Annotated in this window: 217 protein-coding genes, 2 tRNA genes, 1 other RNA gene, 1 pseudogene and 1 riboswitch; of the genes and pseudogenes, 119 read left to right on the forward strand and 102 right to left on the reverse strand. The window is 64.2% G+C overall.

The genetic code is table 11. The features are described 5' to 3' along the window. A partial coding sequence (locus BG83_RS0100645; protein ID WP_024974901.1) for a hypothetical protein occupies positions 1–582 on the forward strand: 582 nt, incomplete at its 5' end. A gap of 208 nt (positions 583–790) precedes the next feature. On the opposite strand, the gene BG83_RS0100650 is transcribed toward BG83_RS0100645, so the two are convergent. The 3 genes from BG83_RS0100650 to BG83_RS0100660 are packed head-to-tail and all read right to left on the reverse strand — an operon-like array spanning position 791 to position 2,633. Beyond that, on the reverse strand, positions 791–1,255 hold the full coding sequence (locus tag BG83_RS0100650) for a hypothetical protein (RefSeq protein WP_024974902.1): 465 nt from the start codon (positions 1,253–1,255) through the stop codon (positions 791–793). A gap of 45 nt (positions 1,256–1,300) precedes the next feature. Then, the gene (locus BG83_RS0100655; RefSeq protein ID WP_024974903.1) at positions 1,301–2,188 is read right to left on the reverse strand and encodes an ImmA/IrrE family metallo-endopeptidase; all 888 of its coding nucleotides are present in this window, start codon (positions 2,186–2,188) and stop codon (positions 1,301–1,303) included. Continuing rightward, positions 2,181–2,633 carry a helix-turn-helix domain-containing protein gene (locus tag BG83_RS0100660; protein ID WP_419177586.1) on the reverse strand — a complete coding sequence of 151 codons (453 nt, stop codon included), beginning with the start codon at positions 2,631–2,633 and terminating at the stop codon, positions 2,181–2,183. The genes BG83_RS0100655 and BG83_RS0100660 overlap by 8 nt, the downstream gene beginning before the upstream one ends. A 1-nt stretch (position 2,634) precedes the next feature. Here BG83_RS0100660 and BG83_RS0100665 point away from each other — a divergent pair, with 1 nt between their 5' ends. Continuing rightward, entirely contained in the window at positions 2,635–2,940 is a 306-nt protein-coding gene (locus BG83_RS0100665; protein ID WP_024974905.1) for a DUF3892 domain-containing protein, read from the forward strand. 753 nt (positions 2,941–3,693) lie between these two features. On the opposite strand, the gene BG83_RS0100675 is transcribed toward BG83_RS0100665, so the two are convergent. From BG83_RS0100675 to BG83_RS0100685, 3 genes are all read right to left on the reverse strand, one after another. Beyond that, a complete protein-coding gene (locus BG83_RS0100675; protein WP_024974907.1) occupies positions 3,694–4,413 on the reverse strand; it encodes a site-2 protease family protein in 720 nt (239 codons plus the stop codon). A 3-nt stretch (positions 4,414–4,416) separates the two neighbouring features. Next, on the reverse strand, positions 4,417–5,346 hold the full coding sequence (locus BG83_RS0100680) for a DUF2167 domain-containing protein (protein WP_024974908.1): 930 nt from the start codon (positions 5,344–5,346) through the stop codon (positions 4,417–4,419). Between the two features lie 145 nt (positions 5,347–5,491). Beyond that, complete coding sequence (locus BG83_RS0100685) at positions 5,492–6,034, reverse strand: ester cyclase (RefSeq protein WP_024974909.1); 543 nt, start codon at positions 6,032–6,034, stop codon at positions 5,492–5,494. Between BG83_RS0100685 and BG83_RS29205 the strand changes: the two genes are divergently transcribed. From BG83_RS29205 to BG83_RS0100720, 8 genes are all read left to right on the forward strand, one after another. Beyond that, complete coding sequence (locus BG83_RS29205; RefSeq protein WP_152543656.1) at positions 6,033–6,296, forward strand: hypothetical protein; 264 nt, start codon at positions 6,033–6,035, stop codon at positions 6,294–6,296. The genes BG83_RS0100685 and BG83_RS29205 overlap by 2 nt on opposite strands. Continuing rightward, positions 6,287–6,817 carry a hypothetical protein gene (locus tag BG83_RS0100690; RefSeq protein ID WP_024974910.1) on the forward strand — a complete coding sequence of 177 codons (531 nt, stop codon included), beginning with the start codon at positions 6,287–6,289 and terminating at the stop codon, positions 6,815–6,817. The genes BG83_RS29205 and BG83_RS0100690 overlap by 10 nt, the downstream gene beginning before the upstream one ends. Positions 6,818–6,926: 109 nt before the next feature. Next, positions 6,927–7,697: an IclR family transcriptional regulator gene (locus BG83_RS0100695; protein WP_024974911.1), complete on the forward strand. Its 771-nt coding sequence runs from the start codon at positions 6,927–6,929 to the stop codon at positions 7,695–7,697. Positions 7,698–7,756: 59 nt separating this feature from the next. Beyond that, on the forward strand, positions 7,757–8,521 hold the full coding sequence (locus BG83_RS0100700; RefSeq protein WP_024974912.1) for a glutamine ABC transporter substrate-binding protein: 765 nt from the start codon (positions 7,757–7,759) through the stop codon (positions 8,519–8,521). An 18-nt stretch (positions 8,522–8,539) separates the two neighbouring features. Further along, complete coding sequence (locus tag BG83_RS0100705) at positions 8,540–9,208, forward strand: amino acid ABC transporter permease (RefSeq protein WP_024974913.1); 669 nt, start codon at positions 8,540–8,542, stop codon at positions 9,206–9,208. Continuing rightward, positions 9,205–10,008, forward strand: a complete 804-nt coding sequence (locus tag BG83_RS0100710; protein WP_024974914.1) for an amino acid ABC transporter ATP-binding protein — start codon at positions 9,205–9,207, stop codon at positions 10,006–10,008. Before BG83_RS0100705 ends, BG83_RS0100710 begins: the two co-directional genes overlap by 4 nt. Continuing rightward, positions 10,005–10,964 (forward strand): formimidoylglutamase, encoded by a 960-nt coding sequence (gene hutG, locus BG83_RS0100715; protein WP_037031474.1) that lies wholly within the window; start codon positions 10,005–10,007, stop codon positions 10,962–10,964. The genes BG83_RS0100710 and hutG overlap by 4 nt, the downstream gene beginning before the upstream one ends. Next, entirely contained in the window at positions 10,961–11,539 is a 579-nt protein-coding gene (locus BG83_RS0100720; protein WP_024974916.1) for a HutD family protein, read from the forward strand. The genes hutG and BG83_RS0100720 overlap by 4 nt, the downstream gene beginning before the upstream one ends. Positions 11,540–11,637: 98 nt before the next feature. On the opposite strand, the gene BG83_RS0100725 is transcribed toward BG83_RS0100720, so the two are convergent. Then, positions 11,638–11,922, reverse strand: a complete 285-nt coding sequence (locus tag BG83_RS0100725) for an HU family DNA-binding protein (RefSeq protein ID WP_003272088.1) — start codon at positions 11,920–11,922, stop codon at positions 11,638–11,640. Between the two features lie 311 nt (positions 11,923–12,233). Here BG83_RS0100725 and BG83_RS0100730 point away from each other — a divergent pair, with 311 nt between their 5' ends. Beyond that, on the forward strand, positions 12,234–12,986 hold the full coding sequence (locus BG83_RS0100730) for an oxidoreductase (protein WP_024974917.1): 753 nt from the start codon (positions 12,234–12,236) through the stop codon (positions 12,984–12,986). A 49-nt stretch (positions 12,987–13,035) separates the two neighbouring features. Here the strand turns inward: BG83_RS0100730 and BG83_RS0100735 are convergent, their stop codons facing one another. Next, positions 13,036–14,367, reverse strand: a complete 1,332-nt coding sequence (locus BG83_RS0100735) for an MFS transporter (protein WP_024974918.1) — start codon at positions 14,365–14,367, stop codon at positions 13,036–13,038. A gap of 180 nt (positions 14,368–14,547) precedes the next feature. On the opposite strand from BG83_RS0100735, the gene BG83_RS28470 reads away from it, so the two are divergent. Continuing rightward, positions 14,548–14,913, forward strand: coding sequence for a hypothetical protein (locus tag BG83_RS28470; RefSeq protein ID WP_080693636.1), 366 nt, complete (start codon positions 14,548–14,550; stop codon positions 14,911–14,913). A 154-nt stretch (positions 14,914–15,067) separates the two neighbouring features. Beyond that, the gene (locus tag BG83_RS0100745; RefSeq protein ID WP_024974919.1) at positions 15,068–16,468 is read left to right on the forward strand and encodes a GntP family permease; all 1,401 of its coding nucleotides are present in this window, start codon (positions 15,068–15,070) and stop codon (positions 16,466–16,468) included. A 65-nt stretch (positions 16,469–16,533) separates the two neighbouring features. Here BG83_RS0100745 and BG83_RS0100750 read toward each other — a convergent pair whose 3' ends face one another. From BG83_RS0100750 to BG83_RS0100770, 5 genes are all read right to left on the reverse strand, one after another. Then, positions 16,534–16,977, reverse strand: coding sequence for a hypothetical protein (locus BG83_RS0100750; protein WP_024974920.1), 444 nt, complete (start codon positions 16,975–16,977; stop codon positions 16,534–16,536). Between the two features lie 169 nt (positions 16,978–17,146). Beyond that, positions 17,147–17,914 (reverse strand): sulfite exporter TauE/SafE family protein, encoded by a 768-nt coding sequence (locus BG83_RS0100755; RefSeq protein ID WP_024974921.1) that lies wholly within the window; start codon positions 17,912–17,914, stop codon positions 17,147–17,149. Positions 17,915–17,978: 64 nt separating this feature from the next. Beyond that, a complete protein-coding gene (locus tag BG83_RS0100760) occupies positions 17,979–19,535 on the reverse strand; it encodes a glycine betaine ABC transporter substrate-binding protein (protein ID WP_024974922.1) in 1,557 nt (518 codons plus the stop codon). Further along, positions 19,517–20,725, reverse strand: coding sequence for an HD-GYP domain-containing protein (locus tag BG83_RS0100765; protein WP_024974923.1), 1,209 nt, complete (start codon positions 20,723–20,725; stop codon positions 19,517–19,519). The genes BG83_RS0100760 and BG83_RS0100765 overlap by 19 nt, the downstream gene beginning before the upstream one ends. Positions 20,726–20,997: 272 nt before the next feature. Continuing rightward, positions 20,998–21,270 (reverse strand): hypothetical protein, encoded by a 273-nt coding sequence (locus BG83_RS0100770; protein ID WP_024974924.1) that lies wholly within the window; start codon positions 21,268–21,270, stop codon positions 20,998–21,000. Between the two features lie 407 nt (positions 21,271–21,677). Between BG83_RS0100770 and BG83_RS0100775 the strand changes: the two genes are divergently transcribed. After that, entirely contained in the window at positions 21,678–22,484 is an 807-nt protein-coding gene (locus tag BG83_RS0100775) for a hypothetical protein (protein ID WP_024974925.1), read from the forward strand. A gap of 117 nt (positions 22,485–22,601) precedes the next feature. Here BG83_RS0100775 and BG83_RS0100780 read toward each other — a convergent pair whose 3' ends face one another. Together BG83_RS0100780 and BG83_RS0100785 are read right to left on the reverse strand one after the other, a co-directional pair. Next, positions 22,602–23,414 (reverse strand): transporter substrate-binding domain-containing protein, encoded by an 813-nt coding sequence (locus tag BG83_RS0100780; protein WP_024974926.1) that lies wholly within the window; start codon positions 23,412–23,414, stop codon positions 22,602–22,604. Positions 23,415–23,488: 74 nt separating this feature from the next. After that, positions 23,489–24,904, reverse strand: coding sequence for a M20 family metallopeptidase (locus BG83_RS0100785; protein ID WP_024974927.1), 1,416 nt, complete (start codon positions 24,902–24,904; stop codon positions 23,489–23,491). A gap of 225 nt (positions 24,905–25,129) precedes the next feature. On the opposite strand from BG83_RS0100785, the gene BG83_RS0100790 reads away from it, so the two are divergent. Beyond that, positions 25,130–25,405 carry a hypothetical protein gene (locus BG83_RS0100790; RefSeq protein WP_024974928.1) on the forward strand — a complete coding sequence of 92 codons (276 nt, stop codon included), beginning with the start codon at positions 25,130–25,132 and terminating at the stop codon, positions 25,403–25,405. A 33-nt stretch (positions 25,406–25,438) separates the two neighbouring features. Here the strand turns inward: BG83_RS0100790 and BG83_RS0100795 are convergent, their stop codons facing one another. The 4 genes from BG83_RS0100795 to BG83_RS0100810 form a co-directional block, all read right to left on the reverse strand. Next, positions 25,439–26,749 carry a HipA N-terminal domain-containing protein gene (locus tag BG83_RS0100795; RefSeq protein ID WP_024974929.1) on the reverse strand — a complete coding sequence of 437 codons (1,311 nt, stop codon included), beginning with the start codon at positions 26,747–26,749 and terminating at the stop codon, positions 25,439–25,441. Positions 26,750–27,298: 549 nt separating this feature from the next. Next, on the reverse strand, positions 27,299–28,231 hold the full coding sequence (locus tag BG83_RS0100800) for a DMT family transporter (protein ID WP_024974930.1): 933 nt from the start codon (positions 28,229–28,231) through the stop codon (positions 27,299–27,301). A gap of 59 nt (positions 28,232–28,290) precedes the next feature. Beyond that, positions 28,291–28,836: a methylated-DNA--[protein]-cysteine S-methyltransferase gene (locus tag BG83_RS0100805; RefSeq protein WP_024974931.1), complete on the reverse strand. Its 546-nt coding sequence runs from the start codon at positions 28,834–28,836 to the stop codon at positions 28,291–28,293. A 21-nt stretch (positions 28,837–28,857) separates the two neighbouring features. Beyond that, entirely contained in the window at positions 28,858–30,333 is a 1,476-nt protein-coding gene (locus tag BG83_RS0100810; RefSeq protein WP_024974932.1) for a DNA-3-methyladenine glycosylase 2 family protein, read from the reverse strand. 138 nt (positions 30,334–30,471) lie between these two features. On the opposite strand from BG83_RS0100810, the gene BG83_RS0100815 reads away from it, so the two are divergent. Then, positions 30,472–31,218, forward strand: coding sequence for an SDR family oxidoreductase (locus BG83_RS0100815; protein WP_024974933.1), 747 nt, complete (start codon positions 30,472–30,474; stop codon positions 31,216–31,218). Between the two features lie 7 nt (positions 31,219–31,225). On the opposite strand, the gene BG83_RS0100820 is transcribed toward BG83_RS0100815, so the two are convergent. Then, positions 31,226–32,110, reverse strand: a complete 885-nt coding sequence (locus BG83_RS0100820; RefSeq protein WP_024974934.1) for a neutral zinc metallopeptidase — start codon at positions 32,108–32,110, stop codon at positions 31,226–31,228. 318 nt (positions 32,111–32,428) lie between these two features. Between BG83_RS0100820 and BG83_RS0100825 the strand changes: the two genes are divergently transcribed. Beyond that, a complete protein-coding gene (locus BG83_RS0100825; RefSeq protein WP_024974935.1) occupies positions 32,429–33,019 on the forward strand; it encodes a hypothetical protein in 591 nt (196 codons plus the stop codon). Between the two features lie 16 nt (positions 33,020–33,035). On the opposite strand, the gene dapA is transcribed toward BG83_RS0100825, so the two are convergent. The 4 genes from dapA to BG83_RS0100845 all read right to left on the reverse strand — a co-directional run bounded on the left by dapA (position 33,036) and on the right by BG83_RS0100845 (position 37,454). Further along, positions 33,036–33,920, reverse strand: coding sequence for a 4-hydroxy-tetrahydrodipicolinate synthase (gene dapA, locus BG83_RS0100830; RefSeq protein ID WP_024974936.1), 885 nt, complete (start codon positions 33,918–33,920; stop codon positions 33,036–33,038). An 8-nt stretch (positions 33,921–33,928) separates the two neighbouring features. Further along, positions 33,929–34,276, reverse strand: coding sequence for a hypothetical protein (locus BG83_RS0100835; protein WP_024974937.1), 348 nt, complete (start codon positions 34,274–34,276; stop codon positions 33,929–33,931). Positions 34,277–34,403: 127 nt separating this feature from the next. Further along, positions 34,404–35,720, reverse strand: coding sequence for an MFS transporter (locus BG83_RS0100840; protein WP_024974938.1), 1,317 nt, complete (start codon positions 35,718–35,720; stop codon positions 34,404–34,406). A gap of 102 nt (positions 35,721–35,822) precedes the next feature. Then, positions 35,823–37,454 (reverse strand): gamma-glutamyltransferase family protein, encoded by a 1,632-nt coding sequence (locus BG83_RS0100845; RefSeq protein WP_024974939.1) that lies wholly within the window; start codon positions 37,452–37,454, stop codon positions 35,823–35,825. A gap of 114 nt (positions 37,455–37,568) precedes the next feature. Between BG83_RS0100845 and BG83_RS0100850 the strand changes: the two genes are divergently transcribed. Together BG83_RS0100850 and BG83_RS0100855 are read left to right on the forward strand one after the other, a co-directional pair. Then, on the forward strand, positions 37,569–38,453 hold the full coding sequence (locus tag BG83_RS0100850; protein WP_024974940.1) for a LysR family transcriptional regulator: 885 nt from the start codon (positions 37,569–37,571) through the stop codon (positions 38,451–38,453). 34 nt (positions 38,454–38,487) lie between these two features. Next, positions 38,488–38,898, forward strand: coding sequence for a DoxX family protein (locus tag BG83_RS0100855; protein ID WP_024974941.1), 411 nt, complete (start codon positions 38,488–38,490; stop codon positions 38,896–38,898). Between the two features lie 9 nt (positions 38,899–38,907). Here BG83_RS0100855 and BG83_RS0100860 read toward each other — a convergent pair whose 3' ends face one another. Next, entirely contained in the window at positions 38,908–40,464 is a 1,557-nt protein-coding gene (locus BG83_RS0100860) for an MFS transporter (RefSeq protein ID WP_024974942.1), read from the reverse strand. 73 nt (positions 40,465–40,537) lie between these two features. Between BG83_RS0100860 and BG83_RS0100865 the strand changes: the two genes are divergently transcribed. The 3 genes from BG83_RS0100865 to BG83_RS0100875 all read left to right on the forward strand — a co-directional run bounded on the left by BG83_RS0100865 (position 40,538) and on the right by BG83_RS0100875 (position 42,979). After that, positions 40,538–41,446: a LysR family transcriptional regulator gene (locus BG83_RS0100865; RefSeq protein WP_024974943.1), complete on the forward strand. Its 909-nt coding sequence runs from the start codon at positions 40,538–40,540 to the stop codon at positions 41,444–41,446. A 64-nt stretch (positions 41,447–41,510) separates the two neighbouring features. Continuing rightward, complete coding sequence (locus BG83_RS0100870; RefSeq protein ID WP_024974944.1) at positions 41,511–42,476, forward strand: LysR family transcriptional regulator; 966 nt, start codon at positions 41,511–41,513, stop codon at positions 42,474–42,476. A gap of 35 nt (positions 42,477–42,511) precedes the next feature. Then, on the forward strand, positions 42,512–42,979 hold the full coding sequence (locus BG83_RS0100875; RefSeq protein WP_024974945.1) for an MliC family protein: 468 nt from the start codon (positions 42,512–42,514) through the stop codon (positions 42,977–42,979). Here the strand turns inward: BG83_RS0100875 and BG83_RS0100880 are convergent. The 5 genes from BG83_RS0100880 to BG83_RS0100900 all read right to left on the reverse strand — a co-directional run bounded on the left by BG83_RS0100880 (position 42,976) and on the right by BG83_RS0100900 (position 47,773). Beyond that, positions 42,976–43,941: an MBL fold metallo-hydrolase gene (locus tag BG83_RS0100880; RefSeq protein WP_024974946.1), complete on the reverse strand. Its 966-nt coding sequence runs from the start codon at positions 43,939–43,941 to the stop codon at positions 42,976–42,978. The genes BG83_RS0100875 and BG83_RS0100880 overlap by 4 nt on opposite strands. Before the next feature lie 38 nt (positions 43,942–43,979). Beyond that, complete coding sequence (locus BG83_RS0100885; protein ID WP_024974947.1) at positions 43,980–44,432, reverse strand: DUF192 domain-containing protein; 453 nt, start codon at positions 44,430–44,432, stop codon at positions 43,980–43,982. 90 nt (positions 44,433–44,522) lie between these two features. Beyond that, on the reverse strand, positions 44,523–45,863 hold the full coding sequence (locus tag BG83_RS0100890; RefSeq protein ID WP_024974948.1) for a cytochrome-c peroxidase: 1,341 nt from the start codon (positions 45,861–45,863) through the stop codon (positions 44,523–44,525). Beyond that, the gene (locus BG83_RS0100895) at positions 45,860–47,374 is read right to left on the reverse strand and encodes a metallophosphoesterase (protein ID WP_024974949.1); all 1,515 of its coding nucleotides are present in this window, start codon (positions 47,372–47,374) and stop codon (positions 45,860–45,862) included. The genes BG83_RS0100890 and BG83_RS0100895 overlap by 4 nt, the downstream gene beginning before the upstream one ends. A 186-nt stretch (positions 47,375–47,560) precedes the next feature. Beyond that, positions 47,561–47,773: a hypothetical protein gene (locus BG83_RS0100900; protein WP_004631913.1), complete on the reverse strand. Its 213-nt coding sequence runs from the start codon at positions 47,771–47,773 to the stop codon at positions 47,561–47,563. Positions 47,774–48,159: 386 nt separating this feature from the next. Between BG83_RS0100900 and BG83_RS29780 the strand changes: the two genes are divergently transcribed. Both BG83_RS29780 and icd read left to right on the forward strand, forming a co-directional pair. Continuing rightward, the gene (locus tag BG83_RS29780; RefSeq protein ID WP_235193142.1) at positions 48,160–48,480 is read left to right on the forward strand and encodes a hypothetical protein; all 321 of its coding nucleotides are present in this window, start codon (positions 48,160–48,162) and stop codon (positions 48,478–48,480) included. Between the two features lie 262 nt (positions 48,481–48,742). Then, positions 48,743–49,993: an NADP-dependent isocitrate dehydrogenase gene (gene icd / locus BG83_RS0100910; protein WP_024974950.1), complete on the forward strand. Its 1,251-nt coding sequence runs from the start codon at positions 48,743–48,745 to the stop codon at positions 49,991–49,993. Positions 49,994–50,087: 94 nt separating this feature from the next. Here the strand turns inward: icd and BG83_RS0100915 are convergent, their stop codons facing one another. Continuing rightward, positions 50,088–50,495 (reverse strand): hypothetical protein, encoded by a 408-nt coding sequence (locus BG83_RS0100915; RefSeq protein WP_152543657.1) that lies wholly within the window; start codon positions 50,493–50,495, stop codon positions 50,088–50,090. Between the two features lie 66 nt (positions 50,496–50,561). Continuing rightward, on the reverse strand, positions 50,562–51,014 hold the full coding sequence (locus BG83_RS0100920; protein ID WP_024974952.1) for a pyridoxamine 5'-phosphate oxidase family protein: 453 nt from the start codon (positions 51,012–51,014) through the stop codon (positions 50,562–50,564). A gap of 946 nt (positions 51,015–51,960) precedes the next feature. Here BG83_RS0100920 and BG83_RS0100930 point away from each other — a divergent pair. From BG83_RS0100930 to BG83_RS0100950, 6 genes and pseudogenes are all read left to right on the forward strand, one after another. After that, positions 51,961–52,278 (forward strand): hypothetical protein, encoded by a 318-nt coding sequence (locus BG83_RS0100930; RefSeq protein ID WP_024974954.1) that lies wholly within the window; start codon positions 51,961–51,963, stop codon positions 52,276–52,278. Positions 52,279–52,596: 318 nt separating this feature from the next. Then, positions 52,597–52,770: pseudogene (cydP, locus tag BG83_RS30080) on the forward strand (cytochrome oxidase putative small subunit CydP); the annotation flags it as partial. A gap of 34 nt (positions 52,771–52,804) precedes the next feature. Next, the gene (locus tag BG83_RS0100935) at positions 52,805–54,361 is read left to right on the forward strand and encodes a cytochrome ubiquinol oxidase subunit I (RefSeq protein ID WP_024974955.1); all 1,557 of its coding nucleotides are present in this window, start codon (positions 52,805–52,807) and stop codon (positions 54,359–54,361) included. A gap of 10 nt (positions 54,362–54,371) precedes the next feature. Further along, positions 54,372–55,514 (forward strand): cytochrome d ubiquinol oxidase subunit II, encoded by a 1,143-nt coding sequence (cydB, locus tag BG83_RS0100940; protein ID WP_024974956.1) that lies wholly within the window; start codon positions 54,372–54,374, stop codon positions 55,512–55,514. Positions 55,515–55,537: 23 nt separating this feature from the next. After that, a complete protein-coding gene (gene cydX / locus BG83_RS28475) occupies positions 55,538–55,666 on the forward strand; it encodes a cytochrome bd-I oxidase subunit CydX (protein WP_024974957.1) in 129 nt (42 codons plus the stop codon). Next, the gene (locus tag BG83_RS0100950; RefSeq protein ID WP_024974958.1) at positions 55,663–55,950 is read left to right on the forward strand and encodes a cyd operon YbgE family protein; all 288 of its coding nucleotides are present in this window, start codon (positions 55,663–55,665) and stop codon (positions 55,948–55,950) included. The genes cydX and BG83_RS0100950 overlap by 4 nt, the downstream gene beginning before the upstream one ends. A gap of 4 nt (positions 55,951–55,954) precedes the next feature. Here the strand turns inward: BG83_RS0100950 and BG83_RS0100955 are convergent, their stop codons facing one another. The 3 genes from BG83_RS0100955 to BG83_RS0100965 form a co-directional block, all read right to left on the reverse strand. After that, a complete protein-coding gene (locus BG83_RS0100955) occupies positions 55,955–56,575 on the reverse strand; it encodes a DUF4126 domain-containing protein (protein WP_024974959.1) in 621 nt (206 codons plus the stop codon). A gap of 78 nt (positions 56,576–56,653) precedes the next feature. Further along, on the reverse strand, positions 56,654–57,109 hold the full coding sequence (locus tag BG83_RS0100960) for a DUF2501 domain-containing protein (protein WP_024974960.1): 456 nt from the start codon (positions 57,107–57,109) through the stop codon (positions 56,654–56,656). 189 nt (positions 57,110–57,298) lie between these two features. Next, on the reverse strand, positions 57,299–57,502 hold the full coding sequence (locus BG83_RS0100965; RefSeq protein ID WP_004631953.1) for a cold-shock protein: 204 nt from the start codon (positions 57,500–57,502) through the stop codon (positions 57,299–57,301). Positions 57,503–58,077: 575 nt separating this feature from the next. On the opposite strand from BG83_RS0100965, the gene clpS reads away from it, so the two are divergent. Next, the gene (gene clpS / locus BG83_RS0100970; RefSeq protein WP_024974961.1) at positions 58,078–58,404 is read left to right on the forward strand and encodes an ATP-dependent Clp protease adapter ClpS; all 327 of its coding nucleotides are present in this window, start codon (positions 58,078–58,080) and stop codon (positions 58,402–58,404) included. Further along, positions 58,401–60,689, forward strand: a complete 2,289-nt coding sequence (gene clpA / locus BG83_RS0100975; RefSeq protein WP_024974962.1) for an ATP-dependent Clp protease ATP-binding subunit ClpA — start codon at positions 58,401–58,403, stop codon at positions 60,687–60,689. Before clpS ends, clpA begins: the two co-directional genes overlap by 4 nt. Positions 60,690–60,758: 69 nt before the next feature. Here clpA and dut read toward each other — a convergent pair whose 3' ends face one another. The 3 genes from dut to coaBC are packed head-to-tail and all read right to left on the reverse strand — an operon-like array spanning position 60,759 to position 63,450. Continuing rightward, on the reverse strand, positions 60,759–61,205 hold the full coding sequence (dut, locus tag BG83_RS0100980) for a dUTP diphosphatase (RefSeq protein ID WP_024974963.1): 447 nt from the start codon (positions 61,203–61,205) through the stop codon (positions 60,759–60,761). Further along, complete coding sequence (locus BG83_RS0100985) at positions 61,202–62,248, reverse strand: LLM class flavin-dependent oxidoreductase (protein WP_024974964.1); 1,047 nt, start codon at positions 62,246–62,248, stop codon at positions 61,202–61,204. Before BG83_RS0100985 ends, dut begins: the two co-directional genes overlap by 4 nt. After that, positions 62,245–63,450 carry a bifunctional phosphopantothenoylcysteine decarboxylase/phosphopantothenate--cysteine ligase CoaBC gene (gene coaBC / locus BG83_RS0100990; RefSeq protein WP_024974965.1) on the reverse strand — a complete coding sequence of 402 codons (1,206 nt, stop codon included), beginning with the start codon at positions 63,448–63,450 and terminating at the stop codon, positions 62,245–62,247. The genes BG83_RS0100985 and coaBC overlap by 4 nt, the downstream gene beginning before the upstream one ends. A gap of 148 nt (positions 63,451–63,598) precedes the next feature. Here coaBC and BG83_RS0100995 point away from each other — a divergent pair, with 148 nt between their 5' ends. Then, positions 63,599–64,171 carry a YdcF family protein gene (locus BG83_RS0100995; RefSeq protein ID WP_024974966.1) on the forward strand — a complete coding sequence of 191 codons (573 nt, stop codon included), beginning with the start codon at positions 63,599–63,601 and terminating at the stop codon, positions 64,169–64,171. 10 nt (positions 64,172–64,181) lie between these two features. On the opposite strand, the gene BG83_RS0101000 is transcribed toward BG83_RS0100995, so the two are convergent. From BG83_RS0101000 to BG83_RS0101015, 4 genes are all read right to left on the reverse strand, one after another. Beyond that, positions 64,182–64,559, reverse strand: coding sequence for a DUF4180 domain-containing protein (locus BG83_RS0101000; RefSeq protein ID WP_024974967.1), 378 nt, complete (start codon positions 64,557–64,559; stop codon positions 64,182–64,184). 7 nt (positions 64,560–64,566) lie between these two features. Then, entirely contained in the window at positions 64,567–65,103 is a 537-nt protein-coding gene (gene lspA, locus BG83_RS0101005) for a signal peptidase II (protein WP_037031476.1), read from the reverse strand. Further along, positions 65,103–67,982, reverse strand: coding sequence for an isoleucine--tRNA ligase (gene ileS, locus BG83_RS0101010; protein WP_024974969.1), 2,880 nt, complete (start codon positions 67,980–67,982; stop codon positions 65,103–65,105). Before ileS ends, lspA begins: the two co-directional genes overlap by 1 nt. 109 nt (positions 67,983–68,091) lie before the next feature. Continuing rightward, entirely contained in the window at positions 68,092–69,090 is a 999-nt protein-coding gene (locus tag BG83_RS0101015; protein ID WP_024974970.1) for a bifunctional riboflavin kinase/FAD synthetase, read from the reverse strand. Positions 69,091–69,309: 219 nt separating this feature from the next. Between BG83_RS0101015 and BG83_RS0101020 the strand changes: the two genes are divergently transcribed. Next, complete coding sequence (locus BG83_RS0101020; RefSeq protein ID WP_024974971.1) at positions 69,310–71,142, forward strand: hybrid sensor histidine kinase/response regulator; 1,833 nt, start codon at positions 69,310–69,312, stop codon at positions 71,140–71,142. A gap of 60 nt (positions 71,143–71,202) precedes the next feature. Here the strand turns inward: BG83_RS0101020 and BG83_RS0101025 are convergent, their stop codons facing one another. Continuing rightward, positions 71,203–71,868 carry a response regulator transcription factor gene (locus BG83_RS0101025; RefSeq protein WP_024974972.1) on the reverse strand — a complete coding sequence of 222 codons (666 nt, stop codon included), beginning with the start codon at positions 71,866–71,868 and terminating at the stop codon, positions 71,203–71,205. Between the two features lie 402 nt (positions 71,869–72,270). On the opposite strand from BG83_RS0101025, the gene purN reads away from it, so the two are divergent. The 7 genes from purN to nadC all read left to right on the forward strand — a co-directional run bounded on the left by purN (position 72,271) and on the right by nadC (position 80,075). After that, on the forward strand, positions 72,271–72,921 hold the full coding sequence (gene purN, locus BG83_RS0101030) for a phosphoribosylglycinamide formyltransferase (protein ID WP_024974973.1): 651 nt from the start codon (positions 72,271–72,273) through the stop codon (positions 72,919–72,921). Beyond that, on the forward strand, positions 72,918–74,312 hold the full coding sequence (locus BG83_RS0101035; protein ID WP_024974974.1) for an RsmB/NOP family class I SAM-dependent RNA methyltransferase: 1,395 nt from the start codon (positions 72,918–72,920) through the stop codon (positions 74,310–74,312). The genes purN and BG83_RS0101035 overlap by 4 nt, the downstream gene beginning before the upstream one ends. Beyond that, on the forward strand, positions 74,309–74,878 hold the full coding sequence (locus tag BG83_RS0101040) for a phospholipase D family protein (protein WP_024974975.1): 570 nt from the start codon (positions 74,309–74,311) through the stop codon (positions 74,876–74,878). The genes BG83_RS0101035 and BG83_RS0101040 overlap by 4 nt, the downstream gene beginning before the upstream one ends. Positions 74,879–74,903: 25 nt before the next feature. Beyond that, on the forward strand, positions 74,904–76,280 hold the full coding sequence (locus BG83_RS0101045; protein WP_024974976.1) for a mechanosensitive ion channel family protein: 1,377 nt from the start codon (positions 74,904–74,906) through the stop codon (positions 76,278–76,280). A gap of 372 nt (positions 76,281–76,652) precedes the next feature. Continuing rightward, entirely contained in the window at positions 76,653–77,843 is a 1,191-nt protein-coding gene (locus BG83_RS0101055; RefSeq protein ID WP_024974977.1) for an acyl-CoA desaturase, read from the forward strand. Between the two features lie 187 nt (positions 77,844–78,030). Then, positions 78,031–79,179, forward strand: coding sequence for a quinolinate synthase NadA (gene nadA, locus BG83_RS0101060; protein WP_024974978.1), 1,149 nt, complete (start codon positions 78,031–78,033; stop codon positions 79,177–79,179). Continuing rightward, the gene (gene nadC / locus BG83_RS0101065; RefSeq protein ID WP_024974979.1) at positions 79,176–80,075 is read left to right on the forward strand and encodes a carboxylating nicotinate-nucleotide diphosphorylase; all 900 of its coding nucleotides are present in this window, start codon (positions 79,176–79,178) and stop codon (positions 80,073–80,075) included. Before nadA ends, nadC begins: the two co-directional genes overlap by 4 nt. Positions 80,076–80,078: 3 nt before the next feature. Here the strand turns inward: nadC and nadB are convergent, their stop codons facing one another. The 4 genes from nadB to radC form a co-directional block, all read right to left on the reverse strand. Further along, positions 80,079–81,680 (reverse strand): L-aspartate oxidase, encoded by a 1,602-nt coding sequence (gene nadB / locus BG83_RS0101070; RefSeq protein WP_024974980.1) that lies wholly within the window; start codon positions 81,678–81,680, stop codon positions 80,079–80,081. A gap of 178 nt (positions 81,681–81,858) precedes the next feature. Further along, the gene (rpmG, locus tag BG83_RS0101075; protein WP_003262397.1) at positions 81,859–82,029 is read right to left on the reverse strand and encodes a 50S ribosomal protein L33; all 171 of its coding nucleotides are present in this window, start codon (positions 82,027–82,029) and stop codon (positions 81,859–81,861) included. Between the two features lie 13 nt (positions 82,030–82,042). Beyond that, positions 82,043–82,276: a 50S ribosomal protein L28 gene (rpmB, locus tag BG83_RS0101080; RefSeq protein ID WP_004631999.1), complete on the reverse strand. Its 234-nt coding sequence runs from the start codon at positions 82,274–82,276 to the stop codon at positions 82,043–82,045. 179 nt (positions 82,277–82,455) lie between these two features. Next, positions 82,456–83,130: a RadC family protein gene (radC, locus tag BG83_RS0101085; protein ID WP_024974981.1), complete on the reverse strand. Its 675-nt coding sequence runs from the start codon at positions 83,128–83,130 to the stop codon at positions 82,456–82,458. Positions 83,131–83,247: 117 nt separating this feature from the next. Between radC and BG83_RS0101090 the strand changes: the two genes are divergently transcribed. The 7 genes from BG83_RS0101090 (at position 83,248) to BG83_RS0101120 (ending at position 90,193) form a co-directional block, all read left to right on the forward strand. Further along, positions 83,248–83,736 carry an FKBP-type peptidyl-prolyl cis-trans isomerase gene (locus tag BG83_RS0101090; protein WP_024974982.1) on the forward strand — a complete coding sequence of 163 codons (489 nt, stop codon included), beginning with the start codon at positions 83,248–83,250 and terminating at the stop codon, positions 83,734–83,736. Position 83,737: 1 nt separating this feature from the next. Then, on the forward strand, positions 83,738–84,724 hold the full coding sequence (ispH, locus tag BG83_RS0101095; RefSeq protein ID WP_024974983.1) for a 4-hydroxy-3-methylbut-2-enyl diphosphate reductase: 987 nt from the start codon (positions 83,738–83,740) through the stop codon (positions 84,722–84,724). A gap of 453 nt (positions 84,725–85,177) precedes the next feature. Beyond that, the gene (locus tag BG83_RS0101100; protein ID WP_024974984.1) at positions 85,178–86,383 is read left to right on the forward strand and encodes a branched-chain amino acid ABC transporter substrate-binding protein; all 1,206 of its coding nucleotides are present in this window, start codon (positions 85,178–85,180) and stop codon (positions 86,381–86,383) included. 210 nt (positions 86,384–86,593) lie between these two features. Next, positions 86,594–87,529, forward strand: coding sequence for a branched-chain amino acid ABC transporter permease (locus BG83_RS0101105; RefSeq protein WP_024974985.1), 936 nt, complete (start codon positions 86,594–86,596; stop codon positions 87,527–87,529). 13 nt (positions 87,530–87,542) lie between these two features. Continuing rightward, positions 87,543–88,670: an ABC transporter permease subunit gene (locus BG83_RS0101110; RefSeq protein WP_024974986.1), complete on the forward strand. Its 1,128-nt coding sequence runs from the start codon at positions 87,543–87,545 to the stop codon at positions 88,668–88,670. Between the two features lie 13 nt (positions 88,671–88,683). Next, positions 88,684–89,460, forward strand: coding sequence for an ABC transporter ATP-binding protein (locus BG83_RS0101115; RefSeq protein ID WP_024974987.1), 777 nt, complete (start codon positions 88,684–88,686; stop codon positions 89,458–89,460). A 16-nt stretch (positions 89,461–89,476) separates the two neighbouring features. Then, entirely contained in the window at positions 89,477–90,193 is a 717-nt protein-coding gene (locus BG83_RS0101120; RefSeq protein WP_009241298.1) for an ABC transporter ATP-binding protein, read from the forward strand. Between the two features lie 66 nt (positions 90,194–90,259). Here BG83_RS0101120 and BG83_RS0101125 read toward each other — a convergent pair whose 3' ends face one another. The 3 genes from BG83_RS0101125 to BG83_RS0101135 all read right to left on the reverse strand — a co-directional run bounded on the left by BG83_RS0101125 (position 90,260) and on the right by BG83_RS0101135 (position 93,325). Then, the gene (locus tag BG83_RS0101125) at positions 90,260–90,736 is read right to left on the reverse strand and encodes a GNAT family N-acetyltransferase (protein ID WP_024974988.1); all 477 of its coding nucleotides are present in this window, start codon (positions 90,734–90,736) and stop codon (positions 90,260–90,262) included. Positions 90,737–90,816: 80 nt separating this feature from the next. Beyond that, complete coding sequence (locus BG83_RS0101130) at positions 90,817–92,004, reverse strand: acetylornithine transaminase (protein WP_024974989.1); 1,188 nt, start codon at positions 92,002–92,004, stop codon at positions 90,817–90,819. A gap of 271 nt (positions 92,005–92,275) precedes the next feature. Then, positions 92,276–93,325 carry a CDP-6-deoxy-delta-3,4-glucoseen reductase gene (locus BG83_RS0101135; RefSeq protein WP_024974990.1) on the reverse strand — a complete coding sequence of 350 codons (1,050 nt, stop codon included), beginning with the start codon at positions 93,323–93,325 and terminating at the stop codon, positions 92,276–92,278. An 80-nt stretch (positions 93,326–93,405) separates the two neighbouring features. Here BG83_RS0101135 and BG83_RS0101140 point away from each other — a divergent pair, with 80 nt between their 5' ends. Both BG83_RS0101140 and BG83_RS0101145 read left to right on the forward strand, forming a co-directional pair. Then, positions 93,406–94,407 (forward strand): NAD-dependent epimerase/dehydratase family protein, encoded by a 1,002-nt coding sequence (locus BG83_RS0101140; RefSeq protein ID WP_024974991.1) that lies wholly within the window; start codon positions 93,406–93,408, stop codon positions 94,405–94,407. 1 nt (position 94,408) lies between these two features. Further along, positions 94,409–96,076 (forward strand): sensor domain-containing diguanylate cyclase, encoded by a 1,668-nt coding sequence (locus BG83_RS0101145; protein ID WP_024974992.1) that lies wholly within the window; start codon positions 94,409–94,411, stop codon positions 96,074–96,076. A gap of 9 nt (positions 96,077–96,085) precedes the next feature. Here the strand turns inward: BG83_RS0101145 and BG83_RS0101150 are convergent, their stop codons facing one another. Both BG83_RS0101150 and BG83_RS0101155 read right to left on the reverse strand, forming a co-directional pair. Next, positions 96,086–97,903: a chloride channel protein gene (locus tag BG83_RS0101150; protein WP_024974993.1), complete on the reverse strand. Its 1,818-nt coding sequence runs from the start codon at positions 97,901–97,903 to the stop codon at positions 96,086–96,088. Positions 97,904–97,907: 4 nt separating this feature from the next. After that, positions 97,908–98,345 (reverse strand): MarR family winged helix-turn-helix transcriptional regulator, encoded by a 438-nt coding sequence (locus tag BG83_RS0101155; RefSeq protein ID WP_024974994.1) that lies wholly within the window; start codon positions 98,343–98,345, stop codon positions 97,908–97,910. Positions 98,346–98,588: 243 nt separating this feature from the next. Here BG83_RS0101155 and BG83_RS0101160 point away from each other — a divergent pair, with 243 nt between their 5' ends. From BG83_RS0101160 to dkgB, 3 genes are read left to right on the forward strand one after another with little or no spacing between them, the layout of a single operon-like run. Next, complete coding sequence (locus BG83_RS0101160) at positions 98,589–99,533, forward strand: TIGR03571 family LLM class oxidoreductase (RefSeq protein ID WP_024974995.1); 945 nt, start codon at positions 98,589–98,591, stop codon at positions 99,531–99,533. Then, positions 99,530–100,732 carry an MFS transporter gene (locus tag BG83_RS0101165; RefSeq protein WP_024974996.1) on the forward strand — a complete coding sequence of 401 codons (1,203 nt, stop codon included), beginning with the start codon at positions 99,530–99,532 and terminating at the stop codon, positions 100,730–100,732. Before BG83_RS0101160 ends, BG83_RS0101165 begins: the two co-directional genes overlap by 4 nt. A gap of 24 nt (positions 100,733–100,756) precedes the next feature. After that, on the forward strand, positions 100,757–101,563 hold the full coding sequence (gene dkgB / locus BG83_RS0101170) for a 2,5-didehydrogluconate reductase DkgB (RefSeq protein WP_024974997.1): 807 nt from the start codon (positions 100,757–100,759) through the stop codon (positions 101,561–101,563). An 81-nt stretch (positions 101,564–101,644) separates the two neighbouring features. On the opposite strand, the gene ilvD (BG83_RS0101175) is transcribed toward dkgB, so the two are convergent. The 5 genes from ilvD (BG83_RS0101175) to BG83_RS0101195 form a co-directional block, all read right to left on the reverse strand. Beyond that, positions 101,645–103,504, reverse strand: coding sequence for a dihydroxy-acid dehydratase (ilvD, locus tag BG83_RS0101175; protein ID WP_024974998.1), 1,860 nt, complete (start codon positions 103,502–103,504; stop codon positions 101,645–101,647). Between the two features lie 202 nt (positions 103,505–103,706). Further along, positions 103,707–103,791, reverse strand: a tRNA-Leu gene (locus tag BG83_RS0101180). A 65-nt stretch (positions 103,792–103,856) separates the two neighbouring features. After that, on the reverse strand, positions 103,857–104,741 hold the full coding sequence (locus tag BG83_RS0101185) for an NAD(P)-dependent oxidoreductase (protein WP_024974999.1): 885 nt from the start codon (positions 104,739–104,741) through the stop codon (positions 103,857–103,859). A gap of 21 nt (positions 104,742–104,762) precedes the next feature. Continuing rightward, positions 104,763–105,932, reverse strand: a complete 1,170-nt coding sequence (locus tag BG83_RS0101190; protein ID WP_024975000.1) for an ABC transporter substrate-binding protein — start codon at positions 105,930–105,932, stop codon at positions 104,763–104,765. A 40-nt stretch (positions 105,933–105,972) separates the two neighbouring features. Then, on the reverse strand, positions 105,973–106,914 hold the full coding sequence (locus BG83_RS0101195; RefSeq protein ID WP_024975001.1) for a CysB family HTH-type transcriptional regulator: 942 nt from the start codon (positions 106,912–106,914) through the stop codon (positions 105,973–105,975). 155 nt (positions 106,915–107,069) lie between these two features. On the opposite strand from BG83_RS0101195, the gene BG83_RS0101200 reads away from it, so the two are divergent. From BG83_RS0101200 to BG83_RS0101235, 8 genes are all read left to right on the forward strand, one after another. Beyond that, on the forward strand, positions 107,070–107,843 hold the full coding sequence (locus tag BG83_RS0101200) for a sulfite exporter TauE/SafE family protein (protein ID WP_024975002.1): 774 nt from the start codon (positions 107,070–107,072) through the stop codon (positions 107,841–107,843). A 125-nt stretch (positions 107,844–107,968) separates the two neighbouring features. After that, positions 107,969–109,630, forward strand: coding sequence for a nitrite/sulfite reductase (locus BG83_RS0101205; RefSeq protein ID WP_024975003.1), 1,662 nt, complete (start codon positions 107,969–107,971; stop codon positions 109,628–109,630). Between the two features lie 18 nt (positions 109,631–109,648). Next, positions 109,649–110,197, forward strand: coding sequence for a DUF934 domain-containing protein (locus BG83_RS0101210; RefSeq protein WP_024975004.1), 549 nt, complete (start codon positions 109,649–109,651; stop codon positions 110,195–110,197). Further along, a complete protein-coding gene (locus BG83_RS0101215; RefSeq protein ID WP_024975005.1) occupies positions 110,194–111,021 on the forward strand; it encodes a phosphoadenylyl-sulfate reductase in 828 nt (275 codons plus the stop codon). The genes BG83_RS0101210 and BG83_RS0101215 overlap by 4 nt, the downstream gene beginning before the upstream one ends. A gap of 20 nt (positions 111,022–111,041) precedes the next feature. Beyond that, the gene (gene cysD / locus BG83_RS0101220) at positions 111,042–111,992 is read left to right on the forward strand and encodes a sulfate adenylyltransferase subunit CysD (protein WP_024975006.1); all 951 of its coding nucleotides are present in this window, start codon (positions 111,042–111,044) and stop codon (positions 111,990–111,992) included. A gap of 2 nt (positions 111,993–111,994) precedes the next feature. Beyond that, a complete protein-coding gene (locus tag BG83_RS0101225; RefSeq protein WP_024975007.1) occupies positions 111,995–113,326 on the forward strand; it encodes a sulfate adenylyltransferase subunit 1 in 1,332 nt (443 codons plus the stop codon). Between the two features lie 56 nt (positions 113,327–113,382). Next, complete coding sequence (gene cobA, locus BG83_RS0101230; protein WP_024975008.1) at positions 113,383–114,192, forward strand: uroporphyrinogen-III C-methyltransferase; 810 nt, start codon at positions 113,383–113,385, stop codon at positions 114,190–114,192. 128 nt (positions 114,193–114,320) lie between these two features. Next, positions 114,321–114,722: a 5-carboxymethyl-2-hydroxymuconate Delta-isomerase gene (locus tag BG83_RS0101235; protein ID WP_024975009.1), complete on the forward strand. Its 402-nt coding sequence runs from the start codon at positions 114,321–114,323 to the stop codon at positions 114,720–114,722. 13 nt (positions 114,723–114,735) lie between these two features. Here BG83_RS0101235 and BG83_RS0101240 read toward each other — a convergent pair whose 3' ends face one another. Genes BG83_RS0101240 through lptF form a run of 3 tightly spaced genes read right to left on the reverse strand, consistent with a single transcriptional unit; the run spans position 114,736 to position 117,418 of the window. Continuing rightward, positions 114,736–115,107 carry a sirohydrochlorin chelatase gene (locus BG83_RS0101240; protein ID WP_024975010.1) on the reverse strand — a complete coding sequence of 124 codons (372 nt, stop codon included), beginning with the start codon at positions 115,105–115,107 and terminating at the stop codon, positions 114,736–114,738. After that, a complete protein-coding gene (gene lptG, locus BG83_RS0101245) occupies positions 115,107–116,300 on the reverse strand; it encodes an LPS export ABC transporter permease LptG (protein WP_024975011.1) in 1,194 nt (397 codons plus the stop codon). The genes BG83_RS0101240 and lptG overlap by 1 nt, the downstream gene beginning before the upstream one ends. Beyond that, a complete protein-coding gene (gene lptF, locus BG83_RS0101250) occupies positions 116,300–117,418 on the reverse strand; it encodes an LPS export ABC transporter permease LptF (RefSeq protein WP_024975012.1) in 1,119 nt (372 codons plus the stop codon). Before lptF ends, lptG begins: the two co-directional genes overlap by 1 nt. A 114-nt stretch (positions 117,419–117,532) precedes the next feature. Here lptF and BG83_RS0101255 point away from each other — a divergent pair, with 114 nt between their 5' ends. Genes BG83_RS0101255 through BG83_RS0101265 form a run of 3 tightly spaced genes read left to right on the forward strand, consistent with a single transcriptional unit; the run spans position 117,533 to position 119,913 of the window. Then, entirely contained in the window at positions 117,533–119,041 is a 1,509-nt protein-coding gene (locus BG83_RS0101255; RefSeq protein ID WP_024975013.1) for a leucyl aminopeptidase, read from the forward strand. Positions 119,042–119,062: 21 nt separating this feature from the next. Beyond that, entirely contained in the window at positions 119,063–119,491 is a 429-nt protein-coding gene (locus BG83_RS0101260; protein WP_024975014.1) for a DNA polymerase III subunit chi, read from the forward strand. Continuing rightward, the gene (locus BG83_RS0101265; RefSeq protein ID WP_024975015.1) at positions 119,488–119,913 is read left to right on the forward strand and encodes a hypothetical protein; all 426 of its coding nucleotides are present in this window, start codon (positions 119,488–119,490) and stop codon (positions 119,911–119,913) included. Before BG83_RS0101260 ends, BG83_RS0101265 begins: the two co-directional genes overlap by 4 nt. A gap of 54 nt (positions 119,914–119,967) precedes the next feature. Here BG83_RS0101265 and ilvD (BG83_RS0101270) read toward each other — a convergent pair whose 3' ends face one another. Beyond that, positions 119,968–121,641: a dihydroxy-acid dehydratase gene (ilvD, locus tag BG83_RS0101270; protein ID WP_024975016.1), complete on the reverse strand. Its 1,674-nt coding sequence runs from the start codon at positions 121,639–121,641 to the stop codon at positions 119,968–119,970. A gap of 128 nt (positions 121,642–121,769) precedes the next feature. On the opposite strand from ilvD (BG83_RS0101270), the gene BG83_RS0101275 reads away from it, so the two are divergent. Both BG83_RS0101275 and lgt read left to right on the forward strand, forming a co-directional pair. After that, a complete protein-coding gene (locus BG83_RS0101275; RefSeq protein WP_024975017.1) occupies positions 121,770–122,714 on the forward strand; it encodes a LysR substrate-binding domain-containing protein in 945 nt (314 codons plus the stop codon). Positions 122,715–122,728: 14 nt separating this feature from the next. Continuing rightward, a complete protein-coding gene (gene lgt, locus BG83_RS0101280) occupies positions 122,729–123,631 on the forward strand; it encodes a prolipoprotein diacylglyceryl transferase (RefSeq protein ID WP_024975018.1) in 903 nt (300 codons plus the stop codon). A 66-nt stretch (positions 123,632–123,697) separates the two neighbouring features. Here lgt and BG83_RS0101285 read toward each other — a convergent pair whose 3' ends face one another. The 5 genes from BG83_RS0101285 to BG83_RS0101300 all read right to left on the reverse strand — a co-directional run bounded on the left by BG83_RS0101285 (position 123,698) and on the right by BG83_RS0101300 (position 126,195). Further along, positions 123,698–124,399, reverse strand: a complete 702-nt coding sequence (locus BG83_RS0101285) for an SIMPL domain-containing protein (protein WP_024975019.1) — start codon at positions 124,397–124,399, stop codon at positions 123,698–123,700. A 94-nt stretch (positions 124,400–124,493) separates the two neighbouring features. Then, entirely contained in the window at positions 124,494–124,964 is a 471-nt protein-coding gene (locus tag BG83_RS0101290; RefSeq protein WP_024975020.1) for an EVE domain-containing protein, read from the reverse strand. A 155-nt stretch (positions 124,965–125,119) separates the two neighbouring features. Then, a non-coding RNA gene (gene ssrS, locus BG83_RS28480) (6S RNA) lies at positions 125,120–125,339 on the reverse strand. A gap of 215 nt (positions 125,340–125,554) precedes the next feature. Continuing rightward, entirely contained in the window at positions 125,555–125,872 is a 318-nt protein-coding gene (locus tag BG83_RS0101295; protein WP_024975021.1) for a cell division protein ZapA, read from the reverse strand. A gap of 2 nt (positions 125,873–125,874) precedes the next feature. Continuing rightward, positions 125,875–126,195, reverse strand: coding sequence for a hypothetical protein (locus BG83_RS0101300; protein WP_024975022.1), 321 nt, complete (start codon positions 126,193–126,195; stop codon positions 125,875–125,877). Between the two features lie 167 nt (positions 126,196–126,362). Beyond that, a riboswitch (cobalamin riboswitch) is annotated at positions 126,363–126,614 on the forward strand. 124 nt (positions 126,615–126,738) lie between these two features. Between BG83_RS0101300 and BG83_RS0101305 the strand changes: the two genes are divergently transcribed. The 7 genes from BG83_RS0101305 to cobC are packed head-to-tail and all read left to right on the forward strand — an operon-like array spanning position 126,739 to position 133,490. After that, positions 126,739–128,634: a TonB-dependent receptor domain-containing protein gene (locus BG83_RS0101305; RefSeq protein ID WP_037031482.1), complete on the forward strand. Its 1,896-nt coding sequence runs from the start codon at positions 126,739–126,741 to the stop codon at positions 128,632–128,634. Continuing rightward, positions 128,631–129,650, forward strand: coding sequence for a FecCD family ABC transporter permease (locus BG83_RS0101310; RefSeq protein WP_024975024.1), 1,020 nt, complete (start codon positions 128,631–128,633; stop codon positions 129,648–129,650). Before BG83_RS0101305 ends, BG83_RS0101310 begins: the two co-directional genes overlap by 4 nt. Beyond that, entirely contained in the window at positions 129,647–130,486 is an 840-nt protein-coding gene (locus BG83_RS0101315; RefSeq protein WP_024975025.1) for an ABC transporter ATP-binding protein, read from the forward strand. Before BG83_RS0101310 ends, BG83_RS0101315 begins: the two co-directional genes overlap by 4 nt. Beyond that, positions 130,476–131,096, forward strand: coding sequence for a cob(I)yrinic acid a,c-diamide adenosyltransferase (cobO, locus tag BG83_RS0101320; RefSeq protein WP_024975026.1), 621 nt, complete (start codon positions 130,476–130,478; stop codon positions 131,094–131,096). Before BG83_RS0101315 ends, cobO begins: the two co-directional genes overlap by 11 nt. Continuing rightward, on the forward strand, positions 131,096–132,154 hold the full coding sequence (gene cobT / locus BG83_RS27540; RefSeq protein ID WP_037031483.1) for a nicotinate-nucleotide--dimethylbenzimidazole phosphoribosyltransferase: 1,059 nt from the start codon (positions 131,096–131,098) through the stop codon (positions 132,152–132,154). Before cobO ends, cobT begins: the two co-directional genes overlap by 1 nt. Before the next feature lie 2 nt (positions 132,155–132,156). Further along, positions 132,157–132,927 (forward strand): adenosylcobinamide-GDP ribazoletransferase, encoded by a 771-nt coding sequence (locus BG83_RS0101330; protein WP_024975027.1) that lies wholly within the window; start codon positions 132,157–132,159, stop codon positions 132,925–132,927. Continuing rightward, entirely contained in the window at positions 132,912–133,490 is a 579-nt protein-coding gene (gene cobC / locus BG83_RS0101335) for an alpha-ribazole phosphatase (RefSeq protein ID WP_024975028.1), read from the forward strand. Before BG83_RS0101330 ends, cobC begins: the two co-directional genes overlap by 16 nt. Before the next feature lie 13 nt (positions 133,491–133,503). On the opposite strand, the gene BG83_RS0101340 is transcribed toward cobC, so the two are convergent. Genes BG83_RS0101340 through cobU form a run of 4 tightly spaced genes read right to left on the reverse strand, consistent with a single transcriptional unit; the run spans position 133,504 to position 137,028 of the window. After that, the gene (locus BG83_RS0101340) at positions 133,504–134,460 is read right to left on the reverse strand and encodes a cobalamin-binding protein (RefSeq protein WP_024975029.1); all 957 of its coding nucleotides are present in this window, start codon (positions 134,458–134,460) and stop codon (positions 133,504–133,506) included. 11 nt (positions 134,461–134,471) lie between these two features. Beyond that, a complete protein-coding gene (cobD, locus tag BG83_RS0101345; protein ID WP_024975030.1) occupies positions 134,472–135,479 on the reverse strand; it encodes a threonine-phosphate decarboxylase CobD in 1,008 nt (335 codons plus the stop codon). Next, on the reverse strand, positions 135,476–136,456 hold the full coding sequence (gene cbiB, locus BG83_RS0101350; protein ID WP_024975031.1) for an adenosylcobinamide-phosphate synthase CbiB: 981 nt from the start codon (positions 136,454–136,456) through the stop codon (positions 135,476–135,478). Before cbiB ends, cobD begins: the two co-directional genes overlap by 4 nt. Next, the gene (gene cobU, locus BG83_RS0101355; protein ID WP_024975032.1) at positions 136,453–137,028 is read right to left on the reverse strand and encodes a bifunctional adenosylcobinamide kinase/adenosylcobinamide-phosphate guanylyltransferase; all 576 of its coding nucleotides are present in this window, start codon (positions 137,026–137,028) and stop codon (positions 136,453–136,455) included. Before cobU ends, cbiB begins: the two co-directional genes overlap by 4 nt. Positions 137,029–137,089: 61 nt before the next feature. On the opposite strand from cobU, the gene BG83_RS0101360 reads away from it, so the two are divergent. After that, positions 137,090–138,586: a cobyric acid synthase gene (locus tag BG83_RS0101360; protein WP_024975033.1), complete on the forward strand. Its 1,497-nt coding sequence runs from the start codon at positions 137,090–137,092 to the stop codon at positions 138,584–138,586. Between the two features lie 86 nt (positions 138,587–138,672). After that, on the forward strand, positions 138,673–139,338 hold the full coding sequence (locus BG83_RS0101365; protein WP_024975034.1) for a ParA family protein: 666 nt from the start codon (positions 138,673–138,675) through the stop codon (positions 139,336–139,338). 48 nt (positions 139,339–139,386) lie between these two features. Here the strand turns inward: BG83_RS0101365 and panC are convergent, their stop codons facing one another. Genes panC through BG83_RS0101380 form a run of 3 tightly spaced genes read right to left on the reverse strand, consistent with a single transcriptional unit; the run spans position 139,387 to position 141,386 of the window. Then, a complete protein-coding gene (panC, locus tag BG83_RS0101370) occupies positions 139,387–140,238 on the reverse strand; it encodes a pantoate--beta-alanine ligase (protein WP_024975035.1) in 852 nt (283 codons plus the stop codon). 38 nt (positions 140,239–140,276) lie between these two features. Then, positions 140,277–141,158: a segregation and condensation protein A gene (locus BG83_RS0101375; RefSeq protein WP_024975036.1), complete on the reverse strand. Its 882-nt coding sequence runs from the start codon at positions 141,156–141,158 to the stop codon at positions 140,277–140,279. A gap of 39 nt (positions 141,159–141,197) precedes the next feature. Continuing rightward, positions 141,198–141,386, reverse strand: coding sequence for a DUF3460 family protein (locus tag BG83_RS0101380; protein ID WP_024975037.1), 189 nt, complete (start codon positions 141,384–141,386; stop codon positions 141,198–141,200). Between the two features lie 237 nt (positions 141,387–141,623). Between BG83_RS0101380 and BG83_RS0101385 the strand changes: the two genes are divergently transcribed. From BG83_RS0101385 to BG83_RS0101395, 3 genes are all read left to right on the forward strand, one after another. Continuing rightward, positions 141,624–143,411: an autotransporter assembly complex protein TamA gene (locus tag BG83_RS0101385; protein WP_024975038.1), complete on the forward strand. Its 1,788-nt coding sequence runs from the start codon at positions 141,624–141,626 to the stop codon at positions 143,409–143,411. Between the two features lie 2 nt (positions 143,412–143,413). Then, positions 143,414–147,328, forward strand: coding sequence for a translocation/assembly module TamB domain-containing protein (locus tag BG83_RS0101390; protein ID WP_037031484.1), 3,915 nt, complete (start codon positions 143,414–143,416; stop codon positions 147,326–147,328). Between the two features lie 95 nt (positions 147,329–147,423). Then, entirely contained in the window at positions 147,424–147,966 is a 543-nt protein-coding gene (locus BG83_RS0101395; RefSeq protein ID WP_024975040.1) for a hypothetical protein, read from the forward strand. 175 nt (positions 147,967–148,141) lie between these two features. On the opposite strand, the gene metG is transcribed toward BG83_RS0101395, so the two are convergent. Next, on the reverse strand, positions 148,142–150,211 hold the full coding sequence (gene metG / locus BG83_RS0101400; protein ID WP_024975041.1) for a methionine--tRNA ligase: 2,070 nt from the start codon (positions 150,209–150,211) through the stop codon (positions 148,142–148,144). Positions 150,212–150,518: 307 nt separating this feature from the next. Next, on the reverse strand, positions 150,519–151,148 hold the full coding sequence (locus tag BG83_RS0101405) for an OmpA family protein (protein WP_024975042.1): 630 nt from the start codon (positions 151,146–151,148) through the stop codon (positions 150,519–150,521). Positions 151,149–151,354: 206 nt separating this feature from the next. Between BG83_RS0101405 and apbC the strand changes: the two genes are divergently transcribed. The 15 genes from apbC (at position 151,355) to BG83_RS0101480 (ending at position 167,248) form a co-directional block, all read left to right on the forward strand. Beyond that, positions 151,355–152,443 carry an iron-sulfur cluster carrier protein ApbC gene (gene apbC / locus BG83_RS0101410; protein ID WP_024975043.1) on the forward strand — a complete coding sequence of 363 codons (1,089 nt, stop codon included), beginning with the start codon at positions 151,355–151,357 and terminating at the stop codon, positions 152,441–152,443. A gap of 9 nt (positions 152,444–152,452) precedes the next feature. Next, positions 152,453–152,992: a DUF3305 domain-containing protein gene (locus BG83_RS0101415; protein ID WP_024975044.1), complete on the forward strand. Its 540-nt coding sequence runs from the start codon at positions 152,453–152,455 to the stop codon at positions 152,990–152,992. An 11-nt stretch (positions 152,993–153,003) separates the two neighbouring features. After that, the gene (locus tag BG83_RS0101420; protein ID WP_024975045.1) at positions 153,004–153,564 is read left to right on the forward strand and encodes a DUF3306 domain-containing protein; all 561 of its coding nucleotides are present in this window, start codon (positions 153,004–153,006) and stop codon (positions 153,562–153,564) included. A gap of 82 nt (positions 153,565–153,646) precedes the next feature. Continuing rightward, positions 153,647–155,806, forward strand: coding sequence for a 4Fe-4S binding protein (locus tag BG83_RS0101425; RefSeq protein ID WP_024975046.1), 2,160 nt, complete (start codon positions 153,647–153,649; stop codon positions 155,804–155,806). Between the two features lie 31 nt (positions 155,807–155,837). Further along, complete coding sequence (locus BG83_RS0101430; protein ID WP_024975047.1) at positions 155,838–156,509, forward strand: TorD/DmsD family molecular chaperone; 672 nt, start codon at positions 155,838–155,840, stop codon at positions 156,507–156,509. A gap of 234 nt (positions 156,510–156,743) precedes the next feature. Next, positions 156,744–156,995 (forward strand): ubiquinol-cytochrome c reductase iron-sulfur subunit N-terminal domain-containing protein, encoded by a 252-nt coding sequence (locus tag BG83_RS0101435; protein WP_024975048.1) that lies wholly within the window; start codon positions 156,744–156,746, stop codon positions 156,993–156,995. A 67-nt stretch (positions 156,996–157,062) separates the two neighbouring features. Beyond that, positions 157,063–160,068 (forward strand): molybdopterin-dependent oxidoreductase, encoded by a 3,006-nt coding sequence (locus tag BG83_RS0101440; RefSeq protein ID WP_024975049.1) that lies wholly within the window; start codon positions 157,063–157,065, stop codon positions 160,066–160,068. A gap of 16 nt (positions 160,069–160,084) precedes the next feature. After that, on the forward strand, positions 160,085–160,744 hold the full coding sequence (gene fdh3B, locus BG83_RS0101445; protein ID WP_024975050.1) for a formate dehydrogenase FDH3 subunit beta: 660 nt from the start codon (positions 160,085–160,087) through the stop codon (positions 160,742–160,744). Beyond that, on the forward strand, positions 160,741–160,986 hold the full coding sequence (locus BG83_RS0101450) for a hypothetical protein (protein WP_024975051.1): 246 nt from the start codon (positions 160,741–160,743) through the stop codon (positions 160,984–160,986). Before fdh3B ends, BG83_RS0101450 begins: the two co-directional genes overlap by 4 nt. Before the next feature lie 31 nt (positions 160,987–161,017). Beyond that, positions 161,018–162,181: a formate dehydrogenase subunit gamma gene (locus tag BG83_RS0101455; RefSeq protein WP_024975052.1), complete on the forward strand. Its 1,164-nt coding sequence runs from the start codon at positions 161,018–161,020 to the stop codon at positions 162,179–162,181. Between the two features lie 35 nt (positions 162,182–162,216). After that, positions 162,217–162,534, forward strand: a complete 318-nt coding sequence (locus tag BG83_RS0101460) for a hypothetical protein (protein ID WP_024975053.1) — start codon at positions 162,217–162,219, stop codon at positions 162,532–162,534. A gap of 82 nt (positions 162,535–162,616) precedes the next feature. Beyond that, positions 162,617–163,168: a superoxide dismutase family protein gene (locus BG83_RS0101465; protein WP_024975054.1), complete on the forward strand. Its 552-nt coding sequence runs from the start codon at positions 162,617–162,619 to the stop codon at positions 163,166–163,168. Positions 163,169–163,256: 88 nt separating this feature from the next. After that, complete coding sequence (locus BG83_RS0101470) at positions 163,257–164,132, forward strand: formate dehydrogenase accessory sulfurtransferase FdhD (RefSeq protein ID WP_024975055.1); 876 nt, start codon at positions 163,257–163,259, stop codon at positions 164,130–164,132. 196 nt (positions 164,133–164,328) lie between these two features. After that, positions 164,329–164,895 carry a dCTP deaminase gene (gene dcd, locus BG83_RS0101475; RefSeq protein WP_012762552.1) on the forward strand — a complete coding sequence of 189 codons (567 nt, stop codon included), beginning with the start codon at positions 164,329–164,331 and terminating at the stop codon, positions 164,893–164,895. Between the two features lie 73 nt (positions 164,896–164,968). Further along, on the forward strand, positions 164,969–167,248 hold the full coding sequence (locus tag BG83_RS0101480) for an arginine/lysine/ornithine decarboxylase (protein ID WP_024975056.1): 2,280 nt from the start codon (positions 164,969–164,971) through the stop codon (positions 167,246–167,248). Positions 167,249–167,318: 70 nt separating this feature from the next. Here BG83_RS0101480 and argH read toward each other — a convergent pair whose 3' ends face one another. The 3 genes from argH to BG83_RS0101495 all read right to left on the reverse strand — a co-directional run bounded on the left by argH (position 167,319) and on the right by BG83_RS0101495 (position 170,206). Further along, positions 167,319–168,734, reverse strand: a complete 1,416-nt coding sequence (gene argH / locus BG83_RS0101485) for an argininosuccinate lyase (RefSeq protein WP_024975057.1) — start codon at positions 168,732–168,734, stop codon at positions 167,319–167,321. Positions 168,735–168,839: 105 nt separating this feature from the next. Further along, complete coding sequence (locus tag BG83_RS0101490) at positions 168,840–169,559, reverse strand: anti-sigma factor (RefSeq protein WP_024975058.1); 720 nt, start codon at positions 169,557–169,559, stop codon at positions 168,840–168,842. Then, positions 169,559–170,206 carry an RNA polymerase sigma factor gene (locus BG83_RS0101495; protein WP_024975059.1) on the reverse strand — a complete coding sequence of 216 codons (648 nt, stop codon included), beginning with the start codon at positions 170,204–170,206 and terminating at the stop codon, positions 169,559–169,561. The genes BG83_RS0101490 and BG83_RS0101495 overlap by 1 nt, the downstream gene beginning before the upstream one ends. A gap of 204 nt (positions 170,207–170,410) precedes the next feature. On the opposite strand from BG83_RS0101495, the gene BG83_RS0101500 reads away from it, so the two are divergent. Beyond that, the gene (locus BG83_RS0101500) at positions 170,411–171,016 is read left to right on the forward strand and encodes a ferritin-like domain-containing protein (RefSeq protein ID WP_024975060.1); all 606 of its coding nucleotides are present in this window, start codon (positions 170,411–170,413) and stop codon (positions 171,014–171,016) included. Between the two features lie 32 nt (positions 171,017–171,048). Here the strand turns inward: BG83_RS0101500 and BG83_RS0101505 are convergent, their stop codons facing one another. Beyond that, positions 171,049–171,933: a LysR family transcriptional regulator gene (locus BG83_RS0101505; protein WP_024975061.1), complete on the reverse strand. Its 885-nt coding sequence runs from the start codon at positions 171,931–171,933 to the stop codon at positions 171,049–171,051. Between the two features lie 125 nt (positions 171,934–172,058). Between BG83_RS0101505 and BG83_RS0101510 the strand changes: the two genes are divergently transcribed. Next, positions 172,059–173,486: an MFS transporter gene (locus BG83_RS0101510; protein WP_024975062.1), complete on the forward strand. Its 1,428-nt coding sequence runs from the start codon at positions 172,059–172,061 to the stop codon at positions 173,484–173,486. Here BG83_RS0101510 and ppc read toward each other — a convergent pair whose 3' ends face one another. After that, the gene (gene ppc / locus BG83_RS0101515; protein ID WP_024975063.1) at positions 173,487–176,495 is read right to left on the reverse strand and encodes a phosphoenolpyruvate carboxylase; all 3,009 of its coding nucleotides are present in this window, start codon (positions 176,493–176,495) and stop codon (positions 173,487–173,489) included. A 108-nt stretch (positions 176,496–176,603) separates the two neighbouring features. Here ppc and hemC point away from each other — a divergent pair, with 108 nt between their 5' ends. Genes hemC through BG83_RS0101530 form a run of 3 tightly spaced genes read left to right on the forward strand, consistent with a single transcriptional unit; the run spans position 176,604 to position 180,970 of the window. Beyond that, positions 176,604–177,620 (forward strand): hydroxymethylbilane synthase, encoded by a 1,017-nt coding sequence (gene hemC / locus BG83_RS0101520; protein WP_024975064.1) that lies wholly within the window; start codon positions 176,604–176,606, stop codon positions 177,618–177,620. A gap of 15 nt (positions 177,621–177,635) precedes the next feature. Continuing rightward, positions 177,636–179,774, forward strand: coding sequence for a fused uroporphyrinogen-III synthase HemD/membrane protein HemX (gene hemDX, locus BG83_RS0101525; RefSeq protein ID WP_024975065.1), 2,139 nt, complete (start codon positions 177,636–177,638; stop codon positions 179,772–179,774). A gap of 2 nt (positions 179,775–179,776) precedes the next feature. Then, positions 179,777–180,970, forward strand: a complete 1,194-nt coding sequence (locus BG83_RS0101530; protein WP_024975066.1) for a heme biosynthesis protein HemY — start codon at positions 179,777–179,779, stop codon at positions 180,968–180,970. Positions 180,971–181,016: 46 nt separating this feature from the next. Here the strand turns inward: BG83_RS0101530 and BG83_RS0101535 are convergent, their stop codons facing one another. From BG83_RS0101535 to BG83_RS0101545, 3 genes are all read right to left on the reverse strand, one after another. After that, complete coding sequence (locus BG83_RS0101535; protein ID WP_024975067.1) at positions 181,017–182,351, reverse strand: MFS transporter; 1,335 nt, start codon at positions 182,349–182,351, stop codon at positions 181,017–181,019. A 122-nt stretch (positions 182,352–182,473) separates the two neighbouring features. Beyond that, positions 182,474–183,232 (reverse strand): SDR family oxidoreductase, encoded by a 759-nt coding sequence (locus BG83_RS0101540; protein WP_024975068.1) that lies wholly within the window; start codon positions 183,230–183,232, stop codon positions 182,474–182,476. 39 nt (positions 183,233–183,271) lie between these two features. Further along, positions 183,272–184,708 (reverse strand): aldehyde dehydrogenase family protein, encoded by a 1,437-nt coding sequence (locus BG83_RS0101545; protein WP_024975069.1) that lies wholly within the window; start codon positions 184,706–184,708, stop codon positions 183,272–183,274. Positions 184,709–184,877: 169 nt separating this feature from the next. On the opposite strand from BG83_RS0101545, the gene ppa reads away from it, so the two are divergent. Both ppa and BG83_RS0101555 read left to right on the forward strand, forming a co-directional pair. Continuing rightward, complete coding sequence (gene ppa, locus BG83_RS0101550) at positions 184,878–185,405, forward strand: inorganic diphosphatase (protein WP_024975070.1); 528 nt, start codon at positions 184,878–184,880, stop codon at positions 185,403–185,405. Between the two features lie 302 nt (positions 185,406–185,707). Next, a complete protein-coding gene (locus tag BG83_RS0101555; RefSeq protein ID WP_024975071.1) occupies positions 185,708–185,899 on the forward strand; it encodes a hypothetical protein in 192 nt (63 codons plus the stop codon). Positions 185,900–185,964: 65 nt separating this feature from the next. Here the strand turns inward: BG83_RS0101555 and BG83_RS0101560 are convergent, their stop codons facing one another. Further along, on the reverse strand, positions 185,965–187,197 hold the full coding sequence (locus tag BG83_RS0101560; protein WP_024975072.1) for a GNAT family N-acetyltransferase: 1,233 nt from the start codon (positions 187,195–187,197) through the stop codon (positions 185,965–185,967). Positions 187,198–187,252: 55 nt separating this feature from the next. Here BG83_RS0101560 and BG83_RS0101565 point away from each other — a divergent pair, with 55 nt between their 5' ends. Genes BG83_RS0101565 through BG83_RS0101575 form a run of 3 tightly spaced genes read left to right on the forward strand, consistent with a single transcriptional unit; the run spans position 187,253 to position 189,878 of the window. Continuing rightward, entirely contained in the window at positions 187,253–188,890 is a 1,638-nt protein-coding gene (locus BG83_RS0101565; RefSeq protein WP_024975073.1) for an NAD+ synthase, read from the forward strand. Positions 188,891–188,899: 9 nt separating this feature from the next. Next, positions 188,900–189,526: a class I SAM-dependent methyltransferase gene (locus tag BG83_RS0101570; protein ID WP_024975074.1), complete on the forward strand. Its 627-nt coding sequence runs from the start codon at positions 188,900–188,902 to the stop codon at positions 189,524–189,526. Between the two features lie 13 nt (positions 189,527–189,539). Further along, the gene (locus BG83_RS0101575; protein WP_004631293.1) at positions 189,540–189,878 is read left to right on the forward strand and encodes a P-II family nitrogen regulator; all 339 of its coding nucleotides are present in this window, start codon (positions 189,540–189,542) and stop codon (positions 189,876–189,878) included. Positions 189,879–189,911: 33 nt separating this feature from the next. Here the strand turns inward: BG83_RS0101575 and BG83_RS0101580 are convergent, their stop codons facing one another. From BG83_RS0101580 to trxB, 3 genes are all read right to left on the reverse strand, one after another. Next, positions 189,912–190,535, reverse strand: a complete 624-nt coding sequence (locus tag BG83_RS0101580) for a trimeric intracellular cation channel family protein (protein WP_024975075.1) — start codon at positions 190,533–190,535, stop codon at positions 189,912–189,914. Positions 190,536–190,582: 47 nt separating this feature from the next. Next, on the reverse strand, positions 190,583–191,248 hold the full coding sequence (locus BG83_RS0101585) for a Smr/MutS family protein (protein WP_024975076.1): 666 nt from the start codon (positions 191,246–191,248) through the stop codon (positions 190,583–190,585). A 131-nt stretch (positions 191,249–191,379) separates the two neighbouring features. After that, the gene (gene trxB / locus BG83_RS0101590; protein ID WP_024975077.1) at positions 191,380–192,336 is read right to left on the reverse strand and encodes a thioredoxin-disulfide reductase; all 957 of its coding nucleotides are present in this window, start codon (positions 192,334–192,336) and stop codon (positions 191,380–191,382) included. Between the two features lie 223 nt (positions 192,337–192,559). Here trxB and BG83_RS0101595 point away from each other — a divergent pair, with 223 nt between their 5' ends. From BG83_RS0101595 to BG83_RS0101620, 6 genes are all read left to right on the forward strand, one after another. Further along, a complete protein-coding gene (locus tag BG83_RS0101595) occupies positions 192,560–194,905 on the forward strand; it encodes a DNA translocase FtsK (protein WP_024975078.1) in 2,346 nt (781 codons plus the stop codon). 109 nt (positions 194,906–195,014) lie between these two features. Beyond that, positions 195,015–195,662: an outer membrane lipoprotein chaperone LolA gene (lolA, locus tag BG83_RS0101600; RefSeq protein WP_024975079.1), complete on the forward strand. Its 648-nt coding sequence runs from the start codon at positions 195,015–195,017 to the stop codon at positions 195,660–195,662. A 35-nt stretch (positions 195,663–195,697) separates the two neighbouring features. Beyond that, positions 195,698–196,123, forward strand: coding sequence for a hypothetical protein (locus tag BG83_RS0101605; RefSeq protein ID WP_024975080.1), 426 nt, complete (start codon positions 195,698–195,700; stop codon positions 196,121–196,123). Positions 196,124–196,222: 99 nt separating this feature from the next. After that, positions 196,223–197,530: a replication-associated recombination protein A gene (locus BG83_RS0101610; protein ID WP_024975081.1), complete on the forward strand. Its 1,308-nt coding sequence runs from the start codon at positions 196,223–196,225 to the stop codon at positions 197,528–197,530. 79 nt (positions 197,531–197,609) lie between these two features. After that, the gene (gene serS, locus BG83_RS0101615) at positions 197,610–198,926 is read left to right on the forward strand and encodes a serine--tRNA ligase (protein WP_024975082.1); all 1,317 of its coding nucleotides are present in this window, start codon (positions 197,610–197,612) and stop codon (positions 198,924–198,926) included. A gap of 80 nt (positions 198,927–199,006) precedes the next feature. Continuing rightward, positions 199,007–199,096: transfer RNA gene (locus tag BG83_RS0101620), tRNA-Ser, on the forward strand. Positions 199,097–199,187: 91 nt separating this feature from the next. Here the strand turns inward: BG83_RS0101620 and BG83_RS0101625 are convergent. The 5 genes from BG83_RS0101625 to BG83_RS0101645 form a co-directional block, all read right to left on the reverse strand. Then, complete coding sequence (locus tag BG83_RS0101625; protein ID WP_024975083.1) at positions 199,188–200,099, reverse strand: acyltransferase; 912 nt, start codon at positions 200,097–200,099, stop codon at positions 199,188–199,190. Between the two features lie 183 nt (positions 200,100–200,282). Beyond that, a complete protein-coding gene (locus BG83_RS0101630; RefSeq protein WP_024975084.1) occupies positions 200,283–201,413 on the reverse strand; it encodes a porin in 1,131 nt (376 codons plus the stop codon). Positions 201,414–201,675: 262 nt separating this feature from the next. Beyond that, a complete protein-coding gene (locus BG83_RS0101635; RefSeq protein ID WP_024975085.1) occupies positions 201,676–202,605 on the reverse strand; it encodes an MBL fold metallo-hydrolase in 930 nt (309 codons plus the stop codon). Between the two features lie 40 nt (positions 202,606–202,645). Next, on the reverse strand, positions 202,646–203,596 hold the full coding sequence (locus BG83_RS0101640; protein WP_024975086.1) for a quinoprotein relay system zinc metallohydrolase 1: 951 nt from the start codon (positions 203,594–203,596) through the stop codon (positions 202,646–202,648). After that, on the reverse strand, positions 203,593–204,369 hold the full coding sequence (locus BG83_RS0101645) for a quinoprotein dehydrogenase-associated SoxYZ-like carrier (RefSeq protein ID WP_024975087.1): 777 nt from the start codon (positions 204,367–204,369) through the stop codon (positions 203,593–203,595). Before BG83_RS0101645 ends, BG83_RS0101640 begins: the two co-directional genes overlap by 4 nt. A gap of 286 nt (positions 204,370–204,655) precedes the next feature. Between BG83_RS0101645 and BG83_RS0101650 the strand changes: the two genes are divergently transcribed. From BG83_RS0101650 to BG83_RS0101675, 6 genes are all read left to right on the forward strand, one after another. After that, positions 204,656–206,176, forward strand: a complete 1,521-nt coding sequence (locus BG83_RS0101650; protein WP_024975088.1) for an aldehyde dehydrogenase family protein — start codon at positions 204,656–204,658, stop codon at positions 206,174–206,176. 258 nt (positions 206,177–206,434) lie between these two features. Next, the gene (locus BG83_RS0101655; protein ID WP_024975089.1) at positions 206,435–209,056 is read left to right on the forward strand and encodes a TonB-dependent receptor; all 2,622 of its coding nucleotides are present in this window, start codon (positions 206,435–206,437) and stop codon (positions 209,054–209,056) included. Between the two features lie 20 nt (positions 209,057–209,076). Beyond that, entirely contained in the window at positions 209,077–210,150 is a 1,074-nt protein-coding gene (locus BG83_RS0101660) for a beta-propeller fold lactonase family protein (protein WP_024975090.1), read from the forward strand. Then, a complete protein-coding gene (locus BG83_RS0101665) occupies positions 210,137–210,712 on the forward strand; it encodes a cytochrome b (protein ID WP_024975091.1) in 576 nt (191 codons plus the stop codon). The genes BG83_RS0101660 and BG83_RS0101665 overlap by 14 nt, the downstream gene beginning before the upstream one ends. Before the next feature lie 212 nt (positions 210,713–210,924). After that, positions 210,925–212,679 carry a PQQ-dependent methanol/ethanol family dehydrogenase gene (locus tag BG83_RS0101670; protein WP_024975092.1) on the forward strand — a complete coding sequence of 585 codons (1,755 nt, stop codon included), beginning with the start codon at positions 210,925–210,927 and terminating at the stop codon, positions 212,677–212,679. Positions 212,680–212,750: 71 nt separating this feature from the next. After that, complete coding sequence (locus tag BG83_RS0101675) at positions 212,751–213,083, forward strand: c-type cytochrome (protein WP_024975093.1); 333 nt, start codon at positions 212,751–212,753, stop codon at positions 213,081–213,083. 70 nt (positions 213,084–213,153) lie between these two features. On the opposite strand, the gene pqqE is transcribed toward BG83_RS0101675, so the two are convergent. The 5 genes from pqqE to pqqA all read right to left on the reverse strand — a co-directional run bounded on the left by pqqE (position 213,154) and on the right by pqqA (position 216,423). Then, positions 213,154–214,356: a pyrroloquinoline quinone biosynthesis protein PqqE gene (pqqE, locus tag BG83_RS0101680; protein ID WP_024975094.1), complete on the reverse strand. Its 1,203-nt coding sequence runs from the start codon at positions 214,354–214,356 to the stop codon at positions 213,154–213,156. Continuing rightward, the gene (pqqD, locus tag BG83_RS0101685) at positions 214,328–214,600 is read right to left on the reverse strand and encodes a pyrroloquinoline quinone biosynthesis peptide chaperone PqqD (RefSeq protein WP_024975095.1); all 273 of its coding nucleotides are present in this window, start codon (positions 214,598–214,600) and stop codon (positions 214,328–214,330) included. Before pqqD ends, pqqE begins: the two co-directional genes overlap by 29 nt. Then, positions 214,581–215,291: a pyrroloquinoline-quinone synthase PqqC gene (gene pqqC, locus BG83_RS0101690; protein ID WP_024975096.1), complete on the reverse strand. Its 711-nt coding sequence runs from the start codon at positions 215,289–215,291 to the stop codon at positions 214,581–214,583. Before pqqC ends, pqqD begins: the two co-directional genes overlap by 20 nt. Continuing rightward, positions 215,288–216,205: a pyrroloquinoline quinone biosynthesis protein PqqB gene (gene pqqB / locus BG83_RS0101695; protein ID WP_024975097.1), complete on the reverse strand. Its 918-nt coding sequence runs from the start codon at positions 216,203–216,205 to the stop codon at positions 215,288–215,290. The genes pqqC and pqqB overlap by 4 nt, the downstream gene beginning before the upstream one ends. A 143-nt stretch (positions 216,206–216,348) precedes the next feature. After that, positions 216,349–216,423, reverse strand: a complete 75-nt coding sequence (pqqA, locus tag BG83_RS28485) for a pyrroloquinoline quinone precursor peptide PqqA (RefSeq protein ID WP_009277446.1) — start codon at positions 216,421–216,423, stop codon at positions 216,349–216,351. A 104-nt stretch (positions 216,424–216,527) separates the two neighbouring features. Between pqqA and BG83_RS0101700 the strand changes: the two genes are divergently transcribed. Then, positions 216,528–217,472: an alpha/beta fold hydrolase gene (locus BG83_RS0101700; RefSeq protein ID WP_024975098.1), complete on the forward strand. Its 945-nt coding sequence runs from the start codon at positions 216,528–216,530 to the stop codon at positions 217,470–217,472. On the opposite strand, the gene BG83_RS0101705 is transcribed toward BG83_RS0101700, so the two are convergent. Then, positions 217,458–219,479 (reverse strand): sigma-54-dependent Fis family transcriptional regulator, encoded by a 2,022-nt coding sequence (locus tag BG83_RS0101705; protein WP_024975099.1) that lies wholly within the window; start codon positions 219,477–219,479, stop codon positions 217,458–217,460. The genes BG83_RS0101700 and BG83_RS0101705 overlap by 15 nt on opposite strands. 265 nt (positions 219,480–219,744) lie before the next feature. On the opposite strand from BG83_RS0101705, the gene pedF reads away from it, so the two are divergent. Further along, positions 219,745–220,230 carry a cytochrome c-550 PedF gene (pedF, locus tag BG83_RS0101710; protein WP_024975100.1) on the forward strand — a complete coding sequence of 162 codons (486 nt, stop codon included), beginning with the start codon at positions 219,745–219,747 and terminating at the stop codon, positions 220,228–220,230. A 96-nt stretch (positions 220,231–220,326) separates the two neighbouring features. Next, a complete protein-coding gene (locus tag BG83_RS0101715; RefSeq protein ID WP_024975101.1) occupies positions 220,327–221,208 on the forward strand; it encodes a substrate-binding periplasmic protein in 882 nt (293 codons plus the stop codon). A gap of 86 nt (positions 221,209–221,294) precedes the next feature. On the opposite strand, the gene BG83_RS0101720 is transcribed toward BG83_RS0101715, so the two are convergent. The 4 genes from BG83_RS0101720 to BG83_RS0101735 form a co-directional block, all read right to left on the reverse strand. Continuing rightward, positions 221,295–221,762, reverse strand: coding sequence for a hypothetical protein (locus BG83_RS0101720; protein ID WP_024975102.1), 468 nt, complete (start codon positions 221,760–221,762; stop codon positions 221,295–221,297). A 300-nt stretch (positions 221,763–222,062) separates the two neighbouring features. After that, on the reverse strand, positions 222,063–222,890 hold the full coding sequence (locus BG83_RS0101725; RefSeq protein ID WP_024975103.1) for a MipA/OmpV family protein: 828 nt from the start codon (positions 222,888–222,890) through the stop codon (positions 222,063–222,065). Between the two features lie 217 nt (positions 222,891–223,107). Next, complete coding sequence (locus BG83_RS0101730) at positions 223,108–223,563, reverse strand: VirK family protein (RefSeq protein WP_024975104.1); 456 nt, start codon at positions 223,561–223,563, stop codon at positions 223,108–223,110. A 196-nt stretch (positions 223,564–223,759) separates the two neighbouring features. Beyond that, positions 223,760–224,032, reverse strand: coding sequence for a hypothetical protein (locus BG83_RS0101735; protein WP_024975105.1), 273 nt, complete (start codon positions 224,030–224,032; stop codon positions 223,760–223,762). Positions 224,033–224,434: 402 nt separating this feature from the next. On the opposite strand from BG83_RS0101735, the gene BG83_RS0101740 reads away from it, so the two are divergent. Then, positions 224,435–224,659, forward strand: a complete 225-nt coding sequence (locus BG83_RS0101740) for a hypothetical protein (protein WP_024975106.1) — start codon at positions 224,435–224,437, stop codon at positions 224,657–224,659. Positions 224,660–224,792 lie beyond the last annotated feature (133 nt).

Below are 224,792 nucleotides of genomic sequence, written 5' to 3' on the forward strand. Positions count from 1 at the left end.
ACTCAGGTAACTCGCACTTTGGTTTATATCTGGAATGCAGGAAACAGGGATATTCTGGGGAGTGAGGTTTCTGGCAGGGATCCAATACGAGTGCAAGTTGAGGACGGCGCAAAACTACTGGCTGCCAACGTCATACAGACCTCGCAGGATAGTCTTGGAGCACGGACTGACGGCTATACGGAAAGGGAAAGACTCTTCGCATTCGATCGCTTGCCTCCCAAGCAAGGAGCGATTGTTGAGGTCTACCATACGTCGTCCGAGCCCGTACTGAAGGTCATTGGTAGTGTCGACGGTGTTGCAAAGATACGCAACAAGACCTCAAAGGGCGCCTATTTTGATGAGGTGCGGAAGCGGCGCAGCACGCGGCGGTTGGTTGGCGCCGCAGCAATCTCATTCGCTGCATTCGTCGGTGCTGTGATCTTCCTGATCCTATCAGGCCCCACGGTAGATTGGATGTCGTTTCTGCGGATGGCACCAATGGTCCTCACGGAGATAGCGTTCCTAACGCTGCTTCCGGGGGTAGTTGAGCGATTCAAGTTACCTGCCGGTTTGCGTGCACCTGTCGACAGCAAGAAAGAATGACTCTGTGGATATGGTGACAGGCTCCCGAAGCACGAAGAACAGAGGTCCCGGAAGGCCGCAGCGCGGGCAGAGCCAGGTGCAGAAATTCACTCAACGCATCGATGCCAAACACTGCACGCTCAAGACCAACGGCGTCCAGCTTCACGGAAAAGGACAGTTTCACCGTCAGGTTTCCTCGAGGTGACCTTTCCTCTCTCGCTCCCGGTTGTTACCGGGCGGTTCTCCGCTTCACGACCGTGCCATTCAGGATGCGGCGATTGATCTTTTCCTTCCATGCCTTCTGTGCGGAAGAGAGGACTCTTTTTCGGACAGTAGATCGAAGAAACTGAGGTTCTTTGTCGTAAAGGAAACCCTTGGCTTCCGCGTACGCGATGACCGCAAGGTTTGGATTCGCTGCGGGGTTATCCTTGATGCGGCGCAGGCCGTCAAACAGAGTGCCGGTATCAATCCCAATGAAACGATTGACACAGACGTTGCCGACGTAGGTTTGATGCCCGGTCACCGTATTACGGAGATAGCAATGTTCCTTGATGTCCTGGCCGCATGGGCATAGATCAAATTCGTCGCTAACCTCAATCGAGTCAAGCACCCACTCGGAGCGCGCCGCCTCGAAGGTGGATGCCCGGGAAAGGGGGAGGATATGTGCTTTCAGACGCTCGAAGTTGTGAGTCATGAGATCCCGCCCCGGTGGTCGTTTGAGCTCGATAGTGTCGGAAGACTACAATTTCCAGTTCCCTGCCCGCCGCTGCTCTACGAGAGTGGTGTAGGCGTCCGATTCCGGTTCCTCCTCATGATCAACGATTGAGGCTGATGGGAACTGAATCATGAAGATCAGTTGCTCGAACTGGTCGGAAACGATAGCGGATTCAATTGCCTCTTCTGTTGAGTGCCAAACTCCGACAGCAACGCGGCGGGACTTTCGCGCATCTGAAGCCGTGCTTCGGAGTTGATCCAAGGTGCCGGCCGGGAGTATTTCGCCCGGTGCCTTGTAAGCCCCCATGCGCTTCGCAGCCTGACTGGGGTAGGACCAGCGAATGAACTCATCGTGATCGGCAACAACGAGCATCGCTGCTTCAGTGGTGAACTCCAGCCACTTCAACGCCGTAGCTGTCAGAGAGGTCTCATAGCGGTCCGCACAGTGACCAAGCAGTTCAAATGAGAGTTCGTGGCCAGTGACTTGCGCCTCGAAGTCATTTCTTGGCATTAGCAGGTACGACGCAAAAGTATTGGCCTGTGCCTCAATTCGCCGCGATTCGGCACTCCCGTAATCGAGTATCTGCAGTTGGCCGCACTGGAACGTGTCGCGCTGGTTGCGATGCAGAAGATAGTGACCGAGTTCGTGCGCGATCGTGAAGTTGACGCGACCAGGAACCGTGACGCTTTCGTCGTATGAGATGCACCAGTCCTTCTTTTTCTGGCGCTTCGATAGCATGCCGTCGATGCCTTCGACTCCATGAGCAGTCACGACGCCAATCGGCTCGGGGAAACGAACTTTCGTGACCTCTAGCGCGAGATCCTTCACTCGAACAGGGAAGCTCTGACCGCTAGCGATCCAGAGCTTTGCCAGTTGTATTCCCCAACCGACTGGTGTCGTCGGGTCACTCATCGTCGATAGCCTTCAAGAATTTCTCCAGTTGTGCACGCTTCTTTGCATCAAGTTGAGACACACGCCGAAAGAAGACCTCATCAGCGTCGGAGTTCGTTAACTCCTGTTTTTCGTCGTCTAAGAGGAACTCGACGGTGACTCCGAACACTTCCGCAATCCGTGCAATTTTTTCTGCGGATGGCCTGACTACCGGGCGATTCTCCAGCTCCCAGATGTAGCTCTTGCTTGAGCCCGTTTTTTCTGCAAGTTGATCCAGGGTCAACTTCAACAGCTTTCTTTGCGCTCGAATTTTTTCGCCAAGAACGGTTGCCACAATTTTCTCCATGCTTCGGAAGTTCAGGGTAGGCGCATTTTTTTTCCTTGACAAGAGGGTTCTGAGAGCAGACACTGAAAGTGCGCCTACACCGAACTTTCGTCTTGAGGCGCCTTTTTTGAGGACTTGCAAGATGGAAACGACGATTAAGTGCACGGCCCGTCGCATGACGAACGGTGTGAATGGCCACGAGCACATTAGCCACCTGTGGTGGGATCGAATCCAAGCGGGGCGCGTGCTGGAAAGTGGCGTATGCACCCGTGAAGAGATGGTTGCCTACATCGAGGCACACGGTAACGCTGCGGTATGGTGCCCGGACCGCAATCCACATGTGAAGGGAGCATGGGTCCACGTTCAAAATAACGGCCGGATCAAGTATGTGCAGACGGTCGCCGACGGACGTAAGACGGACAACTTGCTGTCCTTGCCACTGAAGTAATCATCCCCTCAAAAGGGGGCTGGAGGAAGGCCGATGCCGTTCAGGCATCGGCGTCTTCGCGTTCTTGCTGAATATCTGTGCGCATCGTTCTCTTGGATACCTGTCACGCAATGGGGCGCTTTCAAACGCCTATAGTTAGCGTCTAACTTGCGATGAGACGCGTCGCAGCACCAGACGACGCACGCTTTGGGCTACGTTAGAGGGTGGAGGTTTTTTGCAACCATCGACGGAAGCTGGAGGGCCAGCCGATGAAAGTGCACGTGACACAGTGGGAAGACAAGCTCCGGGCAACATTCGAAGATGGTCGAGATCTCGTTTGTAGTGACCCTCAGGAGCTGGCGTTGCAGTTGCGGGGGCTTGGCGTTAGCTCAGCCGATGTAACTTTGCCTGACTGGCGAGAGGGAGACATTGCTCCGCACAGCGGTATCAAGATTGCACTGTTCGCAGCCATGAAGGGGCACGAGAGGGCTGGTCATTGACTACCACGTTGGGCATTGGCGCCAATGTTGGGAAAATTCCTTTCACCTCCCTGAGCCTGGAACTGGCCAGCAAATCACAGCCTGCAGTGATGACTGTGATGTGGTAGAAAGAGCACAAGATTTCGTGTGGTGTCCGGCGATTACTGAACTGGAAGAGATTCATTGTTCGCAAAAACGGTTTCCGAACTTTGACGCGCGCTTTCCAGACTTTATTGTCACGAGACACGAATCGCTTCGGCGACCCCAAAAAACCTCCGCTTGTGCGGAGGTTTTTTTATGCGCGCACGCTGCCGAGCATGTCGTGCAACTCGTGGCTCATCATCGCCAGAAAGACGACCAGGCCGATGTAATACACCGTGTAGGTCAGCCGAGATTCGTTCGAGATGCTGTAGTACGCACGGTTTTCCGGCGCATGCGGGTCGTAACGCCAAGCCTTCATCAGCTGCGGCACGGCCAGCACCGCAATCAGGATCAGGATGGGGCTCGGCCGCCAGATGAACAGCGCCACCAGCACCGGCACTCCCAGAAACCAGATGCGCGGCGACAGCACTGCCGTAATGCGTCCGCCGTCAAACGGCGAGAGCGGGATCAGGTTGAACAGATTGAGGAAGCAGCCGGCGTAGGCCAGCGCCAGCAGCAACTGGCTGTCGGTGTAGCGCGCGAGCCCGTAGCAGAGCATCGCGCCCACGGTGCCCGACACGGGGCCTGCGAGGCCGATATGGGCTTCGGTTTCGACATCCATCGGCTGTTCTTTCAGATCGATCCACGCGCCCACGAACGGGATGAAGGTGGGCGCCCCCACCGCCAGCCCGCGTTGGCGGGCCGCCATGAAGTGGCCCATCTCGTGGATGAACAGCAGCACCACGAAGCCCACCGCATAGCGCCACCCGAACACGAAGGCGTACGCGGCCACCGACAGCAGCATCGTGCCACCGGTGGTCAGAAGCTTGCCGAACTTCAGCCCTGAAAACAGCAGGATCAGCAGTTTGGCCACGGCTTACGCGCTCGGCTTGCGCTTGAAGAACTTGGCGATGGCCGCGCCAAAGCCCGCCACCGCCAGGATGGCCACCTTCGCAAACTTGGCCAGGAACGCAGCCATCACCGCAAACAGGCCCAGCTTCTTGGCGGCGATGCCACCCACCAGCGCGGCCAATCCGTACTCGGCCACCTTGTCGGTCTTCGAGTTGAAATCGGTGTACCGCTTGCCATCTTTGAAATCGAGATCGGCGAGCAGCTTTTGCACGGCGGGCTTGTCGGCGTCGACATGGTCGCGGCCGGTGATCAGGTTCAGGCTGATATAGCCGTCGCGGCCGAGTGCGTAGGTGTTGTAGTTGACCGCGCCGGGGTCGTCGGCCGGCTGGCCTTTGGAGCGCGCAGCCATCGACCAGATGAGGCGGTGCGTGGCGGCGTCATAGTGCGGACGCTCGACCCAGCCCTGGATTTCCAGTGCGGGGATGCCGCGCTTCTCGCGCTCTTCGTTGGCGGCAGCGGTGCCTTCCTTGAGCGATTTGTACAGATCGTCGACGTTCCAGTCGCGGGCGTCGTCATCCTTGATGTAGCCCGAGGCTTCGTACTTGGCGACCACCATCCATTCGTCATCGTCACTGGTGGGCATGACCAGACCGAGCATGTCGGGGTTGTTGCTGTTGCCCATGGCGTGCATGAGCTGCCCGGCAGCCGGCTGCGGGATGAACACCTCGTCCTTGCCGATCTTGAGCGTGGCCTGGTCACGCAGTTCGATCGACGTGGGGCCAACCTTCGCAGCGGCCTTGGCGGCGGACCAGGCCTGCTTCATTTCCTGTTGCGGATCGCTGGCCTGTTGCGCGTGGGCTGCCGTAGCGCCCATCGCCCCCATCGCACCCAGCACCGCCGCGCAGGCGAGCGTGCCCGCCCAGACGCGCAACGCGCCCTGAAACCCCTTTCCCATGGACTTCTCCCGAAGATTTTCTTGTGTGTTGATTGGCTCGATTCTTCTGATGCTTTGGCAGCCGCCGAGCGGTCTGCAAGCTGGGCCGAAGCATAGCGGGAGCGGGGAGTTGCGCTGTTAATGGGCGTTAATGAAGCCGTGTGGATTACGGTTGAAGGCCCATCTGCCGCAGCAGCGTCTGGTTGTCTTCGAGGTGCCAGTTTTCGGCGATCTTGCCGTCGGCAATCCGGTACAGGTCGAAAGCCTGGAAGTCGATCGGCTGGTTCTGCCCATGCGTGCGGCCGAACTCTCCGGTGAAGTGTCCGCGAAAGCGCAGGTGAACCGAAACGCGGTCACCGGCGACGACCATGTCTTCGATCTCCACGCGCATGTCGGGCACCGCCGTGCGGAACGCCTTGGATGCATCGAGCGGGCCTTGCGTGCCCTGCACGCGTCCGGCGGGCAATGTGCGGTCGACAAACGCGGGCGACAGGGCTTGCGTGGCATAGCCCGCATCACCGGTATGCCAGAAGGTGGCGTAGCGACGTGCGGCGAGCACGGCGGCTGCGGCCTGCGGCGTATCAGGCGCGGCGACGTGGTCCGCGCGGATGAGATCCGCATCGGACGTTGACGCAATGGCTGCGGGTGCCATTGCGAGGGCGGGCAGCGTCAGCACGGCGGCGGCAAGCAGGGCGGGGCGGATAAGCATGGTGGACTCCGTTGGTGGTGAAGCGCTGCACTGTAGATTTCCAATCACAGACGATAAAGGGCTTGTGAGTCGATCTGGTTTCAATCCAGATTTGATGATCGATCGCCATGCTGGTCGCCCGCACGAACGCAATGCTGCGCACGTGATAGCCGGTATTGCACGCCCGGCGGCGCGCAAATGGTCCGCGCTGCGCCGGGTTTTTCTAGACTGGCCCTTCATCGAACAGACGCATAAAAAACAAGGGAGGGGACGGTGGATCTGAGCTACATCCTGTCGCGCACCGAGCGCGGCTCACAGGAGCTGCAGGCGCGCAGTGGGCACGTCACGCATCGGCAGCGGGCGATCCTGCTGCTGGTCAATGGCGAACGCTGCGCGGCAGAAATCCTGGCGCAGTTGAGCAGCGTCGGCCCAGACATTGACGATCGTGCCGAAGACCTCGCGCGCCTGATTGCCGACGGCTATGTCGCAAGCCGCGCGCCAACCAAGGTGGTGCCCAAGCCCAAGACGTCGCCCCAGCCGGCGCCTGCCACGCCATTTGCGCCGCGCCATGTGCGGCAGGCTTCGATTGCGGACTGGCGCCTGAGCCAAGCGGGCGCGTTCTCGGCCTTGCAGCGTTATCTGGCCGAAGGTCCGGAAGCGCCGATCGACTTTCTGAACGGCTTGGCCGCCCCGCTGTACGCCGCGCTGACGACGTGCCGCAACGAGGCATCGGCCCACGCCGTCGTCGCGTTTCTGGAAGCGCGCCTCGATGAGGAGGCTGGGAATGTGACCGCGGCGTCCTAGGTGTAAATACTGAATTCGCGATCTATTCCCGTTAAGTGGGAATGTCGCGTTGAAGTATTGAGAAAATCGTCGCATTCTCCGTCGCAACATCACTCGACGGAGTTTCGCGATGACCGAGCCGGGCCAGACACCTTCACCAGCACAATCCGCTGCCGCTACCAGCGGCTCGGACCGCGTGCTGATGGTGCTCGCCACCATCGCGCGCCACGGCCGCCCGGTTGCGGCGCGCGAGCTGGTCGAACTGACCGGCCTGCCGCAGAGCACGCTCTACCGTCAGGTCGCGATGCTCAAGCGCTGGGGGTTCGTGCTCGAATCGGCCGGCACTTATGCTCCTGGCCCGATCAGCTTGCAGCTCGCACTGGGTTTCGACCACGCTTCGCACCTCGTGCAGGAAGCGCGCATCGGCATGGCCAAACTCGTGGCCGAGTCGGGCGAATCGGTGGGGCTGGTCGTGGCCGTCAAGGATCAGGCCGTCTGCCTGGAGATGGTCGAGAGCCAGCAGTCGCTGCGCTGCTCATTCGAAAAGGGGCGCGGCGTACCCCTGCTGGCCGGCGCCTCTGCCAAGTCGTTGCTGGCGTTCATGCCGCCTGCTGCGGCGCGCGCCATCCTCGCCGACTTGCTTGCCATCGATGCCGAGAGCCAGGCGCAACTGCAAACCGAACTCGCTGACATTCGCGCCGCGGGCTATGCGCTGTCCGAAGGCGAGGTCGACCCCGGCGTCTGGGGTGTGAGCGTGCCGGTGTTCCGTCTGCCCGGCCACGCGCTCGGCTCCATTACGTTGATGGCGCCAGCAACGCGCGTGCGTGGCAAGGAGCAACGCCTGATCGACATGACCGTTGCAGCGGCTGCATCCATTTCTGCGCGGCTGCAGGACATCTGAATTTTTGATTTTTCCGATTCTTTTTCTCACCCCACATGCATCACACAAGGAGACCACTCATGGGGAATCGTCGTCACTTCATGCATTCGATGCTGGCTTGTGCCGTGGCGTTGTCCGCTGCGGCGTCCTTCGCAACCGCTGCGCACGCTGCCGGCGAGCCACTGCGCGTGGCCACCGACGCCACGTTCGCGCCGATGGAGTTTGTCGAAAACGGCAAGCGCACCGGCTTTGATGTGGACCTGATCGACGCGCTGGCCCGCACCATGGGCCGTCCGGTCGAGTGGACCGATATCGACTTCAAGGGCCTCGTGCCTGGTCTGATCTCGCGCCGCTTCGACGTGGCCATCTCCGGCATCTACATCACGGAAGAGCGCAAGAAGGTGGTGGACTTCACGGTGCCGTACTACCACGGCGGTCTGGTCGCGCTGGTCAAGCAAGGCAACACGGCCATCAAGACGCCGGCTGATCTGAACGGCAAGAAGGTCAGCGTGCAGGTGGGTACCAAGTCGGTCAACTACCTGCGCGAAAACTACCCGAAGGTCGAGCGCGTGGAGGTCGAGAAGAACAACGAGATGTTCAACCTCGTCGAGATCGGCCGGGCCGATGCCGCTGTCACAGGCCGCCCGGCTGCCGCGTACTACGTGAAGGCGCGCCCGGGTCTGCGCCTGGTTGAGCCGGCGCTCACCACCGAGGAATATGGCATCGCCGTGCGTCGTGACCAGCCCGAGCTGACCAAGGCGTTGAACGCCGCGTTGGAGAAGATCAAGGCCGACGGCACGTACGAACAGATCGTCAAGAAGTGGTTTGGCGCCGCCGCCAAGTAACGACAGACGGACACGCTGATGGAACTGGATTTTTCTCCCGTCTGGGCCGGCTGGCACGACATCCTGCGCGGTACGCTCGTCACCGTTGAGGTGACGGCCGCGGCGCTGGTGCTCGGCTGCGTGCTGGGCCTGCTGATCGGCATCGGGCGGTTGAACCCGCGCCGCCGATTCATCTACGGCATCTGCACGGTGTACGTGACGTTCATCCGTGGCACGCCGCTGCTGGTGCAGCTCTTCCTGCTGTTCTTCGGGCTGCCGCAGTTCGACATCCTGCTGCCGGCCTTTGTGTGCGGCGTGCTGGGGTTGGGCGTGTATTCGGGCGCCTATGTGTCGGAAATCGTGCGCGGTGCGATCCAGTCGGTGGATCGCGGGCAGATGGAGGCGGCACGCTCGATCGGCATGTCGTCGGCGCAGTCGATGCGCGCCATCATCCTGCCGCAGGCCGTGGTGCGGATGATTCCGCCGCTGGGCAACGAGTTCATCGCGCTGATCAAGAACTCGGCGCTGGTGTCGCTGCTTACGATCCACGACCTGATGCACGAAGGGCAAAAGATCATCAGCGTGTCGTATCGCTCGCTGGAGGTGTACCTGGCCATTGCGCTGGTGTACCTGGTGCTGACCAGCGCTGCCAGCTATCTGCTGCATCGGCTCGAACGCCACATCCGTGCGGGAGGCATGGTGCAATGAGCATGACAAATGCGGCTCACCCGCAAACTCTCAAATCCGCGCTGGATGTTCCCATGATCCAGATCCGCGGGCTTACCAAATCGTATGGCGATCACACCGTGCTCAAGGACATCGACTTCGAAGTCGATGCGTCGCAGGTGGTGGTCGTCATCGGTCCCAGCGGCTCGGGCAAGAGCACGTTCCTGCGTTGCTGCAATGGGCTGGAGACGGCCGAAGGCGGCACCATCGACATCTGCGGCAAGCGCCTGATCGACAACGGCAAGCTGCTGCCCGATGGCGAGCTGAACCAACTGCGGCAGCAGGTCGGCATGGTGTTCCAGTCGTTCAACCTGTTCCCGCATCTTTCAGTGCTGCACAACGTCACGGTTGGGCCGCGCATGCTGAGTGGCAAGTCGAAGCAGGAGGCGGAAGCCGAAGCGCGCGAGCTGCTGCAGAAAGTAGGGCTGGCACACAAGGCCGACGCGATGCCCGCCAGCCTCTCCGGCGGTCAGAAACAGCGCGTGGCCATTGCGCGTGCACTGGCGATGCGGCCCAAGGTGATGCTGTTCGACGAGCCGACGTCTGCGCTTGACCCGGAACTTGTTGGCGAAGTGCTGCAGGTGATGAAAGTGCTCGCCAAGGAAGGCATGACGATGCTTGTGGTCACGCACGAGATGGGTTTCGCACGTGAAGTGGCCGACGTGGTGGTGGTGATGGACGGCGGCGGCATCGTCGAAGCCGGGCCACCGTCGGTCATCTTTGGCGAGCCCAAGGAAGCGCGCACGCGTTCGTTCCTGCAAGCGGTGCTGACACGCACATGACGATGACCGAAGCTGCAACGTTCGATGCCTCCATCTGGCAGGGGCGTGACGACACAGGCGAACGCGGTGACGTGACGCGCCTGTTCCAGGTCGTGCAGTCCGCCTATGCGACGACGTTGTCCGGCGCGCCTGCGCTGGTCGGGTTTGCGTGCGATGCGGGCGTGGTGCGCAACCACGGCCGCGCCGGTGCTGCACAGGGCCCGCGCGAAATCCGCCGGGCGTTGGCCAACGTGCCCGCGCATGGCCTGTCGGTGCTGGCGGACGCGGGCGATGTAACGTGTGACGACGGCGATCTGGAAGGCGCGCAGGCCGAGCTCGGCGACACCGTGTGCGAACTGCTCGATGCCGGCGCGCGTCCGGTCGTGCTCGGCGGTGGCCACGAGGTTGCGTTCGGTACTTATCAGGGCTTGCGTCAGCATTGGCAGAAACAAGGCTGGCGCGGACGTCTGGCGGTCGTCAATTTCGATGCGCATTTCGACCTGCGCACGAGCCGCCCCGGCAACTCCGGCACGCCGTTCGACCAGATCGCAGAAGACTGCGCCGCTCACGGCATTGACCTGACGTATTGCTGTCTGGGTGTGAGTCGCCTGTCGAACACACCCGCGCTGTTCGACCGCGCCGATGCGCTGCACGCGCACTACGTGGAAGACACTGATGTGCAGGAGCGCCACCTCGATGCGCGCATGACCGATCTCGATGCATGGCTGGCTGATGCCGATCACGTCTACCTGACCATCGACATGGATGTGCTGTCCGCTGCCGTGGCGCCTGGCGTGTCCGCGCCCGCGGCTTACGGCATCACGCTGCCGGTGCTTGAGGCCCTGGTGCAGCGCGTCTGTGCGACGGGCAAGGTGCGCGTGGCGGACATCGCCGAGACCAACCCCGAATACGATCAGGACCGCCGCACCGTGCGCGTAGCGGCGCGTCTGGCGTATCACTTGTTGCGCCGCTCATGAAGCTGATTCCCACAGATGCAATGCGTCGCATGCCGTGGAAAAACGGTGGCGGTGTCACGACCGAAATCGCCATCGCCCCGGCGGGTGCCACGCTGGACAATTTCGACTGGCGAGTGAGCACTGCGCAGGTGGATGCGGCAGGGCCATTCTCGCGCTTTGCCGGCATTGACCGATCGCTGGCGGTGATTGCGGGCGGCCGGCTGACGATGCATCGCGCCGAAGCCGAAGCCGTGATGCTTGCGCCCGGCGAAGCACCCGCGCGCTTTCCTGGCGAAGCGGATGTGCATGCCACGCTCGACGCGCCGCTCTCGGATTTCAATGTGATGACGCGGCGCGACGCGTGGGCACATCATGCCGAGGCGATTGCCCTGGCAGCCGGCGAGCGCCGCTCGCTGCCGCGCTTGCATCGGGGCATGCAATGGCTGGTGTATTGCGTGCACGGCCTGCTGTCGATTGGTGCCGACGATGTACCGCAGGGCGCGGCTGCATGGCTCGATGCAGAGGGCGATCCGGACACGGTTGTCGCGCGTGTCGGTTCGGTCGGTTATCTGGTGGCCTTGTGGCCGGTCGGCTGACGTTGCGCCAGATCAAACGCACCAAAAGAAAAGGGACCCCGTAGGGTCCCTTGCAAGTCTCCCGGCCCGGCATGCATGCCGGGCTCGGCAGAAGACTCTTACTTCTTCTTGTTCACGGCGTCCTTGAAGCCCTTGCCAGCCGTGAACTTCACGGTCTTGGTTGCCGGGATCTTGATGGCTTCGCCGGTGCGCGGGTTGCGGCCCGTGCGTGCTGCACGCTTGCCCGACGAGAACGAACCGAAGCCAACCAGCGTGATGGTGCCGCCCTTGGCGACGGTCTTCTTGATGTTTTCCAGCGCGGAGTTCAGCGCGCGCTCGGCGGCGGCGTTGCTCAGTTCAGCGTCTTTCGCAATGGCGGCTACGAGTTCGGATTTGGTCGTCATGTCAGTTCCCCACTTCAGGTTTGTTGGACAGCGTTGTACTGCGACCCGTTTTATATCACCGTTGCGAAGGGTTGCACATCCCCTAACTGCAAGGGTTTGCGGGCCGTTGCTTGCAGCCGACACTTGCCCCGTCTAGGTTTGCGGGCGGGTATCCGGGAAACACCTGATATCGACAGGGTTTGTTTGCATTTCCGCCAGCGTTCTTCACGCTAGAAACGCACCGAAAGCGCGCAGGCGGCACTGCAGCAAACTGATCCGCCAGACGCCGTACACTGTGTTTCTGGGCCCGTGCAAACTTCATGGAGAACATCATGTCGAGTTCGCAAATGCCTGTCGGACAAGGCTTCGCGGCCGGCGGCGAAGCGCCGGAGCGCCCACGCGGACCGGCCGTTCTGGTGGCCGGCGCCAACGGGCTGGTGGGCCGCGCCGTGGTGCGTCGTCTCGTCGCGCAGCCCAGGGCGGGCGGCGTGACCGCGCTTGTACGGCGGCGCGGGGCCTTGACAGCAGGGCAGGCGACGCCCGGTCGATTGCGTGAATGCGTGGTCGATTTCGAGCGCCTGGATGCGCCGGAAATCCGGTCTGCGTTTGCCGCCGATATCGTCATCTGCGCGCTTGGCACGACGATCCGGCAGGCGGGCTCGCAGGCGGCATTCCGGCGCGTTGATGTCGAGTATCCGGTAGAAGTGGCACGGCGGGCGTTTGCTGCCGGCGCGCATCATTTTCTGCCGGTGAGCGCGTTGGGCGCCGATGCACGATCGGGTGTCTTCTACAACCGCTGCAAGGGCGAAGTGGAGGCGGAAATCCTGTCGATCGGCTTTCCGTCGGTGACGGTGGTACGGCCTTCGCTGCTGCTCGGCACACGCGCAGAATTTCGGCTCGGTGAACGTATTGCGCAAGGCCTGTCGCGCGCAATCGGATGGATGGTGCCCAAGACATGGCGGCCGGTGTCGGCGGAATCGGTGGCGGCGGCGCTCGTCATGGCAGCGCGGGTGGATGCGCCGGGCGTGCGCGTGCTGGAAAACGCAGGGTTGCTGGGCGCAAAAGATGAACGGCCGGTGGGGTGATCCACCGGCCGTTTTTCGCTCGTGTTTCGCGTAGGGTTATTTCAAGCGATTACTTTTCGATGGGCTTGCCTGTGCGGTCGTGCATCAGCGACAGCGCAAACACGCTGATGATCGCCGCTGCCATCACGTAGTACGACGGTGCCAGCTTGCTGCCGGAACTGGCAATCAACCACGTCACGATCAGCGGGGCAAAACCACCAAAGATCGTGACCGCCAGGTTGTACGAAATCGACAGGCCGGTAGAGCGCACCGCCGTCGGAAACTGCTCGGCCAGCACGGCCGGCGCCGGGCCCGTGAACGCCGCCAGCAACACACCCAGGATCACCTGCACCTGCAGCAGCGTTTGCACCGTCGGGTTGACGTTGAGCCAATGGAAGAGCGGATACGCCGCAGCTGCGATGATGAGCGCCACCGTGCCCAGCATGCGCTTGCGCCCGATGCGGTCGGACAGCGTGCCCATCAGCGGGCACAGCACGAAGATGATCGCACCGCAAAGCGCCGTCGACTGGAACGTCGCGCCCAGGGGCAGACCGAGCTGTTGCTTCGCGTACGTCGGCATGTAGAACACCAGCGTGTAGGTGCAGACGGTCCAGAGAATCGTCACGCCCAGACCGCCGAGCACTTCGCGCGGATGATCGCGCAGCACTTGCGACAGCGGCGCCAGACGCGACTCTTTCGCGGCCTTTGCCTTCTGCGCTTCGAACGCGGGCGGCTCGTGCAGGTGTGAGCGGATGTACATGCCGACCGGCCCGATCAGCAGGCCGAACAGGAACGGAATGCGCCAACCCCACGCATCGATCTGCTCGGGCGACAGACCATTCGTGACGATCGCACCCATGGCGGCACCCAGGATGAACGAGATGCCCTGGCTCGCCTGCTGCCAGCTTGCGAAGTAGCCGCGCCTTTCGTCCGGCGAATACTCGATCAGAAACGCCGTTGCGCCACCGACTTCACCGCCGGCCGAGAAGCCCTGGATGAGCCGCGCGATCACGATGAGGATGGGTGCGCCGATACCGATTTGCGAGTACGTCGGTGCGAGGCCGATGAGGGCCGTGCCGATCGCCATCAGCATGATGGTGAGTGTGAGTGCAGCCTTGCGGCCCACGCGGTCGGCGTACACACCGAGTACGACGGCGCCGACCGGGCGCATGAAGAACCCCACGCCAAACGTGGCGACCGTCAGCATGAACGAGGTGAAGTCATTGCCTGTGGGAAAGAACAGCTTGGCGATGATGACGGCGAAGAAGCTGTAGACCGTAAAGTCGAACCATTCGAGGCCGTTGCCGATGGTGGCGGCGATGATGGCCTTGCGTCGGGTGGCCGCAGAGATGGCCGGTGCCGGTGCCCGATCGCCGTGGGTGGGCGCTGCCGTGGCTTGCATGGATGTGTCCTCCAGTGTTTTATGGGCATCGCCTGCCTCGATCTCTCCCCAGCGCGGGCGGCGAAGCGGTCATGGTAAGTGATCCGGCAAGGATTCGCTGCGGCGGTATACGAAGTCCTTGGAATTGAACCAGCCAGACACTGTCGAATGCATATGCACATGCATCCAACGGAGCACATCATGAACCGCACGCCGCAACCTGGAGGTCGTTTAGGCGCCATCCTGCCGGGCGCGGTGGCCGCGTGCGCGGCCATCTTGCTGGGCGGCTGCGTGGTCGCACCGTATTACGACGCCTACGGCAACCCGATCGCGCCCGCAGCCGTGGCGCCTGCGTATCCGTCCTATCCGTACGATCCCTATTACTACTATGGTCCGGCCTATTACCCTGCGCCGGTTTACCCGGCGCCGATCTTTGGCAGCGTGTGGATTGGCGGGGGCGGCTGCTGGGGCTGCCATCACGGTTGGGGTGGCCGGGGATGGGGCGGGCGCGGCTGGGGCCATGGAGGGGGGTGGGGGCACGGAGGAGGCGGGGGGCATCGTCATTGAATCGTCATCGTCGACGTGACGAAGACGCCCATCCCGCGCGGCTGAACGCCAGTTCCGCCGTCAGTTCAATACGCGTGATTGCGTAACGGAATCTGTTGCATCGCGACATACAATCCTTCGCTCTTAAAAAGAAAAGCATGCGAGGAGATTGTCGATGTCCGTCATCATCGTGCTGGCTGCGCTGGCATTTCTGATGTTCGCCGCGTATCGCGGCTACAGCGTCATCCTGTTTGCACCGTTGGCCGCCTTGGGCGCGGTGTTGCTGACTGATCCATCGGCTGTGGCGCCGGTGTTTTCCGGCATCTTCATGGAGAAGATGGTCGGCTTCGTCAAACTGTATTTCCCGGTGTTTTTGCTCGGTGCGGTGTTCGGCAAGGTGATCGAGCTGTCGGGCTTTTCACGCTCGATCGTCGCGTCGGTCATCCGCGTGGTGGGAGCCAAGCGGGCGATGCTTTCGATCGTGCTGGTGTGCGCGCTGCTGACATACGGCGGCGTGTCGCTCTTCGTGGTGGTGTTTGCGGTGTACCCGTTTGCAGCGGAGATGTTCCGCCAGGGCAACATCCCCAAGCGCTTGATCCCGGGCACGATCGCGCTGGGCGCGTTCTCGTTCACGATGGATTCATTGCCGGGCACGCCGCAAATCCAGAACATCATCCCGACCACGTTCTTCCACACCACCTCGTGGGCTGCGCCGTGGCTTGGCACCATTGGCGCGCTGTTCATCATCGTGGTGGGCATGTCGTATCTGGAATGGCGCCGCCGCGCAGCGGTGCGCAATGGCCATGGCTACGACCACGGGCTTACCAAGCTGGTGAACGAGCCCGAGACAGCCGACACCGGCACGCTTGCGCATCCGCTCGTCGCGCTGTCGCCGCTGGTGCTGGTGGGCGTGATGAACCTGCTGTTCACGCGCTGGATTCCGGCGTGGTACGGCAAGATCGTCACGGTTGCGTTGCCGGGCCTGCCCAAGCCGCTGACGGTTGAAGCCGACAAGCTGACCGCGATCTGGGCTGTGGAGGCTGCGCTGTTGATCGGCATCGTCGTGGTGCTCGTGTTTGGCTTCCGCGCCGTGAAGGGCCGCTTTGCCGAAGGCAGCAAGGCAGCGGTGTCGGGTGCGCTGCTGGCCGCGATGAACACCGCTTCGGAATACGGTTTCGGTGGCGTGATTGCAGCGCTGCCGGGTTTCCTGGTGCTGGCCGATGGCCTGCGCGCGATTCCGAATCCGCTCGTCAATGAAGCCGTGACGGTGAGCACGCTTGCGGGCATTACCGGTTCCGCATCGGGCGGCATGAGCATTGCGCTGGCGGCAATGGCCGATCAGTTTGTGCAAGCGGCGCAGGCGACGGGCATTCCGATGGACGTGCTGCACCGCGTGGCGGCAATGGCTTCGGGCGGCATGGACACGCTGCCGCACAATGGCGCCGTCATCACGCTGCTCGCCGTGACGGGCCTCACGCATCGCGAGGCGTATCGCGATGTGTTCTGCGTGACGATCATCAAGACGCTGGCCGTGTTCTTCGTCATTGCGGTGTTCTACGCCACCGGCATCGTCTGACGCAGACATCGCCGCAATGAAAAAGCCGACGCACAAACGTCGGCTTTTTTCATGGGCAGATACGGTTATTGCATGCTGCCGCCAGCTTCCGAGCGGCGTTCGCGGCAGACGCGCTGCGCTTCACCCACCAGTGAATCGCACTGGTTGGCGCGATGTGACCAGAATGCACGGTCCGACGACGATTCCGTCGTCGCCTTGGCCTTGCCATGGCGGTGCGTGACGTGCTTGTCGACCCACTTGTCGGTCTTCATATGCGCACGATGGACTTTCTGTTTGAGCGTGCCGGGCGTGGCTTCGGGTTGCGCGCCGGTGGCGTTGTTGTGATAGCCGGGATTGGCAGCGGCATCGGCGTTGCGCTGAACCTGGGTGCGTGGGCCCTCCATTTGGCTGTCGACGCCCGTCACTGCGCTGTGATCCTTCTGCTGGGCCTGCGCGGGCGCCGCGCCGATCCACGCACAGGCGGCCACGGCGATCGCCGCGGCCAGACTCGACATCTTGCGTGCTTGCATGCTCGTTCTCCTTGTTGTGAAACGGGGCGGACTCCATGACACGCATGCGGCGTGCCATCCTGGCGCGCGTCCCAAACGTCACAATAGGAAAGCGGCAAACCGGCAGACAGTAGACGTTGACTGAACCGTCTGTCGGACAAACGCTGTCAAGCAAGGTCGGATGCCGCTTTCAGGCCCGCATGAACAGCCAGACCGTCAGGATGATGCCGACGATGACGACGAAGCCGCGCAGCACTTTTTCCGGCAACCGGTGCAGTAGCCACGCGCCGGCAAATCCGCCCGCGATGCCGCCGATGCCCAGCGCCACCACGGCTGCCCAGTTGACCTGCGGCGAGAAAGCAAACACCGCCACGGCGGATGCATTCATCGTCATGGCGAGCACGTTCTTGGTCGCGCCCGCCATGCGCACCTGCTGGCCGGCCACAGTCAGCGCCGCGAGCATCAGGAAGCCGATCCCGCCGCCGAAGTAGCCCCCGTAAATGGCAATCGCAAACTGCGCGGTCGCCAGCGCGGTGGTCGAAATGCCGGATGTCGCGTGCAACGGCTTGCGGCGGAAGCTGCCCCACGCAAACACGCTGGTCGCAAACAGCACGAGATACGGCACCAGCTTGGCAAAGAACGACGGCGGCGTCGCCAGCAGCAACAGCGCGCCAAGCACGCCGCCCACCAGACTGATGACGATGAGTTGCTTGAGCGAGAGGTGATGTTCGCCAGCATCGACGCCGCCGGCCAGTTTGCGCCCGGCAATCGATGAGGTGATCTGGCTGGGGAACAGCGCGATCGTCGAAGTCATGTTGGCGCCCAGCGGGTTGAGCCCCGCCAGCAGCAAGGCCGGAAACGTGATGAACGACCCGCCGCCCGCGAGGGCATTCTGGGCGCCGGCATAGACGCCGGCCGCAGCGACGAGCAGGGCGGTGGAAAACGGAAGCGTGGTCATAAGCGGGGTGTGCAAGGCGGCTGGAATGACCGCGATGGTAATGGAACGCCCACGCGCGCGCTCGTCAGTGCAGCGGGGTGTCGCTGCCGTGTCGGCGCAGCCACCATTCGACCACCTCGAACGCCCCCTGCACGAGCAGCGCCAGCACTGCGGCAGGGATGGCGCCCGCGAGCAGCGTTGCACTGTCGTTGAGTGCGAGCCCCGTGGCGATGCGTTCGCCATAGCCGCCGGCACCGATGAACGCCGCGATGGTCGCCGTACCCACGCTGATGACCGCGGCGGTTTTGACGCCGGCCAGGATGACCGGCAGCGCCAGCGGCAGATCCACCACGCGCGTGCGTTGCGACGGTGTGAGCCCCAGCGCCAATGCCGCATCGCGCAAGCCATCGGGCACCTGTTCCAATCCGACAATGGTATTGCGCACGATGGGCAACAGCGCATAGACCGCCAGCGCAATCAGCGCCGGCACCACGCCAATCGATCCGACGATTGGGATGAGCATCGCGAGCAAGGCCAGCGACGGAATCGTCTGCAGCACGCCCACGACGGCAAGGATCGGCTGCTTGATCCGGCGACGCGCGGCCACGAGACCCAGCGGCACGCCGAGCAGCACGGCAATGCCAGTCGAAATACCCACCAGCATCAGATGCCGTTGCGTGAGCCGCCCAAGGCCGTCCGTCAGCCGGGTGAAGAATGCATGAGCCGGGGTAGCGGCTGGCGTGCTGCCATGCCCGGCGAGAAACTGCAGCGCGGCTTGCGAGAACGACTGGCCTTCGAGTTCGACCGCCGCATTCATCGCCACCATATCGTCGCGCTGGATGCGCCCAGCGAGTGCGCTGATGGCCTGCCATTGCGCCGGGTGCCGTTGCGCAACGTCGGCGCGGTAGAGCAGCACGGCGTCGTAGCGCGGGAAGACGTGCGCAGGGTCGTCGAGCACACGCAGATGTTCGCGGCGGATCTTGGCGTCGGTGGAGTAGATGTCGATCACGTCGACCTGGCTGGCGCGCAGCGCGTCGTAGGCGACGCCGTGGTCGAGGCCCGTCGGGTGTTGCGGCAGCTTGTAGTGCTGCGCAATGGCCGGCCAGCCATCGGCGCGGCCGAGAAATTCGTGCGACAGGCCAAGCCGCAGCGCCGGGTGCGTCGCCAGATCGGCTAGCGTGCGGATGTGCTCGCGTTCGGCATCGGCGTTGCGCATGGCAAGCGCGTAGGTGTCTTCAAAGCCGAGTGGCACGCCGGCCGCCAGGCCCATCGGCGCTAGGCCACGGTTCACGTCCGCCAGCAGCGCGGCCTGATCGGGGTTGGCAGCCTGCTCGGCAGGCAAGTGCAGGATTTCAGCGGCGATGGTGCCGAGGTAGTCCGGGTAGACGTCGATGCTTCCGTTCTTGAGCGCGGCAAAGACGATGGCGGTGTTGCCCAGGCCCGGTACGTGTTCGGCGGGGCCGTGCGGGGCTGCGGTCTGCGTGAGGATCTCGCCCAGCACGTACGACTCGGTGAAGCGTTTGGAGCCGATCCGCAGTGGTTGTTCGGCGAAGGCCGATGCGCTGCACGTCAGCCAACCCAGCGCAAGCCATGCCAGCAAGCGCCACAGAAAGGGACTACGGATCAGTCGCCGTGTATCCAAAGTTCGTTGAGGTCGGTCAGGCCCCAGTCGCGGGGTTCTTCTCGCGAGACGATCTGGTCGCCGGTCTGCGCCAGATCGATGAGTTCGGGCGCAATCCGCGTGCCCGACGATATTGAGAAGAATACCTTGACCGTGGGCGTGAGCAGTGCACCCGGCGCATGCTGCATGACCACCGCCAGCCGGCCCGAACGCAGCCGGACCAGCGAGCCTACCGGATAGATGCCCACGCTTTTGACAAACGCGTTGAACACCATCGGGTCGAAATGGTTGCCGCGCCATTCGACCATGCGCTGCACCGCGTAGGCGGCTTCCCACGCTTTCTTGTACGGGCGGTCGGACGTGACCGCGTCGTACACGTCGCAGATGGCGCCCATGCGCGCAAACAGCGAGATGCCTTCGCCAGCCAGCTTGTGCGGATAGCCCGTGCCGTCCATGCGCTCGTGGTGGTGCAGGCAGACGTCGAGCGCGATGTCGCGCATGCTGCTGTCGCCGGCCAGGATGTCGTGTCCTGCCTGCGGGTGGACGATCACGTGGCGGAATTCAGCATCGGTTAGCGCGCCGGGCTTGTTCAACACCTCGGGCGGAATCGCGATCTTGCCGATGTCATGCAGCAGGCCGGCCAGGCCGGCGTCGCGGACTTCGTCATCGGACAGCCCCAACTGGCGGCCCAGCGACACCATCAGCGCGCACACGGCCACGGAATGCAGAAAGGTGTAGCGGTCTTTCGTTTTCAGGCGCACGAGGCTGGTCAGTGCGCTGGGGTGCCGGTCGACCGAGCCGGAAATGGCTTCCACCAACGGCAGTGCGTCGCGCGCTTCGATCGTGCGGCCCATGCGCGCGTCGGCAAACATGGCCTGCACGGCCACCTCGGCCTTGCTGATGAGGCGGGCGGCGCGGCGCATTTCTTCCGCATACGTGATAGGGCGGGGCGCGATGTTGGCGTCGGCCGAGCAGGCGGGCGGTGCCGGGACTTCGGGCGCCGGAGGTGCCGCATTGGCGGCGGCTACGTCGGTGCCGCGCGTGGTGTCGATCCACACCTCACGTACGCCGCTGGCACGCAGCCGCTGCAATTGGGTGGCGTCTTCCACGCGAAAACGGGCCCGCCAGAACGGGTGGTCGAGCCACGAGCCGACAAATTCGTCGAGGTACATGCCCACCCGCAGGTGTTCGATGGCGATGCGCTTGCGCATGTTGATATTCAGAGATCAGTCCGTGGCGAGGCACGTTTTGCGCAACGGGTCCAAGGGAAGGCGGCCCGCCAATGGATGCATTCTCTTTTATCGGACGCGCGCCCGGGGCCTTGAGGGAGGAAAAGTCCGGGCTCGCAAGGTGAACTCTGCGGGTGTAGGCAAAAAAAAAGCGGCCAAACGGCCGCCTCGTTAAGCCGGTGCCGGTGCCTACTGGGGCACCTGGCATCGGGGAGGGAGAGTGATACGGGTGATGCGGACAGCGGATGGACGACTTATTGACCGTCGCTGAACGGGTCAGCCTTGCCGACCAGGGCGCCGTCGGTGTACGGATCGGCCTTGCGCAGCGCGCCATCGGTGTACGGGTCAGCCTTGCGCACAGCGCCGTCGGTGTAGACGTCAGCCTTGCGGGCGCCGTCGGTATACGGATCAGCCTTGGTCACGGCTTGGCCGTTGGTGTACGGGTCTTGGCGTTGCACGCCGGCAGCGAAGGCGGGAACAGCGGCAACAGCGATCAGCGAGGCGAGAATCAGGTTCTTGGTCTTCATGATGGACTCCACTACAGGGGGGTGAGCATTGCCGCAGGGCAGTTTCGCTGCAGTGCGGTAACGCGATGGCATAAGCTTAGTCGTTGCTCGAAGGGTAAAAAAGCAGTTCTATTAAACTCTTTGTTCAAAAAAGAAGAACAATTGTGGACCTTCAAGCACCGCAATCTGCACATAAGTCATTGAATTGACATGCAAATGTGTGATGCGGGATAACCCTTAATGCGAAGGTGTGACGGCTGGCGCGGCAAAAAATTCCTGTCTGGATGCGCCCCGATTGTTGCGGCGCATTACAGACAGGGGGATTTCCCTCCCCCCAGCCCCCCAAGTGGCGGCTAAACATTCGGCGTGGATGGTCGTTGATGCAGGTACGGGCGGCGTTTTCCGCCCCTTGCAGCAGGAAGGTCATCATGTCCATCACCACCGCTTCCATCGCCCGTTTTGAGATTGACGGCGTCGCTTATCAGGCGAGGCTGTTTGCCATGCCGTTCCACGTGCCGGAAAACGGCCGCGTGCGCGCACATGCGATCGGGCGTCCGGACATGCCGTTCAGCGGTGTGCATGTCCTGGCCAACTGGCTGGAAGAGCGCGTGCTGCCCAAAGGCGTGGGCCTTGTGATGGCCGATCGCCTGTTCTCGCATGGCGCGGTAGACCAGTGGTCGGGCGCAGACGGTGCGCGTGCGGCCAAGGTGCTGTCGCAAGTGGCGCTTGGCAGCAAGAGCAGCCACCGCCTGTGGCGCAACACCGTGGCGGGTGGTTTCCGCGATGAGACCGCGTTTTTCCTGGGCGCCGCCTTTGTGCAGACCGACGCCGCCGTCGACGACATCCGCCTGCTGGGCGACCTCATTCCCGCAGCCGAATGGTCCGGCGTGGCCGACGCCGCTTCGACCATGATGGGCCTGCACCTGTATCGCCCTGACGAGCCCGAAACGCTGGTGAACTGCGCGCTGCTGGCGCCGTCCTGGACGGAAACCGCCGTGGAACGCGCCGACGGCTACCGAGCGCTCACGCTGCTGCATTCCTTTACCGAAGACGACGAGGTCATCCACGTCGACATCGAACTGCTGCCGCCGGGCCAGGTGGTGTTGCAGGTGGAGTCCTGCTCGACGCGTTTCTCCGCGCGCTTCGACCCCGCACTTCTGGGCCGCGACATGACCGACGCACTGCTGCGCGACGCGCTGGCCCTGCAACACGGCGATCCGGCCAGCCTCCACTAAGCTTGCCGGCCGCTTTCGCTTGAGCGGCGCACGACGCTGCAAGGCGCGCACTTTCACGGCATCATCTCGGCTTCCTGCAGCTAGGCGCGCCGCGGCGGCCTAGCCCTGCCTAACCGCTTACTTGGCCGGCGCATTCCACGGATACGCCAGCCACGCATCAAAGCGCTTGGCGAACTCACCGCTTTCGGTGGTCTGCCGCAGCCACTGGTCGACGAAGTTCTTGAACACCACGTCGCGCGGCAGCAGGTAAGCCTTCTCGGAGAAATCGAACGGCGCTTCCGGGTGCACGGCGCACAGCTCCGGGTGCAGCTTCTGCTGCAGCTTGGTTTCGACCGCGTCGGTCATCATCAGGTCTGCGCGGCCAGCGACGATCTCGTTGAAGATCGTCACGTTGTCCGGATACACGCGAATCTGCGCCTGCTTCAGATGCTCGCGCGCGAATTTCTCGTTGGTGCCGCCCGGGTTGACCACCGCGCGCACATTCGGCTGGTCGATCTGCGCCAGCGTCTGGTATTTCGCCTGGTTCTCGCAACGCGTGATCGGCGTCTTGCCATCGCGCTGATACGGGATCGAATAGAACGCCTTCTTTTGCCGCTCCAGCGTGACCGACACACCGCTCATGGCGATGTCGTAGCGGTCAGCGGCAAAGTCCTGCATCAGCGTCGACCACGTGGTCGGCACGATTTCCAGCTTCACGCCGAGTGCCTTGGCCAGGCGCTCGCCCATCTCGACGTCCAGGCCGATAAAGTGGCCATCGGCGGGGTTCTTGTAGGTGAAGGGCTTGTAGTCGCCGGTGGTGCCGACGCGCAAGGTGCCACGCGCGATGATCTCGTCGAGACGGTTGGTGGCTTGCGTGGTTTGCGCCAGGGCGGGTGCCGCGGCGCAGGCGCACAGCAGCAGGGCGCCGGCGCGGATGAAACGGTTGAACATGGAATCCCCTCCTGAAAAGTCAAAAGCGCGGCCGTCCAGCCAGCAGGGCCGGCCGCGCCCGCATTAACGCCGGCTTACTGGCCCGACGCCTTGTTCCATTGCAGCGCATTGAGCACCGCCAGCGACATTGCCGTCACACCCGTCTTGATGGACGGTTCCGGCACGGGCGCGAACAGCGGTGAATGATTGGTCGGCAGCGGCTTGGCCCCCGGCTTGAGCGAGGCAAAGAACGTCTGCGGATCATTCACGCCGATGAAGAAGAACATCGACGGGATGCCTGCGTCAACAAACGCCGAGAAATCTTCGCTGGCCGTGATGGGCGGCACGCGCAGTACGCGGTCGTTGCCAAAGGCGGTCTTGAACATCGCCTCGGTGCGAGCGACCACGGTCGGGTCGTTGTTGACCGCCTTGCCGCCCTCGGTGATCTTGATGTCGGCGTCCGGCGCACCCGACATCTCGGTGACGGCCTTGGCCGTGCGGCGGATGCCATCGAGCATCTTCTGGCGCACCGCCGGCTTGTATGAACGGATCGTGCCGCGCAGCAGAACGCTGTCGGGGATGATGTTCTCGGCGCTGCCGCCCTGGATGGCGCCGATGCTCACCACGCCAAATTCCTGCGGATCTTTCTCTCGGCTGATCACGCTTTGCAGATCGACCACGAAGCGCGCCGCCATCATCACCGGGTCGATGGTCTTGTCGGGCGCGGAGCCATGGCCGCCGCGGCCTTTGAACGTAATCTCCAGCCCGTCGGAGTTGGACGTGATCGGACCGCTGTTGAAGACGATCGAACCGTACGGCCCCGGGCCCGTATGCAGCGCAAACGCATAGTCGGGCTTGGGAAAGCGCTTGAAGAAGCCGTCGTCGATCATGCTCTGCGCGCCCGTCACGGTTTCCTCGGCAGGTTGCGCGACGAACACCAGCGTGCCGTGCCAGCGGTCCTTGAGCGACACCAGCGTCTTGGCGGTGCCGACCCACGACGCCATGTGCACGTCGTGCCCGCAGCTATGCGCCACGCCCACGTCTTCGCCGCGCCATTTCGTGTGGACGTGGCTGGCGTAGGGCAGGCCGGTTTTCTCTTCCATCGGCAGCGCGTCGAGTTCGGTGCGCACCAGGATCGTCGGGCCGGCGCCATTGCGATAGACCGCCACCACGCCGGTCTTGCCCACGTGCTCCGTCACGTCAAAGCCGATCTTGCGCATCTGCGCTGCCAGCGTGGCCGCGGTGCGTGTTTCCTGGAACGCCAGTTCCGGATGCGCGTGGATGTCTTTGTAGAGCAGGTCGAGCTGACCGTATTCGGCATTGACCGCCGCGTCCACCGCCGGTTTGATCTGCGCCACGTCGATCCCGCCGGCCGTGGCCGCCGCAGGTTGCGCAGTTGCGGATGGCGCGCCGCCAGGGCTGAACGGAATCTGCGCGAACGTGGGCAGGGCTGCACTGGCCAGCAGCAAAGCGAGCGCAGTACGTTTCAACCGGATGGGGGGCTTGATCATGGATGTCTCCTGTCGTTATGGTGGCGCCGACAAAGTCGTTGCTTCGTCAATCGATTCGATTATGCAACGCGATTCATGGCATGTGCACCCGGGGGCATCCCCAAGTCGATCATTCGCGTTGGGTGGAAACACGCTCAAGGGCAAGCGCCACGCTTGGCACTCGGTAGGCGCTTTCCTAGACTGGGTCAGGTGTGCTGTTCCAGTGAATCGAACATCGAAACGCGGATGAATCCGACGACGTCTTGTCTACAGCTAGCGTTTCGCGATGCCCCGCCCGGGGAGACGGCGATTCGTGCGGCGCTGGAAGCCGCGCAGCGGGTGCTTGAACGCAGTGGTGTGTCGCCGCGCGAGGCGTTCGCGGCCTACCAGGCCTTCGCCAGCGGGGCAGGAAGCCCCGATACGCTCGCACTGACATTTGCCCGCGCCGAGGCTGAGGCCATGGATACGCTGGCCGCGCACGGCTACGCCCGCTATGGCACGGTCAGCCTGGCCGCGCTCTAAGTTTGTTGGCGGCGCCAGCCTCGCGCTTGAGTTTCAGACTTCGGCGGTCTTGCCGCCCAGTCGCCGTGCCGTCTCGGACACATGCCGGTGAATGCGCGCGAGGAAATCGATCTCCGCCGCGCGTGTCGGCGAATGCCCGAGCGCCTGTGACAGATGCGTCGCCACGAATGAGGACTGCGGCGCCAGCATACTGATCAGCCGCAGCAACTCGCGGCGCGCCTGGCTGGCGTCGTAGCCGAGGTGATCGGCCAGGGCGAGCAGCGCGTCCTGGTCGATGGCCTCATAGCGGGCTTGTGCGTCCGGCGACAGTTCATCGGCATTCCATTCGTTGGCGTAAACCGCCGCGCAGAAGAGGTGATCGTGCGCCGCAAGGCGGATGCCGTCCGCACCGATGTGGAAATGCAGTGTGCCGGCCGATGCATTGCGTCCGCCGATCAGCAGGCAGAACACCATCCAGCGGAACAGCGCGGCCGTGGCGGAAGCCTGATCCGCGCACAGGCTCGCGCATTGCGCGACCTGCTCGACAGTGATCGGCAGAAAGCGGTGTTGGGGTGAGAGCCCCAGCAGTTGCACCGCCGAGACGACATAGCGTGCCTGCACCAGCGCCGTATCGTCGCTCTTGCAGCGCAGGGTGCGATCAAGGCGCTGTACCACGGCGGCCGTTTCGGGAAACTGGCGCAGACCGATGAACGGTGTGTCCAGCCCGATGCTGCGGCCCAATAGCGTCGCCCAGCAGTGGTTGATGGTGGCGTACGGCAAGTGCGCGCCTTCGCCCAGATCCAGCCGCACGAAGTGGCTCGACTGCGCGGCATTGGCCGGCGCAGAAAACCGCCCGAGCCACATCGACACCGGCAGGCCATTCGAAGCCAGGAAGGGCAGGCTGATTTCTTCGGACGTCACGGCAGCATCGGTGCCGTAGCGCGCGCGAGGTTCAGCCACGCGCAGTGGCGTGCTGCGGGGCGGGCGTCCGATGGTTTGCTGGAACTGCAGCACGAGATCGCGTTCGGACAGCCCGTCGGCGCGGCCGCTGCATGGCTTGAGGCCGATGGGCACCAGGGCCAGCGGGCCATCCAGATGCGGCGCCGCTTGCGCCAGATGTTCCAGTGCCGCGGCAGCTGCCTTGGGCGTGTTGCGTGCCGGTTCGGGCAGCAGGTATTCAAAGAAGTGGCGCACCGGCTGGGCTTTTGCCGTGTCGGCGATATTGCCGGCGGTGCGCGGCAGGTGGGGGCTCAGATCAAAGCCCTGCGACGAAGTCTGCCAGCGAGAATCGTATTCGAACGCCCAACCGCTGCGGCCGCACGATAGCTGACCGATCAGGTGCTTATTCAGGTAGACGTCCAGCATGCGCGTATCCAACGTATTTGATGGAGCGTGCTTAGTCGGCTGTGCAGCGGATAACCCGCCGGCAATTGGGAATTCGGCTGCTTTGCAGCAAATATGCCATTCCCTTGCACGCCCCTCATCGACCGAGGGCGAGCATAACAAAGAAAATCTGCGCAACGCGTACGGAAATCCGATTTCGATGATGCAAGTTTCTCAAATCGGATTATCGGATTGTTAAGATCGAGTGCGCGTTGGTCGATGTTTCAGGCGTCTACTTCAGTTTTGCAGATTTTTTAAATCTAGCCAGAGAGCCAATGCTGGCGCCATTGAATAAATTTCAGAGGCACCGAGGTGGCAAGGTATTCATTACAAATCGGCGATTTATCGCGACAGTGCCAGCACTTTGCCGCGCTGCACGAATTGGCGGAAAAGTCCTTCGCAATGTGCGGCCGGAGGTGACATAACCGCATTGCTCACGGATTCAAATACGAATTTAAGCGCCGGCTTCAAGCGGGTTTTGATCGATCCGGGCAGTGCCCCGGCCACCCGGGGCACGATCAACGCGGCTACTCAGCGGCCGGAACGCAAAAGCGAATCCTGATCCTTTCCTGCGGCCGCCGCACTTGCAGGAGCCTTTTTCCCTGGTGCGAACACGCCGGTCGACAGCGACGTGCCGAGCAGGATCACCGCGCAGCCGATCACCATGTTGAGCGTCAGCTGCTCGCCCAGGAACAGGATGCCCCACAGCACGCCAAACACCGGAATCAAAAAGGTGACCGACACTGCGCGCGTCGGCCCCACGTGCGCGACAAGGCGGAAGAAGAGGATGTAGGCGACGCCCGTGCATGCGATGCCCAAGGCTATGACATGCAGCCACACGCTGCCGGTGGGCGTGTGCGCGGGCCACAGCCAATAGGCCAGCGGTGCGAGCACGATGGCGGCGGCCAATTGGCTGCCGGTCGCCACGGCCAAGGGCGGCACGCCGGTCAGGAAGCGCTTGGTGTAGCTGCTGGCCACGCCGTACAGCACGGTGGCCGACAGCGCTGCGGCTACCGCCATGCCGCCTTGTTTTGCGTCGATGACAGACGACCCGCCCACCAGCACGATGACGCCGATGAAGCCGATCGCCAATCCAAGCACGCGCAGCGACGACATCCGCTCGCCCAGCCATGTGAACGCGACGATGGCCGCAAACAACGGGGCCGCCGCATTGAGCACCGAGGTGAAGCCCGCCGTGAGGGTGAGTTCGGCATAGGCGAACAGACAGAACGGGATGGCCGAGTTCAGCACGCCCACGGCCAGCAGATGCGGCCAATGCGCGCGCAGCGCCCCCATGCCGCCGCGCAAGGTCAGTATCGGGACGAGGAAGCACGAGGCAATCGCCACGCGCAGCGCAATGAGCGCAACGGGCCCGAAAGGCGGCGCTGCCACGCGCATGAACAGGAAGGAGCCGCCCCATAGGGCAGCCAGCGTGAGAAGTTCAAGCACATCGGAGCGGCGCATGAAGGGGGCTCGTTATCGTTGTGGGGCGGTGTGCGCGCATTGTCCGCGCGATTTGCGTTTTATGCAGGTAGAAGTGCTAGCGTGCCTTGGCGATCGTCGGCCATGGGCAGGCGTTCGCCAACCCGCGCGGGATGACCTTCGAGCCGCAGCAGCGCGGCCTTGCGTGGCAAGCCGCCGGCATAGCCTGTGAGCGCCCCATCCGCGCCGACCACGCGGTGGCACGGGATGGCGATGGATATCGGGTTACGCCCCACGGCGGTGCCCACCGCGCGCGCATGTTCGCGCGTGAGCCCCAGGCGCGCTGTGATCTGGCCGTAGGTGGTACGGCCCCCGAACGCGATGTCGCACAGCAGGCGCCAGACGTCTTGCTGAAACGGTGTGCCCTCGGGGGCCATCGGCAGATCGAAGTCGTGGAGCTTCCCGGCAAAGTAGGCAGTGAACTGCGCCTGTGCCTCGCGGATGACCGGGATGTCCGCGCCCGGCGACATGCGCGCGGCATTCAGCGGAATCGTCTTCTGGCCGGGAAAGAACGCGCCGGTCAGGTGGGTGTCGGTGGCGGTCAACAACAGATCGCCGAGCGGGCAGGCAAAGGTGTGGCGGTACATGGCGGTCGATTCGTCAGTTCGTCAACTCGATACAAGCGGGGTGAGCGCATCCTCGCGGTGCCAGAGATGCATGGCCGCATACGCGCGCCACGGCGCCCACGGTTCGGCGCGCTCGACCATGGCCCGGCGCGTGGGCAGTGCGCCGTCTCCGTTGGCGAGGCGCTTGCGCAGGACGTAATCGCCCAGCGGAAACGCGTTCGGCCAGCCCAGTGCGCGCATGGCGACGTATTGCGCTGTCCATTCGCCGACACCGGGCAGCGCTTGCAAGGCAGCCAGCGTGGGGGCGAGCGGCACCAGCGGTTCGAGCCGCAGGCCCCCACCGTCGATGGCGCGGGCGAGTTCTACGACGGCGGTGGCGCGGCTGGCTTGCAGACCCGTCTGCGCGGCCAACGCTTGCGCATCAATGTTTGCCAGTGCGGCAGCGCTCGGAAACGCCATCGACAACCCTTCGCGCGATTGCGGCAACGGCATGCCATACGTGGCACTCATGCGCCCGAGAATGCGTCGCGCCTGCGCCAGCGAAATGACCTGCCCGGCGATGGCGCGCACGGCAATCTCGAAGCCGTCGACAGCGCCCGGCACGCGCAGGCCAGGCGTTTCCGCAGCAAGCGTGCCGAGGTGCGCGTCCACCAGATCGGGCCGGCAATCGAGGTCGAACAGCCGCCGCGCGCGGGCCAGCACGGGCGGCATGGCATGCAGCAGGCTGGGCGACAGCGTGAGCGCCACCGCGTGGCGTTGCGGCACATTGCGCGCGTGAAGCCAGCCGATGTGCCGCGCGCCAGCGTAGTCGACGGTAATCGTGCGTGCGTAGCTGTCGGCGTCGACCACTTCGACGCCGTCGACCGCTCGTGCCCGCAAGAATTCGAGCAATGCCTGCCACGCAAACGGCGGACGGTAGCCCAGCATGAGCGTGGGGCCGTCTTCGGCGCGCGGTGCCGTCGTGCGCGAGCGCAGGCGCGTGGGCGCAAAGCCGTAGTGCTCGGTAAAGCCGCTGTTCAGCCTGCGCACGCTCCCGAAGCCGGCCGCAAAGGCGACATCGCCGACGGGCATGGCGGTATCGGTCAGCAGCTGTTTGGCAAGCAGCAGGCGCTGCGTTTGCGCGTACTCGATCGGTGAGACGTCGAACTCGGCGCGGAAGATGCGGCGCAAGTGGCGGTCGGTCACGCCCACGGCTGCAGCCAGCGCGGCAAGGTCGTGCTCTTGCAGAAAGCCTTCGTCGATCATGCGGGCGGCGGCGCGCGCGAGGCTCGACGACATCTCGGCCAAGCTGTGCCCCGGCGCCAGTTCCGGCCGGCAGCGCAGGCACGGCCGAAAGCCCGCGCGCTCCGCAGCGGCTGCCGTGGTGAAGAAGCGGCAGTTCTTTTCCAGCGGCGTGCGAACCGCGCAAACGGGGCGGCAATATACGCCGGTGGATGTCACACCGACGAAGAACCAGCCGTCAAAGCGACGGTCGCGCGATTGCACGGCGTGGTAGCAGGCGTTGTGGTCGAGATGCATGGTGGTGATCGGGGAACCTGGCGGCTAGTCTAGCCCTGTCGGGTCGCATGGGTTCGCCGGATTCGGACAAGTCCCTCCATGCCAAAAACTCGGCATCTCGGCACAATTGCGCACACAACAACACATCGGGAGATCGGCATGTCCAAGACCATCGTCATTACCGGCGGGAGCCGGGGTATCGGTCGCGCCACGGCGGTGCTGTGTGCGCAACGCGGCTGGTCTGTCGCGCTGCAATATCGCGGCAACCGGCAGGCAGCGGAAGAGACGGTGGGGCTGATCGAACAGGCCGGCGGCCATGCGCTGGCGGTGCAGGGCGACGTGTCGAGCGATGAAGACGTGATTGCGCTATTCGAGGCAGCGGCGGGGCGCTTTGGCGCGCTGCATGGCGTGGTCAACAACGCCGGTATCGTGGCCGAGGCTCAGGATGTGGCCGACATGACCACGCACCGGCTGCGCACGATGTTCGAGACGAATGTGCTGGGTGCCTTTCTGGTAGCACGCGAGGCGGCGCGGCGGCTGTCGACGTCGCGCGGCGGCGTGGGCGGTTCGGTGGTGAACGTGTCGTCGGCGGCCTCGCGACTGGGGTCACCGCACGAGTATGTCGACTACGCCGCCTCAAAGGGTGCCGTCGACACCATGACGCTGGGGCTGGCGCGTGAACTCGGGCGCGATGGCGTGCGCGTCAATGCCGTGCGCCCCGGCTTGATCGAGACCGATATCCACGCCTCAGGCGGCCAGCCCGATCGCGCGCAGCGCCTGGGCGGCGCCACGCCCGTCGGCCGGCCCGGCACGCCGCAGGAAGTGGCCGAGACCATCGTCTGGCTGCTCTCCGATGCGGCGTCATACGTGACGGGCGCGCTGCTGGATTGCTCGGGTGGGCGCTGATCGGCGATCAGGCATTCGCTCCGGAGCGGAAGGTATCGCACTGGCGAAGGTCGCCGCCATCGAAGCCCTGGCGGAACCAGTGCATGCGCTGCTCTGACGTGCCGTGCGTGAAGGCATCGGGCGTGACGCTGCGGCCCGCGTTGCGCTGCAGCGTGTCGTCGCCGATGGCGTGCGCGGCAGTGAGCGCTTGCTCCAGATCGCCGCGCTCGAGCAGACCGCGTTGCTGCGCAAAGTGGCCCCACACGCCGGCAAGGCAATCGGCCTGCAGCTCCAGCTTGACCGACAGCGCATTCGCCCCAGCCTGCGATTTGCCGGCCTGCGCGCGGCTGACCTTCTCCGACACGCCCAGCAGGTTTTGCACGTGGTGCCCCACCTCGTGCGCGACGACGTACGCGGCGGCAAAGTCGCCCGGGGCGCCAAACTTGCGGCGCAACTCGTCGAAGAAGCCGAGGTCGAGGTAGACCTTGGTGTCGGCCGGGCAATAGAACGGACCGACGGCCGAAGTGGCGTCGCCGCAGCCTGAGCGGATGCCCTGGCGGAACAGCACGAGCTTGGGCGGCTGATACGCACGGCCGGCTTGCTTGAACAGTTGCGTCCAGGTGTCTTCGGTGTCGCCCAACACATGCGAGACCAATTGTTTGCTGCGGTCGTTGTCGGTTTCTCCGGCGGGCCGGGCAGGGCTGTGCGGCGCGGATTGCGTCGGCGCGTTCTGCGACACCTGCATCACCATGCTGAGGATTTCCAGCGGGTTCTTGCCCATCAGCAAGCCCACAACGGCCACGATCGCGATGCCGCCGATGCCCAGCCGCATGCCGCCGCCACCGAAGCCGCCGCCCGAAGACGCGCGCTCATCCTCGACGTTATTGCTTTCGCGCATGTCATCCCAACGCACGGTGTTCTCCTTGATAGGCCTGTAAGGCTAGTAGGGCAGGGTCGGTCCGGGCGTCACACCCGGTAAACTTTGCAAAGTCTACCTGCTGTGCGTATGTACGGGCATGCCGCCGCGCTGCCGAATCGTCTGTGCGAAAAGCCGGGGCCAGGATTGACAAGGCTTGGCGGCAATTTGTGGCACCGCACCATCCCCGGCAGGAAACTTGCTAACCAAGGCTGCTCATCCTCCGTCCGGCTGTCACACAGGTGACATGCGGCGGTTTCCGAATAACGTTCGGCAGAAGACGACGCTGCCGATCCATGATCTCGAGTTCTCACCATGCGCTTGCCTGCTTCGATCACTGCTCAACCGCCAGACGCCACGGAGCCGTCGCATCTGGCTGCCACCCATGTTGACCCGACCGAGGTGTCGGATGTGGAGCAGGCCGCCGCAGAGCGCAAGCCGCGGTGGGAGCGCGTGTCGGGTGCCGTAGTCGGCGGCGCATTCAGCAGCGTTGCAGCCGCGTTGATTGCTGTGACGGGGGCGATTTACGTCGGGATGTACCACGCGCCCTGGGTGAAGAGCCTCGCCAGCCGCACGCCGACGGCCGCGCAGGCCGGCGATGCGATGAGCGTTGCCATGGCCGCCGGGCCTGCCAACGCAGCGACGCCGGCGCCGACCGCCGCATCTGCACCCACGGAAGCGGCTACGCAACCCGCATCGCCCGACCGCGTTGCGGCAGCGCGTGACCGGATGGAGCAACGCGTGTACTCGCAAGTGCCGCCGCCGCGCGCGCGCACGGTCGCCGAACGCGAGACGCTGGAAGACAACGACGCGCCGGCATCCGCCAACGCACGTCGTCATCATCGCGGTACGCGTTACATGCGCCATGGCGCGCCGTTCAACGCGGCCTGGTACAAGGGCGCCTGATCGGCCTTCTCGGTATCTAGGCCAGTCGCAGCGGGCAATCTGCTTCGAAGTTTTCCAATGTGTGCATCGCTGTCATCAGGCGCCGGTGCAGCGATTCTGACACCGGCAGAATCGGCGCGCGCGTATCTGCGCCAATGCTTCCCTGCGCAGACAACAACGCCTTGACCGGCGCCGGGTTTGGCTCCGCAAACAGCAGCGCCGCCAACGGCGCGAGGGCGTCGGCCAACCGCCGGGCTTCGTCGATGCGACCCGCGCGATGGTGCGCAACGAGTGCCACGAATAGCTCAGGCCGCAGATGCGCGCCGGCCAGGATGCCTCCCGTGCCGCCATGTGCCAGGCATTCGAGCAGCGCGCTGTCATCCCCGCTCAGCACATCCAGCGGCCCGCCTTGCAACGCGCCGAAATGCTCGGCCACACATTCCTTGATGGCGACGATGTTGGGCTGCTCTGCCAGCACCAGCGCGGTCTGCGGCGCGATCGAGACGCCCGTGCGCTTGGGCACGTTGTAGAGCACCAGCGGGCGGGTCGTGCTGTCGGCGACTTGTGCGTAATGCCAGCGCAATCCCGCCTGCGACGGGCAGACGTAGTAAGGCGGTGGCACCAGGTAGCCCGCGCTGTTCCAACGCTCGTAGTGTCGGATTTGCGCGCAGACTTCGCCCGTGTCCGCCGCGCCCACGCCTATCAGAAAGGGCGTGCGATCGCCACAAGCGTCGGCGATGGCTTCCAGCACGGTATAGCGCTCGATTTGCGAGAGCAGCGCGGCTTCGCCTGTCGTGCCGAGTGCAACGAAACCCGACACACCGGCGCTTTGGTAATGGCACACCAATCGGCGCAGCGCGGTGGTGTCGACGCGATCGCGATGAAACGGTGTGACCAGCGGAATCCAGATTCCCGAGAACATGGCGCGCCTCAGTGCAGCGACGCGATCGCGCGTTTGTGCGACATGCACAGCGGCGTAATTCTGCCCAGCATGGCACAGGGCAAGCCACGCAGCAGCGCGCCGATTACCGCATCCACATCTGCATGGGCCAGTTCCAAATCAACGGTGATTGCCTTGCGGCGAGCGTCATGCCGGACGATGTACAGCCCAAGCGTGTCGCCGAGCAGCGCGTGCAACTGCCGGCGAATCGCGTGCGGCGCATCGCCGGGCACCGTCACGCGCAGGCACACGTGTCGGCTTGCCGGCATGGCAACCGCGCGAGGCATCGCCGCCGGCGAGGGTGGCAGCAACTGCGGAACCAGCGAAGACAGGAGCATCGATCGCGCCATGATGAGGTGGCGACGGCCTGCGTCGCCATGTCGTTGAACATGACGACACCGTATCGATTCGCTCGTAAAAAGCGTGAAAAAGGGGCGTGACGCCGCGTAAAGAAAGCGTAAATGCTCAGCCAGCGTGCGCTTGCCTGCGACGACGCAGCGCGATCATCGTCAGCGAGATGCCGCTCACCGCAGCCGCGGTCAGCACGTAGTAGCTCGGCGCCAGCGTATCGCCGGTGGTATGGATCAGCCACGTGACGATAAACGGCGCGAACCCGCCGAACAGCGTCACGCCCAGGCTGTAGCCGAGCGACAGGCCGGTCGAGCGCACGCGCGTGGGAAAGATCTCCGACATCAGCGCCGGCATCGGGCCCGAATATGCGGCCTTGAAGATGCCCGACACGGCTTGCAGGGCCAGCAGCGCGCCGATGGTCGGATATACGCGCAACAGCGCAAACATCGGATAGATCAGCAGCATCATCAGCACCGACGTGGTGAGCATGATGCGGATGCGGCCAATGCGATCCGACAGCGCGCCCATCACCGGCGAGAGCAGGAACTGCAGCCCGCCATTGAGCACGACCACCGCGAACGACTGCGCCGCCGGCAGGTGCAACTGCTTGACGGCGTACGTGGGCATGTAGAGCTGCAGCACGTACACCGACACAGTCGATTGCGCCACCACGCCCACCGCAAGCAGCAAGTTGATCCACTGCGCTTTGAAGGAAGCTTGCGGGTCGACCGTCGTCTTCTTCTGCTCGGCAACGAACTCGGGCGTCTCGTCCAGATGGCGGCGGATGTAGAAACCCACTGGGCCGACCAGCAGACCAAAGATGAACGGCAGCCGCCAGCCCCAGCCCTCCAGGTCCGCTTGCGTAAGCGATGCCGTGAGCAGCGCCCCCAGCCCAGCCGCAAGAATGGTGGCAATGCCCTGGCTGGCGAACTGCCAGCTTGCGTAGTACCCGCGCCCGCGCGTGCTGTGCTCCACCATGAAGGCCGTCGCGCTGCCGAATTCCCCACCCACCGCAAAGCCCTGGACCAGACGTGCAAGCAGGATGGTGACGGGCGCCACGATGCCAATCTGCTGGTAGCTCGGCATCACGGCAATCACCAGCGTGCCGACAATCATCAGCAGGATCGACAGCGTGAGTGCCGCCTTGCGCCCCTTCTTGTCGGCATACATGCCGAGCACGATCGCGCCCACCGGCCGCGTGATGAACGACACGCCAAAGCTGCCCACCGCAAACAGCAGCGAGACCCATTCGTCATCGGCCGGAAAGAAGAGCTTGCCGATGATGGACGCGAAGAAGCCGTAGACGAGAAAGTCGTACCACTCCAGCGCATTGCCGATCGACGACGAAATGACGATGCGGCGCGCGTGCGCTGTACTCGTTGGTGCAGGACGAGCGGGTGCAGCAGAGCCTGCCGCAGAAGGGGCGGTCATGATGAGGGTTCCTTTGGTGCCGGCCGGGATCGTTTTTATAGAGACTGCAGCGCGTTGCCCGCCCGGTCCGACAGGTCAGCGCGCTGGTGCGGCGGGCCTTCTTTAGAAGCCCACTGCGTGGCCGTCTCGGCGGCTGTCGCTGGCCGCCACGTAACCGTGGTCGGCGTCGTCCGACAGGCGCCAGATGAACTGGCCGGAGCCGAAATCCATGTACGGATCGGCCACCGATTCAAGCTTGTGCCCGCGCGCTTCCAGCGCAGCGACGGTCTTGGCGTTCATCGTCCCTTCCACGTCCAGCGTGAAATCACGGTTGACCTTCCAGCGCGGTGCATCGCATGCGGCCTGCGGCTGCTGCTTGTAATCGAGCATGCGCACAAGCGTCTGCAGGTGGCCCTGAGGCTGCATGTCGCCGCCCATCACGCCAAAGCTCATCTGCGGCTGGCCATCCTTGGTCAAGAACGCCGGGATGATGGTGTGGAACGGCCGCTTGCCGCCTTCCACCACGTTGGCCGAGCGCGCATCCATCGAGAATCCGAAGCCGCGGTTCTGCAGGCTGATGCCCGTGCCTGGCACCACCACGCCCGAGCCGAAGCCCATGTAGTTGGACTGGATGAACGAGACCATCATGCCGTTCTCATCGGCGGCGGTCAGGTACACCGTGCCGCCGGCGCGCGGCATGCCGAAGGTTGGCATCTGCGCGCGGCCCATGTCGATGAGCTTGGCGCGTGCATCGAGGTACGCGTCGTCGAGCATCTGCTCGGGCGTGACTTCCATCGAGCGCGGATCGGCCACGTATTTGTACAGATCGGCAAACGCCAGCTTCATCGCTTCAATCTGCAGATGCTGCGAATCAGCCGAGTCGACGGGCAGGGCGCCGAGGTCGAAGCGGTCGAGAATGCCCAGCGCGATGAGCGCGGCGATGCCCTGGCCATTCGGCGGAATCTCGTGCAGGTCGTAGCCGCGATAGCGCTTGGTGATGGGCTTGACCCACTCGGGCCGGTAGTCGCGCAGGTCTTGTGCGGTCATGCCGCCGCCGCATTCGCGCGAGTACGCGGCAATACGTTCAGCGAGTTCGCCTTCGTAGAAATCGCGGCCGTTGGTCTGGCCGAGGCGGCGCAGCGTGGCAGCGGCATCAGGCAGCTTGAACTTCTCGCCCACTTCCGGCGCGCGGCCGTGCGGCATGAAGGCCTGCGCGTAGCCCGGCTGGTTGTGCAGCTCGGGAATGGCCGCTGCCCACTTGTGCGCAACGATGGGCGCGATGGTGTGGCCGCGCTCGGCAATCTCGGCGGCAGGTTCCAGCACATCGGCAAACGGCAGCTTGCCGAAGCGCTCGTGCAATGCGGCCCAGGCGGAGACTGCGCCCGGCACGGTTACCGCATCCCAGCCGCGCGTGGGGCGCTTGGGGTTGCCGTTGGCGTCTTCGCCGTACTTGTTGCGGAAGTAGTCGAGGTTCCAGGCTTGCGGCGCGGTGCCGGAGGCGTTCAGGCCGTGCAGCGCCTTGCCGTCCCACAAGATGGCGAATGCATCGCTGCCGAGGCCGCACGAGACGGGCTCGACCACGGTGAGCATGGCCGCCGCTGCGATGGCCGCGTCCACGGCGCTACCGCCCGCGAGCAGCATGCGCAGTCCGGCTTGCGCGGCCAGCGGGTGGGACGTGGAGACAACGTTGCGCGCAAACAGCGGAATGCGAACGGTGGGATACGGGTTTTGCCAATCGAAGCGGTGGGAGGACATGGTGCTCAAGCGGGAATGTTTGACGAATGATTATTTGCGGTGCGCTGGATTTAATAAAGTTAAAATTCATTGGATGCAGCTTAAGAAAAACTTGAGAGTTTGCCGCGCCTTGCTGTGAGTACCGTTCGCTTCCTCCGCACCTTTGTTGCCGTGGCACGCCATGGCTCGTTTGCCGCCGCCGCCGAGCGCGTTGCGCTGACGCAGGCCGCGGTGAGCCTGCAGATGCGTGCGCTCGAAACCGAACTGCGCCGCGATCTGTTCGACCGGTCGGGGCGCACTGTCACGCTGAACGCCCATGGCCGAGCGCTGCTGCCCCAAGCCGAACACCTGCTGGGCCTGTACGACGCCATGCGCATCGGCGACGAACCGCAGACGGAGTTGTCCGGCGCCGTGGCGATTGGCGCGGTGGTCTCGGTGATGGGGTCGCTGGCACATGCGGTGGCGGGGCTCAAGCAGGTGCACAAGGGGCTGGACGTCAAGCTCATCACCGGCAAATCGGGTGAACTGGCGGAGCAGGTGGAAGCCGGCGAGCTGGATGGCGCGCTGGTGGTCGAACATCTGGAGCGCCTGCCTGCCAACCTTGCGTGGCATCCGCTCTATACCGAGCCGCTGGTGGTGGTGGCGGGCCGCCATACGCGCGGCCGCGCAGAGGAAGTCCTGCGCACCCATCCGTTTTTGCGTTTCGACCGCGCGGTGCGCACCGGCGCGCTCATCGACCGCGCCCTGCGCAAGACACACATGGCGGTCAACGAGTTCATCGAGGTCAATTCAATCGAGGCGATTGTCGAGCTGGTGCGTCAGCAGGTGGGGGTCACGCTGGTGCCGCGCCTTCGCCGCGCGAGCTGGGAGAGCGATCCGGCCCTGCGCGTCCTGCCCATGCCGCCGCAGACGCCCGTGCGCACCGTCGGCATGATCGAGCGAAAAGAGCATGTGCGGCACGGTGTGATTCAGGCGGTACTCGATGCGCTCGAAACCACACTTGGCAATTCCAGCGCCTAGACTGGAGCCACCACAACTGGCTCCGGAGGCCGCGATGGACGCATTCATTCAACGCTGGCGCGACGAATTGATCCTGCTCGCCCGCATCCTGATGATGGTGCTGTTCGTGATGTCCGGTTGGGGCAAGCTGACAGGCTTTCAGGGCACCGTCGGCTACATGACGAGCACAGGTGCGCCCATGCCGACGGTCGCTGCTGCGGTTGCCGTCGTCATGGAGTTTGGCGTGGGCATCGCCTTGCTCATCGGCCTGTGGACGCGGCCGCTGGCCATTCTGATGGCGCTATTCGTGCTCGGCACGTCGTTCATCGCCCATTCCTACTGGGATATGCAAGGCGCCATGGAAGCTGCCAACAAGATCCAGTTCTACAAGAACCTGAGCATCATGGGCGGGCTGTTCCTGCTGGCCGCGACAGGGCCGGGGAGATACGCGGTACAGAAGTCGTGATGCGCACGCTCAGCGCAACGACCGCTGCACCAACACCAGCACGGCAAACACGCCGCACGCCACCGCAAACCAGCTGAAGAGCTGCGTACCGGCCAGCAGCGTGGCTTGCCGATCAATCTCGGCGGACAGGCTCGCCAGGCGCTCCGGCGTGAGCGGGTTGGCGGATTGCAGGTCTGCCGTGAAGCGCGTGACATGCGCCACGATCAGCGAGCGCGATTCCGCCTGCTGCGTCTGCAGTGATACCGCGGCCAAGCCCGTACCCACCGCGGTCGCAAACTGGCGCGCGATGTTCTTCATCTGATAGCCGTGCGCGAAGTCTTCGCGGTCGAGATCGAGGTAGGTCATCATCGCGACCTGGATCATCACCGCGCCCGGCGTGATGCCTTCCAGGACCGACACAGGGAAGAACGCATAGTCCGGCGCGCCCGGCATCAGGCTTGTCGCCAGCAGCAGCGCCGCTGCCGCATACACGGCAAACCCGATGGCAATGAAGCGGCGCTTGCGGAAGAAGAATGGCAACCAAATCGTCATGACGACGGCCACCACCGTTGACACTGCCCCGCTGATCATCAGAAACAGCGTGGTTGTGCGGAACGTAAAGCCAAGGCCGCCCTGCGATACCGCCGGAAACAGGTACGACCAGTACCCGCTCATCAGGTAATAGATGCCGTAGAAACCGATGCCCCACAGGTAGCGGCGACCGTTCAGGCGCGAGAGGTCGAGCCACGGGTCGGGGTGCGTGCGCAGGCGGTGGATGGCCAGCAGCAGCGAAGCCGCACCGCCCAGCAACAACAGCGGAATCAAGGGCGAGGCCGTCAGCCGGCTGTAGCGCAGTTCCGACAGGCCCATCAAAACCGACAGCGCGCCGATGGCCATGGCACCCACGCCAACCCAATCCCACTGGCTGTCTTCGGGCGGCGCTTCATCGGGGCGGCGCGCGGCGCGTGTGCGCGGCTGATGGTGCTCAGGCGGCAGGAAGAACACCGCCACCCATGCCACGCCGGCCAGCGCCAGTTCGATCCAGAAGATCACGCGCCATTCGCTGTACTCCAGCACCTCGGCGCAGATCCATGGCGCAAGGGTGGTCAGTCCGAACAGGCCGACGCTGAACATCAGCATCGGAGGAGTGCGCTCGTCGGGCTCGGCCGTGAGCTGCACCAGAATGCGCGACGCCGAAAACAGGCCGCCCGCGCCCAAGCCCTGGATGGTCCGCCCGATGACCAGTTCGCCGATACTGTTGGACTCGGCGCACACCACGCAGCCGATGGCGAACAGCACGATGCCCACCAGCGAATACATCCGGTAGCCCACGTGTGCGGCAATGCGGCCGATGGCAAGGTTGGCGACCACGGCCGCCACGGCATACGCTGTGACGGCGTACAGATACGCCTCGGGGCTCGCATGCACACCGCCCTGGATGTGCTGGCCCGCCACGGCGAACATCTGCGAAGAGACAAAATCGAGGCCTGTGGAGAGGCCCATCGCCAGCCCAAAAGCGTGGACGCGCGCCGAAGAAAAGTGGGGAAACGCCCGCAGAGACGCGGGTTTGAGGATTTGCAGCGACATGTGCCCGAGCATAAACTTGCCCGCCAGCCGGATAAACGGCCAACTCTAGGAACACTGTCCAGTCATGCGAACAATGGAGTGGAACGACTGGGAAACCTTCTGCCGCGTGGTGGAGGCCGGCAGCTTCACCGCCGCCGCCGAGGCGCTGGGCATCCCCAAATCGACGACCAGCGCCGCCGTATCACGGCTGGAAGCCGCGCTGGGCGTGCGCCTCATGACGCGCACCACACGCCAGTTGCGGCTGACCGACGCGGGCTCGCAGTTCTACGACGACATCGCGCCGTTGTTCGAGCGCCTGCGCGAAGTGCACGCCGACACCACCGCAGCCAGCGAAACCGTGGCCGGCACGCTGCGCATCGCCGCGCCGTACGAAGTCGGTGCGCAGCACCTGACTGAACCCGTGTGCCGCACGCTTGAGAAGTATCCGCATCTGCAAATCCAGGTGCACATCTCGTGGGAGCAGCCCGACCTGCTGGCCAGCGGCTACGACATCGTCTTCGTGATGGTCGACCAGATGCTGCCGGATTCGTCGCTTGTGGCGCGCCGCGTGGTGCTGATCCCGCGCGGCCTGTATGCGTCGCCGACCTTGCTGGCGGAACGCCCGCCGCTCAAGACGCCCGTCGACCTTGCCGGCTGGCCGTGCCTGTCCGGTCCCGACGATGCAAGCTGGGCCTTCCGCCCCGTCGGCCAGCCCGCGGTCGAGCCAATCGAAGTTCCGATCCAGCCACGCCTGCAGACCTTGAATGCCGAAATGCGCGCCCGCGCCGCCGTGCGTGGCCTGGGCGTGGCGCGCATGGCCCGCTCCGTGGGCGATACGGAAGTCGCGGCCGGGCGGCTCGTACGCGTGCTGCCCGATTTCGAGCTGACTGCGCTGCGCGTCTACGCGCTGATGCCCGCCCGCAAGCTGGTGCCGCGCAAGGTGCGCGTGTTTCTGGATGCGCTGGAAGCGGAGGGCGTTTCCGCCACACCGGCGCCCGCCTAGCCGAAGACCAGCGCTGGATGTCACAATCGGCGCTTCCCTATTCGGATTGTGAGGACCTGCGGCCATGCGTCTGCGCCAGATTGAAGTCTTCCGCGCCGTGATGCTGGTCGGGACCGTCAGCGAGGCCGCGCGCATGCTGAACGTGTCGCAACCCGTGGTGACGCGCGTGCTTCAGCACACCGAGCTGCAGCTCGGCTTCCGCCTGTTCGACCGCACCAAGGGGCGCCTGCAGCCCACCGCCGAGGCGTTCGAACTGTTCAGCGAAGTCGAGCGGCTGTATCAGGAGGTCGAGCGCGTGCGGCGCGTGTCGGCCAATCTGCGTCACAAGGGTGCGGGGCGCTTGCGAGTGGCCGCGACGCCCAGCCTGGCGCCCAGCATCCTCGCGCCCGCCGTGCGGCGTTTCTCGCAGCGCCATCCCGATACGCTGGTACGCGTGTTCACGCATCACACGGCTGAGATCGTGCAGGGCTTGCTCTCGCAGGACATCGACGTCGGGTTTGCCTTTGCACCGCCCGTGCATCCGGCCATCAGCACCACGCCGGTCGCGCAGGGCCGCATCCTGCTGGCCGCGCCGCGCGCCTGGGTGGGCGGCAAGACCGATGGCCGTGCGCTGCACAAGCTCGTTGCCGAAAAGCCTTTCATCGGACTGGAAGACCAGATCTCGCTCGGCTCGCTGGTCGGGCAGACGCTGGCGCGCGGCGGGCTGGCGCCGCAGTCGACGCTGGAAGTGCAGACGTATTCGTTGGCTCGTTCGCTGGTGGAGGAGTCGCTCGGCGTGACGATGCTCGATCAGTTCACAGCCGCCACCGGCAGCATGGAGCGCATCGCGCTGTTCGCGCTGGAGCCGGCGCAGACATTTGACGTGCGCGCCATGCGTGCCGAGCATCACGCGCCGTCATCGCTGGCCGATGGCCTAGTGCAGTGCTTTGCCGAGGCCGCGCGTGCGCTGTCAGAGGAGCTGCCACAGCGCGTGGAGCCGACTGCATTCGTGCTCAAGCCCACAGAACCTGACAGCGACGCGGCAGACTAACCGGCTTGCGCTGACCATTTCCTGGAGACGGATCCATGCGTCGTTTTGCAACCGCAGTGATGTTCGGGCTGGCGCTTGGCGCTGGCGTATTCAGCGGTATCGCCACCGCGCAGCAGTCGCCGGTGCCGGGTATGTCGTCCGACGATCTGAACACCGCGCTCGACTTTGCCAAGGCCGGGCTCAACAAGGCGATCGATCAGGCGCGTGCGTATTCTGCGTTGCCGATCAAGGACCCGCACGACGTGCGCTACACGTGCGAAGGCGGCAAGACGCTCCTCGTGAAATACATGACGGTGGGCGATACGCCGCTGGCCGCCATGACACTGAACGGCAAGACGCTCGTGTTTGCCAACGTGATGGCCGCTTCCGGTGCGCGCTACGCGTCGGGCCAGTATGTGTGGTGGACGAAGGGCCCCACCGGCTTCCTCGCCGACGAGACCCTGTCTGGCAGCCGTAATCAGCTCTACCGCGATTGCAGCGAAGCGACCAGCGGCCGTCCTTAAATTTCCTGCAGATCGTGCCCGACGATGATCTCGCCCTTGAAGTGCGGGCGCACAGCATCCAGCCAGACTGAATCTTCCAGGAACGGATAGCCGCCGGGCACGAAGTGCGACAGCACCAGCGTCTTCACCTTGGCCTCGGTGGCAATGCGGCCGACCTCTTCGGTGGAGGTGTGGCTCGCCAGCAGATGCTCGCGCAGCGTCTTGGCGTTGGGCTCGGTAGACAGCAGCTTGTCCAGCGACGGCAGGTGCATCACCTCATGGACGAGCACATCGGCACCGTACGCCAGCCGCACGAGGTTCTCACTCGGCGCCGTATCGCCGGAGATGACGATGGAGCGGTCTGCCGAATCGAAGCGAAACGCAAATGCCGGCGACACCGGCGGGTGCTTGACCAGCGTGCTCGTCACCTTCACGTTGGCGTCCTGCATGACCAGCCCGCCTTCGCTGATTTCGTGTGGATGGATCATCGGCGCCAGCGGTGGGCGGCCTTCGTCGGCAATGCGGGTGCGGATGTCGTAGTCGTACAGCTCAAGGAACTTGGTCGTCATCGCGGCCAGCGGGGGCGGGCCCCAGGCGTCGACAGGGCCCGTCAGATCGGTGGCCCATGCCAGCAGCATCAGCGTGCCGTAATCGGCGTTGTGATCGGAGTGCTGATGCGTGATGAAGACGTGGCGGATGTCCTTGAGCCTGAGGCCTGCCGTCACGTATTGGCGTGCGACACCGTTGCCGCAATCGACCACGTACGACACGCCGTTGATGACGATCACCTGCGCCGGCGCCGAGCGATTCTTCTTCGGCGTCGGCCCGCCTGCCGTGCCCAGCAGGATCAACCGCGTGCCCTTCTTGGGCGCATCGGCGGCCAGGGCGCTCAGCGGCAAACTTGCGGACGCTGCGCCCGCACCCACGGCCAGCGCGCCGGCCTGCCGCATCCAGCGGCGACGGTTGTTGTCGAAAGCGTGCATGCGGCGGTCTCCACTCTGTTGTTGTCTGCGTGCCTGTTTTAGCGGGGCAGCCCGCCCACCTTCATGCCAGGCTTGACGCCCTTGCGTGCGAACCAGCCCTTGTTCATTTCCAGCGCGTAGCTGCCGGCCCGGGTGGGGCAGTGGTTGTCTTCGGTCTGCGGTTTCATCTCGGCAATGTCGGAGATGGTGCCGTCGTCGGTGATGAAGGCGATGGACAGCGGCAGGTCGGTGTTCTTCATCCAGAAGCAGTGGCCGGCGGATTCGTCAAACACGAACAGCATGCCGGCGGTGTCGGGCATGGTCTTGCGGAACATCAGGCCGGTCTCGCGCGTTTGCGGGGTGGCCGCCACCTCGGCTTTGACCTTGTACATGCCGATGGTCAGGTCGGCCACGGGCAGGCCGGTATTGGGGGCGGTGGGCGTCTGGGCGAGCGCACCGGTGGCGGCAACGGCCAGCGACAGGGCGGCAAAGAAGCGGGACAGGGTGGTCATGGCGCGAACGGGTCGGAAAAGAAACGCTCCATGATCGGCACTCGGCTAGCCGGCGTCAATGAGACGGCGGCCGGCCGGGCGACGAAGTTGTTACCGCGTATTGGGGCTGGGGGCGGCTTGGTGCTCGACGGCAACCGTTTTGGCACCTGTCTTGGGCGCATGCGCCGAGCGCGCCTTGTCCGCCGCCGGATCGGGCATCAGCGCCACATAACGCGCATCGGTAAGCGTGCGCAGGAACGCAACGATGTCGTCGATCTCGTCTTCCATCAGCGCAGGCGTGGTGCCGGGGCGGCGGTTCATCGGCACGGCATTCACGTTGATGTTGCCCTGGTATTTGGCAGGCACATCGTTGAAACGCTTGCCGCCGGGGTACCACTGCGCGGGGTCGGTCGAGCGCGTGGCATAAAACGCCACCGTGTCGCGCAGCGTACGGAACACGCCGTTGTGCATGAACGTCTGGCGCACCGCCACATTGCGCAGGCCGGCCGTGCGGAAGTAGCCGCACCACTGGTCGGGCTCAGGCCACTTGAGCTTGTGGGCAGTCTGGCACAGGCCCACGTCAAAGTGGCGTGGGTCCTTGTTGGCGGGCAGCAGCGGATTGCGGGGCACAGCGATGGCGTCGTAGCCGAAATCCGTAAAGAGCGAGCGCTCCGGACGTGACGACGATTCCACCATCAGATGGCACGACGCGCAGTTGCCTTTGTCCGGATTGCGGAACAGGGCGAGGCCGCGCATCTCGGCAGCGGAAAGCGGCGTGCGCTTGCGCAGGAAGTCGTCGAAGCGCGAGGTGAACGGTGCCAGCTCGTCGCTCTGGAAATAGGCCTCCAGCGCCTTGCCCAACAGGCCGACAAGGCGCTCGGGCTCACGCACCGCATCGGCGCCGAACTGCTTCTCCAACGCTTGGTCCAGATCGGTGCCGGCCACCTTGCGCCGCAGGTCGCGCGCTGAACGGTTGCCCATTTCGTCCGGATTGAACAGCGGGCCGCGAATCTGTTCCGGGATGGAATCTGCCCGGCCATCGGCAAAGAAGCCGCCAAACGGCGACGGGAAGCTCGCGTCGTCGTCCTGGAAGAAATAGCGATGCGGGATGTAGCGCAGATACAGCAGCGACGGCGCATTGCGTGCCGCCACATGCCCGGGGCGGCTGCCGGCCGGCACGCCGATGCGCAGCGCCTCGCCCTTGAGCGTGGGCGCGAAGGCGCGGCTCGGGTCATGGCACGCCGCGCACGAGGTGCCTTGCGGCTCCGACAGGCGCGGGTCAAAAAACACCCGCTTGCCGAGCGCGACGAGGTTCGGGTCCGGCTTGAACGCGGTCGACTCGGCAGGCGGCGGCACCGCGTCCAGCTTGGGCGTCATGCCGATCGATTCTGCCACCGCCGCACCCGAGAAGAGTGCGGCGGCAACCCACAGCGCGGTGCTCAGGCGCCTCAAGGTGCAACGAAGCCCGTCTTGTCGCACACCAGGCTCGTGCCGTTCTGCGTGCAAGTTGTCAGCAGCTTGCCGGCCACGGTGTAGGCCTTGAACAGCCAGCCCTTGGCGGGTGCGGCCTGGCGGTCCATCACCATGAAGCCGAACGAGTTGTTGTGCGAGATGCTGCCGACCGTCACACCCGAGGCCGGGCTGACGGCCGGGAACGGATCGGGCAGGGCCACGTCCAGCGAATCGCCGGCGTTGCCTGCAACGATGGTCGCGGGGTGGTTGCTGGTGAAGTTGATGGCCTGGAAGTCATGCACGTGGCCGTGCAGTGCGACTTGCACGCCCGGCGGGTAATACGCCGTGGCGTTCAGACTGTTCATGACCGACAGCAGCGCGGCATTGCCGCCCAGCGGCGTGCTGCCTGCGATGGGCACGAAGCCCAGGATCGGGTGGTGATTGGTGAAGATCGACATCACGCCCGGCTTGGCGGCGAGCGTGCCCACCGTGCTGAACTGCTTCTGGTACGTCTGGAACCACGGGTCGGTCGTCGCCAATGCCGTCGTGCCTGCCTTGGCTGAATCGAACACGATGACCTGCGTATCGCTGCCCAGGGCGACGGCGTACGGGTCTGAGGTGTTGGCAGCCGTGTCGTTGGCCGGGTTGTCGCACGAGCGGTCGGCCGAGTACGGGCGCGGATCCAGGAAGCGATACCAGCCTTGGCCAGCACGCGCGCATTCCTCGTGGTTGCCGCGCACCAGCACCCACGGGGCCGCGGCCATCAGCGGGGCGGCGGGCTGGAACAGGTCAGCCTGCCACGTATCCCAGCCGTAGCCCCACGGGCTGCCCTGGCATCCGGCCACGTCGGGCGGGCAGGCGTTTTCGCGGTAGTGATAGTCGCCCACGTGCAGCACGAGGTCGGGGTTCATCTTGGCGGCCGTGGCGGCAGCGCTGGCAAACGGCCACGACAGCGGGTCGTTACACGACTGGAACGTGTTGCTGGACTTCTTCATGCGGCAGCCGGTGTCCGCCAGGATCACCACGCGCTGCGGGTTCGCCTTGGGCAGGGGCAGCACGCGCGCGCCGATCGACGCGGCCTTGGCCGTGGATGCCACCGTGGCTTCGCAGGCGTTCACAGGGAAGGACGAGGCTTTCGAATCGCTGGCGGCGCTGGCCGTGGTGCGCTGTGCGGGGGTGCCGGCAGCCACGCGCAGCGTCATGCGCGTGGAGGTGCCGTCCACCGTCAGCAGCGGGCAGACCGAGCTGTCGACGGGCGAGGCGCTGTTCGTATAGCTGGTGACAGCGCGCACGACAGCCTGGTTGCTGTCGCCAATCTCCACCCAGGCGGCCTGGATGTTGGCGTCAGCCGTGGCTGCATCCGACGGCGTTGCCGTCGACACCGGCGTCGAGTCGGACGACGAGCCACCGCAGCCGGCAATCACGGCCGCAGCGGCCAGCGCGGCAAGAGAGAGCATCGTGAACACGGTGCGTTTTCGTCGCACCGGAGCGAACATCGATCGGAATTCCATTGCGCCATCCCTGTTTCTTGTTGTGGGGAACGGGCAAGGTACTCAAGCTTGATGGCGCTATTTTGACAGCCCTGCATGCGTGCCCGGGATTTCCGTTCGGCTGGCGAGGGCGAAAAAAAAGCAGATGCATAAGCATCTGCTTTTTCTGTATCGGCCGAGCCGCGTGGGCCCGGCAGAAACACAAGCTTATTGCTTGGCGGCGTCAGCAGCCGGAGCCGAAGCGTCAGCAGCCTTCTTGGCAGCCTTCTTGTGGTGGTGCTTCTTGGCCTTCTTGGCCTTCGGAGCAGCCTTTTCGGCAGCAGCCGGAGCAGCAGCTGCGTCAGCAGCCGGAGCGGAGGCTTGAGCGAACACACCGGTGGCGAACAGGCCGGCGATCAGGGCAGCGATCAGCTTCTTCATGGTGAATCCTTTTATAGATCAGTGAGTTAACCAACGACCCGCTAAATGAGTCATCTGCAATAACGCAGGCCGTTACAGGCGCGTTGACACGTTGCACTGAATTTTTTGTGGGAACCGACAGAAGCCTCCGCGCTTCGTGATCCGCGATGTGGCGCATGGCGCGCTGCGCAAGAAAGATGCCCGCTACCGGACGTGCAGCGCCCGCGTTTCGGACCGATCTGATTGGACGGCGGCGCCCGCACCTAGAGAATGCGAGCCGATTTTGCTCAAGGCTTGCCGTGTCTCTCCCGTCGTCATCTTCCCGCCCTACCAAGCCCGCCTCGCCCGTTCCGCCGGCCCGGCTCCAGCGCCGCGATTTCGTCCTGGGTTGCGGAGCGTTGATTGTGTTGGGCGCCTTGCCCGGCTTCTGGCCTCCTTCGCACGGCGCTTCCGCCCTCGACGATTTCATGCTCGTGTCACAGACGATTTCCGGCGCGCCGCTGGATCGCCACGCAGGACTGTCTTGTTTCAGCCATTTACACCGGACTGACGATCGCTTGATCGAACACATCGCGGCGCTCGCGTGGTTGGTCCGCCGGCATCCGGACCTGGATGGTGCGGGTCTGGTCCGCTTGCTTGATGCCGGCAACGCGCTCGATCTGCGTGCCGCGCTGGCCCAACTGGTGGATGCCTGGAGCGCTTTCGGCGGGATGCGGATCCTGCCTTGATCGATGCCCGCGCGCAGGGGCGGAAGTATGGCGGATGGTGAAATTTTCCGGCATAATGCGAAATTCACTCTTGTGTCTTATATAAGAGTTGCGGCTTGCGCCAGATGCGAGATTTTGTGCGGTGCATCGTGAGCGCGTCATCGTAGGCCGTTAGAATCGCCAGTTCATTGCAGCGCGCCACGCCGGCCAACCCGTGAGCGGCACGCTGTGCTGTCAACCCCCACCGTCCACCCGCTACCTGCGGTCTGCACTGGAGTCGTCCATGTATCAACACATCAAGGTCCCGGCCGGCGAGAAGATCACTGTCAATCAAGACTTCTCCCTGAACGTTCCGAACAACCCGATCATTCCTTACATCGAAGGTGACGGCACCGGCTTCGACATCACCCCGGTGATGATCAAGGTGGTGGACGCGGCGGTTGAGAAGGCTTACAAGGGCGAGCGCAAGATTTCCTGGATGGAAATCTACGCCGGCGAGAAGTCGACCAAGGTGTACGGCCCGGACGTGTGGCTGCCGGAAGAAACCCTGCAAGTCCTGAAGGACTACGTGGTGTCGATCAAGGGCCCGCTGACGACGCCGGTGGGCGGCGGCATCCGTTCGCTGAACGTGGCGCTGCGCCAAGAGTTGGACCTGTACGTCTGCCTGCGCCCGGTGCGCTACTTCAAGGGCGTGCCCTCGCCGGTCAAAGAGCCGGAGAAGACCGACATGGTCATCTTCCGCGAGAACTCGGAAGACATCTACGCCGGTATCGAATTCGAAGCCCAGAGCGACAAGGCCAAGAAGCTGATCAAGATTCTGCAGGACGAGTTCGGCGTCAAGAAGATCCGCTTCCCGGAAACCTCGGGTATCGGCGTCAAGCCGGTCTCGAAGGAAGGCACGGAGCGCCTGGTGCGCAAGGCCATCCAGTACGCGATCGACAACGACAAGCCGTCGGTCACGATCGTGCACAAGGGCAACATCATGAAGTTCACGGAAGGTGGTTTCCGTGACTGGGCCTACGCGCTGGCACAGAAGGAATTTGGCGCCGAGCTGATCGACGGCGGCCCGTGGTGCAAGTTCAAGAACCCGAAGACTGGCAAGGAAATCGTCGTCAAGGACGCAATCGCCGACGCCTTCCTGCAGCAGATCCTGCTGCGTCCGGCCGAGTACTCGGTGGTGGCAACGCTGAACCTGAACGGCGACTACATCTCCGACGCCCTGGCTGCACAAGTTGGCGGTATCGGTATCGCCCCGGGTGCCAACCTGTCGGATTCGGTGGCGATGTTCGAAGCCACCCACGGCACGGCTCCGAAGTACGCAGGCAAGGATTACGTGAACCCGGGTTCGGAAATCCTGTCGGCCGAAATGATGCTGCGTCACATGGGCTGGACGGAAGCCGCTGACCTGATCATCTCGTCGATCGAGAAGTCGATCCTGTCGAAGAAGGTCACGTATGACTTCGCCCGTCTGCTGGAAGGCGCGACCCAAGTGTCGTGCTCGGGCTTCGGTCAAGTGATGATCGACAATATGTAAGCATGTCACTCGCGGTTCCGGCCGCGATGGATATGAGAAACCCCGGCAGCTTCGGCTGACCGGGGTTTTTTTCTGCCGAGAAGGACGCGCTTAACTACCCGCTGGACTGAATTCGCTGATGACTGGCCTGCAGGAATGGAAAGCTGGCGAAGCAAAGTTGGGCCGCTAGCCCGATCGCTCCTGCCACGGACCAGAAGCCAGCAAAGTACTCCGCCACAGTCCTATTGAAGAAGAGCATGGCGGTTGCAAGCTCAGCAAGCATCAAGACGGCAAAGGCGATTGCCCCCATCAGCAATGCTCCGCCAGGATCGCTCAGCAAGCCGTGTTTGCTTGCGGTCCATCTCGATAGTCTCCAGCTCACGGCCAGCATGAGCGGCGCTTCCAGCAATACGGCGACCGCATCTCCCAAGCGCGGGGCAAGCAGCAGGACACGGATCGCTCCCAGGGCAAAGCCGATCAAAAAAACAATCAATGCATAGACGCAGCCAGCTTTGGCACACACTACCAACCTGACCCGCCTACAAGCGCACCGCGTCATGGTGTTCCGTGCCCACTTGTTGAATCTTGCTCAGCAAGCGACAAGATCGGTATGCCCGAAGCCCTTCGAATAGTCGAGCACGGAAATCATTGTCGGCGTGACGCGAAATATCCGGACTTCCTCGGGGGACGGCATCGGCATTGGCAGTGCAACCTGTTCCGGGTACTTGAGCGGAAGCATGCGCAAGACCTTTTCCGCCTCGGCATGATCGGTCACAGGCCGCGCATGCGCCGCCATGGACAAGCCCGCAATCGTCATCAGGTCTGAAGTGTCGTGATCGATCGTGAGCGAGACTCGATCATCTCGGGCCAGATTGGCTGCCTTCTGACTTTCCAGGCCGCAGAGGAAGTAGAGCGTCAGTCCCTCGTTCACGTAGCCTACGGTTGTAGCCTGTGGCCAGCCGTCCGGTCTTAGCGTGGCGATCGTCATGATCCGGTGCTGATCCAGCAATCCCAGTATCTGTTTCTTGATCTGCTCGTTCATGGGCTGCTCCTCAAATTCAGGACAGCCTCAGCATCGGCCACTGGGTGATCCGCTGCTTGATGTGGATCAACGGCAGATCGCGACCGACTTCGCCACGGCTCCCCCGCTGACGACGAGTGCAGTAGCGCAGTCAATCTTGTGATCGAGTGCTGGTTTGCGGGCGACTTGCACAACATGATCGAACCTCGCGGCTTCGGCCATGGGGCGTCACCCCGAGGGGAGTACGTAAATTGGCGGGCGAGCCCAGGCAAGCCGCGGGCACCGACGCTGCAACATCGGCACCAGCAGGCCGTCATGCGCCTGGCTCGCCCATAAAGTCAGCGTTGTTGATCCGGGTGGTTTGGCGTATCCGCCGCGCTTGTGGCGCGCGGCTTGTCGGCGGCGTTGCGGCAGAACGCCGTGCGCAGAAACTCACGCGCAGAGCAAACGCCTTTTTGATATTCGCTGAGCGAATCGCCAGCCGGGGAATCGACGGATTGGGAGATCGAGCGGGTCAGGGCATTCCTCTTCATCTGATGAACGGAACCGCGCCCAACCCTGGGAGGAGGGGTGGGCGAGCACAGGCAAGGTGGAAAACCGAGGTATAGCGATCGGCACGGCCGAAGCCGTTCAAGCCTGGCTCGCCCCAGGAGGGAGACGAAGCCAAGCCATAGCGTTTGAGGACAAGCACCTATGCTCGGCGCTTGCCCGCTATACCCGAGGTTTCCACACCTCGATCGTTTTCTCTATGGCACCGAAAGCGATGGCGCAGAGTGTACTGATGGCCGCTTCGTCTGAGCAGGGGCGAAACTATAAATCAGAATTTGCTGACGTCCGGCGCCAATGCCGCCCGGTGTGCCCTGTTGGGTGACTGGTCTCTCGGTTTCCTGTTGGCCCGGCAACGTCGCCGAGCACTCCCGCAAAGCCCGGCGTACACTAAAAAACTACTCAGTACGGGAGAAAAATCATGCCCGAGGCCGACCCCAAGAGCACTTTTCGCGGGCTTCCATTGACCCCCGAACAAGATGCTGAGATTCGTCACTACATAAAGCAAAAGACGCACCGAGGCGAGCCATGGGACACGCCCGAGTTGGGTGCCATGCTCGACGATATGCTGGAGCCTCCTCCCGGCGACCTGGAGGAGTCGGATGAATTCCTGGCCGAAGAGCGAGGCGAAATAGAACGCGCGGCCTCCTCGATTGATGAGGCAATGGATCCGATTGAGGCCAGCGAAGAACTGAACGCCGCGAGAGAATCCGAGGCCATGAAGAAGCCGCAGCGCTAGAGGTCGGCGACTGTTGGATGTCAGCTGTCGCTGACATGCCAGTTTCCGTTGCCGGAAGGTCAAGCGTTGTTGTGCCAAATGCGAAAAACCCGGCAGCTTCGACAGTGGAGTGGCCGGCGTCTTTTTGACCGTCGAAGCTATGCGAGTCCATCTCGTGCTGTGCGGCAAGCGCCAGGAGTCACGAAAACGCTGTCGACGGCGGCCCGCCCAAGCGCCCGATACCTCACAAATCCCCTCAGGAATGGTTTGTCACTCCTTCCATCCATGACTAGACTGAATCACATGTGACTTTCTTTGCCACTGGCGGAACCCCCGCCGATGGCACCGACGCGTGCCAAGTCTCGTCTGCCCGTGAGCCCCAACGACCGCCGACTCGTCCGCCATCTGCTGATCATCGTCGCCATCAAGCTGGTGGTGCTGAGCGCGCTGTGGTGGGTGTTCGTGCGAGACCACCGGGTGCCGGTCGACGCCGAGCGGGCCGCTGATCGACTGATCGTGACACCGTCAGCAGCGCAGGGAGGCAACCGTGATTTCCGAGCATCTTGTCGATCTGTCCCGGCTGCAGTTCGCGGCCACGGCGATGTACCACTTCCTGTTCGTGCCGCTCACGCTGGGCATGGTCTGGCTGCTGGTCATCATGGAGAGCGTCTACGTGATGACCAACAAGGTCATCTGGAAAGACATGACGCGCTTCTGGGGCAAGCTGTTCGGCATCAACTTTGCGCTGGGCGTGACGACGGGCATCACGCTCGAATTCCAGTTCGGCACCAACTGGGCGTACTACTCGCACTACGTGGGCGATGTCTTTGGTGCGCCGCTGGCCATTGAAGGGCTGATGGCGTTCTTTCTGGAATCCACCTTCATCGGCCTGTTCTTCTTCGGGTGGGATCGCCTTTCCAAGACGCAGCACTTGCTGGTGACGACGCTGATGGCGATCGGCACCAATCTTTCCGCGCTGTGGATTCTGATCGCCAACGGCTGGATGCAGAACCCGGTCGGCGCCGAATTCAACTGGCAGACCATGCGCATGGAGATGCACGACTTCTGGGCCGTGGTCTTCAACCCGATCGCGCAGGCCAAGTTCGTGCATACCGTGTCGGCGGGTTACGTGACGGGCGCGATGTTCGTGCTGTCGATTTCGAGCTGGTACTTGCTGCGCGGCCGCGATGTGGAATTCGCGCGACGCAGCTTTCGCGTGGCGGCTGCGTTCGGCCTAGCCAGCGTGTGCTCCGTGATTGTGCTGGGCGATGAGTCCGGCTACACCGTGGGCGAAGCGCAGCAAACCAAGATGGCCGCTATCGAGGCCATGTGGGAGACCGAGCCCGCGCCGGCCAGCTTCAACGTGATTGCATCGATCAATCAGCGCGAGCAGAAGAACGACTGGGCGGTCGAGATTCCGTGGGTGATGGGGCTGATCGGCACGCGCTCGGTGTCCAAGCAGATTCCGGGCATCCATGAGATCAAGGCGCGCAATCGCGGCCGAATCATGAGCGGTATCGAGGCTGTGGCCGCGCTGGAAACGGTGCGCCAGCATCCGGGCGATGCGGCGGCGCTCCAGACCCTGCAGATCCATCAGCAAGACTTGGGCTTTGGCCTGCTGCTCAAGAAATACGTGAGCGACGTGCGGCAAGCCACGCCCGAGATGATCGACAAGGCTGTCGACGATACCGTGCCGCGCGTGTGGCCGATGTTCTGGGGCTTTCGCGTGATGGTCGGGTTGGGTTTCCTGATGTTGGCGCTGTTTGGCCTCTCGTTCTGGAGCACATTGCGGCCGCAGCGCAAGGCACCGGCATGGCTGCTGCGCTGGGCGCTGTGGATGCTGCCCGCACCGTGGATCGCCATCGAACTGGGTTGGGTGGTAGCAGAGTACGGCCGTCAGCCGTGGACCATCTACGGCGTGCTGCCCACGCATCTGAGTGTGTCGACGTTGAGCGAGGCAAGCCTGTATGGCTCGCTCGCAGGCTTCATCGGTTTCTACACGCTGCTGTTGATCGTTGAGATGTACCTGATGATCCGGTTCGCGCGTCAGGGGCCGGGCAGCCTCGGCACTGGCCGCTACGCTTTCGAAGCCGCCCACGCTTGAGGAGAACGCCATGTTCGACTACCCAACCCTCAAGGTCATCTGGTGGCTGCTCATCGGTGTGTTGCTGATCGGCTTTGCCATCATGGACGGACACGACATGGGCGTCGGCACGCTGCTGCCGTTTGTCGGCAAGACCGACGACGAGCGCCGCGTGATGATCAACACCATCGGCCCGCACTGGGATGGCAACCAGGTCTGGTTCATCACGGGCGGCGGTGCCATCTTTGCCGCGTGGCCGCTGGTATATGCCACCGCGTTCAGCGGGTTCTACTGGGCGATGCTGGCGGTGCTGTGGGCGCTATTCTTCCGGCCGGTCGGGTTTGACTATCGGAGCAAGATCCACAATGCGACGTGGCGCAAAGTGTGGGACGTGGGCCTCTTCATCGGGGGCGCGGTGCCGCCGCTCATCTTTGGCGTGGCGTTCGGCAATCTGCTGCAGGGCGTGCCGTTTCACTTCGACAACTTCATGGTGGTGACGTACACCGGCACGTTCTGGCAACTGCTGAATCCGTTTGCCATCCTGACGGGCGTGGTGTCGAGCGCGATGATCACCATGCATGGCGGCATCTACCTCGCCCACCGGACGGAGGGTGCTGTCCAACAACGCGCCACCAATGCTGCCACTGGCGCGGCCATCGTCGCGGTGGTGGCGTTTATTGCAGCCGGCGCATGGTTGCACGCCGGCAGCATCGAAGGCTTCGTCATCACCTCGGCTATCGACCCCGCGGGGCTTGCCAACCCGATGGCCAAGACCGTCGCGCGTACGGCTGACGCATGGTGGCGCAACTATCAGAAGCAGCCGTTGTTGTGGGCGTTGCCGGCAATTGGCGTGATTGGCCCGCTGCTGGCCGTCGTGCTGTCGCGGGCGGGGCGCACGCTTATTGCGTTTGTGCTGTCGTCGCTGGGGCTGGCGGGCATCATCACGACGGCCGGGGCATCGATGTTCCCGTTTGTGCTGCCTTCATCTAGCATGCCCGGCGCCAGCCTCACGGTGTGGGACAGCGTTTCCAGCCACTTCACGCTTGGCCTGATGTTCTGGGCGGCGATCATCTTTACGCCCATCGTCATCGCCTACACAAGCTGGTGCTACCGCGTGATGCGCGGCAAGGTGACGGTCGAACACATCCGCGCCAACGAGCACTCGGCTTACTAACCACGGCACAGGAGCGCAAATCCATGTGGTACTTCAGTTGGGTCCTGGGTGTCGGCTTTGCAGTGCTGCTGGCGGTGCTCAACGCAATGTGGGGTGAGGTGAGCGACGACCGCGCGGCCAACGCGAACAATCCGAACCCGGACCGCGAGTGAGCACAGCGAACGTGAACGCCACCGACAAGCCGCGCATCCATGCCGCCAGCTTGGCCGCAGGGTTGCTCGTGATGGCGGTGGGCACGGTGTATCCGTACATCCTCGCCAATCGCGACGGGCATGCCGACCACGGTCTGGCCATACTGCTGTTCTGGGCGATGAGTGCGGGGCTGGTGCGCGGTGTGGGGTTTGTTCCGCGCAACAAGGTCTGGCGCGTGCTGTTTTCCGGGTGGGCCTGCGCGCTGGCCCTGACGCTGTTCGGGCTGCTGCGCGCCTTTGGATAGCGCCTTAGCGCGGCAGCCGGGTGGTGCCGGCCGGCGGCGGTTCAGACGAACGCCCCCGCAGCGCATCCCGCACGCGCCGCACGCCGCGCCACAGCTTGGGCAGTAACCATACCGATACCAACAGCAGCAGCCCCAGGACCACCAAGAACGCAACTGGCAGGAAAAATGCCATCAGCAAACCACCGCTGGCGGCCACGTCTTCACTGAACGACGCCACCCAGTTCGAGAACGGTTCCGGCGACGTGTTGATCAGCGCCCGCGTGCCAGCCTTGGTGGCATGTGCCGTGCCGGCCAGCGTCCCGCCAATCAGTCCTGCAGCCACCATCCATTGCGGATCGAGCTGCCCGAAAGCGGCCGCAGCCAGAATCGCGCCCGCAGGCACGCGGATGAAGGTCTGAATGCCATCCCAGACGGAATCGAAACCGGGAATCTTGTCGGCGAGGAATTCCGCCACGGCCAGCACGCCGGCCAAGCCGATCACCCACCACGATTCCAGCATCTGCAGGCCGGGCGGCAAATGCAGCCAACCCGTGCGGCCGAGCACGCCGGCAGCAAATACGGCCAGATAGAGACGGAATCCGCTGGTCCAGGACAGCCCGGCAGCCAGCGCGGCAGTTTCCAGCATGTGGCTCCTTGGGGCGGAGAGGGCAGACGAACGGCCAGTCGATATTGCAGTGTAGTGCGCGCTCGCCTGCGCCGCGGCCTAAAGCAGCGATTTGCCCTGCGACAGGATCTTGTCGCAAGCCTGTTTGGTGATCTGCGACTTGATGCTGCTCAGGTCGAATTTGTTGCCATCCGAACTCGTCAGGATGCCCTTTGTGCCGTCGGTGTAACCCGGGTTCGACGCGGGCGCCCCGCCCAGCTTGCCGAGCAGCTTGTCCTTGACCGACGCTGCATCGGTTGCGCCGCCCAGGTAATTGTTCTTCATGCAGAATTCCAGCACGCCAGCCACATTGCCGGTGCTCCCTGACGTCAATGACCCGAGTGACGGCACACCGCCCAGGCTGCCGATGTTGCCAAGGCCACCAGTGGCGCCCTGGCTGTTGCCCTGCGTGGCCCCTTTGATGAGGTCTCCGATCTGGGCGTGGGCGGCAGCAGGAAGTAGCACGGCAATCAGCAGTGTGGCCGTGGCGGCGGTGCGGGTCAGATGATGTTTCATGCGCGGGGCTCCTTGAAATGACACGGGGATCATCCTTACCGTAGCGCACAACGCACTGAAATGACGTGTTGCGCCCGATGAGGTATCTCCGTCATTGTCTGGCGCCGCGGCAACAAAAAACCCGGCACATCGCCGGGTTTTTTGCATTTGGACACCGTCGCCATCTGGCGCGGTGCCGCGCAACGCCAATCAGGCAGCCTGAATGTTGGTAGCCTGCTTGCCCTTCGGGCCTTGCGTCACTTCAAACGAGACGCGCTGATTTTCCTTGAGCGTCTTGAAGCCAGCCATCTGGATGGCCGAGAAATGCGCAAACAGCTCTTCGCCGCCTTCGTCAGGCGAGATGAAACCGAAACCCTTGGCGTCGTTAAACCATTTGACCGTACCGAGTGCCATGAAAACCCCTCCGTTAAAACACAAGTCCGAGCCGGGAGGTATGCCTGTCGGGGCAGTGCAGAGCGGTACCGCGCAGTCATCGCCCGGTCGCCGGCCTGCACGGCACGACGAATGGCGCGGGTGGAACCGCGCCGCAAGCGATCGGTCTTCTTGTGGCAAACGCCACAGCCTGAAGCGGTTGTCGATCTGTTGTCGACTGGTGTGAGGCCTCCCGGGCTCACCATTCATGCGGCTCGCTGCCAACGGTTTGCGGGGCAGTAGGGCGCACATGCTGAATTCGATTGTTCGAGGAATGTAAGAGACTGTCAAGGCTACAAAGGGTGGGTTTGTGGCGAAAAACGGTCAATTTCTGAAGAGGATTTGCTCGAAATCCGGCCGATCGCCTCCAAGTATGGAAAACGATTGGCTTTGCAGGCGCGGAGCTTGCGCCGGTTCCAGCCAGCTCGGAGGCGGTAAAGCGCTTCGCGCCCGAGGGCTGACGGACGCACGCGGCACGGGCCAAACCGTTTGTAGACCTTGAAGTCGGTGTTATTTCCCCAAATTGCGAACTCGAAAGGAGTGGTTAGAATAAGACCATGGCAATCCGGCAAGCGACCACTCCACAACACGATGCAGGCACCGTCCTGGAGCGGAAAGAGCAAGCGCTCAAACCGCCCGCGATGTACAAGGTGCTGCTGCTCAACGACGACTACACCCCGATGGAATTCGTCGTGATGGTTCTTCAGCAGTATTTCAGCAAAGACCGGGAGACCGCCACACAGATCATGCTGACTGTGCATCGGGAAGGTAGGGGCGTGTGCGGTATCTACACACGGGATATCGCCGCGACGAAAGTGGAATTAGTGTCAACCCATGCACGGCAAGCGGGGCATCCGCTGCAGTGCGTGATGGAGGAAGCATGATCGCGCAAGAACTGGAAGTCAGCCTGCACATGGCGTTTGTCGAAGCCCGGCAGGCTCGCCACGAATTCATTACGGTGGAGCATCTGCTGCTTGCGCTGCTGGACAACCCGACGGCCGCGGAGGTGCTGCGCGCCTGCGCCGCCAACATCGAAGACCTTCGCACGCATCTGAAGAACTTCATCGCCGACAACACGCCTGTGGTGCCCGGCACGGACGAGGTGGACACGCAACCCACGCTGGGTTTCCAGCGCGTGATCCAACGCGCCATCATGCACGTGCAATCCACGTCTAACGGCAAGAAGGAAGTGACGGGCGCGAACGTGCTGGTCGCCATCTTCGGCGAGAAGGATTCGCACGCGGTGTACTACCTCCAGCAACAGGGCGTGACCCGGCTGGACGTCGTGAACTTCATCAGCCACGGAATTCGCAAGGACCAGGCTGAGCCCGCCAAGCAGGGCGAAGGCAACCCCGAGGGCGAAGGCGGCGACGGCAAGGAAAGCCCGCTTGAGCAGTTCACCCAGAACTTGAACGCGCTGGCCAAGGCCGGCAAGATCGATCCGCTGATCGGTCGCGAGCAGGAAGTCGAGCGCGTGGTGCAGGTGCTGTGCCGTCGGCGCAAGAACAACCCGCTGCTGGTGGGCGAGGCCGGTGTCGGCAAGACCGCCATCGCCGAAGGCCTGGCATGGCGCATCACCAAGGGTGAAGTGCCGGACATCCTCGCGAAGTCCGTCGTCTACTCGCTCGACATGGGCGCGCTGCTGGCCGGCACCAAGTACCGCGGTGACTTCGAACAGCGCCTGAAGGGCGTGCTGAAGTCGCTCAAGGACAACCCGAACGCAGTCCTGTTCATCGACGAGATCCATACGCTGATCGGCGCAGGCGCCGCTTCGGGCGGCACGCTGGACGCAAGCAACCTGCTCAAGCCGGCACTGTCCTCAGGCGCGCTCAAGTGCATCGGCGCGACGACGTTCACGGAATATCGCGGCATCTTCGAGAAAGACGCAGCGCTGTCCCGCCGCTTCCAGAAGATCGACGTGGTGGAGCCGACAGTTGACCAGACCGTGCAGATTTTGCGTGGCCTGAAGTCGCGCTTTGAAGAGCACCACGGCGTGAAGTACGCGTCGTCGGCGCTCACGGCTGCGGCTGAATTGTCGGCACGCTTCATCACCGACCGCCATTTGCCGGACAAGGCGATCGACGTGATCGACGAAGCCGGTGCTGCGCAGCGCATCCTGCCGAAGTCGAAGCAGAAGAAGACGATCGGCAAGGGTGAGATCGAAGACATCGTCTCGCGCATCGCCCGCGTCCCGCCGCAAAGCGTGTCGCAGGACGATCGCAGCAAGCTGCAGACGCTGGAGCGCGATCTGAAGTCGGTGGTGTTCGGGCAGGACCCGGCCATCGATGCGCTCGCTTCGGCCATCAAGATGTCGCGTGCTGGCCTGGGCAAGACGGACAAGCCGATCGGCTCGTTCCTGTTCAGCGGCCCGACGGGCGTGGGCAAGACCGAAGTTGCCAAGCAGCTCGCGTTCATCCTGGGCATCGAGCTGATCCGCTTTGACATGTCGGAGTACATGGAGCGCCATGCGGTGAGCCGGTTGATCGGCGCGCCTCCGGGCTACGTGGGCTTCGATCAGGGCGGTCTGCTGACGGAAGCCGTGACCAAGAAGCCGCACTGCGTGCTGCTGCTGGACGAGATCGAGAAGGCACACCCGGATATCTTCAACATCCTCCTGCAGGTGATGGACCACGGCGCGCTGACGGACAACAACGGCCGCAAGGCGGATTTCCGCAACGTGATCATCATCATGACGACCAATGCGGGCGCCGAGACGATGAACAAGGCAACGATCGGTTTCACCACGACGCGCGAACAGGGCGACGAGATGGCCGACATCAAGCGCATGTTCACGCCGGAGTTCCGCAACCGTCTGGATGCGACCATCAGCTTCCGCTCGCTCGATGAGGAAATCATCATGCGCGTGGTCGACAAGTTCCTCATGCAGCTGGAAGAGCAACTGCACGAGAAGAAGGTGGACGCCATCTTCACCGAGAAGCTGCGGCGCTTCCTCGCGAAGAAGGGCTTCGACCCGCTGATGGGTGCGCGCCCGATGCAACGGTTGATTCAAGACTTGATCCGCAAGGCGCTGGCCGACGAACTGCTGTTCGGCAAGTTGACCAATGGAGGCAAGGTGGTCGTGGACCTGGACGATGCGGATGCAGTGAAGCTGGAATTCTCCGAGAACGAAGCGCCGCCAGCACCTGCCCAGGAAGAAGCGGAAGCTTGACGAGTTTGTCGCACCAAAGAAAAGGCCCGGAATCTCCGGGCCTTTTCTTGTTATGCGCGGGCGATGTTGTCAGTGGCGCCCGGTGCTGCCGAAACCACCCGCGCCGCGCTCGCTTTCTGCAAAGTCATCGACGATGTTCAGTTCGGCTTGCACCACCGGCACGATCACCAATTGCGCGAGGCGCTCCATCGGATTGAGCACGAACGCCGTGCTGCCGCGATTCCACGTGCTGACCATGAGCTGGCCCTGGTAGTCCGAATCGATCAGACCGACCAGGTTGCCGAGCACGATGCCGTGCTTATGGCCCATGCCGGAACGCGGCAGGATCAGCGCGGCATAACCCGGGTCAGCCAGATGGATGGCCATGCCGGTCGGGACCAGATGCGTGGTGCCGGGCTCGATGGTGAGCGGGGCGTCGATGCAGGCGCGCAGGTCCAGCCCGGCGCTGCCGGTGGTGGCGTACTGCGGAAGCTGTTCGTGCAGGCGGGCGTCGAGGATCTTGACGTCGAGTTTCATGCGGGGCAGGCCGAAGAGGTTGCAGAAGCCGGAGATGGTAGCGCAAACGCCTCGGCCAGCAGCTCATACGAGCGCAGGCGCGCCTTGTAGCTTGGTGCGACGGTCAGCACGATCAGTTCATCGGCGACGAAGCGCTCCTTGAGCGCGTGCATCTGCTCGGCCACGGAGTCAGGCGTGCCGATGATGCTGCGCGGCCGCTCGCGCATGACGATGGCCTGGTCGCGCTCGGTGTAGACGTGGGCTTCCCCTTGCTCGACGGTCGGGATCGGGCCGTTCGCGCCAAGTGCCATCTGCACGCGGCGCAGATCGACGGCGGCTTCATAGCGGCGCGCTTCCGCCTCGGTATCAGCCGCGATCACGAAGACGGCGGCGGCGCTATACGGGCGTGCGTCGTAGCCGGGCTCGAAATCCGTACGGTACTGCTGGGCGACGATGTGCCCGACGTGTGGGTTGATGAAGTGCGCGAACGCGAAACGGATACCCAGGCGCGCGGCCAGCGCACCGCCAAAATCGCTTGAGCCGAGCATCCACAGCTCCGGCTTGGTATCGATCTCGGGTTGCAGGAGGACGCCGTAGGCCGGGTGGTCCGGCGGCAGCGTACCTGTCAGGTGCCAGATCAGTTCCTGCACCTGCTGCGGGAAGATGTCGCCGCGGTTGTAGTCGCCCATGGCCACGGCCTGCGCGGTGCGCATGTCGCCGCCGGGTGCGCGGCCGACGCCCAGGTCGATGCGGTTGGGGAACAGCGCCTCCAGCAGGCGGAACTGCTCGGCTAGCTTGAAGGGGCTGTAGTAGGGCAGCATCACGCCGCCGGAGCCCACACGCAGGTGCTTCGTGGCGCTGGCCACACGGGCGATCATCACCTCCGGCGCGGGGTTGCTGACACCGCGCAGGCCGTGGTGCTCGGCACACCAGTAGCGCGTGTAGCCGAGCGAATCCGTGAGTTGTGCCAGATCGACCGTCGCGGCGATGGCATCGCGTGCGCTGTGACCGTAGATGACCGGGCTTTGGTCCAGGACGGACAGGCGGATCGGCGCGGCACTCATGATCGTGCCCCATGCACGCGGTCGGCGATGGCGGCGACGATCTGGCGCGCGAGCGTCAGCTTGTCGGCGCGCGGCAGGCGCGTGATGCCCTTGGCATCGAAGAGTGCGACTTCGTTGTCGTCGCGGCCGAAAGTCTGCTGGCCGAGGTTGCCCACCAGCAGGGGGATGCCCTTCTTCTGGCGCTTGGCCTCGCCGAACTCTTCCAGCCGCTCCGTTTCAGCCGCGAAGCCGACGCAGAACGGCGCATTCGCGCGGCGCGCCACAGCGGCGAGGATGTCCGGGTTCTGCGTGAACGTAAGTGCGGGTACGTCGGAGTCGTTCTGCTTCTTGAGTTTCTGTTCCGCGGCTTGTGCCACGCGCCAGTCGGCCACCGCCGCAACCGCGATGAAGATATCGTTCTTGGCAGCATCCAGCTCGTGCATGACGGCGTCGTGCATCTGCTGGGCGGTTTGCACATCAATGCGCAGCACGCCTGCGGGCGTGTCCTGATGGCACGGTCCGGCAACCAGCGTGACTTCTGCGCCGGCGTGCGCTGCCGCACGTGCCAAGGCAAAGCCCATCTTGCCGCTGGACAGGTTCGTGATGCCGCGCACGGGATCGATCGGCTCGAAAGTCGGGCCTGCGGTGAGCAGCACGCGGTGACCGCGCAGCAGCTTGGGCTGGAAGAAGCCGATGAGCTGCTCGACGATGTCTTCCGGCTCCAGCATGCGGCCGTCGCCAACTTCGCCGCAGGCCTGGTCGCCGGCGTCGGGGCCGAGCAGGGTGACGTCATCCGCGCGCAACTGCGCGGCGTTACGCTGCGTGGCGGGCGCGGCCCACATCTGCCGGTTCATCGCGGGCGCCACGAGCAGCGGGCAATCGCGCGCGATGCACAGCGTGGAGAGCAGATCGTCGGCCATGCCGTGCGCGAGCTTGGCCAGAAAGTCGGTGGAGGCCGGCGCGATGATGATGGCATCTGCCTCGCGCGAGAGGTCGATGTGCGGCATGTTGTTGCCGATGCGGCCGTCCCACTGTGACGTGAAGACCGGTCGCCCGGAAAGCGCCTGCATCGTCACCGGCGTGATGAAGTGCGCGGCGGCCTCGGTCATCACCACCTGCACGGTCGCGCCGGCCTTGGTCAACAGCCGCACCAGCTCGGCCGACTTGTAGCACGCGATGCCGCCGGTCAGGCCGAGCACGAAATGTTTGCCTTGCAGTTCCATAACAACCCGCTTGGGAATCCGATTGACGCAATATGCGCGGGCAGGATACAACCCGGTGCCCGGGCTTCCTGCTGAACAGTGGCGATGATACCGGCTTGCCCCGCGGTGCGTTTGGCACCCGGTTTTTCCTCAAAAGCGCATTCTCGATATGGTTTTCGGTCGTTCAGCAGTTCGCAATGTCCTCGCCTGGATTGGCGGTTGCGCCATCGTTGCGGCGGTGATCGGCGCTGTGCTCGTGTGCGGGGCCAAGGCATGGCTGCGTGACGAGCCGAAGCTGGCGCACGCAGACGTGATCGTTGTACTGGGTGGCGAATCGGGCCAACGCGTGATCGGCGCCGCGGAGCTGTACCACGCAGGCGTGGCACCCCACGTGTTCGTCAGCGGCCAGGGCGATTGCCTTCTCATCGAGCGCCGCCTTGTGATGGCCGGCGTGCCGGCAGAGCGCATCGGCCACGAATGTGTGTCCGGCAGCACGATGGAAAATGCGCGGATGACGCGCGAGACGCTAACGGGCCAGCAGGTGCAAAGGGCAATGCTGGTCACGAGCTGGTATCACACGGGCCGGGCGCTGGCGGTGTTCCGCAAGGTGTGGCCGGAAGTCACATGGGGCGCGCAGGGCGTATTCCCGGGCGACACGCTGGCCAAGTCGGTGCCAGTGTACGAATCCGGGTCGATTCTTGCGGAGTACGTCAAACGGGCGTGGTACGCCGTGCGCTACTGACGCTGAGGGATCATTCAGCCGGCATGGGCCGCGCATTGGCGGCCAGGTCGGCGAGCGAGGGCACGAAGCGGATCGTGTCGCGCTGGTTCGATTCACGAACCCAGTCGCGTAGCGCGCTGCTGGCGTACAAATGCGCAGAGATGTCACCCACCACGGCAAGCTTCAGGCGGTAGTTGGTGATCTTTTGAGCGATGCCGCCAGCCAGGCCCGTGCGCAGCGCAAAGAACGCGGCATCAAGGCGGCTGACGGGCACGGCAACCATCGACGCACCATGCCCCAGCGCCTCGCCGATCAGGTGGTCCAGCGCATCCTGTTCGCTGGCGATGGGCGGGCCGGCCTCGTCGAGGCACAGCACCGCTTCACCATTCCACTGCCGGAGTTCTGGCACCGCAGCGTCAGCGACGCACGCGGCGCAGTTCGTCGACGATCAGCAGCACTGCACCGATGGTGATGCCGCAATCGGCCACGTTGAAGGCCGGCCAGTGGTAGTTGTGCAGGTAGAAGTCGAGGAAGTCCACCACATGACCGTAGATGACGCGGTCGATCACGTTGCCCAGCGCGCCACCCAGAATGAGCGCCAGCGCAAAGCAGAACAGCTTTTGCCCGCTGTGCCGCTTGAGCAGCCACACGATGAACAGCGCCGCCGCCACGCCCAGGCCCGTGAAGAACCAGCGCTGCCAGCCGCCGGCCGCGGCCAGGAACGAAAACGCCGCGCCCTTGTTATAGGCCAGCACGAGGTTGAAGAACCCGGTGACCGGGCGCGACTCGCCGTAGGTAAAGGTCTTGAGGATGGCGACCTTGGTCAACTGGTCCAGCAGGATCCAGATGACGGCCAGGCCGAGCCAGGGGCCCACGCCATGACCGCCGCCGCTCTTCTTCAACCCGATCGATTTGCTCTTACCGCCGTTACGGGCCGCCCGAGTTGTCGCCATTACGCAGCGCTCCGTTGTTCGCCGGCACCGAACAGGTTGTCCGTGCAACGCTTGCAGAGGGTCGGGTGGGCCGCGTCGTGGCCGACATCGGCGCGGTAGTGCCAGCAGCGCTCGCACTTGGCGTGCGTGGACGGCACCACGGTGATGAGCAGATCGCCGCCTTCCGGCGCACGCTCCAACTTGGCCGCAGATGTGATCAGCACGAAGCGCAGGTCGTCGCCGAGGCTGGCCAGCGCGTCATGCACCGACTCACCTGCCGACACCGTCACTTCCGCCTGCAGCGACGAGCCGATCTTGCCGTCGATGCGCAGCGCTTCCAGCTGCTTGGTCACTTCGCCGCGCACGTTGCGGATGGCTGCCCACTTCTCCAGCAGCGCGCTGGCGCCTTGCGGCACCGGGGCGTTGTAGTACGTGCTGGTGAAGATGGTGTCGGTGTGCTGCGTGCCGTGCGCAAATACCTGCCACGCCTCTTCGGCCGTGAACGACAGGAACGGCGCCATCCAGTGCAGCATTGCCTGGGTGATGTGGTACAGCGCGTTCTGTGCCGAGCGGCGCGCCACGGAATCGGGCGCCGTCGTGTACAGGCGGTCCTTCAGCACATCGAGGTAGAAGCCGCCCAGGTCTTCCGAGCAGAACGTCTGCAGCTTGGCGACCACCGGGTGGAATTCGTACACGTCGTAGTGCGACAGCACTTCTTTCTGCAGCGCATCCGTCAGCGCCACGGCGTAGCGGTCGATCTCGAGCCATTGCTCGGTCGGCAGCGCGTGCTTGGCATGGTCGTAGTCCGTCAGGTTGGCGAGCAGGAAGCGCAGCGTGTTGCGGATGCGGCGATAGCCTTCCACCACGCGCTTCAGGATTTCATCCGAGATGGCCAGTTCGCCCGAATAGTCGGTCGAGGCCACCCACAGGCGGATGATCTCGGCGCCCATCTTGTTGGCGATTTCCTGCGGCGCGATCGTGTTACCGATCGACTTGGACATCTTGCGGCCTTCGCCGTCCACCGTGAAGCCGTGCGTGAGCAGGCCCTTGTACGGTGGCTTGCCGTACAGCATCGAAGCCGTCAGCAGCGACGAGTGGAACCAGCCGCGGTGCTGGTCGGAACCTTCCAGATACAGATCAGCCAGGCGACCGTCCGGCAGATCGGCCGAAGCGTCGTACAGATCCGCGGCGTGCGAGCCGCGGATGACGTGCCAGTGCGTGGTGCCCGAGTCGAACCACACGTCGAGCGTGTCGCGGTTCTTTTCGTACATGTCGGCTTCATCGCCGAGCAGCTCGCGCGGGTCGAGCGTCTGCCAGGCTTCGATGCCGCTCTTCTCGATGCGCTGGGCCACTTGCTCCAGCAGCTCAGGCGTGCGCGGGTGCAGCGCGCCGGTTTCCTTGTGCACGAAGAAGGCCATCGGCACACCCCATTGGCGCTGGCGCGAGAGCGTCCAGTCGGGGCGGTTGGCGATCATGTTGTGCAGGCGCTGCTTGCCCCACGACGGGTAGAACGCCGTCGCGTCGATGCCCGCGAGCGCGGTCTCGCGCAGCGTGGCGTTGCCGTCGTTGGGCTGCACGTCCATCCCCGCGAACCACTGCGACGTGGCGCGATAGATGATCGGCGTCTTGTGGCGCCAGCAGTGCATGTAGCTGTGCGGGTGCTTGTGCGCGTCGAACAGGTTGCCGGACTCGCGCAGCACCTCGACAATCTTCGGATTGGCGTCCCAGATCATCTGGCCGCCAAACAGCGGCAGCGTCGATGCATACACGCCGTTGCCCATCACCGGGTTGATGATCTCCGAGTCGGGCATGCCGTGCGACTTGCACGACTGGAAGTCTTCCACGCCATACGCAGGCGCGGAGTGGACGATGCCGGTACCGGTGTCGATGGTCACGTAGTCGCCCAGGTAGACGGGTGAGGTGCGGTCGTAGCCCGCGTCCATCTTGGCGAGCGGGTGGTGGAAGCGCGCGCCCGAGAGCGCCGCGCCTTCGCATGTGGCCAGCACGGTGCCTTCAAGCTTCCAGCTTTGCAGGCAAGCCTCGACGCGCTCCTTGGCAACGATCAGCAGCCCACGCGGCGTGTCGACCAGCGCGTATTCGATTTCCGGGTGCAGGTTCAGCGCCTGGTTGGACGGGATCGTCCACGGCGTGGTGGTCCAGATCACGATCCAGCCCGGCTTGGCCTTGAGCACGTCAACACCCACGTGGAAGGCACTGGCCAGTGCGTCGATATTGGCAAACGGGAAGCCGACATCGATCGACAGGTCGGTACGGTCCGCGTATTCGACTTCGGCTTCAGCCAATGCCGAGCCGCAGTCGAAGCACCAGTTGACGGGCTTCAGGCCGCGGAAGACGTAGCCCTTCTCCAGGATCTTGCCCAGCGCCCGCACTTCATCCGCTTCGTTGCGGAAGTTCATCGTCAGGTACGGATCGGCCCAGTCGCCCAGTACGCCCAGGCGCTCGAAGTCTGCCTTCTGGCGCGCAATCTGGCCGGTGGCGTATGCACGCGCCTTCTCTTGCACTTCCTGGACGGGCAGGCCCTTGCCGAACTGCTTTTCGATCTGGATCTCGATCGGCATGCCGTGGCAATCCCAGCCCGGCACATAGACAGCGTCCAGGCCGGTGAGGCCGCGCGACTTGATCACCATGTCCTTGAGGACTTTGTTGACCGCGTGGCCGATGTGCAGATCACCGTTGGCATACGGCGGGCCGTCATGCAGGATGAACTTCTTCGCGCCCTTGCGCGCGGCGCGGATCTTCTTGTAGAGCTGCTTGTCCTGCCATTGCTTCACCCACTGCGGCTCGCGCTTGGGCAGGTCGCCGCGCATGGGGAACGGGGTGTCCAGCAGGTTGACCGGGTACTTGCTCTTCTCCGGCGTGGGCTTCTTGGAATCGGACATGGTGTGATGTGGGGCAGATTCGGGCAGATCGGATCGGTGCAGGCGCGGCTGACAGTGCAGGGCGCGCGTGCGCAGCGTGTGGCTTCTGGGCGGCGAACGGGTCGGCCGCCTACTGAATTCGGTCGGTGGCGGAGGTGGCGAAGTCGCGCCGAAGCGTTGGCGACTCGCCGGCTGGCGGAATCGGCAGGCCGAAGAACTGCCGCGCGTGTACGCAGTCCTGCGCGATCGCGTCCTTGAGGGCATCGAGCGAATCGTAACGGGCCTCGTCGCGGAGCTTTTTCATGAATTCCACGCGCACCAGCTTGCCGTAGACGCTGGCGTGATAATCAAAGATATGCACTTCAAGCAGCACGCGGCCTGAGTCGTCCACGGTCGGCCGCACACCAATGCTGGCGACGGCCGGCAGCGGTTTTTCGGCCAGCCCGTGCACCTGCACGACAAAGATGCCGGCCACTGCCGGCTTGCGATGCGAGATGCGCAAATTCAGCGTCGGGAAGCCCAGCGAGCGGCCGAGCTTTTGCCCGTGCACCACGTGTCCGCTGATGGCATAACCGTGCCCGAGCAGGCGGCGGGCGTGTTCCAGGTCACCGGCGGCCAGCGCCTCGCGCACGGCCGAGCTGGAAATGCGCACGCCGGACTCCGACACCGAGCCCATCTGCTCGACTTCGAAGCCAAACTGGGCACCGGCGGCCTGCAGATAGTTGAAATCGCCCGCCCGCTTGGCGCCGAAGCGGAAGTCATCGCCCACCAGCAGCCAGCGCGTGTGCAGGCCATCGACCAGAACATTGCGCACGAACTCGTCCGGCGTCTGCCCAGCGAAGTGCGCGTTGAAATGCTCCACGACCACGCGGTCGACGCCTTGGCGGCGCAAGCTTTCCAGCTTGTCGCGCAGCAGCGCAATGCGGGTGGGCGCGCGGTCCGGCATGAAGAATTCGCGCGGATGCGGCTCGAATGTCATCACCGTAAGCGGCAATCCGCGTGCGTCGGCCGCCGCGCGTGCGCGGGCCAGCAAAGACTGGTGCCCGCGGTGCACGCCGTCGAAGTTGCCGATGGTCAACGCGCAGGGCGCGCGACTTTCGGCATTGGGCAAGCCGCGAAAGACTTTCACGAGAAGCGTCGGTGGTCGAGGAAAGGAGAAGTGCGTTTTCGTGCCGGATTGGCGTGACAGCCGCCAAAATCCAGCAAAACGCACATTATATAAGGGATTGCCCCATCCCCGGCGCGCACGCGGATGGGTGTCGGGGTGTTGCACAATCGTCCGAACGGTGCGCCCGCGCGGCGCATGCTTGCGGCACAATCCGGTATCCAGTTTCTTTCCCACATCCCCTTGAACGCTTCGTTGCGCCTTTTTTTTGCCAAGTTCGGGCTTGCCAGCCGTGCGCCGCTTGAACTGGACGCCCGAGCGAAGCTGCTCGCCGCCGTGCATCGCGGGGCTCCCATGGGGATTGCGGCCTCGGTCGTGCTGCCCGCCTTGACGGTAGCGGCGTTCTGGGACGCCTCCAACCGCCCGGTGCTGCTGGGCTGGTGCCTGATCATGCTGTGCCTGACGGCGTCAGGTCTGCGCTTCTATTTTGGCTATCGCTACGACCTAAGCCGCATGACGCTGGCCGCGCACACCCGCAAGTGGTGGACGGGCATGCACGTCATGTCAGCGGTGGGCGGGGTGGCGTGGGGCTGTTCGGCGGGGCTGTATCTGATGTCGCCGTCGCTCGAGTTCAGCAGCCTGCTGATGATCGTGATCATCGGTGTGGCGGCGGCGGCGGTGTTGTCGCAGGCGCCGGTGCCGTCCAGCCTGCTGATCCTCGGGACGGGCATCCTGGCGCCGCACTTTGTGCTGGCCGAGCAGGCGTTTCCGGGGCACGGGCTGTATTTGCGGGGCGTGCTGCTGTTCTTTGCGGCGCTGCTGACGCGGCATGCCGTGAATATCCACAACACGCTGGTGCGCGAAATCCAGCTTGAGAACGAGAGCCGCCAGCTCGCGCGCCGCTATCAGGATGAGAAGCAGCGCGCGTTGTCGGCATCGGAAGAAAAATCGCGCTTCCTGGCTGCAGCCAGCCACGACTTGCGTCAGCCGGTGCATGCGATCGTGCTCCTGGTGGAGGCGCTGCGGGCGCGCAACCAGTCGGAATCCTTGGCGCCGCTGGTGGAGCAACTGGCCTCGGGCGCCGCGACCATCGATCTGCTGTTCCGTTCGCTGCTGGACCTGTCCAAGCTGGAGAGCCGTAAGACCTCGCCGACGCTGGAGCCGGTGGATCTGGGCGAGGTCATCACCGAAGTGGTCCAGCAGTTCATGCCGGATGCGCGCGCCAAGGGTCTGGCGCTCACGGCGCGCATTCCGCCGCTGCCGGTGTTCGGGATGGCCGAGCCGGTGTTGCTGCGCCGGGCGCTGTTCAATCTGCTGCAGAACGCGTTGCGCTACACCGAGCGCGGCGGCGTGATGGTGGCACTGCGCGTGCGCCAGAAGCATCTGCGGATCGAGGTCTGGGATACGGGCATCGGCGTAGCGCCAGAGCACCAGAAAGACATCTTCTCGACGTACTACCAAGTCGAAAACCCCGAGCGCGATCCGAGCCAAGGTTTGGGTTTGGGCCTGTCGATCTACAAGGAATGTGTGCGTCTGTTGCGCGGGACGTTTGGCGTGCGCTCGGTGCCGGGGCGCGGCTCGATGTTCTGGATGGCGCTTCGGCCGGTGCCCGCCGAGATCAAGGCGCCGCTGGCCACACAGCCGCGCGCCGAGCAAAAGCGTGCAGTGCTCGACCAGCCGCGATTCTCCGGCGTAGTGCTGGTCGTGGACGACGACCAGCAAATCCGGAAGGCGTGGCACGCGCTGCTCGAAGCGTGGGGCGTGGAAGTCCACAGCGCCGCCGATGGCCGTTCCGCAGAGCAACTGCTCGCGCGCGGTATCCGTCCGCAGATCATCTTCTGCGACCTGCGCCTGCCCGGCGAGGAAGACGGCCTGCAACTGCTCGAACGCTGGCAGGTCAGCCACCCCGATGCCCACGCCGTGCTGCTGACTGGCGATCGCAACTCCGCCGCCCTGGCGCGCGCCGAAGAGGCAGGCTATCTGCTGCTGGCCAAACCGATGGACCCGAACATGCTGCGCGTGCTACTCAAGCGCTGGCTGCGCGGCCGCTCAGCCGAGCCGCAGGTCGCTTACTGACGGTAATGTGAAACGGCGCCGTCGATGGCGCCGCCGGAATGATCAGATCAGGTGCGCAGATCAGGCCGCGCCCGTCAGGCGAAAGCGTTCCATGCGCGAGATGATCTGGATGCGCGTGCGCACGCCCAGCCGCTGGAGAATCGCCGAGACGTGTTCTTTGACGGTGTTTTCCGTCAGGCCCAACTGGCGTGCGATTGACTTGTTGGGCAGGCCTTCGAGCAGCAGCGCTAGCACCGAGCCCTGACGCGGCGTCAACCCCAGTTCCGCCGGCGTGATGGGGATGCCATGCGAGGCGCCACCTTTGCCGTTGATGCCCCCCATATCGTCTTCCGACGGGAACGACGCATCGCCGCCAAAAATACCGGCCACTGCCTTGGAGAATGCATGGGCATCGGCGTGCTTGCCGATGAAGCCGATGGCGCCCAGCGCTTGGGCCTTGGCGACGATTTCCGGCGTGTTTTCCGCCGACATGAAGGCAAAGCGCGCTTCCGGCAGCTTGCCGCGCAGTTCGCGCATGGCGTCGAAACCCGTGCAATCAGACAGCCACACATCCAGCAGCACGACGTCCGGTCGGACGCCTTCTTCAATCAGCGCCAGCGCTTGGCGCCGGCCAATAGCCGCGTGCACCTGAACTTCAGGCAAGGCGTGCGCAAGAAACGTGGTCGTGCCAGATAAGGCGAGAGGGTGGTCGTCGACCACCAGCAGGCTACGCAGCGAGCTCGTCATTCTTATTCCCCGGTGAGGGCAATGCCCTCTTGTTGTTGTACGCGTGTCGACCCGGCGCGGGCGATGGCCGACAAGCCGGGTGTCTCACCCTGTGCCGATCGACCGTCACGGTATTGCCCGCACGCTGTTGCAGCGCAGGATGAACAGGCGTTTGATACGCGTCGGATCACCGCTGGCAGCCCACCCGACCCCTCGGGAGCGCGGACAATTATGGTGCTGAGATTATCAGAGCGCGCCAAAGCGCGCCAACGGTTGCCCCTTCCTTTTGCTGGCGCGACAGGGTTTTTGTCGGCACGCGTCGGCAAAATGCCACGGTGGCTGCAAAAGCGCCCGCGGCATGGCTGCGCAGGCGTCACACCCGATTTTCTCGGGGAACTCCGGCGCACTTGATAAAATGCCGCGATGAAAAACATCGTCATTCTCATTTCCGGACGCGGTTCCAATATGGAAGCCATTGTCCGCGCCTGTCAGGCCGAAGGTTGGTCGGGACGCATTGCCGCCGTCATTTCTAATCGGCCCGATGCGGCAGGACTTAAATTTGCCGCGTCGCACGGCATTGCCACCGCGGTGGTCGACCACAAGGCGTTCCCCGATCGCGACAGCTTCGACGCCGCCCTGGCGCAGGTGATCGACGGCTTTTCGCCGGATTTGGTGGTGCTGGCCGGCTTCATGCGCATCCTTACGCCGGGCTTTGTAAAGCGCTACGCCGGGCGCATGCTGAACATTCATCCGTCGCTGCTGCCGTGCTTCCCCGGCTTGCACACGCACGAGGCCGCGTTGGCCATGGGCGTGAAGGTGCATGGCGCGACGGTGCATTTCGTCACGGCCGACCTGGACCACGGCCCGATCGTGCTGCAGGCCATCATCGACGTGCGTCAGGACGACACGCCCGACTCGCTGGCCGGGCGGCTGCTGGCGCAAGAACACACGATCTATCCGCGTGCCGTACGCTGGTTCGTGGAAGGGCGGTTGTCGATCGAAGACGGTGTTGTGCGCGTTTCTCCGGATGAATCGCAGCTTGTCATTGGCATCAACGCCCGGGAGGCAGCATGAGTCAGGATCGTCAGCGTTCGCGCGGCAATGGAAATGGTGGGACGGGCAACAAGCGTGCCGGTTCCGGTGGCGGCGGCTGGTATCGGGCGCCGCAGGGCAAGCCCGCGCCCCGTAGCGCCCCGCGTCCCCGCACGGGCGTGCATGGCAGCCATCTGGAACACCTGGATAAGGTGCTGGCGCGCCTGCTGCACTTTGCGGCGCCGGCCGACATGGTGGTCAGCCAGTACTTCCGCGAGCACCACGAACTTGGCCACCGCGAGCGCGGCATCATCGCTGAGGCAGCCTTTGCCGTGCTGCGCCGCAAGGTGGAGTTCGGTCAGTTTGCCGAGAGCGGCACTGGCCCGGCGCGTCGTCGCCTTGTGCTGCTTGGCTTGTTGCAGACCGCCGGGCGTGAGGCCATTGCCCCGTTCCTGAACCCGGCCGAAGCCGAATGGCTGGATCGCTGGGAAAACCGCGACCGTGCCGCGCTGGCAGCCCGCGTGCGTGCCAATCTGCCCGACTGGCTGTTCGACGCACTGGTTGCGCAGCACGGTGCGGATTTCACCGAAGCGCTGGCGCAAGCGTGGCTGACGCCCGCGCCGCTGGACTTGCGGGTGAACACGCTCAAGGGCGAGCGCGAAGCCGTGCTTGCAACACTGGCCGAAGCCGGTATTGAAGGTGCTGCGGCGCCGCTGTCGCCGGTGGGCATTCGCCTGGCGGGTAAGCCGGCGTTGAACAAGCTCGATATCTTCACCAACGGCACGGTCGAGGTTCAGGACGAGGGCAGTCAACTGCTCTGCCAATTGCTGGCACCCAAGCGCGGCGAGATGGTGGTCGATTTCTGTGCTGGCGCCGGTGGCAAGACTCTGGCGATCGGCGCGGCGATGCGCTCGACCGGGCGCCTGTATGCCTTCGATGTATCGGAAAAGCGCTTGTCGAACCTGGGCCCGCGCCTGGCGCGCAGCGGCCTGTCGAACGTGCATCCGGGCCGGATCGACAGCGAGCACGATGCCAAGGTCAAGCGGCTGGCGGGCAAGATCGATCGCGTGTTGGTCGACGCGCCGTGCAGCGGTCTGGGTACGTTACGCCGCAATCCGGACCTGAAGTGGCGCCAGTCCGCGCAGGCCGTGGAAGAAATGTCGGCCAAGCAGTTGTCGATCCTGACATCGGCGGCGCGGCTGCTGAAACCGGGCGGCCGCCTCGTTTACGCGACCTGCAGTGTGCTGGCGCGCGAGAACCAGCAGGTGGTCGAGCAGTTCCTGGCCGCGCATGAAGATTTCGTGCTCGTGCCCGCTGGTGAGGTGCTGGCCGCGCAGAAGATCGCCCTGGAAATGGGGCCCTACCTGGAGCTGTATCCGCACTCGCATCAGACCGACGGCTTCTTCGCGGCTGTGCTGGAGCGCCGCGCATGATGCTGCGCCGCTTGGGTTGGCTGCTGGCCGCATGGCTGGTGTTTGCTGAAGGCGGCGTGGCGCTGGCCCGCAGCACACCGCCGGTGCAGCCGGCCAAGGGTACGGTGCAGGCTGCGTTCACGCCCGACGATGACATCGAAGGGTTGTTGGCCGATGCCATCGACCAGGCGCGCGAGCAGGTGCTGGTGCAGGCGTATCTGCTGTCGAACAAGGCGATTACGCGTGCGTTGCTGGCGGCGCATCAGCGCGGCGTGGATGTGCGCGTGCTGGCCGATCGCGAGCAGATGACGCGCTCCGGCGGCAGCCGCGTGCCCGAGGTGGCCAATGCGGGCATCCCCGTCTGGCTAGAGGTGCGCTACAAGAACGCGCACAACAAGGTCATCGTGATCGACCCGCGCGGCGCGCATCCGGTGCTGGTCACCGGTAGCTTCAACTTCACGCAGACCGCGCAGCGCGGCAATGCCGAGAACGTCCTGATCGTGCGCGGCGACGCCGATCTCGCCCAACGCTATGCCGCCAATTGGCAGAAGCATGTGGGCGATGCGTTGCCCTATCGGACCCAATAATGGGTCGCAATAACCGGTCACGCCAATGAACGGATTGCCGCTGAACCTGAACCACTTCGCGCTGGGCCACATGATCGACGACATCGTCTCCGATCTGGGTGGTCCGCGCTTTATCTGGCAACTGGGCGTGCTGGTGCTGGTGCTCGTTGCCGCGTGGCTGATTGCGCGGCCGATTGCGCGGCGCTTGCATACGGCCCATGTGAACGACACGTTCGCCCTGCGTTTTGCCTGGTCGAGCCTGGAGCGGGCGATGTTCCCGCTGATCGGCTGGCTGCTGGTGGTGGGCGCGCGCTATGCGCTGATCGGAACCATGCCGATCAGCGTGTTCCGCCTGGCTGCCGTGCCGCTGTTCGGCCTGACGATTCTCTATCTCGGCTTCTACGTGCTGCGCCGCGTGCTGTCGGCCAATGGTGAGTTGCACGGCATGCTCGTCGTCGCCGAGCGCGTGCTGACCACGCTGATGTGGATCGGCATGGTGCTCTACGTGCTGGGCGTGCTGGGCGATGTGGTGGATTACCTCGACGGCATTCGCTTTGCGCTGGGCGGCAAGCAGAAGGTGAGCCTCGCCGCCATGCTGATGGGCGTGGTGTGGATTCTTGTCACCGTGCTGGTGGCGATGTGGTTCGGCTCGTGGCTGGACAGCCGCATTACGCGCGCTTCTGCCATCGACGCCAACCTGAAGGTGGTGCTGTCGCGTGTGACCAAGGCGGTGCTGTTGCTGGTGTCGTTGCTGCTGAGCCTGTCGCTCGTGGGCATCGACCTGACGGTGCTGTCGGTGTTTGGCGGCGCGCTGGGTGTGGGCCTGGGCTTCGGTTTGCAGAAGATCGCCAGCAATTACGTCTCGGGCTTCATCATCCTGCTCGAGCGCTCGCTCAAGCTCGGCGATCAGATTACGGTCAGCACATACACCGGCATCGTCACGCAGATCCGCACGCGCTACACCGTGGTGCGCAACGGCGATGGCGATACGCTGGTTCCGAACGAACTGATGGTCGCGCAAGCCGTGCAGAACCACAATGAGCGCGGCACCGTGCGCGTGGCAGTGCGCGTGCAGGCGTCGTATGCCGCCGATCCTGAAGCGGTGCTGTCGCTGCTGCTGCAATGCCCCGAGGGCATCTCACGCATTCTGCCCGAGCCGGCGCCCGCCGCCTTCATGGCCCTGTTTGCAGACAGCGGCATCGAGTACGAACTTGGCGTGTGGATCGCGGATCCGCACAACGGCAAGCTGGGCGTCCAGTCCGATCTGAATCGCGCTATCTATCGCCGTTTCAAAGAGGCGGGCATCGACATTCCGTATCCGCAACGGGAAGTGCGTGTGCTCGGGCCGCTGGGGCCGCAGCAGGGCGCTTCAAGCACTTCGGGTGATGCAGCAGCCTCATCCAGCGCATCCGTGCCGACCTAACACATCTGTAGGCGGAACGGTGCCCACTTGTCTGAGGTCAAATCAGCGGGTTTCCCCCATGGAATGGAGGGGGTATTCGGTTAAAATGTTAAATGCTCCCACGAAGGATCAGACGGCCGGTCGCAAAAGCTTAGCACTTGCGACAATGCGCCGCGAACACCTTGTATTGCGCTGGGGCGGAGGTCATATGGGTAGCAGCCGCAAGCTCGCCGATGTGACGCGCAAGCCGGGTGCCAACACCCGAATCCCCGCCAACACGACCCCGTTGTCGTAACGCTACGACAGCGGATGGCCTTAAGAGGCAGCAACGTCCGGATCAGTTGATGGATAAAAAGCTGCTTTGATCACCCCGAGTTGACCACGGAGAACACTTTGATCGACTCCTTTCTGACTTTCCTTGCCAACGGCACCCTCGATTGGGCCTGGTGGCAGATCCTGATTTTCACGCTGGTGGTGACGCACATCACGATCGCCTGCGTCACGATTTTTCTGCACCGTTGCCAGGCGCACCGGGCGCTGGACGTGCATCCCATTGCCGGACACTTCTTCCGTTTCTGGCTGTGGCTGACCACCGGCATGGTCACCAAGGAATGGACCGCCATTCACCGCAAGCACCACGCCAAGTGCGAAACCGAAGACGATCCGCACAGCCCGCAGACCCGTGGCATCCGCAAAGTGCTGATGGAAGGTGCTGAGCTGTATCGCGCCGAGGCCAAGAACAAGGAAACGATCCAGAAGTTCGGCCACGGTACGCCGGACGATTGGGTTGAGAAGAACGTGTACTCGAAGTTCACGTGGCAGGGCGTCGGTTTGATGCTGATCCTGGACGTGCTGATGTTCGGCGCGCTGGGCCTGACGGTGTGGGCGGTGCAGATGCTGTGGATCCCGATCCACGCTGCCGGCATCATTAACGGTCTGGGCCACTTCTGGGGCTACCGCAACTTCGACTGCGAAGACGCTTCGACCAACGTGTCGCCGTGGGGCATCATCATCGGCGGCGAAGAGCTGCACAACAATCACCACACGTACGCTACGTCGGCTAAGTTTTCGGTCAAGTGGTACGAGTTCGACATCGGCTGGGGCTACATCCGCGCGCTCGAAATCGTCGGTTTGGCGAAGGTCAAGAAAGTGGCGCCAAAGGCACGTTTTGGCGACGTGAAGCCGGTCGACCAGAACACGCTGGAAGCCATCATCGCGAACCGCTATGACGTGATGGCTCGCTACGCCAAGACTGTTAAGACCGCTTACCGCCAAGAGCTGGCCAAGTTGAAGGACTCGCGCGCTGTTGAGTACCGTGCGCTGAAGCCGGCCCGCAAGTGGTTCCACCGCGACGAAACCAAGCTGGGCGCGCCGCAGCGTGAGCAGCTCTCGCAAATCGTGTCGGACCATTCGGCGTTGCACACCTTCGTTGAAATGCGTCGCGAGCTTGGCGCGCTGTGGGGCCGTTCGAACGCCACGCGCGAGCAACTACTGCATCAACTGCAAGAGTGGTGCAAGCGCGCCGAGGAAAGCGGCATCCACGCGCTGCAGGAATTTGCTGTTCGCCTGCGCCGTTACGCCTGACTTTCTTGTCTCATAGGTGAAGCCCCGCTCCGCAGCGGGGCTTTTCTTTTGGGTAAACTGCCCCAACTCACATTTTTAACGGGCCGCGACAATGTATCGCGGTGCCAGTCCTCCTCACACGCCGTCCGTTTCATTGCCGCGCCAGCTTCTCGGCGCCTTAACAGCGCGAATGGACGCGGAGACCACCATGGAAACCCACATCAAGACGGTTGAATTCGAGCGCCCGGATATGCTTTCCGAAGCGCAATCCGGCGCCAGTTGCGTGGCCCACGCTTGGGCCAAGGTGCCGCCGGTGCTGTCGCGCGAGGAACGCGACGAACTGAAGGCTCGCATCAAGCGCCTGCTCAAGGAACGCGAGGCCGTGCTGGTCGCGCACTACTACGTTGACGCTGACCTGCAGGACCTGGCCGAGGAGACCGGTGGCTGCGTGTCCGACTCGCTCGAAATGGCGCGCTTCGGCCGCGACCATTCGGCCAAGACATTGATCGTGGCAGGCGTGCGCTTCATGGGCGAGACCGCCAAGATTCTGAGCCCCGAAAAGACTGTGCTGATGCCGGACCTTGACGCGACCTGCTCTCTGGATCTGGGTTGCCCGCCGGATGAGTTCGCCGCCTTCTGCGACGCGCATCCGGATCGCACCGTGGTCGTCTATGCCAATACCAGCGCCGCTGTGAAGGCACGTGCCGACTGGATGGTGACCTCATCGATCGGCCTGAAGATCGTGCAGCATCTGCATGCGCAGGGAAAGAAAATCCTGTGGGCTCCCGATCGTCATCTCGGCAGCTACATTCAGAAGCAGACCGGCGCCGACATGCTGATGTGGCAGGGCTCCTGTCTGGTGCACGACGAGTTCAAGGGCGTGGAGCTCGACCTGCTGCGCGCCGAGCACCCGAACGCGAAGATTCTCGTCCACCCGGAATCGCCTGAATCTGTGGTGGCGCAGGCCGATGTGGTGGGTTCGACTTCGCAGCTGATTGCGGCAGCGCAGTCGTTGTCAGCGCAGGAATTCATCGTCGCGACCGACAACGGCATCCTGCACAAGATGCGCATGGCGGCTCCGGGCAAGCGCTTTATCGAGGCGCCGACCGCCGGCAACGCCGCCACCTGCAAGAGCTGCGCGCATTGCCCATGGATGGCGATGAATGCGCTGACCAATCTGGCCGAGGTGCTGGAAACCGGTCGCAACGAGATCCATGTTGATCCCGCCGTCGGTAAGCAGGCCGTGGTCTGCATCGATCGCATGCTGGATTTTGCCGCGCGGGAAAAAGCCGTGGTTCGCCCGCAGGGTGAACTGGCAGCCAACGCGCAACTCTTTCAAGGAATCGGTCCGGCATGACGGCAACCCAGATGAACGCGACGAGCTTTGCTACGGCGGCTCAGGCAATTTTCGATAGCTTTGGCCCGGCACTGCACGAGGCATTGTCCGCCAACGTGGCTGCTGCGATTGCCGAGGACGTCGGCACGGGTGACCGCACCGGTTTGCTGATCCCAGCCGATCGCCATGCGCGCGCGCGGGTGATTGTGCGCGAGACCGCCGTGCTGTGTGGCACGCCTTGGTTCGATGCATGCATGCGCGCCGTTGATCCGACGCTGCGCGTTACATGGCGCCAGCACGAAGGCGACCGCATGGCGCCCGATTCGGTGGTGTGCGAGATCGAAGGCCCGGCGCGATCGCTGCTGACAGCCGAACGCCCGTCGCTGAACTTCCTGCAATTGCTTTCCGGTGTGGCGACAACAACGTCGCGTTACGCTGCGGCCATCGACGGCACGCGCGCCCGCGTGCTTGATACGCGCAAGACGCTGCCGGGCCTGCGCCTGGCGCAGAAGTACGCCGTGCGTATCGGTGGTGGCGAGAACCAACGCCTGGCGTTGTATGACGGCATCCTGATCAAGGAAAACCACATCGCTGCGGCGGGTGGCGTGACGGCAGCCCTGCGTGCGGCGCAGGCACTGAACACCGGGGTGACGATCCAGGTCGAGGTGGAAACGCTGACTCAGCTTGAAGAGGCGCTGGCGGCGGGCGCTACGTCCGTGCTGCTGGACAACTTCGAGCCGCCTGCGATGCGTGAGGCTGTGCGCGTGACGGCGGGCAGGGCGCTACTGGAGGTGTCCGGCGGCGTGAGCATCGAGACGATCCGCGCGTTTGCCGAAACGGGTGTGGACCGTATCTCCGTCGGCGCGCTGACGAAGGACGTACGCGCGACCGACTTCTCTTTGCGGATCGTCGAGTAAGCCTTAGCGTTTCCGGGCGATCTGCCGATGGGTCGGCTGCATGACTGTCGGCAGCGCCTTGGGCAGCGTCTCGGGGTAGTCGCGCGAGAAATGCAGGCCGCGGCTCTCATGCCGTGACAGCGCACTGTCGACGATCAGCGAGGCAGCCTCGACGAGGTTGCGCAGCTCCAGCAGATCGTGGCTCACGCGGAAGTTGGCGTAGTACTCCGTAATTTCTTCGCGCAACAGGGCGATGCGGTGCTGCGCGCGTTCCAGCCGCTTGTTCGTGCGCACGATGCCGACGTAGTTCCACATCATGCGGCGCAGTTCGTCCCAGTTGTGCGAGACGACGACTTCCTCATCGGCGTCGGTCACGCGGCTCTCATCCCACGCGGGAATCTGCACCGACGTTGGGTTCGAGGGCGGTTGCGCGAGGATGTCCTCCGCCGCGCCACGCCCGATCACCATGCATTCCAGCAGCGAATTGCTCGCCAGCCGGTTGGCGCCGTGCAGGCCCGTGTAGGCCGTCTCGCCCACGGCGTACAGCCCCGCGATATCCGTGCGCCCGAGGTGATCCGTCACCACGCCGCCGCACGTGTAGTGGGCCGCCGGCACCACCGGAATCGGTTGGCGCGTGATGTCGATGCCCAGCTCCAGGCAGCGTGCCATGATGGTCGGGAAATGTTCCTTGAGGAACTCCGGGCTCTGGTGGCTGATGTCCAGATAGACGCAGTCCAGGCCACGCTTCTTCATCTCGAAGTCGATGGCGCGCGCGACGATATCGCGCGGAGCGAGCTCAGCGCGCTCATCGTGCGCCGGCATGAAGCGCGTGCCGTCGGGCAGGATCAGCTTGCCGCCTTCACCGCGCACGGCTTCGGTAATCAGGAATGATTTCGCGAACGGGTGGTAAAGACATGTGGGGTGGAACTGGATGAATTCCATGTTCGCTACCCGGCAGCCCGCGCGCCAAGCCATGGCGATGCCGTCGCCGCTGGCCGTGTCCGGATTTGTCGTATAGAGATAGACCTTGCCCGCGCCGCCCGTGGCCATCACGGTTTGGCTCGCGGTAATCGTCTTGACGTGGCCCGATGCAATGTCGAGCGCATACAGGCCATGGCAGCGCATGCCCGGCTGCCCCAGCTTCGCATCGGTAATCAGGTCGATCGCAAAGTGGTCTTCCAGCAGCGTGATGTTCGGGTGGTTGCGTACCTTCTCAACCAGCGTCGTGACCACGGCATGGCCGGTGGCATCGGCGGCGTGGATGATGCGTCGATGGCGATGGCCGCCCTCGCGCGTCAGGTGGAAGCCGAGTTCAGCCTGCTCGTCGCGCGTGAAAGGCACGCCATGGCCGATCAGCCATTCAATGGCCGAGCGCCCGTTTTCGACGATGTAGCGGGTGGCGGCTTCATCGCACAGTCCTGCCCCGGCGATGAGCGTGTCGTCGACGTGTTCGTCATGGCTGTCGCCTGAATCGAGCACTGCGGCAATGCCGCCCTGCGCCCAGTCGCTGGCGCCTTCCGGCAGGCTGCGTTTGCTGATGACGACCACGCGGCGGTGATCGGCTAAGTGCAGGGCGACGGTCAGACCCGCCAAGCCGCTGCCAACAACGGCAACATCGAAATTCATGGAAGACGCGGGAAGCGGTGCGAACGCGGCCGGTGGATAACACAGCCGCGTGTCAATTGGAAAGAAGAGGAGTGTACACCCCAGCATGCGCCAAACAGCAGGCAACAAAAAACCCGCCTGAGAGCGGGTTTTTGCTGTCGGTCATGCCGACGGAAACAAGATGCGCAATCCGCGAGGATTACTTGATCTTGGTTTCCTTGTAAGCGACGTGCTTGCGGGCGACGGGATCGAACTTCATGATCTCCATCTTTTCCGGCTTGGTGCGCTTGTTCTTGGTGGTCGTGTAGAAATGACCCGTACCTGCGGTCGATTCCAGCTTGATCTTGTCGCGTCCGCCTTTGCTGGCCATGTTTAACTCCTAATTAGACTTCGCCGCGTGCGCGCAGGTCCACGAGCACTTCGTCGATGCCTTTTTTATCGATCAGGCGCAGACCAGCGTTCGAGACGCGCAGGCTGACCCAGCGGTTTTCGGATTCGACCCAGAAGCGGCGATTCTGCAGGTTCGGCAGAAAACGGCGCTTGGTCTTGTTGTTTGCGTGGGAAACGTTATTGCCGACCATCGGCGCTTTCCCGGTCACTTGACAGACGCGTGCCATGGAGCACTCCTAACTAAATTCGTTGGCTACAGTTTGCGACCGGGCGCTGGGACCAAACCAAGCGCAGCGCCACTGTAGAGGTGGGACTTCAGCGAAACGCGGATTATACACACAAAAGCGCTGGCAAATCAACGAGATCGACGGATTGCTGTTGGGCACCGTGCGATGCGGCATCGGCACTACATTTTGCCGTGTTCGAGGAAGCCGTAGACGTGGCTGCGACCAACGATCATGTGATCCAGGACGATCACGTCGAGCATGGCCAGCGCGCGGCACAGCTCTCGGGTCAGCGTGATGTCGGTTTCGCTGGGTTCAGTATTGCCGGTGGGGTGGTTGTGGGCCAGGATCACGGCGGCTGCATTGTGATGTAGTGCGCGCTTGGCGATCTCGCGCGGATAGACGCGGGCTTCCGTCAGCGTGCCGCGGAAGAGTTCTTCCCAGGCGATCAGCCGGTGTCGTACATCTAGAAAGAAGCAGGCGAACACCTCGTGGGGGCGGTGCCCCAGTGTCAGGCGCAAAAAATCCTTCACGCTTTGTGGAGAGTTAAAGGTCTGGCCCTGGGTGAAGTCTTCTTTTAGTGCGCGCCGCCCAACTTCGAGCAGCGCGTGCAGTTGCGCGTATTTGGCAGGGCCCATGCCGTTGATCGACGAGAACTCCTGTTGTGACGCATGGCACAGCCGCGCGAGCGACCCAAAGTGCGTGAGCAGCTCGCGGGCTAGGTCGACGGCGCTTTTGCCTGGCATCCCCACGCGTAGGAAGATGGCCAGCAGTTCCGCATCGGAGAGCGCGGCGGGGCCGTGGGCGAGCAGTTTTTCACGCGGCCGCTCGTGGGCGGGCCAGTCGACGATTGCCATAGTTTGGGATCAACGGAGGAAAGGCCCTGCCAGCGGGAGTGCGGCGGCTTCGCGCCTGCGGCTGCGGGGAGGGCTGACGTACAATAACGGGTTACTTTTTGGTCAAGCAGGTTAAGCGTGCAAAATTTGGTGAACGAGGCGTCCGCGGCGGCGCCAAGCGACGCAGGCAAGGTGGTTGGCCCGGATTCCTTTCTGACGCTGCACTACCGCATCGCGCTGGAAAACGACACGGACATCGTGACGACCTTCGACGACAAGCCGGCCACGCTGCTGCTCGGCCAAGGCCAGATGGCGCCGACGCTGGAACAGGCGCTGCTCGGGATGCGCGAGGGCGAGCGCACGACGTTCCGCCTGGCGCCCGAGCATGCGTTCGGCCCGCGCAATCCGGAGCTGCTGCAGCGCGTGTCGCTGGCCACGCTGCGCGAGAATTCTTCGTTTGAAGAGGATTACCAACCGGGCGACCTGGTTGAGTTCAATGCGCCGAGCGGCGGTAAATATGCCGGTGTGCTCAAGGAAGTCGGCGAAACCTCCGCGCTGTTCGACTTCAACCACCCGCTGGCCGGCCAGACGATCGTGTTTGAAGTCCAACTGATCGGCATTCTCTAATATGAGTAACGCTGTGAACGCCCCGCTTGCCCCCCGCATTGATCCTGTCACACAGGCCGACGCCGAGGTTTTGCTGGCGCAGCCGCGCGGTTTCTGCGCCGGCGTTGATCGCGCCATCGAGATTGTCGAGCGCGCGCTGGAGCTGTTTGGGGCGCCCATTTACGTGCGCCACGAGATCGTGCACAACGCCTATGTCGTTGGCGATCTGCGCAACAAGGGCGCGGTGTTCGTGCAGGAACTCGACGATGTGCCCGTTGGCGGCACGGTCATCTTCAGCGCGCATGGCGTATCGCGTGCGGTGCGCGAGGCGGCGGAGGCGCGCGGCCTGCGCGTGTTCGATGCGACCTGCCCGCTGGTGACCAAGGTGCACGTGGAAGTCTCGAAGATGCGTGCGCAGGGTTTCGAGATCATCATGATTGGGCACAAGGGCCATCCCGAGGTGGAAGGCACCATGGGCCAGGCCAACGACGGCATGCTGCTGGTCGAGTCCGTCGACGACGTTGCGCATATTGAGGTGAAAGACCCGACGCGCCTGGCCTACGTGACGCAGACGACATTGTCGGTGGACGAGACCCAGGAGATCGTGGCGGCCATCAAGGCACGCTTTCCGACCGTGCACGAGCCGAAGAAGCAGGACATCTGCTACGCGACACAGAATCGCCAGGACGCTGTGAAGTTCATGGCGCCGCAAGTGGAAGTGGTGATCGTGGTCGGTAGCCCGAACAGCTCGAACTCGAACCGCCTGCGTGAGCTGGCCGAAAAGCTGGGCGTGCCTGCCTATATGGTGGATACACCTGAACAGGTGCGGCCCGAATGGGTGGCCGGCAAGCGCCGCGTGGGCCTGACGGCGGGGGCTTCGGCGCCCGAAGAGCTGGCGCAATCGATCGTCGACCGGCTCAAGGTGCTGGGCGCGCGCACTGTGCGTCCGCTCGACGGCATCCAGGAAAACATGTCCTTCCCCCTTCCGAGGGGTCTTCAAATCAATTGAATACCTTTATGTAAATACCCACTTAAAAGCGCACAAAAACTGTGCGCCCTAATGCGGTGCATAAAGCGCTTTTGAGGAATCAGCGGCCACTTCTTCCCGGAGTGGCCGTTTTGTTTTGTGCGTTGCAAAACCTCTTCAATACCGGCGAAGCCTTGATTTACCGTGGAAAACGCCCGCCAAGCCGCATAAATAGGGGGTTTCCCCTAGTCTGGCACACTTCTTGATAAGCCTATCAGCCGTTCGCGAATGCCTGCGCGAAATGACGCCTGTTTGGGCATTGGGGAAAGCCCGTAAAGCGGCGTAGTTACTGCAAAAATCGTTGTTGCGACGCGTATTGCATCCGCAATAAAAGGGGATACAATTCGCGCGTTTCAAATTGAAACAATCGGCGCGGGGGGAGCGGCCGGGAGGCAGGACGCTCTTCTTGCTCTTGCGAGATCTAGGAGATCACTCATGCAAATTAAGTTTGCCAAAGTTCTGCCGCTTGCGGCTGCCGTGGCACTCGTAGCAGCTTGCGGTAAGAACGAGGAAAAGCCCGCAGACCAAGCTGCTGCACCTGCAGCAACGTCGGCTCCGGCTGCTGCTGGCGGCGGCGAGACCGTCGTCAAGATCGGTCACGCGGCTCCGCTCACGGGCGGTATTGCTCACCTTGGCAAAGACAACGAAAACGGTGCACGCCTGGCCGTTGAAGAAGCCAACAAGGAAGGCCTGACCATCGACGGCAAGAAGATCAAGCTGGAACTGGTCGGTGAAGACGATGCAGGCGACCCGAAGACCGGCACCGCCGTCGCGCAGAAGCTGGTTGACGAGCACGTTGTTGCTGTCGTTGGTCACCTGAACTCGGGCGTTTCGATCCCGGCCTCGAAGATCTACAGCGATGCAGGCATCGTGCAGATCTCGCCGTCGTCGACGAACCCCGACTACACCAAGCAAGGCTTCAAGACGACCTACCGCGTGGTCGCGACCGACGCGCAGCAAGGCCCGGCACTGGCGAACTACGCCGCCAAGACCTTGGGCGCCAAGACCGTGGCAATTGTTGATGATGCCACCGCCTACGGTAAGGGCTTGGCCGACGAGTTCGAGAAGACCGCGAAGGCGGACGGCGTGAACGTCGTGGCGCGTGAGGCGACCAACGACAAGGCGACCGACTTCAAGGCCATTCTGACCAAGATCAAGGGCAAGAAGCCGGACGTGATCATGTACGGCGGCATGGACGCCACCGGCGGCCCGTTCGCCAAGCAAGCCAAGGAACTGGGCATCACGGCCAAGATCGTTGGCGGCGACGGCGTGTGTACCGACAAGGTGGCCGAACTGGCTGGCGACGCAATCGACAACATCGTCTGCTCGGAAGCAGGCCTGGCGCTGTCGAAGATGGAGAAGGGCGCGGACTTCGACAAGAAGTACCAAGACCGTTTCCACACGCCGGTGCAGATCTACGCTCCGTTCACGTATGACGCCGTCAACGTGATCATCGACGCGATGAAGCGTTCCAACTCGACCGATCCGGCCAAGATCCTGGCTGCCATGCCGGCAACCAACTACAACGGCGTGATCGGCAACATCTCGTTCGATGACAAGGGTGACCTGAAGCAAGGTTCCATCACCCTGTACAACTACAAGGACAAGAAGAAGACTGTTCTTGACGTTGTGAAGATGTAATCGAAGGGTTATCCGCCCTAAAAACGGCACCGCGACTACCCCTGCGGTGCCGTTTTTCATAGCCTCGCCAATGAAACAAGGCCCTCACCATGGGCGTGTCGGCAGGCCGCTTACCAGCAACCTCACCTTACCCATCCGATTGATCGCATACCTTGCGGGCACGTCATCCCGTCGCCTACAACAAAGCAAGGCATAGCAGGAGCTGTTCTCATGGATATCTTTATCCAGCAGATCGTGAACGGTCTGGTGCTCGGCAGCATTTACGCGCTGATCGCACTTGGCTACACCATGGTCTACGGTATTCTCGGCATCATCAACTTCGCCCACGGCGATGTTCTGATGGTTGGGGCAATGTCTGCCCTGACTGCCATCAACTTCCTCCAGAAGTACTTCCCCAATCTGCCTGACTGGCTCACGCTGGTGTTTGCACTGCTGTTTGCAATGCCCGTCTGCGCCATCGTGGCCTACACCATCGAACGTGTCGCTTACCGGCCGCTGCGCAATGCGCCGCGTCTGGCGCCGCTGATCACCGCCATCGGCGTGTCGATCGTGCTGCAGACACTCGCGATGATGATCTGGTCGCGCAACCCTCTGACCTTCCCGCAACTGCTGCCTTCGAGCCCGATTGATATCGGCTCCACGGGCGCAACCATTACGGGCAAGGAAATCGTCATCATCGCGGTGTCAATCGTGGTGATGATCGGGCTGATCCTGCTGGTCAACCGCACCAAGCTCGGCCGCGCCATGCGCGCTACCGCCGAGAACCAGCGTGTGGCAGGCCTGATGGGCGTCAACCCGAACTTCGTGATCTCCGCCACCTTCATGATCGGCGCTGCCATGGCTGCGGTCGCCGGCGTGATGATGGCAACCAACTACGGCAATGCTCACTTCTACATGGGCTTCATCCCCGGCCTGAAGGCGTTTACCGCCGCAGTGCTGGGCGGCATCGGCAACCTGGCAGGCGCCATGGTTGGCGGCATGCTGCTGGGCCTGATCGAAGCACTGGGTGCCGGTTATATCGGTGATCTGACTGGCGGTGTGTTCGGTTCGAACTACCAGGATGTGTTCGCATTCATCGTGCTGATTGGCGTGCTGCTGTTCCGCCCGTCCGGCATCATGGGCGAACGCGTTGCGGACCGCGCATAAGAAGGGGAGCGCCATGACAGAAAATTTCAAAGCGCCGATGAAGACGCGCGCCGCGCTGTACGGTTTCCTGATCCTTGCGATCTTCGCGCCGTTCATCGTAGGTGCCGCAGGTGGCAACTATTGGGTGCGCGTGCTGGACTTCGCGCTGCTGTACATCATGCTGGCCCTGGGCCTGAACATCGTAGTGGGCTTTGCCGGCCTGCTTGATCTGGGCTACATCGCGTTCTACGCGGTGGGCGCCTACATGATGGCGTTGCTGGGTTCGCCGCACCTGTCCAACCAATTTGAGTGGATTCACAACCTGTTCCCCAACGGCCTGCACCTTGTTGTCTGGTGGGTGATTCCGCTGGGTGCCGGGTTGGCGGCGCTGTTCGGCATTCTGCTGGGCACGCCGGTGCTGAAGCTGCGCGGTGACTACCTTGCCATCGTGACGCTGGGCTTTGGTGAAATCATCCGGATCTTCATGAACAACCTCGACCGCCCGGTGAACATCACCAACGGTCCGAAGGGCATCAACCTGATCGAGCCGGTCAAGATCTTCGGGTTCGACTTCTCGAAGCGCCATGATTTCTTCGGCATCCGCTTCGACTCGGTCTACATGTATTACTACCTGTTCGTGTTCCTGGCCGCGATCATCATCATCGTGTGCCTGCGGCTGCAGAACTCGCGTATTGGTCGTGCATGGGTGGCGCTGCGTGAAGATGAAATCGCTGCCAAGGCGATGGGCATCAACACCCGCAACATCAAGCTGCTGGCCTTTGCGATGGGTGCGTCGTTCGGTGGTGTGTCTGGTGCGATGTTCGCGTCGTTCCAGGGCTTTGTGTCACCGGAATCGTTCGTGCTGTGGGAGTCGATCTACATCCTGGCGATCGTGGTGCTGGGCGGCATGGGCCATATCCCGGGTGTGATTCTGGGCGGCATTCTGCTGGTGGGCTTCCAGGAACTGCTGCGCGCCCTGGCCGAGCCGGTGCAGAACAAGCTGTTCGGCCATGTGATCGTGGAAGCGGAAGTGCTTCGTCAGTTGCTGTTCGGCCTGGCGATGGTTGGGGTGATGCTGTATCGCCCTGCGGGCCTGTGGCCCTCGCCGCGCAAGGAAGACCGTCCGCAAAAGCAGCGGGCTGGTGGACTGTCCCGTATCTGATGGAGGCACGCACATGAGCAATAACAACGTCCTCCTCTCGATCCGAGGAGTCCAGAAGCGTTTCGGCGGCCTGCAAGCGCTGTCCGACGTGAACCTGGAAATTCGCGAAGGCGAAATCTACGGTTTGATCGGCCCGAACGGCGCCGGCAAGACCACGTTCTTCAACGTCATCACGGGCCTGTACACGCCTGACGCAGGCGAGTTCGTGCTGGCCGGCACGCCCTACCAGCCGACCGCCGTGCACGAAGTGGCCAAGGCTGGCATTGCGCGCACGTTCCAGAACATCCGCTTGTTCGGCGACATGACCGCGGCAGAAAACGTCATGGTCGGCCGTCACGTGCGCACCAAGGCCGGCTTGATCGGCGCGGTGTTCCGCACCAAGGCTGCACGCGAGGAAGAGCAGTCGATCGAAGACTGGGCGCACGACCTGCTGGACTACGTCGGCATCGGCAAGTACGCCAATTACACGGCGCGCAACCTGTCGTACGGTCACCAGCGTCGTCTGGAAATCGCACGTGCCCTGGCCACGCAGCCCAAGCTGCTGGCCCTGGACGAACCGGCCGCCGGCATGAACGCCACCGAAAAGGTGGAACTCCGTGGCCTGCTCGACAAGATCCGTTCCGACGGCAAGACCATCCTGCTCATCGAGCACGATGTAAAGCTGGTGATGGGCCTGTGCAACCGCCTGACCGTGCTGGATTACGGCAAGGTAATCGCACAAGGCCTGCCGCATGAAGTGCAGAGCAACCCCGCCGTGATCGAGGCCTACCTCGGCGCGTCAGCGCACTGACGCAGAGGAACGGAATATGAAACCAGTAATGTTGAAGATCGACAGCCTGAAGGTCGCGTACGGCGGCATCCAGGCGGTCAAGGGCGTGGATCTGGAGATTCGCGAAGGTGAGCTGGTCACGCTGATCGGTGCCAACGGCGCCGGCAAGACGACCACCATGAAGGCCATCACCGGCCTGCAGGGCTGGGCCGGCGGTGACGTGCAGTATCTGGGCAAGTCCATCAAGGGCGTGCCGAGCTACAACCTGCTCAAGCAGGGCCTGGCGATGGTGCCGGAAGGCCGCGGCGTGTTCGCGCGCATGACCATCGTCGAGAACCTGCAGATGGGTGCCTTCACGCGCAACGACGAGGCCAACATCAAGGCCGATATCGACCGCATGTTCGGCATTTTCCCGCGCCTGAAGGAGCGTGCAAACCAGCTGGCCGGCACGATGTCGGGCGGCGAGCAGCAGATGCTGGCCATGGCGCGTGCGCTGATGAGCCAACCGAAGCTGCTGCTGCTGGACGAGCCGTCGATGGGTCTCTCGCCGATCATGGTGGAGAAGATCTTCGAGGTCGTGCGCGACATCTCGGCGCAAGGCGTGACCGTGCTGCTCGTTGAGCAGAACGCGCGCCTGGCGCTGCAGGCAGCGCACCGCGGCTACGTGATGGACTCCGGTCTCATCACCATGAGCGGCGATGCCAAGCAGATGCTGGACGACCCGAAGGTGCGTGCCGCCTACCTGGGCGAGTAAGCACCCTCAAGCACCACGAGAAAGCCCCGCGATTGCGGGGCTTTTTCTTTGCGCGTGACCAACGCTTCAGGCAGATGCCGCCGTGTAGATGTTCGGCCGATGCAACTGCATGAACCCGACGCCCTCCGGCACATCGGTAAAGCCGTGCTTGCGATAAAGCCAGTCGGCGCCCGTTGTCACCAACACTGTGCGGCGCAGCGTCTGCAGGTCAGGGTGCTCGCGCAGGAAGTCCATCAACGCGTGGGAGATACCTTTCCCACGCCAAGCCTGCAGCACGAACACATCGCACAAGTACGCGAACGTTGCACGATCGGTGATGACACGCGCAAAACCAACAAGCTCGCCATGTGAGCCATCGCCGTTCAGTCGATAAGCGGCAAGGCACACCGAATTTGCGATCGATCTGTCGAACACATCGCGTGGCAGGCCGCGGGCCCAATACGTTTCCTGCGAGAGGAAGTTGTAGATGTCGTCCAGCGGGAGCCACGCGGAATCATCAGACAACACGATCCCCGTGGCCGAAACTTCTCGCGTCACGGCCATGGCAAACCTCAAGGGGGGAACTGCGATGGAGCGATGAAGGGCGACGCATTGCGCGCCGCCCCGGGGTCATGCGATGTGCTTTAGGCGTGCGCTTTCAGCAGCGTGCGCAGCATGCCGATCATCGTGTCGATCTCTTCGGTCGTCACGTTCAGCGCAGGCATGAAGCGCAGGATGTTCGGGCGCGGGGCGTTCAGCAGCAGGCCCGTCGGGTTCATCTCGCGGGCGGCTTCCACCAGTTGGCCGCCAATGTCCTTGCCGAGCAGCAGCGCGCGCAGCAGGCCGTTACCGCGTTCGCCGGCCAGGCCGAACTCTTCGCTCAGCTTGAGCAGTTGCGTGCGCAGATAGGCGCCGCGTTCTTGCACGCCGGCCAGGAAGCCCGGGGCCAGGAGTTGCTCGATCACCGAGCAGCCGACGGCCGTCATCAGCGGGTTGCCGTTGTAGGTGCCGCCCTGGTCGCCGGCCTCGAAGCTGGCAACTTCATCCGTGCACAGCAGGGCCGAGAGCGGCACGCCGCCGCCGATACCCTTGCCCAGCGTCATGATGTCCGGCTCGATGTTCGAGAGCTGGTAGGCGAAGAGCGTGCCGCAGCGGCCGCAACCGGCCTGCACTTCATCAACGATCAACAGGATCTTGTGCTTCTTGGTCAGCGCGCGCAGCTGCTGCATGAATTCCGGCGTGGCCGGCAGCACGCCGCCTTCGCCTTGCACCGGCTCAAGCATCACGCCGACAGTCTCGTCGGTGATGAGCGCTTCCACCGAGGCAATGTCGTTCAGGATGGCTTTCGGGAAGCCCGGTACCTGCGGCGCGAAGATGGTGTCCCAGCCGGCCTTGCCCGACGCGCTCATGGTGGCGAGCGTGCGGCCGTGGAAGCTGTGGTCGAACGTGATGATCTGGAACGCGCCGTTCTTATGCTTCTTGCCCCACTTGCGAGCGAGCTTGATGGCGCCTTCGTTGGCTTCGGCGCCGCTGTTGGCGAAGAACACCTTGTCGAAACAGCTGTGCGCGGTCAACAGGCCGGCCAGCTTGGCCATTGGCTCGTTGTAGAACGCCGGGCTCGGGTTGATCAGCTTCCTGGCCTGCGCGTTCAGCGCTTCGATCATGCCGTCATTGGAGTGGCCGAGGCAGTTGACGGCCCAGCCTTGCACGAAGTCCAGATATCGCTTGCCGTTGTGGTCCGTCAGCCACGAGCCCTTGCCTTCGGTGAAGATGATCTCGGGCCGATTGGTGATGTACATCAGGGACTGGACGGGGTAGTCAGCAAACGCCATGGCAAAGCTCCAGAAAAAGGCGGCAGGAAGATGAAAAACCGAAAAAACGCGAGTTGGAAAAAGACAAAGGCCACGGGGGTTGCCCCGTGGCCTTGTGATCGTCGAATCCTGTGAACCCGATATGCAATCAGCAGACAGCCGCGTGGCTTCCCGGAGGGAGCAACGTACGGCGGCGTCGGAGGTGCAGGGCTCGGTTCATAAGGCGCAAGAATAAGACGGATGCCAAGTCAAGTCAAAACGAAATTTTGACCTTCTTTGGATTTGTGCAACGTCAGCCGGCCGGGTGGAGGTCTGCCTCCGAGGTGAAGGAATCGGCGAAGAACGCGTCCGGGTGCATCCGGCACTGGGCGGCGAAATCCGTGCGGGCCGAGTTGATCACCACCGGCGCGCCGCAGGCGTAGACCTCGTGGCCTGACAGGTCAGGGTGATCGGCCATCACAGCTTGGTGAACGAAGCCGGTGCGGCCTGTCCACGCGTCTTCTGGCAAGGCGTTGGAGACGACCGGCACGTAGGTGAAGTTCGGCAGCGTGCGCGCCCATTCTTCAGCCTTGGCGTGCATGTACAGGTCTTGTGGGCGACGGCCGCCCCAGTACAACGTCATCGGGCGTGTGCTGCCGATGAACTGGGCGTGCTCGATGATCGCCTTGATGGGCGCGAAACCGGTGCCCGAGGCCAGCAGGATGATCGGCTTGTCGGATTCTTCACGCAGGAAGAAGCTGCCCAGCGGGCCCTCGAAGCGCAGGATGTCACGCTCCTTCATGGCCGGGGCGCCTTCTTTGGCGCCGAACACGTAGTCGGTAAATGCGCCGCCCGGCATGTGGCGGATGTGCAGCTCGATCGGGCCTTCGTCGTGGGGCGGGTTGGCGATCGAGTAGCTGCGGCGCTTGCCGTCGCGCAGGAGGAATTCCACGTACTGTCCGGCCAGAAATTGCATACGCTCGGTGGCAGGCAGTTGCAGCTTGACGATGGTGACGTCCGGCGCGGCCTTTTCCAGCGACGCGACGCGGCACGGAATCTTCTTGATGGGTACGTCGCCGGCGCCATGCACTTCGCGCACTTCAATCGTGACGTCAGTGGCGGGCGTGGCGCAGCAGAACAGCGCACGGCCTTCGGTGGCTTCCTGGGCGGACAGCGCGTTGGGCGAGTGGTTGCCCTGGACGATGGAGCCCTCACGCACGTGGCCCTTGCACGAACCGCACGCGCCGTTTTTGCAGCCGTATGGCAGGCCGATGCCCTGGCGCAGCGCCGCTGCAAGGATGGTCTCGCCGTCTTCGGCCTGGAATTGGCGGCCGCTGGGCAGCACGTTGATCTGGTAAGCCATACTACAATCCGAATATGTTGAAAAGAGTGTCTGGTCGCCCGTCTGGGCATGCAATGGTGGTCAATCCGGCAGCACGTCCGATGGTGAATCAGTCAGTCGCTCGGCCATCCAAATCTTCACTACGCTTGGGCCTTCCCCGCGTGTTGATCGTCGGTTGCGGCGATGTCGGACAACGCTGCCTGGCGATGCTCCGCACGCGTTTTCGCGTCTTTGCCGTCACCTCACGCCCCGAAGGTCGCGCTTCGTTGCGCGAAGCCGGCGCCGTGCCGATTGTCGCCAATCTGGACGATCCCGCGTCGCTGCGCCGCCTGCGAGGTTTAAGCCTCCGCGTGCTGCATCTGGCACCGCCGCCCGCTGCCGGCAACGATGATCCGCGTACCGCCGCGCTACTGCACGCGCTGACGCAGCCGGCTCCGGTTTCCCGGGCCACAAAACATCGCATTTTACCCGAGCGGGCGCGCAGGTCGGGTGGCCTCACTGGCCGCTTGAAAACTCACCTCCAAGCGCGCGCGTTCGTGTATGCCAGCACCAGTGGCGTCTACGGCGATGCGGGCGGCGCCTGGGTCGACGAATCCCGCCCGGTGAAGCCAACCACGGCGCGTGCCCAACGCCGTGTCGCTGCCGAGCGCCGCGTGCGCTGGTTCGGTGCGGGCGGCGGCTGGCGCACGTCGATTTTGCGCATTCCAGGCATCTATGCAGCCGACCGGCTGCCTGTCGCGCGGCTCGAACGCGGCACGCCCGCCTTGCGCCCGGAAGACGATGTCTACACCAACCACATCCACGCCGACGACCTTGCGCGCGCCCTCATTGCCGCGCTGTTCCGGGGGAAACCGCAGCGCGTGGTGCATGCCAGCGATGCATCGGAGCTGCGCATGGGCGATTACTTTGACGCCGTGGCCGACGCGCGCGGCTTGCAGCGGCCACCGCGCATTTCGCGGGCCGAGGCCGCCCAGCAGATCGAGCCGGCACTGCTGTCGTTCATGAGCGAATCGCGCCGGCTTCGCAACACGCGGCTAGCGCGCGAGTTGCGCGTGGCGCTGCGCTACCCGACGGTGGCGGATTTCCTGAGCAGCGAGGCCTGACATGAAGGCGCCTGCGCCCGCACCTGCAACGTCGTCGCACGGCGCCCGGCTGCGCCTTGCGCGGTTGGCGCTTTGGCTGTCGGCGGCGGTGGTGGGCGTAGGCGTCTCATGGTTTGCCGCCTGCTTCGTGGCGGATTCGATGAGCGCGCGCGACATGCAGCAGATGGTCGATGCGCGGCGCCAGCTGGCTGCGCAGGTGGCGGAAGGGATGTCGAACCAGATCACGGCCGACGTGGCCTTGCTGCGCGCGCTGCCGCAGACGCTCGCGCAGATCGATGCCATCCCGCGTGCCGTGGCGCGCGTCGACACCCGGCGCTGGAACCTGATGGATCAGGGCTCGCGTGCTGAAGAGGCGACGTCGCACCCGGAAGTGGTCGACATCGATGCATTCCTGAACGCGACCGCCGGCAATCTCGGGCTCGACTACGTCTGGGTCGTCAACCAACACAATTACGTGGTGCTGGCCAATAACGCCGGTCATGCCGATTCGTTCGTCGGCGTGCAGTCGAGCATGCAGCCGTACATGAAGGAGGCGATGCTGGGCGGCCTGGGCGAGCAATTCACGGTGGGCCGGGTGACGGGCGTGCCGGGCCTGTTCTTCGCTGCACCGGTGTATGACGCTGGTGGGTACCTGGTCGCGGCGATGGGCACCAAGGTAAGCCTTGCGAGGCTGCAGCACTGGGTGTCGCACCCGACATCGTTGGTGACCGATCCAAACGGATTGATCATTCTGTCGACCGACGCGTCGCTGGTGGGCAAGATCCTGCCGGATGCGCGCCTGCAGCGCATGCGTGCCAGCGACCGGTACAACGCCTACCAGCGTGTCGACTTCGAGCCGTGGCCCTATCAGCCCACTGCCAAGGCGCATCACGATGTGCCCCGCTGGGTGCCGGCCGAGGTGCGCGACACGCTGTCCTGGCGTGAGGGCAGTGCGATGCCTTCGCTCGCCGTGTCGCGCAGTGCCAGTGCGGACCTCACCATCGTCGTGGCCGAGCCGCTGCCTGCGTGGGGCCAGCAGCTTGCCAACCATGCGCGCAACCGCGCGATCGGCTTCGTGTTGTTCGTGAGCGTGCTGGTGACGTTCGTGCTGGTGGCGTGGTCTTTGGTGCGCGAGCGGCAGCATCACCGTGTAACGCGCCATTTGAACCAGCGGCTGCAACGCACCAATAGCGCGCTCGCCAACGAGGCGCATTTCGACCATCTCACGGGTGTGCTGACGCGGCGTCGCTTCCTGGCGCTGTTCGACACGGTGCTCGCGCGAGCCCACAACCGCGCCGAACCGCTCGTGCTGGTGCTGGCCGATCTGGATCACTTCAAGCGCATCAATGACACATGGGGCCACGCAGTGGGCGACATGGCGCTGCAGCGCTTTGCGTCGCTTGCGACGAGCGTGCTGCGCAGTAGTGATCTGGTCGGGCGTTTGGGCGGCGAGGAATTCGCCATGGTGATGGGCCGCACCACACTGGAAACGGCCACTGAGGTGGCGGAGCGCCTGCGTACTGCGGTGGCAGAGACGGACGAGAGTTTCCCGACCGGGCTGTCGATGACCGTCAGCATGGGCATGACGGTCTGCCGGCCGGGCGATACCGCGTCGGAGATGCTCAAGCGCGCCGACCTGGCGCTGTATCGCGCCAAGGAAAGCGGTCGCAACCGGCACGTGGCCGGCTGAAACTGGCGACTAGCGCGCGGCGCGTCCAGCGCGGCGGCGGCGTAGTTCGAGCTGCGTGCGCGTGCCCGACAGCGGCACACGGCGGAAGCGCTCGCGGCGCTGTTCCTCATCAAAGAACGCCAGCGAGGGTTTGACCAGATCGCTGCGCGAGACAATGCCCACCAGCGCGCGCGATTGCGAATCGGCCACCACCGGCAGCCGCTCCAGCCCATGCACTGCCAGGCGCGTGGCGACGATGCGGCAGGTCTCGCCGGGCAATGCCATCACGGGGGCATTCGCACCGAACAATTCGGCAACGGTGATGGCGCCGCGCTTCTGGCCCGCCAGCAGGGCATCGCGGTCGAGCATGCCGACCAACGCGCCATTCGGGCCACCTCGCACCACCGGAAACGCGCGGTGTGCCTGCTTGGCCCCAAAGCGGTTGGCGAGCGTATCGGCCAGCGTGGCCTGTGCGTCGATGGTCTGCACCGAACGCGTCATCACCTCATCCACGGCGTGACGCTCGAGCGGGTCGACGGCGTATTCGCGATAGATGTGGAAGCCGCGGCGTGCGATCTTCTCGGTCATGATCGAACGCGGCATGGTCAGCACGACAAAGCCGTAGGACACCGCCACCGCCAGCAGAATCGGCAGCAGCGCGTTCACATCGTGGGTAAGCCCGAAGGCGAAGACGATGGCCGTGAGCGGGGCGCCCAGCACACCGGCCAGCATGGCCGCCATGCACACCAGCGGCCACAAGCCCGGGTCACCCCCCGGCAGCACGGGCCCGATCAGCACCCCCAAGCCGGCGCCCATCATCAGCAGCGGAGCAAGCACACCGCCGGACGTGCCGGAACCCAGCGCGATCACCCAGATGACGGCCTTGACCACCAGCAGCGCCAGCGCCACGCGGATGGCGAGATGGTTGTGCAGCAAATCGCCGATGACGTCGTAGCCGACCCCGAGCGCACGCGGCTCGAAATAACCGCCAATGCCAACCACCAGGCCACCGATGGCCGGCCACCACATCCAGTGGATCGGCAGGCGGCCGAACAGGTCTTCAGTTTTGTACAGCGCCATCGAGAGCGAGCGTGCCAGCGCGCCGCACAGCAACCCGGCGACCACGCACGAGCCCAGCGCTGGTAGCGTCGCCGGTGCGGTTTCCAGCGGGAAGAGAGGGCCAGGTTCCAGCACCAGTACACGCAGGAAGCCCGCCACCGCGCACGCCACCGCCACGGGCAGCATGCTGCGCGGGCGCCATTCGAACAGCAGCAGTTCCACCGCCAGCAGCAGCGCGGCCACCGGCGTGCCGAACACGGCCGTCATGCCCGCCGTAGCACCGGCCACCAGCAGCGTCTTGCGCTCGGCGGCCGTCAGCTTGAAGAACTGCGCGAACAGCGAGCCGATCGCGCCGCCCGTCATGATGATCGGGCCTTCCGCGCCAAACGGGCCGCCGCTGCCGATCACGATGCCCGAGGACAGCGGCTTGAGCACCGCCACCTTCGGGGACATCTTGCTCTTGCCGAACAGGATGGCTTCGATGGCCTCGGGAATGCCGTGGCCACGAATCTTCTCCGAGCCGAAGCGCGCCATCAGCCCGACGATCAGCCCGCCGATGAGCGGTACCGCAATCACCCAGGCGCCGAGCGTGTTGGTGGCCGGCGAGCGATCCGCCAGCGACAGCGTCTGGAAAAAGAACAGGTTGGTGAAGAAGCGGATCAGGTTGAGCAGCACCACGGCTGCCAACGTGGCAAACGCAGCGATGACAACCGCCAGCGCAGTGGTGCGGAACAGCGTGGTGTCGGTCGCAAAGTCGCGCCGATGCTGTTGGTGTTCAAGGGTTTGCATGACGTTACTGCTCGGCGGATGGTTCGGCGGGGTGATCGAGGTGGGGGATCTTGAAAGCGCGGCTGAAGGTTGACAGCTCGCTCTGGTGCAGCCCGGCCAGCAGCGCAACAAGTTGGTCACCCTTCCTGGAGAGATGCACTTCCACCTGGCGTGCGTCGGTGTCGCTTTGGCGGCGTTCGACCAGGCCCGCTTCTTCGCAGCGTGTGATGAGTGCCGCCGTGCCATGCGGCGCGGCCTGCAGGCGCTCGGCCAGTTCGCCGACGGTGGCCCATTCGCGCCCGGCATAGCCTTTCACGTGCAGCAGCAACTGATACTGCAGCGGCGTGATGCCCTTGGCGTGGATCAGATCTTCAGAGGCGCGCAGGAAGCGGCGCAGGTGGTAGCGGAAATCGGAGAGGCTCTCGAAATCCTGCTTGGACAGAGGTCGGGCGCGGGTGGACATGGCGGAATCAAAAGGTTCGGGCTGGAATATATCACAGTGTGACATATTTGGAGAGGCCTGCCATGTTGCTGTATTGCCAACCTGGAGTGCGTTCTGAGTTGCACGGATTGTTGATTGCCAATCAAGACTGTTTCGTCGACGGGCGGGTTTTTCTGCAAAGGTGGCGCACGCACACTGCGGTCCATGCTCATTGCGTTGATAGCGAACGCTTCGCCGTTAGCGCCTTTTGACCCGATCACAACCATGCCTCCCACACTCGACAAACTGACTCACGGCGGCTTCACCATCGGCATCGAGTTGCCACTCGACAACGATTGGTCCCCCGCTGGCGATGCCAAGCGGCTGCGCGATGGGCGCCGCCACGGTGTGCCCGATATCGAACACCACGCAGCCCTCGCGCAACTCGCGGATTCGCTCGGCTTTCGTGCCCTGTGGGTGCGCGATGTGCCGGTGTACGACCCCGCATTCGGCGATGCTGCGCAGGTGTTCGAAGCGTTCTCGTATCTGGGCTACCTAGCCGGCATCACGCGCAACATTCTGCTCGGCACCGCCGCCGTTGTTCTGCCGCTGCGCGAGCCGCTGCTGACGCTCAAATCGGCCGCAAGCATCCAGGAGTTGAGCGGCGGTCGTCTGTTGCTCGGCGTGGCGAGCGGAGACCGGCCCGTCGAATATCCGTTGTTCGGCCGCGACTTCGAATCGCGCGGGGAAAGCTTCCGTGACCAGATCGCGCTTTTGCGTGACGGCGCGCGCGGCAGCTTGCCCGCCGGCATAGAGATTCTGCCGGCCATGCGCCCGTCGCTTCCGCTGCTGGTGGCCGGCCTCGCGCAACAGACGCCGACCTGGATCGGCACACACATGGACGGTTGCCTTGCCTATCCGGGCACGCCGGCCGACCACGCGCAACGCGCCGCCGCATGGCGTGCCGTTGCGGGCGACAAGCCCTACGTGAGCTTCATCCACCTCGATCTGACGGATGACCCGCACGAGCCGCTGCAACGCCATCGCTTTGGCGCACGCGCCGGGCGCATCGCACTGTCCGAAGAGCTGGCAGCGATGCGCGAGGCGGGTGTTCAGCATATCGGGCTGCATTTCCGCCGGAATCGTCGCCCGCTTGCCGAAACGTTTGCGGAAATCGCGGCAGAGGTCCTGCCCGCTTTCCATTCCTCTGCTTTGGAGTACACCGCATGAACCCCACCCCCACTTCCGCCGAGACCACACGCAGCAGCGCAACGCTGCCGCTGCTCGCGCTTGCCGCAGGTGCCTTCGGTATCGGCACCACCGAGTTCTCGCCGATGGGCTTGCTGCCTGTCATTGCCGACGGCGTGCATGTATCGATTCCGCAGGCCGGCATGCTGATCAGCGCCTACGCGATCGGCGTGATGGTCGGTGCGCCGATCATGACGTTGGTGCTCGCACGCTGGCCACGGCGTAAGGCGCTGATCGCGCTGATGAGCATCTTCACCATCGGCAACCTGCTGTCAGCCGTTGCGCCGGATTACACGACCCTGCTGCTCGCGCGGCTCGTCACCAGCCTCAACCACGGCGCGTTCTTCGGGCTGGGTTCGGTCGTTGCCGCCAGCCTCGTGCCGCGCGAGAAGCAGGCCAGCGCCGTGGCCACGATGTTCATGGGCCTGACGATCGCCAACGTCGGCGGTGTGCCGGCCGCGACGTGGCTTGGACAGATGATCGGCTGGCGCATGTCGTTTGCCGCCACGGCCAGCCTGGGCCTGATCGCAATCGCGGGCCTGTTCGCCGCGCTGCCGAAGGGCGATGCCGGCAAGATGCCCAACCTGCGTGCCGAACTCGCCGTGCTGACGCGTCCCGTTGTGCTGGGCGCGCTTGCCACTACGGTGCTCGGTGCGGGCGCGATGTTCACGCTCTACACGTACGTCGCCCCGACGCTCGCCGAACTGACCGGCGCCTCGCCAGCGTTCGTGACGGCGATGCTGGTGCTGATCGGCATCGGTTTTTCGATTGGCAACATCGCCGGCGGCCGCCTGGCCGATCGCTCGCTCGACGGCAGCCTGATCGGCTTTCTGTTGCTGCTGATCGTGACGATGCTCGCCTTCCCTGTACTCGCCAAGACGCACGCGGGTGCGGCCGCCGCGCTGCTGGTATGGGGCATTGCCACCTTCGCGGTCGTGCCGCCGCTGCAGATGCGCGTGATGCGTGCCGCAGCTGAGGCGCCGGGGCTTGCATCGTCGGTCAACGTGGGCGCGTTCAACCTCGGCAACGCGCTCGGCGCGGCAGCGGGCGGCGCGGCCATCTCTGCAGGCCTGGGCTATGCGGCCGTGCCGATTGTCGGCGCAGTGATTGCGGCGGCAGGTCTCGCGCTGGTTGGTCTGCACGTTGTTCAGCGTCGGACGCGCCTGGCCATGAACCCCTGATCCGGTTTCCCTTTGGAGCACAAGATGAACAAGATTCCCGCCTTCGGCCTCGGCACGTTTCGCCTGAAGGGCCAGGTTGTCATCGATTCGGTTCGCAACGGCCTCGAACTCGGCTACCGCGCAATCGACACTGCGCAAATCTATGGCAATGAAGCGGAGGTGGGCGAGGCAATTGCCGGCTCCGGCGCGTGCCGCGAAGACCTGTTCCTGACCACCAAGATCTGGGTCGACAACTACGCCCGGGGCAAGCTCGCGGCGAGCCTCGAAGACAGCCTCACCAAGCTGCGCACCGACTACGTCGACCTCACGCTGATCCACTGGCCCGCGCCTAACAACGGCGTGTCGCTCGAAGAATTCATGAGCGCGCTGGCCGATGCCAAGGCCCGGGGTTTGACGCGCGAGATCGGCGTCTCGAATTTCAACATCGCCCTGACGCAACAGGCGATTGCGGTGGTTGGCAAAGACGCCATCGCCACCAACCAGATCGAGCTGAGCCCGTATCTGCAGAACCGCAAGCTCGTCGATTTCCTACAGCGCGAGGGCATCCACGTCACGTCGTACATGACGCTTGCTTACGGCAAGGTGTTGGGCGATCCGGTGATCGGCGCGATTGCACAGCGGCATGAGGCAACGCCGGCGCAAGTTGCGCTGGCCTGGGCGATGCAGCTCGGCTATTCGGTGATCCCATCGTCGACCAAGCGGGAGAACCTGGCGAGCAACCTGCGTGCGCAAACACTGCAACTGACTGCCGACGACATGGCGCAGATTGCCGCGCTTGAGCGCAACGGCCGCGAGGTGTCACCCGATGGGCTTGCGTCGCAGTGGGATTGAACGTTGCGCAGCCGGCGCAATAGAAAAGCCGCTCCGAAGAGCGGCTTTTTTGCATCACTCGGGCGCATGGCCCGTCGCGCATCAGTCGTCCAGTTGCGACAGGTCGCGCACGGCGCCCTTGTCCGCCGACATGACCAGTTTTGCGTAGGCCTTGAGCGCGGCCGATACCTTGCGCGGACGCGGCTGCGCGGGCTTCCAGCCCTTGGCGTTCTGCTCTTCGCGGCGGCGTGCAAGTTCTTCGTCCGACACCAGCACGTTGATCGTGCGGTTGGGGATGTCGATGCGGATCTTGTCGCCGTTACGCACCAGCCCAATCGCGCCGCCTGCCGCCGCTTCCGGCGAGCAGTGGCCGATCGACAGGCCCGACGTGCCGCCCGAGAAGCGGCCGTCCGTCAGCAGGGCACAGGCTTTGCCCAGGCCCTTGGACTTGATGTAGCTCGTCGGGTACAGCATCTCCTGCATGCCGGGGCCGCCCTTCGGGCCTTCGTAGCGCACGACCACCACGTCGCCAGCCTTGACCTTGTCGGCGAGGATGTTCTCGACCGCTTCGTCCTGCGATTCCGTCACGTGTGCCGTGCCTTCGAACACGAGGATGCTTTCATCCACGCCAGCGGTCTTCACCACGCAGCCGTCCAGCGCGATGTTGCCCCTTAGCACGGCCAGGCCGCCTTCCTTCGAGAACGCATGCTCGTTCGAGCGGATGCAGCCCTCGGCGCGGTCCAGGTCCAGGCTCGGCCAGCGCGTGTTCTGGCTGAACGCGACCTGCGTCGGGATACCGGCCGGGCCGGCACGGTAGAACGTCTGCACGGCTTCGTCCGACGTGCGGACGATGTCCCACTGGTCCAGCGCATCCTTCATCGTGGGCGCGTGCACGGTTGGTGCATCGGTGTGCAGCTTGCCGGCACGGTCCAGTTCACCCAGGATGGCCATGATGCCGCCTGCGCGGTGCACGTCTTCGATGTGGTACTTGTTCGTGTTCGGTGCGACCTTGCACAGCTGCGGCACGACGCGCGAAAGGCGGTCGATATCCGTCATCGTGAAGTCGATTTCGGCTTCCTGTGCAATCGCCAGCAGGTGAAGGATCGTGTTGGTCGAGCCGCCCATCGCGATGTCCAGCGTCATCGCATTTTCAAATGCCTTGAAGCCGACCGAGCGCGGCAGCACGCGCTCGTCTTCCTGTTCGTAGTATTGGCGGGCCAGTTCAACGATGCGGCGGCCGGCGCGCTTGAAGAGCTGTTCGCGGTCTGCGTGCGTGGCGACCACGGTGCCGTTGCCCGGCAGCGACAGGCCCAGGGCTTCGGTCAGGCAGTTCATCGAGTTGGCCGTGAACATGCCCGAGCACGAACCGCAGGTCGGGCAAGCCGAGCGCTCGACTTCCGCCACTTCCTCATCGGAATACTTGCTGTCGGCCGCGATCACCATCGCGTCAATCAGGTCGAGCTTCTTGATCTCGATGGCCTTGGTGACGGGGTTGGCCAGGCGCGTCTTGCCCGCTTCCATCGGGCCGCCCGAGACGAAGATCACCGGAATGTTCAGGCGCATGGCGGCCATCAGCATGCCCGGGGTGATCTTGTCGCAGTTCGAGATGCACACCATGGCGTCGGCGCAGTGCGCGTTGACCATGTATTCGACCGAGTCGGCAATGATGTCGCGGCTGGGCAGCGAATACAGCATGCCGTCGTGGCCCATGGCGATGCCGTCATCGACGGCAATCGTGTTGAATTCCTTGGCGACGCCGCCCGCGGCTTCGATCTCGCGCGCGACGAGCTGGCCCAGGTCTTTCAGGTGCACGTGGCCGGGCACGAACTGGGTGAACGAGTTGACCACCGCGATGATCGGCTTCTGGAAGTCTTCATCTTTCATGCCGGTGGCGCGCCAGAGCGAGCGTGCCCCCGCCATGTTGCGGCCGGCGGTGGAGGTTTTGGAACGGTATGCGGGCATTGTGGGTACTGAAGAAGGTTCGAAATGGGGAGCGGGCCACGCGGATACAGGCCCTCATGCCCGTGCGATCAACCTCTTGAGCCGCGCCCGGGGCAAAACCCGCATTATCCCACGCCAGGCGGGGCGTGTTGCCGGCTGCAATTGGGTTGGCGAATGGCCAATGAAAAAGCCGCTTCTGCGTGAACAGAAGCGGCTTGAATTCTGGTGCCCGAGGCCGGAATCGAACCGGCACGCCTTGCGGCGGGGGATTTTGAGTCCCCTGCGTCTACCAATTTCACCACTCGGGCAGGTGCTGATGAGCCGGCAATTATGCCAGAAGTTCGGCCATCCGAACAAGGCGGCCGGGCAATGCTCAATCCGCCTGCTGATTGTTCTGCTGCTCCAGCACGCGCAGCAGCGATGCCGTATCGTCATACCCCCAGCCATTGGCGACCAGCGTATTGAGCTGCGAAGCCACCAGCTCCATCGCCGGCATCTGCAGGCCGAGTTCCTGGGCGATCTCGCGCACGAGGCCGAAATCCTTGTCGTGCAGGCGTGCTTCGATGCCGGCGGCAAAGTTACGCTCGGCCATCTTCGGGCCCATCATGTCGAGCATGCGGCTGCCCGCAAAGCCCGGGCCGATGGCAGCCAGCACGCGCGACGGGTCGGTGCCCTGGGCGCGTGCAAACAGCATGGCCTCGGCAATGCCCTGGATGTTGATGACCTGCACGATCTGGTTGCAGGCCTTGGCGACCTGGCCGGCGCCGTGGTCGCCGACGTGCGTGATGGTGGTGCCCAGCAGTTGCAGCAGCGGGCGCACGCGTTCCAGCACCTCGGTCTTGCCGCCCACCATGATCGATAGCGTGGCTTTTTGCGCGCCTGCGGTGCCGCCGGAGACTGGCGCATCCAGGAACTCCAGGCCCGCCGCTTCCAATTCGGCGGCCATGCGGCGCGTGGCCACGGCCGAGATCGTGCTGTGATCAATGCACACCGCGCCGCGCGGTGCGCCATGGACGACGCCGTCCGGCCCCAGCAGCACGCCTTCCACATCGGCCGTGGAGGTGACGTTGGTGAAAATGACTTCGGCGTCGCGTGCAGCCTCGGCGGGGGTGCTGCAAGGCTCGGCGCCGATGGCGCGGGCGTTGTCCGCTGCCTCCGGACGGCGCACATAGGCGCGCATGGTGTGTCCGGCGGCAATGAGGTGCTGGACCATCGGCGTGCCCATGTTGCCGAGGCCGATGAAGGCGATACGTGTCATGGCAGATCTGTGCGTGTTTGATTAGCGCGGGCCAGCGTAAGCAAAGCGGCCGTTCTTGATGATGCCCATCACGCGCGAGCGTTGGTCGAAGCCTTGGTGATCCTGGGCATTCAGGTTCAGCACGCCGTTGGGCACAGTCAGATCGCGCGTGGTTTCCAGCGCGTCGCGCAGGGCGGCGCGGAAAGCGGGCGTGCCAGGCTTGGCGCCGGTCTTGAGCGCGCGGGCCGTGGCGTTGTCGAGCAACTGCCACGCGCCCCAGGCGTCGCCCGCAAATTGCGTGACGGTGTTGGGGCCATACTTGGCTTCATAGCGCTCGGCAAACTCAACTGCCACCTTGCGTACCGGATGGCTGGCTGGCAGCTCGCGCGCCACCACCACGGGGCCGGTCGGGAAGAGGGTGCCTTCGACGTCCTTGCCGCCCACCTTCAGGAATTCCGTGCTGGCGATCCCGTGCGTCTGATAGATGCGGCCCTTGTAGCCGCGCTCCACCAGCGTGCGTTGGGGCAACGCGGCCGGGGTGCCGGCCCCGGCAATCAGGATGGCGTCGGGCTTGGAGGCCATCAACTTGAGAATCTGGCCGGTCACGCTGGTATCTGTGCGCGCAAAGCGCTCGTTGGCCACCACGCGCAGCTTGCGCACCTCGGCCAGCTTCGAGAATTCACGCCACCAGCTTTCGCCATACGCATCGGTAAAGCCGATAAAACCGACGGTATGCACGCCGCTGTCCGCCATGTGCTGCGTGACGAGCGTGGCCATCTGCGAATCGTTCTGCGGCATCTTGAACGCCCAGTGGCGCTTGGCGTCCTGCGGCTCCACGATGGAAGCGGAGGCGGCCAGCGTGATCATCGGCGTCTGACCTTCGGCCACGGCATCGAGCGAGGCCAGCGCCGTCGGCACGATCGTCGGACCGACGATCACATCCACCTTGTCTTCGGCGATCAGCTTGCGCACATCGCGCACCGCCATCGAGGGGTCAGATGCGTCGTCCAGAATGATGACCTGCGCGCGCTGACCGCCGATGGTCGCCGGCCACATCTGCACGGTGTTCTTGCTCGGGATGCCGATGGCCGCAGCGGGGCCGGTGGTCGACAGCACCACACCCACGCGGATGTCGGCTTGGGCGGGCAGGGCGATGGCGGCAGCGCTGGCAAGGAGCGCCATGCCGCAAAGCAGGCGACGTCGGGTCGTCATGAAATCTCCGGGAAGTTCGGCAATTGCAATTGCAGGCGAATCAGAGCTCGTACGCTTCGTGATCGCCGGACATGAGTTGCTCGACCAGCTTGCGCGTCAGCGTTGGCGCAAACAGTTCGATGAAGGTGTAGACGAAGCCGCGCAAGTACGCGCCTTGTTTGACGCCCAGGTGCGTGACGTTGGTGCCGAACAGGTGTCCGGCCGGAATCGCGCGCAGGTTGCGGTCGCGCTCGGCGTCAAACGCCACGCCGGCCACGATGCCCACGCCAAGCCCCACTTCCACGTAGGTCTTGATGACGTCTGCGTCGATGGCCTCCAGCACGATATCGGGCTTGATCTGGCGTAGCTCGAAGGCGTGGTCGATCTTGGGCCGGCCGGCAAAGTGCTGGTCGTACGTGACGATCGGGTAACCCTTCAGGTCTTCCAGCGTCAGGTGCTGGCGAGACAGAAGCGGGTGATCAGGCGGCGTCACCACCACATGCTGCCACTGGTAGCCCGGGATCGAGATCAGATCCTTCACGTGCGACATGCCTTCGGTGGCAATGGCAAGGTCGGCCTGGTCGTGCAGCACCATCTCGGCAATCTGCGCGGGGGTGCCCTGCTGAATGGAAAGGCGCACCTTGGGGTATTTGCGCGTGAACTCGGCAATCGCCTTGGGCAGCGCGTAGCGCGCCTGCGTATGCGTGGTGGCGATGGTGAAGTTGCCCTGATCCTGCGCGGCGTAGTCCTTGCCGACGCGCTTGAGGGTTTCGACTTCTTCCAGCACGCGCTCGACCGAGGCCAGGATGCGCCGACCCGGCTCCGTGAGACCCCGGATGCGCTTGCCGTGCCGGGTGAAGATATCGACGCCCAGCTCCTCTTCCAGCTCAATGATGGCCTTCGAAACGCCTGGCTGTGATGTATAGAGCGCTTTTGCGGCCTCTGTCAGGTTGAATTTCTGCCGCACGGCTTCGCGCACGAAGCGAAATTGGTGAAGGTTCATGGCTGCGCGGTCGATAAAGAAGAACGGGTGCGAACTGAACGCTACTTATAACCGACGCCATATAAACAAACAATTTTTTATTGGTTTGGGATATGAGGCCAGTTCATTACGATGCTCGAACTTCGTGATAACACGCCCTCACTGTCTCCCGCGCCATGACGCTCGCCTATACGGTTTCCGGTTTGCTGGTCGGCCTGTTGGTCGGCCTGACGGGCGTTGGCGGCGGCTCGCTGATGACTCCGCTGCTGACGCTGATGTTCGGCTTTTCGCCGGCGACCGCTGTCGGCACGGATTTGGCATTTGCGTCGCTCACCAAGGGCGTCGGCACGATCGCACATCGCAGCCACGGTCATATTCGCTGGGACATCGTCAAGCGCCTCTGCATGGGCAGTCTGCCCGCAGCGCTGGTGACGGTGATCGTGCTGAAGACCGCCGGCAACCTGGATGCGGAGTGGATGCACGTGATTCGCGTGACGATCGGCGCGTCGGTCATCCTGACGGTGATTTCGCTGCTGTTCCGTCAGCGCGTATTGGGCTGGCTGGCGGCCAACCCGCGTTATCGTCTGCAGGGCACGGCGCTGGCCGTGGCCACGGTCATCGTCGGCGTGGTGCTGGGCGTGCTGGTGACGGTGTCGTCCATTGGCGCAGGTGCCGTGGGCGCGACGCTCATCCTGATCCTGTATCCCGAATTGAAGAGCGCCGAAGTGGCCGGCACCGACATCGCCTATGCCGTGCCGCTGACCGCCGTGGCGGGCCTGGGCCACATGTACCTGGGCACGATCGACTGGAACCTGCTGGTGTCACTGCTGGTGGGCTCCATCCCGGGTATCTGGCTGGGTGCGCGCCTGTCCAAGAATCTGCCGGAACGTCTGGTGCGCGGCGCGCTTGCCGCCACGCTGACGATCACGGCCATCAAGCTGGTGTCGTGATGCGTGACCTCATGCCGGCCCTGCTTGATTGCGGCTGCTGTCGCTGAGCTGGCAGCAGCGCCATAACGAAACGCTTTCCCCCAATTGAATCGCACGCCGGCCCAGCCGGATCGGACTGAACAGTCATGTACCAATACGACGCTTACGATCACCGCCTCGTCGCCGACCGCGTAGAGCAGTTCCGCGATCAGGTGCGCCGCCGTATCTCGGGCGAACTGACGGAAGAAGAGTTTCTGCCGCTGCGTCTGCAGAACGGCCTGTACTACCAGCGCCACGCCTACATGCTGCGCGTGGCGATTCCGTATGGCCACCTGCGCGCCAAGCAACTGCGCATGCTCAGCCACATCGCCGCCGAGCACGATCGCGGCTACGGCCACTTCAGCACGCGCCAGAACATCCAGTACAACTGGATCGAGCTGGAGCAGGTGCCCGACATCCTGGCCAAGCTGGCCTCGGTGGAAATGCACGCCATCCAGACCTCGGGCAACTGCATCCGCAACATCACGACCGACCAGTTTGCTGGCGTGGCACCGGACGAGGTGGTCGACGCGCGCCCGCTGGCGGAAATCCTGCGCCAATGGTCGACGTTCATCCCCGAATTCGCGTTCCTGCCGCGCAAGTTCAAGATTGCCGTGTCGGCCTCGCGCGAAGACCGCGCCGTGACGCAACTGCACGACATCGGCGTCTACGCCTATGAGAAGGACGGCCAGACGCTGCTTCGCATCCTGGCCGGCGGCGGCATGGGGCGCACGCCGATCCTGGGCGCGATCATCAAGGAAGACCTGCCGTGGCAGCACATGCTGTCGTACATCGAGGCCGCCGTGCGTGTGTACAACCGCTACGGCCGTCGCGACAACAAGTACAAGGCGCGCATCAAGATTCTCGTGAAGGCCATCGGCGCGGAACAATTCGCCCGCCAGGTGGAAGAAGAGTGGCAGCACATCAAGGACGGTCCGTCGACCATCACGCAGGCCGAATTCGACCGCGTGGCGCAGTTCTTCGCGCCGCCGGCGTATGAAAAGCTGGCCGACACCGATGCCACCTATGAAAAGGCGCTGCTGGAGAACAAGGCGTTCGCCCGCTGGGTGAGCCGCAATGTGCATCCGCACCGCGTGCCAGGCTACGCCGCAGTCACGCTGTCGCTCAAGCCGGGCGCGGCGTTGCCTCCGGGCGACGCGACGGCCGAGCAGATGGCGCTGGTGGCGGATTGGTCCGAGCGCTTTGGCTTTGGCGAGCTGCGTGTCGCGCACGAGCAGAACCTGATCCTGCCGGACGTGAAGAAACACGATCTGTTCGCGCTGTGGCAACTGGCCAAAGAGCACGGCATGGCGACCGCCAACATCGGCCTGCTGACCGACATCATTGCGTGCCCGGGCGGCGATTTCTGCTCGCTGGCGAACGCCAAGTCGATTCCCATCGCGCAAGCGATTCAGGCGCGTTTCGACAACCTCGACTACGTGTACGACCTGGGCGAGCTGTCGCTCAACATCTCGGGTTGCATCAACTCGTGCGGGCACCACCACGTCGGCAACATCGGCATCCTGGGTGTCGATAAGCACGAAGAAGAGTGGTACCAGGTGTCGTTGGGCGGCGCGCAGGGCAACGATTCGGCGATCGGCAAGATCATCGGTCCGTCGTTCAAGGCCGAAGAAATGCCCGATGTGATCGAACGCATCATCGACACTTTCGTCGCCAACCGCACGGAAGACGAGCTGTTCATCGACACCTATCACCGTATCGGCATGGCCCCGTTCAAGGAACGCGTCTACGCCCGTGAAGAAGCCTGAACGCCGAGGGAAACGAATATGAGCAAGATCATCAAGCTGCAAAACGGTGCCCCGCAAATCGTGGCTGACGAATGGACCGTGCTGCGCGCACCGGAAGGCGGCGAACTCACGCAAGCCGATGTGGATGCCACTGCGCACGCCATCGTGCCGCTGGCCTATTGGCAAGCCAACCGCGACGCGCTGCTCGGCCGCGCCCGCGCTGGCACGCTGGCCGTCTGGCTCGCTCCCGACGACGAGCCGTTTGCGCTGGAGGCTGACCTGCCGAACCTGTCGCTGGTGGCCGTGGATTTCCCGGTCTTCCGCGATGGCCGTGGCTACAGCACCGCGTTCCTGCTGCGCCAGCGCCTGGGCTTTACGCGTGAGTTGCGCGCCATTGGCGACGTGCTGCGCGATCAGCTCGACTTCATGCGCCGCTGCGGCTTCGATGCCTACGCTGTGCGTGCGGACAAGAACATCGACGATGCGCTGAACGGCTTTGGCGAGATCAGCGTGCGCTACCAAGGCGCCATCGACGAGCCGCGTCCGCTGTTCCGCCGCGAGCGCACAACCGAGGCAAATGCAGCATGAGCGACACCCAAGACATCGCCGTGTCCGAAGTGCCGGTGTCCGCAATCGGGCGCCCGGTGCTGTGGACGCGCCCCGTCTACACCGGCACGGCTGAAGCCCTGGCCGCGAAGGAAGCCGCGCTGTTCGAGCGCCTGGCCGAGATTGCCGCCAAGCACGGCGTGGCAAAGTTCGCCACCAGCCTGGCTGCCGAAGACATGGTCGTGACCGATGCGATCCTGCGCAGCCCCGAGGCCGTGCGGGCGCACCTGCCGATCTTCACGCTGCAGACCGGCCGCCTGCACGCCGAAACGCTGGCGATGCTCGACCGCATTCGCGCGCACTACGGTTATGCGATCGAGCAATACGCACCGGACGCCCGCGCAGTGGAAGCCTACGTGCGCGACCATGGCCTCAACGCGTTTTACGACAGCATTGAACTGCGCAAAGCCTGCTGCAACATCCGCAAGGTGGTGCCGCTGAACCGGGCACTGAAAGACGCCGACGCGTGGCTCACGGGCCAGCGCCGCGAGCAGGCCGTCACCCGTGCCGACCTGCCGTTTGCCGAAGACGACGACGCGCGCGGCATCGCCAAGTACAACCCGCTGTTCGACTGGTCCGAGGCAGAAGTCTGGGCTTACCTCGAACAACACAACGTGCCGACCAACGCGCTGCACGACAAAGGCTATCCAAGCATCGGCTGCGAGCCTTGCACGCGCGCGGTGCGTGCCGGTGAAGACGTACGCGCCGGCCGCTGGTGGTGGGAATCGCGCGACAGCAAGGAATGCGGTCTGCATGCGGCAAATGCGGTGACAAATTCGTCGACGAACCTGTCGCAACAGAATTGAGCGAGAGCTAAGGAAGAATCATGGGAGTGATGAGCGAGATCCCCGGCACGGCCCTGACGCCTGTGCAGAACGAACACCTCGACTGGCTGGAAGCCGAGTCGATCTACATCATCCGTGAGGTGGTGGCCGAGTGCCGCAACCCGGCGCTGCTGTTCTCGGGCGGCAAGGATTCGATCGTCATGCTGCACCTGGCGCTCAAGGCGTTCCGCCTGGGCGATCGCAAGATCGATCTGCCGTTCCCGCTGGTGCACATCGACACGGGTCACAACTACCCGGAAGTGATCGCCTTCCGTGACGAGCAGGTTGCCAAGCTGGGTGCACGCCTGGTGGTCGGCCATGTGGAAGATTCCATCAAGCGCGGCACGGTGCGCCTGCGCAAGGAAACCGACTCGCGCAACGCCGCACAGGCCGTCACGCTGCTGGAAACGATCGAATCGCACGGCTTCGACGCCCTGATGGGTGGCGCCCGCCGCGATGAAGAAAAGGCCCGCGCGAAGGAGCGGATCTTCTCGTTCCGCGACGAGTTCGGCCAGTGGGATCCGAAGGCCCAGCGCCCGGAACTCTGGAGCGTGTACAACGCCCGCATGGCACAGGGCGAGCAGATGCGCGTGTTCCCGATCTCCAACTGGACGGAACTCGACGTGTGGCAGTACATCGCCCGCGAGAACCTCGCCCTGCCGCCGATCTACTACGCGCATCAACGTGAAGTCGTGCGCAAGAACGGCCTGCTGGTGCCCGTCACGCCGATCACGCCCAAGGCCGATGGCGACGTGAGCGAAGTGCTGTCGGTGCGCTTCCGCACCGTGGGCGACATCAGCTGCACGTGCCCGGTGGCGAGCACCGCCGCCACGCCGGCCGAGATCATCGCCGAGACGGCCGTTACCGAAATCACCGAACGCGGCGCCACGCGCATGGACGACCAGACGAGCGAAGCCTCGATGGAAAAGCGCAAGAAGGAAGGGTATTTCTGATCATGACGACGAATTCGACGCACCCAGCGACGCATCCTGCATCGCACCAAGGCCTGCTGCGCTTCATCACCGCCGGTTCCGTTGACGACGGCAAGAGCACGCTGATCGGTCGCCTGCTGTACGACAGCAAGGCCGTGCTGACCGACCAACTGCAAGCGCTGGCCAACGCCAAGAACAAGCGTACCGCCGGCGAGCAGATCGACTTTTCTCTGCTCACCGACGGCCTGGAAGCCGAGCGCGAGCAGGGCATCACCATCGACGTGGCGTACCGCTATTTCTCGACCGCGCGCCGCAAGTTCATCATTGCGGATACGCCGGGCCACGAGCAGTACACGCGCAACATGGTGACCGGCGCCTCGACCGCGCACGCCGCCATCATCCTGATCGATGCCACGCGTGTGACGACCGTTGACGGCAAGACGGAGCTGCTGGCCCAGACCAAGCGCCATTCGGCCATCGTGAAGCTGCTGGAACTGCAACACGTGATCGTGGCCATCAACAAGATGGATCTGGTCGACTACAGCGAAGCGCGCTTCAACGAAATCCGTACCGCCTACGATGCACTGGCCACGCAACTGGGCTTGCGCGATGTGCGCTACGTGCCGGTGTCGGCCCTGCGCGGCGACAACATCGTGCACGCGTCCGAAGCCATGCCTTGGTATCAGGGCGAGCCGCTGCTGGCGCTGCTGGAAGATCTGAAGGTGGAAGAGACCGCCCCGGCGGGCGACGATGCGCTGCGCTTCCCCGTGCAGCTCGTGGCGCGTCAGGACGGCTCGCAGGCTGATGATTTTCGCGGCTACATGGGCCGTGTGGAAGCCGGCACGGTGCGCGTCGGCCAAGCCGTGCGCGTGCTGCCCGCCAACCGCGAAACCACGGTGGCCGAAGTGCTGACGCCCAATGGCGCAGCCGATTCTGCCGGCCCCGGCGAGACCATCACCGTGCGCCTGGCCGATGACGTGGACATCTCGCGCGGCGACACGATCGTCGCTGCTCCGACGACTGCCGCCAACGCAGCCAAGAAGCTGCATGCCGACCTCTGCTGGTTTGACGCGCATGAGCTGAACCCGGCCCGCAAGTACGTGCTCAAGCACACTACGGCCACCGTGTTCGCACGTGTGTCGGATGTGGAGCGCGTGCTGGACGTGCATACGCTGTCGCACGAAACCGGCCGCAAGCAGATCGCACTCAACGATATCGGTACGGTCAACATCAGCCTGCAGAAGCCGATCGTCTGCGATGCGTATGGCGACAACCCGGCCACCGGCGCGTTCATCCTGGTGGACGAAGCCACGCACCATACGGTGGCAGCTGGCATGATCCGTGCGTTTTCCTAACGTGGATGGGGCGCGGTAAGCTGCGCCCCGCAGGAAAAAGCAAAGGAACCTAGGCAATGGAAGCGAAGACCCCCAAAATACTCGGCCGCGTGAGCCTGATTGGTGCGGGCCCCGGCGCCGCGGACCTCATCACGGTGCGCGGTGCACGATTGTTGGGCGAAGCCGAAGTCGTGCTGCATGACGCACTGGTCTCGCCGGAGGTCTTCCAGTACTGCCCGCAGGCTGTGCTGATTGCAGTCGGCAAACGCTGCGGAAAGCGTTCGACCGCGCAGCGCTTCATCAATCGCCAACTCGTCGATCTGGCCACCAAATATCAGCGCGTCGTGCGCCTGAAGGGCGGCGATCCGATGCTGTTCGGCCGTGCTGACGAGGAGCTGCAGGCGCTCGAGCAAGCCGGCATCGACTACGAAATCGTTCCGGGCATTACGGCAGCGCTGGCAGCCGCCTCTGCGATCCGTCAGCCGTTGACCAAGCGCGGTGTCGCGCGCAGCGTCGCGTTTGTTACGCAAGCCAAGGCTGCTGATCCCGACACGCCGCAACCCGAAGGCGTCGTGCCGGAACCCGTTGCGCAGGCCGATTCGCTCGTCTACTACATGGGCCGGGATCAAGCTGCCTCCATCGCTGCGGACCTGATCGCCCGTGGCCGCGCACCGTCGACACCCGCTTGGGTGGTCGAGGCCGCAACAACGCCCGAGCAGCGCTCGGCATGCTTCACCCTTCAGCAGATGGCCGATGGCGCCGCAGCGGAGTGGATCAACCCAGAGCATCCGAGCCTGCTGATGATCGGTGACGCGTTTGCCGCGCGGGCATCGGCGGCAGCGCCCGAACTGGCGCTCGACATGCATCCCCATAGCCTGGCCGCCTGAGCTGCGCTCAGCGCGCCGGCGCTTTCTCTCTCCCCTGTTCAAGCAATCAAAACTGCCCGGTGCAGCGATAAAGCTGCCGGGCATGAGATGCTTTGAGATATTCCATTCTCCGGGGGGAGATCTGTGCCATGCCGCACGTCATCATCGAATACACCGCCAATGTCGAGGCCGATGCGCGCATTCCTGAGCTGATGCGCGTGCTCAACGATGTGCTGATCGGCTACGCGGATGTGTTTCCCACCGGCGGCATCCGTACGCGCGCGCTGCGCCTTGACCAGTACCGCATGGCCGACGGCGCGGAAGACGACGCCTTCATCCACGTGACCTTCCGCATCAAGGCGGGCCGGCGCAAAGCTGTGACGGGGTCGATCTGCGCGGCGATGTTCACCGCCATGCGCGCGCATCTGGCCGACGTGTTTGCGCGCCGTCATCTCGGGCTGACACTGGAGCTGGTGGAGTTCGACGCGCATGGCTTTCACGTCGAAAACAACGTGCACGCGCGCTTCATGCGCATGGCAGAACCGCAGTGAGGCGACGTCTGGCTTAGCCGAGTTGGCGGACGCAGTAACCCGCGATGGCGTCGAGCACGGCGTCGTCTTCGCCAACGGCATCGGCGCAACGGATGGAGAGGGAGGGATGAGCCTGCGCGCATTGCGCGACCAGTGCAGGCAGATCGCGCCGCAAGTGGCCGCCCTGGCCAAAGAACACCGGCACGATGGTGACACTCCGCGTGCCATTTGCGGCCAGATCATCGATGGTGCCCGGCAGATCGGGCGCCATCAGTTCGAGAAAGGCTAGGCGCGTGTCGACGTCGGGCTGCTGCGTAGCCAAACACGCGCGCAGGCGGTCGAACGGTTCACGCCAGCGGGCATCGCGCGCGCCGTGTGCAAAGAGGACAAGCGCCCGGTCAGCCATCAGTGGCGCTCCACCCAGCGCAGGCTGACCAGCGCCAGTGCCAGATACAGCGCGCCCGGCACGATGGCCGTAAAGATGGCCGGCCACGTATTCAGCAGGCCGACGTGCGAGAAGAGGTTGTTCACCAGTTGGAATGACAACCCCAGCATGATGCCGCCGAACACCTTCAGGCCGACTGCCCCGGCACGTGCATGCAGATACGCAAAAGGCAGGGCCAGCGCCATCATCACCAGCACAGTGAACGGATAGACCACCTTCTTCCACAGCGCGATCTCGTAGCGCTGCGTGTCCTGCTTGTTGTCGCGCAGGTGGCGGATGTACTGGAAGAGGTCCAGCGTAGCCATGCGGTCGGGGGTGACCATCAGCACCGACAGAATCTGCGGCGTGAGCTCAGAGCGCATCTCCTGCTGCGGCAGTTTGATCTGCTCGCCGCGGAAGTCGGGCGCCAGCGCATCGGGTGCGCCGGGCACCGCCTGCACGGTGTCCTGCGGGGCCACTGTGCCGGGCTTGCGCGGGAACTCAATGAAGCGCGTTTCCGTCACGCCGTTCAGTTGCCAGTTCTGGTGGCCCTGGTAGCGCGCCTGCTCCGCCACGCGGATCGAACTCAGGCGGTAGTCCGAATCGAATTCATAGATGCGCAGGCCTTTGATGGATTGGTCCGGCTGCAGCGCGCCGACGTTGACAAAGCGGGTGACTTCGCCACCCGTGCCGTCGGGCTTGGCGGGGCCGCGATCCTTGACCCACACGCCCGAGCGGAAGCCGGCCGACACCGTCGCGCCCAGCGCTTCCAGCCGTACCTTCTGTGCGTACTCTTCCGCTTTCGGCCCGATGAATTCACCGAAGATGTACGTGACAAGCGCCAGCGGCAGCGCAATCTTGAACAACGACATCAGCGCACGCCGCGTATCAAGCCCTGCCACGCGAAAAATCGTGAACTCCGACTGGCTCGCCATCTGCGAGAACACATAGATGGCGCTGATGAGCGCCGCCACCGGAATCACTTCGTACACACGCGTCGGCGCCTGCAGCATCACGTGGAAGAACGCGACGAGCGTGGTATAGCGTCCGACCACCGAGCCCAGTTCGCCCAGCATGTCGAAGAAGATAAACAGTGCCAGCACCGCAAACAGGATGAAGACGAACACGCCGTAGATCTGACGCGCGAAGTACTTCTCATAGACCGGCATCTTCATCACGCACCCGCCTTCTTGGGTGCGAAGCCGAGCAGGGCGGAAATCCCCTTCAGGCCGGCCGCGCTGTAGTGGCGGAAGCGGAACAGCAGCACCGCGCAGATGAAGGCAGCGAGGTGGATCGGCCACCAAGCCATGAACACGTTCATCTTGCCCTGCGAGACCCACGCCTGCGACAGGTTCAGCAGGTTCGAATACGTCAGGTAGATCAACACCGCAAAGATCATCGGTGTGTAGCGGCCCAGGCGCGGGTTGACGTAGGCCAGCGGAATCGCAATCAGCACGAAGTTCAACGCCAGCAGCGGCAGGCCGATCCGCCAGACCAGTTCACCGAGGTTCTCGGGCGTCGGGTTGGCGAGCAGATCCTTCGTGGAGCGGCTCTTGGTTGGCAGGCTGGCATCTGCTTGCGGCGGCTTGTTGGCGACTTTCACGCCGTATTTGTCGAATTCGACGATGCGGTAGTCGAGCTTGCCGGGCGTGCCTTCATAGCGGCGGCCCTTGTCGAGTACGACAAAGCGGTCGCCGTTGGGCATGGTCTTGAATTCGCCGGTCTTGGCCATCGCCACGCCGATCTTGTCCTGCTCGGCATTGGCGACGAACAGGTTACGGGCGTGCTTCATGCCGTTATCGACGCCCTCGATAAAGAGGACGTAGCTGCCGTGCGCGGGCTCGATGAAGCGGCCGGCTGAGATCATCGACAGCACATCGCGCTGCTCGAAGCGATCTCGGAACAGCGCACTCTGCTGATTGGCCCACGGCCAGCCGAACAGCGCCAGCAGCGCCACCAGCACGATGAACGGCAGCGAGAAACGCAGCACGGGGCGGATGAAATCCGTCAGGCTGATGCCCGAGGTGAACCACACCACCATCTCGGAATCCTTGTACCAGCGCGTCAGCACCAGCAATACCGAGATGAAGAGCGTGGCGCACAGGAGAATCGCCAGGTAGCCTAGCGTTGCCAGGCCGATGAGGAGCAGGACGTCGTTCGGGTTCGCTTCGCCGTTGGCGGCCATGCCGAGAATGCGGATCACCAGGGTGGTCAGCATGAACGTCAGCAGCACGAGGAAGACGGCGCCGGCGGTGAATGACAGCTCGCGTCGCAGGGCTTGTTCAAAAATCATGCGGATGCGGGATGGGAGGGCGAGGTCATAGCCGGTGTGCGTTCCACCGGAGCCCCTGCGCAAAATGGCGGATAATGTGGGCTTTCGTTGACTCGCCTCATAGAGAGAAGCGCGATGGAATTTAGCACAAAAGCCCTGGATTGGGCCAAAGCGGGCGCCCTGGCCGCCAAGAGCGATTGCCTCGTGATCGGTCTGTTCGAGTCGCAGACCCTGGCTGGCGCCGCAAAGGCGCTGGACGTGGCCACCAAGGGCTTGGTTGCCCGCCTCGTCAAGCTGGGCGACTTTGAAGGCAAGCGCGGCACGTCGCTGCTGTTGCACGAAGTGGCCGGCGTGGGGGCTGCCCGCGTGCTGCTGGTCGGTCTGGGCAAGGAAGCCGACTTCACCGATCGCGCCTACGCCGAAGCCGTGCGCACCGCACTGCGCGCGCTGGCCAGCACCAAGGCCACCAGCGTGACGTGGGCGCTCACCGAGCACACCGCGCGCGACAAAGACACCGCCTGGGCGGTCTTGACCGCCGTCACGCTCATCCGCGAAGCCAGCTACCGCTTCATCGAGCGCCATCCGGAGCTCAAGAGCAAGCGCGACAAGAACGGTACGAGCCTGCGCAAGGTCGTCCTGACCGTATCTGCAGCCGATGCCAAGGCTGCCAGCGTGGCCGCAGCGCGCGGCACCGCCATCGCCAACGGCATGGACCTCACGCGTGATCTGGGCAACCTGCCGTCCAACATCTGCACGCCGACGTACCTGGCCAACACCGCACGCCAGATCGCCAAGGATTTCAAGCTCAAGGTGGAAGTGCTTGGCCGCAAGCAGATCGAAGCCTTGAAGATGGGCGCCTTCCTGGCCGTGACGAAGGGCAGCGTCGAGCCGCCGGCATTCATCGTGCTGCGCTACGAGGGCGGCCCCGCCAAGCAGGCCCCGGTGGTGCTGGTCGGCAAGGGCATCACGTTTGATACGGGTGGCATCTCGCTCAAGCCGGGCGAGGGCATGGACGAGATGAAGTACGACATGTGCGGCGCCGCTTCGGTGCTGGGCACGCTGCGTGCTGTGGCCGAAATGGGACTCAAGCAGAACGTCATCGCCGTGGTGCCGACCTGCGAGAACATGCCCAGTGGCGTTGCCACCAAGCCGGGCGACGTTGTGACCAGCATGTCGGGCCAGACCATCGAGATCCTGAATACCGACGCCGAAGGCCGCCTGATCCTGTGCGATGCGCTCACCTACGTGGAGCGCTTCAAGCCGGCGGTGGTGATCGACGTGGCAACGCTCACGGGCGCCTGCATCATCGCGCTCGGCCACATCAACACCGGCATGTACGCCCGCAGCGACGCGCTGGCGGGTGCGCTGGTGGCGGCCGGCAAGCAATCGCTCGATACAGCGTGGCGCATGCCGCTGGATGAGGAATACCAGGAGCAGCTCAAGTCCAACTTTGCCGACATGGGCAACATCGGCGGCCGTCCGGCCGGCAGCGTGACGGCTGCCTGTTTCCTGGCGCGCTTTACCGAAAAGTACGACTGGGCCCACCTGGACATCGCCGGCACCGCTTGGAAGAGCGGCGCGGCCAAGGGCGCCACGGGCCGCCCGGTGCCGCTGCTGACGCGCTTCCTGATGGACCGCGGTTGATTGGCAGAGGTAAAGCACCGTATGACTCGCGTCGACTTTCACAGCAACGTGCCCGGCAAGCTGGCTTATGCCTGCCGGCTCGTGCGCAAGGCCTACGGCGCGGGCCAGAAAGTGATCGTGGTCGGAGATCAGGCTGCGCTGCAAGCGTTCGACACGCAGTTGTGGACGTTCAGCCAGCTCGATTTCCTGCCGCACTGCGGCCTGAGGCATCCGCTGGCCGCGCAGACGCCCATCCTGTTGGCCGATGCATCCGAGCCGCTGGACGACGCACCGCATCACGACATTCTGGTCAATCTGTCGCCTGAACCGCCGGCGCTGTTCGCGCGCTTTAGCCGGTTGATCGAGATCGTTGGCGATGACGACGCCGATCGCGCCGCTGCGCGCGATCGCTTCCGGTTCTACCGCGATCGCGGCTATCCGATCCAACATCATGACGTGGGGCGCGCATGACCGACGGACGCTATCCCGGGTCCCACGCGGACAACAACATCCCTGTTCTGACGGAAATTGTCGAATTGGAGGATGTGGCGCCTACGGCCGCGCCTGCCGCGCCGCTGCCCGCCACGACTGAAGCCGGCAACGTGGACATCCCGCCCGCCCTGCGCGAGCAAGGACTTGCAGCCACTTCGGCCATGCCTCCCGAAGGGACCGATGCCGCCCGCGTGATGGGCGACGTGATGTGGCGTTTCCAGTCCGAGTGGCCGGCGTTGATCGAAGCGCAGTGTCGCGCAGCCATGGAATCACGCCTGTCACTGTTGAGCGAACAGCTCGCCGCTGACCTGACCCGCACGCTGGAGGCCCGCCTGATGGATTGGCTGGGCGCGGCGTTGGACGATGCGCTCGCCGCGCAGCAGAAGCCCCCGCAGCGCTGATCGCACAAAGAAAAACCCGCCGTCTGGCGGGTTTTTTGTTGGTGCTGCTCGAACTCAGTCCGTTACCGCGCCCTTGCTGGCCGTTGCTGCCAGTTTTGCAAACTTTGCCAGCACGCCACGCGTATAGCGCGGCGCTGGCTGCTTCCACGCGGCGCGGCGGCGGGCAAGCTCATCGTCTGGCACGTTCAACTGCAACAGGCGCTGATGCGCGTCGATGGTGATTGAATCGCCTTCGTGCACCAAGCCGATCGTGCCGCCCACGTACGCTTCCGGCGCGACGTGGCCGACCACCATGCCCCACGTGCCGCCCGAGAAGCGTCCGTCGGTGACAAAGCCGACCGACTCGCCCAGGCCCTTGCCGATGATGGCTGAGGTCGGGGCCAGCATCTCCGGCATGCCGGGGCCGCCCTTCGGCCCCAGATAGCGCAGCACGAGGATGTCGCCGGCCTTGATCTGGTCGCTCAGGATCGCGCTCATCGCGCTTTGCTCGTCGTCGAACACGCGCGCCGGGCCGGTGATGACAGGATTCTTCAGGCCGGTGATCTTCGCCACGGCGCCTTCTTCGGCCAGGTTGCCTTTCAGGATGGCGAGGTGGCCTTCCTTGTAGAGAGCTTTGTCGATCGGCAGGATCACGTTCTGATCGGCGCGCGGTTGGTCGGGAACGTGCGCGAGTTCTTCAGCCAGCGTTTTGCCCGTGATGGTGATGCAATCCCCGTGCAGCAGGCCGGCGTTGAGTAGCAGCTTCATCACCTGCGGAATGCCGCCTGCCTCGTGCAGGTCGGTCGCCACGTATTGGCCCGACGGCTTGAGGTTGCAGATGACGGGCACGCGCTGGCGCACCCGCTCGAAGTCATCGATCGTCCATTCCACCTCCGCCGCGTGGGCGATGGCCAGGTAGTGCAGCACGGCGTTGGTGGAGCCGCCGGTGGCCATGATCACGGCTACGGCGTTTTCGATGGATTTGCGCGTGATGATGTCGCGCGGCTTCAGGTCGCGGCGCACGGCTTCGACCAGCACGCGCGCAGATTCGGCTGCGCTGTCGACCTTCTCCTGATCGGGATTGGCCATCGTCGACGAATACAGCAGCGACATGCCGAGCGCTTCAAACGATGAACTCATCGTGTTGGCCGTGTACATGCCGCCGCACGACCCGCTCGACGGGCAGGCGTTTTTCTCGATGCCCTCGAAGTCTTCCTCGCTCATGCGGCCGGCGGTAAATTCGCCCACGGCCTCGAACGATGAGACGATGGTCAAATCCTTGCCCTTCCAGTGGCCCGGCTTGATGGTGCCGCCGTACACATAAATGCCTGGCACATTCGTGCGCGCCAGGGCGATCATGCCGCCTGGCATGTTCTTGTCGCAGCCGCCGATAACGACGACACCATCCATCCATTGGCCGTTGACGCAGGTCTCGATGCAGTCGGCAATCACCTCGCGCGAGATCAGCGAGAACTTCATGCCTTCCGTGCCCATCGACATGCCGTCGGAAATGGTCGGCGTGCCAAAGATTTGCGGATTCGCGTTGGCATCCTTTACTGCAGCCACGGCGGCATCGGCCAGCTTCTGCAGGCCCGAGTTGCACGGCGTGATGGTCGAATGGCCGTTGGCCACGCCGATCATCGGATTGTTGAAGTCGTCTTTCGTGTAGCCCAATGCGTAGTACATCGAGCGGTTGGGCGAGCGTGCCACACCTTGGGTGATGTGCTGCGAACGCTTGTTGTCTGGCATGGTGGTCTCCGTGGGGGCGGCACTATCGTTGTAGTCAACAGCTTGGCGCCCAGCATGCACTTGGAGAAATGGCGCGTCAAATATATTATTGATTGATTATTGATTCGAAAAATATATCAATCGCCGATATGGATCTGCGCCAGCTTCGCTACTTTGTGACCGTTGCCGAGGAATTGCATTTCGGGCGCGCCGCCGAGCGTCTTTCGATGACGCAGCCGCCGCTGTCGCAGCAGATTCGCGCGCTGGAAGACGAACTCGGGGTCACGCTGTTTCATCGCACGCAGCGCTCCGTGGCGTTGACGGCCGTCGGTGCGCGCTGGCTGGTCGAGGTGCGGCGTGTGCTTGCCGAGGCGAATGCGCTGCCCGGTCTGGCGCAGCGGCTGGCGCGCGGGGAGGTTGGCTCGCTGTCGCTGTCCTTCGTCAGCACCGCCGATTACGGCATCCTGCCCGCCTTGCTGCGGCACTTTCGCGACGCGCGGCCCGAGGTGCAGCTTCTGCTGCGCGAGGCCACCAGCGATGTGCAGATCGAAGCGCTCCTGGCCGGCGATGTGGACGCGGGTGTCGTGATCGCGCATCACGCGGGCTCGGTGCCCGGCGAGCTGGAATACCGCCCGCTGGTGCGCGAGCGCCTTGTGCTGGCGGTGCCCGCATCGCGCGCAGCGCAATGGGGCGTGGTGCCGGGCCAGCCCATTGCCTTGGCGGATGCGGCGGCCGAATCGCTCATCATCTTCCCGCGCAGGTCCGCGCCTGCGCTGTATGACATCATTACCGGCTATCATGCCGCGCACGGCGGTCGGCCAGGAGAATCTGGGGCCGCGATGCGCATTGGCCAGGAAGCCATCCAGATGCAGACCATCGTCAGCCTGGTCTCCGCTGAGATGGGGATTGCGCTGGTCCCGGCATCGCTATGCAACCTGCAGCGGACCGGCGTGGTCTATCTCGAACTTGCCGCGCCAAGCCCGTTCATCGAGACCGGGCTCGTGTGGCGGCGAGATGCGGCTTCGCCGGTGCTGCCGTGGTTCGTGGCCAGTGCCGAAGCCGTTGCCAAGCTGCAAGAAAACAACCAAACCTGAAACCCACAGGATTCATGCTCATCCATCCGCAATTCGACCCCGTCGCCCTGCATCTGGGGCCGCTCGCCATCCGCTGGTACGGCCTGATGTATCTGGCGGCGTTCATCATGTTCCTGTGGTTCGGCCGCCTGCGCACGCGCCAGCCACACATCGCCGCCGAAGGCTGGACCGGCCGCGACCTCGACGACATGCTCTTCTACGGCGTGCTGGGCGTGATTCTGGGCGGGCGCCTGGGCTACGTGCTGTTCTACAAGCCCGACTGGTATTTCGCCCACCCGCTCGACATCTTCAAGGTTTGGGAAGGCGGCATGGCCTTCCACGGCGGCTTCCTCGGTGTGGTCGTCGCGATGATGCTGTATGCGCGGATGCGCGGCCGCTCGTGGATGCAGGTGACCGACTTCATCGCGCCGATGGTGCCGTGCGGCCTCGCAGCGGGGCGCCTTGGCAATTTCATCAACGGCGAGCTGTGGGGCCGTGTGTCGTCGCCCAATCTGCCTTGGGCGATGATGTTCCCGCAGGCGCAGGGCGAAGACCGGGAGTGGCTGCTCTCGCACGCGCAAGAGGCCGTCACCAGCGGCGTGCAAGCTCTGTTCGATCAGTACCACATGCTGCCGCGCCACCCCTCGCAGATCTACCAGTTCCTCGGCGAGGGCGTGCTGTTCTTCATCCTGCTGTGGCTGTACGCGCGCAAACCGCGACCGATGGGCGCGGTGTCTGGCGCATTCCTGCTCGGCTACGGCGTGTTCCGCTTCATTGCGGAGTTTGCCCGCGAGCCGGATAACTTCCTCGGCCTGCTGGCGGCGAACCTGTCGATGGGGCAGTGGCTGTCGTTGCCGATGATCCTGATCGGCATCGCTATGCTGGTCTGGTCGTATCGTCGTGCAGGCAACGGCGAAAAAAGCCAGGCGCACGCCTGACGCTGCTACCGCACAAAGAAAAAGCCACCGAACTTCGGTGGCTTTTTTCATGGAGCGGCTCGCTGCTTATTTCAGCATCTGCACGGCACCGGAAACGGTCACCGTCACCTGGGCCTTGCCGCCCTCGATGGGCACCGGCGCCGAATCGTACGACGCCGGAGCCGCTGCCATGCGCATCATCGGACGCGGGCCCGGGTTGTTGCTGCCCTCGCTCACATGCACGTCGCGGATCGTGTAGCTCGTGTAGCCGAACAGCTTGGTGGTCGTCAGTGCTTTGTCGCGGAACGAATTCACGGCCTGATCGATCAGTTTGGCTTCCGCCGCCGAGCGTGCCTCGCGCGAGAGCGTGAAGTTCACGTTCTGCACCTGCATCTGGTTGGCCAGTTGGCCCGCCAGCTTGGACGCCGCAGCAAAGTCCTTCGATGTGATGCGCACTTCCGCACGGCCACGCCAGACGCTGATCTTGCCGTTGCGATCGGTGTTCGGATAGATGTTGAAGCCACCTGTCTCTGCCTGTACGCCGGACGTGCGTTTTGCCTGGTTGATCACCTCATCGGCCTTTCGCGACAGGGCCGTGGAGATCGCGCCCGGGTCCGCGCCTTCCTGCTCGGCGCCCAGTGTGAGCGTGACGGTGTCGGTCGGCACTTCGGCTACGGCCTGCGCATCCAGCGACAGCACGCCCGAATGATTCGTTTCAGGAGCAGCTTGTGCGAAAGCAGTCGTCATGATTGCAGTCCCCAAAATGGTTGCGGCCAGGACAGATTTCATTGTGTTCTCCCAAAAAAGCAATGTGATCCGTCTGACTGGCTGTTACGCGCATCGTTCATCACGTTTGTAACAATTCCCCGCCGATGCCAACCATTCACTCAGGATCGCGCATCAATTTGGTGGTGATGTAACGCCACTGCGCAGGTGTGACGGGCGTGATCGACAGGCGGTTGCCGCGTTGCAGCACCGTCATGTCGGCGAGCTGTTCCTGCGCACGCAACGTCGGCAGATCGATCAGCGCGCATTTGCGCACGAATTTCACGTCGACGAGCATCCAGCGCGGCGCTTCGGGCTTCGATGCGGGGTCGTGGTAATGGCTCTTGGCGTCGAACTGCGTGGGATCGGGATAGCTGGTCGAGCAGACTTCCGCCAGCCCCGCGATGCCGGGTTGCGGACAAGACGAGTGGTAGAACAGCACGCCGTCGCCGATGCGCATGCGGTCGCGCATGAAGTTGCGTGCCTGATAGTTGCGAACGCCGGTCCAGGGCAGCGTGCCTTCGGCGTGCAGCGTATCGATGCTGGCCTCGTCGGGCTCGGACTTCATCAACCAGTACTGGGTGGCCATCGTGTGGGGCGCGCGGGCGACGTGCGGGGAGGTGACGGTGTGCGCAGCATAGCAACACGGCCGCGGCCTCGCCATTAGCGGTGCGGTAATGGCGGGTGTATCGAGGATAGGCAAAGAAAAAGGCGGTAGCGCACATGTGCGCTACCGCCTTTTTTTGGGTCCCCACCTTGGCCGCTAGACCCGCATCCTGAACCCAAGTGAGGTTCAGAGTGGCAGCGGAAGCCGCATTTTGGGTACATCACCGGCGCAGGGAGCCCACGACTTGCGTCGCACGCTATGCACTGGAAGACGCGCTCGCCCACACGGCATATCCCGCACCAAGCAATGCTTATCGGTTCAAGGAATTAATGGCCATGGCGAACCAGGCAGGGAAACTGTCAGACGCATCATCACGCTGTGTTTCGAGCGCATGGCGATGCGTCTGAAAGATTCATCGCAGGCAACCGTTTTTCTCTACTCTATAGCCGCTAAAGCCTTATGCTGCAAGGGTTTGCGGGAGATTCCGGAAGCCATTGGGAGACACTATACACCCGTTCGCATCCGAACCCAAGCCCGGATGCGATCCGGTTACAAACACGTTTTGTACTGAGTCAAATGACTTCGCCGTACTGGCGCAGCGCCTCGTCAGTGCGGGCGTTCAGGTCGGCCAGTTTGGCGCGAATCGAGTCGATCGGCAGGGCGGAATCGGACGCGGCCTGGCGTTGCATCGACAGCAAATCCGACGCGATGCTAATGGCGGCCATCACGGCAACGCGCTCGATGCCCTTGGTGTTCGAGCCGTTCTTGATGCGCGTCATCTGACTGTCGACCATGGCTGCGGCTTCACGCAGGGCCGCTTCGTTATCGACCGAGACGGCAAACTTGTAGGGCTGCCCGGCGATGTTCACTTCAATTTGCTTGCTGCTCATGCTTAGGTCTCCGGATGCGGGGCGGGGGCGGCCGTTGTTTCATCGGCGCCTGCGGCCTGGCCGAGGAGGTCAAGCTGGCGCGCGTCGGTAGCCGTGGGCAGCTTGTCGAGAATCGATTGGATGCGCAGTTGCGCTTCTTCGATCTTGGCATTGAGCACGCTGCGATCGGCGACCATCGCGTCGCGCTCGGTCTTGGAGGCATCGGCTTCCGCCTGAAGCCGCTCGACTTCGGCGCGCAGGCGCTGGTTCTCGGCGGCTAGCGCATCGGCGTGACGCAGCACGCGCGCGATCTTGCCGGCAAGTTGTTCGAGTTCGTTCAGCATTGGGTGTCAATCAGAATCGAGTGGGGGGATTTTAGCCGATCATGCGCGTCGCGCCTGTCCTCCATACGGATGCGCGAGTTGCGGCGGCATGAGGCGACGCAGCGGGCACAAAGGGCGAAGGGTGTGTTTTTACCGCGACTTGGGCGGGTTTAGCGTGCCTTTTCCGTTAAACTTCGCGGCGTCCTGGTGCCCGCAGCACCATCTGCAGTTAAACGGGAAGCAGGGAGCGCGCGCCCCAAGCGATGCGCCAACCTGCGCTGCCCCCGCAACGGTAAGCGAACGTCGCGTGTGCCTGCCATCTCGCCAAGAAGAAGATGGGTACCGCGCGGTCTGTCCATACGCCACTGTTCCTCTGGGAATGGGAAGGCGGGCAGGCCGCTTCGCCAGCCCGGATACCGGCCAGGACGGTGGATCTCAGAGCCGATGTGAAGCCCCGGAGGGAACCGCATCGAGATCCTGCTGCCAGTGACCTGCGGGGGAACGGGTCCGGCTGACGCTTCTTGTCTTTTCAACATGAGCTTGACTACAAAGCGGCCACTCCGAATGCCCCGGACGGCCATGCGCGCGCTTGCCAGCGCACTAACGGGGGTCATGGCAGGTGCAGTCGTGCCGGCCTGGGCACAAAGCAATGCACCGGCAGCCAGCACGCCAGTGGGTGAACTGAATCCGACGGTGGTGACGGCCTCGCGCAGCGAGCAGCCCCTGTCGGATGCATTGCCGCACACGACGGTCATCAGCCGCGCCGATATCGAGCGCTCGCAGGCGCCGGACGCGGTGACGCTGCTGCGCCGCGAGGCCGGCATCGAAATCGCGCAGAACGGCGGGCCTGGCACCAACGCCAGCCTTTTCATGCGCGGTGCCGGTTCCAATCAGACGCTGGTTCTCATTGATGGTGTGCGGGTGAGTTCCGCCACGCTGGGGGCCACGCAGATCGATCAACTGATGGCCGACCAGATCGATCATATCGAGGTCGTTCGCGGCAACGTGTCGGCGCTATATGGTTCCGACGCGATTGGCGGCGTGGTGCAGATCTTCACGCGCAGTGGCAAGGGACATGCCCCATTGGCCAATGCAGAGATTGAGTACGGCGCACGCAACACCAAGCGCGCGCAGGCGGGTATCAACGGCTCGCTGGGCGAGCGCGGGGATACGTCGTTCGCTGTGTCAGTGTCGGAGTTCAAGACCGACGGGTTCTCTGCAATCAACCCACTGCAAGCCAAGAATGCCAACCCGAACGACAACCCTTATACGAACAAGAGCGTGTCGGCGCAGTTGTCGCATCGCCTTTCCGCGGATTGGCAGGCAGGGCTGACGTACTTTCAGACCTGGGGCGACGCCAGTTACGACAGCGGTTTTGGCAGCTCGACCGATATCAACATTGCGCATAACCAGGTGCGGTCGATGTCGGCCTACCTGGATGGCAAGGTCACGCAGGATTGGAAGACGCGCCTGACGCTCTCGCAAGGCGACGACAAGAACGTCAACTTCAAGAATGCCGTGCAGAACGGTCGCTTCAACACGCGCACCCAGCAGGCGAGCTGGCAGAACGATTGGGCGTTCATGCCCGAGCAGTTGCTCAAGGTGGGCTTGGAGCACGCGCAAACTACTATCGACAGCGATGCGTATGACGCGCCCACCCGCCGTGTCGATTCGGCTTACTTGGGCTACGAGGGCACGTTTGGCCCGCACCAGCTGCAGTTGAACCTGCGCCGTGATCGCTACTCGGATTTCGGTAGCGCCAACAGCTATTACGCGGGTTACGGCTTTGCATTCAACCCGCAGTGGAAGGCTGTGGCGAGCGTAAGCAACGCCTTTCGTGCGCCGACGTTCAACGATCTGTACTACCCCAACTACGGCAACCCGAATGCGCAGCCTGAGAAAGCGCGGTCGGTGGAAGGGGGAGTGGAATACAGCGGCGCGATCGGCCTGGTGCGCATGACGGTGTTCGAGACGGACTACAGCAACCTCATCACCTCGCAGTGCGATGCGGCGTTCAACTGCATCGCCGCCAACGTGAACCGCGCGCGTGTGAATGGGCTGGAAACCTCGTACCGCGGTGCGATCTATGGCGTGGATGTGCGTGCCAGCTTTACCATGCAGAACCCGCAGGACTTGTCGGCCACACCGAACCAGGTGCTGCCGCGCCGCGCACGGCACTTCGGTAGCGTGTATTTGGGCAAGACCTTTGGACCATTCTCTGCAGGTGCGGAATGGAACGCGAGCGGCGAGCGGCACGATTCGTCGTTCTCGTCCAACGTAATGGGCGGCTATGGCATGGTGAATCTGATGGGGCGTTATCAAATCACGCCGGATTGGGCATTGTCGGCGCGCTTGGAGAATCTGTTCAACAAAAGCTACCAGACAGCGTATAGCTACAACACACCTTCGCGTGGAGTGTTCTTCACGCTGTCGTGGCAACAGCACGAACCGAAGCGATGACAACACCTGCACTGCGCGCACGCGGTTTTGCCTGGCGACTGTGGTCGCTGCTGGCGCTTGCGTGCGTGGCGGTGCTGGTAGCGTCATTGATGCTCGGCAGTGTGAAACTGTCGCCCGCTGAAGTCTGGCGGGCCCTCTTCTTTGGCAATAGCGGTGGCGATGGCCTGGCTGCAGGCATCGTCACCGAGTTACGCTTGCCGCGTGCGGGCGCTGCATTTGCTGCCGGCGGGCTATTGGCCTTTGCCGGAGCGCTCATGCAGATGCTGCTGCGCAATCCGCTGGCCGATCCGTATGTGCTGGGCGTGTCCGGCGGCGGGGCAGTGGCGGCACTTACGGCGATGTTGTTTTCGCTGCCTTGGTGGGCAGTGCAGACAAGTGCTGGAGCCGGAGCCTTGCTGTCGATGGCGCTGGTGGCGGCGTTGGCGCGTCAGCACTTATGGCGCGGCGAGCCCGGCGAGGCCAATGCCCGCTTGCTGCTCGGTGGCGTGGTGATGGCTTCCGGCTGGGTCGGCCTGATCACGCTTATCTTGACGGTGGCGCCCGAGAATAAGCTGCGCGGCATGATTTTCTGGATGGTCGGCGACCTCGGTGGCGCCGATCGTTATGCTGGTGCATTGGTGGCGCTTGTGGTGGCGGTGGCCGTGGTGTTGCCGCATGCGCGCGACCTGAACGTGCTGCTGACCGGTGAAACTCGCGCCCGCGCGCTGGGTGTGCCGGTGGCGCGTGTGCGCGCGTTGATCTACGTGGTGGCGTCGCTGTGTACGGCAGTGGCGGTTACGATTGCAGGCTCGGTGGCCTTTGTCGGCCTGCTGGTGCCGCACATGGTGCGCCTGGCGTGGACCCGCGACGTGCGCATCCATTTGCCCGCTACGGCGATGGCCGGCGGGGGCCTTCTGATGCTGGCCGACCTGATCGCCCGAACGCTGATCGCCCCAACGCAGCTGCCCGTGGGCGTGATCACCACCCTGCTGGGGGTTCCGACGTTTCTTTACCTGCTGATGCGGAGCGCGCGATGAGTTGGTGGCGCCGCCCACGTCCTGCACCGGATGCATTCGCGCACTTGGACGCGGCGCCGGAACTCGCGCTGCACGATCTGCGGGTGACCATCGATGGGCGCGTGTTAATCGAGCGGTTGTCGATGACGGCGACCGCGGGCCAGCTCTGGTGCGTGGTCGGGCCGAACGGCGCGGGCAAGTCGACATGGCTTTCCGTACTGGCGGGCTTGCGCTCGCCAGACGGCGGCAGCGTCACGCTCGATGGCGTCCCGCTTGCCGATTGGCCGGCGCTGGCGATGGCGCGTCGTCGCGCGTTTCTGCCGCAGACCTTGCATGACACCTTCCCCATCACCGTTTACGACGCCGTGATGACCGGCCGCCACCCGCATCTCGCGCGCTGGGAGTGGGAGGGCGACGCCGATGCCAGCGCCGTGGATGCAGCGGTGTCTGCGCTGCAGTTGCAGTCGCTGGCACAACGCGATGTGCGCACGCTTTCCGGCGGTGAACGTCAGCGCGTGGCGATGGCTGCCGTGGTGGCACAGGAGGCGCGCGTGCTGCTGCTCGATGAGCCCGTCGCGCACCTTGACCTGCATCAGCAGGTTGCCGTGCTTCGCCTGCTGCGCGAAGGCTGCCGCAAACACGGCTGGCTGGTCGTTCTGACCGTGCATGACTTGAACCTCGCACGCCGCTTTGCTACGCACGCGCTGCTGATGGACGGCGCGGGGCACACCACCTCGGGCATCGCGGCCGATGTGCTCACCGCCGAGCACTGTGCGCGCGTGCTGCGCACTCCTATTGCCGAGGTGGCCGACTGCTGCCATACGGCCTTGATTCCCGGTGACTCCGATGACGACTGAAGACAACGATGACGCGCTGAACGAACGCCACCGCTCGCGCATGCAGCGCAAGAAGGCCGTAGTGGATACCAAGATCGCCGCCGCCACCGACGTGCGCGGCGTGCTGCTCGTCAACACCGGTAACGGCAAAGGCAAATCCAGCTCCGGCTTTGGCATGGTGATCCGCGCCATGGGCCACGACATGCAGGTCGGTGTGGTGCAGTTCATCAAGGGAGCGATCCCGACGGGCGAGGAGCGTTTCCTGCGCCGTTTTCCCGAGCAATGCAGCTTCCACGTGATGGGCGAGGGCTACACGTGGGAGACGCAGGACCGCACGCGCGACATTGAAAAGGCGCAAGCCGCATGGGCCTGCGCGCGCGAACTCTTGAACGATCCGACCATCGGCCTGGTGCTGCTGGATGAACTGAACATCGCGCTCAAACACAACTACCTTGACGTGCAGACCGTGCTGGCCGATTTGCGCGCGCGGCCGCCGGCGCAGCACGTGGTGATTACCGGGCGCGGTGCTCCGCCCGAATTGATCGACGCCGCGGATACCGTCACCGACATGACGCTCGTCAAGCATGCGTTTTCCCAAGGCATCCAGGCGCAGCCGGGAGTCGAACTGTAATGAACCAAGCCATGCATATTCCACCATTTGATGATGCGTTGCGCGCGCGCCTGCAGGCCGCCGTCGACAGCAAGACCAAGCCGCTCGGCGCACTGGGCCGGCTTGAATCGCTGGCCGTGCAGATCGGCCTGATCCAGAACACCGATACACCGCAGCTGACGCGCCCCGCAATGGTGGTGTTTGCCGCAGACCACGGCATCGCCCACGCTGGCGTGAGCGCATACCCTCAAGCGGTGACCGCGCAGATGGTGCTCAACTTCATCGCGGGTGGTGCGGCTGTCAATGTGTTCTGCCGTCAGCATGGGTTTGCATTGGAGGTGGTTAACGCCGGTGTTGCCACACCGTTGTGGACGGCGGATACGCCGGGCCTGGTCGATGCTCCTGTCGGCCCCGGCACGCGCAACTTCGCTGACGAGGGTGCTGCGCAAGCCGCCATGACCGCCGACGAGCGCGACCGCGCCATGGCCCTCGGCGCGCAGCGCGTGGCACACCATGCGGCGCTCGGCACCAACGTGATCGCACTGGGCGAAATGGGCATCGCCAACACGGCGTCTGCCGCATGCCTGATGGCGCGGTTATGCGATTTGCCGGTCGCGCAATGCGTTGGCCGCGGCACCGGGCTCGACGATGACGGCCTTGCCCACAAGCGTGCCGTGCTGGAGGCGGCGATGGCCAAGCATGCTGACGTCCGTGAGCCGCTGGACGTGCTTGCGTGCTTCGGCGGTTTTGAGGTCGCGGCGATGGTGGGTGCGGTGCTTGAAGCGGCGCAGCGGCGCATGGTCGTCCTCGTCGATGGGTTCATCGCCACGGCCGCCGTTCTGGTGGCGGCACAGGTGGCGCCCGACGTACTGGGCTATTGCGTGTTCGGGCATGTGTCGGACGAGCGCGGGCATCGTGCGCTGCTGGAGGTGCTCGATGCGCGGCCGCTGCTGTCGCTGTCATTGCGGTTGGGGGAGGGCAGTGGCGCGGTGCTGGCGTATCCGGTGGTCGTGTCAGCGGTGGCGTTCCTGCGCGAGATGGCGACCTTCGCCAGCGCAGGCGTGAGCGAGCGCGCATAGCCATGAACGCCTTGCGTGAACATTGGCAAGCGCTGTGGACAGCGGTCGGGTATTTCACCCGCATCCCTGTGCCGGTGTCGGTTGGGTTCTCGCAAGCAGGGTTGAATCGCGCGGCGCGCTACTTTCCGCTGATCGGCTGGCTGGTGGGCGCCGTAGCAGCATCGGTGTATTGGCTTGCGTCGCGCACGGCGCCCGCGTCAGGTGTGGCGGTGGCTGTGTCGATGGTGGCTACGTTGTTGCTGACCGGAGCGTTTCATGAAGACGGTCTCGCCGATTGCGCAGACGGCTTTGGCGGCGGCTACACGCCGGAAGATCGGCTGCGCATCATGCACGATTCGCGCATCGGTGCGTTCGGGGCGATTGCCGTGTGCATGGCGTTGCTGCTGAAGTGGCAATTGCTGAGCGCGATGGCGCCGCATGGCCTCGCCATCCTCGTTGCAATGGTGAGCGCGCATGCTGCAAGCCGCGCGGCGGCCGTCAGCTACCTGCTCACCCACGACTACGTGCGCGCTGAAGGCAAGGCCAAGCCAGTTGCGCAACGCATGCGATGGAGCGATGCCTTGTGGGCCGGCGTGTTCGGCATCGCGCCTCTGCTGTGGTTCGGGCCGATGTGCACGGCGCTCGTTGTCGTCGGGTTGATCGTTGCGCGCTGGCTGCTAGGTCGATATTTCGTGCGCCGCATCGGCGGCATCACGGGGGATTGTCTGGGGATGGCGCAGCAGATGTTCGAGGTGCTGATTCTGTGGGGGCTGCTGGCATGGATGTCATCCTGATCCGCCACGCGCGGCCAGCCATGACGGCGGGTCTCTGCTATGGCCGTACCGATCTGGAGCTGGCTTCGCCGATGGACCCCGAGCCTTCGGCCATCGTCGAGAAACTCGGCGCGCACACTCCACATCGCCTGTTGGCGAGTCCGTTGCAACGCAGCCGCCTGACGGCCGAAGCCCTAGCGCAAGCGGCTCAACTTCCCACGATCGAAATCGATGCGCAATTGATGGAACTCGATTTTGGCGCCTGGGAAGGCTGCCAGTGGGATGACATCCCGCGCGCGGAAATTGACCAGTGGGCGCGCGATCTCGTGCACGGCAATCCGCATGGCGGGGAATCGGCGGCAGATTTGCTGGCGCGCGTGACGACCTGGGCCGAGGCAACAAGCGAAACGCCCGCGCCTTGCGTGTGGGCGGTGACGCATGCCGGCTGCATGCGTGCGCTGGCGGCGCATTGGTTGCAACGGCCGTTGGCCGAGACGCTGCAATGGCCGCTGCAATGGGGGGCGGTCTGCGGCTTTCGCGTGCAGCCCGGCGCGTTACCGGTGCTGCTGTTCTGGAACCGTTGACCGGCGACGCGGTTCAGCGACTTAACCCGTTGGTGGTTTGTGAACCGAGGCGCCGCATGCGGGCTTGTTCCAAGTCTTCGCACAACAGCGTTGCCGCTTCCACCAGGCGTGGTCCGAACCGGTTGATCAGGTCGCCGTTGATGGTGAAGAGGTTGCCGCGCTGCACGGCCAGCAATTGCGGCCAGCGCTTCCACGCGTCGAGCGTATCGATGGGGCGGCTGCCTTGTGTGGCGCCCATGCTCGCGGTCAGCAACACTTCGGGGTTCGCTGCGATGACGGCTTCCGGCGAAACGGTCGGCACCAGCAAGGGCTCGCTGGCAAACACATTGCGGCCGCCGCACAACGTCAGCATGTCAGAGAAGATGTGCTGGCCGTTGAGCGTCATCAGCGGCTGTTCCCATACCTGGTAGAACACCGAAACCGGCGGTCGGCTAGCGTAGCGCTGGCGCAGCGTATCGGCGCGTTGGCGGAACTGCTGGGCCGCGTCGTGCGCGCTGGCACGGGTGTCGAGCAGCGTACCGAGTGCCTCGATCGAGCGCGGAATATCGCTCATGCGATGCGGCTCGGAGAAGAACAACGGAATGCCCAGCGCACGCAGCCGGTCGATCTGCTTCTGCGCGTTGCCGTGACGCCAGACCACCACCAGATCGGGCTTGAGGGCGGCAATGCGCTCCAGATCGAGCGAGCGGTTATCGCCCACGTGAGGAATGTCGCGCGCGGGTGGCGGGTAGTCGCTGTAAGCCACGGTGCCGACGATGCGTGCGCCGCCGCCGGCCGCGAACAGCAGCTCGGTCGCATGCGGCGCGAGACTGACGATGCGTTGCGCGGGGCGCTGCAGCGTAACGGTGGCACCGCTATCGTCTGTGACGGAAATGGCGGCAAGTGCCGGTGTGGCAGCGATCGTGAGCGCAATGGCGGAGAGGCCGCACGCACACAGGCGACGGGCGAGACGAGATAGACGAACGGGCATCGGGGGGCAGGTCAAGCGGAGCGCGACAGCGATGCTAGCGCATCGGCAAAGCGTTGCCATCCGGTTTCATCCGGGGGCAGGCCGAAGCGCAAGCCGCTGACGGGCGCATCGAACAGGCGGGTCCAGATGCCGAGGCGCGCTAGGCCTGCATGCAGCGCTCGCGCATGTGGGGCGTGTGCCCAGGCAAACAGCGGTGTGGCGGCATTCGGCAGGCCGTGGCGATCCAGCAACGCCGAGAGCCGCGCCCCCGCATCCCGCAGTTGCGCGCGCGTTGAAACTTGCCAGGCGGTATCGGCCAGCGCTGCACGCACCACGGCACGGGCCGGGCCGTTGACCGTCCAGTGCCCCAGCGCCTCGCGCAGCGGGCACAGCAGCTCAGGCGCCGCCAGCGCGAAGCCGATGCGGGCGCCCGCCAGCCCGTAGAACTTTCCGATCGAGCGCAGCACCACGAGCCCCGGCATTCCAGCCAGGGGCGCCAATGTGGGGCCATCGTCGAACGCTTCGATAAAGGCCTCATCCACGATCAACGTACCGCCGCGCGCATGCAAGCGCGTATGCCAATCGCGCAGGGTTTCTGCCGGCAGCACGCGCGCCGTCGGGTTGTTCGGGTTGACGACAACCAGGTGCTGCACGTCGTTTGGCAGGTCGCCGAGGAAGGCGGCTTCGGGTAGGGGCACGACGTCGTGGCCGGCGCGCGCAAAGGCGGGCGCGTATTCGCTGTAGCCGATCTGCGCGATGCCGGCACGCCCACGTGGCAGCAGGGTCGGCAGCGTGCGGATTGCTGCCTGGGAGCCCGCAACCGCCAGCACGGCGTGCGCGTTGATCACGCCGTAGTGCGCGGCGGCCTGCGCTTCGAGGCCATCGTCTTCGGGCAGGCGCAACCAAGCATCGGGTGGGATCGGCGGGATGGGGTAGCCGTGCGGGTTGATGCCTGTGGACAGGTCAAGCCAGCCGCCGGCAGGCTCTCCGTACAGCGTGCGTGCGGCCGCGAGATTGCCGCCGTGGACGATTGCGGTCACGACAGGCCCCACGCCAACGCTGCACTCAAGCCGAGTACGCCGAGCCACAACCACAACGTGCGCGACACGAGCGTCAATGCCCGCGCGATATCGGTTGCGGTCGCCGGCTGGCCGGTGCCGAGCGAAGGGCGCGCTTCTTCCACGCCTTCGTAGCGTGCGGCGCCACCGAGCTGAACGCGCAGGCTGCCCGCGCCTGCGGCCATCACGGGGCCTGCGTTCGGGCTCGACCATTGCGGGGCTTGCGTGCGCCAGCAGCGCAGCGCGTCGGTGGTGTGGCCAAGCATTGCGTAACTCATCGCCGTGAGTCGCGCGGGAATCCAGTTGAGCACGTCGTCGATGCGTGCGGCCGCCCAGCCAAAGCCGGTAAAGCGCGCATTGCGGTAGCCCCACATTGCATCAAGCGTATTGGCCAACCGATACAGCACCACGCCCGGCGCGCCCGCCACCACAAGCCAGAACAGCGGCGCGAAGACGGCATCGCTGCCGTTTTCCAACGCAGATTCCACCGCGGCGCGGGCGATGGGCTCATCCGCGGCTTGTGTGAGGTCACGCGAGACGATGCGCGAGGCGAGGGCTCGTGCGCGGGGCAGATCCGCATCGCGCAGCGCAAGCGCTATCGGCGCGATGTGGTCATGCAGACTGCGCGCGCCGATGGCGAAATAGAGCACGATGGCATCAAGCGCCGCCACCCGCCATGGCGACACATCACGCACCATGACGACGAGCCATCCCGCCAGCAGCACGAACGGCAGCACGGCGAGCGCCCATGCAAGGAGACCGACGATGCGCGACCACGCCAACGCAGCCGGTGCGCGGTTCATGCAACGCTCAATCGCAGTGGCGACGTGTCCAAAGCCGACCAGCGGATGCCAACGCGGCACCTCGCCGAACAGCCGGTCGAGCAGCACGCCCGCGAGCGCGGCCAGCGTCACGAGCGGCCACCCGAGATCGAATACACCGCCCGACAACACGCTCACGTTGCTGCGCCGAGTGCCGGCCCTTTCACCACCATCGGGATGCCGGCCACCAGCAGATGCACGTTGTCGGCCAGCGCGGCCAGACGTTGGTTCAGCCGGCCCAGCTCATCCACGTAGAAACGTGTGACGGCGCCCATCGGCACCACACCCAGGCCGATCTCGTTGCTCACGAGGATGACCTCGCCAGGCAGCAGCGGCAGCGCGGTGAGTAGCGCATCGATCTCGGCTGTCCAGGCTTCGGGTGGCGTGACGAGGCCCGTCTCGGGGTATTCGTGGTGCTCTGAGAAGAGCAGATTGTTGAGCCACAGCGTCATGCAATCGACCAGCACGCAGCCACCGTGCTGCGCGTGCGTGTAGAGCGCTTCGGCCAGGCGCACGGGCTCTTCGACCAGCCCCCAATCGGCCGGGCGTCGCGCGCGGTGGAGGGCCACGCGCAATTGCATCTCTTCGTCGCCCTCGCCGGCGGTGGCGACGTACGTGACCGGCCCCGCGCATTGCAGCGCGAGCTGTTCGGCGTGGTGGCTCTTGCCCGAGCGGGCACCACCGAGGACGAGGGTGAGGCGGCGTGACATTCCAGCATTTTAGCGGGGGCGCGGCGGTCAGGCGCAACAAGGTGGGTGCGATAATCCGCGCATGTCGAAAGCTCCCTTTCCTGTGCCGGCGGACACGCTTCGGGGCACGCTGATGATCCAGGGCACCACGTCCGACGCTGGCAAGAGCACGCTGGTCGCCGGCCTGTGCCGCGTTGCGCGTCGCGCCGGTGTGCGCGTGGTGCCGTTCAAGCCGCAGAACATGGCGCTCAATAGCGCCGTCACCGCAGACGGTGGCGAGATCGGCCGCGCCCAGGCGTTGCAGGCGCAGGCGGCGGGCGTCGCCCCCACGGTCGACATGAACCCCGTGCTGCTCAAGCCCAACAGCGACACCGGCGCGCAGATCATCATCCACGGTCAGCCGCGCTGTGACCTCGATGCACGCGCGTATCACGACTACAAACCCACCGCCATGGCTGCCGTGCTTGAATCGCACACGCGTCTGCGCGCGCACTACGACCTCGTGCTCGTGGAGGGCGCCGGCAGCCCGGCGGAGGTCAACCTGCGCGATCGCGATATCGCCAACATGGGTTTTGCCGAAGCCGTCGATTGCCCCGTTGTGCTCGTCGCCGACATCGATCGCGGTGGCGTGTTCGCGCACCTGGTCGGCACGCTCGCCTGCCTGTCCGACAGCGAACGCGCGCGCGTGGGCGGGTTCATCATCAACCGGTTTCGCGGCGATGTTTCTCTGCTAAGGCCCGGGCTCGACTGGCTGACCGCGCAGACGGGCAAGCCGGTGCTTGGTGTGCTGCCGTATCTGCATGGTCTGCACCTCGACGCAGAAGACGCGGTGCAGACCGTGCAGCGCGCAGCCTCGGCCGATGCACTGCGCGTCGTCATTCCGGTGTTGCCGCGTGTGTCCAACCACACCGATTTCGACGCGCTGCGCGCGCACCCGCAGGTGGATGTCCGTCTGGTCGGCCCCGGCCAGCCAATTCCGCCGGCCGACCTCATCATCCTGCCCGGCAGCAAGAGCGTGCAGGCCGATCTTGCCTGGCTGCGTGCCAATGGCTGGGAAGCGGCCATCGCGCGGCATCTGCGCTATGGCGGCAAGCTGATCGGCATCTGCGGCGGCATGCAGATGCTCGGGCGGCGCTTGCGTGATCCGCACGGGCTGGAAGGCGCAGCAGGCAGCGTCGAGGGTTTCGGCTATCTCGATTTCGAGACGACGCTGGAGGCTGCCAAGCAGTTGCGTCAGGTGCGCGGCATCCTGACGGAAAGCGGTGCGGCCATCGCCGGCTACGAAATCCACATGGGCGTGACCGAAGGCGCGGCGCTCGCGCGCCCCGCCGTGCAACTCGACGATGGTCGCGCAGATGGCGCGATCTCCGCCGACGGGCAAATCCTCGCGACTTACCTGCACGGCTTGTTTGACGCGCCCGAGGCGTGCCGAGCGTTGCTTGCCTGGGCCGGCGTGCGCGATGCACAGGCGCAGGATTACGCCGCATTGCGTGAGGCATCGCTCGAACGTCTTGCCGACACGTGCGAAGCGCATCTGGACCTCGCTGCGCTCTTCCGAACGCTGCCACGTGCAGGCTGAGCCATAATTACCGGATGGGCAGATCCGCTGGGTGACTAACTCGGCACATGATTCGACGAGCGCACGATGTGTACAAGGAGGCAGGCATGCCGGTGGCCGTTGTAGCGAATCCGAAGGGCGGAGTGGGCAAAAGTACGCTGGCCACCAATCTGGCGGGCTACTTTGCGGCGCGGGATCACGCCGTGATGTTGGGCGACACCGATCGCCAGCAGTCCTCACGCGAGTGGCTTGCCTTGCGCCCGGAAACCGCCAAGCCCATTCACACGTGGGAAATCAACGCTGACCACATCGCCAAGCCGCCCAAGGGTACGACCCACGTGGTGCTCGATACGCCGGCGGGCCTCCATGGCTGGCGGTTGGGGGATCTCGTCAAGATGTCTGGCTACGTGATCGTGCCGCTGCAGCCTTCCATGTTCGACATCCTTGCCACGCAGACCTTCCTGCGCAAACTGGCCGATGAAAAGCCGGTGCGCCATGGCGAGGTCAAGCTGGGCGTGGTCGGCATGCGCGTCGATATGCGCACGCGTGCTGCTGAACAGCTCCAGCGTTTCGTGCAGGGGCTGGAGGTGCCAATCCTGGGCTACCTGCGCGATACCCAGAATTACGTGCAATTGGCGGCGCACGGCTTGACGCTGTGGGACGTGGCGCCCTCGCGGGTGGCCAAGGACGTGGAGCAGTGGAGCGGCATTCTCGACTGGCTGGGGGAGCCGCCTACGCAGGCGAGCGTTGCCGACACGTCGGCGGCGGCATGAAAAAAGCCCGGCAATGCCGGGCTTTTTTGTGCGATGAGGCTGCGTCGCTCAGATTTCGAGGTTGTCGATCAGGCGCGTCTTGCCGAGCTTGGCAGCGGTCAGCACGACCAGCGGCTCGCCTGCCGCGATGTTCTCGGGCGTCGGTTTCTGCAGGTCCGAACGGCGGCGCACGGCCACGTAGTCTGGTTGCCAGCCGCGGCCACGCAGATATTCCATCGCCTTGGTGGTCACCTCTTCGTGCGAGGCCTGGCCTTGCAGCACGGTTTCCAGCACGTCCTGACGCACTTGGTGCAGCGTGCGGTACAACTCGGGCGCTTCGGCGCGCTCTTCGTTGGTCAGGTAGACGTTGCGTGACGACAGCGCCAGACCGTCATCCGCGCGCACCGTTTCGGCGGGGATGATGTCCACCGGCAGCGCAAACTGATTTGCCATGCGGCGTACGATCATCAACTGCTGGTAGTCCTTCTTGCCAAACACGGCCACGCGCGGTTGCACGCAGCAGAATAGCTTCATCACCACCGTGCAGACACCCTTGAAGAAGCCGGGGCGGAATTCGCCTTCCAGCGTGTCGCCCAGGTCGTGCGGCGGGTCGACACGGTATTCCTGCGGCTCGGGATACATGTCGCGCTCGGTGGGCGCAAACAGCACGTACACGCCTTCCTTCTGCAGTTTCTCGATGTCGTCCTGCAGCGTGCGCGGGTATTTGTCGAAATCTTCGTTCGGACCGAATTGCAGCCGGTTCACAAAAATGGACGCCACCACCGGGTCGCCGTGCTGGCGCGCCAGGCGCATCAGGCTCAGGTGGCCCTCATGCAGGTTGCCCATGGTCGGCACGAAGGCGACGCGGTTCTGGCCGCGCAACTGGTCGCGCAGTTCCTGGATCGACGAGATGACTTTCATAGTTGTTGTGTGATGCGGCCCGGGTCAGGTCGGACGAATTACGTCGGAGAATAGGCGAGGCGCACGTAAATGGGTGCGTATGGTTCGGCCTGCGTGATTTCGAGCAGCGATTCGCGCGAAAGCTCGAGCATGGCGACAAAGTTGACGACCACGATGGGTGCGCCCTTGCCGGACTGGATCGCTTCTTCAAACAGCTCGGTGAACTCCATGAACCGCGCGTGCTGCAGGCGGCGCAGGATCTGGCTCATGTGCTCGCGCACGGACAGCTCTTCGCGCGAGATCTTGTGGTGCTGGGTGAGCTTGGCCCGGCGCAGCACGTCGGCCCAGGCGACACGCAGGTCGTCGGAATTGACGTCGGGATAGCGCGGCGCGAGGCTCTGCTCGATATAGACCTGCGCGCGCAGGAAATCGCGGCCAAGTTGCGGCACGGTGTCGAGCTTCTGCGCGGCGAGCTTCATCTGCTCGTACTCGAGCAGGCGGCGCACCAGTTCGGCGCGCGGGTCTTCGGGCTCAGCGCCTTCGTCGCTCTTCTTGACCGGCAGCAGCATGCGCGACTTGATCTCGATGAGCATGGCCGCCATCAGCAGATATTCAGCAGCCAGCTCAAGATTGGTCGTGCGGATCTGCTCGATATACGCCAGATACTGCCGCGTGACTTGCGCCAGCGGAATGTCCAGCACATTGAAGTTCTGGCGGCGGATCAGGTACAGCAGCAAGTCCAGCGGCCCTTCAAACGCTTCGAGAAAGACCTCGAGCGCATCGGGCGGGATGTAGAGATCCTGCGGGAGCTTGAACAGGGGCTCGCCGTAGAGCCGCGCAAAGGCGAGGCCGTCGACTTGCGCGGGCGTGGAATCCTGATCGGGCGCCACGCTGGGCAGCTCGACGGGCAGTGGCAGCTTGTCCTGCGCGGAAGTGGTCATGCGGCGGTGAGCCAGGCGGGCCGAGGGCCGGTTGGCCGATCAGTCCAGCGAGTAGACGTACGGCTTTTGCGGCACGCGGGCGGACTTGGCACGGGCGCGCTCTTCCAGGTCGATCGGGTCCTTGTCCCACAGCAGGGACCGGCCTTGGCGCTGCTGCGCTTCCAGGTCGGGCTTCTGGGTCTTGAGTTCTTCCAGGAACTGGGTGATCTCGGACTTGTACAGGGCCATGGCGGTATGTGATGTTGGGTGATCTTGCCCGCACGGAAAGGTCCCGGGCGGAAAAACGCCGCATTTTACCGTATTGGCCGTCGTAACGGCCTTGGGCACGGCACGTGCGAAACTCTTCCGGCCGATCCGGAAGGCCGCATTCGTTGCATTTGCCTGGGCACCCGCCGGGCGCGGTATGGTCAAATACGCCTTTCCTTCGATTCAGCCTGCCCGTGGGGCGGCACTACGCTTGCCACGATGACCGGCTCCAATCGACCATCGCGACCGTCACGACCACCACGCTTCCGTTTCCTGGGTTTGCCCGCCGCCGCGCTGGCGGCCGGCTTTGTGCTGTCCCTCGCCTGCGCCCCGGCGCACGCTGAATACGACGTCAAGATCGATGCGCCGAAGTCCATTCGCGACTTGCTTGAGCGCCATTTGGACCTGTCGCGTTACAAAGACCGCAAGGACATCACCGACGACCAGCTCCAGTACATGGTCGAGACCATTGGCGACCAGGTCACCAAGCTGACGGCGACCGAAGGCTATTTCGTGCCGAAGGCAACCGCGAAGCTGGACGGCCCGCCAGACCACCGCGTAGTCAGCGTGAAGGTCGAGCCCGGCCCGCGTACCACCATCGACACCGTGGGGCTCGACTTTACCGGGGCCATCACGCAAGACGCCAAGCGCATCGACGAATTGAGAAAGTCGTGGAGCCTGCAGCACGGCATGGCCTTCCGCCAGTCGGGCTGGGACAAGGCCAAGGACGACAGTCTGGCGGCGCTACAGAGCAAACGTTATTACGCGGCCAAGCAGACGTCGTCGCAGGCGCGTGTCGATCCGGACGAAAGCAAGGCAGACCTGTCGGTGGGCTATGACAGCGGTCCGGCTTACACGCTGGGGCCGCTGGAGGTGCAGGGCTTGTCGCGTTATCCGCTCAGCATCATCAACCACGTCAACCCGCTGCGCGTGGGTGAGGATTACTCCGCCGATCGGCTGCAATCGCTGCAGGCTGCCATCCAGGGGCAGCCGTATTTCTCCAATGCCATCGTTGACTTGGGCGACGATCCGAAGAACCCGGTCAACGCGCCGGTGCGCGTGCGCGTGCGGGAGTACCCGCCCAACCGCATCACCAGCGGTGTGGGTTACGGCACGGATACGGGCGCCTCGGTGGAAGGGCGCTACCAATATCTGAACCTGTTCAGCAAGGCATGGGTGCTCGACACGCAAGCCCGCATCGAACAGCGCCGCCAGTATCTGTTTGCCGGCGTGACGGTGCCGCCCGACGACAAGCAATACGTCAATAGCTTCTACACCAGCATGGACCGCACCGATACTTCGGGCACCGATACCCGCAGCTACCGTTCCGGCTTCAAGCAGACGCGTGTACGCGGCATCTATGAGACGTCGTTCACCGTTGATTTCTACTACGACGATCTGCGGCCTGATGGCGCCGAGCGGCAGTTGAGCAAGGCGCTCGTCCCGGGTTTCGCGTGGACGCGCCGCGACGTGGACGACCCGCTGTTCCCGCGCCGGGGCAACATCATCACCACGCAGATCGGCGCGGCAGTGAAAGGCGTGCTGACGGACCAATCGTTCGTGCGGTCGTACAGCCGCATCCGCCAGTTCGTGCCGGTGGGGCAGCGCGACATCTTCGTTGCGCGCGGTGAGTTGGGTGCGGTCATCACGTCCGGTTCGGGCGATGGCGTGCCGGCCACGCTGCGCTTCCGCACGGGCGGCACGCAGTCGGTGCGCGGTTACGACTTCCAAAGCATCGGTAACGACGTCAACGGCAGCACGCTGCCGGCCAAGTTCCTCGTTACCGGCGGGCTGGAGTATCAACGCTGGTTTCTGCCGCAATGGGGCGCCGCCGTGTTCTGGGATACCGGTACGGCAACCGACAACTGGTCGGAGCGTCGCTGGTTCAACGGTGTGGGTGTCGGCGTGCGCTGGAAGAGCCCGGTGGGGCCGATCCAGCTCGACATGGCCTACGGCATCCAGCAGAAGCAGTTCCGGCCGAGCGTGTCGCTGGGCATCGCGTTCTGAATATGACGATGACCGATCCGCAAACGCCTGAACCCAAGCAACCCGAAGCATCACGCCCCGAGCGTCCAAAGCGCGGCTGGGGCCGCCGCATGCTGCGCTGGCTCGGCGCCTTCATCTCCCTCCTGCTGGTGATCGTGCTGGTGCTCGCCGGCTGGCTGGTTTGGGCCATCCATTCGCAATCGGGCACGGCGCAGTTGTGGTCGCTCGCTACGCGCTTTGGCAGCGCGTATGTGTCGGGCAAGCTGGAGGGCGGCACGGTGCGCGAGGGCGTGTCACTGCGCGATCTGCACGTCCGCGCGGGCAGCACGGAAGTGCGCATCGACCATGTGGAAGGCCGCTGGGCCATCACACGTGGCCCGTGGCATGCGCACTTCGCGTATCTGCGTGCCGGTAATGTCGAGGTGATCCTGCATCCGACGCCGCCCACACCGCCGAGTGGTCCGCCCAATTCGCTGGTGCTGCCGCTGGCGCTGGATGTGGATCGCCTCGCAGTCGATCGCCTCGCCATCCGGCAGGGCACGTCGACCACCGAACTGAAGTCGATTGCCGGCAGCCTGCATACCGACGGCACGCATCATAACGTGCTCCTCGACGGTATGGAGACGCCCGCCGGCAAGCTCGCGGCCACGCTGCGCATGACCGGTACGCGCCCGTATCCACTCACCGGGGCTGCCACGCTGGCCACGCAGTTCGAGGTGAACGGGCAGAAGCAGGACGCGTCGGTGTCGGCGCAACTGTCGGGCTCGCTGGAGGCGCTGCATATCGAGGCGACCGGCACCGGCGCCAAGCTGACCGCGCAGGCGCTGATTGACGCCACGCCGTTCGGCGCGTTGCCTCTGTCGCGCGCAGTCGTGTCGGCGGAGCACGTGAATCCGCGTGCGTTTGCTCCGGGCGCGCCGGAAGCATCACTGTCGATTCACGCCGATCTGCGCCCCGACGAGAAGGCCAAGACGCTGACGGTGGCCGGCCCCATCCAGATCGACAACGCGCAGCCCGGCACGCTCGACAAACAGAAGCTGCCGCTGCAATCGCTGCGTGCACAGGTGCGTCTGAACGAAAACGATCAGCAACTCACCGGGCTGGATGTGCGTCTGCTGGGCGGCGCGGTGCTCACGGGCGGCGCAGATGTGCGGAAGGGGCATGGCGCACTGCGCGTGGATGTGCGCCAGCTCGATCTGCAGGCGCTGCACGCATCGCTGGAGAGGACGAAACTCGCTGGCCCCATCACCGTGGATTTTTCGGGAGGCACGCAGCGTGTGGCGCTTGATCTGGCGGGCGGCGACATGCGCGCGCAAGCGAAAGCCGTGCTGGATGCGGCGCAGGTCGCGGTGGAGAGCGCCCAGGTGTCGCTGGGGCGCTCGCGGCTGACGCTGGCGGGCACGCTCAAGCACGACGATGCGCAGTCGTTCGCCTTCAAGGGCAATCTGGCGGAGTTCGATCCGTCGCGGCTGGCCAAGGTGGCCAAGGGCCGCATCAATGCCGAGTTCGATGCGCGCGGCACGCTGGGCGAGCCAATTGACGCCGCCGTCAAGTTTGCCGTGCGCGATAGCGATTACGCCGGCTTGCCGATGACCGGCGACGGCAACGTCCACGTGCGCGGCGAACGCCTGCTGCCCAGCGAGGCCAGGCTCGACGTGGCCGGCAACAAGGCCAGCCTGCGGGGCAGTTTTGGCGGGGCGGGTGACCGCATGCATGTCGAAGTCGATGCGCCGCAGCTCGCACGCCTGCAGCTTGGGGTGAGTGGGGCGCTCACCTTGTCCGGCGATGTCTCTGGCACGATCAAGCGCCCGCAGGTGGACGCCACGTTCCGCGCCAATCAGCTTGCCTATCAAGGAAACAAGATCGACACCGCCAACGGTCGTGCGCAGATCCGCGACGGGATCGACGGGCCATTGCTGTTCGAGCTGACCGCGCAGCGCGTGACGGGCCCGAGCCTGTCATTGCGGGAAGTGCATGCCACGCTGGACGGCACGCGACGCGCCCACCGCTTCCGCGCCGATGCCGACGGCAACGTGCGCAACCAGCCGTTCAAGTTCGCACTGGCAGGCGACGGTGCGCTGACACCCGGCAAGGACGGCGATGGTTGGGACGGCACGATCTCCACGCTGTCGGCGCAGGGCGCGCCCAACCTGCAGCTCACGGCGCCGGTGAAGCTGTCGGTGGCACCGGGCCGCCTGATGATGGGTCGTGCAGACCTGACACTGGACCAGACCCCCATCCACATCGAGCGTGTCGAATCGACCCAGGGTCACGTGCGCAGCGCCGGCCGCGTCGATGGTTTACAGATTGCGCGGGTGCTGGAGCTTGTGCGCACCTGGACGGGCCAGGCACCGCCGGTGCGCACGGATCTCGTCGTCGATGGCCAATGGGATCTGGACCTCGGCAGCACGGCCACCGGCACGGCGCGCATCGCCCGGCGCAGCGGCGATCTGTCGATCAACGCCGGCCGTGGTTTCACGCCACTGGGCCTGACCGAAGCGACCGTGGAAGCGCGCGGCGAAGGCATGCGCCTCGGGCTGCGCGGGAATGTGCAGTCAACGCGCGTCGGCAATGTTTACCTCGATGCGGGTGTCGGGCTTGTGCGTGATCCCGGACCGGGCACCTTGGCGCTCATGGCGCCCACGTCCCCACTTTCCGGCGGTTTGACGATCAGCCTGCCGCATCTCAAGAGCATCGGTGACTTGCTTGGGCCGGATGTCGCAACGGACGGGCAGCTTGCAGCCAGCCTGACATTTGCCGGTACGGTGGGCGCGCCCAAGGTGAGCGGCTTCCTGACGGGCCAGGACGTTGACGTGGCGCTGTACGACCAGGGCATCCGCCTGACCAAGGGCGTGGTGCGCGTGGCGCTCGATCAGAACGTGGTCGACCTGCAGGAGGTGGTGTTCCATGGCGGAGACGGCACCGTGCGGGCGCAGGGCCGCGTGCAGCTTGGCGAGGCGAATCCGAACCTGGCAGGGTCCATCGTTGCCGACAAGCTGCAACTCTTTGCCGATCCGGACCGGACGCTGGTGCTGTCGGGCCAGGCGCGCATCGCCAACGACAACGACCGCGTGGCCATCACCGGCAAGTTCAAGGTCGACCGCGGCCTGTTCGATTTGCCCAAGGACGGCGCGCCGTCGCTCGGCGACGACGTGGTCATCGTCCGTCGTGCCGATGCCGCACGCAACCAGGCCGAACGCGGCGTCAAGCGGGAAGAGAAGCCGGCTGGCCGCTTCAGCCCGGTGGTGGATGTCGATGTCGATTTTGGCGACAACTTCCGCTTCAAGGGTGCGGGTGCAGACCTGTCACTTGGCGGCCAGATGCACGTGCACAGCGAACCGCTCGTGCCCCTGCGCGGCACCGGCACGATCTACGTGCGCGAGGGCAGCACGTACGAAGCGTTCGGCCGTAAGCTGGCCATCGAGCGGGGCGTGCTGAACTTCGTGGGGCCGGTCAACAACCCATCGTTCAACATCACCGCAATGCGACGTAACCAGGAAGTCGAAGCCGGTGTGCAGGTGACCGGCACGGTGCGCCAGCCGCGCGTCAAGCTCGTCTCCGAGCCCAACGTGCCAGACGAAGACAAGCTCTCCTGGCTGATGTTCGGCTACAGCGCATCAAACGCTGGCCTGGGCCAGCAGCAGGCGATGTCCGGCGCGGCACTCGGCCTGCTGGGCAACGTGGCCGGCAAGAACGTGGCGCGGCGCTTCGGGCTCGACGAGTTTTCGATCGGGCCATCCACCGCTGGCCTGACCGATCCTCAGGTGGTGAGCCTGGGCAAGGCAATCTCTGAGCGCATCACCGTTGGCTACGAGCAGAGTCTGTCGACCGCCGATTCCATCGTCAAACTGACGTGGCAGTTTTCGCGGCGGTGGTCGGTGGTGGCGCGCGGCGGCACGATCAACGGCGCGTCGGTCCTGTTCAACAAGCGTTGGTAATCAGTTGGCCCGGCTGCCAGAATGGCAGCAGGTACATGCTTCGCACGAGGAGTTCCATGCCGCATCTTCGTCAACTCGCACAAGTGGGAGTCACCATGGGCGTTCTGGCTTCATTGCTGGGGCTGTTCGGCTGTGATCAGCAGAAGGTCGATCAGGCTGTGGATCGCGTGGGCGATGCCGCCAAGCGAGCATGGCAATCGGCCAAGCCGGATAACCTGCTGTTCAAGGGCATCGTGGCGGGGCAATCGACCGAAGACGACGTCAGGGCCACCGCCGGCCAGCCCGAGATGATCTGGGAGAGCGAAGGCGGCACGCGGCAGCTTGAGTATCCGCGCGGGCCAGAAGGGACTTCAACCTGGATGGTGACGATCGGGCCTGACGGACACGTGCAGAAGATCGAGCAGGTGCTGACTGCCGAAAATTTTGGGCGCGTGCGGGTGGGACAGACCAAAGACGACATCCGCCGGATGCTGGGCAAGCCGGGGAAGGTTGAGGTGTTTAAGCTGAAACAGGAAGAGGTTTGGGGGTATCGGTGGATGGAAAGTGCTACCGAGCGGGCTTTCTTCAATGTGCACTTCGGGCCGGATGGGCGGGTTACGACGACTTCGCGGAGTGACGATCGGTTGAATGGGGCGTAGCTGATTGGTGTTTGGGCCTTCGGCCGTCGCACTGAGGATGTTCTTGTGGTGCATCCCTGGTTTCATCCCTTGCCGGGGCTGACTCACTTTCTTTGGCAAGACAAATAAAAGTGAGTCAGCCCCGGCAGGGAACGAAAGGGAAGTGGACCACCAAGGCCCATCCCCAAGCATCCAATTACCGTACCCGCATCCCCGGCACAGCCCCAGAATGCGGCTCAAGAATATAAAGCCCCGGCTGAGCCTTCTCATCAGCCGCCGAAGCCGCCAACACCATCCCTTCCGACATTCCGAACTTCATCTTGCGCGGTGCGAGGTTGGCAACCATCACGGTCAGCTTGCCCACGAGATCTTCCGGCGCATACGCCGACTGAATGCCAGAAAACACATTCCGCGTCTGCCCTTCACCGACATCCAGCGTGAGCTGCAGCAGTTTGTTCGATCCTTCCACGCGCTGGCAGGCGACGATCTTGGCCACACGCAAGTCGATCTTGGCGAAGTCGTCGATGGTGATGGTCTCGGCCATCGGCTCGATGGCGGCGGCACCGTTGGCGGCTGCCGCCGGTGCTTCTGCGGTGGCCTGCAGCGACTGACGATTCGCTTCCACTAGCGCATCCACCTGCTTCTTGTCCACGCGCGTCATCAGATGCGAGTACGGCTGGACCGGCTTGGCCGACGACAGTTGCGAATCGATCGAGCGCCACGTCAGCGGCTCAACGTTGAGGAACGCTTCGATGCGCTCAACCGTTGTCGGCAGAATCGGCTTGAGGTACACGGCCAGCAGGCGGAACGCTTCCAGCGCGACCGAGCACGCGGCATGCAGCTTTTCGCGGTTGGCTTCGTCCTTGGCGAGGTCCCACGGCTTTTCGGTGTCGACGAACGCATTGACGGCGTCGGCCAGCTCCATCACGGCACGCAGCGCCTTGCTGTACTCGCGCTTTTCATACAGATCGGCGATTTGCGGGGCGGCTTCGCGCAGTTGCACCATCAGCGGGTGGCCCAGCGCGGCGTCGCTCACGCGGCCTTCGAAGCGCTTGACCAGGAACCCCGCAGAGCGGCTGGCGATGTTGACGAACTTGCCCACCAGATCGCTGTTCACACGGGCGATGAAATCGTCCAGGTTCAGGTCCAGGTCTTCCATCGTCGCGTTCAGCTTGGCGGCGAAGTAGTAGCGCAGCCATTCCGGATTCAGGCCGGTGTCGATGTAGCTCTGAGCGGTGATGAACGTGCCGCGGGACTTGCTCATCTTGGCGCCGTCCACGGTCAGGAAGCCGTGGGCGAACACATTGGTCGGCGTGCGGTGGCCCGAGAACTTGAGCATCGCCGGCCAGAACAGCGTGTGGAAATACAGGATGTCCTTGCCGATGAAGTGGTACTGCTCGGTCGTCGAGTGCTCTGCGATCCAGGATTCGAAATCGATGCCGCGCTTGGCGCACAGGTTCTTGAAGCTGGCGTAGTAGCCGACTGGCGCATCCAGCCACACATAGAAGTACTTGCCCGGCGCGCCCGGAATCTCGAAGCCGAAGTACGGCGCATCACGCGAGATGTCCCAGTCCGACAGCTTGGCCTCGCCTTCGTCGCCGAGCCATTCGCGCATCTTGTTGGTGGCTTCGGGCTGGGCCAGGTCGGCCACCCATTCGCGCAGGAAGTTTTCGCAGCGCGGGTCAGACAGCTTGAAAAAGTAGTGCTCCGACGACTTGCGCACCGGCGTCGCGCCCGACACCACGGAATACGGATTCTTCAGATCGGTCGGCTGGTACGTCGCACCGCACACTTCACAGGAGTCGCCGTACTGATCTTTCGCGCCGCACTTGGGGCATTCGCCCTTGATGAAGCGGTCCGGAAGGAACATCTCCTTGACCGGGTCATAGAACTGCTCGACCTCGCGCACGTCGATCAGGCCGGCTTCCTTGAGCTTGAGGTAGACGCTCTGGCACAGCTCCTTGTTTTCGTCGGAGTCGGTGCTGTAGTAGTTGTCGAACGAGACGAGGAAGTTGTCGAAGTCGCGTTTATGTTCCGTCCAGACGCGTTCGATGAGCTGGCGCGGGGTCAGGCCTTCCTTCTCGGCGCGCAACATGACGGGCGTGCCGTGTGTGTCGTCGGCACCCACGTAGTAGGTCTCATGCCCGCGCATGCGTTGGAAACGCACCCAGATATCGGTCTGGATGTACTCGACCAGGTGGCCGATGTGAATCGGTCCGTTTGCGTAGGGCAGGGCGGAAGTGACGAGGATGCGACGTTCGGACATGAGCGAGCCAGAAAAGTGCGGGCAGGCCGCGAACAGGGCGCGGCGCGCGGAGAAACGCATATTTTAGCGCGCCCGACGGCGTCGAGCCCGTCAGAGAGGAATCTGCGGAATCGCGGGTGTGATCATGGGGTTGGCCTATGCGTCACGATGCCGCGCACGGTGTGACCCAAAAAAAAAAAGCGCCGGTCAGAGCCGGCGCAGCTTTCCACAACGGAAAAGGAGGAGAAATCAGGTACCGCCCGGGAGGTCAGCCACGCATCGCGAGCCAGCAACGTGTGGCAAGCGGCACCTGTTTTCTATGACAGGGTTAGCCCTGAATTGGTTTCAAATAAATTTCCACGCGGCGATTTTGCGCGCGGCCGGCCTCGGTGGCGTTGTCGGCAACGGGCTGGTTCTGGCCGCGGCCTTCAGCCGAGAGACGGTTGCGGGCCACGCCGCGGTCAGTCAGGTAGCTCGCCACGCTCTGCGCACGCTTTTGCGACAGCGTCATGTTGTAGTTCGGGTTGCCGGTGCTGTCCGTGTGGCCGACCACATTGGCGGCCAGTTCCGGATGTTGTGTGAGCGTTTGTGCCACGCTATCCAACGGGCCGCGGAACGACGGCTTGATCACCGCGCTGTCGGTGTCGAATGAAACCTGGCTCGGAATGTTCAGCTTGAGCGAGCCGTCGGGCTGCTCTGAAATTTGCGTGCCGGTGCCGGCCGTATCGCCAGCCAGCTTGGACTTGATGGCGCCCCAGTTGTAGCCGACGGCTGCACCGGTTGCCGCGCCCAGCGCACCGCCAATGGCGGCGCCCTTGCCGTTGCCGACCAGCGCGCCGATGCCAGCGCCCACGGCCGCGCCAACGCCGGTGCCCATGGCGGTCTGGTTCTGCTGTTCGGTCGCGCAGCCGGCGGCCAGCAGGGCGACGAGCGAGACGGAAATAAGCTTGGCTTTCATGGTTTCTCCTACGGGTAACGGGATCGGTTCTTGTGAGTTTGCCGATATCCGGCGCATCAGAGGGATATTGAGGGAGGAATCGGACGAACGACGCGCCGGCAAAATACAATAGCAAAACAGTAGATAGAGTGGCCAGGGCGCCGCAAAGTTCATGCCGCGTCACCGTTGGCCCGTCCCCCATTCGCATTAGATTTGTGGAGCAAATGTTGAGCGTAACCATCGAACAGATCACCGAAGCCCTGCGCGGCGTGGTGGATCCCAATACCGAGCGCGACCTCGTGTCGTCCAAATCGGCGCGCAACATCCGGGTCGATGGCGGCGAGGTGTCGCTCGACGTGGAACTCGGCTACCCCGCCAAAAGCCAGTTCGAGCCGATCCGCAAGCTGGTGATCGGGGCGCTGCGCCAGGTGCAAGGTGTCGAAAATGTGAGCGTGCAGGTGTCGATGAAGATCGTCGCGCACGCGGTGCAGCGTGGTGTGCACCTCATGCCGAATGTGAAAAACATCATCGCCGTGGCGTCGGGCAAGGGCGGGGTGGGCAAGTCGACCACCGCTGTGAATCTGGCGCTGGCGCTGGCCGCGGAAGGTGCCAACGTCGGTATTCTCGACGCCGATATTTACGGCCCGAGCCAGCCGATGATGCTGGGCATCCAGGGCCAGCCGGAGTCGGCGGACGGCAAGACGATGGAGCCGATGGAGGGCCACGGCCTGCAGGCCAACTCCATCGGTTTCCTGATCGAGCAGGACAACCCGATGGTCTGGCGCGGCCCGATGGTGACCTCGGCGCTGGAACAATTGCTCAAGCAGACCAACTGGCGCGACCTGGATTACCTCATCGTCGACATGCCGCCGGGTACGGGCGATATCCAGCTCACGCTGTCGCAGAAGGTGCCGGTGACGGGCGCGGTGATCGTCACCACGCCGCAGGACATCGCGCTGCTCGACGCCAAGAAGGGCCTGAAGATGTTCGAGAAGGTGGGGATTCCCATCATCGGCGTGGTCGAGAACATGGCGGTCTACTGCTGCCCGAACTGCGGCCATACCGAGCACATTTTCGGCGCCGGCGGCGGCGAGAAGATGTGCGAACAGTACAACGTGCCGTTCCTTGGCAGCCTGCCGCTGAATCTGTCCATTCGCGAGCAGGCCGATTCGGGCCGTCCGACCGTGGTGGCCGATCCTGACGGCGCCATTGCCGGCGTCTACAAGCAGATCGCGCGCCGCGTCGCCATTGCCGTGGCCGAGAAGGCGAAAGACATGACAAGCAAGTTCCCCTCGATCGTCGTGCAGAACACCTGAGCGCAAATCATGGATGCCAGCGAGCGGTTGTCCAACGATCGCCAGACGGAGCGCCCGTCCGTACGGGTGGCGGTGGTGCTGTGCCGCCGCCCGACGGCCAACCGCTGGCAGCCGTTCCAGTGGCGGCTGGAGGCTGTTGTGCCCGATCTGGGCGAATACGGCACCGCACCGCGCTGCCTGGATCGCGCCGACGATGAGAAGGGCGACGAGCGCTGGCTTACGCCCGGCTTCTCCGTCACGCTGTTTCGCGACGAGGCCGAAGGCTACTACCTGAACGTGACTTCCGCCGCGCCCTGCTGGTTTGTGCTGTGGCGCCTGGGTGAATCGGGCACGGCTGACGAAGGCCGGGCGATTCCGCATACGGTTTCGCTCAGCTACAACGAGGCCGGCCGCTGGCTCGACGGTGGCGAGACGGTCGAAAACGTGCCGTTGGACGCCGCGGCGCTGGAGTGGCTGCAGGCGTACGTGGCTGAAAACTACCGGCCTGAGCCGAAGAAGCGGCGCCGGCCGGAGTCGTTCCTGCCGCCGGAAGACCGCGCGAAGTTCTGAGCGAAGCTGCCGTGAGCGACGAAACTTTCCTCTCGCGCTGGTCGCGCCGCAAGGCCGCCGAGCGGCGGGGCGAACCCGAACCCGAAGCGGCCCCGCCCGCGGAGCCGGCGCCCGTCGTCGTGCCCGAAGTGTCGCCGCCCGAGCCCTCGCCCGAGGCGCCGCCCCCGCTCACCCTGGAAGACGCCGCCAAGCTGACGCCATCCGATGATTTCGCGCCCTTCGTCGCGCGCGGGGTGGACGAAGCCGTCAAGCGCGCCGCGCTCAAGAAGCTCTTCGCCGATCCGCACTTCAATGTGATGGACGGGCTCGACACCTACATCGACGATTATTCGCAGCCCGACCCGATCCCGCCTGAGATGTTGCGCGAGTTGCGCCATACGGCGGGATTGCGATTGTTCGAGCCGCTGGAAGAGGAGGCGGCTGCGCCGACAGGAGTCGAACCGGTATCGGATGTTTCGCCCGCTGTGACCGGCGAGATGCCGCGTGAACCTGGCGATGCCGAATCGGCCTTCCCGGACGACCCCGCCCAGGCAACCCCGCATGGCGGTGCTAAGCCGCCGTCCGTAGAATAAAAAAAGAAGACCGCGCGGCAAGGACCGTGCGGCCATGTCCCCACAGCCCGCGCCATGCACGTGGGCGCTCACGTACAAATCCATGCCGACGCTGCTCTGCAGTTGCAATCACACCATGCCGATCGATGCCGATGCGGTGGGCGACGCCCTGCGCGAGTCCGCCGCCGCCATCGACGCGCCGGGCAAGACGCACCACCTGCTGTGCCGCCGCGAGATCGGCGCGTTCACGCAGGCGCTGAATGGCTCGGAAGACGTCATCGTCGCCTGCACGCAGGAAAAGGCGCTGTTTGCAGAAGTGGCCGCGCAGCACGAGGGCGTGACCGCGCCGATCCATTTCGTCAACGTGCGCGAAACGGGCGGGTGGTCGGCGGGGGCCAGGCGCGATGCGCGCGGTTTCCGTGCCAAGACAGCGGCGCTGCTGGCCGTGGCAGGGTTGCCGGCGCCGGACCCGGTGCCCGTGGTCGACTACCGGTCCGACGGCCACGTACTGATCGTCGGTCCTGCCGAGCGAGCGATGCCGTGGGCGGAACGGCTGGCCGACCAACTGAGCGTGACGGTGCTCGTCACCGGACGCGACCGCGCAAAGGGTCCGCTTGTCCCGTCGATGGAGCGCCGCTGGCCCGTCCACGCGGGCGAACTGCAGGAGGTGAAGGGCTGGCTTGGCACGTTCGAAGTGCAGTGGCGCAACCGCAATCCGATCGACCTGGACCGCTGCACCCGCTGCAACGCCTGCATCGATGTCTGCCCCGAAGGCGCCATCGACGCGCTTTACCAGATCGATCTGGACGCATGCCGCGACCATCGCGCGTGTGTAAAAGCGTGCGGCGATGCGATGGCCATCGATTTCAGCCGTGTGGATGCGCCGCAGGCGCTATCCGGCCAATTCGACCTGATCTTCGATTTGAACGATGCGCCGGCGTTTGCGCAGCACCAGCCGCCGCAGGGGTACTTCCACGCGGGCGCAGACGCGGGCCGCCAACTGACGGCATCGCTGGCACTGCTGCAAATGGTGGGCGAGTTCGAGAAGCCCAAGTTCTTCCAATACAAGGAATCCATCTGCGCGCACGGGCGTAACGGCCAGGTGGGCTGCGACGCTTGCGTTCAGGTGTGTTCTGCGTCGGCCATTGCGTCGCAGTGGAAGGACGGCCGTGGCAGCGTGCACGTCACGCCCAATCTGTGCGTGGGCTGCGGCGCGTGTACGACCGCGTGCCCGACCGGCGCCATTACCTATGCTTATCCCAGCGCGCCTTACCAGGGGCGCAAGCTGAAGACGCTGCTGAGCACGTATGCATCGGCGGGTGGACGTGATGCCGTGGTTCTGCTGCATAACGGTGGGCGCGGCCGCACGCTGATCGAGCAACTGGGCCGGGCCGCGCGTATCGACAAGGCCCAGGGCGTGCCGGTGAATGTGCTGCCGGTCGAGGTCTTCCATGCGGCATCGACGGGATTGGACCTGTGGTTCGCAGCGTTGGCTTACGGCGCCGCGCGCATCGCCATCCTGCTGACGGAAGACGACGCACCGCAGTACCGCGCGATGCTCGCCGAGCAGGTTGCCGTGGCGCAGGCCGTGCTGCAGGGGCTGGGCGAACCGGCGGATGAGGCGGGCGTGGTGCTGATCGACGTGGCGGATGCTGCTGCGCTCGACACGCGCTTGGGCTGTGCTGACGTGTCGGGCCCGCTGCGCGGCTTGCGCCGTGACATGCCGGCCGCCACCTTTGCGGTGGCCGCTGCCAAGCGCGAGACGCTGGATTTTGCGCTCGACCATCTTGCGCGCCACGCCCAGGCCACCGATGCCGTCATCCCGCTGCCGGCCGGGGCACCGTTTGGCGCCATCACCGTGAACCGCGAAAGCTGCACGCTGTGCATGGCTTGCGTGGGCGCGTGCCCTTCGCAGGCGCTGCGCGACCAGGCCGAGCGCCCGGTGCTGGCCATGATCGAGCGCAACTGCGTCCAATGCGGCCTGTGTGAAACCACGTGCCCTGAAAGCGCCATCGCTCTTGTGCCGCGTCTGAACCTGTCGGCCGAAGCGCGCCAATCGGTCACGCTCAACGAGGCGCAGCCGTTCCATTGCATCCGCTGCAACAAGCCGTTCGGCACCGCGCAGATGGTCACGACGATGCTGGCGAAGCTGGGCGCGCATCCGGCGTTTTCGGGTGCCGCCGCCGAGCGCCTCAAGATGTGCAGCGACTGCCGCGTGATCGACATGATGCAGCACGGCGAACGTCCCGGCGCCCCGCACTGAAAACCGCGCATTGAAGCCGACCTCTGATCCCATGACCGACGCCCAGCCCCTGCAATTCCAGCCCGCCCCCACCCCTGCCGACAGCGCCGAGGATCTTGCCCGTGCGGACCTGTACGGCCTGCTGGCCACGCTGTTCTTCCACGCGGCAGACGCCGATTTGCTGCAGCGCATTGCCGCCGCGCCGCTGGACCCGGTAGGCGACGACGGTATCGCGCCGGCCGATGCGGAAGCCGCCGCCAGCAGCGCACTTACCCAGGCGTGGCGAAAGCTTGTCGCCCGCGCCGGCCAGACCACCGCAGGGCAGGCCGACGACGAATACACCGAACTGTTTATCGGCGTCGGCAAGCCCGAAGTGTTCTTGTACGGCTCGTATTACCAAGCCGGTTTCATGAACGAAAAGCCGCTCGTGGTGCTGCGCGACGACCTGCGCCGCTACGGCCTGGAGCGTGCCGAGGGCGTCACGGAAACCGAAGATCACCTTGCTACGCTGTGCGAGGTCATGCGTTACCTCATCGCCGGGGACGATGTTGCCGTTGCTCGCGTCGAAGAGCAGCGCGTTTTTTTCCAGCGCCATCTGGCCCCGTGGGTCGATACGGCTTGTGATGCTGTATTGCAGCATCCGCACGCCGCGTTTTATGCCGACGTGGCGGGATTGGCAAAAGCGTTTTTCGACGTCGAGCGGCTCGCGCTGGAATTGGCGTGACGGCGATGGTCCACGGGCCGAAAAATTCGGCGGAAGACCAAGAGCCACGCCCCGCCAGCGTCACGGCGGACCGATTCAAACTGCACTCATTGAAAAAAATCATCGGTAAATCGTCAGGAAAATCCCGGGGTGAGGGGTTTTAGGCATGGTTTTCCCATGCCATTACTCCTAAAATGTGTTCAAAAATTCCTATTACATTCGGTCATCGGTTTGAACGAGCCGGGGAGCATCGAAATGCCAGGTCCGAACACCGTCCCTTACGCCCGCCCCGAGGCGGATTCCGCTGAATCCGCCCCCACGCGCCGCCGCTTCCTGATGGGCGCCGCCGTGGCCGCTGCCGCCGCAGGCACGGCCGCCACGGCCAGCCACCTGGTGCAAGCGCCCGCCGCCGCTGCCTCGCCACCGGCTGACGCCGCTGATGACGGTGCCACCGGCTACCGGCTGAGCGAACACATCCGCAAGTACTACAAGACGACGTGGATCTGATGCGGCTGCACGCGCGCCGCTGTTACTCCATCGTTATTGCACGCATCCCACATCCTCAGGTGACCTCATGCTTCTGACCCGCAAACCGGCGGTACAGGACACCAAAGCCGCACCGGCTCGACGTTCAAACGGCCAGAGTGCCGCATCGCTTGCCGGCAGCCTGGCTCGCAGCCTGGCCGGCGCACTGCCGACCATGGACCGCCGCACCTTCCTCAAGCGCTCCGGCATCGGCGTTGGCGCAGGGCTGGCCGCGACGCAGCTTTCGCTGGTGAAGAAATCGGTGGTGGGTGAGGCCCAGGCCGCCGAAGGCAAGGGCGACATCGTTGTGCGCCGCACGGTGTGCTCGCACTGCTCGGTCGGCTGCTCGGTGGATGCCGTGGTGCAAAACGGCGTGTGGGTGCGCCAGGAACCGGTATTCGACTCGCCGATCAACCTGGGTGCGCACTGTGCCAAAGGTGCTGCCCTGCGCGAGCATGGTCACGGTGAATACCGCCTGAAGACGCCAATGAAGCTCGTGGACGGCCGCTACCAGCGCATCAGCTGGGAACAGGCGCTCAACGAGATCGTCGCCAAGATGAACACGATCCGCCAGGAAACCGGACCGGATTCGTTCTTCTTCGTGGGTTCGTCCAAGCACAGCAACGAGCAGTCGTACCTGATGCGCAAGTGGGTGTCGTTCTTCGGCACCAACAACTGTGACCACCAGGCGCGTATCTGCCATAGCACCACCGTGGCCGGCGTAGCCAACACCTGGGGCTACGGCGCGATGACGAATTCGTACAACGACATGCAGAACGCCAAGTGCGCGTTGTACATCGGCTCGAACGCCGCCGAGGCGCATCCTGTGTCGATGCTGCATCTGCTGCATGCCAAGGAAACAGGCTGCAAGGTCATCGTGGTCGACCCGCGCTACACGCGCACGGCGGCCAAGTCCGATGAATACGTGCGGATCCGGTCGGGCACCGATATCGCCTTCCTGTTTGGCGTGCTGTATCACATCTTCAAGAACGGCTGGGAAGACAAGCAGTACATCCATGACCGTGTCTACGGCATGGACAAGGTGCGCGAAGAAGTGCTCGCCAAGTGGACGCCGGACAAGGTCGAGGAAGTGTGCGGCGTGCCTGAGGCACAGGTGCACAAGGTCGCCGAGATGATGGCGATGAATCGCCCCAGCACGCTGGTGTGGTGCATGGGCCAGACGCAGCACACCATCGGCAACGCCATCGTGCGCGCATCGTGCATCGTGCAATTGGCCCTGGGCAACATCGGCAAGTCGGGCGGTGGCGCCAATATCTTCCGCGGCCACGACAACGTGCAGGGCGCCACCGACGTCGGCCCCAATCCCGATTCGCTACCGGGCTATTACGGGCTTGCTACTGGTGCGTGGAAGCATTTCGCCTCCGTGTGGGGGCTCGATTACGACTGGATCAAAGGCCGCTTCGCCTCGCAGGCGATGATGGAAAAGTCGGGCACCACGGTTTCGCGGTGGGCCGATGCGGTGCTCGAGAAGAATGATCTGATCGATCAGGACAACAACGTTCGCGCCGTCTTTTACTGGGGCCACGCGCCGAACTCGCAAACGCGCGGGATGGATATCAAGCGTGCGCTCGACAAGATCGACCTGCTCGTGGTGATCGACCCATACCCGTCGGCCACGGCGGCCATGGCCAACATGCCCGCCGCCGACGGCACGCCGCCCAATCCAAACCGTGCCGTCTACCTGCTGCCGGCCGCCACGCAGTTCGAAACGTCGGGCTCATGCACCGCATCTAATCGCTCGCTGCAATGGCGCGAGAAGGTGATCGAGCCGCTGTTCGAATCGCAGCCGGACCACGTGATCATGCAGGCGTTTGCCGATCGGCTCGGCTTCGGCAAGGAGCTGTCAAAGAACTACAAGATCACCGAATACAAACGCGCCGGCATGACGTGGCGCGAGCCGGAGATCGAATCGATCCTGCGTGAAATCAATCGCGGCAACTGGACGATCGGCTACACCGGGCAATCGCCGGAACGCCTGAAGGCTCACATGCGCAACATGCATCTGTTTGATGTGCGCACGCTGCGCTGCAAGGGCGGCAAGGACGCCGAAACCGGCTACGACCTCACCGGCGATTACTTCGGCCTGCCTTGGCCGTGCTACGGCACGCCGGAACTCAAGCATCCCGGCTCACCCAACCTGTACGACACAAGCAAGCATGTGATGGAGGGCGGCGGCAACTTCCGCGCCAACTTTGGCGTGGAGCGCGACGGGGTCAACCTGCTGGCCGAAGATGGCTCGTTCTCGCTGGGCTCGGAGTTGACGACAGGCTACCCCGAGTTCGATCACGTCTTCCTCAAGAAACTGGGCTGGTGGGACGACCTGACCGACGCCGAGAAGAAGGCCGCTGAAGGCAAGAACTGGAAGACCGATTTGTCCGGCGGCATCCAGCGCGTGACGATGAAGCACGGTTGCCACCCGTTCGGCAACGCCAAGGCCCGAGCGATCGTGTGGAACTTCCCCGATGGCATTCCGCAGCACCGCGAGCCGCTGTATTCGACGCGGCCCGACATGGTCGCCAAGTACCCGACGCACGACGACAAGAAGGCTTTCTGGCGCTTGCCCACCCTGTACAAGACAGTGCAGCAGCGCAATATCGAGAACAAGGTCCACGAGAAATTCCCGATCATCCTCACCTCCGGCCGTCTGGTGGAGTACGAGGGCGGCGGCGAAGAGACGCGCTCCAACCCGTGGCTTGCCGAGCTGCAGCAGGAGAACTTTGTCGAGATCAACCCGAAGGCCGCGGCCGACCGCGGTATTCGTCACAACGATTTTGTCTGGGTCAAGACGCCGACCGGCGCCCAGATCAAGGTGCGCGCGCTGGTGACGGAGCGCGTGGGTGTGGACCACGCCTTCATCCCGTTCCACTTTTCGGGCTGGTGGCAGGGCAAGGACTTGCTCGATTACTACCCGGAAGGCGCCCACCCGATCGTGCGTGGCGAGGCCGTCAACACGGCCACGACCTACGGCTACGACTCGGTGACGATGATGCAGGAAACGAAAACGACGGTCTGCCAGATCGAGCGGTTCGCATAAGGACGGGGAGATCAACATGGCACGCATGAAATTCATCTGTGACAGCGAGCGCTGCATCGAATGCAACGCCTGCGCCACGGCCTGCAAGAACGAACACGAGGTGCCCTGGGGCGTGAACCGGCGCCGCGTGGTCACGATCAACGACGGCATGATCGGCGCGGAGAAGTCCATCTCCGTGGCGTGCATGCATTGCTCCGATGCCCCGTGCATGGCGGTCTGCCCGGTCGACTGCTTCTACCGCACCGAAGACGGCGTGGTGCTGCACGACAAAGACGTCTGCATCGGCTGCGGCTACTGCTCGTATGCGTGCCCGTTCGGCGCGCCGCAGTTCCCCAGCCAAGGTACGTTTGGCGTGCGCGGCAAGATGGACAAGTGCACGTTCTGCGCGGGCGGCCCCGAGAAGAACGGCAGCGAGGAAGAATTCGAGAAGTACGGTCGCAACCGCCTCGCTGAAGGCAAGCTGCCGCTGTGCGCCGAAATGTGCTCGACGAAGGCGCTGCTGGGCGGCGATGGCGATGTGATTTCCGACATCCTGCGTAACCGGGTCATGAAGCGCGGAAAGGGCGCTGAGTTGTTCGGATGGGGCACGGCTTACGGCGGTGGGCACGGCAAAGGCAGCCAGGCAGCGCCGGCTACTCCGGCCGCGCCTGCTTCAACGCCGGGAGCAAAATCATGACCCCCAGAGCACGATCGACCAGCCTGCTGATCGCCCTGGGCGCTGCGCTGTTGCTCGGTGCCTGCGGCGAACGCCCGCAAGTCGCCTTTGCCTCGCACCGCAAGGACGACGCGCCAGCCTACAAGGGCGCGGAAGACGATCCGTTCATGGCCAAGAACTGGACGCCCGGTGACCGCACGAGCTGGGAGAACCAGATCCGCGCGCGCGGCCAATACCAGAACGAGTACAACAAGACGCCATGACGCCATGACACGTACGAGCGGAGGTTCGTCCATGCGCACTTCCTGGAAACACCTTGCGATGGCCGTGTTGCTCGGCGCAGCGGCGGCGTTGGCGAGCGCTCAGCAGCCGGCCAGCGCGCCGGCCGCCAACAATGCCCCCGTCAACCCGGCTGTGCAACCGGCGCAACCGTTCTCCAATGTCGTCTCGGAGAACGTATTTGATCTACAGAAGCGCGATCTCGCCAAAGAGGCGCGAGACCAGGCCGCACGCCGTGTCACGCGACCCGGCAACAACGCACCTGTCTGGCGCGAGGTCAACTCCGATCAGGCCCATTACGCCAGCATTCCCGGGCTGGAAGCCGGCGTGCTGATCCAGCGCACCGGGCAGAAATGGCGGCTGTTCCGCAACGGCGTGATCACCGTGTGGGGTGGTTGGCTCGTGGTGCTGGTGCCACTGCTCATCCTGGGCTTTTTCCTGTGGCGCGGCACGATTCCCCTGAAGGAAGCGCCCACCGGCCGCAAGATCGAGCGCTTCACGCCCACCGAGCGCTATGTGCACTGGACGATGGCGATTTCCTTCGTCACGCTGGGCGTGTCGGGCATCGTCATGCTGTGGGGCAAGCATTTTCTGCTGCCGATCCTTGGGCACCAGTTGTTCGGCTGGCTGACGTACATATTGAAAAATCTCCACAACCTGGTGGGGCCGCTCTTCACGGTCAGCATCATCTTGGCCTTCGTGATGTGGGTGGGGGACAACCTGCCGCGCCGCGGCGACATGAAATGGCTGCTGAGCTTGGGCGGCATGTTTGCCGGCGAGCACGGCGCCGAAGTGCCGTCGCACCGCTTCAATGCCGGCGAGAAGCTCTGGTTCTGGGGCGGGCTCGTCGTGTTCGGGCTGATCCTGTCGGCCTCGGGCTGGACGCTCGATCGCATCGTCCCGGGCGTGGATTACTACCGCAGCACGATGCAACTGGCCGAGGTCATTCACGCCATTGCGGCGGTGGGCATGATCTGCATGTCGCTGGGCCACATCTACATGGGCACGGTCGGGATGGAAGGGGCTTACCGCGCAATGCGTGATGGCTATGTCGACGAGGCCTGGGCGAAGGAGCATCACGAGCTTTGGTACGACGACGTCAAGGCCGGCAAGATCCCCGCGCAGCGGACTCAACCGCCTGCGCCGCCGGCGCCGAGCGAGCAGCCCGCCAAGTCATGACGCCATCGACCGCCACCGAATCAAGGAACCTCACCATGCATGCATCCGCTCTGAGCCGCGCCGCAGGTATGGCACTTGCTGCCGCCATGCTGAGCCTGACAAGCGGACTGGCCGGCGCCAAGCTGCCGGCACCGACGGAAGAACAGAAGGCACAGGCCGTTCTGGCGAAGGCCAAGGCAGCCTGGGGTGACAAGGTGGCCGCGTTCCAGACGTGCAAGGCCCAGGACAAGGTGGCGGCGTCCTACCAGGCCGGCGGCAAGGCTGCGCATACGCAACCGGGCGCGCCGTGCGTTGACCCCGGGCCGTTTGTCGCACCCATGCCTCCAGCATCTGCACCAGCGGCCAAAGGGTGAACCGCTGTTGCCAATGTTGCGTGTTCATCATCCGGCAGTACAATCGTCCGCTCCCCGAGTGAACCCTGACTGGAGGTGACACATGAAGCAACTCGTGATTGCACTCGCCGCGATCGGCCTGATGGCCGGCTGCGCATCGAACTCAGCGTCGACGGCCAAGGCGGCTAATGCTGGTGACGGCGCCATGGCGGCCTCGGCCGTGCTGGCACCCAAGAGCGGCAGTACCGTGCAAGGCAGCGTGAAGCTCGCGCAGCAAGGCGACAATCGGGTTGCCATCGCCGTGGATATTTCTGGTTTGCCGGCCAACGGCATGTTCGGTTTCCACGTGCATGAGAAGGGCGATTGCTCGTCGGCGGATGGCAATAGCGCTGGCGGCCACTTCAACCCGACCGGCCAGCAGCACGGTGATCCGCGCCACGGCGCACACCACGCCGGCGACATTCCGATGCTGCAATCCGATGCCAACGGCAAGGCCGTCGGCTCGATCGTTCTTTCCGGCGTGACGCTGTCGCCTGGGCCCACGAGCCTGGTCGGCCATGCGCTGATCGTCCACGCAGGCAAGGACGACTACATGACCCAGCCCACCGGCAATTCCGGCGGGCGCATCGCTTGCGGCGTGATCGTGGCGAACTGATCGCCCGCACGCGGTACCTGCTCGCGCAGGTACCAGCCGCACCATGCGCACGCTTGCCGTGCGCATTTTTATTTGAACGAAGACATTGATGCCGCTGCGCCCTGAACTGACCAACGCTTCCGTTCCGCTGCTCGACGAGGTTGAAGTGCTCGACGAGCTGGGCCGCGCCCGCAATGTCTACATCCCCGGTGAACGCCCGCTCACCGTCTACCTCGACAAGCGCGAACTGGTCACGCTGATGACGCTGGGCGGCGCGCCCGAAGCGCTCGTACTCGGCTATCTGCGTAACCAGCGCCTGGTCAGCAGCATCGACGACATCGCCTCCATCCAGGTCGACTGGGAAACCGAATCCGCTGCCGTCACCACGCGCGGCGGCATTGCAGACCTGGATGAGAAGACCGCCCGCCGCACCGTGACCACCGGTTGCGGGCAGGGCACCGTGTTTGGCTCGCTGATGGACGAGATCGACGCCATCCATCTGCCGTCCGACGCGCGCATGACGCAGACCACGCTGTATCGCGTGGTCGACACCATCCGCCTGCAGCAGTCGATCTACAAGCAAGCGGGGTCGGTGCATGGCTGCGCGCTGTTCGATGTGCACGGCGGACTGCTGCACTTCATCGAAGACGTGGGCCGCCACAATGCCGTGGATGCCATCGCCGGCCTCATGTGGCTTGAGGGAATGGGCGGCGGCGACAAGATCTTCTACACCACCGGCCGCCTGACCTCCGAGATGGTCATCAAAGGCGCGCAGATGGGCATTCCGTTCCTGCTGTCGCGCTCGGGGGTCACGCAGATGGGCCACCAGATGGCGCAGCGGGTCAACCTGACGCTGTTTGCGCGGTGCACTGGGCGGCACTTTCTGCTCTACACGGGGCGGGACCGTTTTGTGGCCGAGCCGGAGGTGGCCGGCACGGTCGGGCCGCGCGGGGAGCTGCCCCAGGCGGCGGAATCCGGCCGCTGATCTGCCCGCGTTTGTTCGGATAAGGCCCGCGCAAGCCATCAGCCGCCACGGGGTTTTCCGTCACAGGTTTGGGAGTACAATCCGCGTTCCAAACCGGCCCCAGCCGCGGGCCGGCCTGCTGGCGTGACCAAATGGGGACAGTTTTCGCACCGCGAAGCCTGCCCCCATTTGTTCATCCAAGGTATCTGGACGCTCCATGAGCATCAAATCCGACAAGTGGATCCGCCGCATGGCCGAGCAGCACGGCATGATCGAGCCGTTCGAGCCCGGTCAAGTGCGCGAATCCGAAGGGCGCCGCATTGTTTCCTACGGCACGTCGAGCTACGGCTACGACATCCGTTGCGCCGACGAATTCAAGATCTTCACCAACATCAACAGCACCATCGTCGATCCGAAGAACTTCGACGAGAAGTCGTTTGTCGACTTCAAGGGCGATGTGTGCATCATCCCGCCGAACTCGTTCGCGCTGGCCCGCACGATGGAGTATTTCCGCATCCCGCGCACGGTGCTGACCGTGTGTCTGGGCAAGAGCACGTACGCGCGCTGCGGGATCATCGTGAACGTCACGCCGTTCGAGCCCGAATGGGAAGGCTACGTGACGCTGGAGTTCTCCAACACCACGCCGCTGCCCGCCAAGATCTACGCCGGCGAAGGCTGCGCGCAGGTGCTGTTCTTCGAGAGCGACGAGGAATGCGAAACCTCGTACAAGGATCGTGGTGGCAAGTATCAAGGCCAGCACGGTGTGACGCTGCCCAAGACCTAGTTTTTGTAGTCCGTTTCCGCGCGTTCAGGCGTATCCGGAGCGGTGCCTTTAGCTTCATCCATAAGGAACCACGATGAAATTCCGCTTTCCCGTCATCATCATTGACGAGGACTTCCGCTCCGAGAACATCTCCGGGTCGGGCATTCGCGCGCTGGCCCAGGCCATCGAGCAGGAGGGGATGGAGGTTACTGGCCTCACCAGCTATGGTGACCTGACCTCGTTCGCCCAACAGTCGAGCCGTGCCTCCACCTTCATCGTCTCGATCGACGACGATGAATTCATCAACCCGGACAACGACAAGCCCGAACCGGAAGCGGTCGAAAACCTGCGCGCCTTCGTGGCCGAGGTGCGTCGCCGCAACGCCGACATTCCCATCTTCCTGTACGGCGAAACGCGCACCTCGCGCCATCTGCCGAACGACGTGCTGCGCGAGCTGCACGGCTTCATTCACATGTTCGAGGACACGCCCGAGTTCGTGGCCCGACACATCATTCGTGAAGCGCGCAACTACCTGGATTCACTGCCGCCGCCGTTCTTCAAGGCGCTGATCGACTACGCGCAGGACAGCTCGTATTCGTGGCATTGCCCGGGGCACTCGGGCGGCGTGGCGTTCCTGAAGAGCCCGGTGGGGCAAGTGTTCCACCAGTTCTTCGGCGAGAACATGCTGCGCGCCGACGTCTGCAACGCCGTGGAAGAACTCGGCCAGTTGCTTGACCACACGGGCCCGGTGGCCGCGTCTGAGCGCAACGCCGCGCGCATCTTCGGTTCGGATCACATGTTCTTCGTGACCAACGGCACGTCGACGTCGAACAAGATGGTGTGGCACGCTAACGTGGCGCCCGGCGACATCGTGGTGGTGGACCGCAACTGCCACAAGTCGATCCTGCACGCGATCATGATGACGGGGGCGATCCCCGTGTTCCTGATGCCGACGCGCAACCATTTCGGCATCATCGGCCCGATCCCGAAGAGCGAGTTCGAGCCCGAAACGATTGCCAAGAAGATCGCCGATCACCCGTTCGCCAGCCAGGCCAAGAACAAGAAGCCGCGCATCCTCACCATCACGCAGGGCACGTACGACGGCGTGCTGTACAACGCCGAGATGATCAAGAACATGCTGTCGACCGAAATCGACACGCTGCACTTTGATGAAGCGTGGCTGCCGCATGCGTCGTTCCACCCGTTCTACGAGGACATGCACGCCATTGGTCACGGCCGCCCGCGCAGCAAGGACGCGCTGGTGTTTGCCACGCAGAGCACGCACAAGCTGCTGGCCGGCTTGTCGCAGGCCTCGCAGATCCTCGTGCAGGATTCCGAAACGCGCAAGCTCGATACGTACCGCTTCAATGAGGCGTATCTGATGCACACGTCGACGAGCCCGCAATATTCGATCATCGCTTCATGCGACGTGGCCGCGGCGATGATGGAGGCGCCGGGCGGTACTGCGCTGGTGGAGGAGAGCATCGCCGAAGCGCTGGACTTCCGCCGCGCCATGCGCAAGGTGGAACAGGAATACGTCGGCACGAATGGCGGCAGTGGACGTGGCGACGACTGGTGGTTCAAGGTCTGGGGCCCGAACGACCTGTCCGACGAAGGCATCGAAGACCGCGAAGCGTGGATGCTGAAGGCCAACGAGCGTTGGCACGGCTTTGGCAACCTGGCCGAAGACTTCAACCTGCTTGATCCGATCAAGGCCACCATCATCACCCCAGGCCTGGATGTGGACGGCAAGTTCAGCGACTCGGGCATCCCGGCCGCCATCGTGACGCGTTACCTGGCTGAGCACGGCATCATCGTCGAGAAGACCGGTCTCTACTCGTTCTTCATCATGTTCACCATCGGCATCACGAAGGGCCGCTGGAACTCGATGGTGACCGAGCTGCAGCAATTCAAGGACGATTACGACAACAACCAGCCGCTGTGGCGCGTGTTGCCGGAGTTCGTGCGCCAGTTCCCGCAGTACGAGCGCATCGGCCTGCGTGAGCTGTGCGACAGCATCCACAGCGTCTACCAGGCCAACGACGTGGCTCGCGTGACGACGGAGATGTACCTGTCGAACATGGAACCGGCGATGAAGCCGTCGGACGCCTGGGCCAAGATGGCCCACCGTGAAACCGAGCGCGTGGCAATCGACGACCTGGAAGGCCGCATCACCGCCATCCTGCTGACGCCGTATCCCCCGGGTATTCCACTGCTGATTCCGGGCGAACGCTTCAACAAGACGATCGTGCAGTACCTGCAATTCGCACGCGAGTTCAACAAGCTGTTCCCGGGCTTCGAGACCGACATTCACGGCCTGGTCGAGGAAGAGGTCGACGGCAAGATGGGGTATTTCGTCGACTGCGTGCGCTGAGTTTCAGCCACGCAAAACAAAAACGCCGCGCTGAATCAGCGCGGCGTTTTTGTTTGCAGCGTGCGGCAGATTATTCCGCCAGCGCCGCCCGAGCAAACGCAATGGCTTGCTTCACCTGCTCCGGCGCCGTTCCGCCGATGTGGTTGCGCGAGGCGACCGAGCCTTCCAGTGTCAGCACGGCGTGCACATCGTCGCTGATCAGATCGGACTTGTCGCCCAGGCCGCAGATGTCGCGCAGTTGTGCCACGGACAGGTCTGCCAAATCACAGCGCAGGTCGTCGCACGCGCGCACCGCGTGCGCCACGGCTTCGTGTGCATCGCGGAAGGGCAGGCCACGTTTGACGAGGTAGTCGGCCAGATCGGTGGCGGTGGCGTAGCCCTGCAGAGCTGCGGCGCGCATCGCGTCGGCCTTGACGGTGATGCCTGGCACCATGTCGGCAAAGATGCGCAGCGTGTCGACCACGGTATCCACGGTGTCGAACAGCGGTTCCTTGTCTTCCTGGTTGTCCTTGTTGTAGGCCAGCGGTTGGCCCTTCATCAGCGTGAGCAGGCCGATCAGGTGGCCATTGACGCGGCCGGTCTTGCCGCGCGCCAGTTCGGGCACGTCGGGGTTTTTCTTCTGCGGCATGATCGAGCTGCCGGTGCAGAAGCGGTCCGCAATGTCGATAAAGCCCACACGCGGGCTCATCCACAGCACCAGCTCTTCAGAGAAGCGCGAGACGTGGGTCATGACGAGCGCGGCGGCGGCGCAGAATTCGATGGCGAAGTCGCGGTCGGACACGGCGTCCAGCGAGTTGCGGCACACGCCGTCAAAGCCGAGTTGCTGGGCGACGAATTCACGGTTGATCGGGTAGCTCGTACCAGCCAGCGCCGCGGCGCCCAGCGGCAGGCGGTTGACGCGCTTGCGGGCGTCCAGCATGCGCTCGGTGTCGCGGGTGAACATCTCGACGTAGGCCAGCAGGTGATGGCCGAACACCACCGGTTGCGCGACCTGCAAGTGCGTGAAGCCCGGGACGATGGTGTTGGTGTGCTGTTCGGCCAAGTCCAGCAGCGCGCTGCGCAGGGCCTTGAGCAGCCCGACGATGTTGTCGATCTCGCTGCGCAGCCACAGGCGGATGTCGGTGGCAACCTGGTCGTTGCGCGAGCGGCCCGTGTGCAGGCGCTTGCCGGCGTCGCCCGCCATGGCGGTCAGACGCGCTTCGATGTTCAGGTGCACGTCTTCCAGGTCCAGCTTCCACTCGAACGTGCCGGCTTCGATCTCCTGGCGGATCTGCGCCATGCCCTTTTCGATGGCGGCGCGGTCGGCTTCAGCGATGATGCCTTGCTTGGCGAGCATGGCGGCGTGCGCGAGCGAGCCCTGGATGTCGAACAGTGCGAGGCGCTTGTCGAAGAACACCGACGCGGTATAGCGCTTGACGAGATCGGACACCGGCTCGTTAAAGCGGGCGGACCACGCTTCGGCCTTCTTGGCGAGTTGGGAGGTCATGGGCGGACTGCTGGAGGAGGCGGCTAGCAGGCGGGGCCAGCCGCAAATTCAGGAAACCGCGATTATATCGCCCGCCGGGACTTTCAGCCCCCGCGCCAGAGCCGGCTACAGCGTGCTGTCGATCAGTGCACCCTTGAAGACCACGGGGCCGGTCGGTCCCTCCGGATTGGGCGAGCCGCCACGCGGTTCCACGCTGATGGCCAGTGCGGGGACCTGCCGCAACGGCTGCGCCACCGTCAGCCGCACGGCGCGCTGGTGCCCGATCACCCCAAGTGACTGAGGATGCCCGCCGGGCGGCAGCGCCCAGAGCTGCAAGGCCTGTTCAGTGTTGAGCGGCGTTGCGTCCAGCCGCTTGAGCGATAGCGTGCCGGTGCGCGCATCCCAGGTGACGAGGACGGCCGCCTGGGCCTTCGCGTCCTGCAGCACGGCCACGGCGTTGGCGACAGGCGCCTCGCGCAATTGCTGCGCCAGCCTCAGGTTCAGCCCGATCGCCACCGCCGCAACCACCGCCGCGACTGCGGTGGCGCCGCGCCAGAAGCCGGTACCTTGCCAGAGCCGCTGCCAGACCGCTTTCCGCGGCGGCGCCGGCTCGCGCCAGCCGAGTTGCACTTCAACCCGGCAGAGAATTTCCGGCAGCGGCGCCGTGGCTGGCTGGAGCGCCGGCAGGTCGGCCAGATAGCGCTGCCAGCGTTCGACCGTGGCACGCACGGCGTCGTCGTGGCGAATGATCTGCTCGAATCGGCGGCGTGCGCCGTCACGCAATGTTCCGACCGCATATTCGGCGGCCAGCTTGTCGACGAGATCGGGGTGGCGGCGCGGGTCCATCACGGTGCTCCGAGGCATTCGCGCAGGCGGTCCAACCCGCGCCGCATCCAGGATTTGACGGTGCCCAGCGGCAGTGACAGCGCTTGTGCCAGCTCGCTGTGCGACAGGTCACGCAGATAGGCGAGCGACACGACTTCGCGCTGCTTTGGGTCCAGGCGCTTGAGGCATTCGGCCAGCGCGCGGGCTTGCTGGCCGGCGAGCGCGAGGTCCGCCGGGCCAGGGGCGTGGTCGGCCAGGACATCGGCGTAGGTGTCATCCAGCGGCACGGATTCCTGCACGCGCTCGGCACGCTGCCGGCGCAGGCAATCGAGTGCACGGTTGCGCACGATCGTGGTCATCCACGTCATGGGGGCGGCCAGATGCGGGCGGTAATCGCCGGCATGGCGCCAGATGTTGACGAAGCTTTCTTGCAAGACGTCCTCGGCCCAGTCCTTCCTGACCAAGATACGCAGCGCGAGCCCAAACAGTTTCGGTGCGCAGCGCGTATATAGCGTGCGCAGGGCGTCGCGGTCACCCAGGCCGATGCGCTGCAGCAACGCCGCCAGCTCTTCCGCGTCGGCGCTTTGGGAGCGAGCTGCCGCGGCCGCCGTCGGCGGATCGGCGTCTTGCGCGGCGTGGTCGTCGGCGGTGCGCTGGAAGGTGAGCACGGGGCAGCTTTTTGTGGACGGTCCTGCCCAGAGTGTAAGTAGAAACCGTGGTTGCCGGGGGAATTCACGTGAAAGGTGCTGAGGTATTTGCATCCAGTTGGGCGCGCGCTTCGTACAAGAGGTCAGGCGCTGGACAAACGCCCGCGATTCCCATCACGCACCGCACGGATCGCGCTTTTCCCCACATATGCAAGGAGACCGACGATGGACACAACCAAAGAGATGGATCAGTTGGAGAGTGACAGCCCGCGCATCGACGCGCGCCGCCGCGTGCTGCTGCGCGCGCCGGGGCTGATGGCGCTGGGTTCGCTGGCGGCGGTGTCGCTGGGCCAGTCGATGCCTGCCTGGGCGCAGACCCAATCAGGCAGCGTGAAAGACGACATCAACATCCTGAACGTGGCGCTTGGGCTGGAGTACCAAGCCATCGCCGCATATCAGGTGGGCGCAGAAAGCGGCTTGTTGCAAAAGCCCGTGCTGGCGACGGCTGTGAAGTTCCAGGGCCACCACAAGGCACACGCGGCGGTGCTGGCGGGAACGGTGTCCAAACTGGGTGGTACGCCGGTCATGGAGAAGAAGGTGGCGGAATACAACTTCCCGGTCAGCCAGCTCAAGACGCAGGCCGACGTGCTGCGTTTTGCCGCCGGGCTGGAAAAGGGCGCCACTTCGGCCTACCTGGGCGTGATGCCGAATTTCTACACGCGCGACCTGACCAAGGCCGCCGCCAGCATCCTGGGCGACGAGGCAATGCATTGGGCGGTGCTGCTCTCGGTGCTGGGTGAAGACCCGGTGCCGGTGGCGTTCATCAGCTAAAGGGTTTGTTGGGCCGCCACACCGGCTGCTCGTTACGGTGTGGCGGTTTTTTTGTGCGCGTCGAATGCTTCGACGATGCAATCGAGCAAGGCCCGCACGCGTGCGGTCTTGTGCAGATCGGCGTGCGTGACGAGCCAGACGTCCTGCATGCTCCGACGGTTTGGTAGTACGCGCACCAGTTGTGGATACGCTTGCGCGCGGCGGCAAACCAGCTCGGTGATCCCAATGCCTGCGGCCACCGCCTCGAACAGCGCCAGCGCCGAGTTGCTCTGCAAGACGACACGCCCGCGCGTGATCGGCTCGCCGCAGAGGTCTTCCCACATCCACGGCACTTCGTTGCGCGGGTAAAGCACCAGGTCGTGCCCCGCAAAGGCCGTCCCTTCCTCAGGCTCGCCGCGCGCGGCGACGTAGCTGCGGCTCGCATAGATACCGGTTTCCATTTGGCCGATGCGCCGCGCGATGAGGTCTGGTGAATCCGGGCGCAGCGTGCGCACGGCCACGTCGGCTTCGCGCTTGGTCAGGTTGGCAATGCTCTTGGACGCCATGCAGACGACGTCGATGCCCGGATGCTGCTGCCGCAGCTGCGCGATGGCCGGCAACACAAAGGTGGCTGCCATCGTGTCGGTCGTGGCCACTCGGATCGTGCCGGCGAGTTGGTCGTCGATGCCGGCAACGCGGCGCTCGATGGTGTGTGCCGCCTGCTCCATTGCTTCGGCCGGTCCGATCAGCGCTTCGCCGGCCGGTGTGAGCACCAGCGCGGTCGACGTCCGCAGGAAGAGCTTGGCCGATAGCTCGTCTTCCAGCGCTGCGATGCGGCGGCCCACCGTGGCCTGATCCACGCCCAGGCGCTGGGCCGCACCGCGCAGCGTACAGGTGCGCGCTACCGCCAGGAAAAAGCGTCCGTTGTCCCAGTTCACGTCGGGCTCCGAATATGCGTAGATGAGTGATGCAAATCTGCAGCGTTGCAATGCAAAAACGCTGCTTTTTTGCATGCGCTCTCCAGCCTACACTTGGCTGCATGAAATTGCCAAACGGTTCCGCCATGTCTTCATGCCACGCCAACACCATGTGCGTCACTCCCTCGGCTGACTTGCAACCCGATCTCAGCCGCTGGCGCCGCAACGCAACGCTGGGCATTCTCACGTCGGGTGTGTTCATGGCGGTGCTCGATACGACCGTGGTCAACGTGGCGCTCATCGCCATGCGCGACAGCTTGCACAGCAGCGTCGCAGAACTTGCCTGGATTGTTGACGCCTACACGCTCGCCTTTGCCGCCTTCATCCTCACGGGCGGTTTGCTGAGCGACCGCATTGGCGCGCGCACCGTGTTCATGGCGGGGATGGCGGTGTTCATCGTGGCCTCGGCCGGCTGCGGGCTGGCACCTTCAGTGGCCACGTTGATTGCCGCCCGCATCCTGCAGGGCGTCGGGGCGGCGATGTTTCTGCCGAGTTCGCTATCGCTCATTCGCAGCACGTTTGAAGACCCGCGCGAGCGCGCCTGGGCCATTGGCCTGTGGGGCGCCATCGTCGCGACCGCCGCGGCCGTGGGCCCGGCGCTGGGCGGCGTGCTGGTCGACACATATGGCTGGCGCAGTGCCTTCCTGATCAACGTGCCACTGGGCGTGGTCGGCATGCTGGGCACGTGGGTCATCGTGCGTCACGTGCAGCCTGCGCGCGCCAAGCCGTTCGATTGGGCGGGGCAGGTGACGAGCGCGGTGATGCTCGCAGCGCTGTGTTTTGCCGCGATTGAATGGCCGGTGCGCGGCGCGCAATCGCCGTGGGTGTGGGGTACCGCGCTGTTGACGGTGGTGGCCGGGGGGCTGTTCGTCTTGGCCGAACGCCGGGCGCGTGCGCCACTGGTGCCGCTGGCCTGGCTGGGGCATCGCACGCTGGGCGCGGTCAATGGCGTGGGGTTTCTGCTGAACTTCGGCTATTACGGCGCGTTGTTCGTGCTGAGCCTGCATTTGCAGAATGTCGAACACCTGAGCGCACGCCAGACCGGCCTGGTCATGCTGCCAATGGCGGTGAGCCTGTCGGCGGGCAACATCTTCGCGGGCAAGCTGATGGTGCGTTTTTCTACGCCGACGATGATGCTGAGTGGCCTCGTGATCGGCGCAGCGGGTTTGCTGGCAACGTCGGCTGCACTGACCGGCCAAGTGCACATCTGGGTGGTGAGTGCAACGATGATGGCTTACGGCGGCGGCACCGCGCTGGCGATTGCGCCCATGACGTCGACCATCCTGTCTGCGGCGCCGGGCGAGTTGGCCGGCACGGCGTCGGGGTTGCTCAACGCCGCGCGGCAGACCGGGAGTTTGCTGGGCGTGGCAGCGGCGGGCGCGGTCGTCACGGTGGTGCCCGGTCTGGCGCATGCCTCGCCGCTGGTGTTCGGCCTGATGACGCTGTCGTACGCCGGCGCGATGGCGATGGCGTGGATCAGCCGTCGCCCGGCCGCCACCGCGCTGGCTGCCTGATCAGCCGCTATTGCGAAGCCCCGCGGCAATCCCGTTGATCGACAGATGGATGCCGCGCCGCACACGCGCATCGTCGCTGCCGGCCTTGCCCGAGCGGAAGCGCTTGAGCAGTTCGACCTGCAGGTGATTCAGCGGGTCGAGGTACGGGAAGCGGTTCTTGATGGAACGCGCCAGCAGCGGGTTGTCGGCCAGACGCTCCGACTGCCCCGTGATGGCTGCCAGCATCTGCTCGGTCAACGTGAACTCCGCCGAGATGCGCGAGAACACCGCGTTACGCAGCTTGCGGTCATCGCACAACTGCGCGTAGCGCGACGCCACGTTCAGATCGGCCTTGGACAGCACCATGTCCATGTTCGAGAGCAGGTTCGCAAAGAACGGCCACTGCTTGTGCATGCGCTTGAGCGTTGCCAGGCGCGCGGCGCGGGCCTTGGCGTTGCCAGCGTCATCGAGCCAGCGCTGCACCGCGCTGCCAAAGCCGAACCAGCCCGGCAGCAGCAGACGGCATTGGCCCCACGAGAAGCCCCACGGAATCGCGCGCAGGTCTTCAATGCGGCGGTGTTTCTTGTCCATCAGCTTGCGCGAGGCCGGGCGTGAACCGAGGTTCAGGTCAGCAATCTCGGTGATCGGCGTGGTGGCGAAGAAGTAGTCCTTGAAGCCCGGGGTTTCGTAGACGAGGTTGCGGTACGCGGCAAAGGCGTTGTCCGACAGCGCCTGCATGGCGGCTTCGAAATCTTCCAGGCCCTTCGGCCGGTTGCGCGTGGGCAGCAGTGTCGCTTCCAGCGTGGCCGCGACGATGGTTTCCAGGTTGCGCCGACCGATCTCAGGATTGGCGAACTTGCTGGAGATGATTTCGCCCTGCTCGGTCAGGCGGATCTGCCCGTTCACCGTGCCCGGCGGCTGCGACAGGATGGCCTGGTAGGTCGGGCCGCCGCCTCGGCCGACCGTGCCGCCGCGGCCATGGAACAAGCGCAGGCGCACGCCCTTGCGCTCGAACAGATCCACCAGCGCCAGCTCGGCCTTGTACAGCTCCCAGTTGGAGGTGAGGAAACCGCCGTCCTTGTTCGAATCCGAATAGCCGAGCATCACTTCCTGCTCGTTGCCCTGCGCCGCCAGCACGGCATCGAAGCCGGGCAGGGCAAGCAGGTCGGCCATGATTTCCGGCGCGTTGCGCAAGTCTTCGATGGTTTCGAACAGCGGGATCACCATTACATCCAGCGCGGCGCTGCCGCTGCCATTGGCGCCCGTGCGGAACATGCCGGCTTCCTTCTGCAGGAGCATCACTTCCAGCAGATCGGACAGCGTCTCGGTGTGCGAAATGATGTAGTTGCGCACGATGCGATTGCCGTAGCGGGCACGCACTTCGCGGGCGGCGCGGAAGATGTCGATCTCCGACGTGGTCTGCTCGCTGTATGCGTGGAACGGCAACGTCAGCACGCGCGGCTGTTGCAGCTCACGCAGCAGCAGCGTGCGTTTGTCGGCCTCGGACAGCGCCGCATAGGCGCCTTCCACACCCGCAACCTTCAGCAGCTCGGCGACGGTCGCTTCGTGCACGTCCGACACCTGCCGCAGGTCGATTGACGACAGGTGGAAGCCGAACACATCAATCGCGCGCGCCAGCGATGCCAGCCGTGCGTCGGCCAGCACCTCGCCGTGGTGCGCCGCCAAGGAATCGATGACGATCTGGATGTCGGCACGCAGTTCTTCTGCGTTGCCGTAAGCCGGAGCGGGGCCGACGGCGTGGCGGCCAGCGTCTTCGCCCGTCAGTTCGTGGCACGTGGCTGCCAGGCGCGCATAAACGCCAATCAGCGCACGGCGGTACGGCTCGTCCACGCGGTGTTCGGAATGGTCGGGTGAGCGCTCGGCCAACGCTTGCAGCTCTGCGCTGACATCCACCAGCGACGTCGACATCGACAGCTCCGCACCCAGCGCGTGGATCTCTTCCAGGTACCACGCAAGGATCACGCTCGCTTGCTTGCGTGCGGCGTCGCGCAACGTCGTCGCGGTGACGAACGGGTTGCCGTCGCGGTCGCCGCCGATCCACGAGCCCATCTGGAAGAAGGGCGGCAGCGGTGCCGGTTCGCCCCGCGCGCCGCGACGCGGGAACGCGGTCGCAATGTCTTCTTCCAGTTCGCGGTACAGCGCGGGAATTTCGCGCAGGAAAGTGGTTTTGTAATACGACAGCGCGTTCTCGATCTCGTCGGCGACCATCAGGCGCGTGGTGCGCAGCATGCGCGTTTGCCACAGCTTTGTGACATGGGCACGCAGCAGCGCGGTGTTGCGTTCGCGTTCGCGCGTGGTGAGCGGTGCGTCGCGCTCGGCCAGCAGGCGGGCGATTTCGCGTTGTGCATCGAGCGTGCTCTTGCGCTGCACCTCGGTCGGGTGGGCGGTCAGCACCGGCACGATCAGCGCGGTTTCGAAGAATCGGCGCAGCACGTCGCCCGACAGGCCTTCATCGGCGGCCGACAGCAGCGCGCGCATCAGGCTGCCCGGCTGCGGCGGCGATCCAGCGAGCGCATGCACGCGGCGGCGGCGATTGTGGTGCTGGTCTTCAGCGATGTTCGCCAGGTGCGAGAAATAGCTGAAGGCGCGCACCACCGACGTGGTTTGGTCGCGCGAGAGCGTCTTCAGCAGCCGGTCGAGATCCTGCTCGGCCTGACGGTCGCCGTCGCGGCGGAAGCGCACGGCAGTCTGGCGGATGGTCTCGACCGTTTCGAAGACGGTGCCGCCTTCCTGGTCACGCAGCACGTCGCCCAGCAGGCGCCCGAGAAAGCGGATGTCTTCCTTCAGCGGCTGATCCTTGGCCGCGGCGCTGCCCGACGAGCGTCGGGAAGTGGGACCGAGTGATGCGCCGTTGGCTTCGTCCGCACCATTGGCCTTGGTCACCGGTTTGGAGGCGGGCTTGGCAGCCTTGATGGCCTTCGGGGCCTTGCTGGTCTTGGCGGGGGCGGCGGAAGGCTTGCGGGCGGTGGTCGCGCGCGAGGAAGCGCGGCGCGCGGCGGGCTGCGTCATGGTGTCTCCTAGGTTGGGTAGGTAAGGTGCCTGAACGGCCCTCTTTTCTGCATCACTTCAACGTGATAGCCGGACTGTCGCGAAAAAGCTGCGTGCTACCATTGCCGCATGTCTTCCAACGCCCGCCCGACTTCCCGTCAATCCCAGCTTGCAACGACTCCTGCAGCCCAGGCGCCGACCAAGCTGGTCATTGCCTCGCGCGAAAGCCGGCTTGCCCTTTGGCAAGCCGAACACGTGCGTGCTGCATTGCAAAAATACTATCCCGCGTGCGACGTGTCCATCCTTGGAATGACCACGCGCGGCGACCAGATTCTCGACCGCTCCCTCGCGAAGGTGGGGGGCAAAGGTTTGTTCGTGAAGGAACTGGAAGTCGCGCTGGCCGAGGGACGCGCCGATCTCGCCGTGCATTCGCTCAAGGATGTGCCGATGGAATTGCCCGAAGGCTTTGCGCTTTCGGCCATCCTCGAACGCGAAGATCCGCGCGACGCCTTTGTTTCCAACGACTACGCCGATTTGGCCTCGCTGCCGGCCGGCGCCGTCGTGGGCACGTCCAGCCTGCGCCGTGAAGCTTCACTGCGGGCGCGCTTCCCGCATCTGGTCATCCAGCCGCTGCGGGGCAACCTCGATACGCGCCTCGGCAAGCTCGATCGTGGCGACTACGCCGCCATCATCCTGGCTGCTGCCGGGCTTAAACGCCTTGGCCTGGCTGATCGTATCCGCTCGACCATCGCGCCGGAAGAATCGCTGCCGGCAGCAGGGCAGGGTGCACTCGGCATCGAGATTCGCGCCGATCGTGCAGACGTACGAGCGTGTCTCGCGCCGCTGCACGATGACCCCACCGCGCTGGCCGTGACGGCTGAACGCGCCGTTTCGCGCATCCTCGGCGGTTCCTGCCAGGTGCCACTGGCTTCGTTTGCGCAGTGGTCGGATACCGGCACGCTGCGCCTGCGCGCCTTTGTCGCTTCGCAGGACGGCACCCGCAAACTTGCCGCGGACGGCGAGGCCACGCCATCCACGCAGGCCGAAGCGGACGCGCTGGGCGTGCGCGTCGCCCAGCAGATGCTGGCCGGCGGCGCACGCGACATCCTTGCCATGCTGGGCGCCGACGCCCCACCCGCTACCTAACTCCCACGGCTCGCCATGGACGACCACTTGCCACTGCGCTTGTCACCATCGTCGCCCGCATCCAGCACGCCGCCTGTTCAATCGGCAACCCCGCCCGTGGTGGTGGTCACGCGTCCGCGCGCGCAGGCGCCCATGCTGGTGGCGGCACTTGAGCGCCACGGCCTGCGTACGCACCAGTTTCCACTGCTCGACATTGCGCCGACGCCCAATCTCGACGACTTGCGTGCCGCGCTGCGCGATCCTTCACGCTACGCACTGGTCGTGTTCGTCAGCCCCAACGCCGTGCAACAGGCATTTGCTGCCATGTCGGAAGGTTTCCGCTGGCCGCAGGAGGTGCCGGTAGCGGTGGTGGGCCCCGCGAGCGCACAGGCACTTGCCACGCACGGCGTTGCTCCGCCGGCGCACCGGGTGATCAAACCCGACACGCATGCCGACGACGCACGCCAGGATTCCGAAGCGCTGTACGCGCGGCTGGATGTGTCCGCGTTGAGCGGCCGGGAGGTGCTGATCGTGCGGGGCAACGGTGGCCGCGAATGGTTGGCCGATCAACTGCGCGAAGCTGGCGCATCTGTCCGCACGGTGGAAGCCTATCGCCGCAGCGTGCCGGTGCCCGATGCCGCTGCGTGGCTCGCGTTGCGCGCCGTGCTTTCGGCCCGCCATGCCTGGACGCTTACCAGCTCCGAGGCCGTCCGTAATCTCGATGAACTGGCCCGCGCCAATCTGTCGCCCGCCGATCTGGATACGCTGCACGGCGCGCCATGCTTTGCTTCGCACGCCCGCATCGTCGAACAAGCCAAATCGCTGGGCTTTCGCGACGTGACGCTCACCGGCGCCGGCGACGACCGGCTCCTCGCCAGCGTGCTCGCGTGGGCCGGGCCGGTATCGGCAGCCGAGCATGCCCCGGCAGCGGTGTCGGCTGAATCAAACCCGTCTACTTCTTCTTCCACTGTGACGCAGACTCCCGTTCCCTCGGCGGCTCCCGCTTCTGCCCCTGCTTCGACACCAGCGCCCGCATCCGCGGCAGCCAAGCCGAGCCCGGCCCCAGCGCCTGCTGCTCCGCCGGCTGCGTTTGCGCCCACCATGACGGTCAACCATGCGCCGCGCCGTGGCGGTTGGCTGATCTGGGTGGTGCTGGTTGCGGTTGTGGCAGCGGTGGCCGCGCTGCAGGTGCGCAACGAGCGCCTGGCGCGCGAGATCCGTCAGCACGCCCAGACGAACGAAGCGCTGGCGCAGGAGATGCGCGTGCTGTCGCGCGCGGATCAGGATTCGGTTTCCCAGCTGCAACAGAAATTCGGTGCGCTGGATGCCCGCACCGCTGAAACGCGCGATCGCCAAGCCGCGCTGGAGCAGGCCAACCAAGACCTTCTGCGCAATCGCGATGACTGGCAGCGCGCCGAGATCCAGCGTTCGCTGGAAGTCACCGCCGAGCAACTGCAACTGACGGGCAATGTCGCCGGCGCGCTGGCTGCGCTGCAAACGGTCGACGCGCGCCTGGCCACGCTCGACAAGCCGCAGTTCAACGCCGTGCGCCGGGCGGTATCGCGCGACATGGCCAAGCTCAAGGCGATGCCGTCGTTTGATCTGGCGGGTGCGGCGCTGCGGTTGGATGACGCCATCAACGCTGTAGACACGCTGCCGCTCATCTCGTCGGCCCAGCCGCTGGAGGCGGAACAGGCTGCGAAGGCGCCGCATGCGGCCGCGAAACCCACGAAGAATGCCAAGGCGCATGCTGCGGCCGCGTCGGCGCCGGTTGCATCGACGCCGTCAAACGCCGGATGGTCGGCTGGCGTGCGTGCCTGGTGGGGCCGCCTGTGGAGCGACGTGCGCGACGAACTCGGCCAGATCGTACAGGTGCGCCGCGTCGACCAGACCGAGGCATTGCTGCTGTCTTCGGACCAAGCGTGGTTCTTGCGCGAAAACCTCAAGCTGCGCCTGATGAATGCACGCCTGGCATTGCTCTCGCGCAATGACGCCGTGTTCCGCGCCGACCTGGGGCGTGCCGATACGCTGCTCGCGCGCTACTTTGATACGCAGTCTTCGCGCGTGACCACGGTGCAGAATCAACTGTCGCAGGTGCGCGCGACGGCGGGCACGCTGCAGGTGCCGACGCTGGCTGACAGCCTTGCCGCCGTGCGCGGTTCGGGCAAGGAGTGAGCATGCGCTGGGTATTCTGGGTCGCGCTCCTGTTTGCTGCCGCCGTTGGGCTGGCGCTGTTTACTGAACTCAACCTGAGCAACGTCGTGCTGTTCTACCCGCCGTACCGGGTCGAGATGTCGCTCAATTTCGTGCTGGCGGCACTGCTGGCGACGTTCGTGGTGCTGCATCTTGTGATGCGCCTTTTCCACCATGTGGCCGGCATGCCGGCGCGTGCTGCGGCGTATCGCGAGCGCAACCGCATCCTGAAGGCGTCTGCCGCGCTGCGCGAAGCGATGGAAAGCCTGTTTGCCGGGCGCTTTGGCCATGCGGAGCGCCAGGCGCGCGAAGCACAGGCTTGGGAGCCGCAGCGCGAAACGGCCGCGCTGATCGGTGCCCGTGCCGCACACCGCATGCAGGAGACCGAGCGCCGCGACGCCTGGATGGCCGAAGTGTCTTCGCCCGATCGTGAGCAGGCGAAGCTTGTGTCGATGGCCGAATTGCTGGTCGACGCACGCGATGCGGAAGGTGCGCTGGAGAAGATCGCGCAACTGCAATCGCAGGGCTCGCGGCAGATTCAGGCGCAACGCATTGCCCTGCGTGCGCATCAGCATCTGAAGAACTGGAGTGAGGTGCTGCGCCTCACGCGTGCCCTGGAAAAGCGCAACGCCATCCATTCCGTGCTGGCCGCACGACTCAAACAGATGGCGTGCGAAACGCTGCTGGCCGAGCGCCGCCACGATGCCGATGCGCTGAACAGCTTCTGGCGCGAGCTGACCACGGAGGAGCGCCGCTCGCCTCGCATTGCCTCACAGGCGGCGCTGTACTTTGCGCAGCTTGGCCGCACCGATGATGCCAAGCGCATCGTAGAAGATGGCCTGAAGACGCATTGGGATAGCCGCCTGATCCGTCGCTACGCCGATTGCGCAGTGCCGGGCAAGGCCCTGCTGTTGATCCAGCAGGCCGAGAAATGGCTCGCCCAGCATCCGGTAGATGCCGACCTGTTCTACACGCTCGGCATGCTGTGCTTCAAGGAGCAGCTCTGGGGCAAGGCGCAGTCGAACCTGGAGTCGGCATTGAAGTACGCCGATGCCGATCACTCTGGCAACCTGCGCGCCCATGCGCATCTGGCGCTTGCACAGATGTTCGAACAGACGGAGCGCATGGAAGATGCCCAGCGCCACTATCGCCAAAGCGCATTGCTTGCCGTGAAATGAGAAAGGCCGGGATGACCCCGGCCTTTTTTCTTGCTGGTGACGGCGCCTATTTGTTCACCATCCGTGCCGGTACGGAAAGCGTGAGGATTGCACCCAGCACCATCGACGCGGCCAGCATGTACATGCCGGAATCGGTGCTCTGCGTGGCGTCTTTCAGCCAGCCGACGGCGTAGGGGCTCAGGAAGCCCGCAAGGTTGCCCAGCGAATTGATGAGCGCAATGCCGGCGGCGGCGCCGGTGCCAGCCAGGAACGCAGTCGGCAGGCTCCAGAACAGCGGCAACGTGGTCAGGATGCCCATGGTGCCGAGCGTGAGGGCGGCCATGGCCAGCGTGGTGTCGGTGTGCCACACGGCGGACAGTACGAGCCCGACCGCGCCCACCACCGCAGGAATCGCGATGTGCCAGCGGCGCTCACGCAGGCGGTCGGCGCTGCGGGCCACCAAGACCATGGCGACGACTGCCGCGCCGTACGGAATCGCCGTCAGCAAGCCCACCGAGAACGGATCTGCCACGCCGGTCTGCTTGATCAGTGTCGGCAGCCAGAAGCTCACGCCATACAGGCCCATCACGAAGGTGAAGTAGATCAGGCTCATCAGCCACACGCGCGGGCTGGCCATGACGGTGCGGATGGGCGGGTCTTCCTTCTCGGCGTCTTCGGCGGCGATGTTGCGGGCGAGCAGCGCCTTCTCTTCCTCGGTCAGCCACTTCGCGTGGCTGATGCGGTCGTCCAGATAAGCCAGCACGAAGATGCCGACGATGATCGAGGGAATGCCTTCGATCAGGAACATCCACTGCCAGCCGGCTAGGCCGTAGACGCCGCCAAACGCCTTCATCGCCCAGCCTGAGATGGGGCCGCCGATCACGCCCGACAGCGCAATCGCCGTCATGAAGAAGGTGGTGGTGCGCCCACGCCGCTGCCCCGGATACCAGTACGTGAGGTACAGGATGATGCCCGGGAAGAAGCCGGCTTCTGCCAAGCCTAGCAGAAAGCGCATTACGTAGAACATGGCCGGCGTGGTCACGAACATCATGGCCGCCGAGATAATGCCCCACGAAATCATGATCCGCGCAATCCAGATGCGCGCGCCCACGCGGTGCAGGATCACATTGCTCGGCACTTCAAAGAGGAAGTAGCCGATGAAGAAGATGCCCGCGCCCAGGCCGTAGATGGTCTCGCTGAACTTAAGGTCGTTGAGCATCTGCAGCTTGGCAAAGCCCACGTTGACGCGATCGAGATACGCGACCACGTAGCACAGCAGCAGGAACGGAACGAGGCGCCACGTTACCTTGCGGTACGTGGCTTCTTCAAACGCGCTTGTGGACTGGGGCGGCAGCGTGCTTGCGCCGCCGACCGGTGAGGTGGGTGGGGTGGTGGTGGCCATCGGGTCTCCAGAATTGTTGTGAGTTCAGGCCGAGTGCTCCTCGTTACCTACCTCGGCCTGGAAAACCGCCACAGCATTCTGCGCTTCTCGGGCGAATGCGCCAAGACGCCCGCCGGCAGGGTTTATACGCAGCGCCCGCCGTCCACTTCCAAACACGTGCCGGTAATGAACTCCGCTTCGTCCGACGCCAGATACAGGCATGCGTTGGCCACATCCTGCGGCGTGGAGAGCCGCCCCATCGGGATCGTCGCCAGGAAGCGCGCGCGGTTCTCAGGGGTGTCGGGTACGCCCATGAACTGCTCGATGAGGCCCGTGGCGCCCATCACCGGGTTCACGCAGTTCACGCGGATCTTGTCGGGGCCAAGCTCCGCCGCCATCGCCTTGCTGGCCGTGATGACGGCGCCCTTGCTGGCGTTGTACCAGACGAGCCCCGGCCGCGGCCGGATGCCTGCAGTGGACGCCACATTGACGAACACGCCGCCACCGCGCTCCCGGAAGTGCGGGACGATGTGATGCGCCGTCCAGTAAATGCTCTTCACGTTGACGGCCATCACGCGGTCGAACTCATCTTCGGTGATCTGCAACAGGGGCTTGTTCTTGTGCGTGGTGCCGGCGTTGTTCACGACGATGTGCAGATCGCCATAGCGCCCCAGCGTGGCGCCCAGCAATTTGGCGACGGAATCGCCATTCGACACGTCAGCGTGCACGAAATGCGCATCGCCGCCGGCCACGCGAATGGCGCTGGCCACGCGTTCGCCGGCTTCCGCATTCAGGTCATTGACGACGACGCGTGCGCCTTCGCGGGCAAAGGTGTTGGCGATGCCTTCTCCAAAACCCGAACCTGCGCCCGTGACGATGGCGATTTTGCCGGCAAGCCGCATGGTGTCTCCTCGTGTTGTGGGTGGATGTTGCGTTGCGCCTTAACCGTGACGGATGGCGATGGTCTTGAGCGTGGTGAAACCGTAGAGCGCTTCAAAGCCCTTCTCGCGCCCATGGCCCGATTGGCCCATTCCGCCGAAGGGCAGTTCAACGCCGCCGCCCGCCCCGTAATTGTTGATGAAGACCTGGCCGGCCCTGAGCTTGCGTGCGAGGCGCATCTGGCGGCCACCGTCGTTCGTCCACACGCCAGCCACCAGGCCGTACGGTGTGCCGTTGGCCAGGGCCAGCGCTTCGGCTTCGGTATCGAACGGCATGGCGGCCAGCAGCGGGCCGAACACTTCCTGTTGTGCGAGCCGGTGCGTGTGCGGCACATCGCGCAGCAGCATCGGCGCCTGGTAGTAGCCGGTCTCGGGCGCCTCGGGCACCACTTGGCCCTGGGCCATCACCGGAATGTTGGCGTGCTGCGCATCCGAGACGAAATCCCATACGCGTTGCTGCTGCTTGGGGTTGATGAGCGGCCCGCAATCCAGATCCAGCGACGAGGGCCCGACCTTGATGGATTCGAACACCATGGCCAGCCGGTCCAGCATCGCCTCATACACGCTGCGCTCGATCAGTACGCGGCTGCCGGCAGAGCACGTCTGCCCGGCGTTCTGGATGATGCCGTTCACCACGGCTGGAATGGCCGCTTCCAGATCGGCGTCGGCAAACACGATTTGCGGAGATTTGCCGCCAAGTTCCAGCGTCACGGGCACGTGGTTTTCTGCCGCCGCTCGCACAACGGCTTTGCCCGTTTCCGGTGATCCCGTGAACGACACATGGTTGATGCCGGGATGCGCAGCCAGTGCCGCACCCGCTTCGTGGCCATAGCCGGTCACGATGTTGAGTGCGCCGTCGGGCAGGCCTGCCTCGGCGGCCAGCTCGGCCACGCGCAGGATCGACAGGCACGCGTCTTCCGCCGGCTTGACCACGCATGCGTTGCCCGCCGCCAGTGCAGCGCCCACGCTGCGCCCGAAGATCTGCATCGGGTAGTTCCACGGGATGATGTGTGCCGTTACGCCATGCGGCTCGCGCACGGTCAGCACGGTGGTATCGGCCGGGTAGGGGATGGTTTGCCCGTGCAGCTTGTCGGCCGCACCGGCGTAGAACTCGAAGTAGCGGGCCACGGCGCGGGCGTCGGCGCGCGCCTGGCGCATGGGCTTGCCGGTGTCGCGGGCTTCCAGGCGGGCCAGTTCTTCTTCGTGATCGGCCAGGCGCAGGGCCACGCGCATGAGCACACGGCCGCGCTCGGCTGGCGGCAACTGGCCCCAGACGCCCTCGAACGCACGCCGCGCTGCGTGCACGGCCACGGTGATGTCGGTGGCGTTGCCGCGCGCAATCTCGGCAAAGGATTGGCCGTCGGACGGGTCGAACACCTTGATGCGCATCCCCGAGTCGGGCGACATCAGACGGTTGGCGATGAAGTGCTGGGCATGCATGGGGGGTTCCTGCAAAAGATCGGCAACGCACGATTTTCGCACGGGTGCAGGCCGGGTAGGGGAAGCGGCAGGGTGTCAGGGGCTATAATGCCCGCCGACAGATTTTCACGTTTCTTTCCAACCATTTGCGTCGCGTTTTTACGCAGTTCGCGCATTCCGGAGCATTTCCATGAGCTTCAACAACGTCTCGCCGGGCAAGGACATCCCCAACGATTTCAACGTCATCATCGAGATCCCGGCGCAGAGCGACCCGGTCAAGTACGAAGCCGACAAGGAAACCGGCCTGCTGTTCGTGGACCGCTTCGTGGGTACCGGCATGCGCTACCCGGCCAACTACGGTTTCATCCCGCAGACGCTCTCGGGCGACGGTGACCCGGTCGACGTGCTGGTCGTCACGCCGTTTCCGCTCATCCACGGTTGCGTGGTGCGCTGCCGTGCCCTGGGCATGCTGAAGATGACCGACGAATCCGGCGTGGACGCCAAGCTGGTTGCCGTGCCTGTCAACAAGCTGAGCCCGGCCACGGCCCACATGACCGACCTGTCGGACATCGGCCAGAACCTGCTGGATCAGATCAAGCACTTCTTCGAGCACTACAAGGCGCTGGAAGCCGGCAAGTGGGTCAAGGTCGAAGGCTGGGGCGGCATTGAAGAAGCCCACAAGGAAATCGCCGACGGCGTTGCCAACTATAAGAAGTAAGCAATTTCAGGATTTCGCCGTACGGCGTGTCTGACAAATCCCGGGCTCCGGATGGAGCGCCGGGATTTTTTCTTTGCGAAGTGGCCATCAGCGTCATGCGCACGGATTTGTCGGCGTGCGTCAGAGCGCCATCTGCGGCCGGGGCTAGGTCGTTGTATGCGTTTCATGGAGTTCTCTACGAGTTTTGCATACTTACCGCCCGGTAGTTCTGCTACACAGAGATTTAAGAAACGCTCATTTGCCCACCGGAAACGGCCCCTCTAGACTCCCCGTCAAGTTTGACTCCAACCCTTGGTACTGCGATGTTGAACAAGACCGTTGTCGTTCCCGTGCTTTCCGCTGTGGCCATGGCCGCATTTACTGTGTGGGCGCTGCTGGTTGGGCCGCCGGACGCCGCCCACGCTGGCGAGCGTGCCGTTGCATCGACCGCCATGGCTGTTGATTCGAACGCCGCACACTGCGTGATCGCCCGGCAGAAGCCTGCCGCACACTAAGCTTTGCTTCCGCGTCCGCCGCTCGTGCGGACGCGGTCTTTCCCCCCCTCCGCCGTTTCCCGCCGCTAATCCGATTCTGATCGTTGCCTGAACGGCGAGCGGTCTGTCAGTTCATCCAAATACGCTTCCATGCCGGCCGTCTCGCGGTCGAGGAACCTGCCGACTGCATCGGCAAACGCCGGGTGCGCCAGCCAGTGTGCCGATAGCGTCGCCACCGGCTCGAAGCCGCGCGCCATCTTATGTTCGCCTTGCGCGCCACCTTCGAACGTGCGGATGCCGTGCGTGATGCAGTACGTCAGCGGCTGGTAATACGCCGTCTCAAAGTGCAGGCAGGGGTGATGTTCGATCGCACCCCAGTAGCGGCCGTACATGACGGACGCTTCGGGCCGTGTGTCGACCACCAGCAGCGCGCTGGCGATGTCGTTGCCGTCGCGCGAGGCGACCACCAGCAGGAGGTTTTCTGGCATCGTCTGGCCGATCTGGCGGAAGAACTCCAGGTTCAGATACGGCGACGAGTGATGTTCGCGGTAGGTGGTGCGATAGCAGCGGTGGAAGAAGCGCCAGTCGGCGTCTGTTGCCGCTGCGCCGGGCACATGGCGGAACGTAATGCCGGCGTCGTGCACGCGGCGGCGCTCGGCGCGGATATTCTTGCGCTTCTTTTGTTCCAGCGCGGCCAGAAAGTCGTCGAAGCTGGCAAAGCCCGGATTGCACCAGTGGAATTGCACCCCTTGCCGCAGCAGCATGCCGGCCGCACGCATTTGCTCGGCCTCGCCGGCGGTGGGAAAGAGCACATGCAGCGATGACAACTCGCTCTGCCGCGCAACCGCCAGCAACGTGTCGAGCAGCGCCGCGCGGGCAGCCGCATCCCGCGCCAGCAAGCGCGCGCCCTGGACTGGCGTAAACGGCACGGCGGACAGCCATTTCGGGTAGTACTCCAGCCCATGCTGCGCATACGCATTGGCCCACGCCCAGTCGAAGACGTACTCGCCATAGGAGTGGCCCTTCACATACAGCGGTACGGCCGCAGCGAGCACTTCGCCATCGGGGCCGTCTTCCCACAGCGTCAGGTATTGCGGCGACCAGCCGGTGTCGGGCGATGCGCTGCCGCTCTCATGCAGGGCGTGCAGGAAATCGAAACGCAGGAAGGGCGTTGCCTCGGGCTGCAGGGCGAGCAGGGCGTCCCACGCATCGCGGCCAATGTCACGCAGATCGGTCACAAGTCGCATGCGATAATTGGCTAATTCGTGCCGCGAACCAGCGCGCGCTTGGGGCTCGGGAAAAAGGGGGCGAGAGGTCATGCCGCCGATTCTAATTCCAGCTTCGAATGCCGCGCTTGCAATCCACATTGCCCCCATGACCGTCTCTGTCGCTCTCGCCCAGATCAACTGCACCGTCGGCGATTTCGCCGGCAATGCTGCCCGCATCGTCGCCGCCGCGCGCGAAGCGCACCAGGCTGGTGCGCGCGTTCTGCTCACGCCGGAACTGTCGCTCACGGGCTATCCGCCCGAAGACCTGCTGCTGCGCCCGGCCTTCATTGATGCCAGCGCGCGCGCGCTTGACGCGCTTATCGCCGAACTGGCGGCCTTCCCGGGTTTGCACGTGTTGATCGGGCACCCGCAACTCTCGGTGGAAGCCCCGGCCCCCGGCCTGTTGCCCAAGCCCACGAACAGCGCCACAGTGGCCGCGGACGGCCGCGTGGTCGGCCGGTACAACAAGCTGGAATTGCCCAACAACGAGGTTTTTGACGAGAAGCGCTACTTCCAGCCCGGCACCGAGCCCTTTGTGTTCGAAGTGGACGGCACGCGCTTCGGCGTCGTCATCTGTGAAGACGCCTGGTATGCCACGGCCACGGCCTATGCCAAGGCTGCCGGTGCGCAGGTTGTGCTGATCCCCAACGCCTCGCCGTATCACCTCGACAAGGAAGACCTGCGCGAGCGGATCATCGGTGACCGCGTAAAGGAATCGGGCTTGCCGCATGTGTATGCGAACCTGGTCGGCGGGCAAGATGAGCTCGTCTTCGATGGCGGCTCGTTCGTGCTCGACGCCGAAGGCAACGTCGTCGTGAGGATGGGGCAGTTTGTGGAGGGCGTCGGCTACGCGCAGTTCGACGGCGGACGCGCGCTGCCGGGCGCGATCGTGCCGGAGCCTTCGCTGGAAGCCCAGGTGTACGAGGCGCTCAAGCTGGGCGTACGCGATTACCTCGGCAAGAACGGCTTCCCCGGCGCGATCATCGGCTTGTCGGGTGGCGTCGATTCCGCTTTGGTGCTGGCGATTGCCGTCGATGCGCTGGGCGCCGATCGTGTGCGCGCGGTGATGATGCCCTCGCGCTACACGGCCGATATCTCGTGGGTGGATGCGCGCGACATGGCGGCTCGGCTGGGCGTGCAGTACGACGAAATCGCCATCAGCCCGATGTTCGACGCATTCAAGGGCGCATTGGCGGAGGAGTTCCGCGGGCTACCCGAAGATGCGACGGAAGAGAACATCCAGGCGCGCATTCGCGGCACGCTGCTGATGGCGCTGTCCAACAAGAGCGGCCGCATCGTGCTGACGACCGGCAACAAGAGCGAAATGGCAGTCGGCTACTGCACGTTGTACGGTGACATGGCCGGTGGTTTTGCCGTCATCAAGGACATCTTCAAGACGCTGGTCTACCGGCTGTGCCGCTACCGCAATTCGTTGTCGGAAGTGATTCCTGAGCGCATCCTGACCCGCGCGCCGTCAGCCGAGCTGCGCGAGAACCAGACCGATCAGGACAGCCTGCCCGAATACGATGCGCTCGACGCCGTCGTGCAGCGCTACATGGAGCAGAACCAGCCGGTGGCCGACATCATTGCTGCGGGGTTTGCCGAGGCTGACGTGCAGAAGATCGTGCGCCTCATCAAGATCAACGAGTACAAGCGGCGTCAGGCGCCAGTGGGCATTCGCGTGACGCAGCGGGCGTTCGGGCGCGACTGGCGGTATCCGATTACGTCGCGTTTCAAAGAGTAAGCCGCCGCCATGCTCGACTACTACGCCAAGCGTGCCCCCGAATACGAACGCATCTATGCGAGGCCGGAACGGCAGGGGGATTTGGCGTGGTTGAAGGCGCGCGTGCGTGATCTGACGCGCGGTGCGCGGGTGCTGGATCTGGCGTGCGGCACCGGTTTCTGGACCGAGGCGATGACGGACGCGCGCAGCATCGTCGGCGCTGATTACAACGACACCGTACTGCGCATTGCGCGCGGCAAGGACATCCCCAGGGCGTCGTTTGTGCGCGCGGACAACGATGCGCTGCCTTTTGCGCCTGGCATGTTTGATGTGATGACGGCAGGCTGCTGGTGGTCGCATGTGCCGCTGCAGCGCTTGCGCCAGCACGTCGAAGCGTTGCACCGCGCCCTGGGGCCCGGCGTGCGTGTGCTGTGGTTCGATAACCAGTATGTGTTCGGCTCAAGCACGCCCATTGCCTACAACGACGAACATGGCAACACGTGGCAGCGTCGCCCCTTGCGCGATGGCAGCGAGCACGATGTGCTGAAGAACTTTCCGGACGATCCGACGCTGCTGCAGACGGTGGCCGGCATCGCCCGGGATGTGCGCATTAACCGGCTCCAGTATTATTGGATGCTTGAATACTTCACCAACTAGTGAGCGAGACACCATGAAACAGATCACCGCCATCATCAAGCCCTTCAAACTGGACGAAGTGCGCGAGTCGCTCGCCGACGTGGGGGTGACCGGCCTGACCGTCACCGAGGTCAAGGGTTTTGGCCGTCAGAAGGGCCACACCGAGCTGTATCGTGGTGCGGAATACGTGGTCGACTTCCTGCCGAAGATCAAGATCGAGGTGGTGGTGGCCGAGAGCCAGGTCGAGAACGTCATCGACACCATCGTCAAGGCCGCCAAGACCGGCAAGATCGGCGACGGCAAGATTTTCGTGATGCCGGTGGAGCAGGTGATTCGCATCCGCACCGGCGAGAAGGACGAAGCAGCGGTCTGAAGCCTTTTTCTGTGGCCGGCGCGCTCGCGCCGGTCAGCGCGGCAGGGTGATGTTCCAGCGCAGCGTCGCTAGCCGCCCGATCACGATCGCCAGCGTGGCGATCACCACGGACACGCTTGGCAGCAAGTCCGTGTGCGTCAGCCCGACGTAAAGGAAGCACCCGAGAAACGCGCACGTTGCGTACGGGTGATTGTCCCGCAGCAGCATGGGCACTTCATTGCAGACCACGTCGCGCAGCAGGCCTCCAAAGGCCGACGTGATCACACCCATCATCACCGACACGAAGACCGGCACGCCCGCATCGAGCGCCAGTTGCGTGCCCAGCACGCCAAAGAGCCCCATGCCGATGGCGTCGGCCACGATCAGCACGCGATCGGACACCAGTTGGCTCACCAGTCGGATCACCCAGTTGGCGAACAGGCTCATCACGAACAGCGCGAGCAGGTATTGCTCGTGCTCGATCCAGTAGAAGGGCCGTCGATCCAGAAGCAGATCGCGCAATGTGCCGCCACCGAACGCGGTCAGGAACGCAACGATGAATGCGCCCACGGCATCGAGCCGGCGCCGTTTGGCCTCCGCCAACCCAGAGATGGCAAACGAGAAGACCGCGAGGATCTCCACCCAGTGCATCACCAGTTGCAGGCGGGTCACGTGCATATGCGTGTTGTTCTTGTGATGAGCGGGGCGAATGGGAGGACTGTGCTTCAGGAGCCGTGCGGCTGGCGCAGCAGCACCAGCACCGCGCCAGCGCCCCCGGCTGTGTTGCGGGGCTCGACAAAAGCAATCACTTCTTCCTTCTGCACCAGCCACGAGCGCACCTTGCCCTTGAGCACGGGCGTTTTGTCGGGCGAGCCGAGTCCCTTGCCGTGGACCACGCGCACGCAGCGGATGCCACGCTGTACGGCACGGCGCAGGAAGGCTGCGAGCGCCTCGCGGGCTTCTTCGCGGCGCATGCCGTGCAGGTCGATCTGGTCTTGCGTGGCCCACTCGCCGCGGCGCAGTTTCTTGAGCACGTCGTCGCCAATGCCAGGGCGACGGTAGGAAAGCGTGTCGTCGGTTTCCAGGAGGTTGTCCACGTCGAATTCATCCGACAGCGAATCGCGCAGCACGGTTTGCTCTTCGGCACGCGAATGCACGGGGTCGGGCGCGGGCGGATTGCGCGGATGCTCGACGCGCTTGTTCTGGCGCAGCGCGCTCACCTCGCCGATGCTGGCACGGAACACGTTGGCTTCTTCTGCGGCCTTGCGTGCGGCGGCTTCGGCGCGCTGGCGTTCGGCTTCGCGTGCTTCCGTCTCGTGCTTGAGCTGGTCACGCAGGCTGGCCAGGTCGGTGAGGCTGAGCTTGTTGGCGGGGGAGGGGGCGCGTTTCATGGTGAAGGGCAGGCGAGCACATCGGGGGTGGAGCGTGTGTCGATTATACGAAGGTGCCGCACATGGCAAAACGGCCGATGGTCACCCATCGGCCGTTTTGTTTGCGCCCGGAAGCCCCGGCGCGATGACGCTTATTCCAGGCTTTCCAGGTAGCGCTGGGCGTCCAGTGCGGCCATGCAACCCGTGCCGGCGCTGGTGATGGCCTGGCGGTAGATATGGTCCTGGACGTCGCCCGCGGCGAACACGCCCGGGATGTTGGTGGCGGTGGCCATGCCATCCAGGCCGCTCTTCGTGCGGATGTAGCCCGTGTCGTTCATGTCGAGCTGGCCGCGGAAGATGTCGGTGTTCGGCTTGTGGCCGATGGCGATGAACACGCCCGCCACCTTGAGCTCTTCGGTCTTGCCTTCGTTCTCGTTCGTGCCTTTCAGGCGGGCGCCCGTTACGCCGGAGTCATCGCCCAGGATCTCGTCGAGAACCATGTTCGTCTTGATCTCGATCTTGCCTTTCTTCTCCTGCTCATGCAGGCGGTCGATCAGGATCGGCTCGGCGCGGAACTTGTCGCGGCGGTGGATGAGCGTGACCTTGCTGGCGATGTTGGCCAGGTACAGCGCTTCTTCCACGGCGGTGTTGCCGCCACCCACCACGGCCACTTCCTGGCCCTTGTAGAAGAAGCCGTCGCACGTTGCGCAGGCAGACACGCCGCGGCCCGCGAAGGCTTCTTCCGACGGCAAGCCCAGATATTGGGCCGAAGCCCCGGTGGAGACGATCAGCGCATCGCAGGTGTATTCGCCCGAATCGCCCACCAGGCGGATCGGCTTCTCATTCAGATGCGCGGTGTGGATGTGGTCGAACAGCACTTCGGTCTTGAAGCGCTCGGCGTGTTCCAGGAAGCGCTGCATCAACTCGGGGCCTTGCAGGTGCTCCTTGTCAGCCGGCCAGTTTTCCACGTCGGTGGTAGTCATGAGCTGGCCGCCCTGTGCCAGACCGGTGACCAGCACGGGGTTCAGGTTGGCCCGGGCAGCGTAAATCGCGGCCGTGTAGCCGGCGGGGCCGGAGCCAAGGATCAGCACTTTTGCGTGTTTTGCCATGATGCGTTCTGTGTGTGCGCGGCACGAGGGGTGGAGCGCCGCCGTGCAGGCTAGGTGAGGGTGATGGGCGCCATTATAAAGTGGCACCCCCTCGTCCGCCCGGTTGTAAATTCCAATGGCAGTGATAGGGCCGCGTTACAATCCTCGGCATCGCATTTGTGCTGTCCTTTTGTGCTGTCACCAAGCCGCGCGGCCTTGCCCAAGCGGCGCACCCGTCTCCCGCATGGCTCGAGCTTCCACCACTCCGACAACCCGCACCGATCCCTCCGCACTGCCGTCCCGCATTGGACGGCTGCTGGGGGAGGTCCGCTGGTTCCTGTTGCTGGCGGTGACCATCGCCTTCCTGATCATCCTTCTGTCATACAACCGGGCCGACCCCGGTTTCACCCACGCCAGCCAGGTCGACGAAATCCGCAACCTGGGCGGCCGCGTGGGCGCGTGGCTGGCCGATCTGCTGCTGTTTGTCTTTGGCGCGTCCGCCTACTGGTGGGCGGTGCTGCTGGTGCGCAAGGTCTGGCGCGGCTGGCGCGAGCTGATGTCGGACGAGCGCCTGCCGCGCACCTCCATGCCGCGCGTTGACGCCAGTGTCACGTGGATCGGCTTTGCGCTCATCCTGGCTTCCAGCATGGGTCTGGAAGCCATCCGCATGTACTCGCTGCACATGAAGCTGCCGCGTGCGCCGGGCGGCGTGCTGGGCGATGTGATCGGCGGGGCGATGCAGCATTCGCTGGGCTTTACTGGCGGCACGCTGGCGCTGCTGTTCACGTTCCTGGTCGGGTTGTCGCTGTTCTTCCATTTTTCGTGGCTGAACCTGGCCGAGCAGATCGGCGCAGGCGTCGAGATGCTGTTCGTCGGCTTCAAGACGCGCCGCGAGAGCAAGCAGGACCGGGCCATTGGCGAGGCAGCCAAGGTCGAGCGCGAGGAGGTGGTCGAAACCCGCCGCGTGCGCATTGAAGAATCGCCGCCGGTGCAGATCGTGCGCCCGACCGCCGTGGTCAAGAGCGAACGCGTGGAGCGTGAAAAGCAGCAGCCGCTCTTTGTCGACATTCACGATTCGGACCTGCCGCCGCTCGCGCTGCTCGATCCGATCCCGCCGGTTGTGGAAACCGTGAGCGCCGAGACACTGGAATTCACCTCTCGCCTGATCGAGAAGAAACTCAAGGATTTCGGCGTGGATGTGCAGGTGGTGGCGGCCTATCCTGGCCCGGTCATCACGCGTTACGAAATCGAGCCCGCCACGGGCGTGAAGGGCAGCCAGATCGTCAACCTCGCCAAGGATCTGGCGCGTTCGCTGTCGCTGGTGTCGATCCGCGTGGTGGAGACGATTCCGGGCAAGAACTACATGGGTCTGGAGCTGCCGAACCCGAAGCGTCAGGCGGTGCGCCTGTCGGAGATTCTCGGCTCGCAGGTCTACAACGAGAGCGTATCGCAGCTCACGCTGGCGCTGGGCAAGGACATCGCCGGCAAGCCTGTGGTGGCCGACTTGGCCAAGATGCCGCACTGCATGGTGGCCGGTACCACGGGCTCCGGTAAGTCGGTCGGGATCAACGCGATGATCCTGTCGCTGCTGTACAAGGCCAAGGCCGACGCGGTGCGCCTGATCCTGATCGACCCGAAGATGCTGGAACTGAGCATCTACGAAGGCATTCCGCACCTGTTGTGCCCGGTCGTGACCGACATGCGGCAGGCTGGCCACGCGCTGAACTGGGCCGTGGGCGAGATGGAACGCCGTTACAAGCTCATGAGCAAGATGGGCGTGCGGAACCTGGCGGGCTTCAACAAGAAGATCGAAGAAGCCGCGGCGCGTGAAGAGAAGATTCCCAACCCGTTTAGCCTGACGCCGGACGCGCCGGAGCCGCTCGACAAGCTGCCGATGATCGTCATCGTGATCGACGAACTGGCCGACCTGATGATGGTGGTCGGCAAGAAGGTCGAAGAGCTGATCGCGCGGATCGCACAGAAGGCGCGTGCCGCCGGTATCCATCTGGTGCTGGCGACGCAGCGTCCGTCGGTGGACGTGATTACGGGCCTGATCAAGGCCAACGTGCCGACGCGGATCGCGTTCCAGGTCAGCAGCAAGATCGACTCGCGCACGATTCTTGACCAGCAGGGCGCCGAAGCGCTGCTGGGCATGGGCGACATGCTGTATCTGGCGCCCGGCACCGGTTTGCCGGTGCGCGTGCACGGTGCGTTCGTGTCGGACGAGGAAGTCCACCGCATCGTCGATAACCTCAAATCGCAAGGCGAGCCGAACTACATCGAAGGCATTCTCGAAGGCGGTGTGGCCGACGGCGAGGGCGGCGGCGATGGCTTTGGCGGCGGCGCGGGTCTTGTTGGCGCCGGTGGCGGCGAGGCTGACCCACTCTACGACCAAGCCGTCGACGTGGTGCTCAAGAACCGCCGTGCCTCGATCTCGCTGGTGCAGCGTCACCTGCGTATCGGCTACAACCGCGCCGCACGCCTGCTCGAAGACATGGAAAAGGCGGGCCTTGTTTCTGCCATGTCCGGCAACGGCAACCGCGAAATTCTGGCGCCCAACCGCAACGGCAACGTCGTCGAAGAGGAATGATGCTGTCCGCATGTTGCGCGCATTTGCCGTTACATCGCGTTACCGCGTCGGCGGAATGTTCGGGCGCGGCCGGCCACTAAGAATAAGATCAACTGAAACCGGGATTCCTATGTTTGTGTTGAAAGCACGTCACCTGATGGCCGCCGGGCTGGTTTCGCTGGCGGCATGGTCGGCCGGCGCCTATGCGGGCGCAGTCGAACAGCTCAATGCGTTCGTGAGCAACGTCAGCACCGCGCGCGGAGAGTTCGTCCAGCGACAAGTGAAGGGCGGCACCAACGGCAGCCCGTTGCGCGTGGCCGGTACCTCCAGCGGCGATTTCGTTTTCTCGCGCCCGGGCCGCTTCGTCTGGCGCTATGTGAAGCCATACGAGCAGCAACTCTCGGCCGACGGCCAGATGCTTTACATCTTCGACAAGGACCTGAACCAGATCACGGAGCGCAAGCTCGATGCGTCGCTGGGCTCCAGCCCCGCCGCCATCCTGTTCGGCAGCAACGATCTGGCTAAGAACTTCACGCTCAAGGAAGGCGGTACCAAAGACGGCATCGACTGGGCCGAACTCACCCCCAAGGCAAAGGACACCCAGTTCGAGCGCATCGCCATCGGCTTTCGCAGCGGCGAGCTGCAGGGGATGGAGCTGCGCGACGCCTTCGGGAACACCACCTTGCTGACGTTCTCGAACATCCAGAAGAATCCGCAACTGCCGGCCAACGTGTTCCGCTTTACGCCGCCCAAAGGGGCCGACGTAATCAAGCAATGACGCGTGCAGGCCGGTTTTCGACAAGGAGACCGACCATGCCTTTGCCGTTCACCACCCCGCTGCACCGAGCGGCCGCTCTTGCTGTCGCAGCGTCAGCGGCAGCCGTCTTTACCGGATGCGCCTCCACCGGTGCGTCCCGTTTTGATGTCGATTCCTTCCTCGCCGCGCCCGACACCGTGCTAGCCGAAGCCTTGGTCAACAAGGATTTCCTGCACGCGACCGAGCTGCCTGGCGCCGAGTGCAGCGCATTGGTGAAGGGGCACGCAGGGCAAGTTGTGCCGATCCAGACGCCGGCTGATCCGCGCCTGCCCGAGGCTTCCGCGCGTCAGCCGTTTGTGATTCAGCCGCCGGCCAGCGAGAGCGTCTGGCTCCTCCTGCGCTCGCCCAGCGGTGCGCAGTCATGTCATGGGCCGCTGCCGGCCAAGGCGTTCATGGGGCTCGTGCAGCGCGCGTCAAACTGACCGCGCGTCGCGCGAAGGGGCGCCGGGGTTACGCCCGGTTTCTGCGACAATCCCCGGATGAACGCTTCCGCATCCCTCTTTCCGGACGCGCCCGCCCACATGCCGCTGGCCGAGCGCCTTCGCCCGCATTCTGTCGACGAAGTGATCGGCCAGCAGCATCTGCTGGGGCCGGGCAAGCCGCTGCGCGTGGCCTTCGCTTCTGGCGAGCCGCATTCGATGATCCTGTGGGGCCCGCCCGGCGTTGGAAAAACCACGCTGGCCCGCTTGATGGCCGACGCGTTCGATGCGGAATTCATCGCGCTGTCGGCCGTGCTCTCTGGCGTGAAAGACATCCGCGAGGCCGTCGAGCGCGCTGAGCAATTCCGCGCCAATGGCCGCCGCACGCTCGTGTTCGTCGATGAGGTGCACCGCTTCAACAAAAGCCAGCAAGACGCATTTCTGCCGCACGTGGAAAGCGGGCTGTTCACCTTCATCGGCGCGACCACGGAAAACCCCTCGTTCGAGGTGAACGGTGCATTGCTCTCGCGTGCCGCGGTGTATGTCCTCAAAAGCCTGTCTGACGACGAGCTGAAGCAGTTGGCCGAACGAGCGCGCCAGGAGCTGGGCGGGCTGGAGTGGGCCCCCGCCGCAGTCGACGCCATCGTCGCCTCTGCCGATGGCGATGGCCGCAAGTTGCTCAACAACATTGAAATCGTCACCCGCGCCGCGCGTTCGCAGGCTGAGGGCGATACCGTTCCGGTGGTCGACGAGGCGCTGCTGGCATCGGCGTTGTCGGAAAACCTGCGCCGCTTCGACAAGGGCGGCGACGCGTTCTACGACCAGATCAGTGCACTGCATAAATCCGTGCGCGGCTCCGACCCGGACGGCGCGCTGTACTGGTTCTGCCGCATGCTCGACGGGGGCGCCGACCCGCGCTATCTCGCGCGCCGCATCGTGCGTATGGCATGGGAAGACATTGGGCTGGCCGACCCGCGTGCCGGACGCATCACGCTGGATGCCGCGGAAACGTACGAACGTCTGGGCTCGCCGGAAGGCGAGCTGGCGTTGGCCCAGGCCGTGATCTACCTGGCCATCGCGCCCAAGTCGAATGCCGGCTACAACGCGTACAACGCAGCACGCGCCTTCGTCAGCCAGGACAGGTCGCGCAACGTGCCCGTGCATCTGCGCAATGCGCCGACCAAGCTGATGAAAGAACTTGGCTACGGCCACGCCTACCGCTACGCGCATGACGAGCCCGAGGCCTACGCCGCGGGCGAAACCTACTTTCCCGACGACCTGCCCGCGCAGAACTGGTACGTGCCCACACCGCGCGGCCTGGAAGGCAAGATCGGCGAGAAGCTGCGGCACCTGCGCGAGCTGGATGCACAGTGGCATGCCCAGCAGGACAAATCCTCTCGCAACAAATAATCCCCACGGGCCGGTACGATAAAATCGGCCTTTTCGATCATTCAGATCGCTCGCAATCTTCGGTTTCCCTTTTTCCACCATGCTTGATATCCAACTGCTGCGCAAAGACATCGACGCCGTCGCTGCGCGCCTCAAAGATCGCGGCTACGTGCTCGACGTGGCCGGCTTTGCCGCGCTTGAAGCGGAACGCAAGGCCATCCAGACCCGCACAGAAGAGCTGCAGGCACGCCGGAACAGCCTCTCCAAGCAAATTGGCATGCTCAAGGGCAAGGGCGAGGATGCATCGGGCGTGATGGCTGAGGTGTCGGGCATCGGTGACGAGCTGAAGGCGTCTGCCGCGCAACTCGACGTGGTGCAGGCCAAGGTGCAGGAATTGATGCTGTCGATCCCGAACCTGCCGCACGAAAGCGTGCCGGCCGGTCGCGACGAAACGCAGAACGTGGAAGTGCGCCGCGAAGGCACGCCGCGCACCTTCGACTTCCCGGTCAAGGACCACGTAGACCTGGGCGCCGCGCTGGGGCTGGATTTTGACGCGGGCGCCAAGCTGTCGGGCGCGCGATTCACTGTACTCAAGGGGCAGGTGGCGCGTCTGCATCGCGCACTCGCGCAGTTCATGCTCGACACCCACACGCTGGAGCACGGCTACACCGAGGCTTACGTGCCGTACATCGTCAACGCCGCGTCGATGCGTGGCACCGGCCAGTTGCCGAAGTTCGAGGAAGACCTGTTCCGCGTGCCGCGCAAGATGGGGCACGGTGCAGAAGAGGAAGACGGTGAACGCGTCGAGAACTTCTACCTGATCCCGACCGCCGAAGTGCCGCTCACAAACCTCGTGCGCGATGAGATCGTTGCCGCGGACGCGCTGCCGATGATGTTCGCGGCGCATTCGCCGTGCTTCCGTTCCGAAGCCGGGTCGTACGGTAAGGACACGCGCGGCATGATCCGCCAGCACCAGTTCGACAAGGTTGAGATGGTGCAGATCGTGCAGCCAGAAACCTCGGCCGCGGCGCTGGACGCCATGACCAACTGCGCGGAGAACATCCTGCGCAAGCTCGAACTGCCGTTCCGCACCGTCGTGCTTTGCACCGGCGACATGGGCTTCGGCAGCACCAAGACGTACGACATCGAGGTGTGGATTCCGGCGCAGAACACGTACCGCGAGATCAGTTCGTGCTCGAACATGGGCGACTTCCAGGCGCGCCGCATGCAGGCGCGCTTCCGCAACGCGCAGGGCAAGCCGGAGCTGGTGCATACGCTCAACGGTTCGGGCCTCGCCGTGGGCCGTACGCTGGTGGCCGTGCTGGAGAACTACCAGAATGCGGATGGCTCGGTCACGGTGCCGGCGGTGCTGCGCCCGTATCTGGGCGGCCAGGAAGTGCTGAAGCCGGCAGTTTGATCGAGTGGCGCCGACCCTCTTGATCTGGCCGGAAAAATTCTGTTATAGTCGCGGTTTCGCGATTCAGCGACCCAGTTACCGGAGAGGTGGCAGAGTGGTCGAATGTACCTGACTCGAAATCAGGCGTACCGGCGACGGTACCGTGGGTTCGAATCCCACCCTCTCCGCCAGCAGTAGCAAAAGCCCCTTGGTTTTACGACCAAGGGGCTTTTTGTTTGGCGCTTAGATTTCGTCTGGCGAAGAATGCGTCGATACCGGCGGTCACGCTGCGCGGTTTGCCGCCCGCGCCAGCATGTTTTCAATCTGCTGGTCCTTCTCTTCCCAGAGCTGGGCGAGCCAGCGGTGGAAATCGCTACGGAAGGCGGCGTCGGTGCTGTAGTCGTGCGTGCAGAAATCCGGCGGGATCGGCAGCTCGCGGATATGCACCATCACCCGGCCGGCTTGGCCGCTGGCCAGTTGCCAGAAGCTTGGTGTGCCGTCCGGGTAGGCAATGCTGATATCGAGCAGCGACTGGAACCGCCCACCCATGGCATTGAGCGTCAAGGCCAGCGCGCCAGCCTTCGGCTTGAGCAGATGGCGATAGGGCGACGATTGCGTCCGGTGCTTTGAGGGGGTGTATCGCGTGCCTTCGGCAAAGTTCATGACGCTGGTCGGCACGTGGGCGAACTTGGCGCAGGCGCGACGCGTGGTTTCGCGGTCTTGGTTGCGCAGCTCGGGGTGTTTGCGCAGCGCCGCTTTGGAGTGCCGACGCATGAACGGGAAATCCAGCGCCCACCAGGCCAGGCCGATGACCGGCACGTAGATCAACTGCTGCTTGAGGAAGAATTTCAGCAGCGGGATGCGCCGGTTCAACACCCGCTGCAGCACAAAGATGTCCACCCACGACCGATGGTTGCAATTGACCAAGTACCAGCCCGCATAGCGCAGGTTGTCGGCGCCTTCCACGCTCCACGGCTCGCGTTGCAGCACGCCGATCCAGGCATTGTTGCAACCGATCCAGCACGTGGCGACCCAGTTGAGCATGGGATCGATCCGGCGGCGGACCGCCGCTACCGGCACCAGCAGCTTGAACGCCGAGAGCATGAATAGCGGTGCGCTCCAGAACAGCGTGTTCAACGCCAGCAGGATCGAGCTAAGCGTGCCCAGTACAAAGGCAGGCAGGACGCGAATCAAGGCACCTCCAATGAGAGCCCGCCGGGTGACAGCGGCAGGCAGGAATCGTGATGTTAAGGATACGTGAGCGTAACTCGGATCACCCGCCCAGACCATGCGCTGCGTCAGGATTCATGCTTCGCGTCTGAGGGGCGAAAAAAAACCCTTGGTGTTGGCCAAGGGTTTTTTCTGCTCAGGTACGGCTCAGAACGAATGCTTCAGCCCCACACCCGCCAGCACCGTCTTGGCGCCCGGCGCCGTACCGCCCGCCACGATCGACGTCTTGAGACTTTCCAGCGGATCGGCCGTGCCCACCGCGCCCGCGTTGACGTACACGAGCTGCGCATACAGCGTGGTGCGTTTGGAGAATGCGTAGTCGTTGCTCAGCACGATCGACTTGGTGGAACTGTCGTGCGCGCTGCTTTCGTACTTGCTGTAGTAGCCGGCCAGCGTGGCAGTATTGGCGGGGCTCCACTTGTAGTCGAGCCCGGCGCCGATCGATTTGACGTCCGATACGCGTTGGCCAGTCGGCGCGTTGTTGGTGACGCCGATGTAGTTCAGCCGGCCCGTGAAGGCATCGAACGGCACGGCCACACCTGCGCTCCACAAGCGGCTGAGGGTTTCGCCCGTGCCACTGTCCGCCGTTGACTGATAGCCGAGGCCGACTGTGACCGGGCCCGTGTACGTGGCACCCAGCGAGAGTTCATTGCCGCGTTTGAAGCTGCCGGCGGTCTCGCCAAATGAATACGCAACGCCCAGCCACACGGGGCCGAAGTTGTTGGAGTACTGCAGTGCGTTGCCAATGAACACGCCCACATCGTTGCCGGGGTTGGTGCCGGCGCCCATCGCGTTGCCCGGTGCGGGCAGTTGGTTGTAGGCCCAGCCGTACAGATTCGAGAACTGCTCCTTGAAGCCGCGCGCTTCCGTGCCGATCGTGCCGAGGAGCGCCGGGCTGTACTGGCGCCCCAGCGTGATCGCGCCCCAGTTGCCGCTGAGTCCGACGTTCGCCTGCCGGCGGAACAGCTCCGAGCTGAAGCCCGGGCCGGTGGTGAGCGTGCCGGTGTCGCTGCTGAAATGTCCTTCGAGGTCGAAGTTGGCCTTCAGGCCGCTGCCCAGGTCTTCCGCTCCCTTGAGACCCCAGATGCTTGGGCTGATGCCGCCCGAATGCATTTCCGTGATGCTGCCGCCGGCTGCGCTGCGGTTTTGATACTGGAGTCCGGCATCGACTGTGCCGTAGATCGTGACCGACGATTGTGCGATGGCGCCGCTCGCTGCGCAGCCGAGGGCGGCAGCAATGGCGGTCAGGACGCAGGGTCGAAGGCGTGTGTTCTGCATGTTGTCTCCGTATTGTCGTTGTGTGATGCGTCCATTGAATTGGCTCGGACGCATGCGGTGTTGGCGCCAAACACGCGGGGCGCGCGCTCAACGTCGGCGGGACTTTGCAATATGCGTACCACGACGTTCGCCGCGCATTGCACGGAGTTGCAGTCCGTTGCTTAACGTTTGCGGATGCCCGCGGCTGTGCGTGCGATGTGGCGTGGCGGGACAGTTGGCGCAACACATGTCCGCTCTCTGTTGCGCAGTGGAGCAGCCGCAGTCAGACCCTTGGCGCGCTTTGCATCCAGCGATCTTCGAGCTCGCGCCATGCACGTCCGACGTTCAGCGCATGGCGGGGGTCGAAGTTTCGCCAGTCGCGATAGGCGTCGCCCGGGACGTACGCGAGCGCGCGTGCTGCATCGCCCCCGGCTTCAATGGCCTGCGTAATCGCGCTATCGAGCATGTCGAGATAGGCGAGTGTTGGTTGCAGCATCTGCGCCGGTGTGCCGATGGCGGTGCCGACGACGATGGTGGCGGGCAATTGAACAAGCGCATGCAATGCTTGCCGCCAACCGACCAGCGAGCCGTCCTGCAGGTCGGGAATGCGCTGCCGATATGCCAGGCCACCCGTGCACAGCACGCCGCGCTGCGGCGCGTACAGCACCGTGTCGGAAGCGCTGTGCGCAGCTGTGCAGACGTGAACTTGCCAGGCTGTCTTGCCGGTGTGCAGCCAATCGCCATCGCGCAATGCGGGCTCGGGATAGACGATCTGCGTTTCGTGCATGACGCGTGCACCGAGCAGGGCGGTCAGCCGCGCCAGACAGGTCTGGCAACGCTGGCGCATCAGGTCGGTGGTGGCGGCCGATGCCAGGAAGGCAGGGCGCGGCTGCAGTTGCGCGAACGCCGCGTTGGCGAGCACGTGCTCCGGGTGCGCGTGCGTGTTGACCACCCAGCGGATCGGTTCAGCCGTGATGTGCCGGATGGCCGCGATCAGATGGTGTCCCCATCGCGCGTGCGGGCCCGGGTCCACCACAAGCACGCCGTTGCCGGTCGTGTGCACCAGCGTGGGCACGACTTCTCCGGCATTCCCGCGCGAGGCCTCTGCGTTGACAGCGCGCGCAGCGTACAGGCCATCCTGCAGACGCAACAGCGTAACGCGGGCGGGTGCCGCAGACGCCGTCGGCGCCGGATTGATCAGGGTCGCGAGCATGATGCGCATCCAGCGTCGCCGCGCGGGGTCTGGCGCCATGTCAGGGCGCCAGCGCGGCGTTCTCGTAGCGTGGGTAGAAGCGGGTCACGTTGCGCACGTACTCCGCGGGCATTCCGCCCCATTGCGCGTAGGGCGCGTCTACCGGCATGGCAATCACCTCTGCAAGGTCGCGTCCTTCTGCGGCCGCGCGGCGCATGCGTGCATCGAGCCACTGCAGGTACTGACGTGTCTGTGCAATGGCATCTGCCTTGCCGAGCGCGGGCCCGTGGCTGGGGATCAACATGCGCGCGCCGCTGTCGGCAACGATCTTCTGCAACCGATCGAGGCTGGCCAGCCAATGCGCAATGTTGGCGTGCGGCGTGGTGGGAATCCGGTCTCGAAAGGCAATGCCGCCGGCGAAGACGACACCGCTGGTCCGGTCCACCAAGACGAGATCATCATCGGTATGCCCATCGAGGCGGATGAGGTCGATGCGGTGGCTGCCCATGGTGCGTGTGCCGGGCGTCAATGGCACGCCCGGCGGTGTGGATACCGTGTTCTGCATCCACGCGCCGCAGATGCGGTAGAGATTGTCGGCATAGGCCGCGCCTTCGCGTTGCGCACCGGCAATGGTGCCGGGCAGCGCCTGGGCGCCGATATCCGCATAGGCCTGGTTGCCGAAGAAATAGTCGGGATGCAGGTTGAGGTTGAACACCCAGCGCACCGGCGCCGAGGTGACTGTGCGGATGGCCTGGCGCTGCTGTTCGCCGTACAGCAGCGACGGCCCGGTGTTGATGACGAGCACGCCGTCGCCCGTATCAATAAAGCCGGTGTTGATGATGTTGCAGCCGTTGCGCGCCGAAAAATCTGCGTTGGCGCCTTCCAGCACCCAGACGCCGGGCGCAACCGGGTGCGGTACGAGGTGGTAATCGGGGCTCTCTGCGCGCGCGCTGGCAGTCAACATCGCCAGGCACAGCAGCAGGAGCCCCAAACGTTGGTGCCGTCGGTTCATCGTGTCACCTGTGCGCGGATGCGGTTGCCGTTGTTGTCGACGCCGGCCACGCTGATGCCGCGTTCAACGGGGCCATCCAGATCGAACGAGAAGATCGGGTTCTCGGCCACGGGCTCGTACAGCGCCAGTTCAAGCATGGGCTGCCGCCGGGCATCGAGCAGGTTGAGCTGCTCGATATGGAAGGATGGAATGCCTGCCACCAAGCCCGTGTCCATCGGATGCATCACGCGCAGGCGGATGCGGCTGCCTGCGCCGTTGAAGCCCGGAAACACGCGCGACTCCACCTGGTTCAGCGTGGTGCTCCACGTGGAGTTCTGGCGGGTGGCCCCGGGCAGCGTGCAGCCGCCGCCGGTGGCGTCCACCTGCAAGGTGCCGACATGCCACACACCGTCCTGCGTACGCGCCGCAACGCGCACCGCAGAGGCCTCCTGCAGCTTGAACCGGAACGACAGCGCCGGGCGCACGTGCATCGGCGCGAATTCCAGCACCTTGCGGATCGGGTTGCGGTCGACCACGACGACGATGCGCTCCACCTTGCCGAGCGCCGACGCGTCAAACGCAATCGGCACCTGCATCGGGTCTTCCGCAAATGCCGGCCCGGTGATCCTGATGCGGCTGTCGAACGTTGTTCGCGCCGCGCCAAACACCTCCTGCTGAATCGTCGGCCAGAGCGGGGAGCCCGCCGGGTCGATATTCGTCTCGGCGCGGGCCGGCCAGGACAGGCACGCAGCGGCCAGCGCGGCAGCGGCAGCATGGAGTGAAGCCGTTCTCATCGTGTGCCTTGGCAGGTTCAGGTGAAAGGCCCATGTTGCGAAAGTCATGCCATGCAAGCGGTGTGTCCGCACGCGCGTCCATCGGGTGTTCAGGTGATGGGGCGTTGAGCTTTGCAACACCTGTTGTTCCATTCTGGAGCACTCTCGCAGGCCAATTGGCGTGAACAAGCGATTGGGAGTGGATGCAGCATCCGCCGCAGGGGATGGCCCGGGTTTTGCAGATGACGACCGGACACAGCGCAGACAACGACGCTGCGGTCATCACTCAAACATCAGGAGACAACCCATGCGTTACGCTCATCCCGGCACTCCCGGCGCCATCGTTTCGTTCAAGCCGCGCTATGGCAATTTCATCGGCGGTGAATTCGTGTCGCCGGTCAAGGGGCAGTACTTCACCAACACCACGCCGGTGACGGGCGAGGTGATCGGCGAATTCCCGCGCTCGACCGCTGAAGACATCGACCGCGCGCTCGACGCCGCGCATGCTGCCGCTGACGCCTGGGGGCGCACTTCGGTGCAGGACCGCTCGCTGATCCTGCTGAAGATCGCCGACCGCATCGAGCAGAACCTCGAACTGCTGGCCGTGACTGAAACGTGGGACAACGGCAAGCCCGTGCGTGAAACGCTGAACGCCGACATTCCGCTGGCCGTGGACCACTTCCGCTACTTCGCCGGCTGCATTCGTGCGCAAGAGGGTTCCGCTGCCGAAATCAACGAGCACACCGTGGCGTATCACATCCACGAGCCGCTGGGCGTGGTCGGCCAGATCATCCCGTGGAATTTCCCGCTGCTGATGGCGGCATGGAAGCTGGCGCCTGCACTGGCTGCTGGCAACTGCGTGGTGCTCAAGCCGGCCGAGCAGACGCCGCTGGGTATCTGCGTGCTGATGGAACTGATTGGCGATTTGCTGCCGGCAGGTGTGCTCAACGTCGTGCACGGCTACGGCAAGGAAGCCGGCGAGGCATTGGCCACCAGCAAACGCATTGCGAAGATCGCCTTCACGGGCTCGACGCCGGTGGGCTCGCACATCATGAAGTGCGCGGCCGAAAACATCATCCCGTCGACGGTGGAGCTGGGCGGCAAGTCGCCCAACATCTACTTCGAAGACATCATGCAGGCCGAGCCGAGCTTCATCGAGAAGGCCGCCGAAGGCCTGGTGCTGGGCTTCTTCAACCAGGGCGAGGTATGCACGTGCCCGTCGCGCGCGCTGGTGCAGGAATCCATCTACAGCCGCTTCATGGATGCGGTGATGACCAAGGTGGCCGCCATCAAGCGCGGTGACCCGCTCGACACCGAGACCATGGTTGGCGCGCAGGCTTCGGAGCAGCAGTTCTACAAGATCCGCAGTTACCTGGAGATCGCGCAGGAGGAAGGTGCCGAATGCCTGGTCGGTGGCGACGTGGAAGTGCTGCCCGGCAATCTGTCGAAGGGCTACTACATCAAGCCGACGCTGCTCAAGGGCGACAACAGCATGCGTGTGTTCCAGGAAGAGATCTTCGGCCCGGTGATTGCCGTGACGACGTTCAAGGACGAGGCACAGGCCCTGCAGATCGCCAACGACACCGACTTTGGCCTGGGCGCCGGTCTGTGGACGCGCGACATCAACCGCGCGTACCGAGTGGGTCGCGCCATCAAGGCGGGACGCGTGTGGACGAACTGCTACCACCTGTATCCGGCGCACGCGGCGTTTGGTGGCTACAAGAAGTCGGGCGTGGGCCGCGAGACCCACAAGATGATGCTCGACCACTATCAGCAGACCAAGAACCTGCTGGTGAGCTACGACACCAACCCGCTGGGCTTCTTCTGATGGTGTAGCAGGACGGCTGGCGCATGGTCATCGACACCCGTGCGCCAGCCGCTGACCTGCGAGGCAAAGACCTCGCCGGCGAAAAAAGAAGAGGAGACATGGCCATGCGCCCACCACATGCACTGCCGCAACGCGCGCAGGTGTCACCCCCATCGCCGCTGATTCCCAGCGGGGAATAGTCCTCGCCACGCTTCGACTTCCGGACATGCCGTTGGCGCACCGGGGCTCGGCGAGCGAGAAACACCAGGGAGACACTCCGTGCATTCGAATACCAGCCGTTCGGGGAAGGACGCCAGCCGTCTGCGTAACGCCGGGCCGCGTCTGGCCGGCGGGGTGGCGGCGCTCGCTGCCGCGGGCCTGTACTCGCCGGCGTTTGCCGAAGACCAGATCATTGCGGTGGCGTTGCCCACCGCCCAGGTCGTCGGCTCAACCCCGATCGACAGCATTGGCGTTCCGCTGTCGCAGTTCCCTGCCAACGCGCAGCGCATTAGCGCAAAGGATGCGCGCGAGCAACGCAGCTCGAATCTGGCGGACCTGCTGAACGATAACCTCGGCCAGGTCAGCATCAGCAATGGGTCGGGCAATCCGTACCAGAACGACATCAACTACCGCGGGTTTCAGGTGTCTTCGCTGCTGGGCGTGCCCATTGGCGTGTCGGTCTACTTTGATGGCGTGCGGATGAACGAGCCCTTCGGCTCCATCGTCAACTGGGATCTCATTCCCATGAACGCGATGTCCAGCGTCAACATCCTGCCGGGCTCCAATCCGATGTTCGGCCTCAACACCCTGGGCGGCGCGCTTGTCGTCAACACCAAGAACGGAAAGGACAACGCGGGCACGTCGATCGAGGCGCTGGGCGGGTCGTTTGGCCGCCGGGCGCTGAGCTTCGAGACCGGCGGTGCTGACAAGGCGCACGGCACCGATTACTTCGTCGCCGGCAACTTCGACCGGCAGGACGGCTTTCGTGACCACTCAGGTTCCGAGGTCAAGCAACTGTATGGAAAGGCGCGGTGGCACGGCAACGACGGCGCTACCCAACTGGAACTGTCAGCTGCACTGGCAGATACCTCGCTGAGCGGCACGCAGTCGCTGCCGATGGACATGATGGCCAACCGCAGCGCAGCCTATACGTGGCCCGACACCATCTCAAACCGGATGGCGATGCTGAACCTGAAGGGCAGCCATTGGTTGAACGACACCAATCAACTGGCCGGTAGCGTCTACTACCGCAAGGCCAACCTGCACAACGTCAACAGCAACGCGCAGCTGGACGACGGCTGCTTCAATGACGACGGCTCGCTGGCGACGACCACCGTAGGTGGCATCACCGGCTACCAATGCGCGAACAGGGCGCCGAACGGCACGGCAGTGAATGCCGTGACCGGCGCCAATGCGCTGGCGCTGGGCTACGGCCGCTGGACGAACGCCATCAACACGAGCGTCGTCGATTCCGCCACGCATGAGGACACGGTGGGCTCCTCCCTGCAGTGGTCGAACTTCAGCCAACTGGCGGGACGCAACAATACGTTCACGTTCGGTGGTGCGTTCGACCATTCGCGCATCACGTACGACCAGACCACTTACCTGGCTCGGTTGATCAACTATCAGGCCGTGGTGATTCCCAATCAGGAGTACGGATTCACCGCCAATGGATCGGCACCGTCGACATCGAACCCGGCTTTGTTCACAGGCAGCAACGTGGTCGGCGCGGTCAACCTGTCGTCCAACGTCAACAACTTCAGCGCGTATTTCACCGATACGTTGAGCGTGACGGAAAAGCTGAGCGTGACGGCATCCGGAAGCTTCAACTACACCACCCTCAACCAGGGCGGCGCCAACAACAAATACCTGAACGGTGACGGCGGTTACTCGTGGACGGACGACGTATCGGGCGTGTCGTACTACAACCCCGGCTATGCGAACGCCTATCGGTATTCGAACGCTGGATCGGGTGTGGCATCCACCCCGAACGGGGTTCCGGCAGGGGCGGTGGCGGGGCCGGAAACCAACAGTCTGGCCGGCTCGCACCATTACCACCGGTTCAACCCCGCATTGGGATTCAACTACGACCTCGGGGCCGGGCAGGGCATCTTTGGCAGCTATAGCGAATCGATGCGCGCACCAACATCGATCGAGTTGTCTTGCGCCGATCCGAACAGCCCGTGCTCGCTGCCGACCGGGTTCAACGGTGATCCGGACCTCAAGCCCGTGGTGGCCAAGACCATCGAGTTCGGCGGCCGCGGAAAGCTCGGCAAGTCCACCTACTGGAGCGCGTCTGTCTATGACTCGCGCCTCAGCAATGACATCCAGTTCATCGCCACGTCAAACACCTACGGCTACTTCGCCAACGTCGGCAAGACGGAGCGGCGCGGCTTTGAACTGGGCGCGAGCACGAAGATCGACAAGTGGTCGTTGTCGGCCAACTTTGGTTATGTCGATGCAATCTACAAGTCGGCATTCACCACGGCCAGCGGGCAGAACGTGGTGAGCGGCAACAAGATCCCGGGCATCCCCGCAAAGACGCTCAAGCTTGGCGCGTCGTACGCCTTCAGCCCGAACCTGTCGATGGGCGGGAACGTGATCCTGGTCAGCAAGCAGATCGCGCACGGCAACGAAAGCAATGCCGACCCGAACGGCCAGGTGGCCGGCTACGGCCTCGTCAATCTGAACCTGCACTACAAGCCGACAAGCAACCTCGAAATCTCGGCGTACATCAGCAACCTGTTCAACAAGCGCTATTCCACGTACGGCCTCTCGGGCACCCGGAGCATCTACACGCTGGCGACGCAGCAGTTCATGACGCCGGCGTCACCACGCGCAATCTGGATTGGCCTGACGTATTCATTTGGAGGCAAGGCCTCCGGTGCCGACAAGGACTGAGCCCCTTCGAAGAGACGATCATGAATGCATTGACCTATTACATCCGGATTGCCACGTTGATCAGCGTGGGTTTGGTATCGACGCTGCAGGCGGTTGCCGAGGTGCCGGACCCCATCGCGTATGTCACGAATCAGGGGGGCGGTGTGACCGTGCTGAATGCACGCACGCTCAAACAGGTTGACGAGGTTGCCGTGGGCAAGGACCCGCGCGGCCTTGCAGTCACCCCCGATGGCCGCTGGCTGCTGACTGCCAATCAGGGCAGCGCCGATGTGTCGGTGGTCGATACGGGCACGCGTAAGGAGGTCAAGCGCATCGCAGTCGGCAGGAATGTCGAATTCATGCGCATCTCGCCGGATGGCCGCCGGGCGTTCGTCACCTACGAGCCTTCGTCGGAAGGTGGGCCGCCGGCCAAGAACGACCGTGCCGGGAAAGGCGAGGAGGCCGAGAAGGATGAAGCCCCCGCTGAAGTCGCAATCATCGATCTCAGCCAGTGGGCCGTGGTTGGCCGCATCAAGGCCGCCCGCGAGACCGAAGCCATCGAATTTTCACCGGGGGGCAAGTTGCTGCTGGTGGCGAACGAGGGTGACAACACGGTCGGCGTCTATGAGTTGTCCACGCTCAAGCAGATCCGGCGGGTGGATGTTGCGCCGTTCGGCAATCGGCCGCGCGGCATCAAGATCGCGCCGGATGGAAAGACCTATGTGGTGACGCTGGAAAACTCGAACAACCTGTTGCTGCTCGACGCCGCTTTCAAGCCGATCAAGACAGTGCCTACTGGGCAGGGGCCGTACGGTATCGCGTTTGACCGAGAGGGCCGATACCTCTGGGTGGCCGCCAGCCGAGCGGATCAGCTGCAGGTGTTCGATGCCCGCACCTTCGCACCGGTGGCCACCATTCCGGTGGGCAAGCGTTGCTGGCATTTCAGCTTCACGCCCGGCGAGCAGAAGCTGCTGCTTGCCTGCGGCCGGTCGAACAGTGTGCAGGTGATCGACGCGCAGAAGCGCGAGGTCGTCGATACGCTCCAGGGTTACAAGCTGCCCTGGGGCGTGGTGACCTATCCAACCTCGGTGGGCACGCTTGATGCGCCGCGCTGATCGACCCACCCCCGCAACGGCGCCTGCCTACGCGGGCCTGCCGATCGCTTTGCATTGGGTGAGCGCATTGCTGCTATGCGGGCTGTTTGCGCTGGGCTACTACATGACCGGGTTGGCCAAGGGTGCGCCCGGCAAGGCTGCCTGGGTGAATCTGCATAAATCGCTCGGCCTGACGGCGGCGCTGGTAATCGCGTGGCGCGTGGCCGTGCGCCTGCGCCGTGCTGCGCCGCCTTCGATTCCGGGGCTGCACTGCTGGGAGGCGGAGCTTGCGCGCATCACCCACCGCCTGCTCTACATGTGCATGGTCGTCATGCCGCTGTCGGGCTACCTCGGGTCTTCGTTCAATCAATACGGAACGCGCTTCTGGGGCGTGCCGCTGCCGCGCTGGGGTTGGGTCGACAGCGCACTGCAGCACATGTTCTACACGGTACACAGCACGACGGCCGATCTGCTGCTCTGCCTGGTTGCCTTCCACGTTGCCGGAGTGATCAAGCACCAATGGCTCGATGCACAGCGGTGTATGCAGCGCATGTTGCCTGGCCGGCGCTCCCGCGCGCTGTAAGCCGCGGTCTTCGCGGGCTGCGTTCATTGCGTTGCTCCATTTCGCAACAGAACACGCGATGTGTTGCGGTATGGCACGCAACACCGCACTGCAAGTCGGTTGAAACCGTGATTTCACGGCGTTTTTTGATGGCACGGGATTTGCCCTGAGTCCGACCGGTGTGACATCACACTGCCGGACCTGGACCATAAATAGAGGTAGAGGAGACAAGAATGAGGACACTACGAGTGATTGCACTTGCGGCTGCCATGGCGGCAGCAAGTGTCGCCGTGCACGCGGCAACGCCCCCCGTTACCGATGCCATGATCGAGAACGACGCGAAATCGTCGAACGACGTGCTGACCTGGGGTATGGGTACGCAAGGGCAGCGCTTCTCGACGCTCACCAAGATCAACACGAAGAATGTCAGCCAGCTCGTGCCGGCATGGTCGTTCTCGTTTGGCGGTGAGAAGCAGCGCGGGCAGGAAGCCCAGCCGCTGATCTACAACGGCAAGATGTTCGTCACCGCGTCGTACTCGCGCATCTATGCGATCGACCTGAAGACCGGCAGGAAGCTGTGGAAGTACGAGCAGCGTCTGCCAGAAGGCATCATGCCTTGCTGCGACGTCGTCAACCGTGGCGCCGCGCTGTACGACAACCTCGTCATCTTCTCCACGCTGGATGCGCAACTGATCGCGCTCAATCAGGACACCGGCAAGATCGTCTGGAAAGAGAAGATCGAAGACTACGCCGCCGGCTACTCGACGACCGCCGCACCGCTGATCGTGAAGGGCATGGTGCTGACGGGCGTGTCGGGTGGCGAGTTTGGCGTGGTGGGCCGTGTGGAAGCGCGCGATGCCAAGACCGGTCAGTTGATCTGGTCCCGTCCGACGGTCGAAGGCCACATGGGCTACAAGTACGACAAGGACGGCAACAAGACCGAGAACGGCATGACGGGCACGCTCAACGCGAGCTGGCCCGGCGAGACGTGGAAGACCGGTGGCGCATCGACGTGGCTGGGTGGCACGTATGACCCGCAGACCAACCTGGTCTACTTTGGTACCGGCAACCCGGGGCCGTGGAACAGCCACCTGCGCAAGGGCGACAACCTGTATTCGTCGTCGACGCTGGCCATCAACCCTGACACCGGCAAGATCGTCTGGCACTACCAGAACACACCGAACGACGGCTGGGATTTCGACGGCGTGAACGAGTTCGTGACGTTCGACATGGACGGCAAGCGCGTCGGCGGCAAGGCTGACCGTAACGGCTTCTTCTACGTGAACGACGCGAAGAGCGGCAAGCTGCTCAACGCGTTCCCGTTCGTGAAGGTCAACTGGGCCACCAGCATCGACCTCAAGACTGGCCGCCCGAACTACGCACCGGACCACCGGCCGGGCGATCCGGCGCAAGCCACGGGCGAAGACAAAAAGGGCAAGTCGGTGTTTGCCGAGCCCGGCTTTCTGGGCGGCAAGAACCAGATGCCGATGGCTTACAGCCCGCAAACCGGTCTGTTTTACGTGCCCGCCAACGAGTGGGGCATGGAGATCTGGAACGAGCCCGTCAGCTACAAGAAGGGCGCGGCCTACCTAGGCGCTGGCTTCACCATCAAGCCTCTCAATGAGGATTACATCGGCGCACTGCGCGCGATCAACCCCAAGACCGGCAAGATCGAATGGCAGATCAAGAACAACGCCCCGCTGTGGGGTGGTGTGATGACGACTGCCGGCGGCCTGGTGTTCTGGGGCACGCCCGAGGGCTATCTGAAGGCGGCCGATGCCAAGACCGGCAAGGAGCTTTGGGAATTCCAGACCGGCAGCGGCATCGTTGCGCCGCCCGTCACCTGGGAAGACAACGGCGAGCAGTTCGTGGCCGTGGTGTCGGGCTGGGGTGGTGCAGTGCCGCTGTGGGGCGGTGAAGTGGCCAAGCGCGTGAACTTCCTGGAGCAGGGCGGTTCGGTTTGGGTGTTCAAGTTGCACAAGAACTGACGTGCTGAGTTGAGCGCTGCGCGTCCTTTGCGGCGCGCAGCCTCTCGCACAGCTTCATGGAGTTTCAGATCGTGATCATGCGTAATGGAGTGTTTTCGTTGCTGGCGGTAGCGTGCGCAGCAATTGGCGCGGCACCCGCCCATGCCGCCCCCGACATGCAGGCCCTGGCCGACAAGAGCGGCTGCTTCTCGTGCCACAGCATGCATGCCAAGATCGTCGGCCCAGCCTTTGCCGACGTGGCTGCCAAGTACAAGGGCGATGCTGATGCGCCGACCAGGCTGGCGCAGAAAGTACGCGAAGGCGGCAAGGGCACATGGGGCCGTATCCCAATGCCCGCGCATCCCGACCTCAAGGAAGACGAGGCAAAGCAACTCGTGGCCTGGGTGTTAAGTTCAGGCTCCTGAGCGTCTACGTCGCTCGCAAGGGAAGAGGGCCGGCATTGTCCGGCCCTTTCTTTTCTTCCATGACCGCGCTTTATCGCTGTGTCAGCCGGCGCGAATTCGCATCCGTCCGGAACACGATCGGCACTTCACCGGTACGGGTGTCCCGCATCTGCCCGAACCCGTTTATTGCAGCCATCCGACCTTGCAGCACCACCTGCTGCAGCGCGCCGTGATCTGCCGACTTTCGGCACACCGGGTCGGTGCGTGTCGCATCGCCCGTCAACAGGTACGCCTGACAGCGGCAGCCGCCCGCATCTTCCTCGCGCGATTCGCATGACTGACACGGCTCCGGCATCCAGTGCGTGCCGCGAAAGCGCTGAAAGGCGCCGCTGCTTCGCCAGATGTCGCGCAGCGGCTGGCTGAGCACGTTGGGCAGCTCCAGCTCCGGCAGCATGCGCGCGGAGTGACAGGGCAGCGCAACGCCATCCGGCGCGATGCCGAGGAATGTTGTGCCCCAGCCGTTCATGCACTTCTTCGGGCGCTGCTCGAAGTAGTCCGGCACGACGTAAAGCAATTGGCATCGGCTGCCAATGCGGGTCCGGTAGTCGTTCACGACGGCCTCGGCGTCGCGCAGTTGCTCCAGCGTTGGCATCAGCGCCAGCCGGTTCTCCCATGCCCAGCCGTAGTACTGCGTGTTGGCAAGCTCCAGGTATTCGGCGCCGATCTCCAGCGCCATGTCGATGATGGCACCCACGTGCGGCAGGTTGTGCCTGTGCATCACGCAGTTCATCACCATCGGATAACCGTGGGCCTTGATCAGATCCGCCACGCGGCGCTTCAGATCGAAGGTGCGCGTGCTCGACAGAAAGTCGTTCATCTCACGCGTGGAGTCCTGGAACGACAACTGGATATGGTCGAGCCCCGCAGCGCGCAACGCCCCAAGCCGCGCATCGGTCAGGCCCACCCCGGACGTCACGAGGTTCACGTAGAACCCGAGCCCATGCGCATGCGCGACCAGCGTTTCGAGATCCTTGCGCAATAGCGGCTCGCCGCCCGACAGCCCGAGCTGCACCGCGCCCAGCGCCCGCGCCTGGGTGAACACATCGCACCACTGCTCGGTGGTGAGTTCCCGATCGTGCTGTGTGTAGTCGACCGGGTTGGAGCAGAAGGCGCAATGCAGCGGGCAGCGGTAGGTCAGCTCGGCCAGCAGCCAGAGCGGTGGACCGGGCATCGGCGCAGCTGCCGGCGCCTGCAGCGATTCGGCCTCAAACGAGCCAGCCGCGTTCGAATGCATGTTTGACAAAGGCGTGGACCTCCGGAGCGATGCCCTGCACGCCAAAGGCGGATTGCAGGTCATCGATCAGCATGTCGAGGGTATGGGCACCGTCGCAGCGCTGCAGGATCGCAGCGGCGCTGTCATTGAGGGTGACCATGCCCTCGGGGTACAGCAGTACCCAGCTCTGCTGCATGTCTTCCCATTGCAGCCGGAAGGTGCGGTGCAGCATGGGGTGGGCCGGATCAGACAAGGGAGGGCTCATGGGCGTGGGCCTGTTGGATGGCATCGAGCATCGACCAGAGGATGTCGAGCTTGAACTGCAGAATGTCCAGCGCACGCTGTTGCTGCTCGGGCGTGCGGAAGTAGTCGAGTGTCACGCGCAGGCCGTGCTCGACGTCGCGCGAGGCCAGCGGAATGCGCGAGCGGAAGTACGCAAGCCCCTCTGGCTGCACCCACGGGTATTGATCGGGCCAGCCGGCCAGCCGTTCCTTGTGGATGTCCGGCGCGAACATCTCCGTGAGCGACGAGCACACCGCCTCCTGCCACGGCGCGCGGCGCGCAAAGTTCACATACGCATCCACCGCAAAGCGCACGCCGGGCAGCAGATGCCGGTGAGACCACAGTGCATCGCGCGTCAGGCCCACGGCAACGCCTAAGCGCACCCAGCTCTCGATGCCGCCCGGCTGTGACTCGTCGCCGTCGTGGTCATGAATGCGGACGATCCACTCGCGCCGCGTTGCCCGGTCAGGGCAGTTGGACAGGATGGCCGCATCCTTGAGCGGGATGTTGACCTGGTAGTAGAAGCGGTTCGCAACCCACGTGCGGATTTCCTCCGGCGTGCATTCGCCAGCGCGCATGCGCAGGTTGAACGGATGATGGATGTGATAGCCCGCCTGCTTCGCGCGCAGTCGCGCCTCGAAGTCTTCGGCAGTCCAGGCAACAGGGTGTGTCATAGCGAGATTTCCATGCCGTCGTAAGCCACCTCGATGCCGTGCGCCTCCAACTCGCGCCGCTGCGGCGAGTCTTCATCGAGGATCGGGTTGGTGTTGTTGATGTGGATGAGCACCTTGCGCGTTGCCGGCAACTGGTCGAGCACATCGATCATGCCGCCCGGGCCGGATTGCGCGAGGTGGCCCATGTCGGCTGCCGTCTTGGTTGAAAAACCAAGGGCGAGCATCTCGTCGTCTTGCCAGCAGGTGCCGTCCACCAGCACCACGTCGGCCGCGCCCATTTCGTCGAACACATGTGGTTCGACACGGGCAAGGCCGGGCGCGTAGAACGCCCGCCGGCCGCTCTTTCTGTCGACGATGCGCAAGCCGATGTTGTCGCCCACGCGGCGCGCGTTGCGGCTGGGCGAGTAGGGCGGAGCCTTGCTCTCCAGCGGGATCGCCGTCAACGCCACGTCGTCGAGCGGAGGCACCGAGAACGCCGTGCCGTCCAGCGCCAGCGCGCGCGTGTCGAGCCCGCAGTAGTGCGACAGCATGCGCGTGAGCGGGAAGGCGGTGGACAGATCGCTGATGACGGCCGCGCTGGCATAGACGGGCAGCGCTTGGCGATGCTCGCGCAGCATCAGCAGGCCGGTCACGTGGTCGATCTGCGCATCGATCAGCACGACGCCCACGATGCCCGTATCACGCGGCGCGCGCGCGGGTTGCAGCGCCGGTGAGCTGCGCAGTTGCGCGAGGATGTCCGGCGAGGCATTCACCACGATCCAGTTGTGTTGGTCGTCGCCGAGTGCGATGGACGACTGCGTGCGGGGGGTGGCACGCACGGTGCCGCGCCGCACGCCGTCGCAGTTGCGACAGTTGCAGTTCCACTGTGGGAAACCGCCGCCGGCGGCCGAGCCGAGAACCCTGAGTATTGTCATGATGCAATTCCAACGTGTCGGGCGGATTGAGCAAGAAGTCGGCCAGGGGATGGCGAAAAGGCATGCGAGCCGCAAGCTGAAAAAAAAGCCCGCCGTGAAGAACCGGCGGGCCTGTGGAGCCTTGCGTGCTCAGCCGCGCAGCATCAGCGGTTGGCGATGTACATGGTGATCTCGAACCCGAGTCGCAGTTCGGTATAGGCGGGCGTTGTCCAGTTCATGTCTCCTCCTTGAGGGTTGGCATAGTTAGTGAGTGCACTGCGTTGTTCAGCGGCTGACGCAGGCGTTTGCCGAACACAGCCGCATCGTCATCAAGGCAACATCCATGCCCACTTCCGACTGGCCAACCACGTCTGCCCGCATCAATCTGCGCACACCGGACGGCCATTGCCTGCATGTGCGCCAATGCGGCCGCGACAGCGGTGAGCCGTGGCTGGTGCTGCACGGCGGCCCGGGCAGCGGTTGCGCGCCCTCGATGGCCGCGTGGTTCGATCCACTGCTGCATCGCGCCGTGCTGCCGGACCAGCGCGGCGCGGGGCGGTCACGACCGGCCGGCACACTACGGCGCAATACGGTGACGGCGCTGCTGGCCGATCTTGAGCAACTGCGCGTCGCACTTGGCATTGAGCGCTGGGGCGTGGTTGGCGGCTCATGGGGCGCAGCGCTGGCACTGGCCTACGCCGATCGCTTTCCCGATGCCGTATCGGCGCTGGTACTGCGCGGCGCTTTCCTGACCGGTTTCGACGATGTGCAGGCGCTGTTTAACGCGCGCGGCGCCGGCCGTGATCTCTTGCAAAGCATCGACGGGCGAGGCGAGGGTTTTCCCGCGGCCCGTGGTCGCCTTTACGTTGCAACAGACATGTTGCAGCTTGGGACAACTGTTCAGAAATTGAACATCGCCAGGGCGTGGCAGCGCGCGGAACATCGTTTGTTGGGTCTGCAGCCGCAGGCACGTCGCCAAACCTGGCAACAGCGCATGGCCCTGGTGCGCAAGTACCGGTTGCAGGCGCATTACCTGTATCGGCGGGCGGGGCTCGGGAAATCGGCGTTGCTGCGGGCGGCTGCGCGTATCGGCGCGAGGGGATTGCCGGTGACGCTGCTGCATGGGCGGGAAGACAACGTTTGCCGCCCCCGGAATGCGCTGCTGTTGTCTGCAGCGATACCGCATGCGCGGTTGGTCTGGGTGCCGGGCGGGCACCTGGCGGTGGGGGAGATGGCGAAAGCGCTGGGCGCCGCCATCCGTGCGTCGGCGTGGTCAGTCGGTGTCTGAGGGCAAGCCGCCGGCCTCGTCAATCCTGCGGTAGATCGTGTTGCGCGAAATGCCGAGCGCCTTCGCAGCGGCCGAGATATTGCCGTTGTGCGCCTTCACGGCCGCCATGATGGTCATGCATTCCACATCGGCAAGCCGCTTGGGCTGGGGGCCGCCAACGGCTTGATGCGTGACCGGCGGCACGGCTGCTGCCGGCGCCGGCGCATTGTCCGCAGCCGGCTGGTCGCCATGGCGCGCCTGCCAGTCTTCAAGAAAATCGTCGGGCAGATGGTCTTCGGTGATTTCCGGCGCGCCTTCGGCCATCAGCCGGGCGGTGCGCAGCAGGTTGCCGAGCTGGCGGATGTTGCCGGGCCAGTGGTAGCTGCGGAACATCTGCATCACGGCTTCGCTGATGGGGGGCGCGTCGGCCTGTTCAAGCTTCAGCAGCTTGTCGGCCACCACGTCCAGGTCGGTGCGCTCGCGCAATGCCGGCAGGCGCACGACCAGACCGTTCAGGCGGTAGTAGAGGTCTTCGCGGAACTGCCCGCTGGCGACCATCTCGCGCATGTTGCGGTGGGTCGCGCATACGACCGCCACATCCACCTGGATGAGCTTGTTGCTGCCCAGCGGCGAGACCGCACGCTCTTGCAGGGCGCGCAGCAGCCGGGCCTGCAGGTGCAGCGGCATGTCGCCGATCTCGTCGAGGAAGAGCGTGCCGCCGTTGGCCAGCACCATCTTGCCGATGCCGCCCTTCTTGCGCGCGCCGGTAAAGGCACCTTCTTCGTAGCCGAACAGTTCAGATTCAATGAGCGCTTCCGGAATCGACGCGCAATTCACGGCGATGAAGGGACCGGCATGGCGCGGGCTGTCGGCGTGGATGGCGCGCGCAAGCAGTTCCTTGCCGGTGCCGGTTTCGCCCAGGACCATGACAGGGATGTCCTTGCCGATGACCTTGCGCAGCTTGCCGATCACGGTCTGGATCTGCGCGTCGCCGGTATCCAGCGCCTCCAGGCTCGCCGGCTGCCGGGATGGCTCGATGTAGGCCCTGCGCGGTGCCGTGTCGCGGTCGATCGAGAGATCGGCGCCAATCGCGCCGCCCACCATGCGGTTGGCCGGCCGCTTCCATTCGACGCGCGCAAACACCTTCACACCGCTGGGCAGTTGCAACTGCATGACGCCTGCCGCTGCGCTGCGTTCCCGGTCGATCAACTGCGACATCGACAGCCCGAACAGCGACGAAAAGGTATGTGCATGCAGCGCGCGGATCGACAGGCCAAGCTGGAATTCGCCGCTGCGGTTGGCCGACAGGAAACGCCCCGCCGGCGTAAAGGCCGCAATGCCCTCGACCAGCGTGCCGATGAATTCCGGACGCGAGTGGAAGTGGATGCACACCACGTCCTGGAACGTGTTGGCGAACAACTGGTTCTCGATCATCTGCGCCGACATGCGCACCAGCGCCATGGTGTGCTTGTGGAAGCCGCGATGGTCACCCGTCACGTCGAGCGCACCCACGGTGGCGCCATACGGATCGAAGATCGGCGCACACGAGCAGGTGAGGAACTGGTTGGCTTGCAAGTAGTGCTCGGAGCCGTGGACCAGCGTGGGTTTGCCATCGGCGAGCGCCGTGCCGATGGCGTTGGTGCCACGGCTCGCCTCCGACCACAGCGCGCCCGGCTGCAGGGCCACCTTGCTGGCCTGGGCCAGGAAATCGTCGTCTCCCATCGAATGCAGGATCAGGCCCGAGGTGTCCGTCAGGATCACCATGCTTTGCGTGTTGACGATCTGGCTGTAGAGCGTCTCCATCACGGGCAGCGCGTGCGTGAACAGCGATTGGCTGCGCTCGATCTCGGTCTTCAGCTCGTTGTGCAGCACCGGGCAGAAATCGGGCGATTCATAGGGTCGCAGGCCGTAGGACTTGGATCGCTCGTGCGACTGCGCGATCAGTTCGGGCTGATCGTTCGGGGCGTCGCCGAGCGTGGCCGGGGCGTTCTCGGAAGCGCGCGGGTCGGCTGCCGCGTGAGGGGTCATGGTGTGTCTCCTAAAACCTCGCCCGCAATCTATGTGCGGGTCGCCCGGATCGCCTCATTTAACCAGGGTGCGAACCGGAAGTGTTGCGCTATGAAGCAAGACCCTTGCCAGGGTGTTGCATTCCTGAGCACCTTTGCCAACCGATGCATCCGGTATCCGGAGCGTTTGGCGCACGTTGGCCGTGTCTCCCGGCAGATTTTCGACTTGGTATGGCTCTTGCAGAAATGCCTCCAAAAATCGTTTCAACGACAACAAGGAGACACTCTTGAAAACGCCTCGCAACTCGCTCGCGCTGCTTTCTGCCTGCGCACTTCTGGCCGGGGGATTGCCCGCAGCCGCATCCGCTCACGGCGATGTCACGCCGCAGGCCGTAGACACACACACCTTACCGCAACTCGGCGCCGATTGGCGTCAGGACAATCCATACAGGACGGGGCCCGCACATGACGAAGCGCTGCGGATCGGCTCCTCCGGGTTCAATCAGAACTGCGCGCGCTGCCATGGGCTGGAGGCCATCTCCGGCGGGATCGCGCCCGACCTGCGCAAGCTCGACACCGATTGCATGTCGCTGGCCGACGCCAAGAAGAAGGAGGCTTGCTACGGAGAGGTGTCGCAATACTTCACAGCCACCGTCCGCCACGGCCGCACGCGCGACGGCCGTGTCTACATGCCGCCGTTCGAAGGCGTGCTGACCCAGGAAGCGGTCTGGTCGATCAAGACGTATCTGGAATCGCGCCGCGTACAGGAGTAGTAGGTCGGCCAGCCACAGCTGGCAGCTTTGCGAGCCGGTGCTGTCCCTGCCTTCGTGTGCGTCGGCTCGCTCATTTTTTCCGCCTGGAGATGTCTCATGAACGCCCGTTCTCGGTTGGCCGCGGCTGGAGTTTTTCGCCGCCTTGCCAGCCTCCTGCTTGCCGCGGCAGCCATGGTGGCGAGCGCCGCGCCGGCACACGCCGACATGGCGAAGATCCGCCAGAGCGGCGCCCTGAAGGTCGCCCTGTACAAGGGTCTACCGCCGTTCTCCGATAACGTCGGGGGGCAATTCAGCGGCATCGACGTGGCGCTTGCCAATGCGCTCGGCAAGCAGATGGGGCTGTCGGCGTCGTTGCTTCCCTTTGATGCGGATGACGACGGCATGTCGGGCGACCTGCGCAACATGGTCTGGAAGGGGCATTACCTGGGGTACGGCCCAGCCGATGTGATGCTGCATGTGCCGGTCGACCCGAATTTCATACGCCAGAATGGCCAGGTGCTGATCTTCGCGCCGTACCTTCGCGAAGGCTACGTGCTGGTGTACGACAGCGAGCGCGTCCACAGGGTCAGCCGTTTCGAAGACCTCGCCGGCCAGGCGACTGGCGCCGAGCAGGGATCGGGCGGTGCGAGCGCGCTGCTTTCCAGCGCCAACGGCGCCCTGCGCGACAAGGTGAAGATTTATCCGGAGGCCAACGAGGTCCTGCATGCGCTGTTCTCCGGCCAGATTGCCGCGGCAATGGTGACGCGGGCGCAATATGAAAGCGCGCTGAAGACGCAGAATCAATCTGCCACACGCTTTGTGGCGACCGAGCTGCAGTCGCCGCTGCTGCCCGCACGCGGCTGGGCAATCGGCATGGCCGTCAAGGCGGATCAGCGCGAACTGGCGCAGGCGCTAGAGAGCGCGCTCAATGCACTGCGCGCCAGCGGCGAGCTGCAGCGCATCTTTGCGCAATACGGCGTCTCGATGGTGGCACCGTAGGCGCCACCGCCTGCACACAGAGCCGAACGTGTCGACGTACCTGACGCACTGGCCGTGCGGGCTGGCCGCTCCGGCCAGTTCACGCGCTACGCTTTCTCCGCCGCGGCGTGCTTGGAGGGCAGGGCACTCACGTTGTCGTCGAACGGCGAATCCACTGGGATCTTCGAGAAGTGGTGGATCTTCGGCGCGTGCGAGTCGTCGACCTGTGCGTCGTGCGGGTCGATGAAGGACATTGCGGTGCGGCGCTTGAGCATGTGCGAGTCGCGCGATTGAGATTCGCGCCACAGCTCGGCCGTGAACTTGAGACCGGCGCGCAATGCGTGGGCGCTTTCCTGCTTGCCCTTGCGCTGGTCGGAGACGCGCTCGATGCCCTTCTTGACGACGTCTTCCAGGAATGTGAGACGGGCGCGGTAATAGTCCGCGTGCATTTGTGCATCCATCACGCGCTGCTCTGCCTGGTACAGCTCCATGCGCAATTCGCTTAGCGCGCGTTCGGCCTGCTTCTCGGGAGAGGGTGCGTGGCTCAAGGCCCAGTTTGCAATCCACCGCAACATGGTCAAGCCCTCCTGTCTTGCGGTGTCCGCCGCCGGTGGGAAGACACCGTTTACTGCCCGCGCATTGATCGGAAGTGATCGCCGCTTGCCAAACAGACTAGCAAAAAAAGCGGGGCGATTGCGCTAGTCCACGTGCATGCCTGTTGTGAAAAGGAAGCATGGTCCGTTTGGCTGAGAGGCGCGCGGGCCAAGTTCTGGTCTCATAGGCAGATTGCCTCGCGTGCACAGGTTTGCGAGGAAAACGTCACCTGCCTGCGCAAGCGATTGCGCACATCGCGGCGCCCGATCTTGGGCGCGATGTCAGCGGAACCGGTACGTAAGCGAGGCCATGGCCGTGGTCTGTTGGCGACGCTGCGTGATCGGGCTGTCGGCGGCATCTCCGTGCAACCGCGCAACCGTGAGCGAGCCATTGGCCGTCCACCGGTCATCGAGCTTGCAGGTGACGATGGCGTTGAAGTGGATGTCGCGCAGCCCCGCATGCGTGGCAAATACCGGCAGGCCCGAACGGGCGCTTTGCCCATCGTCCACGCCAAAGAACGTACGCATGTACTGACCGTTCGTCCACGACACGCCGGTGCCAAGGCTGAACAGCCAGCGGCCGACCGGCGCGCTTGCGTAGACATCGGCATTGGCGATCAACCCCTGGCGGTTACCGAGGATGTCCTGCTCCGCATCGGTGGACAGGGTGAGGAACGACACCGTGTACTGCGCGAACGCCTTTGCGCGCACCGTGGCATTGACGTTGCCCAGACCACTCAGGCGCGCGTCGTCATGCGCATGGCGCCACGTCGGGTCGAACTGAAAGTTGCCGCCCACCTGCCACGTGTCGTTGTTGGCGAGGTACACGCCGGCAAAGTCCATCCCCTTGGAAAAGAACCGGCGCTTGTACTCGATCTCCTGATCGATCCACGGAAACACGAAGCTCGATTTCGCGCCCGGATACTTGGGCGACACGTAGATCGCCGGGCCCACAGCAATGCTCCAGTCGCCGGCTTCGGCGCTGTTTTTTGCGCTGCTTTCTGTGCTGGCGGCGGGTACGGTCTGGGCCTGGGCGGTGCTGCTCAATGCGCCGATGGTCATCAGAAGGAAGAACGCAAAGCGGGGCAGGGCGCGCGAAGACAGCGGCATGAGAGAGCAGAAATTCGAAAGGAGTGTGAGCGAAGGAAACGGCGAGCACGTCATTCTAGTGGAACCGCCGGAATGCCGGATGACGCTGCAAGGGGGCACTCGGCGGGGCGGATGGCCACCCTGCCAGCGTTATCCGCTTGGTAGGGTGGCGTGACCCGACGCTAGGCGGGCGCTGACTACTTTGCGTCCAACGATGACGGTTTCGATTGCCGCACGCTCAGAACCGCACAAACAGCTTGACGCCGTCTCCCAGCTTGCACGTGTACGAGACCTGGCTTTGCAGCGTGTAGGCGGGCATGGCGAAGATGTACGAGGCAAAGCGCGCGGTGCCATCGGCCGTGATGGTGTAGCGCAGGAATTGTGTGATGGGCGCACCATCACGGCCGACGGTGAAATGGGTGTCGGCGAAGCTGAGGGTGTGGTCCGGCTGGATCCGGTACGCATTGACCGTGAGACCGCCGCGCGTCTGTCCAGCAGGCGTGGTGTTGGTGTCGCCCTTGCAGCGCGTCAGATCGATGGTTGCTGTCATGGGCTTGCCGGCGCTTAGCGCCTGTTCGGCTGCCAGCACGTCGGGCAAGGGAATGGTTTGAGCGCCGGCGAACAGCGGCAGGGTTGCAAGGGTTGCTAGCGCGGCGAAGGGCAGCGTGATCGGTTTCTTGGTCTTTGGGAGCATGCGTGAGATGAGTCGCAGGGGGCGATAGACAAATAACCCTGCCCCGCCATGCAAGCCGGACCGGGCGGGGAGACACGCGTGGATCGTAGAAGAGATCATGCTCACCCACAACGCGAGATCGCGCCCCGATGCTCAACTTTGCTCATCCAAATAAAAAACGCCGGGAGTGCCCGGCGTTCTTCATGGCGCGGCTGCCTTATTGCTTGGCGGGCGCAGCGGCCTTCGGTGCCGAAGCAGCGTCGGTCTTGGCTTCCGACTTGGCTGCAGCCTTGTGGGCCTTCTTGTGGGTGCGCTTCTTCTCGTGCTTGGCTTCAGCCTTCGGTGCCGAAGCGGCATCGGTGGTCGTCGCTGCAGCGGTCGCAGCCGGTGCAGGTGCCGCGGCCGGTGCGGACGCGGTGCCAGCTGCGAACACGGGGGCTGCGAAGGCACCAGCAACGATCAGAGCGGCCAGGGATTGAGCGACTTTCATGTGAGACTCCTTAAACAGATACAAGCGGGATATTGGGACTCCAGATACATGGATCTCGTCCCATTTGCGATCCATGCCTCCAAAAACGTCTCACAGTGAGAGCGGGCTGACCGCCGTTTGTAAGCGTTCTGCCGACGGTGTAAGCGCGCGTAACAAGGTAGGTTCGCTGCGTCCAATGTCTGTTGCGATGGGTTGAGACACATCAAGGCCAGGCCCTGCGCATCGGCGTACCGTCAGGCGTCGGGTGGACAACCGCTGACGCGTACACCACACTGCGTGGTGATGCGTGGGCCATTTCGATGTCAGGCCGCGCATTGCATCGCGGGCGTGGGAGCGCATTGGGTCACGCTCCATCCGATACCGGTAGCGCCACAAACCAGTCTCTTCTATAAGGACAACACGATGAACAAGCTTCTGGCCGCCCTCGTGGCTACAGTCTTCAGCGCCGGCGCGTTTGCGCAGGCATCCGCACCTGCAGCAGCTCCGGCACCTGCCACGGCCGCGCCGGCACCCGCCGCGTCGGCACCTGCCGCAGGCGAAAAGGCAACGCAACTTCAGAAGAAGAAAAAGAAACGCGACCATCGTCCGAAGCATCAGGACAAGAGCGCGTACGGCGTGGGCGGCTGATCTGCTGTAGCCCGTCGATTTTCTGCACACCAAAGCGCCGGCCTCCGAGAAGGGGCCGGCGCTTTGTTTTGTGCGAGCCGAAAAGATTCACGTTAAAGTCGCTTGACTTAGAGTGCGCTCTAACTTCTAAGCT

This window comes from Ralstonia pickettii, assembly GCF_000607165.1.
GTDB classification, from domain to species: domain Bacteria; phylum Pseudomonadota; class Gammaproteobacteria; order Burkholderiales; family Burkholderiaceae; genus Ralstonia; species Ralstonia holmesii.

Coding starts and splice junctions, on each gene's coding strand:
- BG83_RS0100650 (WP_024974902.1), bottom strand. CDS start 1,255: ATGACTCACAACTTCGAGCGTCTGAAAGCACATATCCTCCCCCTTTCC.
- BG83_RS0100655 (WP_024974903.1), bottom strand. CDS start 2,188: ATGAGTGACCCGACGACACCAGTCGGTTGGGGAATACAACTGGCAAAG.
- BG83_RS0100665 (WP_024974905.1), top strand. CDS start 2,635: ATGGAAACGACGATTAAGTGCACGGCCCGTCGCATGACGAACGGTGTG.
- BG83_RS0100680 (WP_024974908.1), bottom strand. CDS start 5,346: ATGGGAAAGGGGTTTCAGGGCGCGTTGCGCGTCTGGGCGGGCACGCTC.
- BG83_RS29205 (WP_152543656.1), top strand. CDS start 6,033: ATGGTGGACTCCGTTGGTGGTGAAGCGCTGCACTGTAGATTTCCAATC.
- BG83_RS0100685 (WP_024974909.1), bottom strand. CDS start 6,034: ATGCTTATCCGCCCCGCCCTGCTTGCCGCCGCCGTGCTGACGCTGCCC.
- BG83_RS0100695 (WP_024974911.1), top strand. CDS start 6,927: ATGACCGAGCCGGGCCAGACACCTTCACCAGCACAATCCGCTGCCGCT.
- BG83_RS0100700 (WP_024974912.1), top strand. CDS start 7,757: ATGGGGAATCGTCGTCACTTCATGCATTCGATGCTGGCTTGTGCCGTG.
- BG83_RS0100705 (WP_024974913.1), top strand. CDS start 8,540: ATGGAACTGGATTTTTCTCCCGTCTGGGCCGGCTGGCACGACATCCTG.
- BG83_RS0100710 (WP_024974914.1), top strand. CDS start 9,205: ATGAGCATGACAAATGCGGCTCACCCGCAAACTCTCAAATCCGCGCTG.
- hutG (WP_037031474.1), top strand. CDS start 10,005: ATGACGATGACCGAAGCTGCAACGTTCGATGCCTCCATCTGGCAGGGG.
- BG83_RS0100720 (WP_024974916.1), top strand. CDS start 10,961: ATGAAGCTGATTCCCACAGATGCAATGCGTCGCATGCCGTGGAAAAAC.
- BG83_RS0100725 (WP_003272088.1), bottom strand. CDS start 11,922: ATGACGACCAAATCCGAACTCGTAGCCGCCATTGCGAAAGACGCTGAA.
- BG83_RS0100730 (WP_024974917.1), top strand. CDS start 12,234: ATGTCGAGTTCGCAAATGCCTGTCGGACAAGGCTTCGCGGCCGGCGGC.
- BG83_RS0100735 (WP_024974918.1), bottom strand. CDS start 14,367: ATGCAAGCCACGGCAGCGCCCACCCACGGCGATCGGGCACCGGCACCG.
- BG83_RS28470 (WP_080693636.1), top strand. CDS start 14,548: ATGAACCGCACGCCGCAACCTGGAGGTCGTTTAGGCGCCATCCTGCCG.
- BG83_RS0100745 (WP_024974919.1), top strand. CDS start 15,068: ATGTCCGTCATCATCGTGCTGGCTGCGCTGGCATTTCTGATGTTCGCC.
- BG83_RS0100750 (WP_024974920.1), bottom strand. CDS start 16,977: ATGCAAGCACGCAAGATGTCGAGTCTGGCCGCGGCGATCGCCGTGGCC.
- BG83_RS0100755 (WP_024974921.1), bottom strand. CDS start 17,914: ATGACCACGCTTCCGTTTTCCACCGCCCTGCTCGTCGCTGCGGCCGGC.
- BG83_RS0100765 (WP_024974923.1), bottom strand. CDS start 20,725: ATGCGCAAGCGCATCGCCATCGAACACCTGCGGGTGGGCATGTACCTC.
- BG83_RS0100770 (WP_024974924.1), bottom strand. CDS start 21,270: ATGAAGACCAAGAACCTGATTCTCGCCTCGCTGATCGCTGTTGCCGCT.
- BG83_RS0100775 (WP_024974925.1), top strand. CDS start 21,678: ATGTCCATCACCACCGCTTCCATCGCCCGTTTTGAGATTGACGGCGTC.
- BG83_RS0100780 (WP_024974926.1), bottom strand. CDS start 23,414: ATGTTCAACCGTTTCATCCGCGCCGGCGCCCTGCTGCTGTGCGCCTGC.
- BG83_RS0100785 (WP_024974927.1), bottom strand. CDS start 24,904: ATGATCAAGCCCCCCATCCGGTTGAAACGTACTGCGCTCGCTTTGCTG.
- BG83_RS0100790 (WP_024974928.1), top strand. CDS start 25,130: ATGAATCCGACGACGTCTTGTCTACAGCTAGCGTTTCGCGATGCCCCG.
- BG83_RS0100795 (WP_024974929.1), bottom strand. CDS start 26,749: ATGCTGGACGTCTACCTGAATAAGCACCTGATCGGTCAGCTATCGTGC.
- BG83_RS0100800 (WP_024974930.1), bottom strand. CDS start 28,231: ATGCGCCGCTCCGATGTGCTTGAACTTCTCACGCTGGCTGCCCTATGG.
- BG83_RS0100805 (WP_024974931.1), bottom strand. CDS start 28,836: ATGTACCGCCACACCTTTGCCTGCCCGCTCGGCGATCTGTTGTTGACC.
- BG83_RS0100810 (WP_024974932.1), bottom strand. CDS start 30,333: ATGCATCTCGACCACAACGCCTGCTACCACGCCGTGCAATCGCGCGAC.
- BG83_RS0100815 (WP_024974933.1), top strand. CDS start 30,472: ATGTCCAAGACCATCGTCATTACCGGCGGGAGCCGGGGTATCGGTCGC.
- BG83_RS0100825 (WP_024974935.1), top strand. CDS start 32,429: ATGCGCTTGCCTGCTTCGATCACTGCTCAACCGCCAGACGCCACGGAG.
- dapA (WP_024974936.1), bottom strand. CDS start 33,920: ATGTTCTCGGGAATCTGGATTCCGCTGGTCACACCGTTTCATCGCGAT.
- BG83_RS0100835 (WP_024974937.1), bottom strand. CDS start 34,276: ATGCTCCTGTCTTCGCTGGTTCCGCAGTTGCTGCCACCCTCGCCGGCG.
- BG83_RS0100840 (WP_024974938.1), bottom strand. CDS start 35,720: ATGACCGCCCCTTCTGCGGCAGGCTCTGCTGCACCCGCTCGTCCTGCA.
- BG83_RS0100845 (WP_024974939.1), bottom strand. CDS start 37,454: ATGTCCTCCCACCGCTTCGATTGGCAAAACCCGTATCCCACCGTTCGC.
- BG83_RS0100855 (WP_024974941.1), top strand. CDS start 38,488: ATGGACGCATTCATTCAACGCTGGCGCGACGAATTGATCCTGCTCGCC.
- BG83_RS0100860 (WP_024974942.1), bottom strand. CDS start 40,464: ATGTCGCTGCAAATCCTCAAACCCGCGTCTCTGCGGGCGTTTCCCCAC.
- BG83_RS0100865 (WP_024974943.1), top strand. CDS start 40,538: ATGGAGTGGAACGACTGGGAAACCTTCTGCCGCGTGGTGGAGGCCGGC.
- BG83_RS0100870 (WP_024974944.1), top strand. CDS start 41,511: ATGCGTCTGCGCCAGATTGAAGTCTTCCGCGCCGTGATGCTGGTCGGG.
- BG83_RS0100875 (WP_024974945.1), top strand. CDS start 42,512: ATGCGTCGTTTTGCAACCGCAGTGATGTTCGGGCTGGCGCTTGGCGCT.
- BG83_RS0100880 (WP_024974946.1), bottom strand. CDS start 43,941: ATGCACGCTTTCGACAACAACCGTCGCCGCTGGATGCGGCAGGCCGGC.
- BG83_RS0100885 (WP_024974947.1), bottom strand. CDS start 44,432: ATGACCACCCTGTCCCGCTTCTTTGCCGCCCTGTCGCTGGCCGTTGCC.
- BG83_RS0100895 (WP_024974949.1), bottom strand. CDS start 47,374: ATGGAATTCCGATCGATGTTCGCTCCGGTGCGACGAAAACGCACCGTG.
- BG83_RS0100900 (WP_004631913.1), bottom strand. CDS start 47,773: ATGAAGAAGCTGATCGCTGCCCTGATCGCCGGCCTGTTCGCCACCGGT.
- icd (WP_024974950.1), top strand. CDS start 48,743: ATGTATCAACACATCAAGGTCCCGGCCGGCGAGAAGATCACTGTCAAT.
- BG83_RS0100920 (WP_024974952.1), bottom strand. CDS start 51,014: ATGAACGAGCAGATCAAGAAACAGATACTGGGATTGCTGGATCAGCAC.
- BG83_RS0100930 (WP_024974954.1), top strand. CDS start 51,961: ATGCCCGAGGCCGACCCCAAGAGCACTTTTCGCGGGCTTCCATTGACC.
- cydB (WP_024974956.1), top strand. CDS start 54,372: ATGTTCGACTACCCAACCCTCAAGGTCATCTGGTGGCTGCTCATCGGT.
- cydX (WP_024974957.1), top strand. CDS start 55,538: ATGTGGTACTTCAGTTGGGTCCTGGGTGTCGGCTTTGCAGTGCTGCTG.
- BG83_RS0100955 (WP_024974959.1), bottom strand. CDS start 56,575: ATGCTGGAAACTGCCGCGCTGGCTGCCGGGCTGTCCTGGACCAGCGGA.
- BG83_RS0100960 (WP_024974960.1), bottom strand. CDS start 57,109: ATGAAACATCATCTGACCCGCACCGCCGCCACGGCCACACTGCTGATT.
- BG83_RS0100965 (WP_004631953.1), bottom strand. CDS start 57,502: ATGGCACTCGGTACGGTCAAATGGTTTAACGACGCCAAGGGTTTCGGT.
- clpS (WP_024974961.1), top strand. CDS start 58,078: ATGGCAATCCGGCAAGCGACCACTCCACAACACGATGCAGGCACCGTC.
- clpA (WP_024974962.1), top strand. CDS start 58,401: ATGATCGCGCAAGAACTGGAAGTCAGCCTGCACATGGCGTTTGTCGAA.
- dut (WP_024974963.1), bottom strand. CDS start 61,205: ATGAAACTCGACGTCAAGATCCTCGACGCCCGCCTGCACGAACAGCTT.
- BG83_RS0100985 (WP_024974964.1), bottom strand. CDS start 62,248: ATGAGTGCCGCGCCGATCCGCCTGTCCGTCCTGGACCAAAGCCCGGTC.
- coaBC (WP_024974965.1), bottom strand. CDS start 63,450: ATGGAACTGCAAGGCAAACATTTCGTGCTCGGCCTGACCGGCGGCATC.
- BG83_RS0100995 (WP_024974966.1), top strand. CDS start 63,599: ATGGTTTTCGGTCGTTCAGCAGTTCGCAATGTCCTCGCCTGGATTGGC.
- lspA (WP_037031476.1), bottom strand. CDS start 65,103: ATGGCGACAACTCGGGCGGCCCGTAACGGCGGTAAGAGCAAATCGATC.
- ileS (WP_024974969.1), bottom strand. CDS start 67,982: ATGTCCGATTCCAAGAAGCCCACGCCGGAGAAGAGCAAGTACCCGGTC.
- BG83_RS0101025 (WP_024974972.1), bottom strand. CDS start 71,868: ATGACGAGCTCGCTGCGTAGCCTGCTGGTGGTCGACGACCACCCTCTC.
- purN (WP_024974973.1), top strand. CDS start 72,271: ATGAAAAACATCGTCATTCTCATTTCCGGACGCGGTTCCAATATGGAA.
- BG83_RS0101035 (WP_024974974.1), top strand. CDS start 72,918: ATGAGTCAGGATCGTCAGCGTTCGCGCGGCAATGGAAATGGTGGGACG.
- BG83_RS0101040 (WP_024974975.1), top strand. CDS start 74,309: ATGATGCTGCGCCGCTTGGGTTGGCTGCTGGCCGCATGGCTGGTGTTT.
- BG83_RS0101045 (WP_024974976.1), top strand. CDS start 74,904: ATGAACGGATTGCCGCTGAACCTGAACCACTTCGCGCTGGGCCACATG.
- nadA (WP_024974978.1), top strand. CDS start 78,031: ATGGAAACCCACATCAAGACGGTTGAATTCGAGCGCCCGGATATGCTT.
- nadC (WP_024974979.1), top strand. CDS start 79,176: ATGACGGCAACCCAGATGAACGCGACGAGCTTTGCTACGGCGGCTCAG.
- nadB (WP_024974980.1), bottom strand. CDS start 81,680: ATGAATTTCGATGTTGCCGTTGTTGGCAGCGGCTTGGCGGGTCTGACC.
- rpmG (WP_003262397.1), bottom strand. CDS start 82,029: ATGGCCAGCAAAGGCGGACGCGACAAGATCAAGCTGGAATCGACCGCA.
- rpmB (WP_004631999.1), bottom strand. CDS start 82,276: ATGGCACGCGTCTGTCAAGTGACCGGGAAAGCGCCGATGGTCGGCAAT.
- radC (WP_024974981.1), bottom strand. CDS start 83,130: ATGGCAATCGTCGACTGGCCCGCCCACGAGCGGCCGCGTGAAAAACTG.
- ispH (WP_024974983.1), top strand. CDS start 83,738: ATGAGTAACGCTGTGAACGCCCCGCTTGCCCCCCGCATTGATCCTGTC.
- BG83_RS0101100 (WP_024974984.1), top strand. CDS start 85,178: ATGCAAATTAAGTTTGCCAAAGTTCTGCCGCTTGCGGCTGCCGTGGCA.
- BG83_RS0101105 (WP_024974985.1), top strand. CDS start 86,594: ATGGATATCTTTATCCAGCAGATCGTGAACGGTCTGGTGCTCGGCAGC.
- BG83_RS0101110 (WP_024974986.1), top strand. CDS start 87,543: ATGACAGAAAATTTCAAAGCGCCGATGAAGACGCGCGCCGCGCTGTAC.
- BG83_RS0101115 (WP_024974987.1), top strand. CDS start 88,684: ATGAGCAATAACAACGTCCTCCTCTCGATCCGAGGAGTCCAGAAGCGT.
- BG83_RS0101120 (WP_009241298.1), top strand. CDS start 89,477: ATGAAACCAGTAATGTTGAAGATCGACAGCCTGAAGGTCGCGTACGGC.
- BG83_RS0101125 (WP_024974988.1), bottom strand. CDS start 90,736: ATGGCCGTGACGCGAGAAGTTTCGGCCACGGGGATCGTGTTGTCTGAT.
- BG83_RS0101130 (WP_024974989.1), bottom strand. CDS start 92,004: ATGGCGTTTGCTGACTACCCCGTCCAGTCCCTGATGTACATCACCAAT.
- BG83_RS0101135 (WP_024974990.1), bottom strand. CDS start 93,325: ATGGCTTACCAGATCAACGTGCTGCCCAGCGGCCGCCAATTCCAGGCC.
- BG83_RS0101140 (WP_024974991.1), top strand. CDS start 93,406: ATGGTGAATCAGTCAGTCGCTCGGCCATCCAAATCTTCACTACGCTTG.
- BG83_RS0101145 (WP_024974992.1), top strand. CDS start 94,409: ATGAAGGCGCCTGCGCCCGCACCTGCAACGTCGTCGCACGGCGCCCGG.
- BG83_RS0101150 (WP_024974993.1), bottom strand. CDS start 97,903: ATGCAAACCCTTGAACACCAACAGCATCGGCGCGACTTTGCGACCGAC.
- BG83_RS0101155 (WP_024974994.1), bottom strand. CDS start 98,345: ATGTCCACCCGCGCCCGACCTCTGTCCAAGCAGGATTTCGAGAGCCTC.
- BG83_RS0101160 (WP_024974995.1), top strand. CDS start 98,589: ATGCCTCCCACACTCGACAAACTGACTCACGGCGGCTTCACCATCGGC.
- BG83_RS0101165 (WP_024974996.1), top strand. CDS start 99,530: ATGAACCCCACCCCCACTTCCGCCGAGACCACACGCAGCAGCGCAACG.
- dkgB (WP_024974997.1), top strand. CDS start 100,757: ATGAACAAGATTCCCGCCTTCGGCCTCGGCACGTTTCGCCTGAAGGGC.
- ilvD (WP_024974998.1), bottom strand. CDS start 103,504: ATGCCCGCATACCGTTCCAAAACCTCCACCGCCGGCCGCAACATGGCG.
- BG83_RS0101185 (WP_024974999.1), bottom strand. CDS start 104,741: ATGACACGTATCGCCTTCATCGGCCTCGGCAACATGGGCACGCCGATG.
- BG83_RS0101190 (WP_024975000.1), bottom strand. CDS start 105,932: ATGACGACCCGACGTCGCCTGCTTTGCGGCATGGCGCTCCTTGCCAGC.
- BG83_RS0101195 (WP_024975001.1), bottom strand. CDS start 106,914: ATGAACCTTCACCAATTTCGCTTCGTGCGCGAAGCCGTGCGGCAGAAA.
- BG83_RS0101200 (WP_024975002.1), top strand. CDS start 107,070: ATGACGCTCGCCTATACGGTTTCCGGTTTGCTGGTCGGCCTGTTGGTC.
- BG83_RS0101205 (WP_024975003.1), top strand. CDS start 107,969: ATGTACCAATACGACGCTTACGATCACCGCCTCGTCGCCGACCGCGTA.
- BG83_RS0101210 (WP_024975004.1), top strand. CDS start 109,649: ATGAGCAAGATCATCAAGCTGCAAAACGGTGCCCCGCAAATCGTGGCT.
- BG83_RS0101215 (WP_024975005.1), top strand. CDS start 110,194: ATGAGCGACACCCAAGACATCGCCGTGTCCGAAGTGCCGGTGTCCGCA.
- cysD (WP_024975006.1), top strand. CDS start 111,042: ATGGGAGTGATGAGCGAGATCCCCGGCACGGCCCTGACGCCTGTGCAG.
- BG83_RS0101225 (WP_024975007.1), top strand. CDS start 111,995: ATGACGACGAATTCGACGCACCCAGCGACGCATCCTGCATCGCACCAA.
- cobA (WP_024975008.1), top strand. CDS start 113,383: ATGGAAGCGAAGACCCCCAAAATACTCGGCCGCGTGAGCCTGATTGGT.
- BG83_RS0101235 (WP_024975009.1), top strand. CDS start 114,321: ATGCCGCACGTCATCATCGAATACACCGCCAATGTCGAGGCCGATGCG.
- BG83_RS0101240 (WP_024975010.1), bottom strand. CDS start 115,107: ATGGCTGACCGGGCGCTTGTCCTCTTTGCACACGGCGCGCGCGATGCC.
- lptG (WP_024975011.1), bottom strand. CDS start 116,300: ATGAAGATGCCGGTCTATGAGAAGTACTTCGCGCGTCAGATCTACGGC.
- lptF (WP_024975012.1), bottom strand. CDS start 117,418: ATGATTTTTGAACAAGCCCTGCGACGCGAGCTGTCATTCACCGCCGGC.
- BG83_RS0101255 (WP_024975013.1), top strand. CDS start 117,533: ATGGAATTTAGCACAAAAGCCCTGGATTGGGCCAAAGCGGGCGCCCTG.
- BG83_RS0101260 (WP_024975014.1), top strand. CDS start 119,063: ATGACTCGCGTCGACTTTCACAGCAACGTGCCCGGCAAGCTGGCTTAT.
- BG83_RS0101265 (WP_024975015.1), top strand. CDS start 119,488: ATGACCGACGGACGCTATCCCGGGTCCCACGCGGACAACAACATCCCT.
- ilvD (WP_024975016.1), bottom strand. CDS start 121,641: ATGCCAGACAACAAGCGTTCGCAGCACATCACCCAAGGTGTGGCACGC.
- BG83_RS0101275 (WP_024975017.1), top strand. CDS start 121,770: ATGGATCTGCGCCAGCTTCGCTACTTTGTGACCGTTGCCGAGGAATTG.
- lgt (WP_024975018.1), top strand. CDS start 122,729: ATGCTCATCCATCCGCAATTCGACCCCGTCGCCCTGCATCTGGGGCCG.
- BG83_RS0101285 (WP_024975019.1), bottom strand. CDS start 124,399: ATGAAATCTGTCCTGGCCGCAACCATTTTGGGGACTGCAATCATGACG.
- BG83_RS0101290 (WP_024975020.1), bottom strand. CDS start 124,964: ATGGCCACCCAGTACTGGTTGATGAAGTCCGAGCCCGACGAGGCCAGC.
- BG83_RS0101295 (WP_024975021.1), bottom strand. CDS start 125,872: ATGAGCAGCAAGCAAATTGAAGTGAACATCGCCGGGCAGCCCTACAAG.
- BG83_RS0101300 (WP_024975022.1), bottom strand. CDS start 126,195: ATGCTGAACGAACTCGAACAACTTGCCGGCAAGATCGCGCGCGTGCTG.
- BG83_RS0101305 (WP_037031482.1), top strand. CDS start 126,739: ATGCCCCGGACGGCCATGCGCGCGCTTGCCAGCGCACTAACGGGGGTC.
- BG83_RS0101310 (WP_024975024.1), top strand. CDS start 128,631: ATGACAACACCTGCACTGCGCGCACGCGGTTTTGCCTGGCGACTGTGG.
- BG83_RS0101315 (WP_024975025.1), top strand. CDS start 129,647: ATGAGTTGGTGGCGCCGCCCACGTCCTGCACCGGATGCATTCGCGCAC.
- cobO (WP_024975026.1), top strand. CDS start 130,476: ATGACGACTGAAGACAACGATGACGCGCTGAACGAACGCCACCGCTCG.
- cobT (WP_037031483.1), top strand. CDS start 131,096: ATGAACCAAGCCATGCATATTCCACCATTTGATGATGCGTTGCGCGCG.
- BG83_RS0101330 (WP_024975027.1), top strand. CDS start 132,157: ATGAACGCCTTGCGTGAACATTGGCAAGCGCTGTGGACAGCGGTCGGG.
- cobC (WP_024975028.1), top strand. CDS start 132,912: ATGGATGTCATCCTGATCCGCCACGCGCGGCCAGCCATGACGGCGGGT.
- BG83_RS0101340 (WP_024975029.1), bottom strand. CDS start 134,460: ATGCCCGTTCGTCTATCTCGTCTCGCCCGTCGCCTGTGTGCGTGCGGC.
- cobU (WP_024975032.1), bottom strand. CDS start 137,028: ATGTCACGCCGCCTCACCCTCGTCCTCGGTGGTGCCCGCTCGGGCAAG.
- BG83_RS0101360 (WP_024975033.1), top strand. CDS start 137,090: ATGTCGAAAGCTCCCTTTCCTGTGCCGGCGGACACGCTTCGGGGCACG.
- BG83_RS0101365 (WP_024975034.1), top strand. CDS start 138,673: ATGCCGGTGGCCGTTGTAGCGAATCCGAAGGGCGGAGTGGGCAAAAGT.
- panC (WP_024975035.1), bottom strand. CDS start 140,238: ATGAAAGTCATCTCGTCGATCCAGGAACTGCGCGACCAGTTGCGCGGC.
- BG83_RS0101375 (WP_024975036.1), bottom strand. CDS start 141,158: ATGACCACTTCCGCGCAGGACAAGCTGCCACTGCCCGTCGAGCTGCCC.
- BG83_RS0101380 (WP_024975037.1), bottom strand. CDS start 141,386: ATGGCCCTGTACAAGTCCGAGATCACCCAGTTCCTGGAAGAACTCAAG.
- BG83_RS0101385 (WP_024975038.1), top strand. CDS start 141,624: ATGACCGGCTCCAATCGACCATCGCGACCGTCACGACCACCACGCTTC.
- BG83_RS0101390 (WP_037031484.1), top strand. CDS start 143,414: ATGACGATGACCGATCCGCAAACGCCTGAACCCAAGCAACCCGAAGCA.
- BG83_RS0101395 (WP_024975040.1), top strand. CDS start 147,424: ATGGGCGTTCTGGCTTCATTGCTGGGGCTGTTCGGCTGTGATCAGCAG.
- metG (WP_024975041.1), bottom strand. CDS start 150,211: ATGTCCGAACGTCGCATCCTCGTCACTTCCGCCCTGCCCTACGCAAAC.
- BG83_RS0101405 (WP_024975042.1), bottom strand. CDS start 151,148: ATGAAAGCCAAGCTTATTTCCGTCTCGCTCGTCGCCCTGCTGGCCGCC.
- BG83_RS0101415 (WP_024975044.1), top strand. CDS start 152,453: ATGGATGCCAGCGAGCGGTTGTCCAACGATCGCCAGACGGAGCGCCCG.
- BG83_RS0101425 (WP_024975046.1), top strand. CDS start 153,647: ATGCCGACGCTGCTCTGCAGTTGCAATCACACCATGCCGATCGATGCC.
- BG83_RS0101430 (WP_024975047.1), top strand. CDS start 155,838: ATGACCGACGCCCAGCCCCTGCAATTCCAGCCCGCCCCCACCCCTGCC.
- BG83_RS0101435 (WP_024975048.1), top strand. CDS start 156,744: ATGCCAGGTCCGAACACCGTCCCTTACGCCCGCCCCGAGGCGGATTCC.
- BG83_RS0101440 (WP_024975049.1), top strand. CDS start 157,063: ATGCTTCTGACCCGCAAACCGGCGGTACAGGACACCAAAGCCGCACCG.
- fdh3B (WP_024975050.1), top strand. CDS start 160,085: ATGGCACGCATGAAATTCATCTGTGACAGCGAGCGCTGCATCGAATGC.
- BG83_RS0101450 (WP_024975051.1), top strand. CDS start 160,741: ATGACCCCCAGAGCACGATCGACCAGCCTGCTGATCGCCCTGGGCGCT.
- BG83_RS0101455 (WP_024975052.1), top strand. CDS start 161,018: ATGCGCACTTCCTGGAAACACCTTGCGATGGCCGTGTTGCTCGGCGCA.
- BG83_RS0101460 (WP_024975053.1), top strand. CDS start 162,217: ATGCATGCATCCGCTCTGAGCCGCGCCGCAGGTATGGCACTTGCTGCC.
- BG83_RS0101465 (WP_024975054.1), top strand. CDS start 162,617: ATGAAGCAACTCGTGATTGCACTCGCCGCGATCGGCCTGATGGCCGGC.
- BG83_RS0101470 (WP_024975055.1), top strand. CDS start 163,257: ATGCCGCTGCGCCCTGAACTGACCAACGCTTCCGTTCCGCTGCTCGAC.
- dcd (WP_012762552.1), top strand. CDS start 164,329: ATGAGCATCAAATCCGACAAGTGGATCCGCCGCATGGCCGAGCAGCAC.
- BG83_RS0101480 (WP_024975056.1), top strand. CDS start 164,969: ATGAAATTCCGCTTTCCCGTCATCATCATTGACGAGGACTTCCGCTCC.
- argH (WP_024975057.1), bottom strand. CDS start 168,734: ATGACCTCCCAACTCGCCAAGAAGGCCGAAGCGTGGTCCGCCCGCTTT.
- BG83_RS0101490 (WP_024975058.1), bottom strand. CDS start 169,559: ATGGACCCGCGCCGCCACCCCGATCTCGTCGACAAGCTGGCCGCCGAA.
- BG83_RS0101500 (WP_024975060.1), top strand. CDS start 170,411: ATGGACACAACCAAAGAGATGGATCAGTTGGAGAGTGACAGCCCGCGC.
- BG83_RS0101510 (WP_024975062.1), top strand. CDS start 172,059: ATGTCTTCATGCCACGCCAACACCATGTGCGTCACTCCCTCGGCTGAC.
- ppc (WP_024975063.1), bottom strand. CDS start 176,495: ATGACGCAGCCCGCCGCGCGCCGCGCTTCCTCGCGCGCGACCACCGCC.
- hemC (WP_024975064.1), top strand. CDS start 176,604: ATGTCTTCCAACGCCCGCCCGACTTCCCGTCAATCCCAGCTTGCAACG.
- hemDX (WP_024975065.1), top strand. CDS start 177,636: ATGGACGACCACTTGCCACTGCGCTTGTCACCATCGTCGCCCGCATCC.
- BG83_RS0101530 (WP_024975066.1), top strand. CDS start 179,777: ATGCGCTGGGTATTCTGGGTCGCGCTCCTGTTTGCTGCCGCCGTTGGG.
- BG83_RS0101535 (WP_024975067.1), bottom strand. CDS start 182,351: ATGGCCACCACCACCCCACCCACCTCACCGGTCGGCGGCGCAAGCACG.
- BG83_RS0101540 (WP_024975068.1), bottom strand. CDS start 183,232: ATGCGGCTTGCCGGCAAAATCGCCATCGTCACGGGCGCAGGTTCGGGT.
- BG83_RS0101545 (WP_024975069.1), bottom strand. CDS start 184,708: ATGCATGCCCAGCACTTCATCGCCAACCGTCTGATGTCGCCCGACTCG.
- ppa (WP_024975070.1), top strand. CDS start 184,878: ATGAGCTTCAACAACGTCTCGCCGGGCAAGGACATCCCCAACGATTTC.
- BG83_RS0101555 (WP_024975071.1), top strand. CDS start 185,708: ATGTTGAACAAGACCGTTGTCGTTCCCGTGCTTTCCGCTGTGGCCATG.
- BG83_RS0101560 (WP_024975072.1), bottom strand. CDS start 187,197: ATGACCTCTCGCCCCCTTTTTCCCGAGCCCCAAGCGCGCGCTGGTTCG.
- BG83_RS0101565 (WP_024975073.1), top strand. CDS start 187,253: ATGACCGTCTCTGTCGCTCTCGCCCAGATCAACTGCACCGTCGGCGAT.
- BG83_RS0101570 (WP_024975074.1), top strand. CDS start 188,900: ATGCTCGACTACTACGCCAAGCGTGCCCCCGAATACGAACGCATCTAT.
- BG83_RS0101575 (WP_004631293.1), top strand. CDS start 189,540: ATGAAACAGATCACCGCCATCATCAAGCCCTTCAAACTGGACGAAGTG.
- BG83_RS0101580 (WP_024975075.1), bottom strand. CDS start 190,535: ATGCACGTGACCCGCCTGCAACTGGTGATGCACTGGGTGGAGATCCTC.
- BG83_RS0101585 (WP_024975076.1), bottom strand. CDS start 191,248: ATGAAACGCGCCCCCTCCCCCGCCAACAAGCTCAGCCTCACCGACCTG.
- trxB (WP_024975077.1), bottom strand. CDS start 192,336: ATGGCAAAACACGCAAAAGTGCTGATCCTTGGCTCCGGCCCCGCCGGC.
- BG83_RS0101595 (WP_024975078.1), top strand. CDS start 192,560: ATGGCTCGAGCTTCCACCACTCCGACAACCCGCACCGATCCCTCCGCA.
- lolA (WP_024975079.1), top strand. CDS start 195,015: ATGTTTGTGTTGAAAGCACGTCACCTGATGGCCGCCGGGCTGGTTTCG.
- BG83_RS0101605 (WP_024975080.1), top strand. CDS start 195,698: ATGCCTTTGCCGTTCACCACCCCGCTGCACCGAGCGGCCGCTCTTGCT.
- BG83_RS0101610 (WP_024975081.1), top strand. CDS start 196,223: ATGCCGCTGGCCGAGCGCCTTCGCCCGCATTCTGTCGACGAAGTGATC.
- serS (WP_024975082.1), top strand. CDS start 197,610: ATGCTTGATATCCAACTGCTGCGCAAAGACATCGACGCCGTCGCTGCG.
- BG83_RS0101630 (WP_024975084.1), bottom strand. CDS start 201,413: ATGCAGAACACACGCCTTCGACCCTGCGTCCTGACCGCCATTGCTGCC.
- BG83_RS0101635 (WP_024975085.1), bottom strand. CDS start 202,605: ATGCTCGCGACCCTGATCAATCCGGCGCCGACGGCGTCTGCGGCACCC.
- BG83_RS0101640 (WP_024975086.1), bottom strand. CDS start 203,596: ATGAACCGACGGCACCAACGTTTGGGGCTCCTGCTGCTGTGCCTGGCG.
- BG83_RS0101645 (WP_024975087.1), bottom strand. CDS start 204,369: ATGAGAACGGCTTCACTCCATGCTGCCGCTGCCGCGCTGGCCGCTGCG.
- BG83_RS0101650 (WP_024975088.1), top strand. CDS start 204,656: ATGCGTTACGCTCATCCCGGCACTCCCGGCGCCATCGTTTCGTTCAAG.
- BG83_RS0101660 (WP_024975090.1), top strand. CDS start 209,077: ATGAATGCATTGACCTATTACATCCGGATTGCCACGTTGATCAGCGTG.
- BG83_RS0101665 (WP_024975091.1), top strand. CDS start 210,137: ATGCGCCGCGCTGATCGACCCACCCCCGCAACGGCGCCTGCCTACGCG.
- BG83_RS0101670 (WP_024975092.1), top strand. CDS start 210,925: ATGAGGACACTACGAGTGATTGCACTTGCGGCTGCCATGGCGGCAGCA.
- pqqE (WP_024975094.1), bottom strand. CDS start 214,356: ATGCATTCGAACGCGGCTGGCTCGTTTGAGGCCGAATCGCTGCAGGCG.
- pqqD (WP_024975095.1), bottom strand. CDS start 214,600: ATGAGCCCTCCCTTGTCTGATCCGGCCCACCCCATGCTGCACCGCACC.
- pqqC (WP_024975096.1), bottom strand. CDS start 215,291: ATGACACACCCTGTTGCCTGGACTGCCGAAGACTTCGAGGCGCGACTG.
- pqqB (WP_024975097.1), bottom strand. CDS start 216,205: ATGACAATACTCAGGGTTCTCGGCTCGGCCGCCGGCGGCGGTTTCCCA.
- BG83_RS0101700 (WP_024975098.1), top strand. CDS start 216,528: ATGCCCACTTCCGACTGGCCAACCACGTCTGCCCGCATCAATCTGCGC.
- BG83_RS0101705 (WP_024975099.1), bottom strand. CDS start 219,479: ATGACCCCTCACGCGGCAGCCGACCCGCGCGCTTCCGAGAACGCCCCG.
- BG83_RS0101715 (WP_024975101.1), top strand. CDS start 220,327: ATGAACGCCCGTTCTCGGTTGGCCGCGGCTGGAGTTTTTCGCCGCCTT.
- BG83_RS0101720 (WP_024975102.1), bottom strand. CDS start 221,762: ATGTTGCGGTGGATTGCAAACTGGGCCTTGAGCCACGCACCCTCTCCC.
- BG83_RS0101725 (WP_024975103.1), bottom strand. CDS start 222,890: ATGCCGCTGTCTTCGCGCGCCCTGCCCCGCTTTGCGTTCTTCCTTCTG.
- BG83_RS0101730 (WP_024975104.1), bottom strand. CDS start 223,563: ATGCTCCCAAAGACCAAGAAACCGATCACGCTGCCCTTCGCCGCGCTA.
- BG83_RS0101735 (WP_024975105.1), bottom strand. CDS start 224,032: ATGAAAGTCGCTCAATCCCTGGCCGCTCTGATCGTTGCTGGTGCCTTC.
- BG83_RS0101740 (WP_024975106.1), top strand. CDS start 224,435: ATGAACAAGCTTCTGGCCGCCCTCGTGGCTACAGTCTTCAGCGCCGGC.